Source organism: Azospirillum picis (genome assembly GCF_017876115.1).
Taxonomy (GTDB): domain Bacteria; phylum Pseudomonadota; class Alphaproteobacteria; order Azospirillales; family Azospirillaceae; genus Azospirillum; species Azospirillum picis.
This window is the reverse complement of sequence record NZ_JAGINO010000001.1, coordinates 339,389-527,224: the sequence shown is the minus strand read 5'-3', so window position 1 is coordinate 527,224 and position 187,836 is coordinate 339,389. Positions and strand designations below refer to the sequence as shown.

Sequence of the window (187,836 nt, the reverse complement as noted above, 5' to 3'; positions counted from 1 at the left end):
GATGGGCTGCAGCGGCTTGGAGCGGGCGCCCTGGAGGATCTGGACGTAGTTCTGCAGGAAGATCGACATGCCGATGGCCGAGATCAGCGGCGCCAGGCGGGGCGAGGAGCGCAGCGGCCGGTAGGCGATGCGTTCCACCGTCCAGCCATAGACGCTGGTGAACAGCATCGAGGCGGCCAGCATGATCACCAGCGCCAGCGGCACCCAGGTGATGCCGAGCGCTCCCAGCGCCAGGAAGGTGATCAGCGCCACGAATGCGCCGATCATGTAAATCTCGCCGTGCGCGAAGTTGATCATGCCGATGATGCCGTACACCATCGTGTAGCCGATCGCGATCAGACCGTAGATCGCTCCAAGCGAAAGGCCGTTGATCAATTGCTGTAGAAAATATTCCATCAGGCTGCTTTCTCCCGGACTCCCGAACTCAAGACGAACATCCGCGGCCATGGACACGAGACCGCATCGCCGGCCGGCGCCGACTGGGCGGCCCAGGTGGCGGCCCGGTCGGCGGTCCGGCCGGCGATGCGCGTGGCATGGGCGCGGGCGCGATGGCGCAAAGCCGTGTGCGGCAGCGGCGTTCCGGTCCGGATGAACGGGGGAGAACATCCGGACGGAGGCAGGGGACGCCCTGGAACCCCGCCGCCGCACCCGGTTCCTGCCGATCCCCCCGGCGCCGATCGGACCATGTCGATCGGAAGGCCGGCGGATCGGACGAAATCAGTGCAGGACCCGGACAAGTCAGTCCAAGGCAGGGGAGCGGCATGCGGATGCCCATGTCAGCGGGCCGTCCGACGAGCCAAGCGATGCACCATCAGGCGGACCATCCGGCGGGCCATCCGCAAGGCGGAAGTGCGACGATGTCGCCGGCGTGCTGGCGGGCACCCGGGCGGCATTCCAGCGATCGACCATACCAACAGCTCCCACTCGCGCAGCATGGCGCATCGCCATGGCGTCCCCACCGGCATCGCTGCCGGGCACGGTGTCGTGAAACGGCCGGTCGGGAGGGACTCCCCGCCCGATCCAGCCCAGTCGGCGCAAGGCGCCGAGCCTTACCCTGTTCAAATCTGTTCTTGATCATTGGCCCCGGCACTTTAGCGCCGGATGCGTATGCTTACCCTTTTTCTTGACAAGACACAGGTAAAGCAACTCGATCCGTAGGCGCAACACTCTCTTTCCAGCCTGCAAAAAAAACAACAAACGTTCCGATGCCTTCTGCGCGATCCGCCGAAAATTTCCCGGGGCACGCCTCCGGGAAAATTCCCTTCGGTTCTCAATCACGAGTCATTCACAAGGGTTTCGGCAGCCGCAACAGGTTGCCCGAGAGCCCCGGCGACCGCCGGATGAGTCAGCCGGCCGCCCTGGACGTTCAGGCCGGCCAGCAGGTGCGGGTCCTCGGCCAGCGCGCGCTTCCAGCCCTTGGCGGCCAGCGCCTGGACGAAGGGCAGGGTGGCGTGGTTGAGCGCCTCGGTCGAGGTGCGGGCGACCGCCCCCGGCATGTTCGCGACGCAGTAGTGGACGACGCCCTCCACCACATAGGTGGGGTCGGAGTGGGTGGTGGCGCGGCTGGTCTCGAAGCAGCCGCCCTGGTCGATGGCGACGTCGACCAGCACCGAGCCGCGGCGCATGCCGGCGAGCTGGTCCCGCCGCACCAGCTTGGGCGCCGCCGCTCCGGGAACCAGCACGGCCCCGACCACGAGGTCGCAATCGGCCACCAGCCGGTCGAGCGCGTCGGCCGACGCATAGACCGTCTTCAGCCGCGGGCCGAACAGCTCGTCGAGCTGGGCCAGCCGCGGCATCGAGCGGTCGGCGATGGTCACGTCGGCCCCGAGGCCCATCGCCATGCGGGCGGCGTTGGTGCCGACCACGCCGCCGCCGATGACCAGCACCCTGCCGGGCAGCACGCCCGGCACCCCGCCCAGCAGGATGCCCGAGCCGCCGTTGCTCTTCTGCAGGGCGACCGCACCGACCTGGATCGCCATCCGCCCGGCGATCTCCGACATCGGCGCCAGCAGCGGCAGGCGGCCGAAGCGGTCGGTGACCGTCTCGTAGGCGATGGCGGTGCAGCCGCTCTCCATCAGCAGGCGCGCCTGCTCCGGGTCGGGCGCGAGGTGCAGGTAGGTGAACAGCACTTGGTCCGGCCGCAGCCTGCGACATTCCGCCGGCTGCGGTTCCTTGACCTTGACGATAAGGTCGGCCCCGGCGAACACCTCCTCGGCGGACCCGGCGACTTCGGCCCCGGCGGCGCGGTAGGCATCGTCGGAGAAGCCGATCTCGGCCCCGGCGCCGCTCTGCACCAGCAGGGAGTGGCCGTCCGCCGCCAGCTCGCGGACCGAGGCCGGCGTCAGGCCGACGCGGTATTCGTGGTTCTTGATTTCCTTGGGAACGCCGATGCGCGTGACCATGACAGCTCCCTTCCGACGCGGAAATCCACCCGGCGGTCCGGCACCCCGGAAACCGTATTCTATGAAATTTTCCGCATCACTGATTGTACCGAAAGCGTCACTATACGGCCGCGTGCCGGGGAGAATCTCTGCAAAGCCTTGCATGAAGCCACCGTTTCATGCTGGTGATTTCGCATGATCCGCCACATCTTCGAATAAAATTGCATGCATGCCCTCGACCCCCTCGACCACAAGATCCTCCGGCTGCTGCGCAAGGACGGCCGGATGAGCAACGCGAAGCTGGCGGCCGAGGTCGGGCTGTCGCCGTCGGCCTGCCTGCGCCGCCTGCACATGCTGGAGCATTCGGGGGTGATCCGCGGCTACACCGCGATCATCGAGACCGACAGCGAGGAGCGCGCGGTCACCGTCATCGTCCAGATCACGCTGGAACGGCAGACGGACGATTACCTGCGCCGGTTCGAGGCCGCCGTCCGCCGCTGCCCGGAGGTGCGGGAATGCTACCTGCTGTCGGGCAGCTCCGATTACCTGCTGCGGGTGGTGACGCAGAACTCCACCGACTACGACCGCATCTACATGGACTCGCTGTCGCGGCTGCCGGGCGTGGTGCGCATCCAGTCCAGCTTCGCCATCCGCAGCGTGGTCCGGCCGGGCGTCCCCCCGGCGATGGAGGAGGCGGGCTGACCCGCCTCAGCCGAACAGGTCCAGTTCCGGATCGGGCGCGGTCTCGGGATCGGTCAAATCGGTGCAGCCGATGCCGATCAGGCGGAAGGCGCGGCCGTCGGCCTCGCGCTCCAGCAGCGCCATGCCGGCGGCGAGGATGGCCTCGGCCGACCGGGTGGGCTCGATCCGGCGGGAGCGGGTGAGCTGCTGGAAGTCCCTGGTCTTCAGCTTCAGCACCACGCTGCGGCCGAGCAGCCCCTCGCGCTCCATCCGGCGGGACACCTTCTCGGCCAGCGGGCGCAGCTCCTGCGCCAGGGCGGGCAGGGTGGTGACGTCCCAGTCGAAGGTCTCCTCCGACGAGATGCTCTTGCTGACCGATTCGGGGCTCACCCGCCGGCGATCCTCGCCGCGGGCATAGTTGAACAGCACCCGGCCCATGGCGCCGTAGCGCTTGACCAGCCAATGCTCGTCCTTGTCCTGCAGGTCGCCGACGCGGGTGATGCCGTCGGCGAACAGCTTGCGCTCCAGCGCCGGGCCGACGCCCCACAGGATCGTCACCCGCCTGGGCGCCAGGAAGGCCGCCGCCTCCGCCCGCCCGAGCGCCGAGAAGCCGCGCGGCTTGTCGAGGTCGGAGGCGATCTTGGCCAGCAGCTTGTTGTGGCTGAGCCCGATGGAGGCGGTGATCCGCAGCTCCCGCTCGAAACGGCGGACGATCTCGACCAGCGCCTGAGCCGGGCTGATGCTGAGCCGCTCCTCCACGCCCGCCAGGTCGAGATAGGCCTCGTCGATGCTGATCGGTTCGACCAGGGGGGTGAAGGCCTCCATGATCGCGCGGGCCTGGTGCCCGACCTGCCGGTACTTGGCGATGTCGGGGCGGATGATGGTGGCGTCGGGGCAGCGGTCCAGCGCCTCGCGGATCGTCATGGCCGAGCGCACGCCCGATATGCGCGCCACGTAGCAGCAGGCCGCCACCACGCCGCGGTGGTCGTCGCCGCCGACGATCACCGGCCGGCTGGCCAGTTCCGGCCGGTCGCGCTTCTCCACCGTGGCGTAGAAGCTGTCGCAGTCGATGTGGCCGATGGACAGGCGGTGCAGCTCCGCATGGCGGAACAGCCGCCGGCTGCCGCATTTCGGACAGCGCGTCACCTCGCCCGGAATGGCGGCGGCGCAGTCGCGGCAGACGCAGTCCAGGGCCGTGGTCATGATGCCGGCAGACTCTCGGCTTTCGCTAGGCTTTTGGCTTTTCCACGTGGTTCAAGGCACGTGATTGAAGACATGCGACTCAAGACATGCGACCAGAGGCCCGGGCCCTGCGCCCGAACCGGTCGCAGTCTAGCAAAGGGCCGGCCCGACCGCCAGCTTATGCGTACAAACTGGGAACGCCGGTCAGCGCAGCAGGTCCCCCTCCACCGCCAGCCGGCCGGCCACCACGGCGGCCTGGGTGCGGCTGACCACGTTCAGCTTGCGCAGGATGCTGGAGACATGGACCTTCACCGTCTGCTCCGACACGTTCAGCTCACCGGCGATCTGCTTGTTCAGCTTGCCGTCGACGATCATGGTCAGGATGCGGAGCTGCTGCGGCGACAGCGAGGCGAAGCGGCGGGCAAGCTCGGCCTCCTCAGCCTCCACCGAGGCGGCGGAGAGCGGCGGCGCCCAGGTCTCGCCGGCCAGGATGGCGCGGATGGCGTCGGCCATCGCCGGCATCGCCAGCGACTTCGGGATGTAGCCCGAGGCGCCGTAGGCCAGCGCCCGGCGGATGGTGTCGGAGTCGCGGAGCGCCGACAGGATGGCGACCGGCACCGTCGGATGGTCGGCCAGCATCAGGAACAGGCCGGCGAAGCCGTGGGTACCCGGCATGTTGAGGTCGAGCAGGACGAGGTCGACCCCGTCCGGCCGCTCCGCCACCGCGCGCATCACCGAGTCCAGGTCCGGGCATTCGATCACCCGGACCCCCGGCATCACCCGGCCGAGCGCATCGCGCAGCGCCGCCTGCACCAGCGGGTGGTCGTCGCCGATGACGATGGTCGCGCCCGCGGCGATCCCGCTCCCGGCAGTGTCTTCATCCATGGCTTCCGCCCCCCTTCGCGGCCGCCCGGCTTCTCCGCCCGGATCCGGCCTCACCGTTCGGCCACCGCCGCGCCCTGCAGCGCCGTGCCCTGCAGCGCCGCGCCGTTCAGGAAGCGGCGCAGCGCGGCCGGCTTGACCGGCTTGTACAGCACGCCGCAGCCACAACGCTCCGCCTCCTCCCGCACCGCCTCCGAGCGGTCGGCGGTCAGCAGCAGCCCCCTTGTCGGCAGGCCCCACAATTCCCGCAACCGCTGGAGAACCGCAAGCCCCGTCTGGCCGCCGCCGACGTGATAATCCACGCAGACCACGTCGGGACGCGCGCCGTCGAAGGCGGCGAGGGCCGCCAGGGCGCCGTCGACGTCGGATGCCGTGGCCACCCGGCAGCCCCATTGGCCGAGCAGCGCGCGCAGCCCCGCCAGGATCGGCTCCTCGTTGTCGATGCACAGCACCAGCAGGCCGGCGGCCAGCGCGCCGGCCGGAACCGGGGCGGGACGGTCGAGGGAAGCGGCAGCCGCATCGGTCCGGGGAACCTCGACGGCGAAGCCGGTGCCGCGCCCGACGGTGGAGCGCAGCGTCACCGGATGGTCGAGCAGCCGGGCGATGCGGTCGACGATGGCGAGCCCCAGCCCCAGCCCCTTGTCCTCGATCCTTCCCGCCGGATGGCCGGGGGCGCCCCCGGAGACGGCGGAGCCCTCGTGACCGAGCCGGCGGAACTCCTCGAACACCTCGCGGCGCTTGGACGCGGGGATGCCGGGGCCGGTGTCCCAAACCTCGATGCGCAGCCGGTCGGCGCCGCCGCGGGACAGCCGGCGGCAGCCCAGCAGCACCCTGCCCCTCGGCGTGTAGCGGATGGCGTTGGAGAGGAAGTTCTGCAGGACCCGGCGCAGGAGCTGCGGGTCGGAGCGGACCATCGCACCGCAGCCCACCACCCTCAGCGTCAGGCCCCGCTCCTGCGCCAGGGCCGAGAACTCCACCCCCAGCCCCCTCAGCAGCTCGTCGATGGCGAAGGCCCTCACCTGCACCCGCACCCTGCCGGCGTCCAGCGAGGAGATGTCGAGCAGCCCGCCGAGCAGCATCTCGGTCGAGTGCAGCGAGGCGGCGGCGTTCTCGATCATGCCGCGCTCCGCCGCCCGCCGCTCGGGGGCGGGGGGCGGGCCGTTCATGCTCTCCTCCAGGGCCGAGACGAACAGGCGGGCGGCGTTCAGCGGCTGCAGCAGGTCGTGGCTGGCGGCGGCGAGGAAGCGGGTCTTGCTGGCGTTGGCCGCCTCGGCCTCGGCCTTGGCCTGCTGGAGCGCGTCGGTGCGCTCCTGCACGCGCTGCTCCAGGCTCTCGTTGGCCTCGCGCAGCGCCTCGGCGGCCCGGTAGCGCTCGGTCACGTCGGTGTAGGTGGAGACGTAGCCGCCCTCCGGCAGCGGGCTGGCGACGATCTCCAGCACCGTGCCGTCGGGCCGCCGGCGCTCGTAGCGGTAGGGCCACTCCTGGACCGACGGGTCGCGGTTGGTCAGCAGCGCCTTCAGGTCGTGCGCGCCATACTCGCCGCGGGCGGTGTTGAAGCGGATCAGGTCGGCGAAGGGCACGCCCACCCGCACCATGTCGGCGGGCAGGTCCAGCAGCTCCAGGTAGCGGTGGTTCCAGGCGGCGATGCGGTGCTCGGCATCGATCACGCAGATGCCCTGCGCGATGGTCTCCAGCGTCGCTTCCAGGAGCCTGCGGTTGAAGCGCAGCGCCTCCGACGCCTCGTCGAGCATGGCCATGGCGGCGCCGCGCGACAGCGACCGGCCCTGGAGCGACGCCGCCATCACCACGCGGGCCGAGGCGGCGCCGATCGCCCCGGCGACCAGCGTCTCGGTGAAGCGGACGGCGTCGAGGTCGGCCGGCCCGGCCTCGCCCCGGCGCCCGGCGGCGTAGGCATCGAAGGCGGCGTTGCCGCGCTCCGCCCCGACGAAGCGGATGGCGAGCGCGCGCAGGTCGGCCAGCCTGGCCGGCACATGGGGATCGTCGTCGTCGTCGGCCTCGCCGGTGGCGCCGGTGTAGGCGAGGGCCTGGGTCCGCTCCACGACGCTGGAGCGGGCGAGCAGCGAACCGGCGACGAAGGCGGCCAGGTTGGCGAGCAGGCTCCACAGGCTGGCGTGCGAGATCGGGTCGAGGCCCTCGATCCCGAACAGCGCCTGCGGCCGCAGCCAGCCGATGCCCCAGGGGCCGAGGTCGAGCAGCTCGGAGGGGAGCGGGACGATGCGCGCCATCGCCGGCACCAGCAGCGTGTAGACCCACAGCAGGAAGCCGGCGCCCAGCCCGGCCAGCGCCCCCACCCGGTTGGCGCGCGGCCAGTAGAGGCCGCCGAAGAAGGCCGGGCCGAACTGCGCCACCGCGACGAAGGACAGCAGGCCGATGACGGTCAGCGGGTAGTCTCGGTCGACCAGCCGGTGCATGGCATAGGCCAGCAGCAGGATCCCCAGCACCGACAGCCGGCGCACCAGCAGCAGCGCGCCGACCATGTCGCGCCGGCCGACGCGGGCGGCGAAGCGCGGGCGGCTGAGCAGCAGCGGCATCACCACGTCGTTGCACAGCATGGTGCTGAGCGACACCGCCGCCACGATGACCATGCCGGTCGCCGCCGACAGGCCGCCGATGAAGGACAGCAGGCTGAAGCCGCCCGCCCCGGCGGCGATCGGCAGGGTGATCATGAAGGTGTCGGGGTTGACGCCTCCCCCGGGGCCTCCCCCAAAGGTGCCGTCGGAGCCGCCGAACGTCACCAGCCCGGCGACGGCGATGGGGATCATCAGCGCGCTCAGGGCCACCAGATAGGCCGGGTACATCAAGGCGGCGGCGCGGATGTGCCGGGGGTTCTCGTTCTCGACCGTCACCACATGGAACATCTGCGGCAGGCAGAGGAAGGCGATGACCGAGATCGCGGTGTTCGACCACCAGGTCGGGTCGCCGAAGTCCGGCGACAGCAGCGGGCCGGCCTGCGGGCGCGAGATCAGGTCGCCGTAGCCGTCGAACATGCCCCAGACGATGAAGGCGGCCACCGCCAGGAAGACGGTCAGCTTGACCAGGCTCTCGAAGGCGATGGCCAGCATCAGCCCGCGGTGATGCTCGCTGGCGTTGATGTGGCGGACGCCGAACAGGATGGTGAAGAGCGCCATCGACAGCGCCACCGCGAGGGCGGTGTCGCTCCAGAAGGGCGGCGGCGGCCCCTGCACGGCCAGCGACGGCGCGGTCAGCACGTCGAAGCTGGCGGCCACCGCCTTCAACTGGAGGGCGATGTAGGGCAGCACGCCGACCAGCGCCGCCAGCGTCACCAGCGCCGCCACCGCCCGGCTCTTGCCGTAGCGGGCGCCGATGAAGTCGGCGATGGAGGTGACGTTCTGGCCCTTGGTGATGGCGATGGTCTTGGCGAAGACCGGACGGGCCGCCAGCAGCAGGATCATCGGGGCGAGATAGATCGGCAGGAAGTCGAAGCCGCTGGCCGAGGCGCGGCCGACCGATCCGTAGAAGCTCCAGCTCGTGTTGTAGATGCACAGCGTCAGCGCATAGAGGATGCCGGCCATGCGCGGCGGGCCGGGCGACGGCGCCCCGCCGGCGCTCCGCCGGTCGCCCCACCAGGCGACGGCGAACAGCCCTCCCAGATAGGCCGCCGATACGGCCAGCACCAGCCAACTCTGCACGACGGACCGACCTTTCGCGGGACAATGCCGGGAGGCACCCGTCAGGCGACCCTAGCCCAACCGCGCCGCTGCCAACAACGCTCCGCCGGCTTCCCCGCACGGGGCAGACCGCTTCCGCCCGGGGTGCTTCCGAGGCCGCCATTCCGGAACCGGCGGGCGCCCTCTTCAGGTCTAAGAACACCGAATCCACTGGGAAAGCCTCGCGTACGGACCAATCTATGGCAAGATGGTCCATGGCAATGGAGCTTCACCCGATGGTGCGGGTTCCGTGCGTGGCCTGAAACGGAAGACGGACGCCCAACAGAATGCTGATCGATGCCTATTTGGGGTTCCGCGTCGGGGATGTGGTCCTTGACCGCGCTGAACTTGCGGCCGGCACCGCCACCATCAAGGAAATCCATGTCGTTCCCTGCGACTGGGCACACGGGCTGACCGGCATCGCCGTCATGGAGAACGGCGCCGAACGTTTCATCGTCCAGCTCAAGAAGGTCCGTCCGTCGGAAGAGGCGGAAAGCGAAAGCAACGTCCACCCCCTGCGCCACCGCGCACGCTGACCCGCGCGCCGGGCCAAACGCCGGCCCCGGACGGGCCGGCAGCCTGGGGACCGCAAGCCGGAGGATCATGCGAAGGCCCGCCGCACCCTGACCGGGTGCGGCGGGCCTTCGCGTCGATGGGGCCGGGCCGACGGCGATGAAGCCGTCGGTGAAGAGGCCGTCAGTGACGAAGGACGACCCGCCCGCCGTTGAGGCGCGCGTCGTCGACGCGGGTGATGGTCGGCAGGCCGCGCAGGAAGGCGGCGCCGGCATCGGTCGCCTCGAACAGGACATGACCCTGGCGGTCCTGGCCGCGGAAGCGGGCCTCGGTCGTCATGCCGGCGCTGCGGACCGCGGCCGACAGGTCGGAGACGGCCTTCCAGATGCGGGCACGATGTTCGGCGGCGCTGGCGCACCCGGTCGCATCCGCGACGGCCAGCGTTACGGTGAAGGAATGAAGCTCGATCGCCATGGCGGCACCACGGAACTTGATGATTGCGGGATGTAAGAACCCGGCTCGTTCCGGCAATTGGCCCGGAAACTGGGGCCGGCACCTGGGATCGAGGAAATCAGTCGTATCGGGGGAGCTTGGAAAGAACGATGTCGCTGATGAGGCCGCGCAGTTGGCTGACCGGAAGCTGTTCGACCGGAATGCTGACGGCACGGGCGTAGGTCTCGCAGACGTGCCAGGCGTGGTCGGGTTCGGCCAGGATTTGACGGGCCAGGTCGTACTCGTCGGCGTTCGCCCGTCCGGGGAGCGCCTTTTCACAGGCCAGAGCGGTATTCACCATGTCGCTGGCCAGACTGTGCAGATTCATGGATGGCACCTTCCCATGCTCGGGAATTGGTTGGAGGTACGAACAGCCTGATCTTTGGTCCCGGTTTTCACAACAGGGATTATGACGTTCGTTTGTGACAAACACCGGTCTGTGACAAAACGAACACCCCGGCACCCCGCCGCGATCCGGGCCAGGTCCCGGACGCCGTGTGACCGGCGCCGCGGGCGGCCCTTCGCTGACATCAACATAGGGGCGCCGACATTATTCCGCCTGTGACCGTTTCGCGGGGCAGAGGCGGCAAATTCCGGACGGCTTGGGCGGAGGTCGCCTCTTGCGCCGAGCCTCCTTTTGGACATCGGCCCGCCGGATGGATGGGTGGAAGGACGGTCAGGTCCGGATCATGCCGCCGGCGCCGGGCGCCGGGCCGGAGGGGGTGGGGGAGGGGGTGGGGGCGGGCGGCGGCGGGGTCAGGCGCCAGTCCTCCAGCGCGCGCTTGAGGGCGTCGAGCCCGGCGCCGGCCGTGCCGCGGGCATCCTCCAGCCCGCGGGAGACGGCGATGCACAGTTGCCTGCGCTTGGGCGGATCGTTGCGGCTGTCCTCCACCGCACGGCCGAGCTGGTCGGTGGTGCCGTTCGTCCCGGCACCGTCCTGCTGCGGCACGGCCTTCGGATCGATGCCCAGCAGCGGCAGCAGGTAATCGCGGCCCTTCTCGCGGGCCAGAGCCACCGCCCGGTCGCCGAACCGCTCGGCCGCCGCCATCCCGGCATCCCAGGTGTCGAGCGCCGCCGCCACCGTCGGGCTGCAGGCATCCTCCGCCGTGGCCGGCGGGGCGGCCGATTGCGCCTGCGCCGGCGAGGCCCCCGACGGCACGGCGGACAGTGCAAGCGCGAGCGCGGCCGCGGCGGGACGGGGCGGGAAGGGCGGGCGTATCATGACGGGACACCTGCGGGTGGTCGGGCCTGTCCGACATCTGGGGTGGCCGGCCGGCGCGGAAAAGCCGGTGCCGGACGCGATGTGTGGCGATTTTGGCACCGCATGACTGTTTCATGGCGTTTACATGACAGGCTGCCGCTGCACCGCATCGAGAAGCGTGGTAAGAGCAGCCCGAATTCGAAGCCTATGCGAGACACCGCCCCATGCTGCTGCGCGCATTCCGTTCGCTGATGCCGAAGGAGGAACGCTTCATCGACCAGTTCGTCGAGCAGGCCCGCCACATCGTGGCGGCGGCGGCGGCGCTGGAGGCGGTGATCGAAGCCGGGCCGGGGGAACGGGCCGAGAAGATCGCCACGCTGAAGCGGGTGGAGAAGGACGCCGACCGCGTCGCCAAGGACGCCGGCCGCGACCTCCACCGTGCCTTCATCACGCCCTTCGACCGGTCGGACATCCTGTCGCTGATCAACGCGCTGGACGACGCCATCGACCTGATGGACGAGGTGCCGCGCCACGCCGGCCTGTACGGCATCGAGACCTTCGACGAGCCGATGTGCCGCTTCGTGGCGCTGATCCGCCAGCAGGCCGACCTGCTGCTGGAACTGATGCCGCTGCTGGGCGCCATCGCGCGCAACGCCGACCGCATCGACCATCTCTGCGGCCGGCTGTCCGACCTGGAGGACGAGGCCGACGACGTCCTGCGCGGCGCCCTGCAGTCGCTGATCGCCGAGAAGCCCGACATGATCGCCTTCCTCGGCCGCCGCGAGCTGTACGAGATGCTGGAGGCGGTGACCGACCGCTGCGACGACGTCGGCGACCTGGTCGCGGGCATCACCCTCGACCAGGTCTGAGGCGGCGATGGAGGCCCTGCAACTCGGTCTGCCGGCGATCCTCGTCATCATCCTGGTGGCGCTCGCCTTCGACTTCATCAACGGCCTGCACGACGCGGCGAACTCCATCGCCACGGTGGTGTCGACCCGCGTGCTGTCGCCGAAGCTGGCGGTCCTGTGGGCGGCCTTCTTCAACTTCATCGCCTTCCTGTTCTTCGGCCTGCACGTCGCCACCACCGTCGGCACCGGCCTGGTCGACCCGGCGGTGATGGATCCCGCGGTGATCCTGGCCGCCCTGATCGGCGCCATCGGCTGGAACCTGATCACCTGGTGGCTGGGGCTGCCCTCCTCCTCCTCCCATGCGCTGGTGGGTGGCATCGCCGGGGCCGGCATCGCCAAGGCCGGGGTCGGCGCCATCATCGCCAGCGGCTTCACCAAGACCGCGGTCGCCATCGTGCTGTCGCCGGGCATCGGCCTGCTGCTGGCGCTGCTGCTGATGCTGGTGCTGTCCTGGGCGCTGCGCCGGGTGCCGCCCTTCGCGGTCGACCGCCAGTTCCGCCACTTCCAACTGCTGTCGGCGGCGCTCTACAGCCTGGGCCACGGCGGCAACGACGCGCAGAAGACCATGGGCATCATCGCCGTGCTGCTCTACAGCCAGGGCATGCTCGACGGCAGCTTCCACGTGCCGTTCTGGGTGATCATCGCCTGCCAGCTCGCGATGGGCATGGGAACCATGATGGGCGGCTGGCGCATCGTCCGCACCATGGGGTCGCGCATCACCGACCTGAAACCCTACCAGGGCTTCTGCGCCGAGACCGCCGGCGCCATGACCCTGTTCGGCGCCACCTGGCTCGGCATCCCGGTGTCGACCACCCACACCATCACCGGCGCGATCGTCGGGGTGGGGTCGGCCCGCCGCACCTCGGCGGTGCGCTGGGGGCTGGCCGGGCGAATCGTCTGGGCCTGGGTGCTGACGATCCCCGCCGCCGGCATCGTCGCCTGGCTGTCCTACCTGCTGGTGGCCGCGGTCCTGGTCCGCTGAGAGGGGCCGGGGAGGGAGAAAGCGGCGCCGGAGAACGCCACGCGAACGAATAACCCTTCGGGGCAGCAGCCTGGCCTTGACCCGGCCGAGCCGGAACGGCAGGATCGGTCGGGTGGAGACAGGAACACCGGTCATGCCGCATATCGAACGCACCGATCAAGGTGACCAGTATGTGCTTCCCGGCGCCGAACGCCGGACGGTTCCCGGCTTGCCCTATGCGGCGGAAGCCAACGGCCAACTGACCCTGCATTTCTACGCGCCGCCGGACAAATCCGAACGCCGCCCCCGGCCGACACCGGTCCGCACGCTGGCCGGCGGGGCGGCCGCGCAACCGACGCCGGCGGCCGACGGCACCGGCCAGGGCCTGTTCGGCCGGCGCCTCGCCCATTTCCCCCAGGTCTTCGAATAGCAGGCTGTCCGCGCCGGCCCGGCAGGCCACGGCGCGCCCGGCGGGATCGGCATCGGGCTCGGGCGGGCCTCAAGCCGACGCCGCGCGGTCCATGCCTGCGGACAGGCTGCGGGCGACCTGCCGCATCAGGGTGTCGCGGTCGTACGGCTTGCCGATGTACCCGTCCATGCCCGCCTCGCGGCACCGGCGCCGCTCCTGGTCCGACGAGCCGGCGGTCAGCGCCAGGACCGGCACCGCGTTGCGCGGCGGCGGCATCGCCCGGATGGCCCGGCAGGCCTCCAGCCCGTCCATGACGGGCATGTGGACGTCCATCAGCACCAGGTCGTAATCGGCCTCGCGCACGGCCTCCACCGCCGCCGCCCCGTCGCCCACGAGGTCGATGCGGTAGCCGCTGTCACGGAACAGGGCGGCCAGAAGCTCGCGGTTGATCGCCAGATCCTCGGCGATCAGCAGGCGCGGGGACGCCGTGTCCGGCGGAACGGCGGGGGGAACGGCCGGCCTGGCGGGCAGCGGGTCCGCCGTCGCGCCGCGCAGGGCGGCGATGCGGGAAAGCTGGGCCAGCAGTTCCTCGGCGGAGAAGGGCTTGGCGATCATCGTGACGTCCGGGCCGAAGGCGGAGGCATCGGCGACGGCATGGGCGGCGAAGCCGGACGCCAGCAGCACCGGCAGGCCCGGGCGCATCCGCACCGCCTGCCGCGCCAGTTCCGTCCCGTCCATGCCCGGCGGCATGACGACGTCGCTGATCAACAGGTCCAGCCGCCCGGAGCCGGCCAGCACGACCAGCGCTTCGTTGGCGTTGGCCACCCCGGTCACCCGGTGTCCCCAACCGCCGAGCAGCTCCATGACCATGCCGCGCACGGTGGGGTCGTCGTCGGCCAGCAGGATGGACAGCGGCGGCACGGCGGCGGACGCCCGGGACCACGCCCCGCCGACAGGCGGGCCAAGAGGCGGGGCAAGAGGCGGGGCTGCGGAAACGCCCGGGGAAATGGCCAGGGACGGGGCAGGGGGAGCGGCAGGCGGCAGCCGGTCCGGGGGTAGGCGCACCGTGACCGTGGTGCCGATCCCCAGGCTGCTGCGCAGTTCCAGCCGGCCGCCATGCAGCTCCACCAGCCGCTTGGTCAGCGGCAATCCAAGCCCGACCCCCTCCACCCGGCGTCCGGCGGCGTTCTCGATGCGGACGAAGGGCTCCATCACCCGGTCCACGTCCTCGGCCGGAATGCCGAGCCCGGTATCGGTGACGCGGATCACCGGCTGCCCGTCCTCCAGCACCGCGCAAACGGCGACCGATCCGCCGGCCGGGGTGTACTTGACCGCGTTGGCGACGAGGTTCAGCAGGATCTGGCGCAGGCGGCGGTCGTCGGCGCGCAGCCGGCGCACGGCCGGCGCCACCGCCGCCGACAGCCGCACGCCGGCCCGCTCGGCGCGGGGGGTCAGCATGCGCAGGGCGAAATCGGCCGCCGCCTCCAGGTCGGTGGGTCCCTCCTCGATGCGCAGCGCCCCGGCCTCGGCCCGCGCGTGATCGAGGATCTCGTTGATCAGCTCCAGCACATGCTGTCCGGAATCGCGGACGTTGCCGGCATACTGGAGGTAGACGGGCGTCCCGACCGGCCCCTCCGCTTCGCGCGCGATGAGATCGGCAAAGCCGATCACCGCGTTCAGCGGCGTGCGCAGCTCGTGGCTCAGCCCGGCCAGGAACTCCCCCTTGGCACGGTTGGCGGCCTCGGCCGCCTGCCGGGCGGTCTCCGCCATGTCGCGGGCATGGTCCAGCGCGGCGGCCAGCCGCGCGCTCTCGTCGCGTTCGGCGCTGGTCCGCTCGACGGCGCTGCGCGCCTCCGCCAGCGCCACCTGCGCCTTGCGCTCGCGATCAAGGAAGCGCAGCCCCCAGGCCAGCGCCGCCAGCACCGCCAGCAGCCCGAGCACTGCCGCCACCACCGTGTCGACGCTGCGGGCGCGCCACTCGGCCATCGCCTCGTCCAGGCCGATGCCGGTCAGCACCACCAGCCCGTAATCCTGCACCGTGCGGTAGGCAACGATGCGCACGGTGCCGTCGAGCACCGAGGGCGTGAGATACTGACCCTCCGGCGCCTCGCGGAGCTTGGTCCGGAACAGGGGGCTGTCGGCGACCGATCGTCCGACGGCCGTCCCCGTCGCGGGGTGGCGGGCGAGGATCTCGCCGTCCGGGCGATAGACGCCGATCAGCGGGTCGAGGTCGAAATCGAGCAGGTCGTAGAAGTTCGTCAGGTGATCGACCCTGATCGCCGCCGCCGCGACGCCGACGAAGCGCCCCTCGTCGTCGTGCAGCGGGCGGGATACGGAGAAGACAAGCGGCAGCGGCCCGACACGGTCCGTCAGCCCGGAGCAGATATACAGCCCGGTGCCGTTGCGCAGCTCCTGGAAGGCCGTCCGCCGGGAGATCGCCGCCGCCCGGTTGGGAAAGCTGGCCGAATCGAGGACCGCCTGCCCGTCGGCGTCGAAGATCCACACGGTCTCGACGCCCTCGACATGGGCCGCATAGTCGCGCAGCCGCGCCCAGTGCCGGAGGTCGCGCACCTGCGCCGGCCCGCCGGCCTCCGCCACCATGGCGGCCGTCTGGTCGAGTGCCACGGTGGCGGAATGGATCGTATGACGGACGTGGTCGTCCACCAGCCGGGCCATGTCGCGGACCATGGAGTAATGGCGCTGCTGCGTGTCCTGATGATCGCGGTAGATTTTGTGGGCCGCGTTGCCCGCCATCGCGGCCAGCACGACGACCATCACCAGAGCGCCCCGTACGAAGCGTCCCACCCGTTCCCCCGCGGAATGATACTTATGGCTCAAACTATCATGGTTTCCCACGCCGCCGGTGGGCGATTCAACGGCCATCCGCTCAGCATTTTCCCTGATGTCCCTTGCCTGTCCGCGCCCTGCGGCCCGCCGGTTCCGCAGGCCGTGCCGGCGAACCGGGAAAGCGCCATGGGCGATGCCTGCACGTCTCGGATCGCCGTCTCAAAGCTCCTGGCGGCGCATCCGAAGTCCCTGCGTGCCGACCGGCCGTCGAAGAGGGCGTTCCTGCGATCCTTTGATTTCCATATCATCCCGGAAAAATCACTTTTCCACCCGTCTTGCACGGCATGTGCACCGGACCCAAATGCGCGGTCATCAGAACGTTTGGGGAGGTTCATGGAATGGGTCTGTTCGACATGTTCAAGGGCAACGCGCCCCTGGAGCTCACCCCGCGGCGCGCGCTGGTGGTGTCGCTGATCTACTGCATGGGATCGGACGGGGAGATCGATCCGGAGGAGGTCGGGCACCTCGTCTCGGTGCTGGGCCGCAGCGCCACGCGGGAGGAGTTGGACCGGTGCTTCAAGTTTGCCCGCTCCACCACGCCCGACGCCTTCCTCGCCGACGCGGCGCCGAAGCTGAACGAGCAGCAACGCCTCTGCATCCTGCTGAACATGATCGACAGCGCCATGGCCGACGGCGAGGCGGAGCAGGGGGAACGCGACCTGATCGCCCGCTTCCAACAGGCGTTCGGCCTCGACGACGGCAAGCTGGGGCCGTATTTCCAGGCGCTGGTGGCCAAGAACAGCCGCGGCGTGCTCGACGTGTGAGCGGGGTCAGCCGGGCGCGTCCAGCACGCTGCGCACCTTGGCCGCGAGCTGGTCGATGCCGAAGGGCTTGGTGAGGAGGTTGGTGCCGGGGTCGAGCACGCCATTGTGGATCACGGCATTGCGGCTGTAGCCGGTGGTGTAGAGCACCTTCAGCTCCGGCAGCCGCGCCCGTGCGGCGTCGGCCAACTGCCGGCCGGTCATGCCGGGCATGACGATGTCGGTCAGCAGCAGCGTCACGTCCCGGCCAGCCTGTCCGGCCGGGTCGGCGGTGCCCGGCGCCCCGTCGATCAGCCGCAGCGCCGACCGCCCGTCGGCGGCGTGGAGGACGGTGTAGCCAAGCTCGCGCAGCGTCTCGACCGTGAAGGTGCGCACCCGCTCCTCGTCCTCCACCACCAGCACGATTTCGCGCGCGGAGCCGGTGGGGCTGACGGTGGTGCGGGGCAGCGGCACGGCCGCCCTGTTCTGGGCCTTGCCGTGGAAACGGGGCAGGTAGAGCTTGAGGGAGGTGCCGACCCCGACCTCCGAGTAGGCGCGGATGTGGCCGCCGGACTGGCGGGCGAAGCCGAAGGCCTGGCTCAGCCCGAGGCCGGTGCCCTTGCCCACCTCCTTGGTGGTGAAGAAGGGATCGAACGCCTTGGCCACCACCTCCGGCGCCATCCCGGTCCCGGTGTCGGTGACCGCGATCATCACATACTGCCCCGGCGTGATCGCCGCCTCCGCCGCGTAGGCATCGTCGACATGGATGTTGGCGGTCTCGATGGTCAGGCGCCCACCATCGGGCATCGCGTCGCGGGCGTTGACCGCCATGTTCAGCAGGACGTTCTCCAACTGGTTGGCGTCGGCATCGACCGCCCACAGCCCGGCGGAGGTCACGAACTCGATGTCGATGGTCTCGCCCAGGGTGCGGGTCAGCAGATCCTCCATGCCGCGCACCAGGCGGTTGGGGTCCAGCACCTCCGGTGCCAGCGGTTGCCGGCGCGAAAAGGCGAGCAGCCGCTGGGTCAGCGCCGCCGCCCGCGCCGCCCCGTCCATGGCGCCCTCGATGTAGGCGCCGACATCGGTGTCGCCGCGGGCAAGGCGGCGCTGCAGCAGGTTCAGGCCGCTGATGACCACCGCCAGCATGTTGTTGAAGTCGTGGGCGATGCCGCCGGCCAACTGGCCGACCGCCTCCATCTTCTGGCTCTGGCGCAGGGCCTCCTGCGCAGCGAGCAGTTCGTGCGTGCGGTGCGCGACCTCGGCTTCCAGCCGCGCGTTCAGCTCCGCCGCCCCTCGATGGGCGAGCACGGCGTCGGTCGTCTCGATCACCGTGTCGATCATGCCGACGACGGCGCCGCTCTCGTCCCGCACCGGGCTGTAGCAGAAGGTGAACCACGCCTGTTCCGGTTCGTCCCTGCGCCGGACGACCAGCGGGAAATCTTGGATGAAGGTCGCCTCGCCGGCAAAGGCCCGGTCGACGATCGGGCCGATGCTGTCCCAGGCTTCCGCCCAGACGTCGCGGAAGGAGCGTCCGAGCGCCTCCGGCTTGCCGCCCAGGATCGGCCGGAAGGCGTCGTTGTAGATGGTGACCAGGCCCGGCCCCCAGACCAGCGCCTGGGGAAAGCGCGAATTCAGGACGATGCTGACCGCCGTGCGCAATGCCGGCGGCCAGTGCAGCGGATCCCCCAGGGGCGTGGCGCGCCAGTCATGGGAGCGCACCCGCTCGCCCATCCTGCCGCCGCCCTGCCAGAAGGCGCTTCCCCACCCGTCCTGCATCCCGGAAATCACCTGGCTGTCCCGTTCCTGCCCGTTCCGTCAGCCTTTCAGGCCCGACGACGGAACGACAACAGACGGACGTGCCATGAATTCCCTGCCTCAGGCGCTCACAGCCAGTCGGGAACCCGCTCGGCCGCCAGCATCTCCTCCACCGTCGGCCGAGGACGGATGACGGAGAAGCGGTCGCCGTTGACCAGCACCTCCGGCACCAGCGGCCGGCTGTTGTAGGTCGACGCCATCACCGCGCCATAGGCACCGGCCGACAGCAGGGCAACCAGGTCGTCGTCGGCCAGCGGCGGCAGCGGGCGCTGCACGGCGAAGGTATCGCCGCTTTCGCACACCGGGCCGACTACGTCGTAGGGCTCCTGCGCGGCGTTGGCGGCCGGTTCGGCGACCGGGACGACGCCGTGGTAGGCGTCGTAGAGCGACGGCCGGATCAGGTCGTTCATCGCCGCGTCGATGATGGCGAAGCGGCGGTGCAGCCCCTGCTTCACGTAGATGACGCGGCTGACCAGGATGCCGGCGTTGCCGACCAGCGAGCGGCCCGGCTCCAGCGTGATCCGGCAGCCGAGATTGCCGGTGATCGAGCGCACCATCGCCGCATAGTCGGCGAGGTCGGGCGGCGCCTCGTCCCTGTAGGTGATGCCGAGGCCGCCGCCGAGGTCGAGGCGGCGGATGTCCAGCCCGTCCTCGCGCAACTGGTGCAGCAGGACGGCGACCCGCTCGTAGGCGGCGCGGAAGGGGGCGAGGTCGGTGAGCTGCGAGCCGATGTGGACGGCGATCGCCACCGGCCTGATGCCCGGCATCGCCGCCGCGCGGCGGTAGATCTCGCGCGCGTGGTCGTAGTCGATGCCGAACTTGTTCTCCTTCTTGCCCGTCGCAATCTTGGCGTGGGTCTTGGCGTCGACGTCGGGATTGACGCGGAAGGCGATGGGAGCCTCCACGCCCATGGACGAGGCCACCTCGCTCAGCGCCTCCAGTTCCGGCACCGACTCGACGTTGATCTGGTGGATGCCGGCCTCGAGCGCCGCGCGCAGGTCGTCGCGGGTCTTGCCGACGCCGGAGAAGACGATGCGTTCGGGCGGGATGCCGCCGGCCAGCGCCCGCTTCATCTCGCCGACCGACACCACGTCGCCGCCGGCGCCCAGCCTGGCCAGCGTGCGGATGACCGCGAGGTTGGAGTTCGCCTTCAGCGCATAGCAGACGCCGGCGTCCTGGCCGGCGAAGGCGCCGGCATAGGCGTTGTAGTGCGCGTCAAGGGCTGCGGTCGAATAGAGGTAGAAGGGCGTCCCGACCTCGCGCGCCACATCCTCCAGCGACACGGCTTCGGCGTGCAGCACGCCGTCGCGGTAGGCGAAGACGCTCATGGGCGAACCGCTGGCGGAAGCCGGGAGGGCGTCGGTCATGGGAACTGCACTCCGGACCCGGCCGGCTTGCCGGGCTTGGGATCGAGGTCGGGGTTGGGATAGGTGCGCGGGAACGGGTCGGGCTGGCCTTCCGGAACCGGGCTGTCGACGAATTTCGGCTTCTTGCCGCAGCCGGCCAGCGCCAGGGTGCAGGCCAGCGCCAGGACGGTCAGGGACAGGGTCTTGCTCACAGGAAACGCTCCCGGGCGGCCTTCACCGCCTCCTGCACGCGGACGGGGGCCGGCCCGCCGAAGCTGGTCCGGCTGTTCAGCGACGCCTCGATGCTCAGCGCCGGATAGACGGCCTGCGTGATGCGCGGCTCGATGGCCTGGAGTTCGGCCAGCGTCAGGTCGGTCAGGCCGACGCGCCGGTCCTCCGCCGCCTTGACGGCGCGGCCGGTGACGTGGTGCGCCTCGCGGAAGGGCATGTCCAGCTCCCGCACCAGCCAGTCGGCGAGGTCGGTGGCGTTCAGGAAGCCGCGGTCGGCCGCCTCGCGCATCGCCGGCACGTTGGGCTGCATGTCGCGCACCATGCCTTCCATGGCGGCGATGCACAGCGCCAGCGTGTCGTCGGCCTCGAACACCGGCTCCTTGTCCTCCTGCATGTCCTTCGAATAGGCCAGCGGCAGGCCCTTCATGGCGATCAGCAGGCTGTTGAGCGAGCCGATGACCCGCCCGGCCTTGGCACGCACCAGCTCCGCCGCGTCGGGGTTCTTCTTCTGCGGCATGATCGAGGAGCCGGTGGTGAAGGCGTCGGTCAGCTTGATGAAGCGGAACTGGGCCGAGCACCAGATCACGATCTCCTCGGCGAAGCGCGACAGGTGCATGGCGCAGATCGACGCCGCCGACAGGTATTCCAGCGCGAAGTCGCGGTCGGACACCGCGTCCAGCGAGTTGGCGGTCGGCCGGTTGAAGCCCAGCGCCTCCGCCGTCATGAAGCGGTCGATGGGGTAGGGGGTGCCGGCCAGCGCCGCCGAGCCGAGCGGGCATTCGTTCAGCCGGCAGCGGGCGTCGCGGAAGCGGCCGCGGTCGCGCCCGAACATCTCGACATAGGCCAGCAGGTGGTGGGCGAAGCTGATCGGCTGCGCCGCCTGCAGGTGGGTGAAGCCGGGCATCACCGTCCCGGTGTGCTGTTCCGCCAGGTCGATCAGCGCGGTCTGCAGTGCGGTCAGGCCGGCGATGCTGCGGTCGATGGCGTCGCGCACCCACAGCTTGAAGTCGGTCGCCACCTGGTCGTTGCGCGAGCGGCCGGTGTGCAGGCGCTTGGCCGGCTCGCCGATCAACTCTGCCAGCCGGGCCTCCACATTCATGTGGATGTCCTCCAGCTCCACCTTGAAGGTGAAGGTGCCGGCGTCAATCTCTGCTTTCACGCGGTCGAGCCCGCCGATGATGGCGTCGGCGTCGGCCTGGGTTATGATGCCCTGCTTGGCCAGCATCGCGGCATGGGCCTTCGACCCGGCGATGTCCTGGTCGGCCAGGCGCTTGTCGAAGCCGATGGAGGCGTTGATCTTCTCCATGATGGCGGCGGGACCGCGCGCGAAGCGGCCGCCCCACATCTGGCTGGCGGCGGGTGCGGCGGCGGTGCCGGCAGCGGGGCTGGCAGCCGGACGGGTCGGCGGGGTCTGATCGGCGCTCATGGGGACGGTGACCGGGGCATCTGGGTAGGGGAGCGAGGAAGCGTGAGTATGCGGACTTTGGCGGCGGTCGCAACGGTTTGTGTGTGCATGGCCGGGGCCGGCCTGTGGTGGAGCGCCGGCGCGGCGCCCGCCGCGCCGGAGGTGGTGCGGCTCGGCGCGGCCGATGCGCCGCCGGCGGCGCCGGCCGCGGCACTGCCCGTCTCCTCCACCGGCGCGGACAAGCTGGAGAAGTTCAGGGAGGCGGAGCCCAAGCCGATGCCGCCGCTGTCCTTCGTCGACGGCGAGGGCCGGCGGGTCGATCTGGCGGATTTCAAGGACCGCGTCGTCCTGCTGAACCTGTGGGCCACCTGGTGCGGGCCCTGCGTCAAGGAGATGCCGTCGCTCGACCGGCTGCAGGCCCAGCTCGGCGGCGACCGCTTCCAGGTCGTGGCGCTGTCGCTCGACCGCGGCGGGCAGGCGGTGGTGGAGCCCTTCTACAAGAAGACCGGGGTCGAGCATCTCGCCCTGTTCCTCGATCCCGGGTCGCAGTCGATGAAGACGCTGGGCCTGCGCGGCCTGCCCACCACCATCCTGGTCGATCCGGACGGGCGGGAGCTGGGCCGGGTCGAGGGGGCGGTGGAATGGGATTCGCAGGAAGTCGTCGCCTTCCTGCGCCAGTATCTCGGCCGCGGCTCCGGCCCGGCGCGCGACCGCGGGATGATGAAGACCAACGGCTAGGGAAGCCTCTGCGATGCCCCTTGCCGGGATGCCGGCGGGCGGCTGACGGTGCCGCGCCGATGAGGTAGAGTGCCGCAGCGCGCTTCGCCCCGAGTGCCTACCCGCGAGTGCCTACCCGCGAGTCCCTGCCCGCGAGCCTCTGTCATGTCCCAGCCCGCCGCCCCGGGTCCCAAGCGCCACACCATCGGCCCCGGCATCGTGATGATGCGCCAGGGCGAACGCGGCGACCGCGCCTGGCTGATCGACTCCGGCGAGCTGGAGGTGGTGCTGACCGGCCCGGACGGCGGCACGCGCCGGCTGGGCACCGTCGGCAAGGGGGCGGTGGTCGGCGAGATGGCGCTGATCGACGACGGCGAGCGCAGCGCCACCGTGCGCTCCCTGACCGAGGTGACGTGCGTCGAGGTGACGCGCGACGCCTTCCGCAGCCTGTTGAAGCGCAGCCCACCGCTGGCCTCCTACCTGCTGCAGAGCCTGATCGCCGCCATCCGCCGCGACTACGGCCTGCCGCCGGCCGAGCGGGTCGGCAACCCGGTGGACTTCCGCTCCACCAATTCCTTCCAGAAGGTGGTCGACCGCCGGATGATCCGCGAGGGCCACGTCTTCTTCAGCCCCAACGAGCCGCTGAGCGCCGCCTACCTGATCCAGTCCGGCCGGGTCGCGCTCCGCCCCGGCCGCGGAACGCTGGGCGGCGACATCGCCACGCTCGGACCCGGCAGCCTGTTCGGCGAGATCTACCTGCTGACCGGCCGCCGGCCCGACGTCACCGCCGTGGCGGTCGGCGGCGGCATCTGCGAGGTGATCGACCGCCGCAGCTTCGAGGACGCGGTGTCCGCCATGCCGCCGATCCTGAAGTCGCTGGCACGCATCTACATCGCCCAGTTGACCAAGGCGAAGGCCGGATGAGGGCGGGGGGATCCGCGGGCGGGCGCCGGTCCGTCCTGCCCGGCGCCGTCAGGCCGGGTCGATCACGATCACCCGGAAGTCGTTGACGTTGGTCCGGGTCGGGCCGGTGACCACGAGGTCGCCCAGCGCCTTGAAGAAGCTGTAGCCGTCGTTGTTTGCCAGGAACGCCTTGGCGTCGAGCCCCATCGCCTCGGCCCGCGCCAGCGTGTCGGGGCGCAGAATGGCGCCGGCGTTGTCCTCCGTCCCGTCGATGCCGTCGGTGTCGAAGGCGGCGGCGCGGATGCCGGGCTGGCCGTCGAGCGCCACCGCCAGCGCCAGCAGGAACTCGACGTTGCGGCCGCCGCGGCCCTGGCCGCGCACGGTCACCGTGGTCTCGCCGCCGGACAGGATCACCGCCGGGACCGGCGCCGGCTGGCCGTGGCGGGCGACCTGCCGGGCGATGCCGGCATGGACCCTGGCGACCTCGCGCGATTCGCCCTCGATGGCGTCGCCGAGGATGACGGGGGTGTAGCCGCGGTCGCGGGCGAGGGCCGCCGCGGCCTCCAGCGCGTCCTGCGGGGTGGCGATGATGGTGGTCTCGGCACCGGCCAGCCGCGGGTCGCCGGGCTTCGGCGTCTCGTCCTGGCCCGCCTCCAGGAAGGCGGCGACGGCGGGCGGCGGGGTGATGCCGTATTTGGCGAGGATGGCGCGGGCATCGGCGAAGCTGGTCGGGTCGGGCACGGTCGGGCCGCTGGCGATCACCGACGGGTCGTCGCCCGGCACGTCGGAGACCAGCAGCGAGACCACGCGGGCCGGATGGGCCAGGGCGGCCAGCCGCCCGCCCTTCACCGCCGACAGGTGCTTGCGCACGCAGTTCATCTCGCCGATGTCGGCGCCGCTCTTCAGCAGCGCCTTGGCGACGGCGCGCTTGTCGTCCAGCGTGATGCCGGGGGCGGGCAGGGCCAGCAGCGCCGACCCGCCGCCGGAGACCAGGCACAGCACCAGGTCGTCGGCGGTCAGCCCGCGCAGCATCTCGGTGATCCGCCGCGCGGCGTCCTGGCCGGCGGCGTCCGGCACCGGGTGCGAGGCCTGGACCACCTCGATCCGTTCGGTCGGCAGGTCGTGGTCGTAGCGGGTGACGACCAGCCCCGACAGCGGCCCCGGCCAGTGGTCCTCCACCGCCTTGGCCATGGCGGCGGCGGCCTTGCCGGCGCCGACGACGACCGTGCGGCCTTTCGGCGGCGCCGGCAGCGCCGCCGGCAGCCGGGTGTCGGCGGTCACCGCGGTCAGGGCCGCCTGGAACAGGTCATGGAGCAGGGCGTCGGTGGTCATGGTCGCTCGGCGTGTCGTGGTGTCCGGGGCGCTTAGAATGCACGGGAATGAGGGGAGGGCCAATGGTTTGGATGGAGCTGTTTGCCGGGTCACGCCTGACGGTGCCCCCTCCCTAACCCTCCCCCGCCTGTGGCGGGAGAGGGGACTGCCGCCGCAGTGCGAATCCTCCCTCTCCCGCGAAGCGGGGGAGGGAGGGACCCGCGGCGGAGCCGTGGGAGGGAGGGGGCCCGCGACGCCCTCCTACTTCGCCCCTACCTCGTGCCCGGCCAGCAGTTCCAGCGCGCGGAGCATGCCGGAATGGTCCCAGGCGGCGCCGCCCTGGGCGGCGCAGGCGTTGAAGAGCTGCTGGCAGCTCGCGGTGTGCGGCAGCGACAGGTTCAGCGCCTTGGCGCCGCTCAGCGCCAGGTTGAGGTCCTTCTGGTGCAGCTCGATGCGGAAGCCGGGATTGAAGTTGCGGTTGATCATCCGCTCGCCATGCACCTCCAGGATGCGCGAGGAGGCGAAGCCGCCCATCAGCGCCTGGCGGACCTTGGCGGGGTCGGCGCCGGCCTTGGAGGCGAAGAGCAGCGCCTCGGCCACCGCCTCGATGGTCAGGGCGACGATGATCTGGTTGGCGACCTTGGTGGTCTGGCCGTCGCCGTTGCCGCCGACCAGCGTGACGTTCTTGCCCATCCTGTCGAACAGCGGCTTGACCCGCTCGAAGGCCGCCTCGGGGCCGCCGACCATGATGGTGAGCGAGGCCGCCTTGGCGCCGACCTCGCCGCCCGACACCGGCGCGTCGAGATAGTCGCAGCCGAGCGCGTTGATGCGCTTGGCATACTCCTTGGTCTCGATCGGCGAGATGGAGGACATGTCGACCACCACCTTGCCGGCGGACAGGCCGGCGGCGACGCCGGTCTCGCCGAACAGGGCAGCACCGACATGCGGGGTGTCCGGCACCATGGTGATGACGACCTCGGCCGCCGCGGCGACCTCCTGGCCCGACGGGCAGGGGATGGCGCCCTTGGCGGTCAGGTCGGCCGGGACCGGCTTGATGTCGTGGACGTAGAGGGTGTGACCGGCGTCCAGCAGGTGCCCCGCCATCGGGGTGCCCATGATGCCGAGTCCGATGAATCCGACCTTCATGACGATGGTCCTTTCTCGCGTGATGTTGGGCTCGCGTGATGTTGGGAATGCCTCAGACCGTCGCCGGCTCGGTGCGGTAGGGGGCGAACCAGCCGAGCCCCTCGTCGGTCGTCGTCTTCGGCTTGTATTCGCAGCCGACCCAGCCGTCGTAGCCGATGGCGTCCAAGTGCTTGAACAGGAAGGGATAGTTGATCTCCCCGGTGCCGGGCTCGTTGCGGCCGGGGTTGTCGGCGAGCTGGACGTGGGCGATGCGGGCGAGGTTGGCCTCGATGGTGCGGGCCAGGTCGCCTTCCATGATCTGCATGTGGTAGGCGTCGTACTGCACGTAGAGATTGCCGGAGCCGACCTTGTCGATCAGGTCGAGCGCCTGGCGGGTGCGGGTCAGGTAGAAGCCGGGGATGTCGCGGGTGTTGATCGGCTCGATCAGCAGCTTGATCCCGGCGCCGGCCAGCGCGTCGGCGGCATAGGCGAGGTTGGCGACCAGCGTGCTTTCGGCGGTGGCGGCGTCGGCTCCCCCGGCATTCCCCTGGGGCAGGATGCCGACCAGGCAGTTGACCTGCCTGCACCCCAGCGTGCCGGCATAGTCGATGGCGCGGGCGACGCCGTCGCGGAATTCCTGCACGCGGTCGGGCAGGATGGCGATGCCGCGCTCGCCGCCGCCCCAGTTGCCGGCCGGCAGATTGTGCAGGACCTGGGCCAGCCCGTGCCGGCGCAGCTTCTCGGCCAGCGCATCGGCGGAAAACTCGTAGGGGAACAGATACTCCACGCCACGGAAGCCGGCATCGGCCGCCGCGGCGAATCGGTCGAGGAAGGGATGCTCGTTGTAGAGCATCGTCAGGTTGGCGGCGAACTGCACCATGGCCGAACTCCCGGTTGCGCGGGTCGCGCGGGTTGTACCCGGCCGCCGCGGAATGGAGGGGCGGCCCTTGGAAAGGGAGCTTGAGCGCCGCGAACGCCGCCGGGCCAGTTCGACGGGCCGCTTTTTCACACCGCGGAAAGCGGAAGACGCGAACGATCCAGTCATCCGGGCACCGACCCCTGCGGAACCATATTGACGCTTACGTCACCCTGAAATAGGCTCCGCCCCACGGATCATCCGCATTCCCAGCGCCGCCGGAGGACAAGGCCCGTGACCCAGCCCTACCCGCATCTGCTCCAGCCCCTCGACCTCGGCTTCACCATGCTGAAGAACCGGGTGCTGATGGGATCGATGCACACGGGGCTGGAGGACCGGCGGCGCCACTTCCCCCGGCTGGCCGCCTACTTCGCCGAACGGGCGCGCGGCGGCGCCGGGCTGATGGTGACCGGCGGCTTCGCGCCCAACGTGGAGGGGTGGCTGTCGCCCTTCGGCTCGACGCTGGCGCGCCACGGCGCGGCGCGCTCGCACCGGGTCATCACCGACGCCGTCCACGCCGAAGGCGGCAAGATCGCGCTGCAGATCCTGCATGCCGGCCGCTATGCCCACAGCCCGCTGTCGGTGGCGCCCTCGGCGATCAAGTCGCCGATCACCCCCTTCACCCCGCGCGCCCTGACCGCGCGGGGGGTGGAGCGCCAGATCCGTGCCTTCGTCCGCTGCGCCGAACTGGCGCGCGAGGCCGGCTACGACGGCGTCGAGGTGATGGGATCGGAAGGCTACCTGATCAACCAGTTCCTGGTGACCCACACCAACCGGCGCACCGACCGCTGGGGCGGCGACTACGAGAACCGCATGCGCTTCCCGGTGGAGATCGTGTCGCGCATGCGCGAGGCGGTCGGCCGCGACTTCATCATCATCTTCCGCCTGTCGATGCTGGACCTGATCCCGGACGGCAGCAGTTGGGACGAGGTGGTGCGGCTCGCCGTGGCGATCGAGCGGGCCGGGGCCACCATCATCAACACCGGCATCGGCTGGCACGAGGCCCGGGTGCCGACCATCGCCACCAGCGTGCCGCGCGCCAACTTCGCCGGGGTGACCGGCAAGCTGCGGGACGCCCTGTCGGCGCAGGGGATCGCCATCCCGCTCTGCACCACCAACCGCATCAACACGCCCGAGGTGGCGGACGGCGTCGTCGCCGGCGGGCTGGCCGACATGGTGTCGATGGCGCGGCCCTTCCTCGCCGATCCCGACTTCGTCGCCAAGGCGGCGGCCGGCCGGCCCGAGGCCATCAACACCTGCATCGCCTGCAACCAGGCCTGCCTGGACCACATCTTCTCCGGCAAGCTGGCGAGCTGCCTGGTCAACCCGCGCGCCTGCCACGAGACGGAGCTGGTCGTCCCGCCGGCTGCCAGGCGCCGGCGCATCGCCGTGGTCGGCGCCGGCCCCGCCGGGCTGTCCTGCGCCGCCACCGCGGCGGAGCGCGGGCACGAGGTCCACCTGTTCGAGGCCGCCGACGAGATCGGCGGCCAGTTCAACATGGCCAAGCTGATCCCCGGCAAGGAGGAGTTCCACGAAACCCTGCGCTATTTCCGGCACCGGCTGGCGGAAACCGGCGTCGCGCTGCATCTCGGCCGCCGGGCCGCGGCGGCGGATCTGGCGGAGGCCGGGTTCGACGCGGTGGTGCTCGCCACCGGCGTGGTGCCGCGCGACCCGCGCATCCCCGGCCAGGACCATCCCAAGGTGCTGACCTATGCCGAGCTGCTGCGCGGCGCCAAGCCGGCCGGGCGCCGCGTCGCCGTGGTCGGGGCGGGCGGCATCGGCTTCGACGTCTGCGAGTTCCTGACCCAGGACGGCCCCTCGCCGAGCCTGGATCCGGCGCTGTGGCGCGCCGAATGGGGAGTGGCGGATCCGGCCGAGGCGCGGGGCGGCGTCGCCGGCGTCCGCCCGCACGCCGCCCCGCCGGCCCGCGAGGTCGTGCTGCTCCAGCGCAAGCCGGGCAAGCCGGGCGCCGGGCTGGGCAAGACCACCGGCTGGATCCACCGGGCACAGTTGAAGATGAAGGGCGTCACCGCGCTCGCCGGCGTCAATTACGAGCGCATCGACGACGAGGGGCTGACCATCAGCTTCGGCGAGGGCCGCGAGAAGCCGCGGACCCTGGCGGTCGACAGCATCGTGCTGTGCACCGGGCAGGAACCCCTGCGCGAGCTGCAGGCCCCCCTGGAGGCCGCCGGCGTCGCCGTCCACCTGATCGGCGGCGCCGACGTCGCGGCGGAACTGGACGCCAAGCGCGCGATCGCCCAGGGCATGCGGCTGGCGGCCTCCCTGTGACCCGGCCAGAGGTCCGCGGCGGATAGTCAAGGACGCTTGACATCGCCGGCCGCCTTCGCCACTGTAAAGCACGCTTTACAAGAGGGAGAGGCGGACGATGGCGGGCACAGTTGGCCGGTGGCGCGCATTGGCGGAGTTCACGGGAACGATGCTGCTCTACATCCTGGTGCTGGTCGTCTCGCTCAAGGCGATGCCCGCCATTCCCGACGGCGCGGCGCGCCACGCGGCGGCCCTGGCCCCCATGCTGCCCTGCCTGCTGATGGTCTGGGTGATCCTGCGGCAGTTCCGGCGCCTCGACGAGTATCTGCGGCTGAAGATGATGGAGGACATCGTGGTCGCCGCCGCGGTCACGGCACTGGTCACCTTCACCTACGGCTTCCTGGAGACTCTCGGCTGGCCGACGCTGTCCATGTTCGCCGTCTGGCCGGTGATGGGAACGGCCTGGGCGCTGCGCAGCATCCTGCGCGGCCTGCTGGAAGCCCGCGAGCTGAGGCGGGGATGAGGAACACCCTGCGCGAGCTCCGCGGCGAGCGGGGCTGGAGCCAGGCGGCCCTTGCCGAACGGCTGGGGGTGTCGCGCCAGACGGTCAACGCGCTGGAAACCGGCCGCTACGACCCGTCGCTGCCCCTCGCCTTCAGCATCGGCCGGCTGTTCGGCCGGCCGCTGGAGCAGATCTTCTTCGAGGACGAGCCCTGAGAGTGCCGGAGCGCCGTACGCTAGCGGTCCACCTTCGTCGACAGCACGATCGACGACATGGTGCGCTCCACGCCCGGCAGGCGGCCGATGGCGTCCAGCGCCGCGTCCATCGCGTCGTGGGTGTCGGTGCCGACGGTGGCGCAGAGGTCGTACTGGCCGCTGATGCTGTGCAGCCGCATCAGCTCCGGCATCTTGCGCAGGGCGTGGACGGCGCGGTCGGCCAGCTTGGCGTTCACGCTGATCATCACCAGCGCGGTCACGCCGCGCCGGGGTGCCGGATCCCCCAGCTTCACCGTATAGCCGGCGATCACCCCCAGCCGCTCCAGCCGGGCGATGCGGTCCTGCACGGTGGAGCGCGACAGCCCGAGCGTACGGCCGAGCGCCGCGGTGCTGGTGCGCGCGTTCAGCGTCAGCAGGTCGATCAGGCGCCGGTCGAGATCGTCCATGGAATCCGTCTGGATCCGTCGTCAGGGAACAGGGAGCGGGCAGGGAACGGAAAGCCCCGCCCGCGCTGTGATAGCCGCCGGCCCCGGCCGCGGCAAGACGGTAACCGCCACGGCGAAGCCGCTTGAGATGTGTCGCTTACACGCCTAGGCTCCCGCGACGACTCGCCGAGTGGGCCATCTGAGAGGAAGGATGCCGCAGATCGCGAAACCCCGGTGGCCCGGACGCCTGCGGGCCGCCGCCGTCGCCCTTCTGATGGCGGTGCAGCCGCTTGCCGCCCCCGCCGGCGCACTCCTGACCGCCTCCCGGACCACGGCCGCCGCGACCGCGGTGGTTGCCGCAGCGGTGCCGGTGGTCGCGATGCCGGGCGAGGCGGAGGCGCGGGCCGGATCGAGCAGCCGCTCCTCGGGGGGCTATTCACGGCCCTCGCGCACGCCCTCGACCGGCAGCAGCAGCGGCTATTCCCGCCCCTCGCCGTCACGCACGCCGTCAACCGGCGGCGGCTGGTTCTCCGGCGGATCGTCCAGCTCCAGCGGCGGCTATGCCCGGCCGGGCAGCAGCGCCCCGTCGGTCGCCGCACCGCCGACATCGGCCGGTGACCGCGCCTTCAGCCAGCAGGGCTCCGCCGACGCGCTGAACCGCTACCGCGCCCGGCAGGATGCCGACCGGACACCATCGGCCCCGGCCGCGGGGTCCGCGGCGGGGACCGGACGGACGGGCGGGTCGGCGTCGTCGGGTTCCGGCGGCTCCGGATGGGGCTGGGGCTGGGGGTCGAACAGCGGCTCCTACCGCACGCCCTCGACCCGGCCGGCGCCGGCCAACCCCTATGGCGGCTACGGCTGGGCGCCGCCGCCCTACACCTACAACGCGCCGCGGCGCTTCGGCGTCTGGGACGGGCTGTTCCTGTGGTTCCTGCTCGACACCCTGACCCGGCCGGGGCATGCCGCCTTCTTCCACGACCATGCCGACGACCCCGGCTACCGCGAGTGGCGGCAGGAGGCCGACCGGCTGGCGCAGGACAACGCGGATCTGCGGGCGAAGCTCGGGCAGCTCGACCAGTCGATGGCGGCGCAGGCCGGCACCCCGCGCGAGGCCGGGCGGCTGCCGCCCGACGTGCCGGCGGATCTGGCCCGCGCCGATTCCGCCAGCGCCAGCGCCAGCCCGGCCAGCTCGGCGGAGGCCGCCGATCCGGCCCGGCCCGGCCACGGCTCGGGCTTCGGCGGTCTGTGGCTGTGGAGCATCCTGCTGCTGGCCGTCGCGGCGCTGTTCCTGCTGTGGCGGGCGCGGCGCCGGATGGACAACCCGCCGGTCGCCAGCGGACCGGTTTCCAAGGGAGGATCGGACGTGCCCCTGTTCGGAACGCTCGGCAACTACGTGAACCAGAAGCTCGGCGGCCAGCGCTACAGTCCGGCGCTGTTCCGGCTCGGCATGACGGTGTCGATCGACCCCGCGCCCTTCCTGCTGGCCGAAGGCGCCACCAAGGTGAAGGCGCCCGACACCGGCGGCGACCGGCTGGTGTCGATCGAGGCGGTCGGGACCGTCACCTCCGGGCCGGCCACCGTCTACCGCCTGCATCTGCCGGTCGGCGGCTTCTTCCAGATCCATCTCGGCCCCGACGGGCAGCCGGACGAATGCCGCTATTTCACGCCGATCGACAGCGTGGCCCCGGCCGACGAGAGTGAATGGGGCTTCTGGCTCGACGATGCCGAGGGAATGATCGGCTGGCCGGAGTTCCAGACCAAGGACGGCAAGCTCTATCCCCGGATCTGGCAGCCGGGCGGCAGCCGGATCCAGCCCTTCACCCTCAGCGAGTCGCGCCAGACCGTGCGCGGGACCGAGACGGTGACGAGCCAGGCGATGCTGTACGGCGCGCCGACCGGCGCCTCCGCCCCGGCGCCCCAGACCGAGTACATCCTGGTGGAGGCGGTGGAGCGCGCCGGCCGCGCGTCGGTCGAGATCGCCGCCGGCATCGACGTCAACCCCGCCTCCCTCTCGCTGTCCTGATCCCACCCTGAACGACAAGAGTGCCGGCCCCATGCAAAGCACCTTCGGCTCCATCCTGACCGCGCTCGGCACCGGGCTGCCGGTCCTGCTGGTCCAGCTCGCCGTCACGCTCGCCCTGCTGGCGGTCGGCGTCGCCGTCTATACCCGCATCACCCCCTTCCACGAGCGCGACCTGGTCGCCCGCGGCAACGCCGCCGGCGGGCTGACGCTGGGCGGCTCGATCGTGGCGCTGGCCATCCCGTTGGCGGCGACCCTGGCGACCAGCACCTATGTGCTGGACATCCTGCTGTGGGGCGTGGTGGCGCTGATCCTCCAGCTCGTCGCCTTCGCGGTGGCGGCCCTGCTGATCCGCGACCTGCGCGGCCAGATCGAGGCCGGCAACGTCGCCTCCGCCGCCACCCTGGTCGGCGTGCAGCTCGGCGTCGCCCTGATCAACGCCGCCGCCATGGCCGGGTGAGGGGAGGGCGCCAAGGTCCCCCGAGCAGTAAGGATGGGGGGTCTGGTCAGCGCCGCCGCCCCTTCCCATCTGTGCAGTGCGGAGCGCTCCCTCCCCCGAGGGGGTGTCGCCAACAACCCTCCTTCGACAGGAATCAGCCGATGCTTGCCTTCATCCGCAACCTTCTGGGTGTCAAGACCGACCAGGCCGTCCAGGGCGCCATGGAGGCGCTGGTGCGCTGGGATCCCAAATCCGCCACCGAGGCTGAGCTGCGCACCATGGAACAGCATCTCGACCAGCTCGGCCGCCAGGTGGCGGAAGCCCGCGCCATCTACGACCGCGAGCAGCGCGAGGCCGACGAGATCAAGGCGCTGTCGGGCCAGCGCATGGCGGCGGCCGAGCATCTGCAGCGCCAGATCGACGCCGAGGCGGATCCGACCCGCAAGGCCGGCCTGGAGAAGAGCCTGGAGACCATCGTCGCCATGCTGGAGGAGATGGCTCCGGAGATCGAGCGCGAGGTCCGCGACGCCGTGGAGGCCCGCGAGTTCCTGGAGATCCTGGAGAAGAACTACGCGGAAGCCGGCGCCAAGCTGAAGGCCGCGCGTGCCGAGCTGACCCGCGCCCAGCGCGACATGGGCCGGGCCGAGCAGCAGCGCTCGATGGCCGAGCGCCAGGCCGACGCCGCCCGCCAGGCCGCCGGCCTGGCCAGCGCCACCAGCGGCCTGACCGTGGCGCTGAAGGCGATGCAGGACACCGCCGCCAAGGATCTGGCCGCTGCCGAGGCCGCCAACGCCAAGGCCAAGCTGCTGCGCCCGTCGGCGCCGGAGAAGGAAGACCCGAACATCGCCGCCGCGCTGGCCGCCGCGTCGGGCAAGACGGCGCCCACCGGCCTGTCCGACCGCCTGGCGGCGCTGAAGGCCAAGCAGGGCTGAGGGTGAGGCATGGAGAGGTGCGGCCAGGAACCATGCCTCTCCGAGCTCCGCCGCCACTGCACCTCCGAGCTCTATGGGACCGCCGGCTGGCTTCCCTTGATGGCGATAGCCCACCCGCCCCTAGGTGGACGAGATGATCGTAGTTGCCATTCCCGGGAGCCGCTCATGGGTGATCTGACCATTCGGAACTTGGAAGAACCGCTGGCGGAGCGACTGCAGAGCCGTGCCGCCCATCATGGCCGCTCAATGGAGGACGAGGCGCGTTTGATCCTGCAAGATGCGCTTACCAAGCACCCCGATCCGGGGGATAACTTGGCAGATGCCATCCGCCGCCGCTTCCAGCGGCTCGGCGGTGTCGAGATGCCCGAAGTCCCGCAAGAATCGCTGCGTGAGCCTCCGGCGTTCGAGTGACGGGTGCGGGCATGATCATCCTCGACACCAACATTCTGTCGGAATTGATGCGTCCGAATCCGTCCGACAAGGTGGCGGGATGGGTCGCCCGCCACAGGGCCGCAGACCTCTACACAACCTCCGTCACCCAAGCGGAAATCCTCTACGGCTTGGCATTGCTGCCAGAGGGAAAGCGGCGCAGCGACCTTCTGACCGCTGCGGCACAGATGTTTGCCGACGATTTCTCCGGGCGCGTGCTGCCCTTTGACGGTGCGGCATCGGAAGCATTCGCCCCCATCGCGGCCGGTCGGCGCCGGGCAGGGCGCCCGACCGGAACCTTCGATGCCCAGATCGCCTCCATCGCACGCTCGCACGGCGCCTCGGTTGCCACTCGGAATGTGGCTGATTTCCGGGATTGCGGGATACCTGTGATCAATCCCTGGGAGGAATGAGAACGTTCCGGCCGGGATCGGCAATCCTTACCGCTTGGGGGAACGGATCGCAGGAGGCATCGTCCGCTCCCGCCATCCTTACGCCGTGGGGGCAGCCTTCGCGGCCTTGCGCGCCGCCGCCACCTCGAAGGACACGTCCTCGATCATCCCGCCGGTGAGCGAGGACAGGGCGGATTTCAGGCTCGCCCAGTGGTTCATGCGGGCGGTGTCGGCGACGGCGGCGGTCTTGGCCGTCAGCACGATCCGGCGGCCGCCCTGAGGCGCCTCCTCGACCCGCTCGGGTTCCAGCGAGGCGAGGAGCGGGGCGGGGACCTTGCCCTTCAGCGCATGCAGGACGGCGGCCCACAGGGCGGTGACGTCGTCGGCATCGGGCAGGGGGCCGAGGTCGGCGAGGCCGGTCTCCACCGGGTCGGCCGGCGTGACGGTGTCGACCTTGCCGATACGCCGCGCCCGGCGGCCGGCACTGTGGCGCTCGCGCTCCAGGAAGGTCTCGGCCGCCGCCTCCTCGTCCTTGGCGTGGAAGTCGAGGGTAACCGCCTCGATCTTGCGGCCCTTGCGCTTCATCTTCTCTTCCGGCATCGAGACGCTGAAGGGGGCGAGCTGGTTCACCTCGGCGATGGCGCGGTCGATGGTGCGGGTGCGCAGGATGCCGAAATCCTTGTAGGCGCCCTCCGGCACGTTCATCAGCTTGCGCAGCGTGTCGATGTCCAACTCCAGCGACGGGTAGTCCATCTGGTAGCGCTGCATGCCGATCTCATAGAGCTTCAGCGCATAGGTGCTGGTGACCTTGACCATCGCCGGCCCGGACAGCTTGGCCCAGAGCTGGGAAGAGCGCTGGATCTCCAGGAAGGCGTCGGTGAACTGGAAGTGGATGTCGGCGGCGTCGCTGTCCTCCTCCTCCTCCGGCCGGACGTAGCTGGAGAGGATGCGCAGTTCGGCGCGCGACCGGCGGCCGCGGAAGGGGCCGATCACCACCAGGCTGGAATCGAAGATTTCCTTCAGCGCGTCGAAGATGCGCTCGTTGCCCTTGTGGTTGCCGCGCACCACGCGCTTGGGCAGCCGGTAAAGCTTGTTGGCGAAGTTCTGGCTGCCGGCCAGGTGGATCATGAAGTTCAGCATCTTCTGCGCCGGCAGCGACAGCCGGGTGCCGTTGGCTGGATAGCTGTAGACCGCTTCCGCCGCCTTGATCAGATGCTTGTAGCCGTCGCGCTCGAAGGTGGCGCTGGCGACGCGGGCGGTCATGCCGGCGACCGGGGCCCCCTCCGGCCCGACCGCCGGCAGGTTGGCGGAGGCCGCACCGTCGGACTCGATCACCGCGCCGCCGGCCAGATCCTGCGGTCCGAGCACGACCAGGCCGGGTGCGGCGGCAGTTCCGGTTGCGGCCTGTCCGGGCGCAGCCGCGTCCGCCGGCACGGACTCCTCCGCCACCGCGCCACGCGTCTTCCTGCGCCCCGTGCCCGCCATCGCCGTCCCCTGCCGAAACCGAGGGAGGCTAAATCAATCCTTACCGGAAAAACAAGTAAGGAAAGGGTGCCGCCGCAAAAAGCCGCGCATCCTTACCCCCTGGGGGAGAAAGCCTTACGCCCCGGGGGGTGTGCGACTCGCCCCCACCCCGTAAGGCATTGTCCCCCAATGTGTAAGGAAGATTCGAGGCGACTCGCGGACTCCCCTGGCTTTCCCAGCCGACGAATCCTCTTAAAAGGGAATGGGAGTCGGAGCGCAGCAAAAACCACAGCCTTGGAGAGAGCGAGCTCAGTCCAAATCCTGGCCTCCGACACCCTCCAGCATCCTTACCTGACCCGACTCGGACCGACTCGCAGCCTTCAGAGTCTCTCCACGGGGAACGCGTCATCCTTACTCCGTGGGGGCGACAGCCTTGATTTTGCTATTCGGGGATGATGGCAACGCTCCATCCTTACGGCTTGGGGGCGGTAACGGCGGGATCCCGGCCCCCAGGAGGTAAGGATTGGCGGGATGACGCGCGATTCCGTGTCCCAAGCAGCCGGGAGAGTCTGCGATTCTCGCGGATCAATGGGTTAGCAGCCCCCAAGGCGTAAGGAATGCCGCCCCCGGGAGGTAAGGATGGGATGGTTGCGATCGCCGGGAGAGGGCGGCCCGGATCCGGCCCCCGAGCAGTAAGGATAAGGGCGGATCGGGACTATGATTGATGGATTCCAGAGGCTTGGGAGATGGTGTGCCGTCATTCCCGCCTGAGCGCAGGAGCGCCGACGTTGCCCCCTCTCCCGCGAAGCGGGGGAGGGTTGGGGAGGGGGCAACGTCAGCGTCACTGGAATCCCCTGCCCAGCGGCAGGCGGAGAATCCTGGTCACGGCTGTGACGTGGCGCTCACTGCGCGGCCAGCATCAGCAGGCTCTGGCCCAGATAGATGCTGGCCGTTCCCATGACCATGTAGCGGCTCCACAGGCGGAACTGGGCATCGCTCATGCGGTCCAGCACCCGGCGTGACAGGTTGGTGCCGACCAGGGCCATGACGACCGACAGCACGAGCACGGGAGCGCCCAGGCTCTCGCCGGGCGAGGCCGCGACCAGCGGGGCGAAATAGACGATCTTCACCGCGTGCCCGACGGATTGGATGGTGGCCTTGGTGGCGACGACGCTCTGACGGCTCATCGTGGTGCGGACGAACAGGGTGTCGAGCAGCGGACCGGAGATGCCGGCGACCAGTTGGACCCCCATGCACAGGAAACCGCCCACCACCCCGTGCAGCGGCTTGCGGGCATCGAGCGCCCAGCGGGCGGGAACGGCAAGCGCCAGGAATGGCGAGAGCCCCAGGATCAGCAGCGACACCGCCCGGTCCGGAACGGCGCCGACGAGCGCGAACAGGGCGCCGGCCGCGGATCCGCCGGCGGCGAAGCGCAGGATGATCGGCCAGGAGACATGGCGGCGCCACAGCCAGGCCCGCCAGCCGTTGGAGGCGAACTGCGTCACCCCATGCAGCAGCATCGCGGACGGCACGGGCAGCAGGACCAGCAGCAGCCCCATCAGCACCATGCCGCCGGCCATGCCGAACAAGCCCGAAAGAAACGAGGTCACGAGAACGGTGAGGCCAAGCCCCACCATCAGCGGAAGCGTCAGCATGAAGAGGCCTGGACGTCGGAGATGATGCTGGAAGCTGGCATGGCGGCGGCTTGCGCTGCAAACGGCATTGTTCGATGCTCAGCCCCAGGAAAAGTTGGGGTGAAGTAAGGATAGCGGCATGCGGCGCCTGCCCTCGCTGAACGGATTGCGCGCCTTCGAGGCGGCGGCCCGCCATGGCAGCTTCACCGCGGCGGCGGCGGAGCTCCACGTCTCCCAGGCCGCGGTCAGCAGGATGGTCAGGCTGTTGGAGGAGCGGCTCGGCTTCGCGCTGTTCGACCGCCGTGCCAACGCGCTGGCGCTGACTGAACGGGGCCGCAGCCTGCGGCCTGCGCTGACCGAGGCCTTCGACGCCATCGCCAGGCAGGTGGAGCAGGTGTCGGCGATGCGGGCCGGCCCGGTGCTGACGGTGGGGATGGGGGCGACGGTGGCGGTGCGCTGGCTGATCCCGCGCCTGTCCGGCTTCCACATAGCCCATCCGGAGATCGAGGTGCGGATCGCCACCGGCGGGGCGGGCGCGCCGATGAACGATGACTGGACCTGTGCCGTCCTGCTGGGCGACGGGCAGTGGCCCGGTTACGAGGCCGAGCGGCTGTTCTCCTCCACCATGCTGCCGGTCTGCGCGCCACGGCTGGCGGCGGATCTGCGGGAGCCGGCGGATCTGGCTGCCGCCACCCTGCTGCACGTCTCCCATTGGGCGGAGGACTGGCCGCGCTGGCTCGCCGCCGCCGGGGCGGATCCGACGGCCGCCCAATCAGCCGCGCAATCGGCGGCCAAGAGCCTGTCGTTCGGCAGCTACGCCATGACCCTGCAGGCGGCCATCGACGGGATCGGGGTGGCGCTGACCCCGAGGATCTACATCCAGGACGACATCGCCGCAGGGCGCCTGGTCGCCCCCTTCGGGCTGGCGGTGCCGATGAGCCATTCCTGGTACCTGGTCCATCGCGCCTCCCGCCGGCAGGATGGCGGTTTCCCCGCCTTCCGCGCGTGGCTGCACGCGCTGTGCCGGGAAACCGCCTGAGCACCGCCGCCCGCCCCGGCCGATCCCCGGCATCCGGGCGCTGACAGGTTCGTGACAGGTTTGTCTGATAAACAGTATCCCGAACGAACCAATGCTTCGGGAGAGACGTCATGGCGCACGAGCCCGCCCCTGGATCCACCGCCAAAGCTGCCGCCAAAGCGGCCACCGTGGGCGTGGCCGGGAACGGCCGGGAAGACGCGCGCGAGCCGGTGTTCCACGGTGCCGCGCACGGCGCGGGGGCCGGGGGAAGCATACTGCTGCCCGACGTCGGATCGGCGGCGCGATCCGATCACCGCGCCGGCGCCGATCCGGGCGATGCCCGGTCCAGCCGACCCGATCAACGCCGGTCCGATCAACGCCGGTCCGATCAACGATAGATCCCACAACGATAAATCCGACAGGGAGGTCCACCCATGACGTTCGGCATTCCCGCCAGGCGCACGCTCACGGCCGCCATGGCGATCGCCGCAACGGCTTTCGCCGCGGCCGTCTTCGCGGCCCCCGCCGCCGCGGAACTGAAGTCGGTCGAGATCATCGCCCCGGCCAATGCCGGCGGCGGCTATGACCAGCATGCCCGCGCGATGCAGCAGGTCATGCAGAACCACAAGCTCGCTTCCGGCGTCCAGGTGGTCAACATCCCCGGCGCCGGCGGCACCATCGGGCTCAGCCAGTTCGTGACGGCGAAGAAGCGCAACCCCGGCATGATGATCAGCGGGCTGGGCATGATCGGCGCCATCCTGATCAACAAGTCGCCGGTGACGCTCGACCAGGTGACGCCTCTGGCCCGGCTGACCGGCGAGTACCAGCCCATCGTCGTCGCCGCCGATTCGCCGATCAAGACGCTGGACGACCTGGTCGCCAAGTTCAAGGCCGACCCCGGTTCGGTGTCCTGGGGCGGCTTCGCCGTCGGCAGCCCCGACCACATCCTCTACGGGCTGATCGTCAAGGCGGTGGGCGGCGACGTCGGCAAGATGAACTACATCGCCGCCGGCGCCGGCGGGGAGATGATGGCGTCGATCCTGGGCGGCCACATCACCGTCGCCACCGGCGGCTACAACGAGATGGCCTCCCAGCTCCAGGCCGGGAAGCTGCGCGCCCTCGCCATCTCCGCCCCGCAGCGCGTCCCCGGCATCGACATCCCGACCTTCAAGGAGCAGGGCGTCGACGTCGAGCTGGTGAACTGGCGTGCGGTGATGGCGCCCGGCTCGATGAAGCCGGCCGAGCTGAAGGCGATGGACGACGCCGTCGGCGCGATGGTCCAGACCGACGAGTGGAAGCAGATCGCCAAGGAGCGCGGCTGGATCGACCTCTACCTGCCGTCCGACCGCTTCGCCGCCTTCCTGAAGGACGAGCGCAGCCGCATCGAGGGTGTCCTGACCGAGCTGGGGCTCGTGAAGTAGCCGGCGGCGCACCGCACCGTCATCAAGAAACGCCAAAAGGAGGATACGCATGGGCTCCCGTCATACCGGCCTTTACAAGGCCGTCCTCGCCGCCGCGGCCATCGCGGCCGGCACCCTGGCCGCCACCCCGTCGCTGGCCGAGCTGAAGGGGCTGGAGATCATCGCCCCCGCCAGCCCCGGCGGCGGCTGGGACCAGCATGCCCGCACGCTGCAGCAGGTGCTGCAGGACCAGAAGCTGGCCTCCGGCATCCAGGTCGCCAACATTCCCGGCGCCGGCGGCACCATCGGGCTGGCGCAGTTCGTCACCGCCAAGAAGCGCAGCCCGGCCATCCTGGTCGGCGGCCAGATCATGCTGGGCGCCATCGTGATGAACAAATCGGCGGTCACCCTCGACCAGGTGAAGCCGCTGGCCCGGCTGACCGGCGAGTACACCGCCATCGTCGTGCCGGCCGACTCCCCCATCAAGTCCTTCGGCGAGCTGCTGGCGAAGTTCAAGGCCGATCCCGGCTCGGTGTCGTGGGGCGGCGGCTCGGCCGGCGGCAGCGACCAGATCCTGGCCGGGCTGATCGCCAAGGCGGCCGGCGTCGACCCGGCAAAGGTCAACTACGTCGCCACCGCCGGCGGCGGCGAACTGCTGGCCTCGGCGCTCGGCGGCCATGTGACGCTCGGCATGGGCGGCTACAACGAGTTCGCGCCGCAGTTCCAGGCGGGCAAGCTGCGCGCCATCGCCGTCTCGGCGCCGCAGCGTCTGGCCGGCAGAGACACCCCGACGCTGAAGGAGCAGGGCGTCGACCTGGAGTTCGTCAACTGGCGCGGCGTCTTCGCCCAGGCCGGCGCCAAGCCGGCGGAGATGAAGGAGCTTCAGGAGGCGCTGGCCAAGGCGGTCGCCAGCCCGGAATGGCAGGACATCCTGAAGCAGCGCGGCTGGATCGACCAGTACCAGCCGGCCGACCAGTTCGCCGCCTTCCTGAAGGACGAGCGCGCCCGCATCGAAGGGACGCTCAAGGACATCGGCCTGACCAGGTAAGACGCTTGGGCAAAAACCCGACCACAGCGGGACAGGGAGGAGAGGATGACCACTGGCCGCAGCCTGCGGATCGGCGAAGCCTTGCTCGGCGGCGGGCTGGCCGCCCTCGGCGCGCTGATCGCCGTCGAGACCATGCTGACCCCGTCCGCCGGCCGGGGCGTCGTCGGTCCCGCCCTGTTCCCCTACCTGATCGCGGGCGGGCTGGTGCTGATCGGCCTGTCGCTGCTGCGCGAGGCCTTCGCCGGCCACATCGCGCATGACGGCGGGCTGGAACTGGACCTGCGGGCGGTGGTGCTGGTCGCCGCCGGGCTGGCCGCCCAGTTCCTGCTGATCGAGTTCCTCGGCTGGATCCCGGCCGCCACCCTGCTGTTCGTGGCGGTGGCGCGCGCCTTCGGCAGCCGGCGCTACCTGCTGAACGTCGCCCTCGGCCTGCTGCTCGCCGGGGCGACCTTCGCGGTCTTCAACTACGGCCTCGACCTCAACCTGCCGTCCGGCATCGTCGGCGACTGGTTCGAGCCGGCCGAATAAGCGCGCATTCGGGAAGGAAACGCATCCATGGACACGCTCGCCGCGCTCGGCAACGGCTTCCTCGTGGCGCTGACGCCGTACAACCTCCTGTGGTCGGCCATCGGCGTCACGGTCGGCACGGCGGTCGGCGTCCTGCCCGGCATCGGCCCGGCCCTCACCGTGGCGCTGCTGCTGCCGGTCACCTACCACCTGGAGCCGACCTCGGCCTTCATCATGTTCGCCGGCATCTATTACGGCGCCATGTACGGCGGCTCCACCACCTCGATCCTGCTGAACGCCCCCGGCGAATCCGGCAGCATCGTCACCGCCATCGACGGCCACGCCATGGCCCGCCAGGGCCGCGGCGCCCAGGCGCTGGCCACCGCCGCCATCGGCTCCTTCGTCGCCGGCACCATCGCCACCGCGGCGCTGACCTTCGTGGCGCCGCTGATGGTGAAGCTGGCCCTGCTGTTCGGCCCGGCGGAGTATTTCGCGCTGATGATCCTGGCACTGACCACCGTCACCGCCGTGCTCGGCAACTCCCTGGCGCGCGGCCTGGGCAGCCTGTTCCTCGGGCTGGCGCTGGGGCTGGTCGGCATCGACATGCAGACGGGCCAGGCCCGCCTCGCCTTCGGCGTGCCGGAGCTGCTGGACGGCATCGACACCGTCGTGGTCGCCGTCGGCCTCTTCGCGGTCGGCGAGACGCTCTACGTCGCCTCGCGCTACCGCTTCGAGACCGAGGAGATCTTCGCGCTGAAGGGCTCCAAGTGGATGAGCCGCGAGGACTGGTCGCGCTCCTGGAAGCCGTGGCTGCGCGGCACGCTGCTGGGCTTCCCGATCGGCGCGCTGCCGGCCGGCGGCAGCGAGATCCCGACGTTCCTGTCCTATCTGGTCGAAAAGCGGCTGGCGAAGAAGCCGGAGGAGTTCGGCCACGGCGCCATCGAGGCGGTGGCCGGCCCCGAGGCCGCCAACAACGCGTCCGCCGCCGGCGTGCTGGCGCCGCTGCTGTCGCTCGGCCTGCCGACCTCGGCCACCGCGGCGATCATGCTGGCCGCCTTCCAGCAATACGGCCTGCAGCCGGGGCCGACGCTGTTCGACAGCAACCCGGAGCTGGTCTGGGGCATGATCGCCAGCCTCTATGTCGGCAACGTGCTGCTGCTGCTGCTGAACCTGCCGCTGGTGGGGATGTGGGTGAAGCTGCTGGTGATCCCGCGGCCCTGGCTCTATGCCGGCATCCTGGTCTTCTCGACGCTGGGCGCCTACACGCTGAACAACAACGTGGTCGATCTGGTCATCCTGTGGGGGATCGGCCTGGTCGGCTTCGGCATGCGGGTGCTGAACGTGCCGGTGGCGCCCTGCGTCGTCGGGCTGATCCTCGGGCCGCTGGCCGAGCAGCAGTTCCGCCGCGCGCTCGCCATCAGCCAGGGCGACCCGACGGTGTTCGTCTCCCACCCGATCTCCGCCGTCCTGCTCGCCGTCGCCGTGCTGCTGGTGGTCGGCCCGCTGCTTCTGCGCCGCCGCAACCGCAACGCGGCGGCGGGCGGCACCGACCGGCCCGGCACGACCTCAACGGTTTGAGGCGCCGCAGCCGGAAACGCCTCCGCCACGCCGCCTTCAGTCTGTCGCCGGATCCTGCAGGGAGACCCCCGAGCCATGAAGAAGATCCTCGTTCCCCTCACCGGCCGGCCGCTCGACCGCCGCGCCGTCGCCGCCGCCTTCCTGGTCGCCGAGCGGTTCGGCGCCCAGGTCGAGGGGCTCAGCGTCATGCCGCAGGTGGAAATCCGCACCTCCATCGAGAGCACCGCCATCCCCAAGGCGCTGGTCGACCAGTTGATCCGCATAGGCCAGGCCGAGCAGGCCGAGGTGATCGACGCCGCCCATCGCCTGTTCGACGAGTTCGGCGCCCGCCATGCCGCCCGCGTCGCGGCGTCCTGGCAGCAGGCGACCGGCCCGCTGGCCGAGACGGTGGCGGAGGAGGGACGCCTGGCCGACCTGACGGTCATCGCCCAGGCCTCCGACGGCACCAACGCCATGGGGCCGGTGATCGAGGCGGCGCTGTTCGGCTCGGGCCGGCCGCTGCTGCTGGCGCCGCGGGCGGAGCCGGCCTCGATCGGCGGAACGGTCGCCGTCGCCTGGGACGGCGGCTCGGCGGCGGCGCGCGCGGTGGCGGCGGCCATCCCGTTCCTGCACCGGGCCGGGAAGGTCGTCCTGCTGTCCACCGACGGCTCCCACGGCAGCCGCGCCGCCGACCCCGACCGCCTGACCGCCTATCTCGGCCTGCACGGGATCGTCGCGGCCGTCCAGCGGATCGCCGTCGGCGGCCAGGGCGTCGGCAAGGCGCTGCTGGACGGGGCGCAGGGCCTCGGCTGCGACCTGCTGGTGATGGGCGGCTACGGCCACAGCCGCGTCCGCGAGCGGGTGTGGGGCGGCGTGACGCTCGACATCCTGCGCGAACCGCCTACGCTGCCGATCCTGATGGCCCATTGATCGGGACTGGGCCGCGGGGAGGGGCCGCGGGAGAGGCGTCCGGCACGGAGGGGAAATCCATGCGCATTCTCGTCGTCGAGGACACCGAGGATCTGGCAGACGCCATCGTCCACCGCCTGCGCAAGCTGGGCTATGCGGTGGACTGGGTGAGCGACGGCGAGGAAGCGGAGGAGCTGCTGCGCCGGGAGCCCTACCAGCTCGTCCTGCTCGACATCATGCTGCCGGGCGTGGACGGGCAGGCGCTGCTGGCCCGGCTGCGCCGCCGCCGCAACGCCACCCCGGTGCTGATGATGACCGCCCGCTCGCAGGTCGACGTGAAGATCGACCTGCTCGACCTCGGCGCCGACGACTTCATCGTCAAGCCCTTCGACCTGCGCGAGCTGGAGGCGCGCTGCCGGGCGCTGCTGCGCCGCTCCCACGGCATGGCTTCGTCGCGGACCCAGTTCGGCAACATCCTGTTCGACGCGGCGGCCAAGACGGTGCAGGTGGACGGCCGGCCGGTGGAGCTCGGCGCGCGCGAGTTCCGGCTGCTGGAGCTGTTCCTCGGCAACCGCGGCGCCGTGATGTCGAAGGAAGACCTGATGGACCGCCTGTTCAGCCTGGACCAGCCCACCGCGCTGAACGCCATCGAGTTGTATGTGTCGCGGCTGCGGCGCAAGATGCAGGGATCTTCCATGGAGATCCGCACGGTTCGGGGGCTGGGATATGTGGCGGAAATCCACGCCGGGGAATGACCGGAGCTATTCGCTGCGCCGCCGCCTGTTCGTCCGGCTGCTCGGCGTCCTGGCGGCGCTGACCGGCGGGCTGTTCCTGTTCGTCGACGCCTACGCCCAGCGCGCCGCCGACGCCGCCTTCGACCGGCTGCTGGCGGCGTCGGCCCTGTCGATCGCCGACGCCGTGCGGGTGCAGGACGGCCGCTTCCTGGTCGACCTGCCCTATTCCTCGCTCAGCATCCTGGCCCAGGGCGGGCGCGACCGGCTCTTCTACCGCATCGTCGCGCCGGACGGGACGCCGGTCACCGGCTACGGCGACCTGCCGGTGTCCGCCAAGCCCTCCGGCCACAAGCCCGGCGGCAATGCCCGCCCGCGCTTCGCCGACGCCCTCTACCGCGGCGCGCCGGTGCGGGTCGCCACCCTCGACCGCTTCGTGGTGCAGCCCGGCCTCGCCGGCTGGGTGACCGTCGCCGTCGCCCAGACGCGGGAGGAGCGGCGGGCTCTGGCCCGCGACATCCTCGCCAACGCCTTCCTGCCCATCGCCTTCGCCATGCTGGCGGTGGCCGGGCTGGCGTGGATCGGCATCCGGCAGGCGCTGGCCCCGCTCGGCGCGCTGGAACGCGTCCTGCGCGAGCGCCACGCCCGCGACCTGTCGCCGGTCGCCATGCCGCCGCCGCAGGAGGTGTCGCAGCTCGTCCATGCCATCAACCAGCTCATGGAGCGGCTGAAGTCCAACCTGGACACCATGCAGACCTTCCTGGCCGACGCCGCCCACCAGATCCGTACGCCGCTGGCCAGCCTGCGCCTCCAGGCCGAGCTGGCGGCCGACGAGGACGATCCCGCCGCACTGCGCCGCATCGCCCAGCGCGTCCACCGCAACGCCGTGGAGGCCAGCCAGCTCACCAGCCAGCTTCTCAACCACGCCATGGTGATGCACCGCAGCGAGGCGCTGAACCCGGAGGACGTCGATGTCGGCGCGCTGCTGGAGCAGGTGATCCAGCGCGCCCGCGCGATCGCCGGCGACACCCCGATCCGCCTGGAGATCGACCCGGCGGCGGAGCCGGCGCTGGTTCCCGGCGATGCCATCAGCCTGCGCGAGGCCCTGACCAACCTCGTCGACAACGCGGTGAAGTATGCCGGGTCCTCCGGCGGCATCGAGCTGTCGCTCGCCCGCCGTCCCGGCGGCCGCGCCCTGCGCCTCGAAGTCGCCGACCGCGGCCCCGGCATCCCCGACGACGAGAAGGCCGGCGTGCTGACCCGGTTCGGCCGCGGCAGCTCGGCCGCCGGCATCGCCGGCAGCGGCCTGGGGCTGGCCATCGTCCTGTCGGTGGCGGAGGCGCATGGCGCCGCCCTGTCGCTGCTCGACCGCCCCGGCGGCGGACTGGTCGTGCGCATCGACTTTCCGGACCCCGCTCCCGCCGCCGTGCTGCCTGCCGCCATGCCACCTGCCGCTCCGCCACCTGCCGTCCCGCCGCCCGCGGCGGCGGCCGCGCCGCCGCCGCCGCCAACCCCGACGACGACTCCGACGTCGACCGCCGGACGGGCCGCGCTGCTGGCGCTGGCCGTTCCGCTGGCCTTGCTGGCGGGCATCCCGGGGCAGCCGGGCCGGGCTGCCGCCCGGACCCTCTCCTATCCGGCCCCCGGCATCCAGGCGGAGACGCTGCGCATCCATGCGGCGACGGACCGCCAGGCGATGGAGCCGCTGATCCTCGATTTCCAGCGGACGCGCCCGGAGGTCGCGGTCGAGTATGTGGATGTCGGCACCTCCGAGCTTTATGCCCGCGCCATCGGCGATGCCGACACCGACAAGCCGGACCTGCTCATCAGCTCGGCCGCCGACCTCCAGGTGAAGCTGGTCAACGACGGCTATACCCAGCCGCACGTCCCGGCCGACGTGCCCCATCTGCCGGACTGGGCGAACTGGCGCAACGAGGCGTTCGGCTTCACCTTCGAGCCGGCGGTGATCGCCTACAACCGGTCCCTCCTGCCGGCGGAGCGCGTGCCGCGCACCCGCGATGCGCTGATCCGGATGCTGCGCGAGGACCGGGGCGACTACGGCCGGCTGGTCGCGACCTACGACGTGGCCGACAGCGGCATCGGCTACCTGCTGGCCGCCCACGACGCGCTGCTGTTCAGCCAGTACTGGCAACTGGTGGCGCTGATGGGCAACGCCCAGGTCCATCTGGCCTGCTGCACGGCCGACCTGCTCGACATGGTGGAGCGGGGGGAGGTGCTGATCGCCTACAACGTCCTCGGTTCCTACGCGCGGGGCCGCGTCGCGGCGGGCGGCCCCATCGGCGTCGTGATGCCGGAGGACTACACGCTGGTCATCTCGCGGGTGGCGGTGATCCCGCGGTCGGCACCGCGCCCGCGGCTGGCCGGACAGTTCATCGACTACCTGCTGTCCACCCGCGGGCAGGAGGTGGTCGCCGACGCCTCGGCCCTCTATGCGCTGTCCTCCTCCGTCACCCGCGAGGCGTCGGAAACCGGCCTGCGCTCCAGCAGCCTGGCGCCCCTGCATCCGATCGCCCTCAGCCCGGCCCTGCTGGTCTTCCTCGACCGACAGAAGCACGAGCATTTCCTGCGGCTGTGGGAATCCGCCGTCCAACTGCCCTGAGCCGGCGCAGGGCGGCGGAGATGGCGGCCCCGGCGCGGGCCGCGCATAACGGGGCGGCGCAAATCACCGATGCGCCGGCCGCGCGCGCCGACGTAGGGTGGCGGCTGTTTTGATCCCGATCCAAGCAGTTACGCCCCTTACAGGACCGCGCGATGCCGCCCACAGCCGCCTCTCCCTCCCCCGGAAACGCTGCCCAAGACGCCGGCGAGCACCTCGCCCACCCGGCCTTGTCCCGCTCGCTCGTCATCCTGATGGCGATGGCCTGCGGGGTGGTGGTCGCCAACATCTACTACGCGCAGCCGCTGGTCGCGCTGATCGGCCCGGCCGTCGGGCTGTCGCCGGAGGCGGCGAGCCTGGTCGTCACCCTGACGCAGATCGGCTACGGCGTCGGGCTGATCCTGCTGGTGCCGCTCGGCGACCTGCTGGAGAACCGCCGGCTGGTGGTGGTCACCCTGTGCAGCACCGTCGCGGCGCTGCTGGTCGCGGCCGTCGCCCCGACCGCCTCGCTGTTCCTGGCGGCGGCCTTCCTGATCGGCGTCACCTCGGTCGCGGTGCAGATGCTGGTGCCGCTCGCCGCCCACATGGCGCCGGAGGCCTCGCGCGGGCGGGTGGTCGGCAACGTGATGAGCGGCCTGCTGCTGGGCATCCTGCTGGCCCGCCCGGTGTCCAGCCTGATCGCCGACAGCTTGGGCTGGCGCGCGGTGTTCGCCCTGTCGGCGGTGGTCATGGTCGGATTCGCCGTCCTGCTGGCGCGCGTGCTGCCGCAGCGCCGGCCGAGGGCCGGATCCGGCTATGGCGCGCTGATCGGCTCGCTCGGGCGGCTGCTGGTCCGCACGCCGGTGCTGCAGCGGCGCACCGCCTATCAGACCATGGTGTTCGCCTCTTTCAGCCTCTACTGGACGGCGGTGCCGCTGCTGCTGGCCGGCGCGCCCTTCCACCTGACCCAGCGCGGCATCGCGCTGTTCGCCCTGTCGGGCGCGGCGGGCGCGCTGGTGGCGCCGATCGCCGGGCGGATCGCCGACCGCGGCTGGACGCGGCCGGCCACCGGCGTCGCGCTGGCGATGGCGGCGCTGTCCTTCTTCGTGGCGCGGGCCGGCGAGGGCTCGATCGCCCTGCTGGTGCTGGCCGGCCTGCTGCTCGACATGGGCGTGCAGATGAACATGGTGCTGGGGCAGCGCGCCATCTATTCGCTGGGTGCCGAGACTCGCAGCCGGATGAACGCCATCTATATGGCGATCTTCTTCCTGGGCGGTGCCGCCGGCTCCGCGCTGGCCGGCTATGCCTTCGCCACCGGCGGCTGGGAACCGGTGACCTGGATCGGCTTCGCCTTCCCGGCGCTGGGCCTGCTGTTCTACCTGACCGAGTTCCTCGGGCGGCGCACCGCCTGAGGCGACCCCCGACCCAACCCTGAGCGGATCAAGGAGAAGGACCGATGGAACGACGCGCACTCGGCCGCAGCGGCCTGACGGTGGCGCCGCTGTGCTTCGGCGGCAACGTGTTCGGCTGGACCGCCGACGAGGCGACCTCCTTCCGGCTGCTCGACGCCTTCGTCGACGCCGGCTTCGACTTCATCGACACCGCCGACGTCTATTCGGCCTGGGCGCCGGGCAACGCGGGCGGTGAATCCGAGACGATCATCGGCAACTGGATGAAAAGCCGCGGCAACCGCGACCGCATCGTGCTGGCGACCAAGGTCGGGTCGGAGATGGGACCGGGCAGGAAGGGCCTGTCGCCCGCCTACATCCGCTCCGCCGTGGAAGCGTCGCTGAAGCGGCTGCAGACCGACCGCATCGACCTCTACCAGTCCCACTGGGACGATCCGTCGACCCCCTTCGAGGAGACGCTGGGCGCCTACAAGGAGCTGATCGACCAGGGCAAGGTGCGGGCGGTCGGCGCCTCCAACCTCACCGCCGCCCGCCTGCGCGAGGCGCTGGAGGTCAGCGCCCGCAGCGGCCTGCCGCGCTACGAGACGCTGCAGCCGGAATACAACCTCTTCGACCGGCAGGGCTACGAGGCGGAGCTGGAGGGGCTGTGCCGCGACAACGGCCTGGGCGTCATCAGCTATTATTCGCTGGCCAGCGGCTTCCTCACCGGCAAGTACCGCTCGGCCGCCGACGCCGGCAAGAGCGCCCGCGGGCAGGGCGTGGTGTCGAAATACCTGAACGACCGCGGCCGGGCGATCCTGGCGGCGCTCGACGAGGTGGCCGGCCGCCACGGCGCCACGCCGGCGCAGGTGGCGCTCGCCTGGCTGATCGCGCGGCCGGGCCTGACCGCGCCGATCGCCAGTGCCTCCAAGCCGGAGCAGATGGGCGACCTGGTCGCCGCGGTGCGGCTGCGGCTGGAGCCCGGCGACATCGCGCGGCTGGACGCGGCGAGCGCCTGGAGGTAGGGACAGGAAACCGGGGGAGGGGGCGCCGCCGGTGCGGCGTCCCTCACGGCGACGGCAGCGTCGATGCGGTCTTTGACGCCGCAGTCTCGGGCGCCGCCTTGCCGGCCTCGCCCGCCTTCAGCAGGTCCAGGAAACCCTCCGCCATCGCGTGGTAGACCGACCTGGGACAGACCAGGCGCGACAGGGTGGTGGCGATCATCGCGCTGACCATCAGCGGCAAGAGCATGTCGGGCGAGGCGCTCATCTCCGTCACGATGATCACGGCGGTCAGCGGCGCCTGGACCACCCCGGCGAAATAGCCGACCATCGACAGCAGGACGACGGCGCCCTGCGGGCTGTCCGGCAGGAGGCCGCCGATGAGCGAGCCGATGCCGGCCCCGACCGACAGCGAGGGCGAGAAGATGCCGCCGGGGATGCCGCAGACGCCCGAGAGGGCGGTGGCCAGCAGCTTCGCCGGGGCGTAGTACCAGGGCAGCACCTCCATGCCGTCCAGCGTGGCGCGGGCCTGCTCGTAGCCGGTGCCGAAGGTCAGCCCGCCGGTGGCGAACCCGATGGCCGCGAGCGCCAGCCCGCAGCCGGCCGCCACCAGCACCGGATGCCGGGCGAGCCGGCCGCCGAAGCCGCCGCGGATGCCGGCCGACATCCACAGGAGCAGCGAGCTGAAGCCGCCGCCGGCCAGGCCACCGAGGATGCCGGCGGCCAGCACCGCTTCCCAGTCGTGCCAGCCGACGGCGGCGGCGGTATGGCCGAAATAGGCGTAGTTGCCCTGGATGGCGATGGCGACGAGGCCGGCGGCCACCACCGCGACCAGCACCAGGCTGCTGGTGCGCTTCTCGAAGCTGCGGGCCATCTCCTCGATGGCGAAGACGATGCCGGCCAACGGCGTGTTGAAGGCGGCGGCCACGCCGGCGGCACCGCCGGCCAGGATCAGTCCGGGTTCCCGGCCCAGCCCGGCGACCGAGCCGGCGACCAGCATCACCGAGGCGCCGATCTGCACCGTCGGCCCCTCGCGCCCGATCGAGGCGCCGCAGGCAAGGCCCAGCAGGGTGAGCAGGATCTTGCCGACGGCGATGCGCGGTGACAGCAGCCGGCGCTTGACTGCCGGATCCTGGAGGTGGCGGGCGGCGATGGCCTGGGGGATGCCGCTGCCCTGCGACCCCGGAACCACCCGCAGCGCCACCCACGCCGACAGGGCGAGGCCGGCCGGCGTCATCAGGAAGGGCAGCCAGGGCAGGGCGCCGTTCGCCGCCTGGAACAGCGCCTGGGCATAGTCGGCGGCGACGGCGAACAGGACGGCGATCAGCCCGACCGCACCGGCACCGGCCCAGAACAGCAGCCGACGGCGCCAAGTGGTCGGGGATACCCAGACATGGCGGGGCCGTCGCAGCCGGGGCGGCAGCGCGTGATGCGGGGAATTGGAAGGGGACATTGATCTGGCCGGAAGCGGGAACGAGGCGGACGAACGGCATGGAACCGTTCCTTCGAGTCTACGCCCGCTCTATGCCGCCGATCCATCCTCAAGGACGCAAGGCACGCCTGCCCCGGTCTTCGTGCAGACGGAAAAGCCTGTGGTCTTAACGGCGGCCGGCGGCCGGATGGGCAACCGTGCGGCTTCCCTGGGCGGCCGTGCGGCCGGTGCGCGTGGCGATGGCGGCGCCCTGGATGGTGCGCTGGCTGCGGCGCTGCTGCGCCATTTCGACCTCACGGCGGAAGTTCGGGCCGAGCGCCTCGTAGGCGGCCTTCAGCTCGGGGTCGTTCATCCAAAATTCACGGCGATCCATGATTTCCTCTTGAACTGGCTGTCGGCCGGCAGCAGGCCGGCCGGGCAGGCGCCCAGCCGCCCGGGTTTCGCGCGGGATATCCGATGTTTTCAAAAAGCGGATGCCGTGCGCTTTCCTTACGGGCGGGGCAGCTTGACCGCATGACAGGTTGGGGTGGCGAGTCTTGTCTTCAAGATCCCCCCGGCGTTTGTCGGTGAGACTTTTCGAAAGCGATAACGTCTTGCCCACGCCCAAGGTTCCAGCCGGAAAAAAGGCCGGCGCAATTGCGCCGGCCGTCATAGGCGTCACGCGTGATGCAGAAGGCCCATCTGGTCGAAGGGCAGGGCGACGAACCCCTCGCCATAGGCCGGCGAGTTGGAGGCCAGCGTGTAATCCCCGGCCCCCGGGTTGATGAAGTGGGGGTCCATCCACTCCGAGCCCTTGTCGTAGCCGGCCGCCTGCCAGTTCTGCAGCGTGCCGGTGGTGCCGCTGGGCAGCACCTGCGGCCAGACCTGGAACAGCTTGCCGTTGGCCTGGGCGCCCGAATACTCGTTGTCGTGGAAGGTGCCGGCGCCGCCGGGACCGTAGATGTCCACCGCCGTGCCCTTCGAGGTGTCGAAGATGTTATGGTAGATCTCGTTGTTCGACATCACGTGGCCCTTCCAGCCGCTCCAGGCAACGCTCTGCTGCAGGCCCATGGCGTCGCCGGTGTTGCCGGCGACGAGGTTGTTCACCACCGTGTTGTTCCAGCCGCCGTGCAGGAACAGGCCGCCGATGTTGCCGTGGACGTAGTTGCCCTTCACCGTGGCGCCGCTGGTCCAGTCGTCGAGATAGATGCCCCAGCTCGCCACCTGGCCCGACGGGTTGGTCGCCGTGGTGCCGGTCACCTCGTTGTTGACGACGGTGTGGTTCGTCAGGTCCTGCTGGCGGTTGATCAGGTAGATGCCGCCGCCGTCGTTCGATTCCAGGTTGGCGTCGATGATCTTGTTGTAGGCGATGGTCGCGCGGTAGGTCGCGTCGCTGCCGTCCGTCTGCACCGAGCCGACGGCGATCGCCTTCTCCGGCGAGTCCTCGATCTGGTTGTGCGTGACCTTGACGTCGGAGCTGCCGTTGACCCAGATGCCGGCGTCGCCGCGGTCGGCGGCGTTGGGATGGCGGATCAGGTTGTCCGACACCACGGTGGCGTTGGATCCGGCCTTGACGAAGATGGATTCGGCGCCGGTGCTCTCGAACTGGTTGCCGACGACCTGGCTGTTGGCGCTGTTCTGCACCGTGATGCCGTAGCCGCCGCCCTTCACGACATTGTTGGCGAAGACCAGGCCGGAGGCGTTGTCGGCGAAGACATAGTGCCCGCTCGCCACGCCGTCGGTGAAGGTCAGCCCCTCGATGGTGACGTTCTTGGCGCCGCCGACGCCGATCGACACCGATGCCTGCGAGCCGCCGTGGATCACCGCCTTCTCGTTGCCGTAGCTGGCGAAGGTCACGCCGGAGTCCTGGCCGTCCAGCCACAGCGGGCTCTTCAGGTGGTAGTCGCCGCCGCGCACGTAGGTGGTGTCGATGTCGCTCGACCGCATGGCCGACTGGGCCTTCTGCAGGCTGGCGAAGGGACCGTCGGTGCCGTCGGCGTTGGGAGCCACCAGCTTGCCCGACCAGCTATCCTTGCCGTTGGTGGCGACGTAGAAGCCGGGGCCGGTCGGTTCCGGGATGGTGGGGGTGGTCGGCGTGGTGGGCGTCGTGGGCGTGGTCGGGGTGGTCGGGGTGGTCGGGGTGGTCACGGAGCCGGCCGGGAAGTCATGCGCGGGGGCGTCGACCACCAGCGTTCCGTTCCACCACATCCCCTTCTGGCCGGCGACGACGTCGCGGCCGTCGAGCGCGCCCTTGTCGTAGGTCACGGCACTGTCGGTCGCGGCGTACTTGTGGCCGTTGATGGTGACGCTGTTGACCGTCAGGCTGCGGTCCTGGCCGTTGACGATGCTGTCGTTGTCGTACTGGATCTGGACCTTGTGGGCGACCTTGTCGGCCACGTCGGTGGTGAAGCTGTAGTCCTTGCCGCTCGTGCCCACCGTGGCGTCGCCGACCAGCTTGCCGTCGACGAGCAGCTTGAAGTGCGCGTTCACACCGCCGGCCGCGACGCCCTGGGCGTTGACGACGATGGTGTCCTTGCCGGTGGTGCCGGCCTCAGGCGTGGTGGGGGTCGGCGTCGGCGTGGTGGGGGCAGGGGAGGTGGAGGCCGGGAAATAGCTCTTGTCGGCGTTCACCACCAGCGTGCCGTTCCACCACATGTTGGACTGGCCGGCGACCACGTCCTTGCCGTCGAGCGCGAACTTGTCGTAGCTGACGATGCCGGCGTTCGGGGCGATCGCCTTGCCGCCGATGCTGATGCTGTTGACGGTCAGGTTGCGGTCCTGCCCGTTGACCGACCCGTCGTTGTCGTACTGGATCTGGACCTTGTGCGCGGTGTCGGCGGTCAGAACGGGGGTGAAGACGAAATCCTTCGCCGTGGTTCCGGCGGTGCCTTCGCCCACTTTCTGGCCGTCGACAAGCAGGGTGAAATGCGCGTTCGTCCCGCCGGCGGCGATGCCCTTGGCGTTCACGACGATCTTGGTGGTGGTGCTGGCCATCGGTTCGGTGTCCTCGCCTGATGTGCGCCCGGCGCCGGGTGGGCGCTGATGGGGCGTGATGTCCGTTCTGGGCCTGAAGCCGTGTGCGGGGCGAAGATGGCGCGGGGCTGCGGGATCTTTGTGTGATGTTTTTGCCGGATATCCGACGAATGCGGGACAAATTGTGGTCGGCCGGAACGGCGGGCTTGCCGGCCGGTTAAAGCGTTTGCAGTGCAGCATTTCCGCAACAGCATCCGGGCAGAAACACTGGGGGAATCCCGAATCGCTGCACGAAGCCATTGAATAAAAGGTGGTTTTCCCTGATTGTTTGGGGTGGCCGCAACTGCCGGATGAACGGCTTTCGATGCGGCAACCGTCCGGACCAGGCACCCCGGTGCCGGGCCTACGCGCGGAACAAGGATCGAACGAGAGATGCACGAGTATAGCGAGCGGCCGCGCCGCGCAGACGAACACCCCAGCCACCGGCCCCTGCCGCCGGGCTGTTTCCGGGTGCAGCGGCCCATTCGCTTTTCCCACAGCGACCCGGCCGGTATCGTCTATTTCCCGGTCTATTTCGACATGTTCAACGGCGCGGTGGAGGACTGGTTCACCCAGGGCCTGGATATCGACTATGCCAGCATGATCCTGGAGCGCCGGATCGGCCTGCCGATCGTCCACGCCGACTGCGACTTCCTGATCCCCAGCCGGATGGGCGAAACGCTGACGCTGGGCGTCCTGCTGGAGCGGCTGGGCCGCAGCTCCCTGCAGCTTCGCATCAACGGCGAGCATGACGGGCAGGTGCGGCTGTCTGGCAGCCTGACGCTGGTCACCACCTCGCTGGACAACTTCGCCGCCGTGCCGATCCCCGACGACATCCGCGTGGCGATGGAACGCTATCAGGCCGGCTGCGCGCTCTGAGCCATCGGGCGCAGCCCGCTTAAAGCCGCCGGGCGCAGCCCGCTCCGGGCCAACAGGCGCAGCCCGCTCCGAAAGCGGGCTGCCGCCGTCCTCAGGGCACCGCCGGCGCCGCCTGCTTCTCCTTCGCCGGCTCGGCGGCGGCAGGGCGGACGGTCGGTGGGCCGCCGGCGGCGGTGACCAGGCGGTCGCTCGCCGCCTCCAGCCGGTCTTCCAGGTCGCGCATCGCCTCTGCCCGTGGCAGGCCGGGGGCGATCGGCGGCAGGAACTCCACCACCACGGTGCCCGGACGCTTGAGGAAGCTGTGGCGCGGCCAGTAGAGGCCGGCGTTCAGCGCCATCGGCACGATCGGAATGCCGAGGCTCTCGTAGAGCATGCCGACGCCGATGCGGTAGGGCCGGTAAGTGCCGGGGGCGACGCGGGTCCCCTGGGGAAAGATCACGATCGGGCGGCCCTGGTCGCGCACCGGGCGCGAGTTGCGGATCAGCGACTTGATCGCCGCCCCGCCGGCGCCGCGGTTGACCGGGATCATCTTCGCCTTGGCGGCGTACCAGCCCCAGATCGGGATCCACATCAGCTCCCGCTTCAGGATGATCGCCGGGTCCTTCACCAGCAGGTGGAGCTTCATCGTCTCCCAGGCCGACTGGTGCTTGGCGGCGAGCAGGAAGGGGCCGTCGGGCAGGTTCTCCCGCCCGCGCACCTCGTAGCGGATGCCGACGAGCGTGCGCTCCAGCCAGCCGACGCTGCGCAGGTACCAGACCACCACCGCGACCATCTGCGGACGCGGCAGCAGCAGCATCCACAGCAGGGCGATGCACATCACCGCGGTCCAGGCATGGAACGCGATGTTGAAGGCGAGGGACCGGATCCAGATCATGGCCGGCAACTTGTCAGGTCTTCATCGACTTCTCAAGTATTCCCCGCTTGCGGACCGCCGGCGCTGGCCGCCGCGGCGGCGGGGGGACGCGAGCAAGGGGCGGGTGGACTCCTCCCCGGCGCCGGTGCATTGTCCCCGGCGCGGGAGGGCAGAAGGTTTTGGTGGGACCGTGATTCGTTTCGAGAATGTCGGCTTGCGGTACGGGACCGAGGCGGAGGTCCTGCGCGACATCAGTTTCACCCTGCTGCCGGGCTCCTTCCATTTCCTGACAGGCGCCAGCGGGGCGGGCAAGTCGTCGCTGCTGAAGCTGATGTATCTGGCCCACCGCCCGTCGCGCGGCCTCGTCACCCTGTTCGGCCGCGACATGGCGATGGCCACCCGCGCCGAACTGCCGGAGCTGCGGCGTCAGATCGGCGTGGTGTTCCAGGACTTCGCCCTTCTCGACCACCTGTCGGCGCTGGACAACGTGGCGCTGCCGCTGCGCATGTCGGGCACGCCGGAAGCCGACATCGTCGCCCACTGCACCGAGATCCTGCGCTGGGTGGGACTGGGCAACCACCTGCACGCCAAGCCCTCCACCCTGTCGGGCGGCCAGAAGCAGCGCGTCGCCATCGCCCGCTCGGTCATCAACCGGCCGCGGCTGCTGCTGGCCGACGAGCCGACCGGCAACGTCGACGACGGCATCGGCATGCGCCTGCTCTACCTGTTCGAGGAATTGCACAAGCTGGGAACCACCGTGGTGATCGCCACCCACAACGAGGCGCTGATCCGCCGCTTCGACCATCCGCACCTCCATCTCGACAGCGGGCGGCTGCAGGTCCGGCCGGCCCGCAACGGCCGCCATCCCGACACGCGGTGGGAGTAGCGGCATGGCGCTACTCCCCGTCCGCCCCCGTTCCGACCTGCCGCTGGCGGTCGATCCCAGCGCCCGCTTCCTCGGCTGGATCACCGCGCTGATGGTGTTCCTGGCAGTGCTGGCCTCGGCCGGCGCCATGCTGGTGTCGGACATGGCGCGGCGCTGGGACAACGGCCTGGCCGGCGGCCTGACGGTGCAGGTGGCGCCGCTGCCGGGCGCCCCGGTGACGCCGCTCGACGAACGGGCGGAGGCGGCTTTGACCGTCCTGCGCGCCTCCCCCGGCATCCGGTCCGCGGTGCTGCTGTCCGGCGGCGAGATCGCCCACCTGCTGGAGCCCTGGCTCGGGCCGGAGGCGGCCGATCCGCTGCTGCCGATGCCGCGGCTGATCGACGTCGTCACCGACGGGCCGGTCGACGTGGCGGCGTTGCGGCTGCGGCTGGCTTCCGCGGCGCCGGGCGCGACGCTGGACGACCATGCGGTGTGGCTTGCCGACCTCCGGTCCTTCGCCGGGGCGGTGCGGCTGGTGGCGCTCGGCGTGGTGGTGATGATCGGGGCGGCGGCGGTGGCGACCGTGGTCTTCGCCGTGCGCACCGGCCTCGCCATCCACCGGCCGGTGGTGGAACTGCTGCACCTGATGGGCGCCACCGACCGCTACGTCTCCCGCCAGTTCGAGCGGCATGTGGTGGCGATGAGCCTGCGCGGCGGCAGCATCGGCCTGCTGCTGGCCGGCGGCGCGCTGTTCGGCCTGCATCGGGCCTCCCAGGGACTGCGGGCCAGCATGCTTCCCGATCTGGCGCTGGCCTCCTGGCAATGGGCGGCGCTGCTGCTGGTGCCGCTGGCGCTTGCCCTGCTGGCGCTGGTCACCGCGCGCTGGACCGTGCTGCGCACGCTGGGGTCGATGCCGTGAGGACGGGGGCCGGCGGACGGGTTGGCGGAGGCGGCAGTGGAGGCGGCAGCGGGCGCCGCGGCGGGGTGGTGGCGCGGGCGGTCGGGACCCTGCTGGCCGGAGCGCTGCTGCTGGGGCTGGCCTGGGCGGCCGGGCTGGTCTGGTATGCCGGCGACGTGCCGCGCAGCTCGCCCGATGCCGGCCGGCAGACCGACGCGATCGTCGTGCTGACCGGCGGCAGCAACCGGTTGAGCACCGGGCTGGAGCTTCTCGCCGCCGGACGGGCGAAGAAGCTGTTCGTCTCGGGCGTCTATGACGGGGTCGAGGTGCAGGAGCTGCTGAAGCTGTCCCGCCGGTCGCCGACCGAGCTGGAATGCTGCATCACGCTGGGCTACTCCGCGGAGAGCACCATCGGCAACGCCTACGAGACGGCCGACTGGATGCGCGACCAGGGGTTCCGGTCGCTGCGGGTGGTGACGGCCAACTACCATATGCGCCGCAGCCTGCTGGAGCTGTCGATGGCGATGCCCGACATCGAGCTGGTCCCCTATCCCGTGGTGGCGCCCACCGTCCACCTGGAGGAATGGTGGCTGTGGCCGGGCACCGCGAGCCTGCTGGTCAACGAGTACAACAAGCTGCTGCTGGCGACGCTGCGCTGGCTGATCCATTCGGCGGTGGGAGGCTGATCCGCCCGGCGGCGGGCGTGGGGCGGGTGAATGGCCGCGATCTCGCCGGCCTCGACGCCGCCGTCCGCGCCGCGGTCGGCACCATGCTGCAAGGATGAGGAGCCTGGCGCTGGCCGACCGCGTGGTGGATCTGGCGGCCGGCCCGGGCGGACCGGCCTTTGCCGGCGAGGGGCCGGACGACGACCGAAGCAGAAGAGAATGAGAATGACTTGCAATTGGGTCGGAGCGCGGTTACTGTCTCTCCAAGGTTGACGCCCGGGCGACGTCGAACGCTCCGTTTCGGACAGGCACGCCCATCCTGCCACGCCGTTCTGCAAGAAAGACACGCCATGCACGACAGCGCCGTCTCCGTTCCCGCTTCCTTCACCGCCGTTTCCCTGCCGGTTGTGGAATCCGCCCGCCTCATGTCGGGCAGCCGCGAGATCGTGATCCAGCACGCCGGGCAGAGCTATCGCCTGCGCGTGACCCGCGCCAACAAGCTGATCCTGACGAAATAAGCGTACAAAACAATCAAACGAACCTTCCGGGAAGACGCCACCGAGAATGGGCGCCTGGCCGTCATGGCCAGGCGCCCATTGTCTTTAGGCTCGGCAACCGGTCAGGCCTGCCCCGTCACCTCATAGCCGGCGTCCTCGATGGCTTGGCGGATCGTGGCCTCATCGGCCTTGCCCTCGACCGACACTTCGCCGGCATTCAGGTCGACCAGGGCACGCTCGACGGCCGGCAGCGCCTCCACCGCCTTGGTCACGGTCTGGGCGCAATGGCCGCAGGTCATCCCGGACACCTTCAACGTCAGCATGGCTCTTCTCCCTCGGCAGCATGATGATGCGATGGGGCGAGGATGGGGCTTCCAGCGATGGGAAGGTCAAGCCCCCATCCGGACTTGAGACTTCCCGCCCGGCCCGGACCTCAACCATCCCCGGGGAGCTTCGTCCCGCTCCACCCCTGTTCTCTGATTCGAGACAATATCTCGACATAGAGACAGTATGGTTATTATTTGTCTCGAAAAAGAGAATTGAAATATCACCGCCGATGCCGGGCGATGGATGAGGTTTTGTGGACTTTCAAGGCATTAACGGCTTTTCACCGACCCCGCGGAGCACTGGCACGCGCCTTGCTGAAAGCGGGCATCCCCGCCGGGGATCCTCATGGAGAGCCGCGATGCCGCTGGTCACAGCATCCACCCTTCTGCCCGCCCCGGCGCGCCGCGTCTGGTCGCTGGTGCGCTGGGACGGTGCGTTGGGCGAGTGGTATCCCGGCGCCGCCTCCATGACGGTGGACGGAACGGAGAAGGGGGCGCTCCGGCGGCTGCAGCTTTACGACGGGTCGCGGGTGGTCCACCGGCTGGAGCATGTCAGCCGGATCGACGACGCCTACACCTACGCGGTGGTGGCGGGACCCTACCCGGTGGACGGCCTCCTGGCCCAGATCCGGCTCAGCCCGGACGGGGGTGGCCAGGCGCTGCTGCATTGGACAGCCACCTTCAATCCGCTCAAGCGGCCGGAGGACGACTCCGAACGCTTCGTCCGCGGCCTCTACGAGGCCGGCATGGCACGCCTGCGCGCGCTGCTTCGTCCCGCAAGCGGGTGACGGCGCCGGTCGGCGCGGGTCGCGGTCCCGCCCGATGCCGTCGCCAGCCAAACAAGACCATAAGGCCCAACAAAAACATAAGGGAGTATCGCCTAAATGAGTTTCCTGGTCTGCGTGGGAGCGCTCGCGTTCCTCATGCTGGTCGCCTATCGCGGCTTCAGCGTGATCCTCTTCGCGCCCGTCGCGGCTCTCGGAGCCGTGCTGCTGACCGACCCGTCCGCCGTGCCGCCGATCTTCACCGGCCTGTTCATGGACAAGATGGTCGGCTTCGTGAAGCTGTACTTCCCGGTCTTCCTGCTGGGTGCGGTGTTCGGCAAGGTGATCGAGCTGTCCGGCTTCTCCAAGTCGATCGTCTCGGCCGTCATCAAGATGGTCGGCCGCGAGCGTGCCGTGACCTCCATCGTGCTGGTCTGCCTGCTGCTGACCTATGGCGGCGTGTCGCTGTTCGTGGTGGTCTTCGCCGTCTATCCCTTCGCCGCCGAGATGTTCCGGCAGGGCGACATCCCCAAGCGCCTGATCCCCGGCGTGGTGGCACTCGGCGCCTTCACCATCACCATGGACGCGCTGCCGGGCACGCCGCAGATCCAGAACATCATCCCCACCACCTTCTTCAAGACCGACGCCTATGCCGCCCCCTGGCTCGGCCTGATCGGCTCGGCCTTCATCCTGGTGGTGGGCCTCCTCTATCTGGAATGGCGCGTCCGCTCGGCCATCGCGCGCGGCGAGGGCTATGGCAGCGGCCACAGCAACGAGCCGGAGCCGGTGGCGGCCGAATCGCTGCCCAACCCGATCCTGGCGCTGTCGCCGCTGGTCGCCGTCGGCGTGCTGAACAAGCTGTTCACCCTGGCCATCCCCAGCGTCTACGGCGCCACCAACGAGGTGACGCTGACCCCCGGCACCAAGCCGCTGGTCACCCAGGTGTCGTCGGTCGCCGGCATCTGGGCGGTCGAGGGCGCGCTGCTCTGCGGCATCCTGATGGTCCTGGCCTTCGCCTGGAAGCCGGTGTCGCAGCGCTTCGCCGAGGGCACCAAGGCCGCCATCGGCGGCTCGCTGCTGGCCGCCATGAACACCGCCTCGGAATACGGCTTCGGCGCGGTCATCGCGGCGCTGCCCGGCTTCCTGATCATCCGCGACGCCCTGTCGGCCATCCCCAACCCGCTGGTCAACGAGGCGGTGACCGTCACCGCGCTGGCCGGCATCACCGGTTCGGCGTCGGGCGGCATGAGCATCGCGCTGGCGGCGATGGCCGACCAGTTCATCACCGCCGCCAACGCCGCCGGCATCCCGATGGAGGTGCTGCACCGCGTCGCCTCCATGGCCAGCGGCGGCATGGACACCTTGCCGCACAACGGCGCCGTCATCACCTTGCTGGGCGTCACCGGGTTGACGCACCGGCAATCCTACGGCGACATCTTCGCCGTCACCTGCATCAAGACGCTGGCGGTCTTCTTCGTGATCGCCGTCTATTACCTGACCGGGATCGTCTGATCATGAAGAACAAGCTCATTTCCCTGGAAGACGCCGTCGCGCGCATTCCCGACGGCTCGTCCCTGCTGATCGGCGGCTTCATGGCCGTCGGCGGCCCCAACCGGCTGGTGGATGAACTGATCCGCCAGGGCAAGCGCGACCTGACCATCATCGCCAACGACACCGCCCGGCCCAACAACGGGCTCGGCAAGCTGGTGGTGGAGAAGCTGGTGCGCCGGGTCGTCACCAGCCACATCGGCCTGAACCCCGAGACGCAGAAGCAGATGATCGCCGGCGCCATCGAGGTCGAGCTGGTGCCGCAGGGCACCCTGGCCGAGCGCATCCGCGCCGGCGGCGTCGGGCTGGGCGGCGTGCTGACCCCCACCGGCGTCGGCACGACGGTGGAGGAGGGCAAGCGCACGGTCGAGATCGACGGTGCCACCTATCTGCTGGAAATGCCGATCAAGGCCGATTTCGCCCTTGTCGCCGCCAAGCAGGCCGACCTGTACGGCAACCTGACCTACGCGCTGACCGCCCGCAACTTCAACCCGCTGATGGCGATGGCCGCGGCCACCGTGATCGCCGAGGCCGAGGACATCCTGCCCGTCGGCTGCATCCCGCCCGACGCGGTGATGACGCCCTCGGTGCTGGTCGATTACATCGTCGCCGCAACGCCGCGCTGACCGGGGAGTAGAGAGCCATGGATGAAAAGACCCTGATCGCCAAGCGCGTCGCGCTGGAACTGATGGACGGCGACCTCGTCAACCTGGGCATCGGCCTGCCGACCCTGGTCGCCCGCTACGTCCCCGCCGGGCGCCACGTGTTCTTCCAGTCGGAGAACGGCATCATCGGCATGTCCGGCCCGATCACCGGGGCGGAAAACCACGACCTGACCGATGCCGGCGGCTCGCCCATCTCGGCCCTGCCGGGAGCGGCGTCCTTCGACAGCGCCCTCTCCTTCGGGCTGATCCGCGGCGGCCACCTGGACGTCACCGTCCTGGGCGGCCTGCAGGTCGACCGCGAGGGGCGGCTCGCCAACTGGATGGTGCCGGGCAAGATGGTGCCGGGCATGGGCGGCGCCATGGACCTCGTCACCGGCGCCCGCCGGGTGATCGTCGCCATGCAGCACAGCGCCAAGGGCGAGGCGAAGATCGTTGAGCGCTGCGCGCTGCCGCTGACCTCGGTCCGCCGCGTCGACCTGGTGGTGACCGACCTCGCCGTCATCGAACCGACCGATGCGGGCCTCGTCTTGAAGGAAACCGCCCCCGGTGTCACGGTGGAGCAGGTCCTCGCCAACACCGGGTGCGAGCTGATCATCGCCCCGGATCTCCGTTCCATGCCGCTCGAGGGATAAGAAGAATGACCAATCTGAAGGGGAAGGCCGCGCTCGTCACCGGGTCCACCAGCGGGATCGGCCTCGGGATCGCACGGCAGCTTGCGGGGCAGGGCGCCGACCTGATGCTGAACGGCTTCGGCGACGCCGGCTACATTGCCGAGCTGTGCCGGTCGCTGGGCGAGGAGTTCGGCGTCCGCGTCGCCCACAACGGCGCCGACATGTCGAAGCCCGAGGAGATCGAGGCGATGGTCGCAGCCACCGAGGCGGCCTATGGCCGCCTCGACGTGCTGGTCAACAATGCCGGCATCCAGCATGTGGCGGCGGTCGACGCCTTCCCGGTGGAGCGCTGGGACGCGGTGATCGCCATCAACCTGTCGGCGGTCTTCCACGGCAGCCGCGCCGCCCTGCCGGGCATGAAGCAGCGCGGCTGGGGGCGGATCATCAACATCGCCTCGGTCCACGGGCTGGTCGGGTCGGTCAACAAGTCGGCCTACGTCGCCGCCAAGCACGGCGTCATCGGCCTGACCAAGGTGACGGCGCTGGAACTGGCGGAGACGAACATCACCTGCAACGCCATCTGCCCAGGCTGGGTGCTGACGCCGCTGGTGCAGAAGCAGATCGACGCGCTGGCCGCCACGCGCGGCATCGCGGTCGAGGAGGCCGGACGCGAGCTGCTCAGCGAGAAGCAGCCGTCGAAATCCTTCGTCACGCCCGAGCAGCTCGGCGAGCTGGCGGTGTTCCTGTGCTCGGAAGCCGCCGGCAACATGCGCGGCGCGGCGCTGACCATGGATGGCGGCTGGACGGCGCAGTAAGCGCGCGGTTTACAGCGTCGCGGCGGTATAGCCGCGCAGAGGCTGCGCATCGCGTCCCCGCATCGCGCCCCCGGCCAGGGGGGCGGTGCGGGGCCTGATGCGGGGGCGTCAGCCCTCGCCGGCCGCCGGCACGACGTCGAAGGGCGTGGCGATGAAGGGGCGGCCCTGGCCGTGTCCGGCGCGGGCATGGCCGCGTTCGGTCGCCGCCTGGCGGAAATAGCCGACCACGAACACCCGGATCGCATTGGCGAGCGACACGCCGGCCTGTACCGACTGGCGGCCCTGGCGGGTCATCCTGTCCTGGACGTCGGCACAAAGCTCCTCCACCGTCAGGTCCTCCCGGCGGCAGATTTCCTCCAGCCCTTCCCAATAGGACGGCTCCAGGCGGATCGTGACCTCCCGCTTGGACAATTTCAGCGTGCGGGAGGTCAGAGACGCAACCCCTGGGGATTGATTGTTGCGTGGTGAATTTTTCCCGTCGCTCGACATGACTCCCATTCCTCGTGCTGTCCGTGTGATTGCCCCCACACGGTGTCCACTATAGCGCGCTTGCAACTCCGGCTGTGAAAAACTTTCGGCAGGTAAGGAATCATCCTTATAGGCCACCCTCGGGATCACCGGCCATGTCCCTGAGGAGAGCGAGGTCGTTGATGACGATGAACCCTTTGGCGTATGTCACCGCGCCAGTCCGGCGCAGCGCGCCGAGGCACTTGTTCACCATTTCCCGGGTGACGCCGAGCATGTTCGCCAGCGATTCCTGCGAGAGTGGCAGGGTCAGCCGCAACCCGGCCGTGGTCGGCTGCCCGTAGCTGTCGGACAGCAGCAGCAGCCGGCGGGCGAGCCGGCGCGGAACGTCGTGGAAGACGGCATCCTCGATGTTCTCCGACACCCAGCGCAACCGCTCGCACAGCACCACCATCATGCGGGTGCACAGGCGCGGATGGCGTTCCAGGAAGGGAATGAAGTCGGCGCGGTCGACGCGGTAGAGCTCCACCGGCCGCAGGGCGACGGCGGCGGCCGTGCGTTCCCGTCCGTCGATCAGCGCGATCTCGCCAAGGACGTCGCCGGTCTCCAGGATGTTCAGCAGCATCGTCTTGCCGTCCGCCGAGGAGGTGCGGATGGCGATCTGGCCCTTCAGCACGGCGAACAGGCTGTCGCCGGGGTCACCCTTCTGGAAGATGGTCCGGTCGGCATCGAAGCGGACGATACGGCCAAGTCCCAGCAGCTCCGCCATCTGGCCGGGGTCAAGCTCGCCCAGCAGTCGGTTGCGCCGCAGCACCGCCGCGACATCCATCGGCGCAGTCATCCGTCCATCCAGATCCCGTTTCGCAGCCCGCCGGGCCGGCTTGCCACCTGGCCGCGCCGCAGCGGTGGGATCACTCTACCCGATGTGGGCTCAGGCCGCGAGCGGTGCCGCATCGCGCAGCGCGCGATCCCACAGGATGGTATGCTCGAAGTGGAAGCGGGCTGCCTGGGCATCGGCCGCCGCGGAGGGCCGGGAGTGGGCTTGGCATTTGGATTGGGATTGGCCGAAACGCCGCGCCATCACGCGCAGCATCGACTTCGCATCGTCCCGCTTCTGGTCGAAGCGGCCTTGCGGCAGCCAGGTCCGGAAGGCCGACAGCTCGGCCGCCGGCAGGCCGATGTCGCCGGCCAGCCGCAGCATGCGCCCGTAGCCGCGCTCGCGGTAGGGCAGCTCCTTGGCGATCGCTTCCAGGCGGAACGCGGTTTCCATCGCCAGCACGCGGTCCGCCACCGCGTCGGACAGGGTGCGGCGGATGTTGACCATCGCCTCCGACAGGGCGGTGTAGCCGAGTTCGGCCGGGCCGTGCACGACCGCCACCTCGTCGTCATCCTCCAGCCGGCCGTCGCGGAACGCCTCGAAGATGGCGCCCACGCCGATCATGCCGAAGGGATAAAGCTCGGCCGCCCGGAGCGCACCCATGCTGGAGGCGCCGAAGACCGGGATGCCGGCGTGGATGGCGTAGAGGATTTCCTTGTGCCAGACCGACGGCACGCTTTCGAAGAAGCCGTCGATGATCCCGATCGCCTTCGGCTTCTCGGCGCACAGCCGCAGCACGTCGCCCTGGGCGACCGGCGGCAGCCAGGTGGCGTCCAGCAGGGCGGCCGCCTCTTCGCGCGGCAGGGTGGGGCCGAGGAAAACATGGATGCCGGTCATGCCGCCTTCTCCGTGATCGGGTGGCCGAGCGCGCGCAGGCCGCGGTCACCCAGCAGATAGTCGGGGGAGTCGTCGGCACCCTCCAGGCCGGGCACGACGACGCGCACGACGGGGATGCCGAACTCCGGCTTGGTCAGGTCGACCGCCACCGCCTCGTCGATGCCGACGGCACGCAGCCGGTCGAGCTGGTGGGCGAGGTCGGCCTCGATGGTGGGGGCGGTGCTGGTCGGGCAGGTGCGGAAGGACCGGCGCAGGGAGGGCTGGCCGGGCGCACCGTCGGAGCCGCCATCGGAGCCGCCGACGATCAGGGCCTTCCAGCGGGCATGGTGGCCGGGGTCGAGGTGCCGCTCGTACTCGGCGCGGGGCATGTCGTCGCGGGCGCCGGCGATGAAGGTGAGGCGGCTCTGCGCCGCCTCGGTCAGCGCGCGGGACAGGGCGATCTCGCGGGCGGCGTGGCAGCCCATGCCGCTTGCCGGCCGCACCGAATGCTGCGGCAGCTCCTCGCGCTCGACGATGCGGCAGAGGAAGGCCGGCAGGCCGACGTCGCTGGTGATCTCCCAGACGCCGACCGCGACGCCGGCGGCCTCGAAGCGGTCGATCAGCGACCGGCAGACCGGATCGTCGACGCTGTCGAGGTCGATGCGGGTCCCGGATTGCGCGTCCTCGCCGGCAAGGCGCCACAGGGTGGTCGCGTCGCGCTCGACCAGTTCGGTGATCGCGTGGCTGATCGCCTCGATTTTGTGGTTGCCGGACGCCAGCCCGTTGGAGCCGGCCAGGAAGGCGCCGTGGCCGGGGGCCATCGGCATGGTGAAATTCAGGTGGACCATCTCGAACGGCACCCATTTCGGGCCTCCGTTCAGCAAATCCTGCCCCTCGATCCACAGGATGGGGCTGTGCGGGTTGAAGCTGCCGGTCGCCAGGCGCGGCAGCCGGCCGACATCGACCACCGGGTGGGTCCAGCGCAGCTCCTCGTAGCTGGCGAACTTCAGCGGCAGGGTGATGCGCTCGGCGTGATAGCTCTCGATCGACTCCATGACCCCCGACGCCTTGGCGGCGGCGAGCGTCACCCCCTTGCCCTGCGACACCGAGATGGAGCGCGAGTTGGGGCGCGTCACCATCACCACCGGAATGCCGACGGCGTCCAGCCCGGTGACGTTGGCGACCCGGGTGATTCCCATCACCGGCAGGAACGGGGCGACCCGCTCCAGGGTCCGTTCGGGCGCCATGATCCGGTGGGTGCCGACCGTGTGGGCCTTCACCGCATCCGAAACGGCGGCTTTGACATCGAGAAGATCGAAGGGCATCGCGGCTTGTCCGGGGCGGCTCGTTCGCGGAACGGGAGGGCGGGGGACGGGCGTCCGCGGGTCCGTGGCCGGTCAGCGCCTTGCGGGGCAACGCTTGGCGGCGCTGGTGGCCACGGTCCGAGGAACGGAGCCCGGAAGCCCGGTCAGACGCCCGGGGTGATCATGATGCGGGCGGCCTCGTGGTCGGCCGACTGGAAGCCGGCGCGGTCGCCGGAGCGGACATGGGTGCGGGCGGTGGCGATGGCGCTGTCGGCGACTTCCGACACGCCGTGGGCGGTCACCGCATAGAGACGGCCGTCGGCGCCACGGATCATCGAGGCCTGGGAGATGGAAACGCTCATTCGGGTTCTCCTTCTGGTGTGCTTTGACCCCTCAACTCTTCACATGCAGGGGAATGCGCGGCTGTGAAAAGCTTCACAGTGCGGGACCGCCCGCGGCATGTAGACAGCGGGTTCACGCGAAATCCAAAGAGCGCACGCGGTCGACGCGCCACGCACGGGAGAGCGGCCCCATGCTCGTACACAAGAAGACCTTCGACATGTCCGATGCCATCGACCTCAATGCCCTGATGGCATGGCCGACGGTCGTATCCCGGACCATTCCGCTGCCGGACCGCCGCATGCGGCTGCGCCTGGAGAAGGCGATCTGGAGCGGTCTTGACGACATCGCACGGAAGGAGCGCCGGCCGGTCCAGGATCTGTGCCGCGAGGTCGACGCGATGCGGCCGTCGACCACCCCGCTGACCAGCGCCATCCGCAGCTATGTCCTGGATTACTACCGGCAGTCCGAGGCGGATTGACGGGCTCCAACCAAGGGTTCCGGCCGTTCCGGCCTGCGGTGCCGCCTCGCCGGCCGGCATCCGGGCGCGGCGCGGCCGGTGTCCCGCGTCAGCGTTGCGCCGGAACCATTTCCCGGCGGGCGGCGCAGCGTTCGGCTGTCGGTGCCAGCCCGAGGCGCCGGGCATTCTGTTCCGCCTGCCGCAACAGCAGGACGGCCTGGTCGTCACCACCGCTCTGGACGAAGGCCGCCTCCGCATCCAGGGCCTGCGCCTTGGCAGAATAGCCCAGCCGGCCGGATTTCCGGGACGCCTCCAGGACCAGTGCCGCCTGTTGCCTTGCCTTTCCCACCTGCCCGGTGAGCAGGCAGGTCTCCCCGAACCAGAGATGCACCTGATGGATGTAGGCGTTGGCGCTCTCGCTGCGGGCGAACTGCAGCGACTGGGCGAACAGCCGGAATCCGTCGTCCAGCTTTCCGCCCAGCACATGCACGTAGGCCGTGGCGCCCAGGAGGAAGGCCCGGTGGAGCCTGGAGTTGATCGCCTCGCAGATTTCCAGCGCCCTGTCGAGGTAGGATGCGACGTTGCCGTGGCGGCTCAACAGAAGGAAGGCGAGGCTGATGTGCTCGAAAGCGAACAGCCTCGAGAAGTTGTGCGCACTGTATTCGGCGGCGTCGACCGCGCGGACGGCGGCGGCGATCGCCTTGCCCTCCAGTCCCATTTCGGCATAGGTGCGGGCCAGGTTGGCGCAGATGCCAACCTCGCCGACCACCGCCAGGCCGTAGCGCTCGCGCGACTGACCGCCGGAAAGCAGCAGACTGGCGGCTTCCAGCACGTTGGAGCCCTCGGCGAAGCGCCCCTTTTCCGCCAGGATGCCACCCAGGCGCCCAAGGAGCTGGATCTTCGTGTTCAGGTCGAAGCCGCCGTCGTCGACCTCCAGCCCCTCCTGACTGTACTCGATCGCGCGGTCGATGTGGCCGTGGGCCCATTCGATGGCGGCCAGCATCGACGACGCGCGGGCGTAGCGCCGCGGATCGGAGGCCGATAAGGAGAGCCGGCGGGCCTGTTCGAGCAGCCCGTTGGTGTCGGTTTGCCCGCGTGGCAGCTTCGCGCGGGCGAGCGCGATGGAGCCGTCGATCCGCCGCAGCCGGTTCTGCGCCGTGTCCGGCGCGCGGCCCAACGCGTCGAGCGCGTTGTGGTAGTGCCGGCTCGCATCCTCCAGCCGCGACCGCAGTTCCGCCCGGACACCGGCCCGCCGGCCGAACAGGTGCGCAACCGGCCAGTTCTCGGCCATGAAGGCGTGGTGCGCCAGCAGATCCAGGCGGTTGGGAAGGTCTTCGTCGCGCCGGTGGCGCAGGGCGTCCAGCACCCGCGCGTGCAGCGCCCTGCGGTCGGCCCGGGTCAGGGTGGCGTAGGCGACCTCCTGGATCAGCGCGTGCTTGAAGGAATATTCCAGGTTGGGAAGCAGGCGGGTGCGCAGGACGAAGCCGGCGCGCTCCAGATAGTCCAGATGCCCGTTCAGCGTCGTGACCGGCAGGCCGGTCAGCACCTGGAGCAGCCCGATGTCGAAGGTGGTGCCGATCACGGCGGCGTTCATCAGCAGCCGGCGGCGCTCCACCGTCAGCAGATCCATGCGTTCGGCCAGCAGCCCGTGCAGCGACCGCGGCAGGCGGTGGACGACGTCAGGGTCGGTCAGCCGGTAGGCGCCGGGCGTCCCTTCGATGGCGTTCGACGCCTCCAATGTGCGCAGCACCTCTTCCAGATAGAGCGGAACGCCCTGGCAGCGGGTGGCGACCTGTGCCTTCAGTTCGGTCAGCGACCAGTCCGGTCCCAGCCAGTAGGCGAGGAAGACCTGCACCTGCGGCGGCGTCAGCGTGCCGAGCTCGATGCGCCGGCCCGCCTGCGTGCCCATCCATCCCTGTTCCTGCGACTCCGGCCCCAGCGGCGGCGGTCGGCGGGTGGCGAGCAGCAGAAGGCGCGATCCGCTGCCGGGCAGCGCCGCGGCCAGCCGGTCGAGCAGCCGGACCATCACCGGCCGCGCCCAGTGGGCATCCTCCACCAGCACCAGGAGCGGACGCCCGGAACCGCTTCCGGAGCCGTTTTCGCTCCCTTTGCCCGGCCACGGCTCGGGCATGGCGCGGGACTCCGGCGCCCCCATCTCCAGCACCGCCGCCGTCAGCCCGTCGATGCCCAGCGACAGCCGCTGGGCCGGGTCGAGGCCCGGCCACAGCGGGTCGAGGCTCGGCCGCCGGAACAGCGCGCGCACCGCGTCGCCGGCCAGACGGCCGGCACGGCGGTCGGCGGCGGCGCAGACCCAGCCGATCCCCTCCTCCCCGGCGCGGCCGGCGACCTGCTCCGCCAGGCTGAGCGCGACCGCTTCCAGGTCGTCCGGGTCGGTCAGCCGGCGGACCGGCATCTGCGGCCATTGCAGCAGGGTCCAGCGCCGGCTGCGCGGCGCGCGCAGGAACTCGCCGACCAGCCGCGACTTGCCGATCCCGGCTTCGCCCTGCAGCAGCAGCATGGCAGGCGCCCCGGCTTCCACCGAGTCGGCGGTGGCGAACAGGGTAGCCACCTCCGCTTCACGGCCGACGCAGGGGGCGTCGGTCGCCGACAGCAGGTCGGCCGCCGTGCGCCGCACCGCCCGCGCGCCGTCGAGCAGGAAGGCCGGCATCGGCTCGACCGTCTCCGCCAGTTGGACGCTCCCCATCGGCCGCACCGTGACCCCGACCGGGATCAGGTCGAGCGTGTCGCGGCTGAGCTGGGCGCTGTCGGACGCGGCGCGCTGCTGCAGCTTGGCGGCCATGTGCACGCACTCGCCGACCATCCGGTAATCGGCCCACTGGCCGCTGGTCAGCACATGGGTGACGGCGTCGCCGGAGCTGATGCCGATCCGGATGTGGAAGAGCGGGCGGCCGTCCTCGCCACGGGTGGCGGCAAGGATGTCCTGCGCCGCGAGGCATGCGCGCAGGGCGTGGTCCTCCTTGGCTCCCGGCGCGCCGAAGGTGGCAAGGAACCCGTCCCCGAGCATCTGGGTGACCGTCCCCTCGTAGCGCGGCACCGCCTCCGACACGCGGGTCAGGATCGACAGCAGGAGGTCGTCGGCATCCTCCGGGTCGCGTCCCGCCACCATGGCCGAGGAACGGACGATGTCGACGAACATCGCGGTGAGCACCTTGCGCTCGCGCGGCTTGCCGCCCGCCGTGCGGGACGCGTCCTGCCAGGGACGGCCCTCGCCGGTCGGCGCGTTCCAGCCGGTGCCCACCCCGGTGTCCGCTCCAGTGCCCGCCCTAGTGTCCGCCGCAGTGTCGGCCACACCCGTCCCTTTCGCGGAATTCGCGTTGACATATTAGAGCATGCATTTTCAATTTTGCGAACATGCGAGCGATGGCGACCGCCAAATTTCAGTGCGTCAAATTTCAACGCGGCGGCAGTACATCATACAGGAGTATGAGGCTCCTGGCCAAAAAGAAAGCGCCGCGACTTGCGCGGCGCTTTCGTCGTTACTTGTCCGGGTATGCGGCATACCTGACTTGCGGCAGCGCGCAACGGCGTTCTGCGCCATCCGGCCCCGTCACCCGCCGACAGCGTCACCGGTTGATCGCGATGCCCTCCACCTGGCTGACGTCGCGGACGGCGCCGCGGTCGGCGCTGGTGGTCAGCGCGGCGTAGGCGCGCAGCGCCGGCGACACCACGCGCTCGCGCCCGACCGGCTTCCAGCCGTCGACGCCCCTGGCATTCATCGCGTCGCGGCGGCGCTGCATCTCCTCGTCGCCGACCGCGAGGCGGATCGAGCGGTTGGGAATGTCGATCTCGATGCGGTCGCCCTCCTGGACCAGGCCGATGGCGCCGCCCTGCGCCGCCTCGGGCGACACGTGGCCGATCGACAGGCCCGAGGTGCCGCCGGAGAAGCGGCCGTCGGTGATCAGCGCGCAGGCCTTGCCCAGCCCCTTCGACTTCAGGTAGCTGGTCGGGTACAGCATCTCCTGCATGCCCGGGCCGCCGCGCGGTCCCTCGTAGCGGATGACGACCACGTCGCCTGCCTTGACCGTGTCGCCGAGGATGCCGGCGACGGCATCGTCCTGGCTTTCGAACACCCGGGCCGGGCCGGAGAATGTCAGGATCGAGGAGTCGACGCCCGCCGTCTTCACGATGCAGCCGTTCGCGGCGATGTTGCCGTAGAGCACGGCCAGACCGCCGTCCTGGCTGAAGGCGTGGGCGGCGTCGCGGATGACGCCCGTCTCGCGGTCGAGGTCCAGTTCCGGCCAGCGGCGCTCCTGGCTGAAGGGGACCACGGTGGGAATGCCGCCGGGAGCGGCCTTGTAGAGGGTATGGACGGACTGGTCCTGGGTGCGCTTGACGTCCCAGCGGTCCAGCGCCTCGCCCAGCGTCGGGGCGTGCACCGTCGGGACGTCGCGGACCAGCAGGCCGGCGCGGTCGAGTTCGCCCAGGATGCCGAAGATGCCGCCGGCGCGATGCACGTCCTCGATATGGACGTCGGACACCGCCGGGGCGACCTTGCAGACGTTGGGCACGCGGCGCGACAGCCGGTCGATGTCGGCCATGGTGAAGTCGACCTCGCCCTCCTGCGCGGCCGCCAGGATGTGCAGCACGGTGTTGGTCGAGCCGCCCATGGCGATGTCCAGCGTCATCGCGTTCTCGAAGGCGGCCTTGGTTGCGATGCCGCGGGGCAGGGCGGTGGCGTCCTCCTCCTGGTACCAGCGGCGGCACAGTTCGACCGCCATCCGGCCGGCCGCGAGGAACAGCTCCTTGCGGTCGGCGTGGGTGGCCAGGATGGTGCCGTTGCCGGGCAGCGACAGGCCGAGCGCCTCGGTCAGGCAGTTCATCGAGTTGGCGGTGAACATGCCCGAGCAGGAGCCGCAGGTCGGGCAGGAGCCGCGCTCCATCACCGCCGCCTCCTCGTCCGACACGGTCGGGTCGGCGGCGGCGACCATGGCGTCGATCAGGTCGACCGCCTTGGTCTTGCCGCGCCAGTTGACCTTGCCGGCCTCCATCGGCCCGCCGGAGACGAAGACCGCCGGGATGTTCAGCCGCATCGCCGCCATCAGCATGCCGGGCGTGATCTTGTCGCAGTTGGAGATGCAGACCAGCGCGTCGGCGCAGTGCGCGTTGGCCATGTATTCGACCGCGTCGGCGATCAGCTCGCGCGAGGGCAGGCTGTAGAGCATGCCGCCGTGACCCATGGCGATGCCGTCGTCCACCGCGATCGTGTTGAATTCCTTCGCTACGCCGCCGGCCTTCTCGATCTCGCGGGCGACGAGCTGGCCCAGATCCTTGAGGTGGACGTGTCCGGGGACGAACTGGGTGAAGGAGTTGGCGATGGCGATGATCGGCTTGCCGAAATCGCCGTCCTTCATGCCGGTCGCCCGCCACAGGCCACGCGCACCCGCCATGTTGCGGCCGTGGGTGGAGGTGCGGGAACGGTAGTGCGGCATCGGGATGGGTCCTTGGCTGGTCGTTCTGAGCGGCGTGGCGAAAGGAATGGAACAAAACAGGTGGGAACCTTAGCAATCTCCTGTCGCGGACGCCAGCACGGCGAGGATCGCGTGGCCCTGCCATGCGCACCGCGGAGATCGTCCGGGCCGGCAGCCCCGCACCCGCCGCTGCGGCCGGCGGCGGACGCGGAAACGGCCGCTTCGGTGGGAAGCGGCCGCGGTTGGGAAGGGGGCGGGGAGAGCGTCTCGGGCGCGCGTCTCAGGCGGTCGCGGTGGACATCGCCCGGCAGCTTTCGGCGCAGCGGCGGCACATCTCGGCGCAGCGCTTCATCACAGGGTCGTCGGCCATGCGGTCGCACTGCGCTGCGCAGGCCGTACAGATTTCGGCGCAGACGCCGCAGGTCCGGTGGTGGAAACCGGAGCCGCGGATCATGAAGTCGGCGCTGGTGCGGCAGATGTCGGCGCAGTCCAGCAGCAGGCGGATGTGGCCGGCCTGCGCATGCGCGGCGGTCCCGCCGAGGCAGTGCGCGACGGCGGACAGGCAGGTGGCGTGGCAATCGGTGCAGTTGCCGATGCAGTCGTCCATCGACGGGGTCATGTCGGTCCTCCGGCTTGCGCGCTGCGGAAAGATCTGACAACCGCCGGCAGGACGGGGGGTTCCGTCATCGGTCCCCCCGGGGGGCGGCGCGTCAGCCGGCGGAGGCGCTTTTCCCGCCGTCCTTCTTCGAACGGCCGGATTTCGGAGGCGTGGTCTTCTGAGGGGTGGCCTTCGGGGCAGCAGCCTTCGGGGTGGCGGCCTTCGGAGCGGACTTCCCCGCTGCAGGCACCCCGGCCTTGGCTGCCTTATCGGTGACGGCCTTTTCGGTGACGGCCTTGACCGCTGCCTTGGCGGGTTTCGCCTTGGCGGCCGGCGTTTCATCGGTCGCCATCGCGGACGGCGTGGGCTTGGCGGCCTTCGCAGCCTTTGCGGGGGCGGCCTTCACGGGCTTTGCCGCTTCCTCGGCGGCAGGGTCCTGCGCCTTGGTGGCGGCCGGCTTGGCATCGGCCTGCTTGGCGGCGGCGGGCGCCTTGGCCTTCGCCGTCCTGGCGGTGCCGGCCTTGCGAGGTTCGGCGTCCGGAGCCTTCGGGGCCTCCGGCCCACCGGCGACGACCGACAGGGATTCGGCTGCGGCGCGGGTGCTCTTGCCGGCGGACTTGGAGGCCGAGACCTTCTTACGCGAGCCCGCCAGCTTTTCGGTCGGCTCCAGCACATCGGCCCCGCGGATTTCCGCCTCCGCCTGAGCCCAATGGTCATGGTCGCGGCCATGCGGATGGCCCTCGCGCTCCCACAACTCGTGGGCGCGGCGTCGGATACGCTCCTGGATATCGTCGGTGTCGGCCATCTTGTGCCTCATCTGTATGTCCGGCAAGTCCGCCATACCGTATTTTGTGGCAGCCCCCCACTGACGCTGCAAAGCCGCTCCTACGGGGCACCACGAAAGAGTGAGGACTCGGCGGCCTCCACCCGTTGCGCGGACAAACACCGCCGCAAGCGACATGTTCCCAAAGGCCGCATTCCATGCCACAAGGCGCCCGCCGACCCGAAGCGTGAGCGCATACCCCGCGATGACACCGGACCGCCCGACCGTCTCCTCCCGCCGTCCTGACCTTTCCCGTCCCGGCCCTTCCCGTCCCGTTGCCTCCCGTCTCGACCGGATTGCGGCGGCGCCCTGGTGGCTGCTCTGCCTGGGGCTGGCGGGAGCGATGGCGCTGTCGGTGCTGCTGCTGGGCTTCCGGCTTCCCTATTGGGTGCATGCCGACCAGGATCTGGTGCTGGCCTATCACGGGCTGCTGTTCGGGGATGGCCTGCCGCAGGAATATTTCGACCATCCTGGCTACGGCTATTTCCTGGTGATCGACCTCTGGTACCGGCTTCTGCATGCGGTCGGGCTGCTGCCGGTCGCCAGCCTGTCGGCGCTGCCGCCCGGCAGCGATGCCGCGGCGACCGCGGAGGCGTGGCAAAGGCTGGTGCAGGCCGGCCGCGCCCTGTCCGTCCTGCTGACCGCCGCCTTCGCCGTCACCTATGCGACGCTGCTGCGCGGGCTGCTGGGCGACCGGCGGGTGGCGCTGCTGGCGGGCGTCCTGCTGGCCTTCGGGGTCGGCCTGACGGCGCAGGGGCGGCAGATGCGCACCGACCTGCTGTCGGCCGGCTTCGTCGTGCTCGCCCTGCTGCTGGTGCTGCGGGCGGTTCGCCCGCCGGCGGGGCGGGACTGCGGCGGCGCCTCGCTGCTGCTGCTCGCCCTGGGCGGTCTGCTGGTCGGGCTGGCGATGGTGACCAAGGTGCAGGCGGTGTTCCTGGCGATGGGCATCCCGGTGGCGGCGCTGCTGTTCGGGCGGCGGGAGACGGGGCCGGCTGCGGGCTCTGCTGCCGGCGGCTGGGGCATGGCGGCGCTTCTCTCCCTGGCGGCCGTGGCGGCGGCGGTCCCGGCCTTCGGGCTGATCGCGGCGGGCCTGGCCGGCTGGGGACGGGCCGTCTATCCGTACACCCCCGTCGGCGGCGGCCTGTCGGGCGGCGGCTACCAGACGGTCGTCGCCGGCTGGGTGCTGGTCGGCGTCCTGGTCCATGGCGCCGTGCACCGGGTGCCGGCCGCGCGCCTGGCCGCCGGGGCGGCGGCGGTGCTGCTCGGCCTGGCGCTGGGACTGCTGGCGCTCGACCTGCGCTGGAACGAGCAGAACGCCATCGCCGTGGCGAACTTCGTCGAGCACATGTTCGTCTTCTCCTCCTGGCGCCACGGCGCGGCGCTGCAGGGCCAGGGGCAGGTGGTGGGGGAGGGAACGCTGGCGCTGCTGCTGGCCGGCATCGGCCGCACCCTGGCGATCCGCACCATCGTCCTGCACCCCGACAACATCCCGCAGACCATCATCGTGGAATGGTTCGCCCTCGCCGGAGCGCTGGTCCTGTGGCGCCGCGGACGGCGGCGGGCGGCCGTGCAGGCGCTGTTCCTGCTGCTGGTCGCCTGGGGGCTGGAGGCGCTGTTCTCGCTGCGGGGCTTCCAGCGCGCCTATGCCGCCTACACCGACCCGCTTGCGGTGCTGTCGGCCGCCTGGGTGCTGGCGCGGATGCCGGAACTGCTCGACCGGCCGCGCCCGCGCCGCTGGATCCTGGCCGGGGTGGCGCTGGTGGTGGTCGCCGCCCATGCCTGGCCGCTGATCGAGACCCGCCGGCTGCCGAACCCGGCGACCCATTGCGACTGGATCCCTATCTACATGCCCAAGGTCGCGCCCTTCCCCTTCTGCCGCTAGGCGGAACGTTCCAGCAGGCGCAGCACGGCCGCCAGCCGCAGGATACGGATGAGCGCGGCATTGGCTTCGCGCGTCGCGATGTCGAGCGATACAGCCACCGGCGGCGTTTGCGTACGGACGCCGGCCCCGTCGGCGATCATGGGCATCGTGCCGAATGTGTCCATGTGGCGCCCGTCACTTGCCTCATGTCGCCATAGCGGGGACCGGCCCGCCGGGACCATGACCGCCGCCGGGGTGACTGGCGCGGTGGCCGGTGCCGGAACGCCTCCCAATCCCGGAGGTGATCCGAAGCCGGTGACGACGCGCACAGGCTGCCGTGCAGCAGGGTCACGGCCATGACGGCTGAAGCGGCAATCCCTTATATCTGTTGGAATACACCGAGCCGTGTTTTGCCCACCGTGCGTGGAAACGGGCCTCCGGGATCATGGGGGCTCGGGCCAAGCCGGTTCCGCCGGCTTGAAGGATTGACAGGGCGTCGGTGACGTGTTCCCCTGAGATGGTCAATTGCTAACAATTGACCATCTCAGAAAAATCGGAGGCTCACGTCATGCGCACACAGACCATCGCCTGGATGGCCGCCGCTGCCGTCGGAACGGTTGCCGGGCTTTTCGGGACTGTTTCGCAATCCTCGGCCGAATGCCTGCCGGCGCCGCCGAACCTCGTGGAGGCCGGCTACCTGACGGTCGGGACCTCGCTCACCGCTCCGCCGATGGGCTTCATGAAGGACGACACGCCGTCCGGCTTTGATCCGGAGTTCATCACGGCCGTCGCCGACAGGATGTGCCTGAAGACCAGGATCGTGAACGTGACGTTCCAGGGCCTGTTTCCCGGCCTGATCGCCAGGAAGTTCGACGTGGTCGCCTCCCAGATCGGCATCACCGACGCCCGCAAGGAGATGTTCGACTTCGTGCCCGTCTTCGTCGGCGGGCTGCGCCTCGTCACCCAGAAGGACAGCGGGCTGACGTTCAAGACGGAAAGCGACGTCTGCGGCTATTCGGCGAGCATCGTCGCCGGTTCCACGCAGATGGCAGCGCTGGAAAAGGTCAAGGACTCGTGCCCGGCCGGCAAGCCGATGACGCTCAAGGTCTTCAGCAACCAGAGCGAGGCTTTGAACGAGGTGGCCAAGCGGACGGTGAATGTCGCGTATGTCGACTGGCCCGTCGCCGCCAACCTGATCCAGCAGAGGCCGCAGGACTTCGTCGAGGCGAGCCCGGTGCTCAGCGGCAAGGGCCCGAACACCGAGCGCAACCGCAACGGCATCGTCATCCGCAAGAACGAGACCGCGACGCAGGAGCCGATCGCCGCGGCCGTCAAGGCGGCGATGGGCGCCGGTGCTTACGACCAGATCCTCACGCGCTGGAACCTCGCCGACGGCGACGTTCGCAAGGTCAACTGATGCCGCACGGTCAACTGACGCCGCACGGTCAACTGACGCCGCACGGTCAACTGACGTGGATCACGTGAAGCCGATGAGGATGCTCGGATGCGCTTCGATTTCGACTACTTCCTGAGTCTGCTCTTCTCGACCCGCTTTTTCGAACCCGTCGCCATCGTGATCGCCGTGTCCGCCACGGCGATGGTGATCGGCGTGGTGGTCGGTACGATCGGCGGCATCGTCTCGAACTCGCCGCTGCCCCTGCTGCAGCGCCTGGTGCGCCTGTATGTGACGACGATCCGCGGCGTGCCGGTCCTTGTCCAGATCGTGTTCTGGTACAACGGGCTGCCGGCACTGACCGGCGGTGCGGTCAACCTGTCGGCCTATGCCGCCGGCATCATCGCCCTCGGCATCAACGAGGGCGCTTACATGACGGAGATCGTGCGGTCGGGCATCCAGTCGGTCGATCGCGGGCAACGGGAGGCGTCGCAGGCCCTCAGCCTGAGCTATCGCTCGATGATGATGAAGGTCATCCTGCCCCAGGCGGTCCGCATCGCCATCCCGCCGACCGGCAACCAGGTCGTCAACCTCATCAAGAACACGTCGCTGCTGTTCACGGTCGCCATCCCCGAAATCTTCGCGACCGGAACCAACATCTTCAGTGCGAACTTCAAGTACTTCGAGGTTATCGCGGTCGTGGCGATCTGGTACCTGCTGCTCGCCGTCGGCTACGGCTTCCTGCAGCGAACCCTGGAACGCCGCTTCGCCAAGGGTCGCAGGACCCTGTATGATTTGGCGGCCGCCTGAGTTGCCGATCCAACCATAGTGAAAGTAAGCATACGATGAGCCTGACGGCACTGAAGCGGCAGCCGGCCGATCAACTGGCTACCCAGGCCCTCAAGAATTCGATTCTCGCCGGGGAATTCAAGCCGGGCGAGCGTCTCACCGAAGCGGCGCTGGCCGACCAGTTCGCGGTGTCCCGTGGCACCGTCCGCGCGGCCCTGCACCAGCTCAGCAACGACGGACTCGTCGTGCTGCGGCCCTATGCCGGCTGGTCGGTCGCGACGATCGGACAGCAGGACCTGTGGGAGATCTACACGCTGCGCAGCGGCCTGGAACGGGTCGCGGCGCGACTGGCCGCCGAGCGGATCGACGAGGCCGGCCGAACCCGGCTGACCGGGGCGCGCGATTCCTTCTTCGCCGCCTGCGAGCGGTCCGACCGGAAGGCGTCCCTCGACTACGACTTCGCGCTCCACCATTGCATCATCGAGCTGTCCGGAAACGGCAGGCTGGCCATCCAGTACCAGATGGTCGAGCAGCAGATCCGCCTCTTCATCAACTCGACCTACGGGCCGGCGCCGAACATGCTGGTCGCCATCGCCCACCATGCGCCGATCATCGACGCCATCCTGGCCGGCGACGGCGCCACCGCGGCCAGCCTCAGCGAGGATCACGTGCTGAGCGAGGGCGCGCGGGTGTTCAAACAGGCACAGGAGGCGGCCGATGGCGACTGACGCACGGGCGGACGGCTCCGGCCGCGAGCCGATCATCGTCCTCGAGGAGGTCAACAAGAGCTACGGTCCCGTCCATGTGCTGAAGGGGGTCTCGCTCTCGGTCGGCCGGGGCGAGAAGGTGGTGATCTGCGGCCCGTCCGGATCGGGCAAGTCGACGCTGATCCGCTGCATCAACGGCCTGGAGGAGCATCAGGGCGGCCGGATCAGCGTCGAAGGCGTCCAACTCGGGCCGAAGACCCTGTCGGCGGTCCGCCGCGAGATCGGCATGGTCTTCCAGTCCTTCAACCTGTTCCCGCACCTGACGATCAAGGAAAACTGCATGCTGGCGCCGATGGAGGCGCGGGGGCTGTCGAAGGCGGAGGCGGAGGAACGCAGCCTCGACTACCTCAAACGCGTCCACATCGCCGAGCATGCGCACAAATACCCGGCCCAGCTCTCCGGCGGCCAGCAGCAGCGCGCCGCCATCGCCCGGGCGCTCTGCATGCAGCCGAGGATCATGCTGTTCGACGAGCCCACCTCGGCGCTGGATCCGGAGATGATCTCCGAGGTGCTCGACACCATGATGGAACTCGCCGAGTCCGGCATGACGATGGTCTGCGTGACGCACGAGATGCGCTTCGCGCAGAAGGTGGCCGACCGGGTGGTCTTCATGGACCAGGGCGCGATCGCCGAGGTCGGCCCTCCGGATCGACTGTTCAACTCTCCGTCGTCGGACCGTCTCGCCCTGTTCCTGAGACGCATCCTCACGCACTGAACCTCCCCTCTCCGGCAGCGGGTCCGCAGCGTCAGCCATGGTGACGCCACGGAGTCCCTTTGCCGGCTCCTACCCCTGTCGCTTCGAGCGGAAAGGATTTTTCGTTGCTCACCATCGACAACATGCGCGTGTTCAACATCCGTGGCGGCGGCCTGCACCCCGTCATCGTCGAGTTGACCACGAAGGACGGGCTGCGCGGCTACGGCGAAGCGGCCGTCGCCTACGGCATCGGTGCCAACGCCGCCGCCGGGATGCTGAGCGATCTGGCGCACAAGGTGGTCGGCGCCGACGCGACCTACCCGCGCAACATCTGGCACGAGATCTACGACAACTCCTTCTGGACCAAGGGCGGCGGCGCCATCGTCTTCGCCGCCCTCAGCGCCATCGACCAGGCGCTCTGGGACATCAAGGCGCGGTCGCTCGGCGTCCCGGTCTACGAACTGTTCGGCGCGAAGTTCGAACCCACCCTGGAGGTTTATGCGAACGGCTGGAACAGCGCGCACGACGATGCGCTGCAGTGGGCGAAGGCGGCCGAGCGGCCGCTGAAGGACGGCTTCACCATCCTGAAATGCTACCCGCTGGCGACCCGGCAGGAGGGGGGGACGCTGCGGCACGTGCAGCGCCGCGCCCTCGGCACCGGGGAGTTCAAGCGCGCGATCGACCGCGTCCGGAACCTTCGCAAGGTCGTCGGCCCCGAGGTCAGCCTGATGCTGGACCTCAGCGGCGGCCTGAACAACGACCAGTTGATCCGCTTCATGGACGCCTGCGGCGAGCTGGACATCACTTGGGTCGAGGAGCCGGTGGACCCCTTCAACCTCCAGGGACTGCGCAACCTCGCCGGCCGCTGGCCGATCCCGATCGCCGCCGGCGAGCGTGTCTATACCCGTCAGGGCTTCCGCAACCTGCTCGACACCGGCGGGGTGGACATCGTGATGCCCGACGTCGGCAATTGCGGCGGCATCTTCGAAGCCGTCCAGATCGCCGCGATGGCCGAGACCTACAATGCGCGGGTGTCGCCGCACAACTGCGCCAGTTCGCTCTGCACGGCGGCGACCGTCCAGGTCTGGGCCGCCTCGGCGATCGGGATGCCGCTCGAGACCTATCCCTACTTCCCCGACGCGAACGACTATGTGCAGGTGCTCGCCAATCCCCCCGAGAAGGCCGTGGTGAACGGCCGCCTGGCCGTTCCGACCGGCCCCGGCCTGGGGGCGGAGATCGACGAGGCGGCGATCGCGCCCTTCCGCTGCTTCGACTTCAAGGCGGACGCCTGATCGCTTGGCGTTCGGCGGCGGTCCCTCCCCCGGGATCGGACGGACCTTCGGTCCGCCGAGAGCGGGGGAGGTCAGGTGGGGGCAAGGCGAGCGGGAGGAATCCCCCGGCTTGCTCCTAGGCCGCCTCGCCGCGCGCCCGCTCCAATGCCTCGATCACGCCGGCGCTGTCCATGTCGGCGAAGTCGGGGCGGTGGTGGATCAGCGCGCGCGGGCCGGTGCTGTGGATCGGGTTCGAGGCGTCGGAAAACACCACCACCGTCGGGCAGCCGACGGAGGCGATCAGGTGGGTCGGCCCGGTGTCGTTGCCGACCGCCCCCCAGGCCCGCCGCGCCAGCCCGCCCAGTTGCGGCGCGCCGGTGCGGTCGATCAGATCGACCGCCTGCGGGCACATCTCGGCGATCGCCGCGGCGAGGTCGCGCTCGCTGCCGGTGCCGATGATCGCCGGCGTGACGCCGCGGCCGGCCAGCGCCGCCGCCACCTCCGCATAGCGGCGGACCGGCCAGCGCTTGTCCGGCCGTCCGGCGGAGGAGCCGGGGACCAGCAGGGCGAAGCGCTCCGGCAAGCCGAAACCGGAGATGTCGGCATCCAGCCAGGACAGGTCCGGGCACTCGTCGGGAACGATGCCGAAGGGGGCGAGCTGGCGGACGTAGCGCTCGCGCACCGGCACCTTGCGCCGGCCGTCGTAGCAGTCGGGGTGGGAGGCGCCGCGGGCGGTCCCCGACCATTCCGGCCAGGGGCCGGGGAACAGCAGCCGGTGATAGAGGTCGGTGCGCGTCTGCGCCTGCAGGTCGTAGACCCGGTCGAAGCGGTGGGCGCGCAGCGTCCGCCGGATCGCCAGATAGGCCGACAGCGAGCGGTCGCGCGGATCCTCCAGAACTTCGTCGAACAGGCCGCTCATGCGGGCGAGCGGCGCCAGCGAGGGCAGGGTCAGCAGGGTCAGCCGGTCGCCGGCATGGTGGCGTCGGATGGCGGCGAAGGCGGTCTGGGCCAGGAAGAAGTCGCCGAAGGCGCCCAGCTTGATGACGAGGATGCGTAATGGGCGCTTGGTCATGCTCTGTCTCCGCCGATGCGGGTGGCCAGCCGCAGCATCAGGGCGGCGGCAAGGAAACCGCCCATCCACCAGACCTGCCAGATTCCATAGGCGGTGCTGCCCATCGCCAGCGAGGTGGCGTAGAGCGCCAGGGCGAAGGGCTGGTCGCGCCGCTCCAGCCGTGCCGTCGCCGCCAGCAGCATCAGCATCAGGGCCAGCGCCAGCGCCGCCCCGACCGCCCCGGTTTCCAGCCAGACCTGGAGGAAGGCGTTGTGCGGGTGCAGCGGCAGCAGGCTGTCGCCGAGCGGAACGAACTCCGAGACCGCTCCCTGCGGCGCCAGCGAGCGCGAGGAGTCGATGCCCTGGCCGAGCAGCGGCGCCTCCAGGGCGCGCGTCGCCGCATGCCCCCAGATCTCCACCCGGTGCTGGGCCGAGCGGAACAGCCAGTGGGCGTGGTCGAGGTCGAGCCGGCCGGCCAGCAGCAGGGCGGTCGGCAGGACCAGCAGGAAGGCGGCGGTGATGGCGGTGCCGATCACCCGGCGGGTCCAGCGCAGCGAGGTCCGCGCCGCCGCCAGCGTCGCCAGCCCGACCGCGATGCCGAGCATGGCCGACCGGCTGGTCAGCGGCAGGCAGGCCAGCCCATAGGCGACCGGCACCAGCAGGGCGAGCCCGCGGCGGCCGAAGCGGTGGACCGTCAGCGCCGCCGGCCAGACCAGCAGGCAGAGCAGCGCCGCCGTCCGTTTCGGCACGTTGCCGTCCAGCAGGTTGGGAAGCTGCTCGTCGGGCACCGCGTTCCACCAGCGGTTCAGCGGGAAGTCCCTGGCCGCCTCGTAGGCGAACAGCAGCCCGCCGGCCAGCCCGCCGGCCAGGAACAGAGCGGCGGTCCGCCGCGCCTCGGCCGCCGGCAAGCCGGCCAGCCAGGCGCTTCCGGCCAGTGCGGCGAGCGCCACGTAGCCGATCTCTCCCACGGTGGCCAGCGAGCGGTCGGACGGGCTCCACAGGCAGGAGGCGAGCGCCAGCAGCACGAAGGCGGCGCCGGCCGGCAGCGCCGGACCCGGCCGCAGGAGCGTTCCCAGCCGCCCCTGCCGCGCCAGGCCGGCGAGCGCCAGCAGCAGCACGGCGACCACCCACAGCGGAAGGCCACGTGGCGCCAGCGCCGCCAGCGGCCCCAGCAGCAGGGCAGCCACCCCCGACAGGATGCGGTGCCCGCCGTCAAGCCATGCGGCGACGGGCGAGGCGGTGGCATCCGGAACGGATCGGGCGGGGCGCGGCGCGGTGACGGCCATGAACTCGACGCTGGCTGGCGGAAACAGGCGGCGACTTAACCGCACTCCCGCCGGGAAAGCAATGTCGAGGGGAGGAGAGAAGGACGGGGCGGCCGGATGCCGGACGGTGACAATTCCGGGGCCGCCACCGAACCGGCCTGCGCCGCTTGCCAAGCCAATCGCCGCATGGTTTCCTTTGCGTCAAATTTTCCTCAAATCTCCTGCAACTCCAGCCGGGAGACCATAACGTGAGCGCTACGGGTGATCTTGTCGCCGCTTTCCTGCGGGGCCAGCCGATCGGTGCGGCGGTGCTGGGCTTCCTGCTGGCCTACGCGCTGCTGACGCTGGCGCGCCACCTCGCCGACCGTGTCGATCCGCCGCCGCGGTCGCCGAGCCGCCGCCGCCCGGCGTGAGCGATCGGCGCTGGCGGCGGTGGCATCGCTGCGGTTAGGCTTGCCGGGCCGGATTGGAATGCCGGGGACCGGTGGGAGCGGCTGTGGATGGAACGGGAAGCGGGCCACAGGCGGATTGGCCAGGGGACGGAAGGCTATCATGTCCGCGTGATGAGCCGGGCCGAGCTGGATACCGTCATGGAATGGGCTCTGGCGGAGGGATGGAACCCCGGCCTGCATGACGCCGGCGCCTTCCACGCCGCCGACCCGGCCGGCTTCCTGGTCGGGCTGCTGGACGGCCGGCCGGCCGCCTCCCTGTCCGTCGTCCGCTATTCGGCAGGCTTCGGCTTCCTCGGCCTCTACATCGCGCGGCCGGAGCTGCGCGGGCGGGGCTTCGGCTGGCGGTTGTGGCAGGAGGGGCTGCGCCACCTGGAGGGCTGCACCGTTGGCCTCGACGGCGTTCCGGCCCAGCAGGAGAACTACCGCAGGTCCGGCTTCGCCTTCGCCCATCGCAACATCCGGTTCGGCGGCCACCTGCCGGATCCGGCCGGGGCGGAGGCCTCGGCCGGCGGGGACATCGCGCTGGTGGACGCGCGGACGGTCCCGTTCGACCGCCTGACGGCGCTGGACGCGGCCGTCTTCCCGGCGCCGCGCCCGGCCTTCCTCGCCAACTGGATCGCCCTGCCGGGCGCCACCGCGCTGGCGGCCGTCGGCGACGGCATGCTGCGCGGCTTCGGCGTGATCCGCCCGTGCCACAGCGGCTTCAAGATCGGGCCGCTCCATGCCGCCGACCGCCGCATCGCGCGGGAGCTGGTGCTGGCGCTGGGGCGGTCGGCCGGGGAGGGACCGGTGTTCCTCGACGTGCCGGAGCCCAACCATGCCGCCGTCGCGCTGGCCGGCGAGCTGGCCTTGTCGCCGCAGTTCGAGACCGCCAGGATGTATCTGGGGCCGGCGCCGGACATCGACCTGCGGCGGGTGTTCGGGATCACCAGCTTCGAGTTGGGCTGAGAGGGCACCGGTGCGGCCTCACGCCAGCAGGTCGTCGTGCCGCCGGTTCCGCCGCATCCACAGGGCCGCGTAGCTGCACAGCGGCACGATCTTCAGCCCTTCCGACCGCGCGGCGTCCATCACGCCTTCCATCAGCCGGCCGGCCGCCCCGGTGCCGCGCAGCGACGGCGGCGCCTCGACATAGGAGATCACCATGGTCTGGCCGTTGCGGCGGTAGTCGGCGAACACCGTCTGGTTGCCGACGGCAAGCTCGAAGCGGTTCTTCGCCCGGTTGTCGGTGACCGCCTGTGCCGTGCCCTGTTCCATGCCTGCATGCTCCGTAGGTTGTGGAAGGCTCCGACGGTCTAACAGGCAAGGCCGCCGGCCGGCACGCGGGCACCCCCTTCGCGCCCCTCCTCATCCGTCCAGCCGCAGGCGGCCAATCCCGAGCGCATATGCTCCGGCGGCGGGGCGACCGCCACGACCTCCGGATGGTCGGAGGCCATCCGGAAACGGACCGAGCGCGCCAGCAGGTGCAGGTTGCCGGGCGGGCGGCGTTCCGGGCCGTAGAAGGGCTCGCCGACCAGCGGGCAGCCGATGGCGGCGCAGTGGAGGCGGATCTGGTGGGTGCGTCCGGTCCGCGGCCGCAGTTCCAGCCAGGAGCGGCCGCCGCCGGTGCCGAGCACCCGGTAGTCGGTGACCGCCGGCTGGCCGGCGGGATCGGGCCGGATGGTCCAGGAGGACCGTGGCGCGCCGGGTTCGATCGATTTCAGCAGCGGCAGGTCGATGGTCCCGGCATCGTCCTGCGGGATGCCGTCGGCGACGGCCCAATAGGTCTTCCCGACATGGCCGGCGGCGAACATCTGGCCGAGGCGCTTCAGCGCCCAGGGGGTGCGGCCGAGGATGAGGCAGCCCGCGGTGTCGCGGTCCAGCCGGTGGGCCAGCTTCGGCGCCTCCCCGCCCGCCTCGGCCAGATAGGGCAGGTAGAGGTCGAGATGGTCGGTGATGCGGCCGGCCTTGTGGACGGCCAGCCCTGCCGGCTTGTCGATGACGAAGCAGCGTTCGTCCTGGTGGAGCACGCGGGCGCGCAGCGAGTCGGGGGTCATGCGCCGCACCATGGCCGCCGCCGCCGCTCCGGCGCAAGCGCCGTAATGCTGATGCCGATTATCATTGGTCTGCCGAACTAATTACGGTGCGGAAGGGCGCGGCGCGGTGTAGCGTGCTTGGAATTCAAGCATTAACGCCTATGAGAAAGGTTCGGTGCAAGGCTGGACGGAACGGATAAAGATCGATCCGGACAAGGACATTCGGCCGATTTCCGTTTGATTTCGGCCGCCGGCACTAGCCTTTTGCCCGGTCTCGGAAGGTTTGTTGCACGGCTGCGGAAGGCGTGGCAGAAAGCCGGAACCGCGCCACTTGCGCGCCAGCCGGACCGGCATCGGTGACGGCGGGCGCGCAGGTGCCGCGGAGCTTGACTTCGCCTCAACCACAAGAGACGTCCAATGCGGAAACCCGTGCGCAAGGTGGTGTTCCCGGTCGCCGGTCTCGGCACGCGCTTCCTGCCGGCCACCAAGGCAATCCCGAAAGAGATGCTGCCGCTGGTCGACCGCCCCCTGCTGCAGCACGCCGTCGAGGAGGCGCGCGCCGCCGGCATCGAGGATTTCGTGTTCGTCACCGGCCGTTCCAAGCGCGCCATCGAAGACCACTTCGACGCCGACACGGAACTGAACCGCACCCTTGAGGAACGCGGGAAGATGGACGCGCTGGAGGAGGTCCGCCACAGCGAGATCGCGCCCGGCCGCTGCTTCTACACCCGCCAGCAGGTGCCGCTCGGCCTGGGCCACGCCGTCTGGTGCGCCCGCGCCCTGATCGGCAACGATCCCTTCGCCATCGTCCTGCCCGACGACTTCGTCCAGTCCAAGACCCCCTGCCTGAAGCAGATGGTCGAGGCCTACGAGGAGGTCGGCGGCAACGTCGTCGCCGTCGTCGACGTGCCGCGCGAGCGCACCAGCAGCTACGGCATCCTGGACGTCGAGAAGGACGACGGCCGCCTCGCCACCGTGCGCGGCCTGGTCGAGAAGCCGAAGCCCGCGGAAGCGCCGTCGACCCTGTCGATCATCGGCCGCTACATCCTGCAGCCGGAGATCTTCGATCATCTGGAAAAGCAGCAGCGCGGCGCCGGCAACGAGATCCAGCTTACGGACGCGATGGCCAACCTGATCGGCAACCAGCCGTTCCACGGCCTGCGCTTCGAAGGCACCCGCTACGACTGCGGCGACAAGGTCGGCTTCATCGAGGCGACGCTCGCCCATGCGCTGCACCGGCCGGACATGTCGGAGAAGGTGCGCGAGATGCTGCGGAAATATTGCTGACCGCCGGCTAGCCCCATGACGCCGTGCCCGCCCCGTCCCCTGAACAGGACGGCGGCGGGTACGCGCGTTTGGGCTGGACGGACAGGATCGGGACCCGGCCGGGGAACAGGGCCGGGCGCGAGAGCCGGCCACCGCAAGGCCGGCCGCCGGGGACAAGCCCGAGGATAGGCTCCGCCAGGGCAACCCTTGCGGGCGTCCACACAGGGCGTCCGCGCGGGCTGCCAGGATGATATTCTAGAGGACATGAGGGGGACGCGATGCGCATAGCGATGATCGGGACGGGCTACGTCGGCCTGGTGTCCGGCGCCTGCTTTTCCGAATTCGGCGTGCATGTCTGCTGCGTCGACAAGGACGCCGGCAAGATCGAGCGGCTGAAGCGCGGCGAGATTCCGATCTACGAACCCGGGCTGGACGATCTGGTCGCCCGCAACGTCGCCGCCGGCCGCCTGTCCTTCACGATGGACCTGAAGGAGGCGATGAAGGGCGTCGACGCCGTGTTCATCGCGGTCGGCACCCCGTCGCGCCGCGGCGACGGCCATGCCGACCTCTCCTACGTCTACGGCGCCGCCGAGGAGATCGCCGCCAACCTCGACCACTACACGGTGGTGGTGACCAAGTCGACCGTGCCGGTCGGCACCGGCCGCGAGGTCGAGGCGATCATCCGCCGGGTCCGGCCCGACGCCGAGTTCGACGTCGCCTCCAACCCGGAATTCCTGCGCGAAGGATCGGCCATCGGCGACTTCATGCGCCCCGACCGCGTGGTCATCGGTGCCACGTCGGAGCGCGCCGGCGAGGTGATGCGCCGGCTCTACCGCCCGCTCTACCTGATCGAGACGCCGATCGTGGTGACCTCGCTGGAGACGGCGGAGCTGACCAAATACGCCGCCAACACCTTCCTGGCCGCCAAGATCACCTTCATCAACGAGATCGCCGACCTGTGCGAGAAGGTCGGCGCCAACGTCCACGACGTGGCGCGCGGCATCGGGCTGGACGGCCGCATCGGCAAGAAGTTCCTGCACCCGGGGCCGGGCTACGGCGGGTCGTGCTTCCCCAAGGACACGCTGGCGCTGGTCCGCACCGCCCAGCAGGTCGGCAGCCCGCTGCGCATCATCGAGACGGTGGTGGACATCAACGACAAGCGCAAGAAGCAGATGGCCGAGCGCATCATCGCCGCCTGCGGCGGGTCGGTGGACGGCAAGACCGTCGCCGTGCTGGGCGTCGCCTTCAAGCCGAACACCGACGACATGCGCGACAGCCCGTCGCTGGACATCGTCCCGGCGCTGCAGGCGGCCGGCGCCCATGTGCGCGCCTTCGACCCGGCGGCGATGCACGAGGCCGGCAAGCTGCTGCCCGGCGTGGAATGGGCCAAGGACGCTTACGGCACCTTGGAGGGCGCCGATTGCGTGGCTATCCTGACGGAGTGGAACGAGTTCCGCGCCCTCGACCTGCGCCGGGTGAAGTCGATGCTGAAGCGGCCGGTGATGGTCGACCTGCGCAACATCTACAATCCCGAAGACATGGCGAAGGCCGGCTTCGAGTACAGCTCCATCGGCCGGCCGAGCGCTCCGGCCGCCCAGCTCTGAGACGGCGTGCAAGCAGAGGACAACAAGAAGATGAGCGAAGCCCATACCTTCCACCCGACGGTCCTGCGCGAGTACGACATCCGCGGCATCGTCGGCAAGACGCTGACCCCCGCCGATGCCCGCGCGGTCGGCCGGTCCTTCGGCACCGTGGTGGTGCGCGGCGGCGGCAAGACCGTCTGCGTCGGCTATGACGGCCGCCTCTCCTCGCCGGAGCTGGAGGAGGCGCTGGTCGAGGGTCTGGTCTCGACCGGGCTGCACGTCCTGCGCATCGGCCTGGGCCCGACGCCGATGCTGTATTTCGCCACCCGCGACCGCGAGGCTGCGGCCGGCATCATGATCACCGGCTCGCACAACCCGCCGGACTACAACGGCATCAAGATGATGCTGGGCAAGGGGCCGGTCTACGGCCAGCAGATCCAGGACATCGGCACCCTGGCGGCCAAGGCCGACTGGGTGCAGGGCCAGGGCTCGTCGGAGAAGATCGACGTCCAGGACGAGTATGTCACCCGCCTGCTGAAGGACTATGACGGCACCCGCGACCTGAAGATCGCCTGGGATGCCGGCAACGGCGCCACCGGCGAGATCCTGCGCCGCCTGACCGCCAAGCTGCCGGGCAAGCACATCCTGCTGTTCGACGACATCGACGGAAACTTCCCGAACCACCACCCGGACCCGACGGTCGAGAAGAACCTGGTCGACCTGAAGAAGGCGGTGGCGGAGAACGGCTGCGACATCGGCATCGGCTTCGACGGCGACGGCGACCGCATCGGCGCCATCGACCACAAGGGCCGCGTGGTGTGGGGCGATCAGCTTGTGGCGATCTATGCCGCCGACGTGCTGAAGAGCCACCCCGGCGCCACCATCATCGCCGACGTCAAGGCCAGCCAGGCGCTGTTCGACGAGATCGCCAAGGCCGGCGGCACGCCGCTGATGTGGAAGACCGGCCACTCGCTGCTGAAGGCCAAGATGGCCGAGACCGGCTCGCCGCTGGCCGGCGAGATGTCGGGCCACATCTTCTTCGCCGACAAGTGGTACGGCTTCGACGACGCGCTCTATTGCGGCGTCCGCCTCGCCGGCCTGGTCAGCAAGCTGGACACCACGCTGGCGAGCTTGCGCGACGGCCTGCCGGAGATGGTCAACACGCCGGAGACCCGCTTCCAGATCGACGAGGAGCGCAAGTTCGCCGTCGTCGAGGAGGTCAAGGGCCGCGTCAAGGCATCGGGCGCCAAGGTCAACGACATCGACGGCGTCCGCGTGACGACCGACGACGGCTGGTGGCTGCTGCGCGCCTCCAACACCCAGGACGTGCTGGTGGCCCGCGCCGAGTCCTACAGCGAGGAAGGGCTGGAGCGGCTGAAGGGCGCGCTGATCGAACAGCTCGTGGCCTCCGGGCTGTCGGCCCCGTCCTTCGAGGACGGCGGGTCGGCGCACTGAGCGACCCTCGCAAAGCGGGGGCCCCCTCCCTAACCCTCCCCCTCTTCGAGGGAGAGGGGACTGCCGCCGCTCTGCAATTTACTCCCTCTCCCGCCAACGGCGGGGGAGGGCCGGGGAGGGGGCAAAAACGCCTCCTCACCGGAAACTCGCCAGATGCCGCCGGAACCGCGCCAGGCTCCAGGCGAAGAACAGCGCGCCGATCCCCGCCGTCGCGGCGAATCTGGGCCACACCACGTCGAACCCCGCCCCGCGGAACAGGATCGCCTGGGCGAAGGCGACGAAATGGGTCGAGGGTGAGAGCTGCATCGCCGCCTGCAGCCATGGCGGCTCGCTTTCCAGCGGGGTGAAGCCGCCCGACAGCATGTTCATCGGCAGCACGATCAGGATGAACAGCAGGCCCATCTGCGGCATCGACCGCGCCACGGTGCCGAGGAAGATGCCGAGCGCCGTCGCGAAGAACAGGTAGAGCGCCGTCCCGGCCAGGAACAGCGGCACCGATCCGGCCAGCGGCACCGATAGCAGCGCCCGCAGCACCCCGTAGAGCGCCACCAGCGTCATCACCAGGATGACGGCGCCGTTGGCCAGCACCTTGGCGGCCATGATCTCGGCCGGCCGCACCGGCATCACCAGCAGATGCTCCAGCGTGCCGTGCTCGCGCTCGCGGATCAGGGCGGCGCCGGCCAGCAGCACCGCCAGCATGGTGATGTTGCTGACCACCGACATGGTGCCGGTGAACCATTTGGTGTCCAGCGCCTCGTTGTAGGCGATGCGCACCTGCAGGGCGACCGGTGCCACGGCCCCCTCCGCCCCGCGGCGGACGAAACGGCCGACCTCGTCGTCGACCACGCCCTGGATGGTGCCGGCGCCGATGCCGGCCTGCATCATCGCGGTGGCGTCGATCAGCAACTGCAGCGCCGGGCCGCGGCCGGCCAGCACGTCGGCCTCGAAGCCGGGCGGGATGTCGAGCACGAAGGTGAAGCGGGCGGAATCCATCGCCTGGTCGACCTCGGCATGGCCGATCATCGCCGGCGCCTGGAATTCCGGCTCGCGGAAGGCGGAGGCCAGCCGCTGCGACAGGGTGGAGCGGTCCTCGTCGACGATGGCGATGGCGGCGTTGCGCAGGTCGTGCGAGATGCCGGTCGCCTGGCTGTAGACCGAGACGGTGAAGGAATAGACGACGAAGCCCAGCATGAAGGCGTCGCGCAGCAGGCTGATCCACTCCTTGCGCGCCAGGGTCAGGCTGTTGCGGAGGAAGCGTTCCATGATTCAGCGCTCCTGCTTGGGCAGGAAGGCGACGCCGAGCGCCAGCAGGACCGGCACGAAGGCGGCGGTCGCCAGGATGAAGGGCAGCAGTTCGGGAAAGGCCAGCCCCTTGGTAAAGGCGCCGATCGAGACCTTCAGGAAATGGGTGGTCGGGAACAGCGTGCCGATCAGCCGCGCCCCGCCTTCCAGCGTCGAGACCGGCTGCATCATGCCGGAGAACTGGGTGGCCGGCAGCATGGTGACGATGGCGGTGCCGAACACCGCCGCCGTCTGCGTCGCGGTGAAGACCGAGATCAGCAGGCCGAGCGCCGTCGTCGCCGCCACGTAGACCAGCCCGCCGAGCAGCAGCCCGACCAGGCTGCCCTTCACCGGCACCCCGAACAGGGTGACCGCCAGGACGATCATCAGCAGCAGGTTGAAGGAAGCCAGCCCGACATAGGGGAGCTGCTTGCCCAGCAGGAACTCCAGCCGCGTCACCGGCGTGACGTAGAGGTTGGTGATGGAGCCGAGTTCCTTCTCCCGCACCACGCCCAGCGCGGCCAGGATCGCCGGGATGAAGACCAGCAGCAGGCCGATGGTGCTGGGCACCATGGCGTCCAGGCTGCGGAAGGCCTGGTTGTACCGGTAACGCATCTCCAGCCCGGCGGCGCCGGCGGGCAGCGCGACCCCGGCCCTGGCGGCGGCCTCCGCGATGAAGCGCTGGTGGATGCCGGCGACGTAGCCCTGGATCGTCTCCGCCCGGAACGGCATGGCACCGTCGATGCGCACCGCGACCTCGGGCGTCCGGCCGCGGCGCAGGTCGCGGCCGAAGCCTTCCGGGATCTCGACGGTCAGCGCCGCCTCGCCGCGCTGCAGGCGGAGCGCGAGGTCGCGCGCGTCGGCGGCGGGCGGGGTGGCGAGGAAGGTCCGCGAACCGTCATACTGCTCGACGTAGGCGCGGCTTTCCGGCGTGCGGTCGTGGTTGAGCACGGCGAAGGTCAGGTCCTGCACGTCCATGGTGATGCCGAAGCCGAAGACCAGCATCAGCAGGACCGTGCCCAGCAGGGCGACGGTGAGACGCACCGGGTCGCGCCGCAGCTCCAGCGTCTCGCGCCAGGCATAGGCGAGCAGGCGGCGCCGGGAAACCAAGGATCCCCTCTCCCCCCCGAGGAGAGGGTTAGGGAGAGGGGAGGGCGTGGCGAGATTTTCCCGGGACTTCCCCCCCTGCATCCCCATCACCCCGACCCTCTCCCCGGGGGGGAGAGGGAGAGCCTCTTCTTGCCGCATGAAGCCGATGAAGGCGTCGTCCAGCGTCTCGGCCTGCTGCTGCCGGCGCAGCTCGTCGGGCGGGCCGGCGGCGATGACGCGGCCGGCATTCATGAAGGCGATGCGGTCGCAGCGTGCCGCCTCGTTCATGAAATGGGTGGAGACGAAGATGGTCACCCCCTGCCCGCGCGACAGCGCGATCAGGTCGCGCCAGAACTGGTCGCGCGCCACCGGGTCGACGCCCGAGGTCGGCTCGTCGAGGATCAGCAACTCCGGCTCGTGCAGGACGGCGACCGCCAGCGACAGCCGCTGCCGCACGCCGAGCGGCAGCCGGTCGGCCACCGCGTCGAGGTAGGGCACCAGCCCGAAGCGGCCGACCAACCCGGCCAGCCGTGCCGCGGGATCGGGCAGGTCGAACAGCCGGGCATGCAGATCCAGGTTCTGCCGCACCGTCAGTTCGCCGTAGAGCGAGAAGGCCTGCGCCATGTAGCCGACGCGCCGCCGGCCGTCCCGGTCGTTGGCGTCCAGCGGCCGTCCGAACAGGCGCGCCTCGCCCGCCGTGGCGGGCAGCAGGCCGGTCAGCATCTTCATCGTCGTGGTCTTGCCGCAGCCGTTCGATCCCAGGAAGCCGAAGATCTCACCGCGGCCGATGCGGAAGCTGACATCAGACACCGCGGTGAAGTCGCCGAAGCGGCGGGTCAGCCCACGCGCCTCGATGGCTGGTTCGGCGCCGTCCCGGTCGGCCGGGCGGGGCGGCACCACCAGCCGCTCATGGCCGCGCCGCGCCTCGTCCGGCAGCAGGGCGATGAAGGCCTCCTCCAGGTCGGACACGCCGTGCCGGGCCTTGAGCGCCGCCGGCGTGTCGTCGGCGAGCAGCCGGCCGGCATTCATCATCACCACCCGCTCGAAGCGCTCGGCCTCGTCCATGTAGGAGGTGGCGACCAGCACCGTCATGCCGGGCCGGCCGGCCCGGATGCGGGCGATCAGCTCCCAGAACTGGCGGCGCGACAGCGGGTCGACGCCGGTGGTCGGCTCGTCGAGGATCAGCAGGTCGGGATCGTGCAGCAGGGCGCAGCACAGCCCCAGCTTCTGCTTCATGCCGCCCGACAGCTTGCCGGCCGGCCGGTCGGGGAAGGGGGCCAGCCCGGTCGCCGCCAGCAGCGCGTCGATCCGCTGCCGCCGGCGCGCGGCATCCAGTTCGAACAGCCGGCCGAAGAACTGCAGGTTCTCCTCGACGCTGAGTTCGGCATAGAGGTTGCGGCCCAGCCCCTGCGGCATGAAGGCGATGCGCGGCTGGAGGAGATCCCGGCCGTGCCGGTCGGTCACGTCGGTGCCGAGCACCCGGATGCGCCCCTCCTGCACCCGCTTGGCGGTGGCGATCAGCCCGAGCAGCGTCGACTTGCCGACTCCGTCCGGCCCGATGACCGCGACGCTGGCGCCGGCCGGAATGTCGAGCGTCGCGTCCTCCAGCGCCACGGTTGCGCCATAGCGGTGCCGCAGGCCGGCCAGCGAGACGGCATTCGTGGAGACGGCATCGGTGGTGGCGAGAGCGGCGGGAGTCATGAGCGCGGTCCCGGGGCTCCGCCTCCCCTCGCCTCCCCGGGCGAGGGGGCCGCCGCGGGCTCGCCGCGGGTCAGCCGCGAGTCCAGCCAGTCCGGCCAGACCGCCGCGTCGTCCAGCTTCACATAGGCCATCCCGGTCAGGCCGGTCTTCACCCGCTCGATGTAGCGGGTGACCAGCGCCTCCGGGACGCGGGCCTTGACGCGGAACATCATGCGGTCGCGTTCGGTCCTGGTCTCCACCTGCTTGGGCGTGAACTGGGCGCGCGGTGCGACGAAGGTGACGGCCGCGGGGATCGCGGTGTCGGGCAGGGCGTCGAGCAGGAGGCGGGCCTCGGCGCCCAGCGCCAGGTTTCCGGCGGTGGCGGTCGGCAGGAAGAAGGTCATGTAGACGTTGGAGAGGTCGAGCAGCGTCGCCGCCTTGCCGCCCGCCGCCAGCACCTCGCCCGGCTCCGCCAGCCGGTAGAGCACGCGCGCCTTGCGCGGCGCCTTCAGCACGCCGTCGGCCACCAGGTCGCGCAGCCGGTCGACGTCGCCGGCCGCCGCGGCGATCGCCTCGTCGGCGCTGGCGAGGTGGCTTCTGGCGGCCTCCAGCGCGGCGTCGGCGGTGCGGCGGCTGTTGCGCGCCTGGTCGACGCGCTGTTCGGCGACATGGCCCTGCCCGAACAGCACCAAGGCCCGGTCCATCTCCTTGGCGGCGAATTCGGCCTCGCTGACACGCTGGGCGACCAGCGAGTTCGCCTCCTCGCGGGCGCGGCGGGCCTGGCGCAGCAGGGCCTCGGCCGAGCGGAGCTGCGCGTCCAGGTCGCGGGTGTCGAGCGTGGCGATGACCGTTCCCGCCTCGACGAGGTCGCCTTCCTCGACCGGGATGGTCAGGACACGGGCGGCGTATTTGGTGGCGACGTCGATCTCGTTGGCCTCGATCCGGCCGTTGCCGGAGGCGAAGCCGGCTGGCAGGCGGTTGCCCTGCATCGCCCGCCACCCGTAGGCGGCCCCGCCGCCGGCCAGCGCCAGCAGGACCACGACGATCAGGAGGCGCTTGAGGGTCATGGCCGTGGTCCTTCCACCGGGGCGCCGTCGAGCGCGCCCATCACGCCCGCCAGGATGCGCTCGCGCGCCGTGTCGTCGGGGGCGCCATCGAGCGTGCGGCGCAGCGCCAGCAGCGCTTCCGCATAGCGGTTGTGCCAGTCGCGGCCGGCGGTCGCCGCCGCCATCGCCGCCGGGGCGAGGCGGGGGTGCCGTTCGGCCGGCAGCGCCGGCCGGGGCGCAGCGAGGTCGAGCCGGTCGTCCAGCCCCGGCAGGGCGATGCGCTCCGCCGGCCATCCCCGTTCCAGCAGGGCTGTCCGGATCGCGGCACGCGCCTCCTCCTCGCCATGGACCAGGAACAGGCCATGCCCGACCCCGTGCCGCGCCTCAAGCCAGGCGAGCAGGGCGGAGCGGTCGGCATGGCCGGAATAGACGTCGACGGAGCGGACGCGGGCCCGCACCTCGATCTCCTCGCCATGGATGCGGACGCGCTTCGCCCCCTCCCGCAGCAGGCGGCCGAGCGTGCCCGGCGCCTGATAGCCGACCAGCAGCACCGTGTCCTGCGGCCGCCACAAGCGGTTCTTCAGATGATGGCGGACACGTCCGGCATCGCACATGCCGCTGGCCGCCATGATGATGGCGCCGCCGGCCAAGCTGTTCAGCCGCTGGCTCTCGGCCACGCTGCGGCAGTGGTGCAGGTTGGCGCGGCCGAACGGATCCCCGTCGGTCTCCAGATCCGCCAGATGACGGCGGAACACGCCGGTCACCGCGTCGGCCAGCGGCGAGTCGAGGAAGATGTCCACCGGCGGCATCAGCCCGCCCTCGAACAGCCGGTCGAGGTCGTAGAGCAGCTCTTGCGTGCGTTCCACCGCGAAGACCGGGATGACCAGGACGCCGCCGCCGGCCAGCGCCGCCGCCACCTCGGCCCGCAGCACCGCCTGCCGGCCGGACTCGTCGAGGTCGGTGCGCTCGCGGTCGCCGTAGGTGGTCTCCAGCACCATCCAGTCCGGCGTTTCCGGCCCGCTGGCGTCGGCATGGAAGCTCTTGCCGCCGGGGCCGAGATCGCCGGAGAACAGGATGCGTGTGGGGCCGGCTCCGCCCGCGGCCCCGCCTCCGGCCTCGACCTCGATGGAGGCGGAGCCCAGGATGTGGCCGGCGGGCCAGAAGCGGGCGCGCATGCCCGGGATGATCGTGGTCCAGCGGCGGTACTCGACCGGGCGCAGCAGGCGCAGGCAGCGGATGGCATCGTCCTGGGTGTAGATCGCCTGCACGGCGGCGCGGCCGCGCTGGCGGTTGCGGCGGTTCAGCCGCTCCACCTCGCCCTCCTGGATGTAGCCGCTGTCGGGCAGCATGTAGTCCAGCAGGTCGACGGTGCCGCCGGTGGCGTGGATCCGGCCGCGGAACCCCAGCCGGCTCAGCTTGGGCAGCAGCCCGGAATGGTCGATGTGGGCATGGGTCAGCAGCACCGCCCGGATCGATGCCGGATCGAAGGGGAAGGGGCGGTAGTTCAGCTCCCTGATCGTCTTGGTCCCCTGGAACATCCCGCAATCGACCAGGACGTCCCCCTCCGGGGTCGACAGGCGGAAGCAGGAGCCGGTCACCGTTCCGGCGGCGCCGTGGAAGGTCAGAGACAGCGACATGGGTCGGCTCCTCCTGTTCTCCCTCGCCCCCCGCAGGAGCGAGGTGGCGTGTTCACATCACCCGCACCCCGTTGTCCTCGGCCGCCAGCCCCTGCGCGAAGGTGAAGTCGGCGTTGGTGCCGGCATGGATGCGGTAGAGCGGCTCGCCGCGGCGCACCGGATCGCCGACCTTGCGCAGCAGGTCGATGCCGGCGCCTTTGTCGTTGGGGGCTCCGGCCAGCCGGGCGATGCGGGCGAGGCGGTAGCAGTCGAGCGCCGCCACCGTCCCGTCCGCCGGTGCGGCGATCTCGGCGGCCAGCGATCCCAGCCGGGCCACGGCCGGCGGCGGCCCCTGCATCGCCATGATGCGCTCCATGGCGGCGAGGGCCGCGCCCGATTCCAGGATCTCGCGCGCCCGGCGGATGCCGGCGCCGCCGCGCACCGCCGAATCGAACTCCAGGATGCGGCCGGCCAGCAGCAGGGCGCGGTCCTTCAGGTCGGCGGGAGCGGCGGGGTCGCTGCGCAGCACCGCCATGACGTCGCGCGCCTCCAGCACCGGGCCGATGCCGCGGCCGACCGGTTGCGAGCCGTCGGTGATCGCCACCTCCAGCGTCAGGTCGAGCCGGTCGCCGACATGCTCGAACAGCTTGCGCAGCCGCACCGCCTCGCCGGCAGTGCGGATCTTGGCGCTGGGGCCGACGGGGATGTCGATCAGCAGGTGGGTGGAGCCGGCCGCCACCTTCTTGGACAGGATGGAGGCGACGAGCTGCTCGCGGGTGTCGATGGCGAGCGGCCGTTCGACCGAGATCAGGATGTCGTCGGCCGGCGACAGCCGGACATGGCCGCCCCAGACCAGACAGCCCTTGGCCTCGCGCACCAGCGCCTGCATGCGCTCCACCGGCACGTCGACGTTCGCCAGCACCTCCATGGTGTCGGCGGTCCCGGCCGGCGAGGTGATGGCGCGCGAGGAGGTCTTGGGGATCGGCAGGCCGTGGGCGGCGACGATCGGCACCACGATCATCGAGGTGCGGTTGCCGGGAATGCCGCCGATGCAGTGCTTGTCGGTGACCGGCCCCGGCCCGTCCCAGGACAGCCGGCTGCCGGCGGCGATCATCGCGCGGGTCAGCCCCAGCACCTCGGCCGTGGTCATGAAGCTGGCGCAGGCGATCAGGAAGGCGGCGATCTCGATCTTGGAATAGCGCTGGCCGGTGACGTCGCGGATGATCGCCGCCAGCTCGTTCTCGGTCAGGGCGGCACCGCCGACCTTGGCGCGCACCAGTTCGAAGCTTTCCGGCGGGGTGGGGGGCACGAGGTGGACGGGCGATCCCTCGGCCAGGGCCAACTGGCGGAAGGCCGGGCCGGACAGCCCGATCTCGTCCAGCCGGACGATCGCATCGTCGTCGACGATGTTCAGCACCGCCAGCAGCGAACGGCCGCCGCTGCGCAGCTCCACCCGGCCCAGCCCGAGGAAATCCTCGACATGGTAGCCGGTGCAGCGGCGGTTGAGGAAGGCGACGCTTTCCCGGACGGTGTCGATCGCCAGATGTCGCAAGGTCAGCATGGGCACAGTCTACGCCCGGCCCTGCCGGTCAGCGTCGACGAGCCTGCGCGGCAGCCATGCCGGCCGGCGTGGGCCGGGGTTGACGCGGATCATTGGCTGGGCGGACGGGGCGTGCTCTTGGAGGCCGCCCCGGCGCCCTCCCGTGCCCGCGCCTTTCCTCATCTTCCAGGCTGCGGGCGGAAGGGCCGAAAGGGTGCGTCAGAGCGAGGCGCCGCCGCAGACCAGGATCTGCTGCCCGGTGATGGCGGTCGCGGCGTCGGACAGCAGGAAGGCGGTCAGCGCCGCCACCTCCTCCGGCTTGATGAAGCGGCCGATCGGCGGAAGCTTCGGCGGCAGGCCGGTGCGGTTCGGGTCCTTCAGCATCGGGGTGTCGGTCGCCCCCGGCGCCACCACATTCACCGTGATGCCGCGCGGCGCCAGTTCCAGCGCCCAGGAGCGGGCAAGCCCGACCATCGCCGCCTTGGTCGCCGCATACTGGCCGCGGCCGGCGGCCCCCTGGGCGGTGCGGCTGCCGATCAGGACGACCCGGCCGCCGCCGGGCATGCGCGGAACCGCATGCTCGACCAGTTGCGTCGCGGCCTCCACATGCAGGCGCCACATCGTCCGTGCCTCATCCGCGGCAAGCTCGCCGAGCCTGCCGACGCGCATGACGCCGGCGGCATGGACCAGCGCGTCGACCGGCGGCAATCCGGCGAGCGCGCCGGCCAGGGATTCCGGCGACAGCAGGTCCGCCGGCGTGAAGCGCAGCCGCGGATGGTCGATCGCGGGGGCCGAGCGGCTCATCCCCTCGACCATCCAGCCGTCCTGCAGCAGCCGTTCGGCGATGGCCGCGCCGATCCCCGAACTGACTCCGGTGACCAGCGCACGCCGGCCGGGAAGCTCGGTGCTCATCTCCACCCCCTCCTGTTACGCGACGGTCAGCGCGATGCGGCCGAGGCCGGGGAAATCTGCGACGGCGCGGCTGCCCGGCGCGATGAAGATGGTGCCGGTGCAGGAGCCGGTGGTCACCGTGTCTCCCGCATGCAGGCCGCCGAATGGACGGGCGCCGGCATTGGCGAGCCATGCCAGAAGGCGGATGGGGTCGCCGGCCTTGTTGCCGCCCACCACGTCGATCCTGCGCTCGCCGTCGATGTCCAGCGTCAGGGGCTGGGTCACCGGGTCGATGCCGCGCCAGTCGGCGGCCGCCGGGCCGACGACCAGAGCGCCGTGGTTGCCCTGGTCGGCCAGCGAGGCGAGCGGACCCAGCGACCCGTACGTGGCGTAGCGGGTGTCGCAGATCTCGAACGCCGGATGGAGGGAGCCGACAGCGTCCAGCACCTCCTCCCGCGTCCAGGGCTCGTCACGGGCCGGCAGGTCGCTTTTCAGGCGGTAGACGATCTCCGCCTCGATGCCGATGACCCGGAACATCGCGGCGTGCAGCGTCTCGACCCCGGAGAACAGCGTTTCGGCATGGATGGGGGCGCTGGACGGCTCGGCGCCGGGGCCGGAGGCGCCGACCTTCCAGGCGGTGACCGGGCCGATGCGGCGGGCGACCTCGGTCTGGATGGCGTAGGCGTCGGCCTTGTCGGCCGGCATCGCAGCGGCGGGCAGCATATCGAGCGGGCGCTTGTCGCGCCGTGCCGCGAGCAGCGCGGCGGCGGCCTCGGCAACGGCCTCGGCGGTCATGGTCATGGGACGGGTCCCCGAAGGCAATGGGAGGTGGCGATGGAGCGGGGCGGTCGGGGGCGGCGGCCGCGCCCCCGGCGCCGTTCAGCGGCCGCCGCCCACCCAGTCCGGCGAGACGCGGCTGTACTTGATGGCCTGCCGGAAATAGGTGAAGGCGATGTGCAGGTCGCCGTCCGCGGTCTGGGTGACCGACGGATAGGAGAATTCCCGGTTCAGGCTGTCCTTGGAATTGTTGGTCATGCAGTAGCCGTCGCCGACCTCCAGGTTCCGGCGCAACGGCCAGGTCAGCCCGCCATCCTGCGACAGGGCCAGCGTCAGCGGCGCGCGCGGCGCCCCCCAGAAGGCTTTGCGGGCGGGTGCCTGCGCCGGCGGTGCGGCAACGGCGACAGCAGCGGCACCGCCGGCCGGAACGTCGTCCTCGATCTCGTCATAGAGCGAGGCGCGGCGCTCGGTCGCGTTCTCGGCGCTGGACTCGTTGAAGACGATGGCGAGCCGGCCGTCGGCGAGCGCGGTCACCTGGATGGAGGAGTTGTTGTTGGGCAGCTCCGTCGGAACGGGCGCGCTCCACGTCCGGCCGCTGTCGGTGGAGACGCTGCGGTAGACATGGTCGGCCCAGCGGCTGCGGTAGAAGGCTGCCAGCGTGCCGTCGCGCAGCGGCACGACGCTCATGTGGACGCAGCCCACGCTGTCCGGCACCGGATGCTCGCTCCAGCTTTCGCCCCGGTCGCCGGAGATGCGCACCGCGCTGGTGTCGTTGTCGCCCACCCATTTCTCGCCCGGCGTGCCGTGGCAGAGGAAGGTCGGCAGCAGCCAGTCGCCGGTCGGCAGCACCACCACCGGCTGGCGGATGAAGATGCCGTCGCCGCCGGTGCCTTCGAACAGGGTGCGGATCGGCCCCCAGCTCCACCCATGGTCGGCGGAGCTGCGGCAGCGGACGACGGCGGTGTCCTGGTTGCCGGAGACTTGCGCGGTGTAGAACAGCCACAGCGTGCCGTCCGGCGCCGGGAACAGCACCGGGTTCTGTTCCGAGCGGGTCGGGTCGTCCGACAACTTGACCGGATCGGTCCAGCGGTCGGAGCCCTTGGCCAAGCGCGAGAAATAGATGGAGATGTCGGGAATGCCTTCCTGGGTGCCGCCGAACCAGACGCAGCCGAGGTCGCCGTTGCCGAGCACGGCGACATTGGCGGCGTGGTTCTGGACGCAGGGCGACGGCAAGTAGGAGTCGCGACGCCCGGCGTCCCCTTGCGCGGGCGCGATGCGCCCGCGGTCGGCGGTGGAGGGCAGGGTCGAGGATGTGGTCATGGCGGTCACATGCGAAACGGGGGAGGAGGGCGAAGCGGTCAGCGTATGTCGGGCTGCGGCGGGGCCGCGACCATCACCGGGGCGCTGCGGCCGCGGACCAGCCGCTCCACAACCATCACCAGCATCGGCGTCAGCAGGGCGACATACATGTTGTCGATGCCGTAGGGGTTGCCCATCACGTACCAGACGGTGGTGCTGACCGTGGCGCCCAGCAGGCCCAGCGTGGCGCCGAGGTTGCTGGCGAACAGCGGCAGGAAGAAGCCGATCATCGCGACGACCGTGATCGACAGGCGCAGCGCCCGGGTGAAGAAGGACAGCTTCAGGATTTCCGGCACGAAGAAGACGAAGATCAGCGGCAGGAAGCCGATGATCAGCGACAGGATGCGCGTGGTGCGGAATTCCTGCTCCGGCGTCGGCTTCTTCCACGGCACGTAGAAGTCGCGCACCGCCAGCGAGGCGATGGCGAGCGCCACCGTGCTGACGCTGACGAAGACCGAGGCGACGAGCGAGGTGGTGACGACGGCGGCCATCAGCGGGTGCATGGCGTCGAGGAACACCGGCAGCGCGTACAGGCTCTTCATGTCGGGATAGAGGTAATGCGCGGTCACGCCGATCAGCGCCAGCATGATGCCGAGCGGCAGGCAGAAGATGGCGGCGTAGAAGGCGGAGCGCTGGGCCTCGCCGGCGCTGCGGTTGGACGAGATCGCCTGGATGACGAACTGGGTCGAGAAGATGGCGCCGACGGTGCCGATGACCCAGGCGAAGATCGTCGGCATGCCGATGGTGCCGTCGATGGTGAAATAATGGGCCGGCAGCTTCTCGACCATCGGGCCGATGCCGCCGCTGAGCGAGAGCGCGGTGCCCAGCAGCAGGGCGATGCCCAGCAGCTTCAGCGCGCTGTGCAGGATGGTGACGTAGGCGATGCCCTTCAGCCCGCCGAACACGTAGTAGAAGGTGCTGACCACCGCGATGATGACCATCGCCCAGGTCAGGTTGAGGTTCATGACGGTGGACAGGGCGGCGGCGCCGCTGACGTAGTTACCGACATTCACCAGCAGCAGCGCGTACATCATGATGATCGACACCGTCCGCATGGTGGAGGTGCCGTAGTATTTCGCGATGGCGGCGGAGATGGTGTATTCGCCCGAGCCGTAGATGCGCTTGGCGAAGAACAGCCCGAACAGCAGGAAGCCGATCGAGGCGCCCAGCACCGACCAGGCCGACGCCATGCCGGAGCTGAAGGCTTCCTGCGCCGTGCCGACGGTGGATTTGGCGCCGATGAACTCGGACATCAGCAGCACGCCGACGACCGCCGCCGGCATCGACCGCGCGGCGTTCATGAACTCGCCGTTGTTGCGGCTGCGCAGCCGCACCGTCAGCCAGGAGGTGAAGAGGATGTAGAGGACGACGATCCCCAGGATGAGCGCACTTTCTCCACTGGTGAAATGGTTCATGGACGGGTCTCCCTAACGGGCGGATGTCTCCGCCTTCGGTATTGTTCAGGGGCGGGGCGCCGGCTTGCGGGGCGCCCCGCAGGGCATGGCGCAGGGAATGGGTGTGCGGGCCGGCCTCACACCGCCTCGGCGTAGCGGGCGGCGATCGCGCCGACCTGGGCGTCGACCTCGTCGGCGATCAGCACCGGGGCGCGGCTGAGGCCGACCTCCGGCATGGCGCGGCAGAGCGCGCGCTTGACCATCGCCGGCGGGAAGCCCAGCGCGTACAGCTCCTTGCGGAGCGTGCTGAAATGGGTCTGGTGGGCGTCGGCCGCGGCGTCGTCGCCGGCGACGAAGGCCGAATGGATGCCGTTGAGGGTGAGCGGCGCGATGTTGCCGAGGCCGGAGATGCAGCCGGCCGCACCGTTGCGCAGGCCGTGCAGCACCAGCGAATCCGGGCCGACCAGCACGTCGAAGTCGTCGCGGTCGCGGGCGACGGCGAGGAAGCCGTCCAGGCTCTCCTGCGAGCCGGCGCTGTCCTTGATGCCGATGATGTTCGGGTGGTCGGCCAGGATGCGGGCGGTCTGCGGTTCCAGCGTGTTCCCGGTGCGGGCCGGGATGTTGTAGAGATAGACCGGCACCGTCAGCGCGTCGGCGACGCGGCGGTAATGCGCGACCAGCTCGGCTTGCGAGCAGGCGATGAAGGACGGGGTGATGGCGGAGACCGCCTTGACGCCCAGCCGCTCGACCGCCCTGCCCAGCGCGATGGTCTGATGGGTGGAGATCTCGCCGATATGGGCCAGCACCGGCACCTTGCCGGCGGCCGCCTCGACGCAGGTCTCCGCCACCGCCAGCTTCTCCTCGAAGGACAGGGCGTAGAACTCGCCGTTGGTGCCGGCGCAGAAGATGCCGTTGCCGGCGGACGCCTGCCGCTTCACCTGCCGTCGCAGCGCTGCGATTTCGACGCGCTCATCGCGGTCGAAGGGGGTGACGATCGCGACGAAGGGGCCGCCGATCTTGCCAGACTTGCTCATGGGCTTTTGCCTTTCAACGAAACGGATGGGGCTCGCGCCGCGCCGTCAGGCGGCGGCGCGGTACATGCCCAGGATGTCTTCGCGGCTGAGGTCGCGCGGGTTGTTGTCGAGCAGCCGGCGGATGGCGTGCGCCTCCTCGGCCATGCGGGGCAGGTCGGCCTCGGGCACGCCGAACGCCGACAGCCGCATGGTGCAGCCGAGTTCCAGGCACCAGCCGTAAGCGGCCTCGAACACCGCGGCCGGATCGGTGGCGGCCGGCAGGCCCAGCGCCTCCAGCACCGCGGCCGTCTTGGCTGGCGCGGCCGGCGCGTTGAAGGCCAGCACATGCGGGAAGACCAGCGCGTTGGCGGCGCCATGCGGGATATGGTGGCGGGTGCCCAGCGGATAGGCGACGGCATGGCCGGCGGCGGTGTTGACCGGGCCGAGGCAGATGCCGCCGTAGAAGGAGGCCAGCGACAGGCCGGCCCGCGCCTCGCGGTCGCCGCCGTCGGCGATGGCGCGCGGCAGGAAGCGGCCGACCAGCCGGATGCCTTCCAGGGCGTAGAGGTCGATCAGCGGATGGGCCTTGCGGTTGGTGTAGGCCTCGACGCAATGGGCCAGGGCGTCGACGCCGGTGGCGGCGGTGACGGGGGCCGGCACGCTGAGCGTCAGGTCGGGATCGACCACCGCGAGGTCGGCCAGCGTGTGGACGCTCTGCACCGCCAGCTTGCTCATCGTCGCCGGGTCGGTGACCAGGGCGCGGGTGCCGACCTCGCTGCCGGTGCCGGCGGTGGTCGGCACCTGCACCAGGATGGCGCGCTTGCCCGCGACCTTCTCCGGCCCGACCACGTCGCGGATGGTCTGGCCGCTGCCGGGCAGCACGGCGGCCAGCTTGGCCAGATCCATGGCGCTGCCGCCGCCGAAGCCGACCACCACCTGCGGCTCCACCCGTTCGGCGACGGCGAGCAGTGCCTCCAGGTTGGGGACGTCGGGTTCCGGCTTGATGTCGGCGAAGATTGTGACGTCACCCTCCAGCCCCAGCCGGTCCACCCGCGCTGCGTTGAAGGCGTCGGCGACCACCAGGATGCGGGTGAAGCCGCGCTCGCGCACCCAGCGTCCGCTCTCCGCCGCGGTGCCGGCGCCGAAGACGACGCGCGGCGGGCGAAGGAGTTCGATGGGCGTGGTCAGGTCGATGGTGCTCATTTGGATCGGCTCCTCAGGCGGCGACGCGCACGCGGGCGGCGGCCAGCTTCTCGGCGTAATCGATGGCCTCGATCAGGCTCAGTTCGTTGGCGATGCCCTTGCCGGCGATGTCGAAGGCTGTGCCGTGGTCGACGGAGGTGCGGATGATCGGCAGGCCGAGCGTGATGTTGACGCCGCTCAGCGCATCCCAGGTGCCGGTTTCCGGATTGACGTTGAAGCCCAGCAGCTTGACCGGGATGTGCCCCTGGTCGTGGTACATGGCGACCACCGCATCGTACTGGCCGGCGCGCAGCTTGACGAAGATGGTGTCGCCGGGCACCGGGCCGACCACGTCCAGCCCGTCGGCGACGCATTGGCGGACCACCGGCTCGGTCACCTCGATGTCCTGGCGGCCGAACAGCCCGCCTTCGCCGGCATGCGGGTTCAGCGCGGCGATGGCGATGCGGCGGCGCGGCAGGCCGAGCCCGGCCAGCGTCTCGTCGGTGCGGTCGATGACGTAGCGCAGCCGTTCCGGCGTCAGCTTCTTCGGCACGTCCTCCAGCGCGATGTGGGTGGTGACGTGGCTGACCCGCATGTTGCCGTGGGCCAGCATCATCACCGACCCACGGGCACCGGTCAGCTCCGCCAGCAGGTCGGTGTGCCCGGCGAAGTGATAGCCGGCCTTGTTCATCGCCTCCTTGTTCAGGGGCGCCGTGACGATGCCGTGGATGCGGCCCGCCTCGGCCAGCCGCACCGCGCGCTCGACCGCCAGATAGGCGAAGCGGCCGCCGTCGACCGACAGCACGCCGGGACGGATCGGTTCGCCCTCCGGGCCTGCCTGGAGGCAGGCCAGCGCCGGCCACGCGCCGCCGATGTCGGTGACCTCCGGGAATTCCAGGTCGCTGCCCAGCGCGTTGCGTGCGGCATGGAGGGCCGGGTTGCTACCGATGACCAGCAGGCGCAGCGAGCCGTCGGCCAGCCGGTCCTTCAGACGCGCGCAGGCCTTCACGATGATCTCCGGCCCGACGCCGGCCGGATCGCCCATGGTGATGGCCAGATGCGGTGTCATGCTTGTTCTCCCTGATGAGGCGGCGCACCCGGCGCGAGCAGCCGGCGCAGCAGCGCCGGGTCGCCGAACGCGCCCGATTTGGAAATGACGCGGACCCCGTCGAAGCGCCCGCCGCGCAGGACGGAGCAGGGCACGCCTGGCCAGACATGGCCGTCGAGGTCGAGCCGCTCGGCCTCCAGCGCCAAGCACAGGCCGCGCAGGGTTTCACCGCCCGCCACCAGCAGCGTGCCGGGCGGATCGAGCCGGCGGACCAGCCGGGCGAATTCCCGCTCGATCCGCAGCGCCGCGTCGGCACGGGTGAGCCCGTCGGGCAGGCCGAGGGTGGCGAGGGCGATCCCGGCCTGGTCCAGCCGCCGGGCCAGCACCGTGGCGGCGGCCGGGCCGCCGTCGGGCAGCGTCAGCACATGCTCCTGGCAGGCGGCGAGCTGGGCCGCCATCGCCGGATGGTTGGTGCCGAACAGCCCCAGGACGGGCCGCAGGGGAGAGGGCGGCAGCCACGGTGGAGCGGCGTCGCCGCCGCCGCCCATCCGCCGGGCCAGGGCGCCGGCCAGCCCGCTGCTGCCGCACCACAGGACCCGGCCGCCCAGCGCAAGCCCCGCCGCGGCGATGGCGTCGAGATCGGCGTCCGTCTCGGCATCCCACAGGCTGATGCCGGCCGGAACCGCCTCGCCGGCGGAGCGGAGCTGGACGCGCCGGCCCTCCCGTTCCAGGTCCGCGCGCAGGTCGCCGGCCGCGGGCGTCCAACTGCGCCCGTCGCTCCCACGGGCGAACTGGATGCCGCCGCGCGTGACGCGGCCCTGATAGGGGAAGGCCGGCGCCACGATGACGTGGTCGGCGGCGGTGGCCGCCGTCCAGGCGGCGATCTCCGCCCCGGCGTGGCCGCGGAGCAGGCTGTCGAGCTTGGCGTACAGCAGCGCGCCGGCGGTGCTCGGCACCCCGGCGACGATGGCGGCGGCGATGGCGGCCACCCGGCGGCGCGCCTCGTCCCGCGTCGCTTCGCGCGTGCCGCTGTCGATGGCGACGCCGGCCGGCAGGGCGGCGTGCGGCGGGGTTCGCCAGTAAACGGGAATCGGGCCGGGCGCGGACCGGATGGCGGCGAACTGGGCGGCGGTGTCGAGCGCTCCCGTCAGGTCGTCGGCGATCAGGTAGGGACGGCGCGAGGCCGGTGATCCGTCCGACGTCCGGCTGCCGCCCGGCGATCCGGTCTGTGGAACCATGCTGTCCATGGGTGGTCCCCATATTTGCAAGCCGTGGCCATCGCAAAGCGACGATCCGCAGCCGGGCGCTCCCGTCGCCCCCGACGATGCCTCACTTCATCACAGCGCTGCGGAGATGTCAATATGTTGTAATCTTGTAGGCGGAAGATAAGCCGCATGCATGCCGCTTCCGCCCATCACATGTTTACATGTTCGCGGCAGGGCACCAAAAGCACGAACCCCCGCGAGCCGGTGGCGGCTGCGGGGGGGCGGAACGGGGAAAGCGGGAGGCGCCGGCTGGAGAGGCAGCCGCGCCGGGGCGGCCTACAGGGAAAGATCCAGGGCCCGGCCCTCGAAGACACGGTCGCGCGACCCTTCCAGATGGCGGCGCATCCGCGAGCGGGCAGTTTCGCCGTCGCGCTCCCGGATGGCGTCGAAGATGCCGCGATGCTCCTCATACACGCCCGACAGGCCCGAACTGGGTCCCATCAGCGACACCCCATGGAACTTCATGCCGACGGAGATGTGGTCCTTCAGCGCCTGCATCGACGACATGTAATAGTGGTTGTTCGTCGCCTCGGCGATCGCGGTGTGGAAGGCGTAGTCGGCATCCTCGCGATGGCGGTGGGCGCGGGTCGCATCGCCCATGAGGGCGAGCGCCGCCGCGATCCTGTCCAGCGCGGCGTCGTTCCAGCGCAGGGCGGCGTGATAGGCATGGTCCGGCTCGATGGTCAGCCGGAACTCGTAGCAGCGCTGGATGTCGGCGATGGTCTCCACCGGGGCATACCCCAGCGCCGGCTGGCTTTCCTCCGCCGCCACGCGGACGAAGCTGCCGGCACCCTGGCGGGAATAGATAAGGCCGTCGTCCCGCAGCCGCTTCAGCGCGTCGCGGACCACCGGACGCGACACCTGGAAACGGGCGGCGAGCTCGTTCTCGCCAGGCAGCCGCTCGTCGGGCCGGAAATCGCCGGCGCTGATCTGGGCAAGCAGGAGCTGGTAGACCTGGGTGACGAGCGGCGTCTGGCGCGTGCGGGGGAGCCGCGGGCCGGCGCGGTCCTCCTCGATCGCCACATCGCAAGCCTCCGGGGCCGCGGCGCCGTTTTCCCTCGATCCCATTCCGCTGCTCCAATCTGCTCGCCGATGACGCGTGGCGCCGACTACTTGTAAAGATGTAATGATCTGCAGGCCGCCTTGTCAATGCGGGGCAGCCTGTCCCGGCACCGGCACCGGACGGTTGGCGCCCGGGCGCCCGCCCCATCAGGTGCTTTCCCGCGCGATGAAGGTCAGCCCCAGGTCGGCGCGCCGCTGGGCGGGCTCGCGGCCCTCCATCAGGTCGAGCAGCATGGCGGCGGCATGGCGGCCGATGGCGTAGCGCGGGGTCGCCACCGTGGTCAGGGTGGGGGTGGTCCAGGCCGAGGCCGGCAGGTCGTTGAAGCCGGCGACCGCGAGCTGGTCGGGCACGCGGATGCCGCGGCGCTGGCACTGGAACAGCGCGCCCTGCGCCAGGTCGTCGTTGCAGAAGAACACCGCGTCGCAATCGCTCCCCTCGGCCATCATGCGGTCGATCATCGCGGCGCCGAGATGGATGGAGGACGGGTCGGGCAGGCGCCACACCCGCGCCTCGTCATAGAGCCCGGCCTCCTCCAGCGTCTGCCGGTAGCCGTCGAGCCGCGCCATTGTGCGGGGGTCGAGCTGCACCGCGACGAAGCCGATGCGGCGGTAGCCGCGCTCCAGCAGGTGGGTGGTCATCAGCCGTCCGCCTTCCTCCTGCGAGCAGCCGACGCTGAGGCAGTCGGGATCGTCCAGCAGCTCCATCATGTGGACGGTCGGGCTGCGCAGGGCGGCCAGATAGGTCCGGGTCACCTCGGTGTGGTCGGTGCCGGTCAGGAGGATGCCGTCGGGCTGGAACTGCAGGTAGGTGCGGATCAGCCGCTCCTCCTCCAGCGGGGCATAGTGGGAGACGCCGATCAGCACCTGGTAGCCGCGCGGCAGCAGCAGGTCGTGGATGCCCGCCAGTGTCTCGACGAACACCATGTTGGTCATCGACGGGATCAGCACCGCCACCGTCATCGAGCGGGCGGAGGCAAGGGCGCTCGCCGCCTGGTTGGGCACGTAGCCCATCGACTGCGCGGTGTCGAGGATGCGCTGCCGCAGTTCCGGCGCCACCAGTTCCGGCCGCTTGAAGGCGCGCGACACGGTGATGGCGCTCACCCCGGCCCGCTCGGCGACGTCGGCCATGGTGGCCCGCCCGGTGCGGGAGGAGCGCGGCTTGCGCGTCTTCGCCAACGTCTTCGCCACGGTCTCCTCCAGCGTCTTCGCCGGCATGGCCGCCTCCGGGCCGGTCGCCGGGGATGTTGCCGAGGGATCCGTCCGATCGCCGCCGTTCGTCGTCACTGGGTGCCCGTCCTTCCGATTGCGGCCGGTGCCGGACGAGGCGCCGGGCCGCGAGGCTGATTAGCGTTGCGCAAGGCGGCCGGCAAGCCCCCACAAGGAAGGGGGGTGCCGGACCCGGAAGCAGGCGCGGAAAACCGGCCGCCGCCCCGTTCGTCAGCCAGTCAAACAAAATGCTTTACGCCGGTCAAGGTTAGCGCTAACAGTAGCGCCATCTCGCCTCGGTCGTCATTCACGCCGTTCGGCTTCCAAGTCCCGGACGCCATGGCGGCAGGGTGATGATAGCGCTAACATAACTTTTTGAGCGGGTGGGCCCTCGCGGGCGCCATGCCCGCCACGGAAAGCACAGGCTCATGAAAGGTCCCCGGGTCGCGCCCTCCTCCGGATTGCCGTCCGCCGCCGTCCCGATCCCCGGAACCCCCGCGGCGCAGGAGCCGCCGATCGTCGTGGTGATGGGGGTTGCCGGCTGCGGCAAGTCCAGCGTCGGGCGGCGGCTGGCCGAGGCGCTGGGCTGCGGCTTCGTCGAGGGCGACGCCCATCATCCGGCGGCCAACATCGAGAAGATGTCGGCGGGCATCCCGCTGACCGACGGCGACCGCGACGGCTGGCTGGGCACGCTTGCCGGCTTCATCGCCGAGGCCGACCGCGGCGGCGGCAGCCTCGTGGTCGCCTGCTCGGCGCTGAAGCGGCGCTACCGCGACCGGCTGCGCGGCGACTGCCGGCGCGTGGTGTTCCTGCACCTGCATGGCGACAAGGCGCTGATCGCCTCGCGCATGACGGCGCGGACCGCCCACTTCATGCCGACGGCGCTGGTCGACAGCCAGTTCGCCGACCTGGAGCCGCCGGGCCCGGACGAGCAGGCCCTGTCCTACGAGGTGACCCTGCCGGCCGAAACCATCGTCGCCGACGCCGTCGCCCGCCTGCGTGGCAAGAAACAGCAGATTGGCGGCGGTGCCGCCGGGGAGGAAGCATGAAACGCGTGGCGGATCTGCTGGAGCGGATCACCGAATGGATCATGGCGCTGATGCTGGCGGTCATGGTCGCGCTGGTCTTCGGCAACGTCGTCCTGCGCTACGTCTTCAACAGCGGCATCGTCGCGGCGGAGGAGATCGCCCGGCTGATGTTCGTCTGGCTGGTGTTCCTCGGCGCCACCGTGGCCCTGCGCCACCAGCGCCACCTGGGGCTGGAGATCCTGCAGAGCCGCCTGCCGGCCAAGGCGCGGCGCGCCTGCGCCGTCCTGGCGCATCTGCTGATGCTCTACGCCCTGTGGCTGTTCGTCGAGGGAAGCTGGCAGCAACTGCTGATCGGGATGGAGACCTTCTCCACCGTGCTGCGCTTCCCCATGGCCTTCTATGCCGCCGCCGGCTTCTTCCCGGCCATCGCCATGGCGCTGACCGTGCTGGCCAACCTGTGGCGGATCGTCACCGGCCAGCCCGGCGCCCGGATCCCCGGCGACCCCGACACGATGATGGACCATCCGGAGTCGCATGGACCCGCCGTGGCGCCGCCCTCCCCATCCCCCGCTCCCGCTGGCCGTTCGGCCGGCGCGGCGGTCGCCAAGCACTGAGCCCAGACCAAGACTTCTGCGGACGGAGACGCCGCCATGACGCTCACCATCTTCCTGGGCTCGCTGTTCGGCTTCATGCTGCTCGGCATGCCCATCGCCTTCGCGCTGATGCTGACCGGCGTCGCGCTGATGGTCCACCTCGACTTCTTCGACGCCCAGCTCGTCGCCCAGAACATGCTGAGCGGCGCCGACAACTACCCGCTGATGGCGGTGCCCTTCTTCATCCTGGCCGGCGAGCTGATGAACGCCGGCGGCATCTCGCAGCGCATCATCAACCTGGCGGTCAGCCTGGTCGGCCACATCAAGGGCGGGCTGGGATACGTCACCATCGGCGCCTCGGTGATGCTGGCCAGCCTGTCCGGCTCGGCCATCGCCGACACCGCCGCACTCGCCACGCTGCTGATCCCGATGATGCGCGACCACGGCTATCCGGTGCCGCGCTCCGCCGGGCTGATCGCCTCGGGCGGCATCATCGCCCCGATCATCCCGCCCAGCATGCCCTTCATCATCTTCGGCGTGACCACCAACACCTCGATCAGCTCGCTGTTCATGGCCGGCATCGTCCCCGGCCTGCTGATGGGCCTCGGCCTCATCGGCGCCTGGATGTTCGTCGTCCGCGACATGACGGTGAAGCTGCAGCCGAAGGCGAGCGGGGGCGAGCGGCTGAAGGCGCTGGGCGACGGCGTCTGGGCGCTGGCCCTGCCGGTGATCATCATCGGCGGCCTGCGCGGCGGCATCTTCACGCCGACCGAGGCCGCGGTGGTCGCCGCCGTCTACTCGCTGTTCGTGGCGCTGTTCGTCTACCGCCAGGTGACCCTGCCGCAGATCGTGCCGCTGCTGGTCCAGGCGGCGCGCACCACCGCCACCGTCATGTTCCTGTGCGCCGCGGCGCTGGTTTCGTCCTACATGGTGACGCTGGCCGACCTGCCGCAGCAGATGACCGAGCTGCTGGCCCCGCTGATGAGCCATCCCAAGCTGCTGATGCTGGCGATCGCCTTCCTGCTGCTGGCGGTCGGCACGGTGATGGACCTGACCCCGACCATCCTGGTGCTGGGGCCGGTGCTGACGCCGCTGGCGATCAAGGCCGGCATCGACCCGACCTATTTCGGCGTGATGTTCGTGCTGATCGGCACGCTCGGCCTGATCCATCCGCCGGTCTGCACGGTGCTGAACGTGGTGTGCGGCGTCGCCCGCATCTCGCTGGAAAGCGCCACCAGGGGCATCTGGCCCTTCCTGCTGACCTACATCGTGCTGGTGGGCCTGCTGATCGCCGTGCCGGAGATCGTCACCGCACCGCTGCACCTGTTCCGCTGACCGTTCCCGACAAAACCCAAACGAAACGCCCAAAGGGGAGAAGGACACCATGTTCCGCAAACTGCTGCTGGCCACCGGCCTCGCCGCCGCCCTGCTGGCCCCGGTCGCCGCCGCGACCGGCGCCGCCGCCCAGGACATCAAGCCGCGCATCATCCGCTTCGGCTATGGCCTGTCGGAGAACAGCAACCAGGGCCGCGCCGTGAAGTTCTTCGTCGAGGAACTCTCCAAGCGCACCGGCGGCAAGTTCAAGGCCAAGGGCTTCGGCGACGCCAGCCTGGGCAGCGACATCCAGATGCAGAACGCCCTGATCGGCGGCGCGCAGGAGATGATGGTCGGCTCGACCGCCACGCTGGTCGGCATCGTCAAGGATTTCGGCGTCTACGACCTGCCCTTCCTGTTCAACAACGAGAAGGAGGCCGACGCCGTCCTCGACGGTCCCTTCGGCGAGAAGCTGCTGAAGTCGCTGAACGACAAGGGGCTGGTCGGGCTGGTCTACTGGGAGAACGGCTTCCGCAACCTGACCAACAGCAAGCGCCCGATCACCAAGGTCGAGGACATGAGCGGCATCAAGCTGCGCGTGATGCAGAACCCGGTCTACATCGACATGTTCAACGGCTTCGGCGCCAACGCGGTGCCGCTGGCCTTCTCCGAGCTGTTCACCGCGCTGGAAACCGGCACGGTCGACGGCCAGGAGAACCCGGTGACCACCATCCAGTCGTCCAAGTTCTACGAGGTGCAGAAGTACCTGACCATTTCCCGCCACGTCTACAGCCCGTGGATCATGCTGGCCAGCAAGCGCTGGTACGACGGCCTGTCGGCGGACGAGAAGAAGATCCTGCAGGAGGCCGCCGTCGCCTCGCGCGACTTCGAGCGCAAGGACAGCCGCGCCGCCTCGGCCGAGAGCGTGGCCTACCTGAAGGAGAAGGGCATGCAGATCAACGAGCTGGGTCCCGACGAGCTGAACCGCATGCGCGCGATGGTCAAGCCGGCCTTCGACAAGTACGCCGCCGACGGCGGTGCCGACGTGCTGAAGGACCTGCAGGCGGCCATCGCCGAAGTCCGCAAGTAACCGCAGCGACGCGCTTTCCCTGTGGAGAGAAGGGGGCGGGCCGGGAAGACCGGCCCGCCCCCTTTTTTCTTTCCGGATTGCCGGGTTCGGGGCGGCGCTGTGCGGCGCATATTCTGCATGCAAACAAATGGCTTGGCGGGCCGGCGGCAAGGGCCGCTCCGTCGGCGTCCATGGGAATGAACTTGTCTCGTTTGCAAAAATTGCGCCCCGCATCTGTCAGCTTTGCCGATAGACCGTCGGACAATTTACTTCAATTTAATATAATTGCGAGAAAGTCCGCGGGGATTGCCGTTTCCCTGTCCGGACGTGCCGCGGAGAGTACCGATGTTCAAGACGTTGCCTTTGGTGACCAAGCTGATGCTGGCGATCGGGCTGGTCCTGGTGGTCGCGCTGGGAGCCGGGTCGGTGGTGATTTCCGTCAAGAGCGGGGCGGACACCGACACGCTGTCCTTCCAGGTCGGGGAGGAGTTGGGCAAGTACCATGCGGCGACCGTCGAGCGCCGGCTGAACGACGCCCTGGACATCAGCCGGATGATGGGGACCACCCTGCTCAGCCTGAAGCGGAGCGGCGTCGTCGACCGCGGCAAGCTCGGCGACTGGCTGAAGGGCCTGCTGGAGGCCAACCCCGGCCTGATCGGCGTCTGGATCGGCATGGAGCCGAACGCGCTGGACGGCAACGACGCCGCCTTCGCCAACACCCCCGGCAGCGACGCCAGCGGGCGCTTCATTCCCTATTGGAACCGCGGCGGCGGCAAGATCCAGCTCGAGGCGCTGGTCGGCTACGACGATGCCGGGAAGGACGGGCTCTACTACCAGCAGGCCAAGCGCACCGGCAAGGAAGTGATCGTCGAGCCCTACCTCTATGCCGTCGCCGGCAAGTCCATCCTGATGGTATCGCTGGCGGTCCCGATCATGGACGGCGGCACGGTCATCGGCGTCGCCGGCGTGGACATCGCCACCGACGACATCTGGAACGAACTGAAGTCGGCCAAGCCCTTCACCACCGGGTCGGTCTTCCTGATCTCCAACGGCGGCGCCTGGGCGGCCTACAGCAACCCCGACCATCTCGGCAAGCCGATCCTCCAGACCAACGACCGCCTGAAGGAGGCGATGCCCGCCATCCGCGACGGCAGGCCCTATGCCCACTTCTCGGTGTCGGCCAGCCTGAAGACCGAGGTGAAGCAGCTCTTCAGGCCGGTCGTCGTCGGCAACACCGGCACGCCCTGGTCGATCCTGGTCAACCTGCCGATCAATCAGGTCGAGGTGCCGAAACGGGAGCTGCGCACCTTCATCGTCGTGGGCGCCGTGCTGCTGATTACCGGCCTGCTGCTGGCGCTGTGGCTGACCAGCCGTCTGGTGATCGGCCAGCCGTTGCGCCGGATCATCGCCACGGTCCAGGCCCTGACCGCCGGCAACAGGATGGTCGAGGTCGCCGACCGCGACCGCGCCGACGAGATCGGCGCCATCAACAAGGCGCTCCAGCTTTTCAAGGAGAATGCCGGCCGCGTCGCCGAGATGGAGGAGCAGCGCCGCCTGGACGAGCAGCGCGCCGCCGGGGAGCGCAGGCAGGAACTGGCCCGCCTGGCCGACCGCTTCGAGGGCTCGGTCGGCGACGTCGTGGCCAGCGTGACCCGGCAGGCGGAGCAGATCCGTGTCGATTCGGAAGGCCTGTCGGCGATCGCGGCGCAGACCAACGCCCAGGCATCCGCCGTCGCCAGCGCCGCCGACATCGCCAGCGGCAACGTCCAGACGGTTGCCGCCGCGGCGGAGGAACTGGCGCATTCCATCGAGGAGATCAACCAGCGCATCGCCGCCTCGTCGCGGATGGCGGAGAATGCGGTGGGCGAGGTCGAGAGGACCAACGGCACCGTCGCCGGGCTGGCCGAGGCCGCGCAGAAGATCGGCGACGTGGTCAACCTGATCCAGTCGATCGCCGGCCAGACCAACCTGCTGGCGCTCAACGCCACCATCGAGGCGGCCCGCGCCGGCGAAGCCGGCAAGGGCTTCGCCGTGGTGGCGAGCGAGGTGAAGAACCTCGCCAACCAGACCGCCAAGGCGACGGAGGAGATCGCCGCCCAGATCGCCGAGATGCAGGCGGTCAGCGGCAACGCCGTCGGAGCCATCCAGTCGATCGGCCGGACCATCCTCGGCATCAGCGAGACGGTCACCGCCGTCGCCGCCGCCGCGGAAGAGCAGGGGGCCGCGACCCGCGAGATCAGCCGCAACGTCCAGCAGGCGGCCACCGGCACCCGCGAGGTGTCGACCAACATCGACGGCGTCACCCGCGCCGCCGGCGAGACCGGCGGCATGGCCTCCCAGGCGCGCACCGCGGCCGACGCGCTGTCCCAGCAATCGGTGCAACTGCGCCAGGAGGTCCAGCGTTTCGTCGCGACGATCCGGCAGGGGTGACAGGGAGGGGGCAACGAAGCCGGCGATTCTCCCGCTCAGCAGTCGAAGAAGACGGTCTCCCCCTCGCCCTGGAGACGGATGTCGAAGCGGTAGACCACGCTGCCCGGCGTTTCGCCGCGCCGGGCGATCAGGGTGTCGCGGCGGTCGGCCGGGACGGTCGCCAGCACCGGATCCTCCGCATTGGCCGCCGCCTCGTCGGAGAAATGCAGGCGGGTGAAGACGTGGCTCAGCATGCCGCGGGCGAACACCGTCACCGCGATGTGCGGGGCGTGGTCGTCGCCGCAGGTGCCCGGCTTCACCGTGTCGAAGGCATAGCGGCCCTGGTCGTCGGTGCCGCAGCGGCCGAAGCCGGCGGCGCCGGGGGCGTGGGTGCCGTCGGTGCGCGCCTGCCAGATCTCCACCACGCAGTCGCGGATCGGTGCGCCCTCGCCGTCGCGGACGATGCCCTCGATCCGGATAGGCTCGCCCGGCGGCCCGCCGGCCGACAGAAGGTCGGCGGCCAGCCGGTTGGTCGCCAGCGGCCGGCGGCCATACCGTTCCGGTGTCCAGGCATAGGCGAAATAGGGGCCGACGGTCTGGGACGGGGTCTGTTTCAGCGTCTGGCTCATGGCGTTCACCCTTCCATCGGCGTGGCTTGGCGTCCGCGCAGGACGATGTCGAACTCGTAGCCGAGCGCCCACAGCGGCTCGGTCACCTCGATGGCGAAGCGCGAGACCAGCAGCTCGCGCGCCCCCTCCGGCACGCCGTTGTAGATCGGGTCGAGCGGCAGCAGCGGATCGCCCGGGAAATACATCTGGGTGACCAGCCGGGTCAGGAAGGACGGCCCGAACAGCGAGAAATGGATGTGGGCCGGGCGCCAGGCGTTGTGGTGGTTGCCCCAGGGATAGGCGCCGGGCTTGACCGTGGTGAAGCGGTAGCGACCGTCGGCGTCGGTCATGCAGCGGCCGGCCCCGAAGAAGTTGGGGTCGAGCGGCGCGTCGTGCTGGTCCCCGCGGTGGACGTAGCGGCCGCAGGCGTTGGCCTGCCAGATCTCCAGCAGGGTGTGCGGCACCGGCCGGCCGCTCTCGTCGAGCACCCGCCCGGTGACGATGATGCGCTCGCCGACCGGCTCGCCGTTGACGCGGCCGTTCCTGGTCAGGTCGTCGTCCAGCGGATCGAGGCTGTCGTGGCCGAACACCGGGCCGGTCCGCACCGACAGGCACTGCTTCATCGGGATCAGCGGCTTGCTCGGGGAGCGCAGCACCGTCGACTTGTAGAGCGGCGACAGGAAGGGCGGGTGCTGCGCCCAGTCGCGTGGGCCGAAATCGCCCTCCGCCTCGTGAACGACGCTGTCCATCTCGGGGATGCCTCCGTTGGGGGTTGGCCTTGGTCCGTTTCCAGTGCGCGGCCTGCCGCGCGCCTCGTCCTTGCCGGCCTTTTTCAGCCCGTCCCGTCCGCATCCCGCCGATCGCCGGCCGGCCTGTGGCCGGCTTGCCTGTGATCGGCCAGCACGCGGTCGATGAAGTGCCCGGCGGCGCCGGTGTAGCCGAGCGGGTCGAACAGCCGGTCTAGTCCCTCCCGGCCCAGCGCCTCCACCACCCCGGCATCCTCCGCCAGCACGTCGCGCAGCGGGCGGGCGTCGGCGGCGGCACGGCGGCTCGCCTCGCCGATGCGGGAATGGGCGGCCAGCCGGCCCATGCGCTCGCCGAGCGCCATGGTCACCGCCTCGGCCAGGATCAGGCCGCGGGTCAGGTCGAGATTGGCGCGCATGCGCACCGCATCGACGGTCAGGCCGGCGATGGTGTCGCGGCCATGGCGGGCGGCGCCGGCGACCAGGCGGCAGAGGTCGGGCAGCGCCTGCCATTCGGCATGCCAGCCGCCCAGCCCGCGCTCATGCTCCTGCACCTGGGCGGCCAGCAGCCCGCCGACCAGCGCCGGCGCGCGGATGGCGCAGGACAGCAGCACCGCGCAGGACACGGGATTGCGCTTGTGCGGCATGGTGGAGGAGCCGCCGCGGCCGGGGGCGGCGGGTTCGAAGGCTTCGCCCACCTCCATCTGCATCATCAGCGAGACGTCGCGCCCGAGCGTGCCCAGCGTGCCGGCCAGGATGCCCAACGCCGCCGCCAGGCCGGCGACGCGGTCGCGGCTGGCGTGCCAGGGCAGGGCGGGGAGGGGAAGGCCGAGCCCGGCGGCGAGCGCCGCCGCCACCGCCGGCCCCCGGTCGCCCAGCGCCGCCAGCGTCCCCGCCGCCCCGCCGAACTGGAGGGCGAGCTGCCCGCGCGCCGCCGCCAGCCGCCGGCGGTCGCGGTTCAGGGCGTCGAGCCAGCCGGCGGCCTTCAGCCCGAAGCTGGTCGGCAGCGCGTGCTGCAGCCAGGTCCGGGCGACCATCGGCGTGCCGCGGTGGCGCTCCGCCAGGTCGGCCAGCCCGTCGGCGAGGCCGGCCAGGTCGCCGTCGAGCCCGTCGAGGAAGCGGCGGAGCTGCAGCATCAGCCCGCTGTCCATGGCGTCCTGGCTGGTGGCTCCCCAGTGGACGAAGCGCGCGGCCTCCGCGTCGGTCTCCTGCACCTTGCCTGTCAGGTGGCGGACCATCGGGATGGCGGGGTTGCCGGCCAGCGCCGCCTCCGCCCCCAGCGCGCCGGCATCGTAGAGCTCCGCCCGGCAGGCGGCGGCGATGGCCGGCACGGCGCCGGCCGGGATCACCCCCTCCGCCGCCTCCGCCCGCGCCAGGGCCGCCTCGAAGTCCAGCATCCCCTGCAGCCTCGCCGCCGGCGAGAAGGCTGCGGCCGCCGCCTCGGTGGTGAAGAGCGGGTCGAGCAGCGGGTCGGCGTGGATGGCCCCGGTCATGGTCTCCTCACCCCTTCGCCGCTTCGCCGTCCATCTCTTCGTAAACCGCGCGGGCCAGCGCCATGGCGTGGTTCGCCGCCGGCACCCCGGCATAGACGGCGGCCTGCAGCAGGATCTCCTTCACCTCGTCGCGGCTGACGCCGGTGTTGCGGGTGGCGCGGATGTGCAGCGCCAGCTCGCCGTCCCGGCCCAGCGCCGCCAGCATGGCGATGGTCAGCATGCTGCGCGTCTTCACGTCCAGGCCCGGCCGCGTCCAGATCTGGCCCCAGGCGGTCTTGGTGATGAACTCCTGGAAGTCGCGGTCGAATGCGCCGGCACGGTCCAGCGAGCGGTCGACATGGGCATCGCCCAGCACGGAGCGGCGCACCGCCAGCCCGCGGTCGTAGAGGTCCCTGTCCTGCATGTCGTCCTCCATCACCGGGGCTCCGCAGGGATGCCGCCCAGGAAGCCGTCGATCAGCGCGGCCAGTTCCGCCGGCTTCTCGACGCCGGGGAGGTGGGCGGCCCCCGGCAGCAGGGCGAGGCGGGCGCCGGGAATGGCGGCGGCCAGCGCGCGGGACAGATCCGGCGGCGTGGCCACGTCCTCCTCGCCGCAGATCACCAGGGTCGGGGCGGCGATGGCCGCGGCATCGGCACGCAGGTCGGCGTCGCGGATCGCCATGGCGCAGCCGACATAGCCGTCCTCCGCCGTGCGGGCCAGCATCGCGGTGTAGCCGCGGATCTGGTCGGGCCGGCCGTCACGGAAGGCGGCGGTGAACCAGCGGGCCATCACCCCGTCGGCGATCGCCGCCATGCCGCGGGCGCGGATCGCGGCGATGCGGTCGGTCCACACCGATGGCGGGCCGATCAGGCCGGCGGTGTCGCACAGCACCAGCCCCTGCACCCGGCCGGGCTCCCTGACGGCGAGGCGCTGGGCCATCATGCCGCCGATCGAAAGGCCGCAGACATGGGCACGCGCGATGCCGAGCGCGTCGAGCAGCCCGGCGGCATCGCCGGCCAGCAGGTCCATGCTGTAGCCGGCCCCCCCGACCACCGGCGTGACCTGGGTCAACCCGTGGCCGCGCATGTCGTAGCGCAGGATGCGGTAGCGCTGCCGCAGACGCGGAACGACGGCGTCCCAGATGTGGAAGCTGGTGCCGATCGAATTGGCGAACAGCAGCACCGGCGCATCAGCGGGGCCGCTCAGCTCGTAATGCTGGGTGATGCCGGCGGCTTCGATGAAGGGCATGGTCCTATCCTTCCCTGCCGCTGGCCCCGCCGCCGGCCCGGCCTTGGGTGGTGATGGGGGTGGTGATGGGGGTGGTGCCGGGAGTGCTGTCGGGGGCGGTGCCGTGGGCGGCGGCGGTGCGGGCCTGGAGGTCGCGCAGGGCCGCCAGCGTCGCGGCGTCCGGCAAGTCCGTCGTCGTCAGGTCCGGCGAGATTTTCAGGTCCCAGCCGGTGGCCCGCTTCACCTGCTCCACCGTCACGCCGGGGTGGATGCCGGTGAGCGCCAGTTCCCGGCTCACCGGGTCGGGGGTGAGGATGCCGAGGTCGGTGATCACCGCGGTCGGGCCGGCGCCGGGGATGCCGGCCCTGGCCCGCGCGTCGCCGCCGTCCAGATGGCCGGCCGAGGTGACGAAGGGCAGGGTGGCGACGAAGGCCTTCGGGCTCTGCTTCAGGACGATGAACACCTCCTTGGCCTGGGAGGCGATCTCCGGCGCGCCGCCGGCGCCGGGCAGCCGCACCGAGGGCTCGTCGTAGGAACCGATCACCGTCGTGTTGATGTTGGCGAAGCGGTCGATCTGGGCGGCGCCGAGGAAACCGACGTCGATGCGGCCGCCCTGCAGCCAATAGCGGAAAATCTCCGGCGTGCCGACCACGGTGTCGGCGGTGAGCGCCAGTTCGCCGTCGCCGATCGACAGCGGCAGCACCGCCGGCTTGGCGCCGATCGGCCCGGATTCATAGATCAGCACCACCTCGGGCGCGTGGGTCAGCCGCGCCAGGTTGGCGGCGGCCGAGGGCAGGCCGATGCCCACGAAGCAGACGGTGCCGTCCTTCAGCAGGCGGCTGGCCGCCACCGTCATGATCTCGGTCGCGGTGACGCCGGGCGTCATGCGGCCTCCCTCATGCTTTCGGCAAGCACGCGGCGGAAGCCGGCGAAGTCGTCGGTGTCCAGGACATGGCGCCGCATCCAGTCGCGGAACGCCTCGCGCGAACGGGCGACCCGGTCCCAGGCGATGTAGAAGCGGTTGTCGCGCTCGTAATAGCCCTGGGCGTAGGAAGGGTAGGCGCCGCCCGGCACCGGGCAGACGGCGGCGAGCGCCCAGCCCGGCAGCACGCAGGCGTTCGGCGGCGCCTGCAGATCCTCGACGACCTCCTCCACCGTCACGATGGCGCCGCGCCTGGCGGCGAGCGCCGCCTCCTTCTGCACGCCGAGGATGCCCCACAGCAGGACGTTGCCGCGGCGGTCGGCCTTCTGGGCGTGGATCACCGTCACGTCGGGGCGCACCGAGGGGATGGCGGCCAGCCGCTCGCCGCTGAAGGGGCAGTCGATGAAACGGATGTTCGGGTTGACCTTCGGCAGGTCGGAGCCGGTGTAGCCGCGCAGCAGCGCCAGCGGCAGGCCCGAGGCGCCGGCCACATAGGCGTTCGCCATGCCGGCATGGCTGTGCTCCTCGATGGCGAGGTCCCGCGGCCAGCCCTGTTCCACCGCGTCCCGGAAGCGGTGCAGCGAGCCGACGCCGGGATTGCCGCCCCAGGAGAAGACCATCTTCGCCGCGCACCCCATGCCGATCATCTGGTCGTAGATCAGGTCGGGCGTCATGCGGACCAGGGTGAGGTCGCGGCGGCCCTGCCGGATGATCTCGTGCCCGGCGGCGTGGGGAATGAGATGGGTGAAGCCCTCCAGGGCGACCGTGTCGCCGTCGCGCACGAGGCTCGCCACCGCCTCGCGCAATGGCGTGATCTTCGCCATGTCACCTCCCGGCCGTGCGGGGAACGCACCATCATCAGTGTCGCGAACAGAGTGGCGGTGGCTGCGCCGGGGTGTCAAGGGCGGAAATGATGCCATTAGGGCGTTAACCGCCCTTATTGCGCCGCAACAAGCACCTTTTCCTGCATCCGGCCATCCATGGTTCTGGAAAAGGCAGGCCGGCCCAGGGTTTAGAGACCACAACCATTTTGTGCGATTATCGAACTTTGATCCATATATCGAACTTGACGGTTCGCCGCTCCCTCAGTACGGTTTGCGGAACAGGCGAACGACCGGGCCGCGGCCCCGGCATGTCCAAGATCGCATCTGGGAGGGACAATGACGAGCACTCTGCGCACCGCGCTGCTGGGAACGGCGTTCGGCCTGCTGATGGCCGCAGCAGGTCCGCTGCTTGGCCCGCTGGCCGGTCCGGCCGCGGCGGCGACCATCAAGGTCGGCGTCGTGGCGCCCTTCTCCGGTCCCTTCGCGCTGGTCGGCAAGACCTTCAAGGAGGCGATCGAGGTCTATCAGGCGCAGCACGGCGACAAGGTCGGCGACGATACGGTCGTATTCATCTACAAGGACCTCGACCAGGCCAACCCGGCCCAGTCCAAGGCGCTGTCGCAGGAGCTGATCGTCAAGGAGAAGGTTGGCTATCTCGCCGGCTACTACTTCACGCCCGATGCGCTGGCCGTGGCCCCGCTGATCGACGAGGCGAACATCCCCTGCGTGATCTTCAACGCCGCGACCTCGGCCATCACCGAGAAGTCGCCGCGCTACGTCCGCACCTCCTTCACGCTGTGGCAGAATACGGTGCCTCTGGCCGAACACATGGCCAAGCAGGGGATCAGGAAGGTGGTGAGCGCGGTCAGCGACTACGGTCCCGGCATCGACGGCGAGACGGCCTTCAAGACCACCTTCGAGAAGAACGGCGGCACGGTGGTCGACACCATCCGCATGCCGCTGAAGTCGACCGACTTCGCCCCCTTCATGCAGCGCATCAGGGATTCCGGCGCGGAGGCCATCTATGCCTTCCTGCCGGCCGGGCCGACGACGCTCGCCTTCGCCAAGGCATTCGCCGACAACGGGTTGAAGGACGCCGGCATCAAGTTCTTCGGACCCGGCGACCTGACGCAAGAGCCGGATCTGCCGACGCTGGGCGACGCGGCACTGGGCATCACCACCAGCTTCAACTACAGCCGCGCGCATGACTCGGCGCTGAACAAGACCTTCCTGGCCAAGCACAAGGAGATGTTCGGCTCCACCGACAGCGTCACCTTCTCCTCGGTCGGCGCCTATGACGGCGTGCATGTCATCTACCAGATGATCAAGAACACCGGCGGCAAGTCCGACGGCGCCAAGGCGGTCGATTCGGTGAAGGGGATGAGCTGGGAGAGCCCGCGCGGCCCGCTGACCATCGACCCGCAAAGCCGCCACGTCACCCAGACCATCTACCTGCGCACGGTGGAGAAGGTCGACGGCAAATTGGAGAATGTCGAGAAGGTCGCCTTCGAGAAGCAGCCCGACTACGGGTACAAGGTCGGGAAATAAGGGTCCTGGTTACCATGCTCCGCGTGGGTCTCCCTCCGCCGGTCGGCCGTTCGATCGGGAGTACCTGACGCCGGCCCCGCCGCCGCGGGGATGGCGGCCGGGAACCCTCCCCTCATCCGGTGGGCCGGGCGGCGCCGGGCCGTGGGCACCCGATGGTGCCGCGGTGGCGGAGGATGGTGTACACCGGGACCGGCAGGGAAGGACCGAGGCAGGCGCAACGCATGGAAACGATGTTCGGAATCGCCGTCGACGGCGTCGCCTACGGCATGATCCTCTTCATCATCTCCGTCGGCCTGTCGGTGACGCTGGGCCTGATGCGGGTGGTCAACCTGGCGCATGGCGCCTTCGCCATGGTCGGGGGGTACATCGCCTCCTACGCCGCGCAGGGGGCGGGACTGCCCTATGCGGCGGCGCTGCCGGTGGCGGTGGTGCTGACGGTGCTGGCGACGCTGCCGCTGGAGCGGCTGCTCTACCGCCGCATCTACGGCTCCGCCAACGAGCTGGCGCAGGTCCTGCTGACCATCGGCCTGACCTTCGTGATCGTCGCCGGCATCAACTACCTGTTCGGCCCGACCCTGAAGCGCATCCCGCTGCCCGAACTGCTGACCGGCACGGTGCAGATCGGGTCGAAGGCGATCCCGGCCCACCGTGCCTTCGTGATCGTCGCCGGCGGCCTGACGCTGCTGGCCCTGTGGTGGCTGCTGGAGCGCACCGACTTCGGCATCCGGCTGCGCGCCGCCGTCGACGATCCGGCGATGGCCGCCGCGCTCGGCATCCGCACCGAGCGGCTCTATCTGGCGACCTTCGCGCTCGGCAGCGGCCTGGCGGCGCTGGGCGGCGTGCTGGGGGCCGAGCTGCTGCCGCTGGAGCCCTACTACGCCATCCGCTACATCGTGCTGTTCCTGGCAGTGGTCGCCGTCGGCGGGGCGGGCAGCATCTTCGGCTCCGCCGCGGCGGCGCTGGCACTCGGCATCGTCGACACCGCCGGCAAGTACCTGATCCCCAGCTTCGGCGAATTCTTCTTCTATGCCGCCCTGATCCTGATCCTGTTCCGCTGGCCGTACGGCTTCTTCAAAGGGAGGACGGCATGACCATGGCCGGGCGGACCGCTTCCCGGACCGGCGTGGCCGGCGCCCACCCGCCGCCCGCCGCCCGCCGCGATCTCGGCTGGATCGGCATTCCCCTGGTGGCGGTAGCGGGGCTCGCCGCCTTCTGGCTGCTGCCGGACGATCTTGCCCTGCTGACGCGCATCGCCGCCTCGGCGCTGTTCGTGCTGTCGCTCGACCTCGTGCTCGGCTACGGCGGCATCGCCACGCTGGGGCAGGCGGCGATGTACGGCACCGGCGCCTATGCCGCCGGGATCGCGGCGGTGAACTGGATCTCCGATCCCTTCGCGCTGCTGGCGGTCGGCGGCCTGGCCGGCGGGCTGATTGCCCTGGTGACCGGCGCCCTGATCCTGCATGCCCACGGCCTGACCCTGCTGATGCTGACCATCGCGGTCGGGCAGATCGTGCAGGAGATCGCCAACAAGGCGCGCGACTGGACCGGCGGCAGCGACGGGCTGTCGGGGATCGACCCGGCGCCGGTGCTCGGGCTGTTCCGCTTCGACCTCTACGGCCGCACCGCCTTCCTGTTCGCGCTGGCGGTGCTGGTGGTGGCGCTGATGGTGGCGCGGCGGATCGTGCGCTCTCCCTTCGGGCTCGCCTGCCGCGGCGTGAAGGAGGATCCGCTGCGCGTCTCGGCGCTCGGCGGCTCGCCGAAATCCTATCTGGTGGCGCTCTATGCCGTGGCCGGCGTCTTCGCCGGGGTGGCCGGCGCCCTAACCGCGGTGACCAGCGGCATCGTCGGCCTGGACAGCGCCGGCTTCCCCTGGTCGGCGGAGGCGCTGGTCATGCTGGTGCTGGGCGGAACCGGCCGGCTGTACGGCGCGGTGATCGGCACCGCCGTCTTCATGGGCATCCATCACATCCTGGCCTCCAGCGACCCGTTCCACTGGATGGGCTTCATCGGCCTGTTCCTGATCGGCATCGTCCTGTTCCTTCCGGGCGGCATCGCGTCCGGTGCCGGCCGCCTGTCGGCGCTGCTTTCGGCGCTGGCGCGGCCCGGACGTGACGGAGGCCGCGCATGAGCGGGGCCGCGCTGCTGGAGGTCGAGGGGCTGAGCCGGAATTTCGGCGGGCTCCAGGTGGCCTCCGACATCTCCCTGACGCTGAGGGCGGGCGACCGCTGCGCCCTGATCGGTCCGAACGGCGCCGGCAAGACCACCTTCGTCAACCTGGTCACCGGGGTGATCCCGCCCAGTGCCGGCACCATCCGGCTGGCCGGCCGCGACGTGACCGGCCTGCCGGCGGCCGAGCGGGTGCGGCTCGGCCTGATCCGCTCCTTCCAGGTGGCACGGCTGTTCCGATCGATGACGGTGCGCGAGCATCTGGAACTGGCCGTCCTCCAGCGCGACCGCCGCACCTTCCGCCTGTTCGCCAGCGTTGCCAGGGTCGCCGGGCTGGCCGGCGAGGTGGCGGAGCTGCTGGATGCCATGGGCCTGGGCGCGGTGGCGAGCACCGCCGTCGGCTCGCTCCCCTACGGTCAGCAGCGGCTGCTGGAGATCGCGCTGGCGGTGGCGATGAAACCGAAGGTGCTGATCCTGGACGAGCCGGCGGCCGGGGTGCCGCATGCGGAAAGCCAGCGCATCCTCGACGCCATCGACCGGCTGCCGACGGATCTGGCGGTGCTGATGATCGAGCACGACATGGATCTGGTCTTCCGCTTCGCCAGCTCGATCGTGGTGCTGGCCCAGGGCCGGCTGCTGTGCAGCGGCACCGCCGCGGAGATCGCCGCCGATCCGCAGGTCCGCGAGGTCTATCTGGGGAGTCGTGCCGATGCCCGCTGAACCGGCCGGGGCGCTGGAGGTTTCGGACCTGCATGCCGGCTACGGCAGGACGCAGATCCTGGACGGCGTGTCCTTCACCATCCCCGCCGGCGGGCGGCTGGCCCTGTTGGGGCGCAACGGCGTCGGCAAGACGACGACGCTCGCCACGCTGGTCGGCCAGACCACCCGCCATGGCGGCAGCATCCGGCTGGGCGGCGTGGAGCTGGGCGGCCTGTCATCGTCGGCGCGGGCCGCCGCCGGGCTGGGCTATGTCCCGCAGACCCGCGACATCTTCAAGTCGCTGACGGTGGAGGAGAACCTCGGCGCCGGGCTGAAGGGCCGCCCGCGCCGCGCCCTGGAGGAGGCCTACGAGCTGTTCCCCCGCCTGGGTGAGCGGCGGCGCAACGGCGGCGGCGAGCTGTCGGGCGGCGAGCAGCAGATGCTGTCGGTCGCCCGCGCGCTGCTCGGCAGGCCGACGGCGCTGCTGCTCGACGAGCCGCTGGAGGGGCTGGCCCCGGTCGTCTGCGACACGCTGATGGCGGCGCTGTCGCGGCTGGAGATGACCGTGCTGCTGGTCGAGCAGCAGGTCGACCGCGCGCTGGACTTCGCCGACCGCGTGGTCTTCCTCGACCGCGGCCGCGTGGTGCATTCCGGGCCGGCCGGGACCGCGAAGGCCGATGCGGCGCTGCTGGAACGGCATCTGGGCGTGGCGCTGGCGAAATAGCGGCGGGCCGGTCCCCGCCTGCGTCCGCCGGCCGGCCCCCAGGGAGCGTCCTCAGGGGCCGCCGCGCCCGCCGACCGCGCCGTAGACCTGTCCCGTCGCATAGCTGGAGTCCTGCGAGGCGAGAAGCACGTAGACCGGGGCCAGCTCCGCCGGCTGGCCGGGCCGCCCCATTGGCGAATCCCCGCCGAAATCGACCAGCTTCTCCGGCGGCTGGCCGCCGCTGGGCTGGAGCGGGGTCCAGAAGGGGCCGGGCGCCACCGCGTTGACGCGGATGCCGTCCTTGGCGAGCTGCTTTGCCAGTCCCTTCGTGAAGTTCATGATCGCCGCCTTGGTCGCCGCATAGTCCAGCAGCGTTTCCGAGGGGTCGTAGGCGTTGACCGAACTGGTGTTGATGATGGTGGCGCCGGCGCCCAGGTGCGGCAACGCCGCCTTGGTGATCCAGAACATCGCATAGACGTTGGTCTTGAAGGTCTGGTCGAACTGTTCGGTGGTCAGGTCGGTGAGCCTGGCGACGGTGTGTTGCTTGGCGGCGTTGTTGACGAGGATGTCGAGGCCGCCGAGCTCGCGGACGGCGTCGGCGACCAGCCTGCCGCAGAAGGCCTCGTCGCGGATGTCGCCGGGAAGCGGCACAGCCTTGCGCCCCTCGGCCCGGATGAGCTCGACCACCTCCCTCGCGTCCGGCTCCTCGGCCGGCAGGTAGTTGAAGGCCACGTCGGCGCCCTCGCGGGCGAAGGCGATCGCCGCCGCCCGGCCGATGCCGGAATCGCCGCCGGTGATCAGCGCCTTGCGCCCGGCCAGCCGTCCCGATCCCCGGTAGCTGGTTTCCCCGTGGTCGGGCCGCGGGTCCATCCGGCTCGCCAGCCCCGGCCATTCCTGTTCCTGGCGGGGAAAGGGCGGCTTGGGATATTCCGTCACCGGATTCCGAGTGAGCGGCGGCGTGGTGGCTGGCCCGGCAGCCGCTCCCGTTGCCGCTCCGTGGGCCGCTCCCTGGCCCGATCCGGCACCGGCGGACCGGGCGCCGTCCTGCTGCGCGAAGGCCGGGGAGCCGATGGCTGCGACGAGGCCGGTCGCGATGCCGCCGACGACAGTGCGCCGGGAGGTGTCTTCGGGGGTCATGTCCGTCTCCGTGCGGAGGATGCGTGAAGGGGTGGGCCGGAGGCTTCCGGCGCCGCGGCGCCAGGCGGTGCCGGCGATGTCCTGTGGAACGGGGCCGGGCGTGCGTGCTGGTTCAACCGGCCATCGGCCGGCAGGTTCCTGGCCGCCGCGGACGGGAAGGGGGAGGGGCCGCCGGAGTGCCGCCTTGGCAGCCTTCCCATCCGATGACTCGCATTTTGCTTCGCGCCCTGCGAACCAGGCGCAGATTGCCCAGCGCTAATTTACCTAAAATTACGTTTTATTCCGCAATCCTGAAACCGTCTGCCGCCCTCCTGCCGCTCCCCGGCTTTTCCAGGGACAGGACGCGGCATCGAAATTGCGTCTGGCCTTTACGGGCATTCCGCCATCGGTTGTTCTTACTTGCGGGGTTGGGCAATGCGTGACAACGGACCGGTCACCGACCGGGAAATCGAACTGCTCGATGACCAGCTTCTCGTCTCGCGCACCGACGCCGGCGGCCGCATCACCTTCGTGAACCAGGCCTTCGTCGACATCAGCGGCTTCTCGCGGGAAGAGCTGATGGGTGCCGCCCACAACATCGTCCGGCATCCCCACATGCCCAAGGAGGCGTTCGCCGACCTGTGGGCGACGGTCAGGAGCGGCCGGGCCTGGGAAGGCCATGTCAAGAACCGGACAAAGACCGGCGACCATTACTGGGTGAAAGCCAACGTCACCCCCATCACCGAAGGCGGCAGGATCACCGGCTTCATCTCCATCCGTTCCAAGCCGGCGCGCGAGGCCGTGGCCGAGGCGGAACGGATCTACGCGGCCTTCCGGTCGGGCGCCGCGCACGGCTACACGCTGTCCGACGGCGACATCATCCGCCAGGGGGTCGGGGTCGCCTTGCGGACCTGGGCGCTGAGCATCACCGGGCGCCTGGCCGCGGCCTTCGCGGTGCTGGTCCTGGTGATGGTCGGTCTGTCGGGCGAGGAGCTGTTCGGCGTCGACATCCCGGCACCGGCGGCCATCGGCCTGATGCTGTGCGGCATCCTGTTCGCCCTCGGCGCCGGCTATCTGGTCCTGCGCAGCATCCGCCGTCCGCTGGCGCTGGTCGAGGAGCAACTGGAGGCCATCGCGCGCGGCGACCTCCAGGCACGGAATCCCGTCTCCGGCATCGCCGAGTTCCGGCGCCTGCGCTCGACCCTGAGCGCGGTCCAGGCCAAGCTGGGCTATGCCGTGCAGGAGCGCAGCGAACGGCAGCGCCAGACCGAGGAGGAGCGTGCCGCCGCCATGCTGAGCATGGCGGCCACCGTGGAGCAGGAGGCGAGCCAGGCGGTCGAGGAGGTGGCCAGGCGCATGAGCGGGATGGCGGCGGACGCCGACGACATGGCCGGAGCGGCCGAGCGCGTCAGCGGCAATGCCCAGACCGTCGCCGCCGCGGCCGAGCAGGCGCTGTCCAACGCCCAGACCGTGGCGGCGGCGACCGAGGAGCTGGCCGCATCGATCCGCGAGATTTCGGCGCAGATTGCGCATTCCAGCTCGGTGACCCGCCGGGCGGTCACCGCGAGCCAGGAGAGCCAGGAGACGATCACGTCGCTGTCCGAGGCGGTGAAACGGATCGGCGACGTGGTCAGGCTGATCGACGACATCGCCAACCAGACCAACCTGCTGGCGCTGAACGCCACCATCGAGGCCGCCCGTGCCGGCGAGGCCGGCAAGGGGTTCGCGGTGGTGGCTGGCGAGGTCAAGTCCCTCGCCAACCAGACCGCCCGTTCCACCGAGGAGATCACCCGCCTGATCGCCGAGGTGCAGGCGGTGACCGGCACGGCCGTCAGCGCGGTCGGCCGGATCGGCAGCACCATCGGCGAGATCGACCAGGTCACCAGCGCCGTCGCCGCGGCGATGGAGGAGCAGGCGGCGGCCACCCAGGAAATCAGCCGCAACGTGGTCGAGACCTCCAGGGCGGCCCATGAGATGTCGGTCAGCATCGCGGCGGTGTCGCACGAGGCGGACCTGACCGGGACGCAGGCCGCCCATGTCAGGCGGGGGTCGGACGAGGTGGCGCACAGCATCGCGGCGCTGCGCAGCACGCTGGTGCGGGTGGTGCGGACCTCGACGGACGAGGCCGACCGCCGCAGCAGCCCGCGCCGCGCGCTGGATCACGCCGCCCGGCTGAGGACCGCGCAAGGGGAATGGCGCGTCCGCATCGCCGACCTGTCGCTGGACGGGGCCAAGATCCTGGTGCCCCAGCCGCCGCAGATGGCCTTGATGGCGGCGGGCCATACCGCCAAGCTGCGTCCGGACGGCTTCGACGCCCAGGTCGAAATCGTGGTCCAGGCGGTCAGCGACGGCGCCATCCACGTCCGCTTCGACGAGCGCGACGCCGGGCTTGCCGGCTTCCGCAAGGAAATGTCCAAGCTGGGCTCCTTCGCGGCGGCACCGGCGGCGCTGGCGGGCTGACCCAGGCCCGGACGGGGCGGGCGGGCCTGGGTCAGCGGAAGGGCGGCGCGTACAGCATGCCGCCCTGCGTCCACGGTCTGTTCAACCCGCGGTCCATCCCGTAGGGAATCGCGAGATTGCGGTCGAAGATCTCGCCGTAATTCCCGACCTGGGCCAGCGCCTGCACCGCCCAGTCGTCGGGCAGGCCGAGCATGCGGGCCGCGCTGCCGGCATGGCCCAGCATGGCCTGGAGTTCCGGGTCGTCGGGGATGCGGCCGGCGCGGATGTCGGCGGCGGCAAGGCCGCGGGCGTCCGCCAGGATCAGGGCGTGGAGGATCCAGCGGGTGATGTCGTACCAGTTGCGGTCGCCGCGGACGATGTAGGGCGTGAGCGGCTCGCGCGAGATGACGTCGGGATAGATGTGGATCCCCAGCCCCGCCCTGCGGTAGCCCGCCAGCGAGGTGACCAGAACGGTGCGGTCTGTGGTCAGCAGCCCGCATTCGTGGGCGAGGAAGGCCTGGAGCGCCTCGTCGAAGGTCTTGAAGGTCCGCAGGGTCCAGGGACGGTCGGCCTGCCGGATATGGTCCTCCAGGTTGCGGACGGTGGTGGTGGCTGTCTTGACGCAGACCGTCTGCGGCCCCAGCCGGTCGAGCGGTGGCGGCGTGCCGTCGGCGAGGATGGCGAAGCCCTGGCCGTCGTAGAGCAGCGGCAGCAGGAACTCCACGTCGTGGGACAGGTCGCGGCTGAAGGTCCAGGTGGTGGTGGTCAGCGCGATGTCGACCTCGTGCTTCTCCACCGCCTCGAACTCCTGCGGCTTGTCGGGCAGGCGGACGACGCGGATCGCCTGGGCGCTGCCCAGCGTCGCCGCCGCCAGAGCCCGGCAAACGTCGGCCAGGAAGCCGTCGAGATGTCCCTGCGGGTCGGTGAAGGAAATGCCGCTGACCCCGCTGCGCAGCCCGCAGACCAGGACGCCCCGGCTGCGGATGCGGTCCAGCGTCTCGCCGTCCTCGGCATGGGCCGCCGGGGCCAACGCCGGGGCCGCCAGCAGCGCAAGCAGCAGGGCGGTGCCCAGGCGCCGGCCGGCCCGCCGAATCATCTCCCCCACTCCGATCCCCCCGACCACGTTCGCCTCCGCCGCGCCGCTGCCGGATGCGGGTTCCACCCCCTCTCCACACGTCCTCCGCTAGACAGGGAAGGGGTGGGGAGGGGAAAGGCGGCGGGTCAGGCCGCCTGCTGGGCGCGGAGCGTGCTGAGCAGACTATGCAGCGACGCGGCCTTCTCGGCCAGCGTGTTGGCCGTCCCGGTCAGCGAGCCGGCGATGTCACCGGTCTTCGCCGCCTGCGCGCTCACCCCGTCGATCAGCGCCGCCACCTCGCCGGTGTTGCCGGCGATCACGCCCACCCGCTCGCGGATTTCCGTCGAGGCTTCCGTCTGCCGCGCCACCGCTCCGCCGATCAGGTCCTGCACCGTGCTGATGCGGTCGACCGAGGCGGAGATGCGGGTGAAGCTGCCCACCGTGTCCTGGATGCTGCCGTTGATGGCGGTGACCGACCCGGCGATCTGCACCGTGGCGTTGGCGGTTTCCTCCGCCAGCTTCTTCACCTCCGCCGCGACCACGGCGAACCCCCGGCCGGCCTCGCCGGCGACCGCCGCTTCGATGGTTGCGTTCAGCGCCAGCAGCTTGGTCTGGTGGGCGATGCCGGTGATGACGTCGACGATGCGGCGGATCTGCTCGGTGTTCTCGCCAAGCTGGCCGACCACGCCGCGGGCGGCGGCCAGTTCGCCGATGGTGGCGCCCACCACCCCGGCCGCCTCGCCGGTCAGGCCGGACACCGTGCCGATGGTGTCCATCAGCGTCGCGGTGCTGTCGTTGCAGGTGCGGGCGTTGCGGTTGCTCTCGGCGACGAAGCTGCCGGCGCTGACCGTGCTGTCGATGGTGCCGGCCGACTGCTGGCGCAGCGCGTCGGCCAGCTCGCGCAATTGGCCCGACTGCGTCGCCACGCTGGAGGCCACCTGATGGACGTCCTCCATCAGCCGGCGGGCCAGGGTGGCGGACCGCACCTGCTCGGTCACGTCGGTCCAGGACAGCGTCTTGCCCAGAACGTTGCCCCGGTCGTCGAAGACGGTGTCGACATGGGCCTCCACCGTGGTGTCGTCCACGCTCAGGGTGCGGCGCGGCACCGGCGGGCGCGAGGGGTCGGTGCATTCGGCGGTGAAGTCCGGCCCCTGCGCCAGCAGGTCGGGGCCGGCCGGGTCGATGCCATGGGCGTCGCAGAAGGCGCGGGCGGCCGGGTTGACGAACGCCACGTGGGCGCCGCCGACCTGCCCGCCGGTGCGCAGCAGCGCCGTCGGAACCGGGCTGGAATCGACCATGCGCTTCATCAGCAGCACCTGCTCGACGCTGCCGCGCAGCCGGCGCAGCGCCGCGGCCATCACCGCCAGCTCGTCTCGGCCGGTGTGCGGCACCTCGATCGACAGGTCGCCGGCGGCGATCTGTTCCATGGCGCGGGCGAACTTGCGCAGGCTGGCGAAGACGGCGACACGCAGCAGCAGGGCGGCGGCCAGCGCGACCGCCAGGGCGAAGGCGGCCACCATCGTCAGCGCGCCGTTGCGCAGCTCCTCGGTCGCCCCGACGAAATCGGCGACGTCGCGCGAGATCTCCGCCGTCGCCCAGGGCAGGCCGCCGTCGCCGCCGATGGTGACCGATGTGGTGGACAGCCGGGCATGGTCCGACGGGTCGCCGCCCTTGGTCTCGTACAGCGCCTCGCCCTTGGCGTCGGTGAAGCGGATGTCGGCGTCCAGCACGGTCCCCAGGGTGGACAGCGCCGGCAGCGGGTCGGTCACCACCTCGAGGAAGCCCAGCACGCGGAATCCGCCGATCGGCACGATCATGCTGTGGAGCGGGCGGCCCAGCCCGTCGCGCCACAGCAGGCTGGCCGGGCGGCGCTTGTCGGCGATCTCGCGCGCCTTCAGCGGTTCGAACAGGGTGGGAACGGCGGCGACGCTGTCCTGGTCGGCGCCGGTCCCGGCCACCCGACGCATGTCGGCGTCGAACAGGGTGACGGCGACCAGGCGGACCTCGCGGTCGACGACGACGGGACGGGAATAGATGTTCTTCAGCGCCAGCGCCGCCTTGGAGAACTCCTTCTGCTGGACGCTGTCGACGAGGAAGCCGTCGCGGCTCCATTCGTTGGCGTGGCCCTGCAGCCATTCCGTATAGTTCTTGCGGATGCGGTCGTTGACCAGCACGCGCAGCGTGGCGGCGGCGCTGCTGTTGAAGGTCGATACCGCGAAGTCGGTGTAGCGTTGCGACACCCAGGCCTGGCTGGCGATCAGCGCCGCCACCAGAACCCCCACGACCGACACCATCGCCCGCCGCAGTGTCCAGAAGCGGAAACGGACGCCCGGATCGTCCACCGTCGCGATAGCCCTCATGCCCAAACCCCCTCACCGCAGAGTATGGTTTCACGCAATGCCGCGGGCCTGTGGCGATCGCAGTCGTCCCCTTTCCCCGCCTTGGAGGAAGGGCGCGGCGCCATGCGCCGGAGGAGTGCGGGGATTGGCGACTGCGATCGTCCCGGCCAGCGCCCATTCTCACCCGGTTTTTTGAACGGCATAGTGCTCAAATGTGAACAGCTCGTATGTTTCCCTTCCTTTTTTGTGAAGAAGCGGCCGATTTCGAAAATAGTGCTGCGAAAATGGCCGAAGGAAATAGGACCATGCCGCGCATGCCAAGAGTATCCGCCCAGCAGACGATCTATGATTGTCTTGTAGACAGGCGGGATTGATCGTTGAATGCATGAAAATCAGGCCACGGGCACAGTGAAGGAAAAGCTTCACGATGCCCGTGGCCAAGGTTGCCGAGCGCGTGGCCGCTGCCGGTCCGCTGCCGGATCCTGGCGGCGGGGGAATTGGCTCGGGGTGCGGTGCCGGGCGCCGGCCGTCAGGGATCCTGCGTGACGTCGCCGGCGAACAGGTATCCGGTGCCGTGGACGGTCACGATCAGCCGGGGGTCGGCGGGGTCGTCCTCGATCAGGCGGCGCAGCCGGCGGACCAGGCTGTCGATGGTGCGGTCGGTGGCGTCGCTCTTGCGCCGGGTGGTGGCGGTCAGCAGGTAGTCGCGGTTCATCACCCGGCCGGGATTGCAGACGAAGGTCGACAGCAGTTCGAACTCCGCCCCGGTCAGCCGCACCGGCTGCCCGTCCGGCCCGGTCAGCCGCATGCGGTCGAGGAACAGGGTCCAGCCGCCGAAGCTGCGGCGGCGGTCGTCGCGCTGGTCGCCGGGCGCCTTCAGCCGGCGCAGCAGGTTGCGCACGCGGGCCAGGATCTCCCGCGGCTCGAAGGGCTTCGCGATGTAGTCGTCGGCCCCCATCTCCAGGCCGATGATGCGGTCCAGCTTCTCCGCCCGGCTGCTGACCAGGATGATGCCGATCTCCGACACCGCGCGCAGCTCGCGGGTCAGGGTCAGGCCGTCCTGCCGCGGCAGCCGGATGTCCAGCAGCACCACGTCGACCGCGGTCGACGCCAGAAGCTCCTTCAGCTCCTCGGCGCTGCGCGCCAGCACGACGCTGAAGCCCTCGTCCGTCAGGTAGGACTTCAGCGTCTCGCGGGTCACCGCATCGTCGTCGGTGATGGCAATGGTCGCCGCCATGACCCTTCCCGATCCCCCGTTCCGCTCCGCGCCTATGCCGGTCCGACCATACGCCCGCAGCCGCTCAATGTTCCAGGATCTGTCCGAGGAACTGGCGGGTGCGCTCGCTCTTCGGGTTCTCGAAGAACTCGGCGGGGGTCCCGCTCTCGATGATCGAGCCCTCGGCCATGAAGACGACGGAATCGGCGACCTGGCGGGCAAAGCCCATCTCGTGGGTGACGCAGACCATGGTCATGCCCTCGCCGGCCAGTTCGGTCATGACGTCCAGCACCTCCTTGACCATCTCGGGGTCGAGCGCCGAGGTCGGCTCGTCGAACAGCATGATCTCCGGCTTCATGCACAGGGCGCGGGCGATGGCGACGCGCTGCTGCTGGCCGCCGGACAACTGGCCGGGGAACTTCTGCGCCTGGTCGGGGATGCGGACCCGGCGCAGGTACATCATGGCGATCTCCTCGATCTCGGACTTCGCCATGCCGCGCACCCAGATCGGCGCCAGCGTCAGGTTCTGCAGCACCGTCAGGTGCGGGAACAGGTTGAAGTTCTGGAACACCATGCCGACCTTGCGGCGGATGGTCTCGACCGACTTCACGTCGTCGGTCAGCTCGGTGCCGTCGACGATGATGTGGCCGGTCTGGTGCGCCTCCAGCCGGTTGATGCAGCGGATCATCGTCGACTTGCCCGATCCCGACGGGCCGCAGACGACGACCTTCTCGCCCTTGCCGATCTTCAGGCTGACGTCGCGCAGCGCATGGTAGCTGTTGTACCACTTGCCGACCTTGCGGAGTTCGATGATGGCGTTCTCGGTCATGTGGGACTCTCCCGGGGCCGGTCAGCGGCGGTTGTAGCGGTTGGCCAGACGCTCCAGCCATTGGCTGTAGCGCGACATGCTGAAGCAGAAGATCCAGAACATCAGCCCGGCGAAGATGTAGACCTCGGCGAAGAAGGGGCGCCATTCCGGGTCGGTGGTCGCCACCGTCGCCGCGGTCAGCAGGTCGTAGAGGCCGACGATGGTGACCAGCGAGGTGTCCTTGAAGGCGCTGATGAACTGGTTGACGATCGGCGGGATGACGATGCGCAGCGCCTGCGGCAGGACGATCAGCCTGGTCTTCTGCCAGTAGGACAGGCCGAGCGCGTCGGCCGCCTCGTACTGGCCCTTGGGGATCGCCTGCAGGCCGCCGCGCACCGCCTCGGCCAGATAGGCCGCGGTGAACAGGGTCATGCCGGCGAGCGCCCGCAGCAGCTTGTCCACCGTGACGCCTTCCGGCAGGAACAGCGGGAACATGACCGAGGCCATGAACAGCACGCTGACCAGCGGCACGCCGCGCATGGTCTCGATGAAGCCGACGCAGAAGGTCCGGATCGCCGGCAGCGACGACTGGCGGCCCAGCGCCAGCAGGATCGACAGCGGGAAGGCGATGGCGATTGAGAAGACCGACAGCATCAGCGTGATCGGCAGCCCGCCCCACTTGTCGTTGGCGACATAGGTCAGGCCGAAGACGCCGCCCCACATCAGCACGCCCATGGCGACCAGCACCAGCGCCCAGACGCCGGCCAGCCAGGGCCGCCAGAAGGCGCGCACGCCGCTGGCGCCCAGCAGCGCGACGAACAGGCCGCAGGCCAGGAAGGGGCGCCACTGCTCGTCGTAGGGGTAGGTGCCGAAGAAGATCAGCCGGTGCTTCACCGCGATGATCGACCAGCAGGCGCCGGCCGCCTCGCGGCAGATCTCCGAACCGCCGGTCCACACGGCGTTCAGCAGCAGCCAGTTCGCCATCGGCGGCACCGCGTACCACAGGACGGCGAGGCAGGCGACGGTCAGCGCCGTGTTGAGCGGCGTGTTGAACAGGTTGTCCTTGGCCCAGCCGAAGGGCTTCAGCGCCGTCATGCCGCCGGGCTGCGGCGGGACCGAGGCCTGCGACGGCTCCTCCTCGTAGGAGGCCGCCCAGGTGACGGGCTGGACCGGGCCGGTGGGGATGGCGCCGGCGGGGGTGGCGCCAGCGGACGTGGTGGTGGAGTCTGTCCGGGTGTCCTTGCTCATCTCGTCACCAGCGCCACTTTGCGGTTGTACCAGTTCATGAAGCCCGAGATGCAGAGGCTGATGATCAGGTAGACCGCCATCATCATCGCCACCGCTTCCACCACCTGGCCGGTCTGGTTGGCCGAGGTGTTGGAGACGCTGACCAGATCCGGGTAGCCGATGGCGACCGCCAGCGAGCTGTTCTTGGTCAGGTTCAGGTACTGGCTGGTCAGCGGCGGCACGATCACCCGCAGCGCCTGCGGCAGGATGACCAGGCGCAGGATCTGCGCGGGCTTCAGGCCCAGCGCCAGCGCCGCCTCGGTCTGGCCGTGCGGCACCGCGAGGATGCCGGAGCGCACGATCTCGGCGATGAAGCCGGCGGTGTAGACCGACAGGCCGACCAGCAGGGCGGTGAATTCGGGGGTGACCGACCCGCCGCCCTCGAAGTTGAAGCCGGTCAGCTCCGGCACGTCGAAGGCCAGCGGCGCGCCGGTGGCGACGAAGGCGGCGACAGGGGGCAGCAGCACGGCGGCGATGGCGAGCGGCAGGGTGGGGAAGGGCCTGCCGGTGGCCTCGCGGCGGCGGCGGCCGTAGCGCACCGCGGCGATGGCGGCGGCGATGCCGGCGACCAGTGCCAGCAGCACCCAGCCATGGCCGGCATGCTCCGCCAGCACCGGGAACTTCATGCCGCGGTTGCTGAGGAAGACGTGCGGCACCACCTCCAGCGCCTCGCGCGGGCTCGGAAGCCGGTTCATGATGGTGTACCAGACCACCAGTTGCAGCAGCAGCGGCACGTTGCGGATGGTCTCGACATACAGCGTGGCGAAGCGGCTGACCATCCAGTTCGACGACAGGCGGGCCACGCCGATCAGGACGCCCAGGACGGTCGCCAGGACCACGCCGGCGGCCGACACCGCGAGCGTGTTCAGCAGCCCGACGGCCAGCGCCTTCAGGTAGGTGTCGGACGCGGAGTAGGAGACCAGGCTCTCGCCGATCTCGAAGCCGGCCTCGCGCTCCAGGAAGCCGAAGCCGGTGGCGACGCCGCGGGTGGAGAGGTTGGTCAGCGTGTTGGAGACGAGGTACCAGGCGACGGCGAGGGCGCAGGCCAGGAACAGCCCCTGATACAGCCATCCCCGCACGCGCGCCGAATTCAGCGCCTTGGCCAGGTTGGACATGATGATGCTCCGTGCGGGGGAGAGGCGGCGTGAGGGTGCGGCCCCCCTCCCGGCCCCTCGCCCGCCTCGGCCGACCGAAGGTCGGTCCGGCAGCGGGGGAGGGCCGCGGAGGAGGATCCGCGCGGGCGCCTTACTTCAGCGGCGGGGCGTACATCAGGCCGCCATCGGTGTAGAGGGCGTTCTGGCCGCGCGCCATCTTCAGCTTGGAGCCGGCGCCGACGTTGCGCTCATAGCTCTCGCCGTAGTTGCCGACCTGCTTGACGATGTTGTAGGCCCACTTCTCGTCGACGTTCAGCGCCTTGCCGTTGCCGGCGGTGACGCCCAGCAGGCGCTTCACGTCCGGATCGGGGGAGGTCAGCGCATTGTCGACATTCTCGGAGGTCAGGCCCTTCTCCTCGGCCTGGACCATGACGTAGAAGGCCCAGGTCACCAGGTTCGTCCACTCCTCGTCGCCCTGGCGGACGGCCGGGGACAGCGGCTCCTTGGAGATCAGCTCGGGCAGGATGACGTAGTCGTTGGGGTTCTGCGCCTCGGCCGCGCGGATGGCGGCGAGCTGCGACGCATCGGAGGTCAGGGCGTCGCAGCGGCCGGCGAAGAAGGCCTTGTTCAGCTCCTCGTTCTTCTCGATGACGACGGGCTTGAAGTTCATCTTGTTGGCGCGGAAGTAGTCCGAGACGTTCTGCTCGGTCGTGGTGCCGGGCAGCACGCAGACGGTGGCGCCGTTGAGCTGCTTGGCGCTCTTCAGCCCCAGCTTCGCCGACACCATGAAGCCCTGGCCGTCATAGTAGTTGGTCGGGCCGAAGTTCAGGCCGTTGGCGGTGTCGCGGGTCAGGGTGCGCGTGGTGTTGCGGGCCAGCAGGTCGATCTCGCCGGACTGCAGCGCCGGCAGGCGCTGCTGCGCCGACAGCGGGGTGTACTTCACCTTCTCGGAATCGCCGAACATGGCGGCGGCGACGGCGCGGCACATGTCGACGTCGAGGCCGGCCCAGTGGCCCTTGTCATCGGGGGCCGAGAAGCCGTAGAGGCCGAGGTTGACGCCGCACTGGACATAGCCCTTCTGCTTCACGCCGTCGAAGGTGGCGCCGGCCTGGGCGGTCCCGGCCATGGTGAGGGCCGACAGGGCGATGGCGGAGACGGACAGGGTCGCCGCGGCGGCGAGCGAGCGCAGGGAGGTCTTCACGGGTCGTGGATCCTTCAGCCTTGTTCATTCCGGGGCGCCGGGGCGGGCGGATGCCCGCCTACCCCGGCGCCCTCGACCTTGACGCGGCGGCTTGAACAAAGTGCCCCGCGGTCTTGAACGGAAGTGGCGGAATTGTGAACAGCTTTGGACAGGGTGCAGCCGGGAAGGCCGGGGCGGCAGTCCTGCAGTCCGGCCGCCGGTCCCGCCCTTTTTCATCGCCAGGGCCGGACCTATCTGTGATGCTGACGGTTGTTGCGGCAAGGGCCGGTGGACGACGGCGGGAAGGGGGGGCTGATGGCGACGCTGAAGGAGTTCGAGGAAGCCTTGCGGGCGGCAGGCAACACGGCGGCCCTCGAGATTCTCGCCACCCTGCGGGCCCGTGACCGCGGCGAGCGCTCCATCCGGCCGGCGCGGCGGATCACCGGGCGCAAGATGACCCCCGAACTGGCCGCCGAGATCCTGCGCCTGCATCAGACCACCGAGATGACGCAGCAGGAGATCGCCTTCGAGCTGGGCGTGAACCAGGGCCGCGTGAACGAGGTCATCAAGCGCCGCAAGTGGCTGGACGACGATCCGGACGCCCCCGAGGCCCAGGCCCGCGACAAGGCCAAGCAGCGGGCCAAGGAGGGCGTCGGCTTCACCCCGCATCCGGTCGCCGGAACCGACGCAGACGGTCCGGCCGATGCCGGTTCCGGTGATGCCGGTCCTGCCGCCGCCGCTCCCACCGCAATTCCAGCCGCCACTCCCGCCGCCACTCCCGCCGCCACTCCCGCCGATGCGGTCGCGGCCGATCCGTCTCCCGTGGAACCGGCCCCGGCGCCGGCGTCCGTGGCGGCTCCGCCGGCCCCCGAGGCGGAGCAGCAGCCCGTCGACGAACCGGAAACCGCCGCTTCCGAGGCCATTCCCGAGGCAGCCGCCCCCGAGCCTGCCCCCAAGGCCGCCGGCGCGCCGTCCGCCGGGCTGCCCGTGGAGGAACCCGCACCGGTGCCTGCGGCGCCGGCCGGCGAGCTGCCCATCCCGACGCCGGCGGACGCCCTCGTTCCGCCGGCGGAGGACGCGGACCAGAAGGCGGCTTCGAAGCCGGCCGGCAAGGGCAAGGCGGGATCCCGCAAGCCGGCGAAGCCGGCGAAACCGCCGGCCCAGCTCGACCTGCTGTGACCGCGTCCCCGGCACCAGCGCCGGGGCGAGGTCGTTGAAATCCTCGGGCAGCCATGCCTGGCGCTCATCTCGCATCTGCGGAATTGTCGGTCTGCGGCCGATTGCCTCATCGCCGTCATCGCAAATATCCTGCGTGGCCCCGGTCGTGCCCCATTCCTTCGGCCGCCGGGATCCAGTCACGGAAAACCCACAGCAGCGACAGCGGAGAGACGACCATGGCTTCTGCCGGGCAAGACGGCGATTTGCGTCCGGGCGGAGGGGCCGGGACGCAGACGGGGGCCGTGGCGGCGGTGCGGCCCGGGCTGGTGCTCCTGGCGCTCGCCATGGGAGGCTTCGCCATCGGCACCACCGAATTCGCGACGATGAGCCTGCTGCCCTATTTCGCCCGCGGCCTCGGCATCGACGAGCCGACCGCCGGCCACGTCATCAGCGCCTATGCGCTGGGCGTGGTGGTGGGGGCGCCGGTGATCGCCGTTCTGGCGGCGCGGCTGGCCCGCCGCACCCTGCTGATCGGTCTGATGACGATCTTCGCCGCCGCCAACGTGGCCAGCGCCTTCGCGCCGACCTACGGCTGGATGCTGGTCTTCCGCTTCCTCAGCGGCCTGCCGCACGGCGCCTATTTCGGCGTCGCCGCCCTGGTCGCCGCCTCGCTGGTGCCGCCGCACCGGCGGGCGCAGGCGGTGGCGCGGACCATGCTCGGGCTGACCGTGGCGACCATCATCGGCGTCCCGCTCGCCAACTGGATCGGGCAGGCGCTGGGCTGGCGCTGGGGCTTCGGCGTCGTCGGCCTGCTCGCCCTGCTGACCGTGGCGCTGGTCTCCGTCTTCGCGCCCAAGGACCGTCCGCATCCGCAATCGAGCCCGCTGCGCGAACTGGGGGCGCTGAAGCGCCGCCAGGTCTGGCTGACGCTGGGCATTGGCGCCATCGGCTTCGGCGGCATGTTCGCCGTCTACACCTATGTCGCCTCGACGCTGATGGAGGTGACGCAGGTGTCGCCGGCGATGGTGCCGGTGGTGCTGGCCGTCTTCGGCAGCGGCATGACCGTCGGCACCCTGGTCAGCGCATGGGCCGCCGACCGCGCCCTGATGCCGACCGTCGCCGCCGTCCTGTTGTGGAGCACCGCCTCGCTGGCGCTCTACCCGTTCGCCGCCGGCAACATCTGGACGATATCGCTGGTGGTCTTCCTGATCGGCTGCGGCGGCGGGCTGGGCACCCCGCTGCAGGCGCGCCTGATGGACGTGGCGGAGGATGCGCAGACGCTGGCCGCCGCGCTCAACCACAGCGCCTTCAACGCGGCCAACGCGCTCGGCCCCTGGCTGGGCGGGATGGCGATCGCCGCCGGCTGGGGCTGGACCTCCACCGGCTGGGTCGGCTGCGCCCTGGCGCTTGGCGGCCTGGCGGTCTGGGCGGTGGCGGTGCTGGACGCCCGGGCGACCGATGCACGGATGGCGGCGGCCTGCGCGGGGGATTGACGCACCCGCAGGGCGCCTCGGCGGCGATTGTGCCCCCTCCCTCACCCTTCCCCGCTGTCGGACCGACCTTCGGTCGGCCGAGGCGGGAGAGGGGACTGCCGTCATTCCGCGGACCTCCCTCTGCGGATCGTCTCACGCCGCCTAAGCCTCCGGTTCCCTCTCCCGCCAAAGGCGGGGGGAGGGGCGGGGAGGGGAAAAAATCCAGCCGCCATGCATCCTGGCAGGGGCGGCCGACCTGCGGAGATGCCGCTACTCCCCGCTGCCCGCCAGCGTTCCGGTCAGCCGCGTGCGGATGGCCGCGACCGCGCATTCCAAGGGGCGGTCGTCGTCCGGGCGCGGCGGCTGGTTCATGACGTCCGGGCACATCTCCTCGGCGGTCCAGGTCCGCGGCTTGGGCGGCGGCACGGCGTTGGCGTCGCAGGTCGCCGGGTCGGGATGCGTCTCCTCGGTGCTGCCGTGGGTCGGCTTCACCTCCAGGTTCGGCGAGATGCCGAAGCAGTCGACCAGCGCCTCGGACGGGCGGTAGTAGCGGGCGGTGGTCAGCCGGATCCCGGTGTCGGCGCTGAGCGAGGAGATCGTCTGGACCGAGCCCTTGCCGTAGGAGCGGGAGCCGAACAGCAGCGCCCGGTGGTGGTCCTGCAGGGCGCCGGCGACGATCTCCGACGCCGAGGCCGAGCCGCTGTTGATCAGCACCACCATCGGCAGTCCGGCCAGCAGGTCGCCGGCGGTGCCGCGGTAGGTGCGGGATTCCTCCGGATCGCGGCCGCGCACCGAGACGATCTCCACCGCCTCCAGGAAGCGGTCGGCCACCTGGACCGCCTGCTCCAGCAGGCCGCCGGGGTTGTTGCGCAGGTCGATCACGGCGCCGGTCAGCCGGCCCTTGGCCTGGTTGCGCATGTCCTCGATCGCCGCATCCAGCGCCGAGGAGGTCGACTGGTTGAAGGTGGCGATGCGGATGTAGGCGACCGTGCCTTCCAGCCGGTAGCGGACCGGATGGATCTTGACGACGGCGCGGGTCAGCGACACCCGCGTGCTCGCCTCCGACGAGGGGGGCCGGCGGATGGTCAGCGCCACCGAGGTGCCGACCGGGCCGCGCATCCGCGCCACCGCGTCGTGCAGGTTCAGCCCCTTGACCGCGGTGTCGTCGATGCGGGCGATCAGGTCGCCGCTGCGCAGGCCGGCCCGGGCGGCCGGCGAGCCGTCGATGGGGGAGACGACCTTGATCAGGCCGCTCTCCTCGTCCATCGTCACCTCGATCCCGAGCCCGCCGAACTCGCCCTGGGTCTGTTCGCGCAGGTAGCGGTAGCGCTCGGGGTCGAGGAAGCTGGAATAGGGGTCGAGCGACCCCAGCATGCTGTCCAGCGCCGCCTCGGTCAGCATGCGGTCGCTGGCCTTTGGGGCCTCGGCCTTCTTCTTCTTCAGGCCCTCTTCGGCCTTGTCGACCAGCACCTGCGGGTCGTAGGGCTTCACATGCTCCGTCAGGACGCGGCGCATGGCGTCGGCGAACAGCACGTAGTTGCGGTCGGCGGTGGACAGCGATCCGTAGCCGCGGACCTTCGCGAAGTCGGTGCGGTATCGGTCGAGCGCCGCGACGGTGTCGGCACGGCTGGTCGGCGCCACGGCGCAGGCAGGCCCGATCGCCACCATCATCAGCAGTAGGGCAGCCAGCAGCTTCGCCATCCTTGGCCCCTTTTCACTGGCCGGTCCGGCCGGCAGTCTCAAACGCATCGTTCACATTACCAGGGGTTTCGCCGGTCGTTGCGACCCTATCACGTCGTTCGGCCATTCTCAAAGCACCCCCGGACCAGGAGGGGGGATGCCGCACCGCAAGTGCCAGATGGGGAGCGCGGACAGGCTTGTCGCGCGCCCGGATGGGACGCGCGACGGGGGGAACGGGTGGCTGCTTTCGGAGGGGGTCGGCCGGTCGTGCTATGGGCCGTGCTATGACGGGCCAGTTGCAGGGCCGGCGGGAAAGGCCGCCGGCGGGCGCCGGCACCGGTCAATAGGCGCCGCTGCCTTTCACCACGACGCGCACCGTGCGCAGCATGATGCCGATGTCCGCCCAGAAGGACCAGCCGACCACATAGGCGGTGTCGAGCTGGACCCGGCGCACATAGTCGACGTCGCTACGGCCGCTGACCTGCCACAGGCCGGTCAGGCCGGGGCGGCAGCGGGTGTAGAAGGGGAAGCAGGCACGGTAGTAGGGCACCTCGTCGTCGATGATCGGGCGCGGGCCTACCAGGCTCATCTCGCCGCGCAGGACGTTGATGAGCTGCGGAAGCTCGTCCAGGCTCGACTTGCGCAGGAAGCGGCCGACCCGGGTGATGCGCGGGTCGTTGCGCAGCTTGCGGGTGGCGAGCCATTCCTCGCGCGCCGCCTCGTCGGTGGACAGCAGCCGTTCCAGCACCTCGGCGGAATTCACCACCATCGAGCGGAATTTCAGGCAGGTGAAGGGGCGGCCGTCGGCACCGACGCGGCGGTGGCCGAAGACGGACGGGCCGCCGTCGCGTGCGACAAGCCAGGCCAGCGCCAGCATCAGCGGGCCGAACAGCATGAGCAGTCCCAGCGCGCCGACGATGTCGAAGGCACGCTTCACACGGTGACGGTGCAGGGGCGGGCAGCCGGGCAGCCGGTCCATCGCCTGCATGGCCGAGCGCGTCCCGGCAAGCCGCCCGGGGTCCAGACGGGGGGCGCCCAAAAGGGCGGTGTTGGACAACGCCATCGGAATCCTTCGTCTCTGATGGTCTCGGGTCAGAGCATAGGACCATCCGAGAGAGGCAACAGCCAGCGCGCGAAAGGGGTCCTCCCGTCGGGACCGGATCAATGGAAACGGTGGGTTAGCCCGGCGGTACGGGTCAGCAGATCCGGGGAAGCTGCTCTCCGGTCAGCCAGTCGACGATCCGGCGGCCGCCGAAGCGGGTCTCCATCTGAACGAAGCAATGGGCATCCTCCACCACCCGTCCGATGCGGGCGGCGTCGCGTCCCAGGGGATGGGCGCGCATGGCGGCGAGCAGGCGGTCGCACTCCTCTTCGGCGCAGATCGCGATCAGCTTACCCTCGTTGGCGGCATAGAGCGGGTCCAGCCCCAACAGTTCGCAGGCGGCGGCGACTTCGGCGCGCACCGGGATGTCCGCCTCGGCCAGGCGCATGCCGACGCCGGACTGGTGCGCGATCTCGTTCAGCGTGGTGGCGAGCCCGCCGCGGGTGGGGTCGCGCAGCACATGGACGCCGGGCACCGCCGCCACCATCGCCGCGACCAGCCCGTTCAGCGCCGCGCTGTCCGAGAGGATCGCCGTCTCGAAGCCGAGATTGTCGCGGGTCGACATGATGGCGACGCCATGGTCGCCCATGCTGCCGCTGACCAGGATGGCATCGCCCGGCCGCGCGCGGTCGCCGGACGGCGCCACCCCCGGCGGCACCATGCCGATGCCGGTGGTGGTGATGAAGATGCCGTCGCCCTTGCCGCGCTCCACCACCTTGGTGTCGCCGGACACGATGGCCACCCCGGCCTCGCGCGCCGCCGCGGCCATGCTGTCGACCACCCGCTTCAGGTCGGCCAGCGGGAAGCCCTCCTCGATGATGAAGCCGGCGGTCAGGTGCAGCGGCACCGCCCCCGCCATGGCGACGTCGTTGACCGTGCCGTGCACGGCCAGCGAGCCGATGTCGCCGCCGGGGAAGAACAGCGGCGAGACGACGAAGCCGTCGGTCGTCATCACCATCCGTCCGCCCGGCACGTCGAAGGCTGCCTGGTCGTTGCCCTGGTCGAGCCAGGGATTGGCGAAGGCGGCGGCGAACAGCTCGCGCACGAGCTGCGCCATCGCCTTGCCGCCCGACCCGTGGGTCATGTCAACCGCCCCGCGGGCGATGTCGAGCTTTCGGGCGAAGAGGCGGCGGTCGGTCATGGTCGGATCCGGGTGGGGTGGTGGCTCAGGCGGCGTCGGCCGGCAGCTCGGCCAGCAGGGCCAGCGTGCGCTCGGCCTCCTCGGCGTCGAGGCGGGAGAGGGCGTAGCCGACATGGACGATCACGTAGTCGCCGACCGCCACCCCCTCGACCAGCTCCAGCGAGCAGGTGGAGCTGACGCCGCCGAGGCTGACGGTGGCGCGGTCGTCGGGCAGCAGGGCGGTGACCAGGGCGGGAACGGCTAGGCACATGGCGGGACCCTCGGCGATCAGGCGGTTTCGGCGGCGGTTTCGGCGTCTTTCCCGGCGGCATCGCGGGCGGCGCGGGCTTCCGCCAGTCCGTCGGCGATCCACTCGTACCAGGACTCCAGCCCCTCGCCGGTGGTGGCGGAAAGCTGGATCACCGCCAGGGAGGGGTTCAGGCGCTGGGCGTAGCCGATCATCCGCTCCACGTCGAAGCTCAGATAGGGCAGCAGGTCGATCTTGTTGACGACCAGCAGGTCGGCGCCGGCGAACATGGCCGGGTATTTCAGGGGCTTGTCCTCGCCCTCGGTCACCGACAGCACGACGACGCGGTGCGTTTCGCCGAGGTCGAAGCCGGCCGGGCAGACGAGGTTGCCGACATTCTCCACGAACAGCACGCCGTCGTCGGCGAAGCCGCCGCCGGCGGCCAGCCGGTCGGTCGCCTGCGCCACCATGGCGGCATCGAGGTGGCAGCCCTTTCCGGTGTTCACCTGCACCGCCGGCGTCCCGGTGGCGCGGATGCGGTCGGCATCGAAGCTGGTCTGCTGGTCCCCCTCGATCACCGCGACCGGGAAGCGGCCCTTCAGGTCGGTCAGGCTGCGGGTCAGCAGGGTCGTCTTGCCCGATCCGGGGCTGGACATCAGGTTCAGCACGAACACCCCGCGCCCGGCGAAGCCGCGGCGGTTGGTTTGCGCCAGCGCGCTGTTCTTCGCCAGGATGTCGCGCTCGATCGTCACCAGGCGCGGCTGGTTCAGCGCCGCCCCGCCGTCGATGGCGTCCGGCCTGTCGGGATGGTGGTGGCCATGCCCATCATCATGATGCCCGCCGTGATGATGGCCGGCATGATGGTCTTCGTGGGGCCCGTGCTCGTGCCCGTGCTCGTGCCCGTGCCCGTCGGCGTGGGCGTGTTCATGGCCATGGTGGCTGTGGCGGAAGACGGTGCCGTCCGGCGCGACATGCTCGTGGCTGCCGTCCTGCGCGGGATGATGATGGTGCGCGCCGCCGCTGCCGCTGCCGCTGCCGCTGCCGCCGTGGCTGTGGCGGTAGATCTTGCCGTCCGGCCCGACATGCTCGTGTCCGGCGTCGCCCGTGACGGCCGTCGCGGCGGTGCCGTCGATCCTGGTCTCACCCTCGCCGCATCCGCAAACCGTGCACATCACCCGATCTCCCGCTCTGACTTCGCAACGCCGCCGCAGCAGCCGCAACCTTTACACCACATCGATTTCGCAGGCCACGCAGGGGTCGAGCATCGCGACCAGCAGCCGCGCCCTCGCCACCGCGGCGGCGGCATCCGGAACCTCGGCGCCGGCCAGCCCGCGCGCCAGCGGCCCGTCGGCGGCGAAGTTCCAGTCGGTCGGCGCCACCATGCGGGCGTCGGCCAGCCGTCCCGTCCCGTCCAGCCGCAACCAGTGCGCCAGCCGGCCGCGCGCCGTCTCCGCCACGCCGCAGCCGGTGCCGGCCTGCGCCGGGCCGTCCGCCGCCCGGCGGTCGGTCGGATCGGCCTGGCCCAAGGCCGTGACGGTGCCGGCCATCCGCCGCGGCATCTCCGCCATGTCGGCGAGGCGCGCGGCGAAGAGCCGGGCCAGCCCGTCGCCGTGGCGCGCCGTCGCCGACACCACCAGCGGATGGCCGGCCTGCCGCTCCAGCGGGCCGGTCAGTGCCGGCGCGTCGCGATGGTGCGGCCTCGCGGCGAAATCGGCGTCGCCGCCCAGTGCCGCGGCGAACCACTCGGCAGAGCGTTCCACCAGCGCACCGACGCCGCACGCTCCCCATCCCGCCAGATCCGGTGCCAGCAGCCGGGCGGCCAGCCGGGCCGCATCCGTCCGTCCGCCGGCTGCCCAGGCGGCGAGGGCGTCGGCATCCCCGGGCGGCGGGCCGCCGAACACCTGCGTCTCCAGCCAGTCCGACATCCGCGCCAGCGCGCCGTCCAGCGCCGCCGGGTCCGGCCGCAGCGCGCCGCCGCCGATCCGCAGCCCGTCCCCGGCCGGATAGAGGGCCGGGGCCACCGCGGCCGTGGCCGCGCGCAGGTCGCGCAGGGCCGCGGGGCGGGGCGGGGCGCCCAGCAGCGCCGGCCACTCGACGACCGCCTGCCAGCCGTGGCTTTCCAGCGCCTCGGCGTCGGTCAGCAGGCCGCGCGCCGGCTCATGCGCGCCGGCGTCCATGCCGGGCGCCAGCCCCAGCGCCGCCTCGCAGGCGCGGGCCACCGCCAGCCCCTGCGCCGTGCCGCACAGGCTGAACAGCAAGGGTGCCAGCCTCGCCGCCTCGTCCGCCGGCCGTCCCACCAGTGCAGCGACCGCGCGGGGCCGGCGTGCCGCCACCTCGGCAGCGGCGATGCGTCCGCCTGCCACGGCGAGGCGGACCGAGACGGCGCCCCCGCCGGAAAGCTGCATCGGACTGCCGTGAGCACCGGCGTGACCCATCTGCGCGTCTGGTCCTTCGATATCGGCCGATATTGGGGCGGGAAGGGGAGGAAAGGCGGGGGAGGAACCCTGCGGACCATCCTGCCGCATCGGTGTCCGTGTGCAATGACCTGCGTCAAAAGACGTAGGTCGGCCGTCCCCTGCCCGGCCTCTCCGCCATGGCCGCGCCGACGCTTTCTGCTACACTGCCGCCAACCGCGCCGTGGCGCCGGTCTTCCATGCGTCGGGCGGGCCATGCGTCGGGTGGGCCATGCCTCGATCGGGAGAGGCGGGCCGGCGCGACACGACACCAGAGGATGCTTCTCATGAAACGGTTTTCCCTCGCCTCGGCCGTCGCGCTGGCCGCGCTGGTCCTGCCGGCGGCCGCCGACGCCCACACCTTCGGCGTGCATGACGCCGGCTTCGCCCACGGCTTCCTCCACCCGGTCGGCGGCCTCGACCACCTCCTCGCCATGGTCGCGGTCGGGCTGTGGGCGGCGCAACGCGGCGGCGCCGCCGTCTGGGCGCTGCCGGCGGCCTTCGTCACCGCCATGATCGGCGGCGGCCTGCTGGGCATGGCCGGCATCGGCCTGCCGGGGGTCGAGCTGGGGATCGCCGGGTCGGTGGTCGCGCTCGGTGCGCTGATCGCGGCGCAGTCGCGCCTGCCGCTGCCGGCCTCGCTGGCCGCGGTCGCCCTGTTCGCCCTGTTCCACGGCCATGCCCATGGTGCGGAGATGCCGGAGGCGGCGCAGCCGCTGCTGTACGGCCTCGGCTTCGCGCTCGCCACCGCGCTGCTCCACGGCGCCGGCGTTGCCGCCGCCCTGTCGCTGCGCGGCATCGTCGTCGGCGGCAGGGGCGCCCTGGTGCTGCGCGGCCTGGGTGCCGCCATCGGCATCGGCGGCGTTGCCCTGGTGGCGCTGGGCTGACCCCCGCCGCCGTCCGCGGCGGGACCGGCGCGCGCGCCGGGCGGGCTTTCCCGCCCGGCTCCCGTTCCGCGTGCCGCCCGGCGGACGCTGCGGCTCGCCGGGCCGGGTTGCCGATGCCGGCCTGCGCGCGATATGGCTTCCGACCCGTCCTGCATCCGCCTCCCTTCGACACCGACGGACCGACCGTGGACTCGCTGCTTCCGGAACTGATCGCGCTTTGCCAGGTGGTGTTCATCGACCTGGTGCTGGCGGGCGACAACGCCATCGTCGTCGGCATGGCCGCCGCCGGGGTGCCGCGGGAGAAGCGGACGAAGGTCATCTTCTGGGGCATCGCCGCCGCGGTGATGCTGCGCATCGGCTTCGCGCTGGCGACGACGAGGCTGCTGGACATCATCGGGCTGACGCTGGCCGGCGGGCTTTTGCTGCTCTGGGTGTGCTGGAAGCTGTTCCGCGAACTGCGCGGCCAGCGCGAGGAGGCGGAGGCCGCGGCGCTGATCGCCGAGCAGGACGGGGCGGAGGGCGTTGCGGCTGCCGCGGGCGGCGGCAAGCCGGTGGGCACCGCCATCTGGGAGGTGATCGTCGCCGACGTGTCGATGTCGCTCGACAACGTCCTGGCGGTGGCCGGGGCGGCGCGCGAGCACCTGTGGGTGCTGGCCGCCGGGCTGCTGCTGTCGGTCGCCCTGATGGGGGCGGCGGCCAGCGTGATCGCCCGGCTGCTGAACCGCTTCCACTGGATTGCCTATCTGGGGCTCCTGGTCATCGTCTATGTCGCCCTGCGCATGATCTACCACGGCAGCATCGAGGTCATGGCCTACTCCCACCATCTGGGGTGAGGCCGGAACAATCGCCCCCTCGCGGTGTTGCAAGCCGGCAGCCTCCACAGGAGACGTCCGGCATGACCCACCAGAACGACGCCATTCCGTCCGCCTCGACCACCGGGGCCCCGTCCGCCGATCCTTCCGCCCACGGCTCGGCCGATCCCGGCAGCCGCCGGCCGGAGGAGATCGAGCACGAGATCGAGTCGATCCGTGCCCGCATGGATTCGGTGATCGACGAGATCGAATTCCGCCTGTCGCCCGGCCAAATGTCGGGCGGGGTGCTGCAGGTGGTGCAGGACGTCATCAAGGGTGACGGCGAGGGACTGTCCGGGCGCGTCGCGCGGGCGGTCCGCGCCAACCCGATCCCGGTGGCGCTGATCGGCATCGGTGCCCTGTGGCTGGGCTGGGCCGTCGCCCGCACGCCGGAGTCGGCGACGGAGTTCGACGATTACGCCCCTCGCGGCCGCCGCTTCACCCCGCGCAGCCGGCAGGCCCTTGGCGACCTGATCGCCGCCTGCCGCGACGGCGCCACCGCGCTGCGCCATGCAGACATGAGCATCGCCGACCATCGCCTGTCACCGCGGCTGGAAAGCCTGGCGGACCAGTTCGACCGCAGTGCCGAGATGCTGGATGCCGAACTGCGCGACGGCGGCGGCTGGATCGAGGGCGACGGCGAGGCCCGCCGCATCTGGTCGCCGATGCACGGGCTGGCCGGAGCCAGCGCGCGCAGCATCGTCGCCGGCGCCGAAGGCCCGGCGGCGCGCGCGGAGGTGCTGGCCCAGCTCGAAAGCGGACTGGACGGCACGCTCTCGCTGTTCCGCGACGCGCTGCACGACGAGACGGACGAGCACCTGCAGGTCGTGATCGGCGCCCAGTTCCATGCGATCGAGACGGCGCGCCACAGCGTCGGCGCCCTGCGCGAAGCCGTGGCCTGAGGAGGGGCTGATGCTGGGATTGAGCCGGCGCCATCATTACGGATATCGGCAGGCCGCCAACGACGGGCGCGGGCGGACGGCCGACTCGCCGAGCGAGATCCCCAAGCGCGGCTGGAAGGACATCCTGCTGCGGGTGTGGGACGAGCAAAGCAAGGACAACGTGTCGATGCTGGCGGCCGGAGTCGCCTACTATGCGCTGCTCGCCATCTTCCCGGCGGTGGCGGCGCTGGTGTCGATCTACGGCCTGGTCGCCGATCCGTCGATGATCGAGAACCAGTTGAGCCAGCTTGCCGGCCTGCTGCCGCCGGAGTCGCTGTCGATCATCCGCGACCAGGCCAACAAGGTGGCGACCGCACCGTCGCAGGGATTGAGCTTCGGCCTGATCTTCGGCCTGCTGCTGACGCTGTGGAGCGCCTCGCGCGGGACCAACTCCCTGGTGAACGCGCTCAACATCGCCTATGGCGAGAAGGAGACGCGCGGCTTCATCACGCTGGCGGCCCTGTCGATGGGGCTGACGGTGGGCGGGCTGCTGTTCGTCATCGTCGCCATGGTGCTGATCGTCGCCGTTCCGGCCGCCATCAACATCGTCGGCCTGCAGGACACGCCGATCGGCTGGATCGCCAGCCTCGCCCGCTGGCCGATCCTGGCGGTCGCGATCATGATCGCCCTGGCGGTCTTCTACCGCTACGCCCCCGACCGGCGCGAACCGCAATGGCGCTGGGTGACCTGGGGCTCCGCCGCCGCGACGGTGGTGTGGCTGCTGGGATCGCTGGGCTTCTCGATCTACGTGTCCAACTTCGGCAGCTACAACGAGACCTACGGGTCGGTCGGCGCCGTCGTGGTGCTTCTGCTGTGGTTCAACCTCACCTCCTACGTCGTGCTGCTGGGAGCCGAACTGAACGCCGAGATCGAGCACCAGACCGCACGGGACACCACGGACCGCGATGGCGGACCAGCCCGGCCGATGGGCCGGCGCGACGCCTATGTCGCCGACACCGTGGGGGAGCGGAAGGCCGGCTGAACCGTACGCCTTGGACTGCCGGGGGCGAAAAAGGCCCTTGGCAGGCCGGGGAGGGCGCGTTATGGTTCCGTCCATGCGACACGCGCTTTCCCAGTCCGTCCCCGGACGCTCCCGATACTTTGGCCGCTGGTTTCGTCCGGCGGCCTAGGAACGCGCATCTGTCGCTCATTCCCGAAGCCGCCCGGACCGATCCGCGGCGGCTTTCGCATGTGTCACCCTCGCCCCTTGCGGGCAGCACATCCTGAAATTCCGGCACGGGCGATCCGGGCGGCCTCCCACCAGCAAGAGAGGTCGCCATGTTCGATTTCGATGTCGTCACCGGTCCCACCCATCCGCCCGTCGCCCCGGCCCCCGAACCGTCGGCGGTCGTTGCCGAGGGGCACGCAGCCGTCCGCTCCGCTCCCGGTTCCGTCCAGGCGGGACCAGCCGAGTCGCGCCCGGCAGCCCCGGCGAAGCGCCCGTCCTGACGGGCCGGCCGGTTTCCACCGGGCCTTGCGAGGCCTCCCGCCGGGTTTCCCAGCGTTTCCCAGGGTTTTCCCCAGGGGGTTCGCACAAAAAAATCACGAATCCTGCGTATCATCCGCCGGCTGTTGTCGTATACTCCTATCGAAGGTCTGAGCTTCGGGGACCGGCACAGCCGGCCGCGCGGTGGTGTCGCGGGACACGCCCACGGCCCGGGCGTCCGCCCGGGGCAGGAGCGGGCCCGGGGCAGGATCAGGGCAGGATCAGGATTGTGGGCGGCCGCAGGTTCGACGCGGTTCAGTCGATCGGTACGGGAGAAGGATGACGGATCATGGCGGATGATGCTCTCTCAGGCGTCAACTCTATGGTGTCGAGCCTCAACGCGTCGATCAAGAATGCGGTCGACGCGATCCAGCGCTCGCAGAGCAACCAAGCCATCGGCGAAGTCCAGGATTTTTCCAAGACGGTCAAGAAGTCTCCCCTGACCACGGCGGGGAGCGCCACCGACATCGGCATGGTCACGAAGAACGTCTCGCGCCTCAACGTCGCCAGCAGCCTTGCCGCGAACGACAAGGTCGACTTCTACAAGTTCAAGGCCACCACCAAGGGCGAACTGACCATGGGGCAGGTCGGCGACGACGGCGTGCGTGTTCAGCTCATGAACAAGTACGGCCGGGTGATGGCCGACAGCAACAAGGATTCGGGCGACGACTACGCCGCCTTCAAGAAGCTGCAGGCGGGAAACCTGACCATCGACAAGGGCGACTACACGATCCGCGTCACCCGCGACAAGGGCCAGTCGGACAAGGATCCGAAGAACTACGCCCTGCAGGTCGTGATGGGCAACTACAGCAAGGACTATGACACCGTGGCCAAGCAGCCGGCCAAGGGTGACACCGGCCTGACGCTCAGCACCGGGCAGCAGGCGATGCTCGATGGCCTCAACAACGCCATCGGCACGATGAACTCGATCCCGACGGGCCAGACCGGAACGCAGAAGCTGATGGGCAGCTTCGACCTGTTCATCTGAGGCCCGGCGGCGGACGCCATGCTATGACGGGGCAAGCGTCCCGCATCGGAGGTCCGCCTTGCCATCCGCCATCCGCCTGAGCCCCGCCGACCATCGCCGCGTCCCCTGGAGGAACGGCGGTGGCGTCACCACCGAACTGGCGGTGGAGCATCTTCCGGACGCCGGCAGCCTTCCCGGCGGCGAGACCCGCTTCCTGTGGCGGGTCAGCATCGCGGACATATCCGGTGCCGGACCCTTTTCATCCTTCTCCGGCTACGACCGGCTGATCGCCGTGGTCGAGGGCGACGGCATGCGCCTGTCCGTCGACGGCGCCCCGCCGGTGGAGTGTCGCCGCATGGGCCCGGCCTTCGCCTTTCCCGGGGAGGCGGCGGTTTGGTGCGAGCCGACCGGAGGCCCGATCCGCGACGTGAACCTCATGCTCGACCGCGCGTCCGCCGCCGGCGCCCTGACGCTGCTGACCGGGGCGGGGGGCGGCGCCGTCCGGCAGGCGCAAGGCGACGTCGTTCTGGTCCATGCGCTGGCCGGCACGCTGGCGATCGGCGTCGATGGCGGAGAGGCGATGGCCGTGCCGGCCGGCCACAGCCTGCTGCTGCGCGGCATGGCGGGTGCGGTATCGGTGGAGGCGCCGGCCGGCGCGGAAGGCTTCTGTGCCGAGGTGCGGCGGCGCTGAGGAAAGGCTCCGGCGGCAGGGCATGCGGGCATCCCGGCGGGACCGGCCGGTCACCGTCCGCGTCCGCCGTGCCCTCGCGCGGTGCGGCCGATCACATCGGGCGCCGATCCGTTCAGGCGGCGATCTGGTTGATGCCGCGGCAGCGGGTTTCGAAGTCGTCGGAAATGAACTCGGGGCGCTTGTAATACCCCTTGATCCAGCTTGCCAGCAGGCAGAGCTCTTCCAGCTTCACCAGTTCGTCCAGCGTTCCGTCCGGGAAGCGGATGCCGAAGCTGTCGGAAATGAACTCCAGCACCTGCTCGACCTGATCGATCGACAGGCGGATGTCGGTCTCCAGCGTCGCGTTGCGGGTCAGCAACCCCTCGTCGATGCCATATTCGTCGCGGATCAGCTTCACGATCCAGCGGAACATGTGCATCCAGTTGGATACACCCTCGATCGACTTGCTCATCGCGTCACTCGTCCGGGCTTGTGCGAAAGGGGTAGGGCGCGGGGGACTGTACGGGGTTTTCGTTAAAGAATAGCGCAGCCCATGATGCAGGCGCTCCCCGGCGCGGCAAAAAACCGCGCGGGAAATGCCACCTGTGCGGGCAATGGCGGCCGGCGCCGCCCATCGTTTGGGCAGAGCCGGGGGGCAGCGGCCCTGCGAGAGGCCGTCTCCGCCGCCGGGAAGGGGGCGGCATGGGCCATGCATCGCCATGGCGGCACACCCGCAGGAAAGGCCACGCCATGACATCCCCGACCCCGCGAGCGATCCATCCGGTGGATGAACTGCCGCCGCCCTGGCGGCTCCTGGCGCTGGGGCTCCAGCATGTGCTGGTGATGTATGCCGGGGCCGTCGCAGTGCCGCTGATCGTCGGCGGGGCGCTGAAGCTGCCCAAGGACCAGGTCGCGATGCTGATCAACGCAGACCTGTTCGCCTGCGGCGTGGTCACGCTGATCCAGGCGGTGGGCGTCTGGCGCTTCGGCATCCGGCTGCCGGTGATGATGGGCGTCACCTTCGCCGCGGTCGGCCCGATGGTGGCGATGGCGGGCAACCCGTCGCTGGGGCTGCTCGGCATCTACGGCGCGGTGATCGGCTCGGGCATCTTCGCCATGCTGGCGGCGCCACTGGTCGGGCGGCTGCTGCCGCTGTTCCCGCCGGTGGTGACCGGCAGCGTGATCGCCATCATCGGCATCTCGCTGATGCGGGTGGGGGTCGGCTGGGCCGGCGGCGGCGTCGGGAACCCGAACTTCGGCGACCCGGCCTTCCTGGGCGTGGCCGCCTTCGTGCTGCTGGTGATCCTGGCGCTGATGAAGCATGGCCGCGGCTTCGTCCGCAACGTCGCGGTGCTGCTGGGGCTGGTGGCCGGCATGCTGCTGGCGATGGCGCTGGGTCTCGTGGGCTTCTCCGGCCTCGCCGAGGCGCCGTGGCTGGCCCTGGTCCGGCCCTTCCAGTTCGGCTGGCCGGTCTTCGACCCGGTCGCCATCGTGACGATGTCGCTGGTGATGATCGTGGTCATGATCGAATCGACCGGCATGTTCCTGGCCGTCGGCGAAACGGTTGGCCGCCCGGTGAGCCGCGAGGATCTGGTCCGCGGCCTGCGCACCGACGGGCTGGGCACGCTGATCGGCGGCGTCTTCAACACCTTTCCCTACACGTCCTTCTCGCAGAATGTCGGGCTGGTCGCGGTGACCGGCGTGCGCAGCCGCTGGGTCTGCGCGGCGGGCGGGGCGATCCTGCTGCTGCTCGGGCTGCTGCCGAAACTGGCCCTCGTGGTGGCCTCGGTCCCCGCCTTCGTGCTGGGCGGGGCCGGGCTGGTGATGTTCGGCATGGTGGCCGCCACCGGCGTCAGGATCCTGGCCCAGGTCGACTATGCCGGCCGGCGCGAAAACCTGATCGTCGTCGCCGTCAGCATCGGCTTCGGCCTGATCCCGCTGGTGTCGGAGCGGTTCTTCGACAGGATGCCGGCCTTCCTGTCGCCGCTGCTCCACAGCGGCATCCTGCTCGGCACCCTCGCCGCCGTGGCGCTGAACTGGTACTTCAACGGCCTGGAGGCCGGCGCCCGCGCCCGCCGTGACGTCGCCGCGGCGGCACACGGCGTGGAGGCGTGAGCCGCCCCTGGAGCCCTCCGTGCGCTTCACGGTTCGGGCGGGTCCGCTTGCCGATCACGCCCTACCCCCGCCGCAGCAGGTCCTTGCTGGCCAGCAGCGACCCGCCGGCGATCAGGGCGCAGGCCGCCCAGACGGCGCCGCTGTTGGGGGCGAGCCCGAACAGCACCAGCAGCAGGGTGGAGAGCAGCGGCGCCAGGTAGGACAGCGCCCCCAGCGCCCGGATGTCGCCGTGGCGCACGCCGAAGTCCCAGACGAAGAAGGCGGCCCCCACCGGCCCCAGCCCGAGCAGCAGCATCGCCGTCCAGCCGGCGGCGGTCTCCGGCCACACCGTGCGCTCCAGCATCAGGTGGCAGAGCAGCGACAGCAGCGCCGTGACCAGGCAGAAGGCGCTGACCGCGTCGGTCGGCGCCTCTCCCACCTGGCCCAGCCGGCGGCGCAGCACCGAATAACCGGCCCAGGTGACGGCGCTGCCCAGTGCCGCGGCATAGCCGGGAAGATGCGCGGCCTCGACGGAAAAGCCGCCGCTGCCGCCGCGCGCGATCAGCAGCGCCGTCCCGGCCAGGCCGGCCAGCGCGCCGGCGACATGCCACCAGCGCAGCCGCTCCCCCGGCAGCAGGGCCGAGAACAGCACGATCAGCAGCGGCCAGAGATAGTTGATCAGGTTGGCTTCCACCGGCGGGGCGGCCTGCAGCGCCATGAAGTAGAGGAAATGGAAGCCGAACAGCCCGCCCACCCCCAGTGCCCAGGCGGCGGCCGGCTGGCGGAAGTAGCGCAGGGGATTGCCGCCGCGCGCCAGGGTCCAGCCGCTGCCGACCAGGAAGGCCAGCAGGAAGGAGGTCGCCACCAGTTGGAAGGGTGGAACCGTCGAGGCCAGGGTCGCCAGCGGGGCCAGGGTCGCCCACATCAGGATGGCGGTGAAGCCGACCAGGGTGGCGCGGTTGACGGCGCTGCGGCCGGCGGCGGGGGAGGGGGCGAGCATGGTCGTGGCGGGCCGGAGGTTGGGATGGGGGACCGACCATAGCGGCCGGGCGGGGCCGGAGTCTTGTCCCGGCCTCCGGCGCGCCTTGACCACGACTCCGGCGGGGTTCCGCCGGAACGCGCTGTCCGGGCGAACCTGATCCTGTACCTGCCGGCCTGTGGCGGCGTAGCATGGCCCGTTGACCCGCAACCGAGGAGTCCGCCGGCGTGGCGTCCCCGCAGCGCCCGGCCGTCAGCACCCGCAGCTATGACGGGCATGAACGGCGGCACGCGCACGAGCATCACCAGATCGTCCTGGCCGTCGCCGGCGCGCTCGACATGGAGGTCGGCGGGACCCGCGGGTGTGTCGGGCCGGGCCGGGGCGTTCTGGTGGCGGACGGCACGCCGCACAGCTTCCGCAGCGTCGGCGACAACCGATTCGTCGTGCTCGACGTGCCGTCCGGCGCCCTGCTTCCGGACGCAGCGCTGCGCGGCGGCGACGCCTTCTTCCCGGTGGACGAGGCGCTGGACGGGCTGGTGCGCTACCTGGCGGCGGAGGCGGCCGGCCGGCCGCTCGACCCGATGCTGGCCCACCATGCGGCCGGCCTGCTGCTGCGGGCGCTGGAGAAGCGCCGCCCGGCAACGGAATCGGCGGTCCCGGTGGTGGCCGACCCCATCGACCGCGCGCTGGCCCTGATGGCGGAGCGGTATGGCGAGGCGCTGACCGTCGCCGATCTGGCCGCGGCGGCCGGGCTGGCACCCAGCCGGTTCCACGAGCGCTTCCGCGCCCGCACCGGCGCCACCCCCGCCGGCATGCTGGCGGACCTGCGGCTCGACCGGGCGGAGGCGCTGCTGCGCGACGGCACGCTGCCGCTGGCCGAGGTGGCGCTGGCGGTCGGATTCTCCGACCAGAGCGCGCTCACCCGCAGCCTGCGCCGGCGCCGCGGCGTCACTCCCGGAGCGGTGCGGCGGGCGGAGCGCTGATCGGGACGGCTGGATCAGGGCGTCGCGGTGCGCGCGGCCTCGATGATCACCGCGGCCACCACCCGCGGGTTGGACAGGTGAGGGGCATGGCCGGACTCCACCTCCACCGTCCGGGCGCCGATGCGGGCGGCGGTGTCGCGCAGGAAGGGCGGCGGCAGCATGCGGTCCTGGGTGGCGACCACGTACCAGGACGGCTTCGATGTCCAGGCGGCGGCCGACACCTTGCTGGCGAAGCAGGCGGCGGCGACCGGACCCTGAACGGCGGCGAGCAGGGCCGCCTCGTCGGCCGGCAGGTCCTGGGCGAAGTTGCGGGCCATGCCGTCCGGCGTCAGCGTCAGGAAGCGGCCCCTGTCCACCGAGACGCCGGTCAGGCCGGCCGAGGGCGGATAGGGCTTCAGCGTGTCGTTGGGCGACTGGCCGATGTCGGGGGCGAAGGCTGCGACATAGACCAGCGCCGCCACCCGGTCCTGGCCGCCGGCCTGGGTGATCACCGCCCCGCCCCAGGAATGGCCGACCAGCACCACCGGCCCCTTGCTGCGGTCGATGGCGCGCTGCAGATGGGCGACGTCGTCGTCCAGCGACACCAGCGGATTCTGCACCGCGGCCGCCGCCAGCCCCTCCGCCTGCAGGTGGGGGATCACCCGGCCCCACGAGGAGCCGTCGGCGAAGGCGCCGTGAACCAGGATGATGGTCGGGGTGGAACTCATGGCTGCTGCTCCCGCCTGGAGGGTCGGATCCTCCCGGTCTTCAGCATGCCCGGCCCATGGCCGTCCAGCCGGGATGGCGTGGTTTTCCTCCCTGCGGAAAATGAGGGCGGAAAACGGGGGCGGGAAACCATGGCGGGGAGGGGCGGCTATTCCGCCGGCTGCTTCGCCGCCCGCCGTCCGAAGGTGGACACCCGCCAGACGTACCAGACGGCGATGCCGGCGACCACGGCGGTGGAAACGGGGTTCAGGTAGCCGGCGACGAGCTGGTACTGGTCCTCCAGCAGGTAGCCGGCGGCGGCGAGCAGGCTGCTCCAGCCGGCGGTGCCGATGGTGGTGTAGAGCAGGAAGGGCAGCAGCCGCATCTCCGACACGCCGGCGGGGATCGAGATCAGCGTGCGCACCGCCGGGATCATCCGGCCGACCAGCACCGACCGGCCGCCATGGCGGCGGAAGCGGTCGGTGGCCTCGTCCACCTCCTCCGGCGCGATGGTCAGCCAGCGGCCATGGCGCGCGGCCCACTGCTTGAGGCGGCGGCAGCCGACCCAGCGGCCGATCGCATACCAGAACAGGGCGCCCAGCACGGCACCCGCCGTGCCCGAGACCACGACCAGGACGATGTTCAGCTCGCCCCGCGCCGCGCTGAAGCCGGCCAGCGGCAGGATCAGTTCGGAGGGCACCGGCGGAAACAGGTTCTCCGCCAGCATCAGCAGGGCGATGCCGACATAGCCGGTCTGCTCCACCGTCTTCACGATCCAATCGAACACGTCCGTCCTCCCGCAGCGTCCGACCGGACAACACCGCCGCGGGGGATTGGTTGCGCGCCGCCGGCCGCCCGGCGGGACTCGCAGCCGGGGCCGGCGCCGCTTATGTTCGGGAGAGCAACGATCGGGGCGGCGAAAGAGGAGGTGGCGTGAATGGCGGCGATCAAGCTCGACCGGCATGAGAAGGGCATCCTGGCGGCCTTGCAGGAGAATGCCCGCCTGACCATGCAGGAGCTGGGCGAGACCGTCGGGCTGTCGGCCTCGCCCTGCTGGCGCCGGGTGCGGTCGATGGAGGACATCGGCGTCATCCGCCGCTACACGGTGCAGCTCGACCCGCGCAAGCTCGGGCTGGGCGAGTGCGTCTTCGCCCATGTCACGCTCGAACGCCACAAGGAGAACGCGGTCGAGCAGTTCGAAAGCGCCATCGCCGGCATGCCGGAGGTGCTGGAGTGCTTCGCCGTCACCGGCGACGCCGACTATCTGCTGCGGATCGTCGTGCCGACCACCGAGGATTACGGCCGCTTCCTCAGCGAGCGCATCTTCTCCATCCCGGCCGTCTCGCACGTCAAATCCAGCGTGACCCTGAAGGAGGTCAAGTTCGAGACCCGCCTGCCGCTGGATCATCTGGAGTGACGGCACCCCGCCGCGCGCAGGCCCCCGGAGCGGGAGCCTGCCGGAGGGCGGCGGGCGGCGCCTGCGGGATCAGGCCGTGACCGCCAGGGCATCCGCGAGTGCGGGGGCGAGATCGCCGGCGCCGGCTACCGTCAGGCGTTCCAGCCCCAGCCAGCCCGCCAGCCGGCGCAGTTCCGCCGCGAGCGGCGGCGCCACCGCCTCCGGCCGGGCATGGGATTCGGCATGGGCGGCCTGGACCAGCAGGGCGCCGGCCTTGCGGTCGGACTTCAGGTCGACGCGGGCGGCGATGCGCTCCGCCATCAGGAAGGGCAGCACGTAATAGCCATGCTCCCGCTTGTGCGCGGGGGTGTAGATCTCCAGCCGGATGCGGGCACCGAACAGCCGTTCGGTGCGCTGGCGTTCCCACACCAGCGAGTCGAAGGGCGACAGCAGGGCACAGGCCGCCGCCTTGCGCGGGACGCGCAGGTCGGGCGGGGCGTAGGCGGGCTGGCTCCAGCCCTCCACCGCCACCGGCAGCAGCTCGCCGGCCTCCACCAGCTCGGCGATGCGCAGCCGGGCGTCGCCGGCGTCGAGCCGGTGGTAGTCGCGCAGGTCGCGTTCGGTGGCGACCCCGTGGGCGCGGGCGGCGATGCGCAGCAGCGCGCGCTGGGCCTCGGGCTCCTCCGGGGTCGGCGCGTCGAACACGGCGCGGGGAAGCACCCGTTCCGGCAGGTCGTAGAGCCGCTCGAAACCGCGGCGGCCGGCGGTGGTGACCAGGCCGGCCCAGAACAGGAACTCCATCGCCCGCTTGCCGTCGCTCCACCCCCACCAGCCGCCGGCCCCGCGCCCGGCCTCGCTGAGCTCCGAGGCGCCGAGCGGACCGCGGGCCGCCACCTCCGCCAGCACCGAGTCGATGTAGGGGCGGCGCTCGGCGGCGAAGCGGGCCAGTTCGCCGTAGATGCCGTCGCCGCGCTCCGCCCGCGCCATCCGCCAGCGGAACAGCGGCTGCTGCTCCACCGGGATCAGCGACGCCTCATGGCCCCAATATTCGAACAGCGTCCGTTTCCTGCCGCCATAGGCCAGCCGGTCGAGCAGTCCGGCCTCGTAGGGACCGAGGCGCGAGAAGAGCGGCAGGTAGTGGGACCGCACGAGGACGTTCACGGAATCGATCTGCACCAGCCCGAGCCGGTTGAGCAGGCGCCGGGCATGGCGGGCTTCGACCGGCGTTTCGGGACGGGTGTTGGGGAAGCCCTGGGCGGCGATGGCGACGCGGCGGGCCTCGCGGAGGGACAGCGTGTCGGAGCGTGGCATGGACCCGGAAAAGGCTGGGGCGGGAAGGGGCGGGCGACAAGGAGGGGGGCCTACGATACACGCGCGGCCGGCCCCTTGCCCCTCCGTTTTCGAGGGGACCGCCTCCTGCAAATGCGTTTGATTTTCGTCAAGGAGGCGGACCGTCCCGCGCATCAAGCTGAGGACAGTTCCTGCAGTGCAGCACCCGATGGGAGTGCCCGTTCATGTCGTCACCCAGCCTGACCGACCGCCTGCCCGGTCGCGCAACCCCAATCCTGTTCCAATACGGCTTCCGCTGCTTCTTCCTGTTCAGCGGCCTCGCCGCGGTCGGGCTGCTGGCGGCCTGGCTCGGCGTCCTGCTGACCGGGAGCTGGCCGAGCGGAGCGGCCGGCGCCGGCACCTGGCATGCGCACGAGATGCTCTACGGCATGGTGGTCGCCGCCGTCGCCGGCTTCCTGCTGACCGCGGTGCCGAGCTGGACCGGCACCAAGGCGGTGTCGGGCGCGCCGCTGATGGCGCTGTCGGCGTTGTGGCTGGCCGGCCGCGCCGCCGTCTTCCCCTGGAGCGGCGTGCCGGAGGCGCTGGCGGCCCTCGTCGACCTCGCCTTCCTGCCGGCGCTCGGGGTGGCGCTCGCCCGGCCGCTGTTCGCCGCCGGCAAGTGGCGCAACAGCGCCTTCCTCGTCCTGCTGGCGCTGATGACCGCCGGCAACCTGCTGATCCACCTGGAGTGGCTGGACGTGCTTGCCGGCGGCGCCGAGGCCGGCCTGACGCTCGGCCTGGGGGTGGTGCTGATGATGGTCACGGTGATCGGCGGGCGTATCCTGCCGGCCTTCACCCGCAACGGGCTGGGGGCGGCCGGCGCCTCGGTGCGCTCCTGCCCGCGGCTGGAGAAGGCGGTGCTGCTGCTGACCCTGGCCCTGATCCCGGCGGCGATGATCGACGCGGAGTCGGTGCCGACCGGCGTCCTCGCGCTGGCGGCCGCGGCGGCGCATGCGGTGAGGCTGGCCGGCTGGCGCGGCTGGAAGGCGTGGCGTTCACCGATCCTGTGGATCCTGCATGTCGGCTATCTGTGGGTGCCGGTGGCCCTGCTGCTGCGGGCGCTGCATGCGCTGGCCGGTCTGCCGGCCGCGGCGGGCATCCATGCGATGACGGTCGGTGCCTTCGCCACCCTGATCCTGGCGGTGATGAGCCGAGCCTCGCTCGGCCATACCGGCCGACCGCTGACGGTGTCGGGGACGACGGTCGCCGCCTACGTCCTGCTGACCGTCGCCGCGGCCGCCCGGAGCGCGTCGCCCATGCTGCCTGTGGACTGGGTGTGGCCGGCGCTGCAATGGTCGGGCTACGGCTGGGTTGCGTCCTTCACCCTGTTCCTGGCGGCCTACGCCCCGATCCTGCTGTCCCCGCGCGCCGACGGCCGGCCAGGTTGAGCCGGCGGGCGCCGCGTCACGCCGCGCCGCGGAAAAAGCGGTTGATGGCGTCGGTCATCTCGACTTCGCGGAAGGGCTTGGTCAGGACCGGGCGGTCCTGGTGGCCCTTCGGCAGGCCGGCGGCGCCATGGCCGGTGGTGAAGACGAAGGGGATGCCCCTGGTGCTCAGGGCGTCGGCGACGCTGTCCACCCGCTCGCCGCGCAGGGTGACGTCCAGCAGCGCGGCGTCGATGCCGCCCTTGGCGATCAGCTCCAGGGCCTCGGCCACCGTTCCGGCCGGGCCGATCACCCCGACATTCTGCACTTCCAGCGAGTCCTCGATGGCCATCGCCACCAGCGGCTCGTCCTCGACGAGCAGGATGCGCAAGGGCTTCTGTTGGTCGGCTTCCATGGACGGGCGGCTCGCTCGCAATCGGGGTTGGCTGAACTGGATGGCGGGTTTGCAGATGGGAACGACGATCGCCTGCGGCAACCGCCGTGAGCTTTTCGTTCCTCCGCCCCATTGTCCAGCCTGACCTTGGTCATCGCCCATTGGACAAGATCCGGCCGCCGGATTCTATCACCCCAGATCGTCAAGCGCCTGCTGCAGGGACGGGTAGAGCGCCTCGACCAGCGACCCGTCCGGCCGCACCGGCGACGGCAGCGTGTCCGCCCCCTCCAGCGCCCGGGACAGCGAAAGGCCGCCCACCTCGACGAAGCCGCCGCGCTCGCCGTACTGGCCGACGATCCAGTCCTTCACCTCCGGGTCGCCGTACAGCGCCCCGTTGTGCGAGATCAGCGCATGGGTGCCGTCGTCCGACCAGCGGTACCACGCCTCGCCGCCGCCGCCGAGTTCCATCGGCCTGAAGCCGGCCGTGGCCAGCAGGTCCCGCACCGCCGCGCGCAGCGGGCTGGTGCGCGTGGCGGTCCGCGTCTCCATCCGCAGGTCGATCTCATCCGCAAGTTCGCTCATGTCCCCTCACTGGTCATGGTCCTGACAGGACAACGCCGCAGATCGGCTTTTGTGCCGCGGAAATCCGACCGAAGGAGGCAGAGGAGGGTGTCCGCATGCGTCGGACGGCCGCCGTCCTATCCGTTCAGACGTCGACAGTGTCGGGTTGCATCATGCGATCCGCAGCGCGGGCGTCGCCGCCCGGCCGAAAAAGATCACGCTGCGGTTGCGCTCGCTTCGCTATGTGTCGGCGCTTCCGACGCCGGGCCGACAACACAGGCCGACAATCCCGAGGAGCCGACGTGCCCGAGCGAGCCGCCGACGCGCAAGTATCGATCCACCGTGCGATCCGCAGGCTGCGCGAGCACAGCCGCGGCTGCGACTGCATCGAAACACGGCACTTCCTGATCAAGACCGAACGCTGGATGGTCTGGATGCTGCGCCGGATCGAGGAGGGGTGCGAGGGAGAGGACCTGCCGCTGCCCGCCGAGATCGCGGGATGACGGCAGTGCCGCCCGCCTTTCCCGCCGCCGTTACGGTCCCGTCCTGCCGATGTGCGCGAGCACGAACCGGACCCGTTCCCGGACCGGGGCGCGGGGAAGCGGCAGCAGGTCGTAGCCGAGTTCGGCATAGACCTCGGCCATCGCCCGGCAGGTTGCCTCCGCCTCTCCGGCGGTCTGCCTGCGCTCGGCGTCCCCGGTGTAGATCTCCGGCCAGTGCGGGGCGATGAAGACCCTGCGGTTGTAGCGGAAGAGGTCGGCCGCCCTGTACAGGTGCTGCGGCACCGGAAGGCCGCAGAGCCGAAGATAGCCGATCACGTCGGGAAGGCCGCGGTCGAGGATGACCGGGCCGGAGCTTGCGGACGCCTCCCGGTGGGAGCGCAGCTCCCATCCGAGCATGAGCGCGGCGAAGGACTGGCGGTCGGCCCAGGGCAGGGCGTCGCCGCCGATGGCGGCCTGGTCGCGGATGATCGCCCGGCCGCCCTCGGGCATGTGCGGGATCCCCTCCGCCGCCAGGGCCGCGATCAGGCTGCTCTTGCCGGAGCCGGGGCCGCCGGTGACGACGTGAAGCTGATCGGCCATTCGCTCCCTCCCGGCCCTTCCGGCCCATGTTTCCGCCCGGCTCTTCCGCCCGGCTCTTCCGCCAGCCCCCTTCGCCCGTCCATGGCCGGACGGAGGAGGACCGAAAGGCCGTCCGGTTCGCGCGCCGGCGCGGCCTTCTTGTCCGCTGCCCGGTCAGCTCATCGTGCGAAGCTGCTCCGCCCGCTGGGACCGGGAAGCCGCCAGATGGTCCTTGGCCAGCAGGGTGTAGACCGCCGGCAGGACGAACAGCGTGAACAGCGTGCCGATCAGCATGCCGGCGACGATGACCAGCCCGATGGAGAAGCGGCTGGCGGCACCGGCGCCCGCCGCGGTCAGCAGCGGCAGCAGGCCGACCACCATCGCCGCCGTGGTCATCAGGATCGGGCGCAGGCGGACGCGGGCCGCATGCTCGATGGCGGTGCGGCGGTCCACCCCCTCGTTGAGCTGCATCTCGCGGGCGAACTCCACCAGCAGGATGCCGTGCTTGGAGATCAGGCCGACCAGCGTCACCAGCCCGACCTGGGTGTAGATGTTCATGGTGGAGACGCCGAAGAACAGCGGCAGCAGCGCGCCGCAGATCGACATCGGCACCGACACCAGGATCACCAGCGGGTCGCGCAGCGATTCGAACTGCGCGGCCAGCACCAGGTAGATCACGATCAGCGCGAAGGCGAAGGTGACCATGAGCTGGTTCCCCTCGGTCACGAACTGCCGCGATTCCGACAGGTAGGCGTGGTTGAAGCCGGCCGGTAGCTGGGTGCGCGCCTGCTCCTCCAGGAACTCGACGACCTGGCCCATGGAGACGCCCGGCATCGGCACCGCCGAGAAGGTGGCCGACGGAAGCTGGTTGTACTTGTTGAGCGCGTTCGGCTCGACCGCCGTCTCTACCGACACCACGGTGGACAGCGGGATCTGGGCGCCGGAGCCCGAGGTGACATAGTAGTTGGTCAGCGACTCCGGCGTCAGCCGCTCGGCCCGCGGCACCTGCGGGATGACCTCGTAGGACCGGCCGTTCAGGTTGAAGCGGTTGACGTAGTTGCCGCCGACCAGCACCGCCAGCGTGCTCGACACCGACTGCATGGTCAGCCCCAGATCGGCCGCCTTGGCGCGGTCGATCTTCAGCCGGACGACCGGGCTGTCATATTGCAGGTCGCTGTCGGTGACGATGAACATGCCGCTCTTGGTGGCGGCGTCCTTGATCCGTTCGATGGCGTCGAAGATGGTCCGGTAATCGCCGGGGCTGGAGATCACCATCTGCACCGGCAGGCCGCCGGTGGAACCCGGCAGGGCCGGCGGCGACACCAGGAACACGTTGATGCCGGTCACCTTGGCCAGCTCACCCTGGGCCAGCGGCTGCAACTGCTTGGCCGAGCGCTCGCGCTCGCCCCACGGCTTCAGGATCATGCCCGCGAAGCCCTGGTTCAGCGTCGGCAAGCCGGTCAGCACGAAGCGGGTGTCGGTCTCCGGGAAGGCGGCGAAGGTCTCGTCGATCTGCTTGCCGAAGCTGTCGATGTAGTCGAGGTTGGCGTATTGCGGCCCCTTGGAGATGCCGAACAGGATGCCCTGGTCCTCCTCCGGCGCCAGTTCCGACATGGTGTTGGCGAACAGGTAGCCGACGCTGGCCAGGATGCCGACGGCGAACAGCAGCGTTGCCGCGCGGTAGTCGAGGGTGCCGTGCAGGCGCCGCTCGTACCAGCCGGCCAGCTTCTCGAACTGGCGGTCGAGGAAGGCGGCGAAGCGGCCCGGGTTGCCCTCCTTCAGGATGACGGAACACATCATCGGCGACAGCGTCAGTGCCACGATGCCCGACACGATCACCGAGGCGGCCAGCGTGAAGGCGAACTCGCGGAACAGGGCGCCGGTCAGGCCGCCCAGCAGGCCGATCGGGGCGTAGACCGCCGCCAGCGTGATGGTCATCGAGATGACCGGCCCGACGATCTCGCGCGCACCCATCAGCGACGCGGCGACCGCCGACTTGCCATGCTCGATATGCCGGTGGATGTTCTCCACCACCACGATGGCGTCGTCGACCACGAGGCCGATGGCAAGCACCATCGCCAGCAGCGTCAGAAGGTTCAGCGAGAAGCCCAGCGCCAGCATGAAGGTGGCCGCGCCCACGATGGACAGCGGGATGGTGACCACCGGGATCAGCACCGAGCGCAGGGATCCGAGGAACAGGAAGATGACGACGATGACGATGGCGACCGCCTCCAGCAGCGTCTTCACCACCTCGTCGATGGAGGCCTGGATGAAGCGGGTGCTGTCGTAGACGATCTCCATGTTCATGTTGGGCGGCAGGTTGCGCCGCAGGTCGGACTCCATCTTGCGGATGTCGGCGACGATGTTCAGCGGGTTGCCGGTGGGGGTGGCGTCGACGCCGATGAAGATCGCCTGCTGCCCGTTCATCGCCACGCTGGCGTCGAAGCTCTTGGAGCTGAGCTCGACCGTCGCGATGTCGCGCATCCGCACCAGCGCCCCGTCCTTGGCCTTCACCACCATGTCGCGGAACTGCTCGACGTCGGTCAGGCCGGTGTTGGCGGTGACGTTGGAGATGACGAAGACGCCCTTGGTCTGGCCGGGCGCCGACTGGTAGTTGTTGGCGGCGACCGCCGCCGACACGTCGGCCGGCGAGATGTTGCGCGCCGCCATCTTGACCGGGTCGAGCCACAGCCGCATGGCGAAGGTCTGGCCGCCCAGGATCTGGGCGCGGGCGACGCCCTCCACCGTGGACAGCACCGGCTGCACCACGCGCGTCAGGTAGTCGGAGATCGCCGCCCCCGACAGCTCGGGGCTGGAGAAGCCCATATAGAGGATCGAGGTGGTCTCGCCGGTCGATTTCAGGATGACCGGGTCGTTGGCCTCGCGCGGGAGCTGGTACTTGACCTGCTGCACCTTGGCCATCACGTCGGTCATCGCGACGTTGGGGTCGAAGTTCAGCCGGACATAGGCGGTGACCACGCTCTGCCCCTGGGTGGAGGAGGAGGTCAGGTAGTCGAGACCCTCGGCCGAGGAGACCGCCTGTTCGATCGGCGTGGCGATGAAGCCCTGCATCAGCTCCGGCGAGGCGCCGGGATAGCTGGTGGTCACGGTGATGACCGTGTTCTGGAGCTGCGGATACTGCCGGATCGGCAGCTCCAGCATCGCGCGGGCCCCGACCAGCAGGATCAGCAGGCTGACCACGACGGACAGGATGGGCCGGCGGATGAAGATGTCGGTGAAACTGCCCATGGCGTCGGCCTCAGTTCTGCGGCAGGGTCTGCGGCGGGGTCAGCGGATTCTTCTCCGCCGGGACGACGGCCGCACCGTTGGCGAGCTTCAACTGGCCCGAAACCACGACGCGGTCGCCGGCCTTGATGCCGTCGCGGATCTCCACCTGGTTGGCGAGGCGGTCGCCGATCTTCACCGGCTTGCGCTCCACCACCAGTTGCTCCTTGCCGTCCTGGGTCTTCTGCGACTGGGCGACGAAGACCGAATCGCCGTAGACGGTGTAGTCGACCGCGGTTTCCGGCACGGTCAGCGTGTTGGGCTGCGGCGGCAGCACGACGCGGACATTGGCGAACATGCCCGGCCGTAGCTGGCGTTCGCGGTTGTCCATGGTCGCCTGCACCTTGATGGCGCGGGTGTCGGCGCTGACCTGCGGCTCGATGGTGGTGATCGTCGCCTCGAAATCGCGGCCCCGCAGGGCGTCGACGTTGATCAGCACCGCCTGTCCGACCGACAGCTTGGTGAAGCTCTGCTCCGGCAGGGTGAAGTTGATGTAGAGCTGCGACAGGTCGGTCAGCGTGACGAGCGCGGCGCCGGGATTGACGTAGTCGCCGACATTGACCTGCCGGATGCCGAGGTCGCCGTCGAAGGGCGCCTTGATCAGCTTCTGGCCGATCAGCGCCTGGGTCCGCTTCATGTTCGCGTTGGTCTCGTCGAGCTGCGCTTGGTACTGGTCGACGTTGCTCTGCGGCGTCGCCTGGCTGCGGCGCAGGTCGCGGTAGCGCTCCAGGTTGAGTTCGGCCAGCCGGGCCTGGGCGCGCTGGGCCAGCAGGTCGGCCTGCTCGGTGGCGTCGTTCAGTTGCACCAGCGGGTCGCCGGCCTTGACGCGGGCGCCCGATTCGAAGGGGATGCGGTCCACCCGGCCGGCGAGCTCCGGCGACACCGTCACCTGCCGCGCCGCCTGCAGCGTGCCGATGGCCGTGAGGTATTTCGGGATGGTCTGCACCGTCGCCTCGGCCAGCGCCACCGGGGTGGGCGGCGGCTTGTTGTTGGCGAAGAAGTCGGAGATCGCCTTGTTGCGGAAGCTGTTGAAGCCGTAGAGCCCGGCCCCCAGCAGCCCCAGCACCACCAGCATGATGACGATGCGCAGCGTCAACCGGCCGCGGGTGACCGGCTTGCGCGGCCGCCGGGGCGGCGGAGCGGCGTGGCCCGGCTCGGACGCCGGATGGCCGAAGGATGTCTCGGTCTTTGGCGGATGATCCAGGGTCACGGTGGGCTACTCCGGTCTCTCGAAGGTGGAATGCTGGTGGTCCGCGCCGTCGGCGGGCAGCGGATGGGGCGCATGGGGAAAGCGGCCGACGCGCTCCTGCGCGGCGATCGCCTCGTCGCGCAGGCCGAGCCCGCGCAGGATGAACCAGACGGTCTGGCGGGCCAGGTCCGGACGGTCGCAGGCGTAGGGGACGAGCGCGCCGCCGGACAGGCAGACGGTCGCCATCGTCTCGCACAGGTGCTCCCCCAGCCACATGCCGTTCTCGGGCTGGACCGGTCCCGGCACGAGGTCGCCGCAGGCGACCGCCGCGTCGAGGGACGCGATGAAGCAGGGCATGAAGCGGTCGCTGATGCCCTGGTAGACCTGCCGCATGAACTCGCCGTCCTCCAGCAGGCTGATGATCGACAGGCGGTGCCTCGCCCGCTCCTCCGCGTCGCGGGGCACCTCGATCACGAAATGCGCGACCATCGCCTGGATCATCTGCACCAGCGAGGCCGTCGACGGCGGCAGCGACAGCAGCCGCTCATAGTCCGGATCCTCGTCGATGCAGCAGAGGAAGATCGCCTCGTAGAGCGACGCCTTGGTCGGGAAATGCTTGAAGATCAGCGCCTCCGACACGCCGGCGGCCTGCGCGATCTCCTTGGTGGTGGTCGCGGCGAAGCCCTTGCGCGCGAACAGCGGCAAGGCGGCGTCGAGGATCGCCCGCCGGCGGGCGCTGCTGTCGAGGCGTCGTGGCATCGGAGGTGCTGGAAGCCGGTCGCTAGTGATAAGTGAGTGCTTACTCACCAGAATTCGGCAAAGATATAGCTCCGCTGCGACATCCTGTCCATGGTCTTCGCTGCACCGGCGCAAGGTCTCCTGCCCGGCCCCTGACACCGGCGGCCTGTGCGGGGGCCGAGGTTGCGGCTGGGCTGGCGACTGGGCCGAGGGCATGGCACGGGGAGGCGTGTGGAATCCGGGAGCGACTTGGCGGCAGGCCATTTTGCGTCGGTTCCGCGCCATCGGGTGACGGCGCTGCCCTGCCGAGGCCGGGCTCCCCGGTTCCGATGGTCCATCCTGCCGTCGGCGAAAGGGCGTCAAGCCGGCGCGTCGCCACCATCTTTCGTCATTTTTTGAAGCTGTTGGGATGGACGAACGGTTTTCCGCAACTGCACACTCGCCGTACAGTCGAAACCTCGACCTGACCGGAAGGAGCGTGCGCGCGATGGAGCCCATCCTGTGGGAGTGGATCAACGCCCTGGCGCGATGGCTGCACGTCGTCACCGCCATCGCCTGGATCGGATCGTCCTTCTACTTCATCCATCTCGACGCCTCGCTGCGCCGGCGGGCGGGGGCGCCGGCCGGGACCGCCGGCGACGCCTGGCAGATCCATGGCGGCGGCTTCTACCACATGACCAAATACATGGTGGCGCCGCCGCAACTGCCGGAGGAGCTGACCTGGTTCAAATGGGAATCCTACGCCACCTGGCTCAGCGGCTTCTTCCTGATGTGCGTGCTGTACTACCGCGGCGCCGACCTGTTCCTGATCGACCAGGACGTGCTGGCGCTGGCGCACTGGCAGGCGGTGGCGATCAGCGCCGCGGCGCTGGTGGCCGGCTGGGTCGCCTACGACCTGATGTGCAGGTCGCCGCTCGGCCGCAACGACGGGGCGCTGGCGCTCGCCGGCTTCGTGATGCTGGTGGCGACCGCCTGGGCGATGACCAAGGTCTTCAGCGGCCGCGGCGCCATGCTGCAGGTGGGCGCGCTGATGGCGACCATGATGGCCTGCAACGTCTTCATGCTGATCATTCCCAACCAGCGCAAGACGGTGGCGGCCATGCTGCGCGGCGAGACGCCGGACCCGTCGCTCGGCAAGAAGGCGAAGCAGCGCTCGCTGCACAACAACTACCTGACGCTGCCCGTCGTCTTCCTGATGCTGTCCAACCATTACCCGCTGGTCAGCTCCACCCGCTACAACTGGGTGATGGTGGCACTGGTCCTGGTGGTCGGCACGGCGATCCGCCATTTCTTCAACAGCCGCCATGCCGGCAAGCCGACGCCCTGGTGGACCTGGGGGGTCGCCGCCGCCGGCATGCTGGCCTGCGCCTGGCTCAGCACCCTCGGCCCCGCCGCCGTCGATACCGCCGCCGCCCGGCCGGCGACGGTCGGCTATGCCCAGGTCGAGGAGATCGTCTCCACCCGCTGCAGCATGTGCCACGCCGCCCAGCCGGTGTGGGAGGGCATCGCCACCCCGCCGCGCGGCGTGGTGCTGGAGGGCGACGGCATCCGCCGCCATGCCCAGCAGATCCGGCTGCAGGCGGGATTCAGCAGCGCCATGCCCCCGGCCAACGTCACCGGCATCACGCCGGAGGAGCGTGCGGTGTTGGCGGCATGGCCCGGAGACGTTAAGTAGACGAATGTTCTGATCCTCTCCCGGGCCGGGAGGGGATGCATGCTGTCCTTCCCCGAACCCGGATCCCCATGCCCAGCCAACCCGTCACCGCCGCCATCCGCGGACGCCTGCTCAGCTTCACCCGCGCCCCCGCCGGGCCGGGCGACCTCGACTGCCTGACCTACCATGAGGACGGGCTGCTGCTGGTCGGGGCCGACGGGCGCATCGCCGCGGTCGGGTCGTGGGAAGAACTGCGCGGGCAGGTGCCGGAGGGCGTGACGGTCGACGACCATGGCGGGCGGCTGGTGCTGCCGGGCTTCATCGACACCCACATCCATTTCCCCCAGACCCAGGTCATCGGTTCCTACGGCACGCAACTGCTGGACTGGCTGGAGAAATACACCTTCATCGAGGAGCAGAAATACGCAGACCCGGCGCATGCCGCCGCCAACGCCGCCTTCTTCCTCGACGAACTGCTGCGCAACGGCACGACCACGGCGGTGGTCTACGGCTCGGTCCATCCGCAGTCGGTCGACGCCCTGTTCGCGGAGGCCGAGGCGCGCGGCGCCGGCCTGATCGCCGGCAAGGTGATGATGGACCGCCATGCCCCGGCCGCCCTGACCGACACGGCGGAGAGTGGCTACCGCGACAGCAAGGCGCTGATCGAGCGCTGGCACGGGCAGGGGCGCCAGCGCTATGCCGTGACCCCGCGCTTCGCCATCACCTCGACCGCGGCGCAGCTTGAGGCGGCCGGCGCGCTGCTGCGCGAGCATCCCGGCGTCCACATGCAGACCCACCTGTCGGAGAACACCGACGAGATCGCCGAGGTGCGCCGCCTGTTCCCCGCCGCCCGCGACTACACCGACGTGTACGACCGCTTCGGCCTGCTGGGTCCGACCTCGCTGTTCGGCCACTGCATCCATCTGTCGGAGGCGGAGATGGCGCGGCTGTCGGAGAGCGGGTCGGTCGCCGTCTTCTGCCCGACCAGCAACCTGTTCATCGGCAGCGGCCTGTTCGACCTCGACGCCCTGTCGGCCGGACGCCGGCCGGTGCGCACGGCGCTCGCCACCGACGTCGGCGGCGGCACCAGCTATTCCATGCTGCGCACCGCGGCGGAGGCCTACAAGGTGCTGCAGTTGCGCCGCCGCAACCTGCCGGCGCTCGCCGCCCTCCATTGGATGACCCGCGGCAATGCCGAGGCGCTGGGGATGGCCGGCGAGATCGGCAGCCTGGAGCCCGGCCGCTGGGCCGACCTCGTCGTGCTGGACAGCCACGCCACCCCCGCGATGAACCATCGCATGGAAACCGTGGACGGCGACCTGGAGGAGGAGCTGTTCATCCAGGTCACGCTGGGTGACGACCGCTCGGTGGCCGCCACCTACCTGCGCGGGCGCAGTTCGCACCTGCGGCAATAGGGCGCTTGACCGAAGCCCCCGGCGCCTGTAGCACTACCGCCGTCATTGGGGAGTAGCCACCCGCCGGCACCACCGCCGGCAGGGGTTCGCGTCAACAGACTTGGACGGTTCCGGCCTCCGGCCGGTTCCGCCATGGCGCGCACGGCGGCCGTTCGGCCAGCCCGGCGAGACCAGTGGACCGGATATCTCCGCAGCCAGCCGGAGTCCGTCCGGGTCCACTGTGTTCGTCTGGCCCGGGAATAGCCATGCTAGCCACGTCCCTCGCGCTCGCCTTCAGCCTGTCCATGGATTCCTTCGCCGCCGCGCTTGGCCGCGGGGCCTGCTCGCGCCGCAACGGCCTGCCCGAGGCGGTCCGCGTCGGCGCCGCATTCGGCATCTGCCAGTTCGCCATGCCGCTGGTCGGCTGGGGCGTCGGCATCGCCTTCGCCAGCCTGGTGGAGTCGGTGGACCACTGGATCGCCTTCGGCCTGCTGCTGGCGGTCGGTGGCGCCATGCTGCGCAACGCCGTCATGGATGACGGGGACGAGGTCGAGTGCGGTCCGGAGCGCAGCGTGCGCAGCGAATGGCTGGCCCTGCTGACCACGGCGGTCGCCACCAGCATCGACGCAGCGGCGGTCGGCGCCGGGCTCGCGCTCGTCGACGTCGACATGGTGACGACCTCGGCGCTGATCGGTGCCGTGACCTTCGCCGTCGCCTTCGGCGGTGTGCTGATCGGCCGCGCCGCCGGCGCCCGCCTCGGCCGCTGGGCGGAGATGGCGGGCGGCGCCGTGCTGATCGGGCTGGGAGCGAAGATCCTGCTGGAGCACACGCTGGGCTGACGCTGCCCCCAACCCGACCCTCTCCCGCAGCCGCCCCCTCACTCCGCCCCCCCTCACTCCGCCCCCCATCACTCCGCCAGCGTCATCCCCATCTGCCAGAAATCGGCCTCCAGCCGGCACGCCTGCCGGAAGATGGTCAGCAGCCGGGGAAAGCGCGCCTCGGTCATCATGTCCGCCGCCAGCCGGTCCAGGGTGTCACGGGCCGCCCGCGCCACCGCCTGGTAGGGCTCTCCCGCATATTCGGCGGTCCAGGCGCGATAGGGGTTCGCCGCGTCCAGCGCCCCTGGCAGGGCGGACAGCCGCCGGCCGATCTCGGCATAGCCGATGACGCAGGGGCTGAGCGCGACATGCAGGTCCAGCAGGTCGCCACGCAGCCCGGTTTCCAGCACATAGCGCGTGTAGGCCATGGTGGCCTTGGCCTCCGCCGCCTGTTCGACCTCGTCGGCCGGCAGGCCCCAGCCGGCGCACAGCGAGACGTGCAGGTCCATCTCCACGTCGAGGATCGCCTTCAGCCCGCCCAGTGCCGCCCGCATCTCGCGCAGGTCGCGCCCCTTGTAGATGGCCAGCGCATAGGCGCGGGCGAAATGGCTGAGGAACAGGTAGTCCTGCACCAGGTAATGGCGGAAACATGCCTGCGGCAGCGTTCCGTCGGCCATCCCGCCCACGAACGCATGCTCGACATAGGCTGCCCAGTCCGTCGGCGCCCCGGCGACGAGCCGGTCGAACAGGGCGGGCGGGGACGGGGGGACGGCGGCCATGGCGCTGGTCTCCTGAAACGCGGATGATTGACGGGGCGCATACTCTACCCGCACGTCATGCGGGTGGCCCATCACTTTGCTGCCGGCCAAAGTGGACCGATGAGCGACTCCGGCCCGAAGACCCTGCCATTGTCCTGTCGCGCGGTGCTTGCCTTCCAGGAGGTGAAGCATGTGGTGAGGCTGCGGTGGGGGCGGGGCGCCGGCGATGGGTCGCCGACCCGATGGTGCGCCGGCTCCTTCCGGGCGGGTCAGCCGGGAACGGCCGGCAGCTCGATGCGGAGGTCGGGGTCGTTGTGGATGAAGGTCAGGTTCAGGGAGCCAAGGATCTCGTCCTGCGGGCGCGGATCCTTGGAGCCGGCCTGTTGCGGCTCGGGCCTGTCGGCGGTCTCCAGCCTTATGCCCGCAGCCATGATGCGGCCTTTCAGGTCGTCCAGCCCTGCGGGCGGAATGGCAAAGCGGATCGTCGCCATGATGTTGGAAAACAGCGTGTGATCGACGATCCACCCGCCGCTGGCGGAGATCGCCTCGGAGACGGCCATCATCGCTTGGCGCCGTTCGACTTTCGTGACACCTGACAGGGTTCGGATGGGTGGTCTCATGTCGACCCGCGATCAACCAACTGGCATCAGCGGCTATGATAATGACGGGGCGGCGAAAATCAACTTTGAGCAGTGAAACTTTTGTAGAAACTCCGCGTGAGGTGGCAGTGTCTGCGGCCTCCTGAGCTGAAAACAACAGCCGCGTTCCGGCAGCGGCTGCCCCCTCCCTGACCCTCCCCCGCCTTCGGTGGTGGCGGGGACTGCCGCCGCTTGGCAGAAGGCACCCTCTCCCGCGGAACGCGGGGGAGGGTCGGGGAGGGGGCAGGGACGTCCGCCCTACTCCCCCTCCCACCGGTCCCGGAACACCAGATCCTCCAGCGGCAGGCGCTTGCGCCAGCCCTTGGTTTCCAGCTCCGGCGTCGTCTCGAAATGGCTGACGTGGCCGAGGCACAGGTAGGCGATCGGCACGATCCGCTCGGGGATCCCCAGCGCCTGCTTCAGCACGTCCTCGTGCAGGATGCTGACCCAGCCCACCCCCAGCCCTTCCGCCCTTGCCGCCAGCCACAGGTTCTGCACGGCGCAGACGCAACTGTAGAGGTCCATCGCCGGCAGGTGGGTGCGGCCGAGCACCACCGGGCCGGCGCGTTCGCGGTCGCAGGTGATGCAGAGGTTCACCGGCGCCTCGCGGATGCCCTCCAGCTTCAGGCGGCCGTAGAGGGCGCGGCGCTCGCCCTCGAACAGTGCCGCGGCTTCCTCGTTGGCGCGGGCGAAGTCGGCGTGGATGCGGGACTTCACCGCCGGGTCGGTGACGACGATGAAGTTCCACGGCTGCATGAAGCCCACCGACGGGGCATGGTGGGCGGCGAGCAGGATGCGGTCCAGCACCTCGTCGGGCACCGGGTCGGGGCGGAACTGCCCGCGCACGTCGCGGCGGGAGAAGATCGCCTTGTAGAGCGCGTCGCGCTCGGCGGCGGTAAAGGCGTCGTCCATCCCGGCGATCCTCCCCTCAGCCTCTGGCGATCAAATGGACGAAGGAGCCGAGCGCCCGCCCGCGCCGCCCGCCGAGCGGCCCGAGGTCGGTGCCGTCGGCCGTCCGCGCCGCCAGCAGCGGCTCGTCGCCGCCGCGGTCGAGCGTCGAGGCATAGTGGAACTCGTGCCCCATCAGCACGGTGCCCGCCCGTCCCAGCGGTCCGCCGGCCGCCAGTTCCGCCCGCCGGTAGCCGAGATGCAGCCGGCGTTTGGCGAAGGAGGTGCGGACGCCGAGCAGCCCGGCCATCGCGTGGGTGACGCCGCCGGCATCCTCCAGCGTCTCGCCCATCACCATGTAGCCGCCACATTCGCCGTAGACCGGCACCCGCTCCGCCGCGGCGCGCAGGCCGGCCAGGAAGCGGCCGTTGGCGGCGAGGCGGCCGGCATGCAGCTCCGGATAGCCACCGGGCAGATAGACGGCGTCGGCGTCGGCCGGCGGCGCCTCGTCGGCCAGCGGCGAGAAGACGGACAGCTCCGCTCCCGCCGCCTGCCAGCCGGCCACGAGGTGCGGATAGACGAAGGTGAAGGCGGCGTCGCGCGCGACGGCGATCCGCTGGCCGAGCGGAGCCAGGGCCGGGGCGTCGGTGCCGCGGCCGGTCCGCGTCGGGCGGGCGAGGGCGGCGACGCGGTCGAGGTCGACATGCTCGCCGACGAAGCGGCCCAGCGCAGCCAGGCGATCGTTCAGCCCCTCGGTCTCGTCGGCCTGGACGAGGCCGAGATGGCGCTCGGGCAGCGTCAGGTCCGGGGCGCGGGGCAGGGCGCCCAGCAGCGGGATGCCGAGCGCCTCGATGGCGGAGCCGGCGAGCGCGGTGTGGCGCGGGCTGCCGACATTGTTCAGCACGACGCCGCCGATGGTGACGTCGTCGCGGTAGGTGGCGAAGCCCTTCACCAGGGCCGCCGCCGACTGCGACTGGCCCTTGGCGTTGACCACCAGCAGCACCGGCCAGCCGGTGCGCGCCGCGACCTCCGCCGTCGAGCCGGTGCCGGTGGCGCCGATCCCGGCGACGCCGTCGAACAGACCCATCAGCGCCTCGCAGACCAGCAGGTCGGCGCCGTCGCCCGCCTGGGCGATCAGCCCGTCGAGCAGGTCCGGCCCCATCGCCCAGGTGTCGAGGTTGACGCTCGGCCGGCCGGTGGCGGCGCGGTGAAAGGCCGGATCGATGTAGTCCGGTCCCGATTTCACCGCGCCAACCGCCACGCCGCGGGCACGGAAAGCCGCCAGCAGCCCGAGCGTCAGCGTCGTCTTGCCGGTGCCGGAGGCCGGGGCGGCGACGATGAGGCCCCTGGTGAGGGTGCCGTCAGTCATTGGAGAGCGCCGCCTGGGCCGGCAGCCAGTCCAGCGCCGGCCGCAGCCGCACCACCTCGCCGACCACGATGATCGCCGGCGGTTCCAGCCCGCTCGCCGCGAGGTCGGCGACGCAGCGGTCGAGGCTGGTGACCAGGCTCTTCTGGCCGGGAGTGGTCGCCTCCGTCACCACGCCGACCGGGGTGTCGGGCGGCAGGCCGCCCGCCATCAGCTCCGCGGCGATGGCCGGCAGCGCCTTCCATCCCATATAGAGGATCAGCGGCGCCCTGGTGGCGGCCAGCGCCCGCCAGTCCGGCCCGCCGCCCAGCGAATGGCCGGTGGCCAGGATCACCACCTGGTTGGTGTCGCGGTGGGTCGCCGGGATGCCGGCATAGGCCGGGCCGGCGATGCCCGAGGTGATGCCCGGCACGATGCGGAACGGGATGCCGTGGGCGGCCAGCGCCTGCGCCTCCTCGCCGCCGCGGCCGAAGACGAAGGGGTCGCCGCCCTTCAGCCGCAGCACCCGGTGGCCTTCCCTGGCCAGCTCGATCAGGCGGTTGGTGATGTCGTCCTGGTGGGCGGAGGGGCGGCCGCCGCGCTTGCCGGCGAACTCCAGCCGCGCCGCCGGGCCGGCCAGCGCCATGATCCGCTCGCCGACCAGCGCATCGTGGACGATGACGTCGGCTTGCCGTAGACCTTGCAGGGCCAGCAGGGTCAGCAGGCCCGGGTCGCCGGGGCCGGAACCGGCCAGCCAGACGCTGCCGGGGGCGAAGGGGACCAGGACGCTTTCGGGAATGGACGACTCAGACGACATGAACGCGGACTCGGGTTCGGACGGCGGGGAAACGGTTGGCGACGGTGCTGTACCGGAGCATGCTACACCCTTGCGCCGCGGCTGGACGACGGGAACCTGCGCCACCGCCGCGGCACGGGCGGCGGCCGAGGCGCTGTTCGGCCGGGACTTCCCCGACCCGGTTGCCGTAACCCTGCCCGGCGGCCAGACGCCGGCCTTCGCCCTGGCGGTGACGGAGCGTGGGGAGGGACCCGAGGGCTCCTGGGCAATGGCCGGGGTGGTGAAGGACGCCGGCGACGATCCCGACGTGACGCACGGCGCGCTGGTGCGCGCGCGGGTCTGGGCGGGGGCGCCCGGCAGCGGCGTCACTTTCCGCGCCGGTCCCGGCGTCGGCACGGTGACCCTGCCCGGCCTGCCGCTGCCGGTGGGCGAGCCCGCCATCAACCCGGTGCCGCGCACCATGATCGCGCACGCCGTCGGCGAGGCGGCGCAAGCCGCCGGCCTGTCTCCCGACCTCGTGGTGGAGGTCGGGGTCGAGAATGGCGAGGTGCTGGCCAGGCGCACCATGAATGGCCGGCTCGGCATCGTCGGCGGCCTGTCGATCCTGGGGACGACCGGCATCGTCGTGCCCTATTCCTGCGCCGCCTGGATCGCCTCGATCCAGCGCGGCATCGACGTGGCGCGGGCCGCCGGGCTCACCCATGTCGCCGCCTGCACCGGCGACCTGTCGGAAAAGGCGGTGGTGGCGCGCTACGGCTTCGCCGAGCAGGCGCTGATCGACATGGGCGACTTCGCCGGCGGCACGCTGAAATACCTGCGCCGCCACCCGGTCCCGCGCCTGACCCTGTGCGGCGGCTTCGCCAAGTTCGGCAAGCTGGCGCGCGGGCTGATGGACCTGCATTCCAAGCGCGGCAGCGTCGATTTCGACTGGCTGGCCGACCGGCTGGCGGAGCTTGGCGCCGGGCCGGAGCTGGTCGCCGGGGCGCGGGGCGCCAACACCGCCGCCCAGGTGCTGGGCATGGCCGCCGCCGCCGGCCTGCCGCTCGCCGACCACGTCGCCGAACTGGCGCGCCATGCCGCGCTGGCGGTGCTGGAGGGCGCGCCGGTGGCGGTCGAGGTGCTGGTCACCGACCGCCAGGGCAGGATCGTCGGCGGCGCGCCCTTTGAAAAGAGCGGCATTTGACGCGACCGCATGGCGTTCCCCCTCCCCCCCGGGGAGAGGGGCAGGGTGAGGCGGACGCGCCGCGAGGACATCTTCGGCTGTGCCGAACCCCCTCATCCCGGCCTTTTCCCCAGGGGGGAGAAGGGGAAAAGCGCCCGTTGCCGTGAGCGTCACTCCCCCAGCCCCCGGTAGCGGCGGACATGGCTGCCGTCGTAGAGCGCGCTGCAGCGGAACTCCTCGTGCTCCAGCGCCGGGCCGACCAGGATCAGCGCGGTGCGTTCCATCGGCGAGGCCGCGACCTGCGCCGCGATGTCCGCCAGCGTGCCGCGCAGCACCCGCTCGTCCGGCCAGGTGGCGCGGTAGACCACGGCGGCCGGGCAGCCGGCGCCGTAGAGCGGGGTCAGCCGCTCCACCACCCGGTCGATGACGTGGATCGACAGGTGGATCGCCAGCGTGGCGCCCGACGCCCCCAGCACCTCCAGCGTCTCGTTGGCCGGCATCGCCGAGGCGCGCCCCTCGGTGCGGGTCAGGATCAGCGTCTGGCTGACCTCCGGCAGGGTCAGCTCCCGGCCCAGCGCCGCCGAGGCGGCGGCGAAGGCCGGCACGCCGGGGGTGATGGTGTAGGGGATGCCGAGTTCGCGCAGCGCCCGCGTCTGCTCGCCGAGCGCGCTGTAGACCGACAGGTCGCCGGAATGCAGGCGCGACACCTCCCGGCCTGCCTCGTGGGCGGCGCGGAATTCGCCGACGATCTGCTCCAGCGTCATCGGCGCGGTATCGACGATGCGGGCGCCGGGCGGGGCGTGGGCGATGATCTCCTTCGGCACCAGCGAGCCGGCATAGAGGCACACCGGGCAACGCGCGATCAGGTCGCGGCCGCGCAGGGTCAGCAGGTCGGGAGCCCCCGGTCCGGCGCCGATGAAATGGACGGTCATGAACGGGTCTCCGGCAAATCGGCTACGGACGAATCGGCTTTGGGCAGGGCGATCGCCGGCAGGGCGAGCGCCACGGTGGCGCGGGGGGTGGAGCGGCGCGGCAGCAGCAGGCGCGATCCCGGCCCGGCGGCGGCCAGCGCCGCGGCCTCGGCGACCGACGCGAGGCCGACGGCGGCCAGCACGGTGGCCGAGCGCGTCTGCGCCCGGTCCTGCGCGTCCAGCATGGCGTCCTCGCCGACGAAGCGCAGCGGCAGGCCGAGTGTGCGGGCGGCCTCCGCCAGCCCGGCCTCGCCGGCCTTCATCGCCGGTGCGGCGAGCGCTGCCAGTGTCCGGGCGGTGCCGGGCAGCCCGGCCTCGTCGAAGGCGGCGACCACCAAGCCGGCGATCTCCTCCCAGCCGCAGCCGCGGCGGCAGCCGAGCCCGACGAAGACCGGGCCGAACAGCAGGCTTTCGGGGGTCAGGCCGTCCATGGTTTCTCCACCCGCCATAGCGTCACCGGCATCGCCGGTCGCCAGCCGCGGAAACCGCCGACGCTGGAGGCGCGCGACACCGCGACCTGCGCCAGCTCGCCGCCCAGCCGCCTGTGCGCATCGATCAGCACCGCCTCGCTCTCCAGCGTCACCGCGTTGGCGGCCAGCCGGCCGCCGGGGGCCAGCGCCTCCCAGCAGGCCTCCAGCACGCCGTCGCCGGTCAGGCCGCCGCCGATGAAGATCGCGTCCGGTCGCTCCAGCCCGGCCAGCGCCGCCGGCGCCCGGCCGCGGGCCAGCGCCAGGCTGGGGACGCCGAGCGCCGAGGCGTTGGCCAGGATGCGGGCGATGCGCTCCTCGTGATGCTCGACGGCGACGGCGCGGTTGGCAGGATCGCGCAGCATCCATTCGATGCCGATCGAGCCCGACCCGGCGCCGACGTCCCACAGCAGCTCCCCCCGGCGCGGCGCCAGGAAGGACAGGGTGACGGCGCGGACCTCGCGCTTGGTGATCTGGCCATCATGCGCGAACCAGTCGTCGGGCAGGCCGGGGGCCAGCGGCAGGATGCGGGCGCCGGGGGCGGCGACGCAATCCAGCGCGATGGTGTTCAGGTCGCCGACGCGATCCATGCTCCAGCCGTCGGCGGTGGCCTCGTGCCGCTCCTCGCGCGGGCCGCCCATCGCCTCCAGCACCGTGAGGCGGGAGGCGCCGAAGCCGCGGGCGCGCAGCAGGGCCGCCAGCTTGGCTGGCGTCGTTCCGTCCCAGGAAAGAAGCAGCAGTTTGGCATTCGGTTGCAGATGCGGAACGACCAGCTCCAGCGGGCGGCCATGGACGGTCAGGCAGCGGCAGTCCTGCAGCGGCCAGCCCAGCCGGGCTGCGGCGAGGCTGAAGGCCGAGGGCGCCGGGATCACCGTCGTTTCCGATGCCGGAACGAGGCGCGACAGCGTGGCGCCCACCCCGTACCAGGACGGGTCGCCGCTCGCCAGCACGCACACCCGCTGCCCGCGCCGGCCCAGCAGGTCGGGGAAGGCGCCGGTCATCGGCGAGGGCCAGGAAAGCCGTTCCTGTCCCGCAACGGCCGGCACCAGCCCGAGATGGCGCTCGCCGCCATAAAGGACGGCGGCGCTCTCCACCGCGGCGCGGCCGGCGGGCGGCAAACCGTCCCAGCCCTCCGCGCCGATGCCGACGATGGTGAGCCAGCGGGGCGATGCCGTGCTATCCATGGCGGCGGTCCTGACGGGCGGGGAGGGGATTGCGGTGCTGAAGGCGTTGATATTGGGAGGCACGACCGAGGCGACGGCGCTGGCCAGGCGGCTCGCCGGCCATCCGCGCGTCGATGCCCGCGTGTCGCTGGCCGGCCGCACGAAGAACCCGGTGCTGCCGCCGCTGCCGACCCGCATCGGCGGCTTCGGCGGGGTGGACGGCCTGGCGGGCTACCTGCGTTCCGAGGGGATCGCCGCGGTGATCGACGCCACCCATCCCTTCGCGGCCCGGATCTCCGCCAACGCCGCTGCGGCCTGCGCGCAGGCCGGCATGGCGCTGCGTCTGCTGACCCGGCCGGCCTGGACGGCAGGGCCGGGCGACCGCTGGATCGGCGTGCCCGACATGGCCGCCGCCGCGCTGGCCGTGCGCGACCTCGGCGACGGCGTCTTCCTTACCGTCGGCCGGCAGGAGGTCGCCGCCTTCGAGGTGGTGCCCGACAAGCGCTACCTGATCCGCGCCGTCGACCCCCCCGATCCGATGCCGGCCCTGCCGCGGGCCACCCTGATCCTCGACCGCGGCCCTTTCACCGTGGCGGGCGAGCTGGCGCTGATGCGCAGGCACGGCGTCGAGGTGGTGGTCAGCAAGAACAGCGGCGGCCGGGCGACCGACGCGAAGCTGGAGGCCGCGCGGGAGCTGGGGCTGCCGGTGGTGATGGTCGAACGCCCGGCCGGCAACGGCGTGCCGGAGCTGCACGACGTCGACGCGGCGGTGGCGTGGCTGGAGGGGCTGTGAAACCGGTGCCCCCTCCCTAACCCTCCCCCGCTTCGCAGGAGTGGGGACTGCCGCCGAACGCCGACCAGCATCCTGCCCCCTCTCCCGCAAAGCGGGGGAGGGATGGGGAGGGGGCATGCAAGGCCGCACTGCCATCGCTCCCATCCCTCACCCCCGATAGTGCCGGGGCGTGTACACCCAGGCGCCGCCGTCGGCGCGCGGCACCAGGCGGGTGTGGGAGGCGCCGATGATGACGAGGGTGCGCATGTCCGCCTGCTCCGCCCGCACCTCGCCCAACGTGGTCACGGTCAGCGCCTCGTCCGGGCGGCCGACGGCGCGGCCGAGCACGACGGGCGTGCCGGCCTCGCGGATCTCGCGCAGCGCCTCGAAGGCGGCGCCGAGCTGCCAGGGCCGGGCGCGCGAGATCGGGTTGTAGAGCGCGATGACGAAATCCGCCTCGGCCGCCAGCCGCAGGCGCTTCAGCACCACCTCCCATGGCTTCAGGTTGTCCGACAGCGAGATGGCGCAGAAGTCGTGGCCGAGCGGCGCGCCGGCCCGGGCGGCGGCGGCCTGCATCGCCGAGACGCCGGGATCGACCGACAGCGGCACCGCGTGCCAGGCGGCGGGCGCCTCGGGATCGTCCAGCGCCTCGAAGATGGCGGCGGCCATGGCGAAGATGCCGGGATCGCCGCCCGACACCACCGCCACCCGCCGGCCCTGTGCCGCGAGGTCCAGCGCGAAGCGGGCGCGGTCCAGCTCGACCCGGTTGTCGGAGGCGTGGCGCAGCTGCGGCCCCGGCGGCACCCGCTCCACATAAGGCAAATAGCCGACGAGGTCGGTCGCCTCGGCGAGGTCGCGGCGCGCCTCCGGCGTCAGCCAGTCCTCCGGGCCGGGGCCGAGGCCGACGATTTTCAGCCAGCCTCCCGCTTCGATCCCGCTCATCCGCGCTTGCCTTCGCCGGGGATGACGATCTGCGAGAAGTAGGGGGCGCTGTCCGGCGCCTCCAGGAAGGGCATCACGCGCTGTTCCTCCATGCTGGCGCGCTCGACGTACCAGGCGCGCCCGGCCAGCCCGGCGGCGGCGATGGCGCGGCGGACTTTCGGCAGGTTCTGGCCCAGCTTCATCACCACGCAGGCGTCGGCGCCGGTCAGGGCGCGCAGCAGCGCCGCCTCGTCCAGCGTGCCGGGGATCACCGACAGCACGTCGTCGCGCAGCATCAGCGGCCGCGGCAGCAGCGAGGCGCTGCACACCATGCTGGTGACGCCGGGGATCACCTCGGTCGGGAAGCGGCCGGACAGCCGCAGGAACAGGTGCATGAAGGAGCCGTAGAAGAACGGGTCGCCCTCGTTCAGCGCCGCCACCGACCGGCCGGCTGCGAGATGGCCGGCGATGTGCTCGGCCGACTCGTCGAAGAACGCCTCGATCTGGCGGCCGTAGTCCGGATGGTTCGGCGGCAGTTCCACCGTCACCGGATAGACCATCGGCAATTCGATCTGGTCGGGCGCGATCGCCTGATCGGCGATGCGGCGGGCCTGGCCCCTGGTGCCGCGCTTGCAGAAATAGGCGACGACCGGGCAGGCGCCGATGGTGCGCACCGCCTTCAGGGTCATCAGCTCCGGGTCGCCGGGGCCGACGCCGACGCCGAACAGGGTGCCAGGGGTGAAGGGCATGCCGCTCATTCGACGTCGCTCGCCAGCGCGTTGACGGCGGCGGCGGCCATGGCGCTGCCGCCGCGCCGGCCGCGGATCGCCAGATAAGGGACGCCGAAGGGATTCTCCGCCAGCGCCTCCTTGCTTTCCATGGCGCCGACGAAGCCGACGGGGAACCCCAGGATCGCAGCGGGCTTCGGCGCGCCGGCCGCCAGCAGCTCCAGCAGGTAGAACAGGGCGGTCGGCGCGTTGCCGATGGCGACGACCGAGCCGCCGAGACGCCCGCCCCACAGGTCGAGCGCCGCGGCCGAACGGGTGTTGCCGATGCTCCTGGCCAGCTCCGGCACCGCGGCGTCGCGCAGCGTGCAGACCACCGCGTTGTCGGCGGGCAGCCGCGCGCGGGTCACGCCGTGCGCCACCATCTCGCTGTCGCAGAGGATCGGCGCGCCGGCCCGCAGCGCCGCGCGGGCGGCGCTGCCGACATCCGCCGAGAACAGCAGGTCCCGGGCGGCATCGACCATGCCGCAGGCATGGATGACGCGCACCGCCACCGGCTTCAGGTCGTCGGGAATGCCCGACAGGTCGGCCTCCGCCCGGATGGTGGCGAAGGACTGGCGATAGATGGCCGCTCCGTCGCGGATATAGTCGTAGAGCGGCTCAGGCACCGGAGGACTCCTCGGTCAGCAGATCCGCGACGCAGGCCGCCGCGTCGTCGGGGGACAGCCCGGCGCGCAGCACGGCCTCGCCGGGTTTGGCGTTCAGGGCGACGTCATACAGCCCGTCGCGTGCCGTCAGGGTGACATCGGCACGGGCGGGATGGGCGCAGCCCTTGGCGCAGCCCGACACATGCACCATTCGCACGTGCTCCAGCAAGGGGCCTGCGCGCCCGGCGACGGCGAGCGCCGTGGCGTGGGTATCGGTGGTGCCGACATCGCAGCCGCCGGCCCCGCTGCAGGCCGTCAGCTTCAGCCGGCGGTCGTCGTGGGACAGGATGGCGCCATGGGCGCGGGCGGTGGGCTCTGCGTCCTTGGATGGGGCGACGAGCAGGAGGGCGCGCCAGGGGGTGAGGCGGATCTCCGCGCAGGCGGACGCCAGGGCGGCCAGGGCAGCGGCGGTCAGCCGGCCGAAGGGGAAGGCGGTGACCAGCGCCGGGGATTGCTCCATCTCCCCCCCGGGGAGACGGATGGGATGAGGGGGTTCGGCGCAGCCGAAGACATCCATGAGGTGCGTCCCCCTCACCGTGATCCTCTCCCCGGGGGGGAGAGGAGAAATCTGCGGGGAGAGGCGCCTCCCGATCTCTTCGGTGCCGAGCGCCGCCACCAGCCCGGCCATGCGGCGCGGCGGTTCCGGCAGGCTGTCGCGCAACTCCAGGAAGGCGCGGCCGAGGGCCGAGGCGACGTCGGCCAACCGGTCCTCCCGGCAGACGCCCAGCACCGCCGCCTCCGCCAGCGCCCCACCCAGCGACAGTTGGAATCGCCCGCCGTCCACCGCGTCGAAGCGTACGTCCGTGCTGCTGTCCGCCAGATGGCCGATCCCGCCGCCACAGACCAGCCAGCCGAACTTCGGCGGCAGCCGGTGCAGGCCGGTGTCATCCGCCAGCCGGGCGTCGAGCGACCGCGCCGCCCCCCGTACGTCCAGCGCCGCCGTGGGGTCGAGCCCGGCGGTGGGGGAGCACAGCACGTTGCGCACCGCCTCGCTCGCCGCATCCGTCGCGACGTAGCCCATGGCGCGCAGGGCCTCGGTCACCGGTTCCAGCCCCTCGGCGGAGAGGCCGCGAAGCTGCAGGTTGCCGCGCTGGCTGAGGTCGATCAGGCCGTTGCCGTAACGATCCCCCAACGCCGCGATGCGGCGGGCATGCCCGGCGGGCAGCACTCCGGCGGGAACGCGGACGCGCAGCAGGAGCCCGTCGCCGACCTCCATCGGCGCCAGCACGCCGGGGCAGGCGCCGCGCCGCCGTGGTTGGTTGGGCGGCCGGCTGGGTGGCTGGTTGGGAACGGGGTTCGTCATTCGGGGGCCTCGCGCAGGCGCTGCAGATCCGCCGTGGTGGAGTTGCGGCGGGGATGCCACAGGCCACGGTCGAGCGCTTCGCCCATCCGCGCCACAATGTGCCGGGCGGCGGCCGGGTTGGCCTGCGACAGGAAGTCCCAGACCTCCGCATCCTCGACATAGGCGTCGAACAGCAGGTCGAAATGGGCCGGGCGCACCGCGTCTGTGGTGGCGGCGAAGGCGAACAGCGTGTCGACGCCGGCCGCCAGCTCCGCCGCCCCGCGATAGCCGTGGCGCATCATGCCGCGGATCCAGCGCGGGTTGGCGGCCCGGCCGCGCAGGGTGCGGGCGATCTCCTCCGCCAGCGTGCGCACGGCCAGCTTTTCCGGATCGGCGCTGTCGAGATGGTAGAGCGCCGGTTCGGAGTCCTCCAGCGCCGCCGCCGCGGCGAAGCCGCCCTCATACTGCATGAAGCCGTCGGTCGACAGCACGTCGTGCTCGCGCTGGTCCTGGTGGTGGACCAGCGCGTCGGCGCCGCCGACCCGCCGGCGGAACAGGGCCGGCAGCGGCACCCCCTCCATCCCGGCGCCATAGGCGTGGCAGCCGCCTTCCAAATAGGCGGCGCCGAAATCGGCGCGAACGGCCCA

At 70.8% G+C, this 187,836-nt stretch carries 177 protein-coding genes (1 of these 177 running past the window's edge); 79 read left to right on the top strand and 98 right to left on the bottom strand.

What is annotated here, in order from left to right:
- Together J2850_RS02395 and ald are read right to left on the bottom strand one after the other, a co-directional pair.
- Positions 1-396, bottom strand: a 396-nt coding sequence (locus J2850_RS02395) for an ABC transporter permease subunit (protein WP_425514122.1), incomplete at its 3' end; no start/stop codon positions are given.
- Positions 397-1,274: 878 nt separating this feature from the next.
- On the bottom strand, positions 1,275-2,402 hold the full coding sequence (gene ald, locus J2850_RS02390) for an alanine dehydrogenase (protein ID WP_209978358.1): 1,128 nt from the start codon (positions 2,400-2,402) through the stop codon (positions 1,275-1,277).
- A gap of 204 nt (positions 2,403-2,606) precedes the next feature.
- Between ald and J2850_RS02385 the strand changes: the two genes are divergently transcribed.
- A complete protein-coding gene (locus tag J2850_RS02385) occupies positions 2,607-3,083 on the top strand; it encodes an Lrp/AsnC family transcriptional regulator (protein ID WP_209978357.1) in 477 nt (158 codons plus the stop codon).
- Between the two features lie 6 nt (positions 3,084-3,089).
- Here J2850_RS02385 and J2850_RS02380 read toward each other — a convergent pair whose 3' ends face one another.
- The 3 genes from J2850_RS02380 to J2850_RS02370 form a co-directional block, all read right to left on the bottom strand.
- Positions 3,090-4,265 carry a DNA polymerase IV gene (locus J2850_RS02380; RefSeq protein ID WP_209978356.1) on the bottom strand — a complete coding sequence of 392 codons (1,176 nt, stop codon included), beginning with the start codon at positions 4,263-4,265 and terminating at the stop codon, positions 3,090-3,092.
- 183 nt (positions 4,266-4,448) lie between these two features.
- The gene (locus tag J2850_RS02375; protein ID WP_209978355.1) at positions 4,449-5,129 is read right to left on the bottom strand and encodes a LuxR C-terminal-related transcriptional regulator; all 681 of its coding nucleotides are present in this window, start codon (positions 5,127-5,129) and stop codon (positions 4,449-4,451) included.
- Positions 5,130-5,179: 50 nt separating this feature from the next.
- Complete coding sequence (locus J2850_RS02370) at positions 5,180-8,797, bottom strand: hybrid sensor histidine kinase/response regulator (protein WP_209978354.1); 3,618 nt, start codon at positions 8,795-8,797, stop codon at positions 5,180-5,182.
- Positions 8,798-9,102: 305 nt separating this feature from the next.
- Here J2850_RS02370 and J2850_RS02365 point away from each other — a divergent pair, with 305 nt between their 5' ends.
- Positions 9,103-9,351, top strand: a complete 249-nt coding sequence (locus J2850_RS02365) for a hypothetical protein (RefSeq protein ID WP_209978353.1) — start codon at positions 9,103-9,105, stop codon at positions 9,349-9,351.
- 160 nt (positions 9,352-9,511) lie between these two features.
- Here the strand turns inward: J2850_RS02365 and J2850_RS02360 are convergent, their stop codons facing one another.
- From J2850_RS02360 to J2850_RS02350, 3 genes are all read right to left on the bottom strand, one after another.
- Positions 9,512-9,802, bottom strand: a complete 291-nt coding sequence (locus J2850_RS02360; RefSeq protein WP_209978352.1) for a hypothetical protein — start codon at positions 9,800-9,802, stop codon at positions 9,512-9,514.
- Between the two features lie 97 nt (positions 9,803-9,899).
- Complete coding sequence (locus tag J2850_RS02355; RefSeq protein ID WP_209978350.1) at positions 9,900-10,148, bottom strand: hypothetical protein; 249 nt, start codon at positions 10,146-10,148, stop codon at positions 9,900-9,902.
- Between the two features lie 348 nt (positions 10,149-10,496).
- Positions 10,497-11,042, bottom strand: a complete 546-nt coding sequence (locus J2850_RS02350; protein ID WP_209978343.1) for a hypothetical protein — start codon at positions 11,040-11,042, stop codon at positions 10,497-10,499.
- 203 nt (positions 11,043-11,245) lie between these two features.
- On the opposite strand from J2850_RS02350, the gene J2850_RS02345 reads away from it, so the two are divergent.
- From J2850_RS02345 to J2850_RS02335, 3 genes are all read left to right on the top strand, one after another.
- The gene (locus tag J2850_RS02345; protein WP_209978341.1) at positions 11,246-11,890 is read left to right on the top strand and encodes a DUF47 domain-containing protein; all 645 of its coding nucleotides are present in this window, start codon (positions 11,246-11,248) and stop codon (positions 11,888-11,890) included.
- A 7-nt stretch (positions 11,891-11,897) separates the two neighbouring features.
- Entirely contained in the window at positions 11,898-12,911 is a 1,014-nt protein-coding gene (locus J2850_RS02340) for an inorganic phosphate transporter (protein WP_209978339.1), read from the top strand.
- Between the two features lie 133 nt (positions 12,912-13,044).
- Complete coding sequence (locus tag J2850_RS02335) at positions 13,045-13,320, top strand: hypothetical protein (protein ID WP_209978337.1); 276 nt, start codon at positions 13,045-13,047, stop codon at positions 13,318-13,320.
- A 69-nt stretch (positions 13,321-13,389) separates the two neighbouring features.
- On the opposite strand, the gene J2850_RS02330 is transcribed toward J2850_RS02335, so the two are convergent.
- A complete protein-coding gene (locus tag J2850_RS02330) occupies positions 13,390-16,104 on the bottom strand; it encodes a response regulator (protein ID WP_209978335.1) in 2,715 nt (904 codons plus the stop codon).
- A 380-nt stretch (positions 16,105-16,484) separates the two neighbouring features.
- On the opposite strand from J2850_RS02330, the gene J2850_RS02325 reads away from it, so the two are divergent.
- Entirely contained in the window at positions 16,485-16,910 is a 426-nt protein-coding gene (locus tag J2850_RS02325; RefSeq protein WP_209978333.1) for a tellurite resistance TerB family protein, read from the top strand.
- A 6-nt stretch (positions 16,911-16,916) separates the two neighbouring features.
- Here the strand turns inward: J2850_RS02325 and J2850_RS02320 are convergent, their stop codons facing one another.
- The 4 genes from J2850_RS02320 to argH form a co-directional block, all read right to left on the bottom strand.
- Positions 16,917-18,662, bottom strand: a complete 1,746-nt coding sequence (locus J2850_RS02320; RefSeq protein WP_209978332.1) for an ATP-binding protein — start codon at positions 18,660-18,662, stop codon at positions 16,917-16,919.
- Positions 18,663-18,769: 107 nt separating this feature from the next.
- Positions 18,770-20,029 carry a diaminopimelate decarboxylase gene (lysA, locus tag J2850_RS02315; protein ID WP_209978453.1) on the bottom strand — a complete coding sequence of 420 codons (1,260 nt, stop codon included), beginning with the start codon at positions 20,027-20,029 and terminating at the stop codon, positions 18,770-18,772.
- 35 nt (positions 20,030-20,064) lie between these two features.
- On the bottom strand, positions 20,065-20,259 hold the full coding sequence (locus J2850_RS02310; RefSeq protein ID WP_209978330.1) for a hypothetical protein: 195 nt from the start codon (positions 20,257-20,259) through the stop codon (positions 20,065-20,067).
- Complete coding sequence (gene argH / locus J2850_RS02305; protein WP_209978328.1) at positions 20,256-21,704, bottom strand: argininosuccinate lyase; 1,449 nt, start codon at positions 21,702-21,704, stop codon at positions 20,256-20,258. The genes J2850_RS02310 and argH overlap by 4 nt, the downstream gene beginning before the upstream one ends.
- Positions 21,705-21,791: 87 nt before the next feature.
- Between argH and J2850_RS02300 the strand changes: the two genes are divergently transcribed.
- Entirely contained in the window at positions 21,792-22,421 is a 630-nt protein-coding gene (locus J2850_RS02300) for a TlpA family protein disulfide reductase (RefSeq protein WP_246512709.1), read from the top strand.
- A 144-nt stretch (positions 22,422-22,565) separates the two neighbouring features.
- Entirely contained in the window at positions 22,566-23,324 is a 759-nt protein-coding gene (locus J2850_RS02295; protein WP_209978326.1) for a cyclic nucleotide-binding domain-containing protein, read from the top strand.
- A 48-nt stretch (positions 23,325-23,372) separates the two neighbouring features.
- Here the strand turns inward: J2850_RS02295 and J2850_RS02290 are convergent, their stop codons facing one another.
- The 3 genes from J2850_RS02290 to hyi all read right to left on the bottom strand — a co-directional run bounded on the left by J2850_RS02290 (position 23,373) and on the right by hyi (position 26,619).
- The gene (locus J2850_RS02290) at positions 23,373-24,635 is read right to left on the bottom strand and encodes a glycerate kinase type-2 family protein (protein ID WP_209978324.1); all 1,263 of its coding nucleotides are present in this window, start codon (positions 24,633-24,635) and stop codon (positions 23,373-23,375) included.
- Between the two features lie 240 nt (positions 24,636-24,875).
- Positions 24,876-25,760 carry a 2-hydroxy-3-oxopropionate reductase gene (gene glxR / locus J2850_RS02285; protein WP_209978322.1) on the bottom strand — a complete coding sequence of 295 codons (885 nt, stop codon included), beginning with the start codon at positions 25,758-25,760 and terminating at the stop codon, positions 24,876-24,878.
- Between the two features lie 52 nt (positions 25,761-25,812).
- Positions 25,813-26,619 (bottom strand): hydroxypyruvate isomerase, encoded by an 807-nt coding sequence (gene hyi, locus J2850_RS02280; protein ID WP_209978320.1) that lies wholly within the window; start codon positions 26,617-26,619, stop codon positions 25,813-25,815.
- 270 nt (positions 26,620-26,889) lie between these two features.
- On the opposite strand from hyi, the gene J2850_RS02275 reads away from it, so the two are divergent.
- The 3 genes from J2850_RS02275 (at position 26,890) to J2850_RS02265 (ending at position 29,640) form a co-directional block, all read left to right on the top strand.
- The gene (locus J2850_RS02275; protein ID WP_209978318.1) at positions 26,890-28,944 is read left to right on the top strand and encodes an NADPH-dependent 2,4-dienoyl-CoA reductase; all 2,055 of its coding nucleotides are present in this window, start codon (positions 26,890-26,892) and stop codon (positions 28,942-28,944) included.
- A gap of 97 nt (positions 28,945-29,041) precedes the next feature.
- Entirely contained in the window at positions 29,042-29,446 is a 405-nt protein-coding gene (locus J2850_RS02270) for a hypothetical protein (RefSeq protein WP_209978317.1), read from the top strand.
- A complete protein-coding gene (locus J2850_RS02265) occupies positions 29,443-29,640 on the top strand; it encodes a helix-turn-helix transcriptional regulator (RefSeq protein WP_209978315.1) in 198 nt (65 codons plus the stop codon). Before J2850_RS02270 ends, J2850_RS02265 begins: the two co-directional genes overlap by 4 nt.
- A gap of 20 nt (positions 29,641-29,660) precedes the next feature.
- Here the strand turns inward: J2850_RS02265 and J2850_RS02260 are convergent, their stop codons facing one another.
- A complete protein-coding gene (locus tag J2850_RS02260) occupies positions 29,661-30,086 on the bottom strand; it encodes an Lrp/AsnC family transcriptional regulator (protein WP_209978312.1) in 426 nt (141 codons plus the stop codon).
- A 190-nt stretch (positions 30,087-30,276) separates the two neighbouring features.
- On the opposite strand from J2850_RS02260, the gene J2850_RS02255 reads away from it, so the two are divergent.
- From J2850_RS02255 to J2850_RS02235, 5 genes are all read left to right on the top strand, one after another.
- Positions 30,277-32,088, top strand: a complete 1,812-nt coding sequence (locus tag J2850_RS02255; protein WP_209978310.1) for a DUF2491 family protein — start codon at positions 30,277-30,279, stop codon at positions 32,086-32,088.
- Between the two features lie 31 nt (positions 32,089-32,119).
- A complete protein-coding gene (locus tag J2850_RS02250; RefSeq protein ID WP_209978308.1) occupies positions 32,120-32,545 on the top strand; it encodes a DUF350 domain-containing protein in 426 nt (141 codons plus the stop codon).
- Between the two features lie 140 nt (positions 32,546-32,685).
- Positions 32,686-33,456, top strand: a complete 771-nt coding sequence (locus J2850_RS02245; RefSeq protein ID WP_209978306.1) for a hypothetical protein — start codon at positions 32,686-32,688, stop codon at positions 33,454-33,456.
- Between the two features lie 165 nt (positions 33,457-33,621).
- The gene (locus J2850_RS02240) at positions 33,622-33,867 is read left to right on the top strand and encodes a FitA-like ribbon-helix-helix domain-containing protein (protein WP_209978303.1); all 246 of its coding nucleotides are present in this window, start codon (positions 33,622-33,624) and stop codon (positions 33,865-33,867) included.
- Positions 33,868-33,878: 11 nt separating this feature from the next.
- Positions 33,879-34,298, top strand: coding sequence for a type II toxin-antitoxin system VapC family toxin (locus J2850_RS02235; protein WP_209978301.1), 420 nt, complete (start codon positions 33,879-33,881; stop codon positions 34,296-34,298).
- A gap of 78 nt (positions 34,299-34,376) precedes the next feature.
- Here the strand turns inward: J2850_RS02235 and J2850_RS02230 are convergent, their stop codons facing one another.
- Both J2850_RS02230 and J2850_RS02225 read right to left on the bottom strand, forming a co-directional pair.
- Entirely contained in the window at positions 34,377-35,762 is a 1,386-nt protein-coding gene (locus J2850_RS02230; RefSeq protein ID WP_209978299.1) for a replication initiation protein, read from the bottom strand.
- Positions 35,763-36,643: 881 nt separating this feature from the next.
- Positions 36,644-37,396, bottom strand: a complete 753-nt coding sequence (locus tag J2850_RS02225) for a TSUP family transporter (protein WP_209978297.1) — start codon at positions 37,394-37,396, stop codon at positions 36,644-36,646.
- Positions 37,397-37,514: 118 nt separating this feature from the next.
- Here J2850_RS02225 and gcvA point away from each other — a divergent pair, with 118 nt between their 5' ends.
- The 11 genes from gcvA to J2850_RS02170 all read left to right on the top strand — a co-directional run bounded on the left by gcvA (position 37,515) and on the right by J2850_RS02170 (position 49,554).
- Positions 37,515-38,414, top strand: coding sequence for a transcriptional regulator GcvA (gene gcvA, locus J2850_RS02220; protein ID WP_209978295.1), 900 nt, complete (start codon positions 37,515-37,517; stop codon positions 38,412-38,414).
- A gap of 110 nt (positions 38,415-38,524) precedes the next feature.
- Positions 38,525-38,791 carry a hypothetical protein gene (locus J2850_RS02215; protein WP_209978294.1) on the top strand — a complete coding sequence of 89 codons (267 nt, stop codon included), beginning with the start codon at positions 38,525-38,527 and terminating at the stop codon, positions 38,789-38,791.
- 36 nt (positions 38,792-38,827) lie between these two features.
- The gene (locus J2850_RS02210; protein ID WP_246512706.1) at positions 38,828-39,814 is read left to right on the top strand and encodes a Bug family tripartite tricarboxylate transporter substrate binding protein; all 987 of its coding nucleotides are present in this window, start codon (positions 38,828-38,830) and stop codon (positions 39,812-39,814) included.
- Between the two features lie 49 nt (positions 39,815-39,863).
- A complete protein-coding gene (locus tag J2850_RS02205) occupies positions 39,864-40,841 on the top strand; it encodes a Bug family tripartite tricarboxylate transporter substrate binding protein (RefSeq protein WP_209978292.1) in 978 nt (325 codons plus the stop codon).
- A 45-nt stretch (positions 40,842-40,886) separates the two neighbouring features.
- Positions 40,887-41,369: a tripartite tricarboxylate transporter TctB family protein gene (locus J2850_RS02200; protein WP_209978290.1), complete on the top strand. Its 483-nt coding sequence runs from the start codon at positions 40,887-40,889 to the stop codon at positions 41,367-41,369.
- Between the two features lie 27 nt (positions 41,370-41,396).
- Entirely contained in the window at positions 41,397-42,926 is a 1,530-nt protein-coding gene (locus J2850_RS02195; protein ID WP_209978288.1) for a tripartite tricarboxylate transporter permease, read from the top strand.
- A gap of 75 nt (positions 42,927-43,001) precedes the next feature.
- A complete protein-coding gene (locus J2850_RS02190) occupies positions 43,002-43,835 on the top strand; it encodes a universal stress protein (RefSeq protein ID WP_209978286.1) in 834 nt (277 codons plus the stop codon).
- 59 nt (positions 43,836-43,894) lie between these two features.
- Positions 43,895-44,569: a response regulator transcription factor gene (locus tag J2850_RS02185; protein WP_209978285.1), complete on the top strand. Its 675-nt coding sequence runs from the start codon at positions 43,895-43,897 to the stop codon at positions 44,567-44,569.
- A complete protein-coding gene (locus J2850_RS02180) occupies positions 44,541-47,165 on the top strand; it encodes a sensor histidine kinase (protein ID WP_209978283.1) in 2,625 nt (874 codons plus the stop codon). Before J2850_RS02185 ends, J2850_RS02180 begins: the two co-directional genes overlap by 29 nt.
- 152 nt (positions 47,166-47,317) lie before the next feature.
- Entirely contained in the window at positions 47,318-48,553 is a 1,236-nt protein-coding gene (locus J2850_RS02175) for an MFS transporter (RefSeq protein ID WP_209978280.1), read from the top strand.
- Between the two features lie 44 nt (positions 48,554-48,597).
- Entirely contained in the window at positions 48,598-49,554 is a 957-nt protein-coding gene (locus tag J2850_RS02170) for an aldo/keto reductase (RefSeq protein ID WP_209978278.1), read from the top strand.
- Positions 49,555-49,597: 43 nt separating this feature from the next.
- Here the strand turns inward: J2850_RS02170 and J2850_RS02165 are convergent, their stop codons facing one another.
- The 3 genes from J2850_RS02165 to J2850_RS02155 form a co-directional block, all read right to left on the bottom strand.
- Entirely contained in the window at positions 49,598-50,983 is a 1,386-nt protein-coding gene (locus J2850_RS02165; RefSeq protein WP_209978276.1) for a chloride channel protein, read from the bottom strand.
- Between the two features lie 145 nt (positions 50,984-51,128).
- The gene (locus tag J2850_RS02160; RefSeq protein WP_246512704.1) at positions 51,129-51,335 is read right to left on the bottom strand and encodes a hypothetical protein; all 207 of its coding nucleotides are present in this window, start codon (positions 51,333-51,335) and stop codon (positions 51,129-51,131) included.
- Positions 51,336-51,619: 284 nt separating this feature from the next.
- Positions 51,620-53,935, bottom strand: coding sequence for a carbohydrate-binding domain-containing protein (locus tag J2850_RS02155; RefSeq protein ID WP_209978274.1), 2,316 nt, complete (start codon positions 53,933-53,935; stop codon positions 51,620-51,622).
- Between the two features lie 411 nt (positions 53,936-54,346).
- Between J2850_RS02155 and J2850_RS02150 the strand changes: the two genes are divergently transcribed.
- Entirely contained in the window at positions 54,347-54,832 is a 486-nt protein-coding gene (locus J2850_RS02150) for an acyl-CoA thioesterase (protein WP_209978272.1), read from the top strand.
- A 91-nt stretch (positions 54,833-54,923) separates the two neighbouring features.
- Here J2850_RS02150 and J2850_RS02145 read toward each other — a convergent pair whose 3' ends face one another.
- Complete coding sequence (locus J2850_RS02145) at positions 54,924-55,706, bottom strand: lysophospholipid acyltransferase family protein (RefSeq protein WP_209978271.1); 783 nt, start codon at positions 55,704-55,706, stop codon at positions 54,924-54,926.
- A 169-nt stretch (positions 55,707-55,875) separates the two neighbouring features.
- Here J2850_RS02145 and ftsE point away from each other — a divergent pair, with 169 nt between their 5' ends.
- The 4 genes from ftsE to hemP all read left to right on the top strand — a co-directional run bounded on the left by ftsE (position 55,876) and on the right by hemP (position 58,631).
- Positions 55,876-56,571, top strand: coding sequence for a cell division ATP-binding protein FtsE (ftsE, locus tag J2850_RS02140; RefSeq protein ID WP_209978269.1), 696 nt, complete (start codon positions 55,876-55,878; stop codon positions 56,569-56,571).
- A gap of 4 nt (positions 56,572-56,575) precedes the next feature.
- Positions 56,576-57,469 (top strand): cell division protein FtsX, encoded by an 894-nt coding sequence (locus J2850_RS02135; protein ID WP_209978267.1) that lies wholly within the window; start codon positions 56,576-56,578, stop codon positions 57,467-57,469.
- Complete coding sequence (locus tag J2850_RS02130; RefSeq protein WP_307353616.1) at positions 57,466-58,134, top strand: YdcF family protein; 669 nt, start codon at positions 57,466-57,468, stop codon at positions 58,132-58,134. The genes J2850_RS02135 and J2850_RS02130 overlap by 4 nt, the downstream gene beginning before the upstream one ends.
- Positions 58,135-58,463: 329 nt before the next feature.
- Positions 58,464-58,631 (top strand): hemin uptake protein HemP, encoded by a 168-nt coding sequence (hemP, locus tag J2850_RS02125; protein ID WP_209978263.1) that lies wholly within the window; start codon positions 58,464-58,466, stop codon positions 58,629-58,631.
- A 101-nt stretch (positions 58,632-58,732) separates the two neighbouring features.
- On the opposite strand, the gene J2850_RS02120 is transcribed toward hemP, so the two are convergent.
- Positions 58,733-58,933 (bottom strand): heavy-metal-associated domain-containing protein, encoded by a 201-nt coding sequence (locus J2850_RS02120; RefSeq protein ID WP_209978261.1) that lies wholly within the window; start codon positions 58,931-58,933, stop codon positions 58,733-58,735.
- A gap of 362 nt (positions 58,934-59,295) precedes the next feature.
- On the opposite strand from J2850_RS02120, the gene J2850_RS02115 reads away from it, so the two are divergent.
- The 5 genes from J2850_RS02115 to J2850_RS02095 all read left to right on the top strand — a co-directional run bounded on the left by J2850_RS02115 (position 59,296) and on the right by J2850_RS02095 (position 63,339).
- Positions 59,296-59,724 (top strand): SRPBCC family protein, encoded by a 429-nt coding sequence (locus J2850_RS02115; RefSeq protein ID WP_209978259.1) that lies wholly within the window; start codon positions 59,296-59,298, stop codon positions 59,722-59,724.
- A gap of 96 nt (positions 59,725-59,820) precedes the next feature.
- On the top strand, positions 59,821-61,212 hold the full coding sequence (locus J2850_RS02110; protein ID WP_209978257.1) for a GntP family permease: 1,392 nt from the start codon (positions 59,821-59,823) through the stop codon (positions 61,210-61,212).
- A 2-nt stretch (positions 61,213-61,214) separates the two neighbouring features.
- Complete coding sequence (locus J2850_RS02105) at positions 61,215-61,874, top strand: CoA transferase subunit A (RefSeq protein ID WP_209978255.1); 660 nt, start codon at positions 61,215-61,217, stop codon at positions 61,872-61,874.
- A gap of 17 nt (positions 61,875-61,891) precedes the next feature.
- Positions 61,892-62,545, top strand: a complete 654-nt coding sequence (locus J2850_RS02100) for a 3-oxoacid CoA-transferase subunit B (RefSeq protein ID WP_209978253.1) — start codon at positions 61,892-61,894, stop codon at positions 62,543-62,545.
- 5 nt (positions 62,546-62,550) lie between these two features.
- The gene (locus J2850_RS02095) at positions 62,551-63,339 is read left to right on the top strand and encodes a 3-hydroxybutyrate dehydrogenase (protein WP_209978251.1); all 789 of its coding nucleotides are present in this window, start codon (positions 62,551-62,553) and stop codon (positions 63,337-63,339) included.
- 108 nt (positions 63,340-63,447) lie between these two features.
- On the opposite strand, the gene J2850_RS02090 is transcribed toward J2850_RS02095, so the two are convergent.
- The 5 genes from J2850_RS02090 to J2850_RS02070 all read right to left on the bottom strand — a co-directional run bounded on the left by J2850_RS02090 (position 63,448) and on the right by J2850_RS02070 (position 67,163).
- Positions 63,448-63,828, bottom strand: a complete 381-nt coding sequence (locus tag J2850_RS02090; protein WP_209978250.1) for a ribbon-helix-helix domain-containing protein — start codon at positions 63,826-63,828, stop codon at positions 63,448-63,450.
- Between the two features lie 106 nt (positions 63,829-63,934).
- Complete coding sequence (locus J2850_RS02085) at positions 63,935-64,645, bottom strand: Crp/Fnr family transcriptional regulator (protein ID WP_246512701.1); 711 nt, start codon at positions 64,643-64,645, stop codon at positions 63,935-63,937.
- A 90-nt stretch (positions 64,646-64,735) separates the two neighbouring features.
- The gene (locus J2850_RS02080) at positions 64,736-65,518 is read right to left on the bottom strand and encodes a TfuA-like protein (RefSeq protein ID WP_209978246.1); all 783 of its coding nucleotides are present in this window, start codon (positions 65,516-65,518) and stop codon (positions 64,736-64,738) included.
- Positions 65,515-66,822 (bottom strand): YcaO-like family protein, encoded by a 1,308-nt coding sequence (locus J2850_RS02075; protein ID WP_209978244.1) that lies wholly within the window; start codon positions 66,820-66,822, stop codon positions 65,515-65,517. Before J2850_RS02075 ends, J2850_RS02080 begins: the two co-directional genes overlap by 4 nt.
- 143 nt (positions 66,823-66,965) lie before the next feature.
- Positions 66,966-67,163 (bottom strand): hypothetical protein, encoded by a 198-nt coding sequence (locus J2850_RS02070; RefSeq protein ID WP_209978242.1) that lies wholly within the window; start codon positions 67,161-67,163, stop codon positions 66,966-66,968.
- A 170-nt stretch (positions 67,164-67,333) separates the two neighbouring features.
- On the opposite strand from J2850_RS02070, the gene J2850_RS02065 reads away from it, so the two are divergent.
- A complete protein-coding gene (locus J2850_RS02065) occupies positions 67,334-67,621 on the top strand; it encodes a ribbon-helix-helix domain-containing protein (RefSeq protein WP_246512699.1) in 288 nt (95 codons plus the stop codon).
- 88 nt (positions 67,622-67,709) lie between these two features.
- On the opposite strand, the gene J2850_RS02060 is transcribed toward J2850_RS02065, so the two are convergent.
- From J2850_RS02060 to J2850_RS31620, 4 genes are all read right to left on the bottom strand, one after another.
- Entirely contained in the window at positions 67,710-70,859 is a 3,150-nt protein-coding gene (locus J2850_RS02060; RefSeq protein ID WP_307353620.1) for an ATP-binding protein, read from the bottom strand.
- A gap of 325 nt (positions 70,860-71,184) precedes the next feature.
- The gene (gene ilvD / locus J2850_RS02055; RefSeq protein WP_209978239.1) at positions 71,185-73,050 is read right to left on the bottom strand and encodes a dihydroxy-acid dehydratase; all 1,866 of its coding nucleotides are present in this window, start codon (positions 73,048-73,050) and stop codon (positions 71,185-71,187) included.
- 259 nt (positions 73,051-73,309) lie between these two features.
- Complete coding sequence (locus J2850_RS02050) at positions 73,310-73,648, bottom strand: four-helix bundle copper-binding protein (RefSeq protein ID WP_209978238.1); 339 nt, start codon at positions 73,646-73,648, stop codon at positions 73,310-73,312.
- 91 nt (positions 73,649-73,739) lie between these two features.
- Positions 73,740-74,588, bottom strand: coding sequence for a DUF2934 domain-containing protein (locus J2850_RS31620; RefSeq protein ID WP_246512697.1), 849 nt, complete (start codon positions 74,586-74,588; stop codon positions 73,740-73,742).
- A gap of 49 nt (positions 74,589-74,637) precedes the next feature.
- On the opposite strand from J2850_RS31620, the gene J2850_RS02040 reads away from it, so the two are divergent.
- Entirely contained in the window at positions 74,638-76,332 is a 1,695-nt protein-coding gene (locus J2850_RS02040; protein WP_307353625.1) for a glycosyltransferase family 39 protein, read from the top strand.
- On the opposite strand, the gene J2850_RS02035 is transcribed toward J2850_RS02040, so the two are convergent.
- The gene (locus tag J2850_RS02035; protein ID WP_209978236.1) at positions 76,329-76,496 is read right to left on the bottom strand and encodes a hypothetical protein; all 168 of its coding nucleotides are present in this window, start codon (positions 76,494-76,496) and stop codon (positions 76,329-76,331) included. The two genes, J2850_RS02040 and J2850_RS02035, sit on opposite strands and share 4 nt — an antisense overlap.
- A 383-nt stretch (positions 76,497-76,879) precedes the next feature.
- Here J2850_RS02035 and J2850_RS02030 point away from each other — a divergent pair, with 383 nt between their 5' ends.
- The 5 genes from J2850_RS02030 to J2850_RS02010 all read left to right on the top strand — a co-directional run bounded on the left by J2850_RS02030 (position 76,880) and on the right by J2850_RS02010 (position 81,246).
- On the top strand, positions 76,880-77,728 hold the full coding sequence (locus tag J2850_RS02030) for a transporter substrate-binding domain-containing protein (protein ID WP_209978234.1): 849 nt from the start codon (positions 76,880-76,882) through the stop codon (positions 77,726-77,728).
- 87 nt (positions 77,729-77,815) lie between these two features.
- The gene (locus J2850_RS02025; RefSeq protein ID WP_209978232.1) at positions 77,816-78,514 is read left to right on the top strand and encodes an amino acid ABC transporter permease; all 699 of its coding nucleotides are present in this window, start codon (positions 77,816-77,818) and stop codon (positions 78,512-78,514) included.
- A 35-nt stretch (positions 78,515-78,549) separates the two neighbouring features.
- Positions 78,550-79,221, top strand: a complete 672-nt coding sequence (locus tag J2850_RS02020; RefSeq protein WP_209978231.1) for a GntR family transcriptional regulator — start codon at positions 78,550-78,552, stop codon at positions 79,219-79,221.
- Positions 79,211-79,975, top strand: coding sequence for an amino acid ABC transporter ATP-binding protein (locus J2850_RS02015; protein ID WP_211113731.1), 765 nt, complete (start codon positions 79,211-79,213; stop codon positions 79,973-79,975). Before J2850_RS02020 ends, J2850_RS02015 begins: the two co-directional genes overlap by 11 nt.
- 104 nt (positions 79,976-80,079) lie before the next feature.
- A complete protein-coding gene (locus J2850_RS02010; RefSeq protein WP_209978228.1) occupies positions 80,080-81,246 on the top strand; it encodes a mandelate racemase/muconate lactonizing enzyme family protein in 1,167 nt (388 codons plus the stop codon).
- Positions 81,247-81,361: 115 nt separating this feature from the next.
- Here the strand turns inward: J2850_RS02010 and J2850_RS02005 are convergent, their stop codons facing one another.
- Both J2850_RS02005 and J2850_RS02000 read right to left on the bottom strand, forming a co-directional pair.
- Complete coding sequence (locus J2850_RS02005; RefSeq protein WP_209978227.1) at positions 81,362-82,297, bottom strand: glycosyltransferase family 9 protein; 936 nt, start codon at positions 82,295-82,297, stop codon at positions 81,362-81,364.
- Positions 82,294-83,562, bottom strand: a complete 1,269-nt coding sequence (locus J2850_RS02000) for an O-antigen ligase family protein (protein ID WP_209978225.1) — start codon at positions 83,560-83,562, stop codon at positions 82,294-82,296. The genes J2850_RS02005 and J2850_RS02000 overlap by 4 nt, the downstream gene beginning before the upstream one ends.
- A gap of 227 nt (positions 83,563-83,789) precedes the next feature.
- Here J2850_RS02000 and J2850_RS01995 point away from each other — a divergent pair, with 227 nt between their 5' ends.
- Positions 83,790-83,954, top strand: coding sequence for a hypothetical protein (locus tag J2850_RS01995; RefSeq protein WP_209978223.1), 165 nt, complete (start codon positions 83,790-83,792; stop codon positions 83,952-83,954).
- Between the two features lie 87 nt (positions 83,955-84,041).
- Positions 84,042-84,941, top strand: a complete 900-nt coding sequence (locus tag J2850_RS01990) for a GNAT family N-acetyltransferase (protein WP_209978221.1) — start codon at positions 84,042-84,044, stop codon at positions 84,939-84,941.
- An 18-nt stretch (positions 84,942-84,959) separates the two neighbouring features.
- Here the strand turns inward: J2850_RS01990 and J2850_RS01985 are convergent, their stop codons facing one another.
- Entirely contained in the window at positions 84,960-85,247 is a 288-nt protein-coding gene (locus J2850_RS01985) for a GNAT family N-acetyltransferase (RefSeq protein WP_209978219.1), read from the bottom strand.
- Positions 85,248-85,285: 38 nt separating this feature from the next.
- Positions 85,286-86,026 (bottom strand): RluA family pseudouridine synthase, encoded by a 741-nt coding sequence (locus tag J2850_RS01980; RefSeq protein WP_246512695.1) that lies wholly within the window; start codon positions 86,024-86,026, stop codon positions 85,286-85,288.
- Between the two features lie 396 nt (positions 86,027-86,422).
- On the opposite strand from J2850_RS01980, the gene galU reads away from it, so the two are divergent.
- From galU to pgmG, 3 genes are all read left to right on the top strand, one after another.
- A complete protein-coding gene (gene galU, locus J2850_RS01975; protein ID WP_209978215.1) occupies positions 86,423-87,292 on the top strand; it encodes a UTP--glucose-1-phosphate uridylyltransferase GalU in 870 nt (289 codons plus the stop codon).
- 257 nt (positions 87,293-87,549) lie between these two features.
- Complete coding sequence (locus tag J2850_RS01970) at positions 87,550-88,875, top strand: UDP-glucose dehydrogenase family protein (RefSeq protein WP_209978213.1); 1,326 nt, start codon at positions 87,550-87,552, stop codon at positions 88,873-88,875.
- Positions 88,876-88,905: 30 nt separating this feature from the next.
- A complete protein-coding gene (gene pgmG, locus J2850_RS01965) occupies positions 88,906-90,309 on the top strand; it encodes a phosphoglucomutase/phosphomannomutase PgmG (protein WP_209978212.1) in 1,404 nt (467 codons plus the stop codon).
- Between the two features lie 135 nt (positions 90,310-90,444).
- On the opposite strand, the gene J2850_RS01960 is transcribed toward pgmG, so the two are convergent.
- The 15 genes from J2850_RS01960 to gntR all read right to left on the bottom strand — a co-directional run bounded on the left by J2850_RS01960 (position 90,445) and on the right by gntR (position 109,767).
- On the bottom strand, positions 90,445-91,572 hold the full coding sequence (locus J2850_RS01960; RefSeq protein ID WP_209978210.1) for an ABC transporter permease: 1,128 nt from the start codon (positions 91,570-91,572) through the stop codon (positions 90,445-90,447).
- A gap of 3 nt (positions 91,573-91,575) precedes the next feature.
- On the bottom strand, positions 91,576-94,380 hold the full coding sequence (rbbA, locus tag J2850_RS01955; RefSeq protein WP_209978208.1) for a ribosome-associated ATPase/putative transporter RbbA: 2,805 nt from the start codon (positions 94,378-94,380) through the stop codon (positions 91,576-91,578).
- The gene (locus J2850_RS01950) at positions 94,377-95,426 is read right to left on the bottom strand and encodes an HlyD family secretion protein (protein WP_209978206.1); all 1,050 of its coding nucleotides are present in this window, start codon (positions 95,424-95,426) and stop codon (positions 94,377-94,379) included. The genes rbbA and J2850_RS01950 overlap by 4 nt, the downstream gene beginning before the upstream one ends.
- On the bottom strand, positions 95,423-97,042 hold the full coding sequence (locus J2850_RS01945; RefSeq protein WP_209978203.1) for an MBL fold metallo-hydrolase: 1,620 nt from the start codon (positions 97,040-97,042) through the stop codon (positions 95,423-95,425). The genes J2850_RS01950 and J2850_RS01945 overlap by 4 nt, the downstream gene beginning before the upstream one ends.
- Before the next feature lie 52 nt (positions 97,043-97,094).
- On the bottom strand, positions 97,095-98,582 hold the full coding sequence (locus tag J2850_RS01940) for a thymidine phosphorylase family protein (RefSeq protein ID WP_209978201.1): 1,488 nt from the start codon (positions 98,580-98,582) through the stop codon (positions 97,095-97,097).
- Positions 98,583-98,780: 198 nt separating this feature from the next.
- Positions 98,781-99,473, bottom strand: a complete 693-nt coding sequence (locus tag J2850_RS01935; RefSeq protein WP_209978199.1) for an SDR family NAD(P)-dependent oxidoreductase — start codon at positions 99,471-99,473, stop codon at positions 98,781-98,783.
- A gap of 15 nt (positions 99,474-99,488) precedes the next feature.
- Positions 99,489-100,253, bottom strand: a complete 765-nt coding sequence (locus J2850_RS01930; protein WP_209978197.1) for a 2-keto-4-pentenoate hydratase — start codon at positions 100,251-100,253, stop codon at positions 99,489-99,491.
- Between the two features lie 78 nt (positions 100,254-100,331).
- Positions 100,332-101,549, bottom strand: coding sequence for a sialidase family protein (locus J2850_RS01925; protein WP_211113730.1), 1,218 nt, complete (start codon positions 101,547-101,549; stop codon positions 100,332-100,334).
- Positions 101,550-101,587: 38 nt separating this feature from the next.
- On the bottom strand, positions 101,588-103,003 hold the full coding sequence (locus J2850_RS01920) for a sodium:solute symporter family protein (protein WP_209978192.1): 1,416 nt from the start codon (positions 103,001-103,003) through the stop codon (positions 101,588-101,590).
- Positions 103,004-103,119: 116 nt separating this feature from the next.
- The gene (locus J2850_RS01915; protein WP_209978190.1) at positions 103,120-104,016 is read right to left on the bottom strand and encodes a dihydrodipicolinate synthase family protein; all 897 of its coding nucleotides are present in this window, start codon (positions 104,014-104,016) and stop codon (positions 103,120-103,122) included.
- A 45-nt stretch (positions 104,017-104,061) separates the two neighbouring features.
- Positions 104,062-105,198: an iron-containing alcohol dehydrogenase gene (locus J2850_RS01910; protein ID WP_209978189.1), complete on the bottom strand. Its 1,137-nt coding sequence runs from the start codon at positions 105,196-105,198 to the stop codon at positions 104,062-104,064.
- A 13-nt stretch (positions 105,199-105,211) separates the two neighbouring features.
- Positions 105,212-106,246, bottom strand: a complete 1,035-nt coding sequence (gene pdxA / locus J2850_RS01905; RefSeq protein ID WP_209978187.1) for a 4-hydroxythreonine-4-phosphate dehydrogenase PdxA — start codon at positions 106,244-106,246, stop codon at positions 105,212-105,214.
- Positions 106,243-107,472 carry a four-carbon acid sugar kinase family protein gene (locus J2850_RS01900; protein ID WP_246512694.1) on the bottom strand — a complete coding sequence of 410 codons (1,230 nt, stop codon included), beginning with the start codon at positions 107,470-107,472 and terminating at the stop codon, positions 106,243-106,245. The genes pdxA and J2850_RS01900 overlap by 4 nt, the downstream gene beginning before the upstream one ends.
- Before the next feature lie 294 nt (positions 107,473-107,766).
- Positions 107,767-108,558 carry a FadR/GntR family transcriptional regulator gene (locus J2850_RS01895; RefSeq protein ID WP_209978185.1) on the bottom strand — a complete coding sequence of 264 codons (792 nt, stop codon included), beginning with the start codon at positions 108,556-108,558 and terminating at the stop codon, positions 107,767-107,769.
- Between the two features lie 141 nt (positions 108,559-108,699).
- A complete protein-coding gene (gene gntR, locus J2850_RS01890; RefSeq protein WP_209978183.1) occupies positions 108,700-109,767 on the bottom strand; it encodes an HTH-type transcriptional regulator GntR in 1,068 nt (355 codons plus the stop codon).
- Between the two features lie 419 nt (positions 109,768-110,186).
- Here gntR and J2850_RS01885 point away from each other — a divergent pair, with 419 nt between their 5' ends.
- The 5 genes from J2850_RS01885 to J2850_RS01865 all read left to right on the top strand — a co-directional run bounded on the left by J2850_RS01885 (position 110,187) and on the right by J2850_RS01865 (position 116,192).
- On the top strand, positions 110,187-110,807 hold the full coding sequence (locus tag J2850_RS01885) for a gluconokinase (protein WP_209978181.1): 621 nt from the start codon (positions 110,187-110,189) through the stop codon (positions 110,805-110,807).
- The gene (locus J2850_RS01880; protein WP_209978179.1) at positions 110,804-111,400 is read left to right on the top strand and encodes a TRAP transporter small permease; all 597 of its coding nucleotides are present in this window, start codon (positions 110,804-110,806) and stop codon (positions 111,398-111,400) included. The genes J2850_RS01885 and J2850_RS01880 overlap by 4 nt, the downstream gene beginning before the upstream one ends.
- A 36-nt stretch (positions 111,401-111,436) precedes the next feature.
- The gene (locus J2850_RS01875; RefSeq protein ID WP_209978177.1) at positions 111,437-112,714 is read left to right on the top strand and encodes a TRAP transporter large permease; all 1,278 of its coding nucleotides are present in this window, start codon (positions 111,437-111,439) and stop codon (positions 112,712-112,714) included.
- Positions 112,715-112,763: 49 nt separating this feature from the next.
- Positions 112,764-113,783: a TRAP transporter substrate-binding protein gene (locus J2850_RS01870; RefSeq protein ID WP_209978175.1), complete on the top strand. Its 1,020-nt coding sequence runs from the start codon at positions 112,764-112,766 to the stop codon at positions 113,781-113,783.
- 324 nt (positions 113,784-114,107) lie between these two features.
- A complete protein-coding gene (locus J2850_RS01865) occupies positions 114,108-116,192 on the top strand; it encodes a methyl-accepting chemotaxis protein (protein WP_209978173.1) in 2,085 nt (694 codons plus the stop codon).
- Between the two features lie 35 nt (positions 116,193-116,227).
- Here J2850_RS01865 and pcaG read toward each other — a convergent pair whose 3' ends face one another.
- From pcaG to J2850_RS01830, 7 genes are all read right to left on the bottom strand, one after another.
- Positions 116,228-116,800 (bottom strand): protocatechuate 3,4-dioxygenase subunit alpha, encoded by a 573-nt coding sequence (pcaG, locus tag J2850_RS01860; protein ID WP_209978171.1) that lies wholly within the window; start codon positions 116,798-116,800, stop codon positions 116,228-116,230.
- 5 nt (positions 116,801-116,805) lie between these two features.
- Positions 116,806-117,528, bottom strand: coding sequence for a protocatechuate 3,4-dioxygenase subunit beta (gene pcaH / locus J2850_RS01855; protein WP_209978169.1), 723 nt, complete (start codon positions 117,526-117,528; stop codon positions 116,806-116,808).
- Positions 117,529-117,611: 83 nt separating this feature from the next.
- Positions 117,612-119,015, bottom strand: coding sequence for a 3-carboxy-cis,cis-muconate cycloisomerase (locus tag J2850_RS01850; RefSeq protein WP_209978167.1), 1,404 nt, complete (start codon positions 119,013-119,015; stop codon positions 117,612-117,614).
- Positions 119,016-119,022: 7 nt separating this feature from the next.
- Positions 119,023-119,418 carry a 4-carboxymuconolactone decarboxylase gene (gene pcaC / locus J2850_RS01845; protein ID WP_209978165.1) on the bottom strand — a complete coding sequence of 132 codons (396 nt, stop codon included), beginning with the start codon at positions 119,416-119,418 and terminating at the stop codon, positions 119,023-119,025.
- Between the two features lie 11 nt (positions 119,419-119,429).
- Positions 119,430-120,242, bottom strand: coding sequence for a 3-oxoadipate enol-lactonase (gene pcaD, locus J2850_RS01840; protein WP_209978162.1), 813 nt, complete (start codon positions 120,240-120,242; stop codon positions 119,430-119,432).
- Positions 120,243-120,246: 4 nt separating this feature from the next.
- Positions 120,247-121,107 (bottom strand): CoA-transferase subunit beta, encoded by an 861-nt coding sequence (locus tag J2850_RS01835; RefSeq protein WP_246512692.1) that lies wholly within the window; start codon positions 121,105-121,107, stop codon positions 120,247-120,249.
- Positions 121,104-121,967, bottom strand: a complete 864-nt coding sequence (locus tag J2850_RS01830; RefSeq protein ID WP_209978160.1) for a CoA transferase subunit A — start codon at positions 121,965-121,967, stop codon at positions 121,104-121,106. Before J2850_RS01830 ends, J2850_RS01835 begins: the two co-directional genes overlap by 4 nt.
- Positions 121,968-122,303: 336 nt before the next feature.
- Here J2850_RS01830 and J2850_RS01825 point away from each other — a divergent pair, with 336 nt between their 5' ends.
- From J2850_RS01825 to J2850_RS01805, 5 genes are all read left to right on the top strand, one after another.
- On the top strand, positions 122,304-123,515 hold the full coding sequence (locus tag J2850_RS01825) for an ABC transporter substrate-binding protein (RefSeq protein ID WP_209978158.1): 1,212 nt from the start codon (positions 122,304-122,306) through the stop codon (positions 123,513-123,515).
- Between the two features lie 221 nt (positions 123,516-123,736).
- Positions 123,737-124,606, top strand: a complete 870-nt coding sequence (locus tag J2850_RS01820) for a branched-chain amino acid ABC transporter permease (RefSeq protein ID WP_209978156.1) — start codon at positions 123,737-123,739, stop codon at positions 124,604-124,606.
- Positions 124,603-125,643, top strand: coding sequence for a branched-chain amino acid ABC transporter permease (locus tag J2850_RS01815; protein WP_209978154.1), 1,041 nt, complete (start codon positions 124,603-124,605; stop codon positions 125,641-125,643). Before J2850_RS01820 ends, J2850_RS01815 begins: the two co-directional genes overlap by 4 nt.
- Entirely contained in the window at positions 125,640-126,401 is a 762-nt protein-coding gene (locus J2850_RS01810) for an ABC transporter ATP-binding protein (RefSeq protein WP_209978152.1), read from the top strand. Before J2850_RS01815 ends, J2850_RS01810 begins: the two co-directional genes overlap by 4 nt.
- Positions 126,391-127,104 carry an ABC transporter ATP-binding protein gene (locus J2850_RS01805; protein WP_209978150.1) on the top strand — a complete coding sequence of 238 codons (714 nt, stop codon included), beginning with the start codon at positions 126,391-126,393 and terminating at the stop codon, positions 127,102-127,104. Before J2850_RS01810 ends, J2850_RS01805 begins: the two co-directional genes overlap by 11 nt.
- 51 nt (positions 127,105-127,155) lie before the next feature.
- On the opposite strand, the gene J2850_RS01800 is transcribed toward J2850_RS01805, so the two are convergent.
- Complete coding sequence (locus J2850_RS01800; RefSeq protein ID WP_209978148.1) at positions 127,156-128,220, bottom strand: SDR family oxidoreductase; 1,065 nt, start codon at positions 128,218-128,220, stop codon at positions 127,156-127,158.
- Positions 128,221-128,634: 414 nt separating this feature from the next.
- Between J2850_RS01800 and J2850_RS01795 the strand changes: the two genes are divergently transcribed.
- Positions 128,635-130,659, top strand: a complete 2,025-nt coding sequence (locus tag J2850_RS01795) for a methyl-accepting chemotaxis protein (protein WP_209978146.1) — start codon at positions 128,635-128,637, stop codon at positions 130,657-130,659.
- Positions 130,660-130,690: 31 nt separating this feature from the next.
- Here the strand turns inward: J2850_RS01795 and J2850_RS01790 are convergent, their stop codons facing one another.
- From J2850_RS01790 to J2850_RS01760, 7 genes are all read right to left on the bottom strand, one after another.
- Positions 130,691-131,800, bottom strand: a complete 1,110-nt coding sequence (locus J2850_RS01790; protein WP_307353643.1) for an amino acid ABC transporter substrate-binding protein — start codon at positions 131,798-131,800, stop codon at positions 130,691-130,693.
- A gap of 59 nt (positions 131,801-131,859) precedes the next feature.
- Positions 131,860-134,073, bottom strand: a complete 2,214-nt coding sequence (locus J2850_RS01785) for a methyl-accepting chemotaxis protein (RefSeq protein ID WP_209978143.1) — start codon at positions 134,071-134,073, stop codon at positions 131,860-131,862.
- 508 nt (positions 134,074-134,581) lie between these two features.
- On the bottom strand, positions 134,582-135,289 hold the full coding sequence (locus tag J2850_RS01780) for a response regulator (RefSeq protein ID WP_209978136.1): 708 nt from the start codon (positions 135,287-135,289) through the stop codon (positions 134,582-134,584).
- A gap of 64 nt (positions 135,290-135,353) precedes the next feature.
- On the bottom strand, positions 135,354-136,097 hold the full coding sequence (locus J2850_RS01775; protein WP_211113729.1) for an amino acid ABC transporter ATP-binding protein: 744 nt from the start codon (positions 136,095-136,097) through the stop codon (positions 135,354-135,356).
- A gap of 21 nt (positions 136,098-136,118) precedes the next feature.
- Positions 136,119-137,324 (bottom strand): amino acid ABC transporter permease, encoded by a 1,206-nt coding sequence (locus tag J2850_RS01770; RefSeq protein WP_209978135.1) that lies wholly within the window; start codon positions 137,322-137,324, stop codon positions 136,119-136,121.
- Complete coding sequence (locus tag J2850_RS01765) at positions 137,321-138,478, bottom strand: amino acid ABC transporter permease (protein ID WP_209978133.1); 1,158 nt, start codon at positions 138,476-138,478, stop codon at positions 137,321-137,323. Before J2850_RS01765 ends, J2850_RS01770 begins: the two co-directional genes overlap by 4 nt.
- Before the next feature lie 130 nt (positions 138,479-138,608).
- A complete protein-coding gene (locus J2850_RS01760; protein ID WP_307353647.1) occupies positions 138,609-139,658 on the bottom strand; it encodes an amino acid ABC transporter substrate-binding protein in 1,050 nt (349 codons plus the stop codon).
- A 294-nt stretch (positions 139,659-139,952) separates the two neighbouring features.
- On the opposite strand from J2850_RS01760, the gene J2850_RS01755 reads away from it, so the two are divergent.
- Positions 139,953-140,816, top strand: a complete 864-nt coding sequence (locus tag J2850_RS01755) for an RNA polymerase sigma factor sigma-70 region 4 domain-containing protein (protein ID WP_209978131.1) — start codon at positions 139,953-139,955, stop codon at positions 140,814-140,816.
- A gap of 215 nt (positions 140,817-141,031) precedes the next feature.
- Positions 141,032-142,288, top strand: a complete 1,257-nt coding sequence (locus J2850_RS01750; protein ID WP_209978129.1) for an MFS transporter — start codon at positions 141,032-141,034, stop codon at positions 142,286-142,288.
- A 249-nt stretch (positions 142,289-142,537) separates the two neighbouring features.
- On the opposite strand, the gene J2850_RS01745 is transcribed toward J2850_RS01750, so the two are convergent.
- The 6 genes from J2850_RS01745 to J2850_RS01720 form a co-directional block, all read right to left on the bottom strand.
- Entirely contained in the window at positions 142,538-143,968 is a 1,431-nt protein-coding gene (locus J2850_RS01745) for a S41 family peptidase (RefSeq protein WP_209978127.1), read from the bottom strand.
- Positions 143,969-144,287: 319 nt separating this feature from the next.
- The gene (locus tag J2850_RS01740; protein WP_209978125.1) at positions 144,288-145,010 is read right to left on the bottom strand and encodes a sugar transferase; all 723 of its coding nucleotides are present in this window, start codon (positions 145,008-145,010) and stop codon (positions 144,288-144,290) included.
- Between the two features lie 133 nt (positions 145,011-145,143).
- The gene (hypE, locus tag J2850_RS01735; RefSeq protein ID WP_209978123.1) at positions 145,144-146,190 is read right to left on the bottom strand and encodes a hydrogenase expression/formation protein HypE; all 1,047 of its coding nucleotides are present in this window, start codon (positions 146,188-146,190) and stop codon (positions 145,144-145,146) included.
- 25 nt (positions 146,191-146,215) lie between these two features.
- Positions 146,216-146,440, bottom strand: coding sequence for a HypC/HybG/HupF family hydrogenase formation chaperone (locus tag J2850_RS01730; RefSeq protein ID WP_209978121.1), 225 nt, complete (start codon positions 146,438-146,440; stop codon positions 146,216-146,218).
- 17 nt (positions 146,441-146,457) lie between these two features.
- Positions 146,458-147,588: a hydrogenase nickel incorporation protein HypB gene (gene hypB / locus J2850_RS01725; RefSeq protein WP_209978119.1), complete on the bottom strand. Its 1,131-nt coding sequence runs from the start codon at positions 147,586-147,588 to the stop codon at positions 146,458-146,460.
- 51 nt (positions 147,589-147,639) lie between these two features.
- Positions 147,640-148,851, bottom strand: coding sequence for a nickel-dependent hydrogenase large subunit (locus J2850_RS01720; protein WP_209978117.1), 1,212 nt, complete (start codon positions 148,849-148,851; stop codon positions 147,640-147,642).
- 305 nt (positions 148,852-149,156) lie between these two features.
- Here J2850_RS01720 and J2850_RS01715 point away from each other — a divergent pair, with 305 nt between their 5' ends.
- The 7 genes from J2850_RS01715 to J2850_RS01685 all read left to right on the top strand — a co-directional run bounded on the left by J2850_RS01715 (position 149,157) and on the right by J2850_RS01685 (position 154,692).
- Entirely contained in the window at positions 149,157-149,756 is a 600-nt protein-coding gene (locus J2850_RS01715; protein WP_209978115.1) for a HupE/UreJ family protein, read from the top strand.
- Between the two features lie 185 nt (positions 149,757-149,941).
- Positions 149,942-150,589 (top strand): YjbE family putative metal transport protein, encoded by a 648-nt coding sequence (locus tag J2850_RS01710; protein WP_307353651.1) that lies wholly within the window; start codon positions 149,942-149,944, stop codon positions 150,587-150,589.
- 62 nt (positions 150,590-150,651) lie between these two features.
- Positions 150,652-151,509 carry a DUF3618 domain-containing protein gene (locus J2850_RS01705; protein WP_209978112.1) on the top strand — a complete coding sequence of 286 codons (858 nt, stop codon included), beginning with the start codon at positions 150,652-150,654 and terminating at the stop codon, positions 151,507-151,509.
- Positions 151,510-151,519: 10 nt separating this feature from the next.
- Positions 151,520-152,530 (top strand): YihY/virulence factor BrkB family protein, encoded by a 1,011-nt coding sequence (locus J2850_RS01700; RefSeq protein WP_209978110.1) that lies wholly within the window; start codon positions 151,520-151,522, stop codon positions 152,528-152,530.
- 296 nt (positions 152,531-152,826) lie between these two features.
- Positions 152,827-152,997, top strand: a complete 171-nt coding sequence (locus J2850_RS01695; RefSeq protein ID WP_209978108.1) for a hypothetical protein — start codon at positions 152,827-152,829, stop codon at positions 152,995-152,997.
- 326 nt (positions 152,998-153,323) lie between these two features.
- Entirely contained in the window at positions 153,324-154,022 is a 699-nt protein-coding gene (locus tag J2850_RS01690; protein WP_209978105.1) for a hypothetical protein, read from the top strand.
- A 58-nt stretch (positions 154,023-154,080) separates the two neighbouring features.
- Positions 154,081-154,692 carry a HutD/Ves family protein gene (locus J2850_RS01685; protein ID WP_209978104.1) on the top strand — a complete coding sequence of 204 codons (612 nt, stop codon included), beginning with the start codon at positions 154,081-154,083 and terminating at the stop codon, positions 154,690-154,692.
- Between the two features lie 112 nt (positions 154,693-154,804).
- Here the strand turns inward: J2850_RS01685 and J2850_RS01680 are convergent, their stop codons facing one another.
- Entirely contained in the window at positions 154,805-155,143 is a 339-nt protein-coding gene (locus J2850_RS01680; protein WP_209978102.1) for an acyl carrier protein, read from the bottom strand.
- Positions 155,144-155,421: 278 nt separating this feature from the next.
- On the opposite strand from J2850_RS01680, the gene J2850_RS01675 reads away from it, so the two are divergent.
- Positions 155,422-156,786 carry a nucleobase:cation symporter-2 family protein gene (locus tag J2850_RS01675; RefSeq protein WP_209978100.1) on the top strand — a complete coding sequence of 455 codons (1,365 nt, stop codon included), beginning with the start codon at positions 155,422-155,424 and terminating at the stop codon, positions 156,784-156,786.
- A gap of 61 nt (positions 156,787-156,847) precedes the next feature.
- Here J2850_RS01675 and yddG read toward each other — a convergent pair whose 3' ends face one another.
- Positions 156,848-157,765, bottom strand: coding sequence for an aromatic amino acid exporter YddG (yddG, locus tag J2850_RS01670; protein ID WP_209978097.1), 918 nt, complete (start codon positions 157,763-157,765; stop codon positions 156,848-156,850).
- Positions 157,766-157,971: 206 nt separating this feature from the next.
- Here yddG and J2850_RS01665 point away from each other — a divergent pair, with 206 nt between their 5' ends.
- Positions 157,972-158,727, top strand: a complete 756-nt coding sequence (locus tag J2850_RS01665) for a helix-turn-helix domain-containing protein (RefSeq protein ID WP_209978095.1) — start codon at positions 157,972-157,974, stop codon at positions 158,725-158,727.
- A gap of 14 nt (positions 158,728-158,741) precedes the next feature.
- Here J2850_RS01665 and J2850_RS01660 read toward each other — a convergent pair whose 3' ends face one another.
- Together J2850_RS01660 and J2850_RS01655 are read right to left on the bottom strand one after the other, a co-directional pair.
- A complete protein-coding gene (locus J2850_RS01660) occupies positions 158,742-159,434 on the bottom strand; it encodes an alpha/beta fold hydrolase (protein ID WP_209978094.1) in 693 nt (230 codons plus the stop codon).
- 146 nt (positions 159,435-159,580) lie between these two features.
- Positions 159,581-160,198: a DedA family protein gene (locus J2850_RS01655; protein ID WP_209978092.1), complete on the bottom strand. Its 618-nt coding sequence runs from the start codon at positions 160,196-160,198 to the stop codon at positions 159,581-159,583.
- Between the two features lie 150 nt (positions 160,199-160,348).
- On the opposite strand from J2850_RS01655, the gene J2850_RS01650 reads away from it, so the two are divergent.
- Complete coding sequence (locus tag J2850_RS01650; RefSeq protein ID WP_209978090.1) at positions 160,349-160,828, top strand: Lrp/AsnC family transcriptional regulator; 480 nt, start codon at positions 160,349-160,351, stop codon at positions 160,826-160,828.
- A 69-nt stretch (positions 160,829-160,897) separates the two neighbouring features.
- Here J2850_RS01650 and J2850_RS01645 read toward each other — a convergent pair whose 3' ends face one another.
- Complete coding sequence (locus tag J2850_RS01645; RefSeq protein WP_209978088.1) at positions 160,898-162,118, bottom strand: winged helix-turn-helix domain-containing protein; 1,221 nt, start codon at positions 162,116-162,118, stop codon at positions 160,898-160,900.
- A gap of 203 nt (positions 162,119-162,321) precedes the next feature.
- Here J2850_RS01645 and J2850_RS01640 point away from each other — a divergent pair, with 203 nt between their 5' ends.
- On the top strand, positions 162,322-163,524 hold the full coding sequence (locus J2850_RS01640; protein ID WP_209978086.1) for an NnrS family protein: 1,203 nt from the start codon (positions 162,322-162,324) through the stop codon (positions 163,522-163,524).
- A 16-nt stretch (positions 163,525-163,540) separates the two neighbouring features.
- Here the strand turns inward: J2850_RS01640 and J2850_RS01635 are convergent, their stop codons facing one another.
- Entirely contained in the window at positions 163,541-163,915 is a 375-nt protein-coding gene (locus tag J2850_RS01635; RefSeq protein ID WP_209978084.1) for a response regulator, read from the bottom strand.
- 168 nt (positions 163,916-164,083) lie between these two features.
- Positions 164,084-164,476: a hypothetical protein gene (locus J2850_RS01630; protein WP_209978082.1), complete on the bottom strand. Its 393-nt coding sequence runs from the start codon at positions 164,474-164,476 to the stop codon at positions 164,084-164,086.
- Positions 164,477-164,757: 281 nt separating this feature from the next.
- On the opposite strand from J2850_RS01630, the gene J2850_RS01625 reads away from it, so the two are divergent.
- The gene (locus J2850_RS01625; RefSeq protein WP_209978080.1) at positions 164,758-164,958 is read left to right on the top strand and encodes a hypothetical protein; all 201 of its coding nucleotides are present in this window, start codon (positions 164,758-164,760) and stop codon (positions 164,956-164,958) included.
- A 30-nt stretch (positions 164,959-164,988) separates the two neighbouring features.
- Here J2850_RS01625 and J2850_RS01620 read toward each other — a convergent pair whose 3' ends face one another.
- The 4 genes from J2850_RS01620 to J2850_RS01605 form a co-directional block, all read right to left on the bottom strand.
- Positions 164,989-165,537, bottom strand: coding sequence for an AAA family ATPase (locus tag J2850_RS01620; RefSeq protein WP_209978078.1), 549 nt, complete (start codon positions 165,535-165,537; stop codon positions 164,989-164,991).
- A gap of 153 nt (positions 165,538-165,690) precedes the next feature.
- Positions 165,691-168,765, bottom strand: coding sequence for a multidrug efflux RND transporter permease subunit (locus J2850_RS01615; RefSeq protein WP_209978076.1), 3,075 nt, complete (start codon positions 168,763-168,765; stop codon positions 165,691-165,693).
- Positions 168,766-168,775: 10 nt separating this feature from the next.
- The gene (locus J2850_RS01610) at positions 168,776-170,011 is read right to left on the bottom strand and encodes an efflux RND transporter periplasmic adaptor subunit (RefSeq protein WP_307353658.1); all 1,236 of its coding nucleotides are present in this window, start codon (positions 170,009-170,011) and stop codon (positions 168,776-168,778) included.
- A gap of 6 nt (positions 170,012-170,017) precedes the next feature.
- Positions 170,018-170,749 carry a TetR/AcrR family transcriptional regulator gene (locus J2850_RS01605; RefSeq protein ID WP_209978074.1) on the bottom strand — a complete coding sequence of 244 codons (732 nt, stop codon included), beginning with the start codon at positions 170,747-170,749 and terminating at the stop codon, positions 170,018-170,020.
- A 466-nt stretch (positions 170,750-171,215) separates the two neighbouring features.
- On the opposite strand from J2850_RS01605, the gene J2850_RS01600 reads away from it, so the two are divergent.
- From J2850_RS01600 to J2850_RS01590, 3 genes are all read left to right on the top strand, one after another.
- Positions 171,216-172,403, top strand: a complete 1,188-nt coding sequence (locus J2850_RS01600) for a urate hydroxylase PuuD (protein ID WP_209978072.1) — start codon at positions 171,216-171,218, stop codon at positions 172,401-172,403.
- A gap of 68 nt (positions 172,404-172,471) precedes the next feature.
- On the top strand, positions 172,472-173,797 hold the full coding sequence (gene guaD, locus J2850_RS01595; protein ID WP_209978070.1) for a guanine deaminase: 1,326 nt from the start codon (positions 172,472-172,474) through the stop codon (positions 173,795-173,797).
- A 245-nt stretch (positions 173,798-174,042) separates the two neighbouring features.
- Positions 174,043-174,615 (top strand): manganese efflux pump MntP, encoded by a 573-nt coding sequence (locus J2850_RS01590; RefSeq protein ID WP_209978066.1) that lies wholly within the window; start codon positions 174,043-174,045, stop codon positions 174,613-174,615.
- Between the two features lie 68 nt (positions 174,616-174,683).
- Here J2850_RS01590 and tenA read toward each other — a convergent pair whose 3' ends face one another.
- The 5 genes from tenA to cobA all read right to left on the bottom strand — a co-directional run bounded on the left by tenA (position 174,684) and on the right by cobA (position 179,040).
- On the bottom strand, positions 174,684-175,373 hold the full coding sequence (gene tenA, locus J2850_RS01585) for a thiaminase II (RefSeq protein ID WP_209978064.1): 690 nt from the start codon (positions 175,371-175,373) through the stop codon (positions 174,684-174,686).
- Positions 175,374-175,621: 248 nt separating this feature from the next.
- Complete coding sequence (locus J2850_RS01580) at positions 175,622-175,915, bottom strand: hypothetical protein (RefSeq protein ID WP_246512690.1); 294 nt, start codon at positions 175,913-175,915, stop codon at positions 175,622-175,624.
- Between the two features lie 333 nt (positions 175,916-176,248).
- Positions 176,249-176,902, bottom strand: a complete 654-nt coding sequence (gene bluB / locus J2850_RS01575) for a 5,6-dimethylbenzimidazole synthase (protein ID WP_209978060.1) — start codon at positions 176,900-176,902, stop codon at positions 176,249-176,251.
- 16 nt (positions 176,903-176,918) lie between these two features.
- Positions 176,919-178,247: a cobyrinic acid a,c-diamide synthase CobB gene (locus tag J2850_RS01570; RefSeq protein WP_209978058.1), complete on the bottom strand. Its 1,329-nt coding sequence runs from the start codon at positions 178,245-178,247 to the stop codon at positions 176,919-176,921.
- Positions 178,240-179,040 carry a uroporphyrinogen-III C-methyltransferase gene (cobA, locus tag J2850_RS01565; protein WP_209978056.1) on the bottom strand — a complete coding sequence of 267 codons (801 nt, stop codon included), beginning with the start codon at positions 179,038-179,040 and terminating at the stop codon, positions 178,240-178,242. Before cobA ends, J2850_RS01570 begins: the two co-directional genes overlap by 8 nt.
- On the opposite strand from cobA, the gene J2850_RS01560 reads away from it, so the two are divergent.
- Positions 179,039-180,202 (top strand): cobalt-precorrin-5B (C(1))-methyltransferase, encoded by a 1,164-nt coding sequence (locus tag J2850_RS01560; RefSeq protein ID WP_209978426.1) that lies wholly within the window; start codon positions 179,039-179,041, stop codon positions 180,200-180,202. The two genes, cobA and J2850_RS01560, sit on opposite strands and share 2 nt — an antisense overlap.
- Before the next feature lie 149 nt (positions 180,203-180,351).
- On the opposite strand, the gene cobM is transcribed toward J2850_RS01560, so the two are convergent.
- From cobM to cbiE, 3 genes are read right to left on the bottom strand one after another with little or no spacing between them, the layout of a single operon-like run.
- Positions 180,352-181,113: a precorrin-4 C(11)-methyltransferase gene (gene cobM / locus J2850_RS01555; protein WP_209978054.1), complete on the bottom strand. Its 762-nt coding sequence runs from the start codon at positions 181,111-181,113 to the stop codon at positions 180,352-180,354.
- On the bottom strand, positions 181,110-181,583 hold the full coding sequence (locus J2850_RS01550; RefSeq protein ID WP_209978052.1) for a cobalamin biosynthesis protein: 474 nt from the start codon (positions 181,581-181,583) through the stop codon (positions 181,110-181,112). Before J2850_RS01550 ends, cobM begins: the two co-directional genes overlap by 4 nt.
- Positions 181,571-182,803, bottom strand: a complete 1,233-nt coding sequence (gene cbiE / locus J2850_RS01545; protein ID WP_209978049.1) for a precorrin-6y C5,15-methyltransferase (decarboxylating) subunit CbiE — start codon at positions 182,801-182,803, stop codon at positions 181,571-181,573. Before cbiE ends, J2850_RS01550 begins: the two co-directional genes overlap by 13 nt.
- Positions 182,804-182,837: 34 nt before the next feature.
- Between cbiE and J2850_RS01540 the strand changes: the two genes are divergently transcribed.
- Positions 182,838-183,575 carry a cobalt-precorrin-6A reductase gene (locus tag J2850_RS01540; RefSeq protein ID WP_209978424.1) on the top strand — a complete coding sequence of 246 codons (738 nt, stop codon included), beginning with the start codon at positions 182,838-182,840 and terminating at the stop codon, positions 183,573-183,575.
- 147 nt (positions 183,576-183,722) lie between these two features.
- On the opposite strand, the gene cobJ is transcribed toward J2850_RS01540, so the two are convergent.
- The 5 genes in view from cobJ to cobN are tightly spaced (each overlapping or abutting the next) and all read right to left on the bottom strand, a layout consistent with a single transcriptional unit that may run on beyond the window.
- Entirely contained in the window at positions 183,723-184,496 is a 774-nt protein-coding gene (cobJ, locus tag J2850_RS01535) for a precorrin-3B C(17)-methyltransferase (RefSeq protein ID WP_209978047.1), read from the bottom strand.
- Complete coding sequence (locus J2850_RS01530) at positions 184,493-185,233, bottom strand: precorrin-2 C(20)-methyltransferase (RefSeq protein WP_209978045.1); 741 nt, start codon at positions 185,231-185,233, stop codon at positions 184,493-184,495. The genes cobJ and J2850_RS01530 overlap by 4 nt, the downstream gene beginning before the upstream one ends.
- Complete coding sequence (locus J2850_RS01525) at positions 185,230-185,868, bottom strand: precorrin-8X methylmutase (RefSeq protein ID WP_209978044.1); 639 nt, start codon at positions 185,866-185,868, stop codon at positions 185,230-185,232. Before J2850_RS01525 ends, J2850_RS01530 begins: the two co-directional genes overlap by 4 nt.
- Complete coding sequence (gene cobG / locus J2850_RS01520; protein ID WP_209978042.1) at positions 185,861-187,210, bottom strand: precorrin-3B synthase; 1,350 nt, start codon at positions 187,208-187,210, stop codon at positions 185,861-185,863. Before cobG ends, J2850_RS01525 begins: the two co-directional genes overlap by 8 nt.
- Positions 187,207-187,836: the 3' end of a cobaltochelatase subunit CobN gene (gene cobN, locus J2850_RS01515; protein WP_209978040.1), read on the bottom strand. The gene runs 2,775 nt beyond the window's last position; 630 of the gene's 3,405 nt are visible here — the last part of the coding sequence; its start codon lies beyond the right edge, outside the window; the stop codon is at positions 187,207-187,209. The genes cobG and cobN overlap by 4 nt, the downstream gene beginning before the upstream one ends.

Bases quoted from the DNA above. Each gene is read 5' to 3' on its own strand.
- ald (WP_209978358.1), bottom strand. From the start codon at position 2,402: ATGGTCACGCGCATCGGCGTTCCCAAGGAAATCAAGAACCACGAATAC.
- J2850_RS02385 (WP_209978357.1), top strand. From the start codon at position 2,607: ATGCATGCCCTCGACCCCCTCGACCACAAGATCCTCCGGCTGCTGCGC.
- J2850_RS02380 (WP_209978356.1), bottom strand. From the start codon at position 4,265: ATGACCACGGCCCTGGACTGCGTCTGCCGCGACTGCGCCGCCGCCATT.
- J2850_RS02375 (WP_209978355.1), bottom strand. From the start codon at position 5,129: ATGGATGAAGACACTGCCGGGAGCGGGATCGCCGCGGGCGCGACCATC.
- J2850_RS02365 (WP_209978353.1), top strand. From the start codon at position 9,103: ATGCTGATCGATGCCTATTTGGGGTTCCGCGTCGGGGATGTGGTCCTT.
- J2850_RS02360 (WP_209978352.1), bottom strand. From the start codon at position 9,802: ATGGCGATCGAGCTTCATTCCTTCACCGTAACGCTGGCCGTCGCGGAT.
- J2850_RS02355 (WP_209978350.1), bottom strand. From the start codon at position 10,148: ATGAATCTGCACAGTCTGGCCAGCGACATGGTGAATACCGCTCTGGCC.
- J2850_RS02350 (WP_209978343.1), bottom strand. From the start codon at position 11,042: ATGATACGCCCGCCCTTCCCGCCCCGTCCCGCCGCGGCCGCGCTCGCG.
- J2850_RS02345 (WP_209978341.1), top strand. From the start codon at position 11,246: ATGCTGCTGCGCGCATTCCGTTCGCTGATGCCGAAGGAGGAACGCTTC.
- J2850_RS02340 (WP_209978339.1), top strand. From the start codon at position 11,898: ATGGAGGCCCTGCAACTCGGTCTGCCGGCGATCCTCGTCATCATCCTG.
- J2850_RS02335 (WP_209978337.1), top strand. From the start codon at position 13,045: ATGCCGCATATCGAACGCACCGATCAAGGTGACCAGTATGTGCTTCCC.
- J2850_RS02325 (WP_209978333.1), top strand. From the start codon at position 16,485: ATGGGTCTGTTCGACATGTTCAAGGGCAACGCGCCCCTGGAGCTCACC.
- J2850_RS02320 (WP_209978332.1), bottom strand. From the start codon at position 18,662: ATGCAGGACGGGTGGGGAAGCGCCTTCTGGCAGGGCGGCGGCAGGATG.
- lysA (WP_209978453.1), bottom strand. From the start codon at position 20,029: ATGAGCGTCTTCGCCTACCGCGACGGCGTGCTGCACGCCGAAGCCGTG.
- argH (WP_209978328.1), bottom strand. From the start codon at position 21,704: ATGAGCGCCGATCAGACCCCGCCGACCCGTCCGGCTGCCAGCCCCGCT.
- J2850_RS02300 (WP_246512709.1), top strand. From the start codon at position 21,792: ATGGCCGGGGCCGGCCTGTGGTGGAGCGCCGGCGCGGCGCCCGCCGCG.
- J2850_RS02295 (WP_209978326.1), top strand. From the start codon at position 22,566: ATGTCCCAGCCCGCCGCCCCGGGTCCCAAGCGCCACACCATCGGCCCC.
- J2850_RS02290 (WP_209978324.1), bottom strand. From the start codon at position 24,635: ATGACCACCGACGCCCTGCTCCATGACCTGTTCCAGGCGGCCCTGACC.
- glxR (WP_209978322.1), bottom strand. From the start codon at position 25,760: ATGAAGGTCGGATTCATCGGACTCGGCATCATGGGCACCCCGATGGCG.
- hyi (WP_209978320.1), bottom strand. From the start codon at position 26,619: ATGGTGCAGTTCGCCGCCAACCTGACGATGCTCTACAACGAGCATCCC.
- J2850_RS02270 (WP_209978317.1), top strand. From the start codon at position 29,042: ATGGCGGGCACAGTTGGCCGGTGGCGCGCATTGGCGGAGTTCACGGGA.
- J2850_RS02265 (WP_209978315.1), top strand. From the start codon at position 29,443: ATGAGGAACACCCTGCGCGAGCTCCGCGGCGAGCGGGGCTGGAGCCAG.
- J2850_RS02260 (WP_209978312.1), bottom strand. From the start codon at position 30,086: ATGGACGATCTCGACCGGCGCCTGATCGACCTGCTGACGCTGAACGCG.
- J2850_RS02255 (WP_209978310.1), top strand. From the start codon at position 30,277: ATGCCGCAGATCGCGAAACCCCGGTGGCCCGGACGCCTGCGGGCCGCC.
- J2850_RS02250 (WP_209978308.1), top strand. From the start codon at position 32,120: ATGCAAAGCACCTTCGGCTCCATCCTGACCGCGCTCGGCACCGGGCTG.
- J2850_RS02245 (WP_209978306.1), top strand. From the start codon at position 32,686: ATGCTTGCCTTCATCCGCAACCTTCTGGGTGTCAAGACCGACCAGGCC.
- J2850_RS02240 (WP_209978303.1), top strand. From the start codon at position 33,622: ATGGGTGATCTGACCATTCGGAACTTGGAAGAACCGCTGGCGGAGCGA.
- J2850_RS02235 (WP_209978301.1), top strand. From the start codon at position 33,879: ATGATCATCCTCGACACCAACATTCTGTCGGAATTGATGCGTCCGAAT.
- J2850_RS02230 (WP_209978299.1), bottom strand. From the start codon at position 35,762: ATGGCGGGCACGGGGCGCAGGAAGACGCGTGGCGCGGTGGCGGAGGAG.
- J2850_RS02225 (WP_209978297.1), bottom strand. From the start codon at position 37,396: ATGCTGACGCTTCCGCTGATGGTGGGGCTTGGCCTCACCGTTCTCGTG.
- gcvA (WP_209978295.1), top strand. From the start codon at position 37,515: ATGCGGCGCCTGCCCTCGCTGAACGGATTGCGCGCCTTCGAGGCGGCG.
- J2850_RS02215 (WP_209978294.1), top strand. From the start codon at position 38,525: ATGGCGCACGAGCCCGCCCCTGGATCCACCGCCAAAGCTGCCGCCAAA.
- J2850_RS02210 (WP_246512706.1), top strand. From the start codon at position 38,828: ATGACGTTCGGCATTCCCGCCAGGCGCACGCTCACGGCCGCCATGGCG.
- J2850_RS02205 (WP_209978292.1), top strand. From the start codon at position 39,864: ATGGGCTCCCGTCATACCGGCCTTTACAAGGCCGTCCTCGCCGCCGCG.
- J2850_RS02200 (WP_209978290.1), top strand. From the start codon at position 40,887: ATGACCACTGGCCGCAGCCTGCGGATCGGCGAAGCCTTGCTCGGCGGC.
- J2850_RS02195 (WP_209978288.1), top strand. From the start codon at position 41,397: ATGGACACGCTCGCCGCGCTCGGCAACGGCTTCCTCGTGGCGCTGACG.
- J2850_RS02190 (WP_209978286.1), top strand. From the start codon at position 43,002: ATGAAGAAGATCCTCGTTCCCCTCACCGGCCGGCCGCTCGACCGCCGC.
- J2850_RS02185 (WP_209978285.1), top strand. From the start codon at position 43,895: ATGCGCATTCTCGTCGTCGAGGACACCGAGGATCTGGCAGACGCCATC.
- J2850_RS02180 (WP_209978283.1), top strand. From the start codon at position 44,541: ATGTGGCGGAAATCCACGCCGGGGAATGACCGGAGCTATTCGCTGCGC.
- J2850_RS02175 (WP_209978280.1), top strand. From the start codon at position 47,318: ATGCCGCCCACAGCCGCCTCTCCCTCCCCCGGAAACGCTGCCCAAGAC.
- J2850_RS02170 (WP_209978278.1), top strand. From the start codon at position 48,598: ATGGAACGACGCGCACTCGGCCGCAGCGGCCTGACGGTGGCGCCGCTG.
- J2850_RS02165 (WP_209978276.1), bottom strand. From the start codon at position 50,983: ATGTCCCCTTCCAATTCCCCGCATCACGCGCTGCCGCCCCGGCTGCGA.
- J2850_RS02160 (WP_246512704.1), bottom strand. From the start codon at position 51,335: ATGGATCGCCGTGAATTTTGGATGAACGACCCCGAGCTGAAGGCCGCC.
- J2850_RS02155 (WP_209978274.1), bottom strand. From the start codon at position 53,935: ATGGCCAGCACCACCACCAAGATCGTCGTGAACGCCAAGGGCATCGCC.
- J2850_RS02150 (WP_209978272.1), top strand. From the start codon at position 54,347: ATGCACGAGTATAGCGAGCGGCCGCGCCGCGCAGACGAACACCCCAGC.
- J2850_RS02145 (WP_209978271.1), bottom strand. From the start codon at position 55,706: ATGATCTGGATCCGGTCCCTCGCCTTCAACATCGCGTTCCATGCCTGG.
- J2850_RS02135 (WP_209978267.1), top strand. From the start codon at position 56,576: ATGGCGCTACTCCCCGTCCGCCCCCGTTCCGACCTGCCGCTGGCGGTC.
- hemP (WP_209978263.1), top strand. From the start codon at position 58,464: ATGCACGACAGCGCCGTCTCCGTTCCCGCTTCCTTCACCGCCGTTTCC.
- J2850_RS02120 (WP_209978261.1), bottom strand. From the start codon at position 58,933: ATGCTGACGTTGAAGGTGTCCGGGATGACCTGCGGCCATTGCGCCCAG.
- J2850_RS02115 (WP_209978259.1), top strand. From the start codon at position 59,296: ATGCCGCTGGTCACAGCATCCACCCTTCTGCCCGCCCCGGCGCGCCGC.
- J2850_RS02110 (WP_209978257.1), top strand. From the start codon at position 59,821: ATGAGTTTCCTGGTCTGCGTGGGAGCGCTCGCGTTCCTCATGCTGGTC.
- J2850_RS02105 (WP_209978255.1), top strand. From the start codon at position 61,215: ATGAAGAACAAGCTCATTTCCCTGGAAGACGCCGTCGCGCGCATTCCC.
- J2850_RS02100 (WP_209978253.1), top strand. From the start codon at position 61,892: ATGGATGAAAAGACCCTGATCGCCAAGCGCGTCGCGCTGGAACTGATG.
- J2850_RS02095 (WP_209978251.1), top strand. From the start codon at position 62,551: ATGACCAATCTGAAGGGGAAGGCCGCGCTCGTCACCGGGTCCACCAGC.
- J2850_RS02090 (WP_209978250.1), bottom strand. From the start codon at position 63,828: ATGTCGAGCGACGGGAAAAATTCACCACGCAACAATCAATCCCCAGGG.
- J2850_RS02085 (WP_246512701.1), bottom strand. From the start codon at position 64,645: ATGACTGCGCCGATGGATGTCGCGGCGGTGCTGCGGCGCAACCGACTG.
- J2850_RS02080 (WP_209978246.1), bottom strand. From the start codon at position 65,518: ATGACCGGCATCCATGTTTTCCTCGGCCCCACCCTGCCGCGCGAAGAG.
- J2850_RS02075 (WP_209978244.1), bottom strand. From the start codon at position 66,822: ATGCCCTTCGATCTTCTCGATGTCAAAGCCGCCGTTTCGGATGCGGTG.
- J2850_RS02070 (WP_209978242.1), bottom strand. From the start codon at position 67,163: ATGAGCGTTTCCATCTCCCAGGCCTCGATGATCCGTGGCGCCGACGGC.
- J2850_RS02065 (WP_246512699.1), top strand. From the start codon at position 67,334: ATGCTCGTACACAAGAAGACCTTCGACATGTCCGATGCCATCGACCTC.
- ilvD (WP_209978239.1), bottom strand. From the start codon at position 73,050: ATGCCGCACTACCGTTCCCGCACCTCCACCCACGGCCGCAACATGGCG.
- J2850_RS02050 (WP_209978238.1), bottom strand. From the start codon at position 73,648: ATGACCCCGTCGATGGACGACTGCATCGGCAACTGCACCGATTGCCAC.
- J2850_RS31620 (WP_246512697.1), bottom strand. From the start codon at position 74,588: ATGTCGCTTGCGGCGGTGTTTGTCCGCGCAACGGGTGGAGGCCGCCGA.
- J2850_RS02035 (WP_209978236.1), bottom strand. From the start codon at position 76,496: ATGGACACATTCGGCACGATGCCCATGATCGCCGACGGGGCCGGCGTC.
- J2850_RS02030 (WP_209978234.1), top strand. From the start codon at position 76,880: ATGCGCACACAGACCATCGCCTGGATGGCCGCCGCTGCCGTCGGAACG.
- J2850_RS02025 (WP_209978232.1), top strand. From the start codon at position 77,816: ATGCGCTTCGATTTCGACTACTTCCTGAGTCTGCTCTTCTCGACCCGC.
- J2850_RS02020 (WP_209978231.1), top strand. From the start codon at position 78,550: ATGAGCCTGACGGCACTGAAGCGGCAGCCGGCCGATCAACTGGCTACC.
- J2850_RS02015 (WP_211113731.1), top strand. From the start codon at position 79,211: ATGGCGACTGACGCACGGGCGGACGGCTCCGGCCGCGAGCCGATCATC.
- J2850_RS02005 (WP_209978227.1), bottom strand. From the start codon at position 82,297: ATGACCAAGCGCCCATTACGCATCCTCGTCATCAAGCTGGGCGCCTTC.
- J2850_RS02000 (WP_209978225.1), bottom strand. From the start codon at position 83,562: ATGGCCGTCACCGCGCCGCGCCCCGCCCGATCCGTTCCGGATGCCACC.
- J2850_RS01990 (WP_209978221.1), top strand. From the start codon at position 84,042: ATGGAACGGGAAGCGGGCCACAGGCGGATTGGCCAGGGGACGGAAGGC.
- J2850_RS01985 (WP_209978219.1), bottom strand. From the start codon at position 85,247: ATGGAACAGGGCACGGCACAGGCGGTCACCGACAACCGGGCGAAGAAC.
- J2850_RS01980 (WP_246512695.1), bottom strand. From the start codon at position 86,026: ATGACCCCCGACTCGCTGCGCGCCCGCGTGCTCCACCAGGACGAACGC.
- galU (WP_209978215.1), top strand. From the start codon at position 86,423: ATGCGGAAACCCGTGCGCAAGGTGGTGTTCCCGGTCGCCGGTCTCGGC.
- J2850_RS01970 (WP_209978213.1), top strand. From the start codon at position 87,550: ATGCGCATAGCGATGATCGGGACGGGCTACGTCGGCCTGGTGTCCGGC.
- pgmG (WP_209978212.1), top strand. From the start codon at position 88,906: ATGAGCGAAGCCCATACCTTCCACCCGACGGTCCTGCGCGAGTACGAC.
- J2850_RS01960 (WP_209978210.1), bottom strand. From the start codon at position 91,572: ATGGAACGCTTCCTCCGCAACAGCCTGACCCTGGCGCGCAAGGAGTGG.
- rbbA (WP_209978208.1), bottom strand. From the start codon at position 94,380: ATGACTCCCGCCGCTCTCGCCACCACCGATGCCGTCTCCACGAATGCC.
- J2850_RS01950 (WP_209978206.1), bottom strand. From the start codon at position 95,426: ATGACCCTCAAGCGCCTCCTGATCGTCGTGGTCCTGCTGGCGCTGGCC.
- J2850_RS01945 (WP_209978203.1), bottom strand. From the start codon at position 97,042: ATGTCGCTGTCTCTGACCTTCCACGGCGCCGCCGGAACGGTGACCGGC.
- J2850_RS01940 (WP_209978201.1), bottom strand. From the start codon at position 98,582: ATGCTGACCTTGCGACATCTGGCGATCGACACCGTCCGGGAAAGCGTC.
- J2850_RS01935 (WP_209978199.1), bottom strand. From the start codon at position 99,473: ATGAGCACCGAGCTTCCCGGCCGGCGTGCGCTGGTCACCGGAGTCAGT.
- J2850_RS01930 (WP_209978197.1), bottom strand. From the start codon at position 100,253: ATGACCATGACCGCCGAGGCCGTTGCCGAGGCCGCCGCCGCGCTGCTC.
- J2850_RS01925 (WP_211113730.1), bottom strand. From the start codon at position 101,549: ATGACCACATCCTCGACCCTGCCCTCCACCGCCGACCGCGGGCGCATC.
- J2850_RS01920 (WP_209978192.1), bottom strand. From the start codon at position 103,003: ATGAACCATTTCACCAGTGGAGAAAGTGCGCTCATCCTGGGGATCGTC.
- J2850_RS01915 (WP_209978190.1), bottom strand. From the start codon at position 104,016: ATGAGCAAGTCTGGCAAGATCGGCGGCCCCTTCGTCGCGATCGTCACC.
- J2850_RS01910 (WP_209978189.1), bottom strand. From the start codon at position 105,198: ATGAGCACCATCGACCTGACCACGCCCATCGAACTCCTTCGCCCGCCG.
- pdxA (WP_209978187.1), bottom strand. From the start codon at position 106,246: ATGACACCGCATCTGGCCATCACCATGGGCGATCCGGCCGGCGTCGGG.
- J2850_RS01900 (WP_246512694.1), bottom strand. From the start codon at position 107,472: ATGGACAGCATGGTTCCACAGACCGGATCGCCGGGCGGCAGCCGGACG.
- J2850_RS01895 (WP_209978185.1), bottom strand. From the start codon at position 108,558: ATGGGATCGAGGGAAAACGGCGCCGCGGCCCCGGAGGCTTGCGATGTG.
- gntR (WP_209978183.1), bottom strand. From the start codon at position 109,767: ATGCCGGCGAAGACGCTGGAGGAGACCGTGGCGAAGACGTTGGCGAAG.
- J2850_RS01885 (WP_209978181.1), top strand. From the start codon at position 110,187: ATGAAAGGTCCCCGGGTCGCGCCCTCCTCCGGATTGCCGTCCGCCGCC.
- J2850_RS01880 (WP_209978179.1), top strand. From the start codon at position 110,804: ATGAAACGCGTGGCGGATCTGCTGGAGCGGATCACCGAATGGATCATG.
- J2850_RS01875 (WP_209978177.1), top strand. From the start codon at position 111,437: ATGACGCTCACCATCTTCCTGGGCTCGCTGTTCGGCTTCATGCTGCTC.
- J2850_RS01870 (WP_209978175.1), top strand. From the start codon at position 112,764: ATGTTCCGCAAACTGCTGCTGGCCACCGGCCTCGCCGCCGCCCTGCTG.
- J2850_RS01865 (WP_209978173.1), top strand. From the start codon at position 114,108: ATGTTCAAGACGTTGCCTTTGGTGACCAAGCTGATGCTGGCGATCGGG.
- pcaG (WP_209978171.1), bottom strand. From the start codon at position 116,800: ATGAGCCAGACGCTGAAACAGACCCCGTCCCAGACCGTCGGCCCCTAT.
- pcaH (WP_209978169.1), bottom strand. From the start codon at position 117,528: ATGGACAGCGTCGTTCACGAGGCGGAGGGCGATTTCGGCCCACGCGAC.
- J2850_RS01850 (WP_209978167.1), bottom strand. From the start codon at position 119,015: ATGACCGGGGCCATCCACGCCGACCCGCTGCTCGACCCGCTCTTCACC.
- pcaC (WP_209978165.1), bottom strand. From the start codon at position 119,418: ATGCAGGACAGGGACCTCTACGACCGCGGGCTGGCGGTGCGCCGCTCC.
- pcaD (WP_209978162.1), bottom strand. From the start codon at position 120,242: ATGCCCTTCATCGAAGCCGCCGGCATCACCCAGCATTACGAGCTGAGC.
- J2850_RS01835 (WP_246512692.1), bottom strand. From the start codon at position 121,107: ATGACGCCCGGCGTCACCGCGACCGAGATCATGACGGTGGCGGCCAGC.
- J2850_RS01830 (WP_209978160.1), bottom strand. From the start codon at position 121,967: ATGGCGAAGATCACGCCATTGCGCGAGGCGGTGGCGAGCCTCGTGCGC.
- J2850_RS01825 (WP_209978158.1), top strand. From the start codon at position 122,304: ATGACGAGCACTCTGCGCACCGCGCTGCTGGGAACGGCGTTCGGCCTG.
- J2850_RS01820 (WP_209978156.1), top strand. From the start codon at position 123,737: ATGGAAACGATGTTCGGAATCGCCGTCGACGGCGTCGCCTACGGCATG.
- J2850_RS01815 (WP_209978154.1), top strand. From the start codon at position 124,603: ATGACCATGGCCGGGCGGACCGCTTCCCGGACCGGCGTGGCCGGCGCC.
- J2850_RS01810 (WP_209978152.1), top strand. From the start codon at position 125,640: ATGAGCGGGGCCGCGCTGCTGGAGGTCGAGGGGCTGAGCCGGAATTTC.
- J2850_RS01805 (WP_209978150.1), top strand. From the start codon at position 126,391: ATGCCCGCTGAACCGGCCGGGGCGCTGGAGGTTTCGGACCTGCATGCC.
- J2850_RS01800 (WP_209978148.1), bottom strand. From the start codon at position 128,220: ATGACCCCCGAAGACACCTCCCGGCGCACTGTCGTCGGCGGCATCGCG.
- J2850_RS01795 (WP_209978146.1), top strand. From the start codon at position 128,635: ATGCGTGACAACGGACCGGTCACCGACCGGGAAATCGAACTGCTCGAT.
- J2850_RS01785 (WP_209978143.1), bottom strand. From the start codon at position 134,073: ATGAGGGCTATCGCGACGGTGGACGATCCGGGCGTCCGTTTCCGCTTC.
- J2850_RS01780 (WP_209978136.1), bottom strand. From the start codon at position 135,289: ATGGCGGCGACCATTGCCATCACCGACGACGATGCGGTGACCCGCGAG.
- J2850_RS01775 (WP_211113729.1), bottom strand. From the start codon at position 136,097: ATGACCGAGAACGCCATCATCGAACTCCGCAAGGTCGGCAAGTGGTAC.
- J2850_RS01770 (WP_209978135.1), bottom strand. From the start codon at position 137,324: ATGAGCAAGGACACCCGGACAGACTCCACCACCACGTCCGCTGGCGCC.
- J2850_RS01765 (WP_209978133.1), bottom strand. From the start codon at position 138,478: ATGTCCAACCTGGCCAAGGCGCTGAATTCGGCGCGCGTGCGGGGATGG.
- J2850_RS01755 (WP_209978131.1), top strand. From the start codon at position 139,953: ATGGCGACGCTGAAGGAGTTCGAGGAAGCCTTGCGGGCGGCAGGCAAC.
- J2850_RS01750 (WP_209978129.1), top strand. From the start codon at position 141,032: ATGGCTTCTGCCGGGCAAGACGGCGATTTGCGTCCGGGCGGAGGGGCC.
- J2850_RS01745 (WP_209978127.1), bottom strand. From the start codon at position 143,968: ATGGCGAAGCTGCTGGCTGCCCTACTGCTGATGATGGTGGCGATCGGG.
- J2850_RS01740 (WP_209978125.1), bottom strand. From the start codon at position 145,010: ATGGCGTTGTCCAACACCGCCCTTTTGGGCGCCCCCCGTCTGGACCCC.
- hypE (WP_209978123.1), bottom strand. From the start codon at position 146,190: ATGACCGACCGCCGCCTCTTCGCCCGAAAGCTCGACATCGCCCGCGGG.
- J2850_RS01730 (WP_209978121.1), bottom strand. From the start codon at position 146,440: ATGTGCCTAGCCGTTCCCGCCCTGGTCACCGCCCTGCTGCCCGACGAC.
- hypB (WP_209978119.1), bottom strand. From the start codon at position 147,588: ATGTGCACGGTTTGCGGATGCGGCGAGGGTGAGACCAGGATCGACGGC.
- J2850_RS01720 (WP_209978117.1), bottom strand. From the start codon at position 148,851: ATGGGTCACGCCGGTGCTCACGGCAGTCCGATGCAGCTTTCCGGCGGG.
- J2850_RS01715 (WP_209978115.1), top strand. From the start codon at position 149,157: ATGAAACGGTTTTCCCTCGCCTCGGCCGTCGCGCTGGCCGCGCTGGTC.
- J2850_RS01705 (WP_209978112.1), top strand. From the start codon at position 150,652: ATGACCCACCAGAACGACGCCATTCCGTCCGCCTCGACCACCGGGGCC.
- J2850_RS01700 (WP_209978110.1), top strand. From the start codon at position 151,520: ATGCTGGGATTGAGCCGGCGCCATCATTACGGATATCGGCAGGCCGCC.
- J2850_RS01695 (WP_209978108.1), top strand. From the start codon at position 152,827: ATGTTCGATTTCGATGTCGTCACCGGTCCCACCCATCCGCCCGTCGCC.
- J2850_RS01690 (WP_209978105.1), top strand. From the start codon at position 153,324: ATGGCGGATGATGCTCTCTCAGGCGTCAACTCTATGGTGTCGAGCCTC.
- J2850_RS01680 (WP_209978102.1), bottom strand. From the start codon at position 155,143: ATGAGCAAGTCGATCGAGGGTGTATCCAACTGGATGCACATGTTCCGC.
- J2850_RS01675 (WP_209978100.1), top strand. From the start codon at position 155,422: ATGACATCCCCGACCCCGCGAGCGATCCATCCGGTGGATGAACTGCCG.
- yddG (WP_209978097.1), bottom strand. From the start codon at position 157,765: ATGCTCGCCCCCTCCCCCGCCGCCGGCCGCAGCGCCGTCAACCGCGCC.
- J2850_RS01660 (WP_209978094.1), bottom strand. From the start codon at position 159,434: ATGAGTTCCACCCCGACCATCATCCTGGTTCACGGCGCCTTCGCCGAC.
- J2850_RS01650 (WP_209978090.1), top strand. From the start codon at position 160,349: ATGGCGGCGATCAAGCTCGACCGGCATGAGAAGGGCATCCTGGCGGCC.
- J2850_RS01645 (WP_209978088.1), bottom strand. From the start codon at position 162,118: ATGCCACGCTCCGACACGCTGTCCCTCCGCGAGGCCCGCCGCGTCGCC.
- J2850_RS01640 (WP_209978086.1), top strand. From the start codon at position 162,322: ATGTCGTCACCCAGCCTGACCGACCGCCTGCCCGGTCGCGCAACCCCA.
- J2850_RS01635 (WP_209978084.1), bottom strand. From the start codon at position 163,915: ATGGAAGCCGACCAACAGAAGCCCTTGCGCATCCTGCTCGTCGAGGAC.
- J2850_RS01630 (WP_209978082.1), bottom strand. From the start codon at position 164,476: ATGAGCGAACTTGCGGATGAGATCGACCTGCGGATGGAGACGCGGACC.
- J2850_RS01620 (WP_209978078.1), bottom strand. From the start codon at position 165,537: ATGGCCGATCAGCTTCACGTCGTCACCGGCGGCCCCGGCTCCGGCAAG.
- J2850_RS01615 (WP_209978076.1), bottom strand. From the start codon at position 168,765: ATGGGCAGTTTCACCGACATCTTCATCCGCCGGCCCATCCTGTCCGTC.
- J2850_RS01605 (WP_209978074.1), bottom strand. From the start codon at position 170,749: ATGCCACGACGCCTCGACAGCAGCGCCCGCCGGCGGGCGATCCTCGAC.
- J2850_RS01600 (WP_209978072.1), top strand. From the start codon at position 171,216: ATGGAGCCCATCCTGTGGGAGTGGATCAACGCCCTGGCGCGATGGCTG.
- guaD (WP_209978070.1), top strand. From the start codon at position 172,472: ATGCCCAGCCAACCCGTCACCGCCGCCATCCGCGGACGCCTGCTCAGC.
- J2850_RS01590 (WP_209978066.1), top strand. From the start codon at position 174,043: ATGCTAGCCACGTCCCTCGCGCTCGCCTTCAGCCTGTCCATGGATTCC.
- tenA (WP_209978064.1), bottom strand. From the start codon at position 175,373: ATGGCCGCCGTCCCCCCGTCCCCGCCCGCCCTGTTCGACCGGCTCGTC.
- J2850_RS01580 (WP_246512690.1), bottom strand. From the start codon at position 175,915: ATGATGGCCGTCTCCGAGGCGATCTCCGCCAGCGGCGGGTGGATCGTC.
- bluB (WP_209978060.1), bottom strand. From the start codon at position 176,902: ATGGACGACGCCTTTACCGCCGCCGAGCGCGACGCGCTCTACAAGGCG.
- J2850_RS01570 (WP_209978058.1), bottom strand. From the start codon at position 178,247: ATGACTGACGGCACCCTCACCAGGGGCCTCATCGTCGCCGCCCCGGCC.
- J2850_RS01560 (WP_209978426.1), top strand. From the start codon at position 179,039: ATGAACGCGGACTCGGGTTCGGACGGCGGGGAAACGGTTGGCGACGGT.
- cobA (WP_209978056.1), bottom strand. From the start codon at position 179,040: ATGTCGTCTGAGTCGTCCATTCCCGAAAGCGTCCTGGTCCCCTTCGCC.
- cobM (WP_209978054.1), bottom strand. From the start codon at position 181,113: ATGACCGTCCATTTCATCGGCGCCGGACCGGGGGCTCCCGACCTGCTG.
- J2850_RS01550 (WP_209978052.1), bottom strand. From the start codon at position 181,583: ATGGACGGCCTGACCCCCGAAAGCCTGCTGTTCGGCCCGGTCTTCGTC.
- cbiE (WP_209978049.1), bottom strand. From the start codon at position 182,803: ATGGATAGCACGGCATCGCCCCGCTGGCTCACCATCGTCGGCATCGGC.
- cobJ (WP_209978047.1), bottom strand. From the start codon at position 184,496: ATGAGCGGGATCGAAGCGGGAGGCTGGCTGAAAATCGTCGGCCTCGGC.
- J2850_RS01530 (WP_209978045.1), bottom strand. From the start codon at position 185,233: ATGAGCGGCATGCCCTTCACCCCTGGCACCCTGTTCGGCGTCGGCGTC.
- cobG (WP_209978042.1), bottom strand. From the start codon at position 187,210: ATGACGAACCCCGTTCCCAACCAGCCACCCAGCCGGCCGCCCAACCAA.